Annotated in this window: 204 protein-coding genes, 2 tRNA genes, 12 pseudogenes, 1 CRISPR repeat array and 1 other annotated feature (1 of these 220 only partly in view); of the genes and pseudogenes, 118 read left to right on the top strand and 100 right to left on the bottom strand. The window is 47.2% G+C overall.

Annotated elements, in window-relative coordinates; translation table 11 throughout:
• Window positions 1-627: 627 nt before the first annotated feature.
• The 6 genes from ACZ5EJ_RS03985 to ACZ5EJ_RS04010 form a co-directional block, all read right to left on the bottom strand.
• Window positions 628-1305: a GNAT family N-acetyltransferase gene (locus ACZ5EJ_RS03985; RefSeq protein WP_083341444.1), complete on the bottom strand. Its 678-nt coding sequence runs from the start codon at window positions 1303-1305 to the stop codon at window positions 628-630.
• Between the two features lie 97 nt (window positions 1306-1402).
• Entirely contained in the window at window positions 1403-2542 is a 1140-nt protein-coding gene (locus tag ACZ5EJ_RS03990) for a sugar-transfer associated ATP-grasp domain-containing protein (RefSeq protein WP_074685018.1), read from the bottom strand.
• Between the two features lie 28 nt (window positions 2543-2570).
• Window positions 2571-3602: an ATP-grasp domain-containing protein gene (locus ACZ5EJ_RS03995; RefSeq protein WP_074685017.1), complete on the bottom strand. Its 1032-nt coding sequence runs from the start codon at window positions 3600-3602 to the stop codon at window positions 2571-2573.
• Complete coding sequence (locus ACZ5EJ_RS04000; RefSeq protein ID WP_083341442.1) at window positions 3602-4735, bottom strand: sugar-transfer associated ATP-grasp domain-containing protein; 1134 nt, start codon at window positions 4733-4735, stop codon at window positions 3602-3604. The genes ACZ5EJ_RS03995 and ACZ5EJ_RS04000 overlap by 1 nt, the downstream gene beginning before the upstream one ends.
• Window positions 4736-4769: 34 nt before the next feature.
• Window positions 4770-6224, bottom strand: a complete 1455-nt coding sequence (locus ACZ5EJ_RS04005; protein ID WP_074685015.1) for a lipopolysaccharide biosynthesis protein — start codon at window positions 6222-6224, stop codon at window positions 4770-4772.
• Between the two features lie 138 nt (window positions 6225-6362).
• Complete coding sequence (locus ACZ5EJ_RS04010; RefSeq protein WP_074685014.1) at window positions 6363-8129, bottom strand: asparagine synthase-related protein; 1767 nt, start codon at window positions 8127-8129, stop codon at window positions 6363-6365.
• 519 nt (window positions 8130-8648) lie between these two features.
• Between ACZ5EJ_RS04010 and ACZ5EJ_RS04015 the strand changes: the two genes are divergently transcribed.
• Window positions 8649-9917, top strand: coding sequence for a putative O-glycosylation ligase, exosortase A system-associated (locus ACZ5EJ_RS04015; protein ID WP_464557521.1), 1269 nt, complete (start codon window positions 8649-8651; stop codon window positions 9915-9917).
• Window positions 9918-9919: 2 nt separating this feature from the next.
• Here ACZ5EJ_RS04015 and ACZ5EJ_RS04020 read toward each other — a convergent pair whose 3' ends face one another.
• On the bottom strand, window positions 9920-10819 hold the full coding sequence (locus ACZ5EJ_RS04020; RefSeq protein WP_464557523.1) for a hypothetical protein: 900 nt from the start codon (window positions 10817-10819) through the stop codon (window positions 9920-9922).
• A 47-nt stretch (window positions 10820-10866) separates the two neighbouring features.
• Window positions 10867-11370 carry a low molecular weight protein-tyrosine-phosphatase gene (locus ACZ5EJ_RS04025; protein ID WP_464557524.1) on the bottom strand — a complete coding sequence of 168 codons (504 nt, stop codon included), beginning with the start codon at window positions 11368-11370 and terminating at the stop codon, window positions 10867-10869.
• 124 nt (window positions 11371-11494) lie between these two features.
• Here ACZ5EJ_RS04025 and ACZ5EJ_RS04030 point away from each other — a divergent pair, with 124 nt between their 5' ends.
• Window positions 11495-13240, top strand: coding sequence for an ABC transporter transmembrane domain-containing protein (locus ACZ5EJ_RS04030; protein ID WP_464557525.1), 1746 nt, complete (start codon window positions 11495-11497; stop codon window positions 13238-13240).
• Window positions 13241-13260: 20 nt separating this feature from the next.
• Here ACZ5EJ_RS04030 and ACZ5EJ_RS04035 read toward each other — a convergent pair whose 3' ends face one another.
• The 4 genes from ACZ5EJ_RS04035 to gpmA form a co-directional block, all read right to left on the bottom strand.
• Window positions 13261-14022 (bottom strand): HesA/MoeB/ThiF family protein, encoded by a 762-nt coding sequence (locus ACZ5EJ_RS04035; protein WP_464557527.1) that lies wholly within the window; start codon window positions 14020-14022, stop codon window positions 13261-13263.
• A gap of 28 nt (window positions 14023-14050) precedes the next feature.
• On the bottom strand, window positions 14051-15481 hold the full coding sequence (locus tag ACZ5EJ_RS04040) for a S41 family peptidase (RefSeq protein WP_464557528.1): 1431 nt from the start codon (window positions 15479-15481) through the stop codon (window positions 14051-14053).
• A gap of 81 nt (window positions 15482-15562) precedes the next feature.
• The gene (locus ACZ5EJ_RS04045; RefSeq protein WP_464557529.1) at window positions 15563-16843 is read right to left on the bottom strand and encodes a murein hydrolase activator EnvC family protein; all 1281 of its coding nucleotides are present in this window, start codon (window positions 16841-16843) and stop codon (window positions 15563-15565) included.
• Window positions 16843-17592: a 2,3-diphosphoglycerate-dependent phosphoglycerate mutase gene (gpmA, locus tag ACZ5EJ_RS04050; protein ID WP_011634003.1), complete on the bottom strand. Its 750-nt coding sequence runs from the start codon at window positions 17590-17592 to the stop codon at window positions 16843-16845. Before gpmA ends, ACZ5EJ_RS04045 begins: the two co-directional genes overlap by 1 nt.
• Window positions 17593-17790: 198 nt before the next feature.
• Here gpmA and tpiA point away from each other — a divergent pair, with 198 nt between their 5' ends.
• The 17 genes from tpiA to nuoN all read left to right on the top strand — a co-directional run bounded on the left by tpiA (window position 17791) and on the right by nuoN (window position 33853).
• Window positions 17791-18549 (top strand): triose-phosphate isomerase, encoded by a 759-nt coding sequence (gene tpiA, locus ACZ5EJ_RS04055; RefSeq protein ID WP_464557713.1) that lies wholly within the window; start codon window positions 17791-17793, stop codon window positions 18547-18549.
• A gap of 18 nt (window positions 18550-18567) precedes the next feature.
• Entirely contained in the window at window positions 18568-18933 is a 366-nt protein-coding gene (gene secG / locus ACZ5EJ_RS04060) for a preprotein translocase subunit SecG (RefSeq protein WP_464557531.1), read from the top strand.
• A gap of 50 nt (window positions 18934-18983) precedes the next feature.
• A tRNA-Leu gene (locus ACZ5EJ_RS04065) sits at window positions 18984-19068 on the top strand.
• Window positions 19069-19151: 83 nt separating this feature from the next.
• Window positions 19152-19508 (top strand): NADH-quinone oxidoreductase subunit A, encoded by a 357-nt coding sequence (locus ACZ5EJ_RS04070; RefSeq protein ID WP_011634006.1) that lies wholly within the window; start codon window positions 19152-19154, stop codon window positions 19506-19508.
• A gap of 3 nt (window positions 19509-19511) precedes the next feature.
• Window positions 19512-19988, top strand: a complete 477-nt coding sequence (locus tag ACZ5EJ_RS04075; protein ID WP_011634007.1) for a NuoB/complex I 20 kDa subunit family protein — start codon at window positions 19512-19514, stop codon at window positions 19986-19988.
• 9 nt (window positions 19989-19997) lie between these two features.
• Entirely contained in the window at window positions 19998-20618 is a 621-nt protein-coding gene (locus tag ACZ5EJ_RS04080) for an NADH-quinone oxidoreductase subunit C (RefSeq protein WP_011634008.1), read from the top strand.
• Between the two features lie 57 nt (window positions 20619-20675).
• On the top strand, window positions 20676-21929 hold the full coding sequence (locus ACZ5EJ_RS04085) for an NADH-quinone oxidoreductase subunit D (protein ID WP_464557532.1): 1254 nt from the start codon (window positions 20676-20678) through the stop codon (window positions 21927-21929).
• An 8-nt stretch (window positions 21930-21937) separates the two neighbouring features.
• Window positions 21938-22414, top strand: a complete 477-nt coding sequence (gene nuoE / locus ACZ5EJ_RS04090) for an NADH-quinone oxidoreductase subunit NuoE (protein ID WP_074685023.1) — start codon at window positions 21938-21940, stop codon at window positions 22412-22414.
• A gap of 20 nt (window positions 22415-22434) precedes the next feature.
• The gene (gene nuoF, locus ACZ5EJ_RS04095; RefSeq protein ID WP_439895591.1) at window positions 22435-23688 is read left to right on the top strand and encodes an NADH-quinone oxidoreductase subunit NuoF; all 1254 of its coding nucleotides are present in this window, start codon (window positions 22435-22437) and stop codon (window positions 23686-23688) included.
• A 61-nt stretch (window positions 23689-23749) separates the two neighbouring features.
• Window positions 23750-26155: an NADH-quinone oxidoreductase subunit NuoG gene (nuoG, locus tag ACZ5EJ_RS04100; protein ID WP_074685009.1), complete on the top strand. Its 2406-nt coding sequence runs from the start codon at window positions 23750-23752 to the stop codon at window positions 26153-26155.
• 24 nt (window positions 26156-26179) lie between these two features.
• The gene (gene nuoH, locus ACZ5EJ_RS04105; RefSeq protein WP_011634013.1) at window positions 26180-27277 is read left to right on the top strand and encodes an NADH-quinone oxidoreductase subunit NuoH; all 1098 of its coding nucleotides are present in this window, start codon (window positions 26180-26182) and stop codon (window positions 27275-27277) included.
• 17 nt (window positions 27278-27294) lie between these two features.
• Window positions 27295-27783, top strand: a complete 489-nt coding sequence (gene nuoI, locus ACZ5EJ_RS04110) for an NADH-quinone oxidoreductase subunit NuoI (RefSeq protein ID WP_011634014.1) — start codon at window positions 27295-27297, stop codon at window positions 27781-27783.
• 18 nt (window positions 27784-27801) lie between these two features.
• Window positions 27802-28407, top strand: coding sequence for an NADH-quinone oxidoreductase subunit J (locus ACZ5EJ_RS04115; protein ID WP_074685008.1), 606 nt, complete (start codon window positions 27802-27804; stop codon window positions 28405-28407).
• Between the two features lie 55 nt (window positions 28408-28462).
• Window positions 28463-28768: an NADH-quinone oxidoreductase subunit NuoK gene (gene nuoK, locus ACZ5EJ_RS04120; protein WP_011634016.1), complete on the top strand. Its 306-nt coding sequence runs from the start codon at window positions 28463-28465 to the stop codon at window positions 28766-28768.
• A 60-nt stretch (window positions 28769-28828) separates the two neighbouring features.
• Window positions 28829-30775 carry an NADH-quinone oxidoreductase subunit L gene (nuoL, locus tag ACZ5EJ_RS04125; protein ID WP_074455959.1) on the top strand — a complete coding sequence of 649 codons (1947 nt, stop codon included), beginning with the start codon at window positions 28829-28831 and terminating at the stop codon, window positions 30773-30775.
• Between the two features lie 88 nt (window positions 30776-30863).
• The gene (locus ACZ5EJ_RS04130) at window positions 30864-32345 is read left to right on the top strand and encodes an NADH-quinone oxidoreductase subunit M (protein ID WP_074455960.1); all 1482 of its coding nucleotides are present in this window, start codon (window positions 30864-30866) and stop codon (window positions 32343-32345) included.
• Between the two features lie 62 nt (window positions 32346-32407).
• Complete coding sequence (nuoN, locus tag ACZ5EJ_RS04135) at window positions 32408-33853, top strand: NADH-quinone oxidoreductase subunit NuoN (protein ID WP_074455961.1); 1446 nt, start codon at window positions 32408-32410, stop codon at window positions 33851-33853.
• A 21-nt stretch (window positions 33854-33874) separates the two neighbouring features.
• On the opposite strand, the gene ACZ5EJ_RS04140 is transcribed toward nuoN, so the two are convergent.
• Window positions 33875-34975: a PQQ-dependent sugar dehydrogenase gene (locus tag ACZ5EJ_RS04140; RefSeq protein ID WP_074455962.1), complete on the bottom strand. Its 1101-nt coding sequence runs from the start codon at window positions 34973-34975 to the stop codon at window positions 33875-33877.
• A 106-nt stretch (window positions 34976-35081) separates the two neighbouring features.
• Here ACZ5EJ_RS04140 and htpG point away from each other — a divergent pair, with 106 nt between their 5' ends.
• The 4 genes and pseudogenes from htpG (at window position 35082) to ACZ5EJ_RS04160 (ending at window position 41894) form a co-directional block, all read left to right on the top strand.
• Window positions 35082-37004, top strand: coding sequence for a molecular chaperone HtpG (gene htpG, locus ACZ5EJ_RS04145; RefSeq protein ID WP_074685007.1), 1923 nt, complete (start codon window positions 35082-35084; stop codon window positions 37002-37004).
• A gap of 336 nt (window positions 37005-37340) precedes the next feature.
• The gene (locus ACZ5EJ_RS04150; RefSeq protein ID WP_074455964.1) at window positions 37341-38381 is read left to right on the top strand and encodes a PD40 domain-containing protein; all 1041 of its coding nucleotides are present in this window, start codon (window positions 37341-37343) and stop codon (window positions 38379-38381) included.
• A 142-nt stretch (window positions 38382-38523) separates the two neighbouring features.
• A pseudogene (locus ACZ5EJ_RS04155) lies at window positions 38524-39104 on the top strand (IS5 family transposase); the annotation flags it as partial.
• Between the two features lie 147 nt (window positions 39105-39251).
• The gene (locus tag ACZ5EJ_RS04160) at window positions 39252-41894 is read left to right on the top strand and encodes an MMPL family transporter (RefSeq protein ID WP_074455966.1); all 2643 of its coding nucleotides are present in this window, start codon (window positions 39252-39254) and stop codon (window positions 41892-41894) included.
• Window positions 41895-41929: 35 nt separating this feature from the next.
• Here ACZ5EJ_RS04160 and ACZ5EJ_RS04165 read toward each other — a convergent pair whose 3' ends face one another.
• The 3 genes from ACZ5EJ_RS04165 to ACZ5EJ_RS04175 form a co-directional block, all read right to left on the bottom strand.
• Window positions 41930-42580, bottom strand: coding sequence for a DedA family protein (locus tag ACZ5EJ_RS04165; protein ID WP_011634025.1), 651 nt, complete (start codon window positions 42578-42580; stop codon window positions 41930-41932).
• A 148-nt stretch (window positions 42581-42728) separates the two neighbouring features.
• Window positions 42729-42804 (bottom strand) — tRNA-Lys (locus ACZ5EJ_RS04170).
• A gap of 66 nt (window positions 42805-42870) precedes the next feature.
• Complete coding sequence (locus ACZ5EJ_RS04175; protein ID WP_464557535.1) at window positions 42871-45102, bottom strand: VanZ family protein; 2232 nt, start codon at window positions 45100-45102, stop codon at window positions 42871-42873.
• Between the two features lie 278 nt (window positions 45103-45380).
• Here ACZ5EJ_RS04175 and hemJ point away from each other — a divergent pair, with 278 nt between their 5' ends.
• Window positions 45381-45794 carry a protoporphyrinogen oxidase HemJ gene (hemJ, locus tag ACZ5EJ_RS04180; RefSeq protein ID WP_011634027.1) on the top strand — a complete coding sequence of 138 codons (414 nt, stop codon included), beginning with the start codon at window positions 45381-45383 and terminating at the stop codon, window positions 45792-45794.
• A 21-nt stretch (window positions 45795-45815) separates the two neighbouring features.
• Here the strand turns inward: hemJ and def are convergent, their stop codons facing one another.
• The 3 genes from def to ligA all read right to left on the bottom strand — a co-directional run bounded on the left by def (window position 45816) and on the right by ligA (window position 49256).
• Complete coding sequence (gene def / locus ACZ5EJ_RS04185) at window positions 45816-46349, bottom strand: peptide deformylase (RefSeq protein ID WP_041353457.1); 534 nt, start codon at window positions 46347-46349, stop codon at window positions 45816-45818.
• Window positions 46339-47085: an S-methyl-5'-thioinosine phosphorylase gene (locus ACZ5EJ_RS04190; RefSeq protein WP_074685005.1), complete on the bottom strand. Its 747-nt coding sequence runs from the start codon at window positions 47083-47085 to the stop codon at window positions 46339-46341. The genes def and ACZ5EJ_RS04190 overlap by 11 nt, the downstream gene beginning before the upstream one ends.
• Window positions 47086-47204: 119 nt before the next feature.
• Window positions 47205-49256, bottom strand: coding sequence for an NAD-dependent DNA ligase LigA (ligA, locus tag ACZ5EJ_RS04195; RefSeq protein ID WP_464557537.1), 2052 nt, complete (start codon window positions 49254-49256; stop codon window positions 47205-47207).
• A gap of 159 nt (window positions 49257-49415) precedes the next feature.
• Between ligA and ACZ5EJ_RS04200 the strand changes: the two genes are divergently transcribed.
• Window positions 49416-50126: a Spy/CpxP family protein refolding chaperone gene (locus ACZ5EJ_RS04200; protein WP_464557538.1), complete on the top strand. Its 711-nt coding sequence runs from the start codon at window positions 49416-49418 to the stop codon at window positions 50124-50126.
• A gap of 378 nt (window positions 50127-50504) precedes the next feature.
• On the opposite strand, the gene ACZ5EJ_RS04205 is transcribed toward ACZ5EJ_RS04200, so the two are convergent.
• From ACZ5EJ_RS04205 to ACZ5EJ_RS04220, 4 genes are all read right to left on the bottom strand, one after another.
• Window positions 50505-50876, bottom strand: a complete 372-nt coding sequence (locus ACZ5EJ_RS04205) for a flagellar protein FliT (RefSeq protein ID WP_464557539.1) — start codon at window positions 50874-50876, stop codon at window positions 50505-50507.
• Window positions 50873-51343, bottom strand: coding sequence for a flagellar export chaperone FliS (gene fliS, locus ACZ5EJ_RS04210; protein WP_464557540.1), 471 nt, complete (start codon window positions 51341-51343; stop codon window positions 50873-50875). Before fliS ends, ACZ5EJ_RS04205 begins: the two co-directional genes overlap by 4 nt.
• A gap of 57 nt (window positions 51344-51400) precedes the next feature.
• Window positions 51401-52843, bottom strand: coding sequence for a flagellar filament capping protein FliD (gene fliD, locus ACZ5EJ_RS04215; RefSeq protein WP_011634034.1), 1443 nt, complete (start codon window positions 52841-52843; stop codon window positions 51401-51403).
• A gap of 356 nt (window positions 52844-53199) precedes the next feature.
• Window positions 53200-53670: a methyltransferase family protein gene (locus ACZ5EJ_RS04220; protein WP_011634035.1), complete on the bottom strand. Its 471-nt coding sequence runs from the start codon at window positions 53668-53670 to the stop codon at window positions 53200-53202.
• Between the two features lie 429 nt (window positions 53671-54099).
• Here ACZ5EJ_RS04220 and ACZ5EJ_RS04225 point away from each other — a divergent pair, with 429 nt between their 5' ends.
• Window positions 54100-54375: a hydroxylamine oxidoreductase gene (locus tag ACZ5EJ_RS04225; RefSeq protein WP_011634036.1), complete on the top strand. Its 276-nt coding sequence runs from the start codon at window positions 54100-54102 to the stop codon at window positions 54373-54375.
• Window positions 54376-54438: 63 nt separating this feature from the next.
• On the opposite strand, the gene gshB is transcribed toward ACZ5EJ_RS04225, so the two are convergent.
• On the bottom strand, window positions 54439-55389 hold the full coding sequence (gene gshB, locus ACZ5EJ_RS04230; RefSeq protein WP_011634037.1) for a glutathione synthase: 951 nt from the start codon (window positions 55387-55389) through the stop codon (window positions 54439-54441).
• Window positions 55386-56696: a glutamate--cysteine ligase gene (gene gshA, locus ACZ5EJ_RS04235; RefSeq protein WP_011634038.1), complete on the bottom strand. Its 1311-nt coding sequence runs from the start codon at window positions 56694-56696 to the stop codon at window positions 55386-55388. The genes gshB and gshA overlap by 4 nt, the downstream gene beginning before the upstream one ends.
• Before the next feature lie 198 nt (window positions 56697-56894).
• Between gshA and rplU the strand changes: the two genes are divergently transcribed.
• The 13 genes from rplU (at window position 56895) to ACZ5EJ_RS04300 (ending at window position 69094) form a co-directional block, all read left to right on the top strand.
• A complete protein-coding gene (gene rplU, locus ACZ5EJ_RS04240; RefSeq protein ID WP_011634039.1) occupies window positions 56895-57206 on the top strand; it encodes a 50S ribosomal protein L21 in 312 nt (103 codons plus the stop codon).
• A gap of 12 nt (window positions 57207-57218) precedes the next feature.
• A complete protein-coding gene (gene rpmA, locus ACZ5EJ_RS04245; RefSeq protein ID WP_011634040.1) occupies window positions 57219-57476 on the top strand; it encodes a 50S ribosomal protein L27 in 258 nt (85 codons plus the stop codon).
• 134 nt (window positions 57477-57610) lie between these two features.
• Window positions 57611-58642, top strand: coding sequence for an Obg family GTPase CgtA (cgtA, locus tag ACZ5EJ_RS04250; RefSeq protein WP_011634041.1), 1032 nt, complete (start codon window positions 57611-57613; stop codon window positions 58640-58642).
• A 5-nt stretch (window positions 58643-58647) separates the two neighbouring features.
• Window positions 58648-59769, top strand: a complete 1122-nt coding sequence (gene proB, locus ACZ5EJ_RS04255) for a glutamate 5-kinase (protein WP_074455991.1) — start codon at window positions 58648-58650, stop codon at window positions 59767-59769.
• Window positions 59770-59819: 50 nt separating this feature from the next.
• Window positions 59820-60821, top strand: coding sequence for a hydrolase (locus tag ACZ5EJ_RS04260; protein WP_074455970.1), 1002 nt, complete (start codon window positions 59820-59822; stop codon window positions 60819-60821).
• Between the two features lie 96 nt (window positions 60822-60917).
• Window positions 60918-62234, top strand: a complete 1317-nt coding sequence (gene phoR, locus ACZ5EJ_RS04265) for a phosphate regulon sensor histidine kinase PhoR (protein ID WP_011634044.1) — start codon at window positions 60918-60920, stop codon at window positions 62232-62234.
• Between the two features lie 356 nt (window positions 62235-62590).
• Window positions 62591-62833, top strand: coding sequence for an RNA chaperone Hfq (gene hfq / locus ACZ5EJ_RS04270; RefSeq protein WP_011634045.1), 243 nt, complete (start codon window positions 62591-62593; stop codon window positions 62831-62833).
• 1 nt (window position 62834) lies between these two features.
• Window positions 62835-63968, top strand: a complete 1134-nt coding sequence (hflX, locus tag ACZ5EJ_RS04275) for a GTPase HflX (RefSeq protein ID WP_464557543.1) — start codon at window positions 62835-62837, stop codon at window positions 63966-63968.
• Window positions 63969-64024: 56 nt separating this feature from the next.
• Window positions 64025-65215: an FtsH protease activity modulator HflK gene (hflK, locus tag ACZ5EJ_RS04280; protein WP_011634047.1), complete on the top strand. Its 1191-nt coding sequence runs from the start codon at window positions 64025-64027 to the stop codon at window positions 65213-65215.
• Window positions 65215-66093 carry a protease modulator HflC gene (gene hflC / locus ACZ5EJ_RS04285; RefSeq protein ID WP_011634048.1) on the top strand — a complete coding sequence of 293 codons (879 nt, stop codon included), beginning with the start codon at window positions 65215-65217 and terminating at the stop codon, window positions 66091-66093. The genes hflK and hflC overlap by 1 nt, the downstream gene beginning before the upstream one ends.
• A 128-nt stretch (window positions 66094-66221) precedes the next feature.
• Window positions 66222-66407 (top strand): DUF2065 domain-containing protein, encoded by a 186-nt coding sequence (locus tag ACZ5EJ_RS04290; protein WP_011634049.1) that lies wholly within the window; start codon window positions 66222-66224, stop codon window positions 66405-66407.
• Window positions 66408-66487: 80 nt separating this feature from the next.
• Window positions 66488-67660 carry an ATP phosphoribosyltransferase regulatory subunit gene (locus ACZ5EJ_RS04295; RefSeq protein ID WP_011634050.1) on the top strand — a complete coding sequence of 391 codons (1173 nt, stop codon included), beginning with the start codon at window positions 66488-66490 and terminating at the stop codon, window positions 67658-67660.
• A 135-nt stretch (window positions 67661-67795) separates the two neighbouring features.
• Window positions 67796-69094 carry an adenylosuccinate synthase gene (locus ACZ5EJ_RS04300; protein ID WP_011634051.1) on the top strand — a complete coding sequence of 433 codons (1299 nt, stop codon included), beginning with the start codon at window positions 67796-67798 and terminating at the stop codon, window positions 69092-69094.
• A 67-nt stretch (window positions 69095-69161) separates the two neighbouring features.
• On the opposite strand, the gene ACZ5EJ_RS04305 is transcribed toward ACZ5EJ_RS04300, so the two are convergent.
• The 5 genes from ACZ5EJ_RS04305 to ACZ5EJ_RS04325 all read right to left on the bottom strand — a co-directional run bounded on the left by ACZ5EJ_RS04305 (window position 69162) and on the right by ACZ5EJ_RS04325 (window position 73656).
• Complete coding sequence (locus tag ACZ5EJ_RS04305; RefSeq protein ID WP_011634052.1) at window positions 69162-69479, bottom strand: hypothetical protein; 318 nt, start codon at window positions 69477-69479, stop codon at window positions 69162-69164.
• A gap of 179 nt (window positions 69480-69658) precedes the next feature.
• A complete protein-coding gene (locus tag ACZ5EJ_RS04310) occupies window positions 69659-69955 on the bottom strand; it encodes a hypothetical protein (RefSeq protein ID WP_011634053.1) in 297 nt (98 codons plus the stop codon).
• A 175-nt stretch (window positions 69956-70130) separates the two neighbouring features.
• The gene (gene lon / locus ACZ5EJ_RS04315) at window positions 70131-72506 is read right to left on the bottom strand and encodes an endopeptidase La (protein WP_464557546.1); all 2376 of its coding nucleotides are present in this window, start codon (window positions 72504-72506) and stop codon (window positions 70131-70133) included.
• A 149-nt stretch (window positions 72507-72655) separates the two neighbouring features.
• On the bottom strand, window positions 72656-73105 hold the full coding sequence (locus ACZ5EJ_RS04320; RefSeq protein ID WP_074455979.1) for a CBS domain-containing protein: 450 nt from the start codon (window positions 73103-73105) through the stop codon (window positions 72656-72658).
• Window positions 73106-73152: 47 nt separating this feature from the next.
• Window positions 73153-73656 (bottom strand): BCAM0308 family protein, encoded by a 504-nt coding sequence (locus ACZ5EJ_RS04325; protein ID WP_011634056.1) that lies wholly within the window; start codon window positions 73654-73656, stop codon window positions 73153-73155.
• 342 nt (window positions 73657-73998) lie between these two features.
• On the opposite strand from ACZ5EJ_RS04325, the gene ACZ5EJ_RS04330 reads away from it, so the two are divergent.
• The 3 genes from ACZ5EJ_RS04330 (at window position 73999) to ACZ5EJ_RS04340 (ending at window position 76988) form a co-directional block, all read left to right on the top strand.
• A complete protein-coding gene (locus tag ACZ5EJ_RS04330) occupies window positions 73999-75159 on the top strand; it encodes an ABC transporter permease (protein WP_464557547.1) in 1161 nt (386 codons plus the stop codon).
• Entirely contained in the window at window positions 75159-75848 is a 690-nt protein-coding gene (locus ACZ5EJ_RS04335) for an ABC transporter ATP-binding protein (RefSeq protein WP_464557549.1), read from the top strand. The genes ACZ5EJ_RS04330 and ACZ5EJ_RS04335 overlap by 1 nt, the downstream gene beginning before the upstream one ends.
• A gap of 180 nt (window positions 75849-76028) precedes the next feature.
• Window positions 76029-76988, top strand: a complete 960-nt coding sequence (locus ACZ5EJ_RS04340) for an efflux RND transporter periplasmic adaptor subunit (RefSeq protein ID WP_011634059.1) — start codon at window positions 76029-76031, stop codon at window positions 76986-76988.
• A 213-nt stretch (window positions 76989-77201) separates the two neighbouring features.
• Here the strand turns inward: ACZ5EJ_RS04340 and ACZ5EJ_RS04345 are convergent, their stop codons facing one another.
• Entirely contained in the window at window positions 77202-79013 is a 1812-nt protein-coding gene (locus tag ACZ5EJ_RS04345; protein WP_464557551.1) for a cation:proton antiporter, read from the bottom strand.
• Window positions 79014-79381: 368 nt separating this feature from the next.
• On the opposite strand from ACZ5EJ_RS04345, the gene ACZ5EJ_RS04350 reads away from it, so the two are divergent.
• Complete coding sequence (locus ACZ5EJ_RS04350) at window positions 79382-80068, top strand: hypothetical protein (protein WP_011634061.1); 687 nt, start codon at window positions 79382-79384, stop codon at window positions 80066-80068.
• 503 nt (window positions 80069-80571) lie between these two features.
• Here the strand turns inward: ACZ5EJ_RS04350 and pyk are convergent.
• Window positions 80572-82050 carry a pyruvate kinase gene (gene pyk / locus ACZ5EJ_RS04355; protein ID WP_240142169.1) on the bottom strand — a complete coding sequence of 493 codons (1479 nt, stop codon included), beginning with the start codon at window positions 82048-82050 and terminating at the stop codon, window positions 80572-80574.
• Window positions 82023-82355, bottom strand: a complete 333-nt coding sequence (locus ACZ5EJ_RS04360; RefSeq protein ID WP_011634064.1) for a ferritin family protein — start codon at window positions 82353-82355, stop codon at window positions 82023-82025. Before ACZ5EJ_RS04360 ends, pyk begins: the two co-directional genes overlap by 28 nt.
• A 336-nt stretch (window positions 82356-82691) precedes the next feature.
• Here ACZ5EJ_RS04360 and ACZ5EJ_RS04365 point away from each other — a divergent pair, with 336 nt between their 5' ends.
• Window positions 82692-82979: a hypothetical protein gene (locus tag ACZ5EJ_RS04365; RefSeq protein WP_011634065.1), complete on the top strand. Its 288-nt coding sequence runs from the start codon at window positions 82692-82694 to the stop codon at window positions 82977-82979.
• Window positions 82980-83019: 40 nt separating this feature from the next.
• Window positions 83020-83228: pseudogene (locus ACZ5EJ_RS04370) on the top strand (transposase); the annotation flags it as partial.
• A 122-nt stretch (window positions 83229-83350) separates the two neighbouring features.
• On the opposite strand, the gene ACZ5EJ_RS04375 reads toward ACZ5EJ_RS04370, so the two are convergent.
• Window positions 83351-83761 carry a hypothetical protein gene (locus ACZ5EJ_RS04375; RefSeq protein WP_240142170.1) on the bottom strand — a complete coding sequence of 137 codons (411 nt, stop codon included), beginning with the start codon at window positions 83759-83761 and terminating at the stop codon, window positions 83351-83353.
• Window positions 83762-84056: 295 nt separating this feature from the next.
• On the opposite strand from ACZ5EJ_RS04375, the gene ACZ5EJ_RS04380 reads away from it, so the two are divergent.
• Window positions 84057-85199, top strand: a complete 1143-nt coding sequence (locus ACZ5EJ_RS04380) for a saccharopine dehydrogenase family protein (protein WP_074455988.1) — start codon at window positions 84057-84059, stop codon at window positions 85197-85199.
• 95 nt (window positions 85200-85294) lie between these two features.
• Here the strand turns inward: ACZ5EJ_RS04380 and ACZ5EJ_RS04385 are convergent.
• A protein-coding gene (locus tag ACZ5EJ_RS04385) for an IS3 family transposase (protein ID WP_464557555.1) occupies window positions 85295-86523 on the bottom strand; the annotation gives its coding sequence in 2 pieces (ribosomal slippage) (window positions 85295-86244 and window positions 86244-86523; 1230 coding nt in all).
• Window positions 86129-86245, bottom strand: a sequence feature (AL1L pseudoknot). It overlaps the preceding gene by 117 nt.
• A 133-nt stretch (window positions 86524-86656) precedes the next feature.
• The gene (locus ACZ5EJ_RS04390; RefSeq protein WP_074456519.1) at window positions 86657-86869 is read right to left on the bottom strand and encodes a transposase; all 213 of its coding nucleotides are present in this window, start codon (window positions 86867-86869) and stop codon (window positions 86657-86659) included.
• Window positions 86870-87043: 174 nt separating this feature from the next.
• Between ACZ5EJ_RS04390 and ACZ5EJ_RS04395 the strand changes: the two genes are divergently transcribed.
• The gene (locus ACZ5EJ_RS04395) at window positions 87044-87172 is read left to right on the top strand and encodes a hypothetical protein (RefSeq protein ID WP_256201608.1); all 129 of its coding nucleotides are present in this window, start codon (window positions 87044-87046) and stop codon (window positions 87170-87172) included.
• A 194-nt stretch (window positions 87173-87366) separates the two neighbouring features.
• On the opposite strand, the pseudogene ACZ5EJ_RS04400 reads toward ACZ5EJ_RS04395, so the two are convergent.
• Window positions 87367-88150 (bottom strand): annotated as a pseudogene (locus ACZ5EJ_RS04400) (IS5 family transposase).
• A gap of 266 nt (window positions 88151-88416) precedes the next feature.
• Between ACZ5EJ_RS04400 and ACZ5EJ_RS04405 the strand changes: the two are divergent.
• Both ACZ5EJ_RS04405 and ACZ5EJ_RS04410 read left to right on the top strand, forming a co-directional pair.
• Window positions 88417-89532 carry an efflux RND transporter periplasmic adaptor subunit gene (locus ACZ5EJ_RS04405; protein WP_256328332.1) on the top strand — a complete coding sequence of 372 codons (1116 nt, stop codon included), beginning with the start codon at window positions 88417-88419 and terminating at the stop codon, window positions 89530-89532.
• Complete coding sequence (locus tag ACZ5EJ_RS04410; RefSeq protein ID WP_464557558.1) at window positions 89529-92615, top strand: efflux RND transporter permease subunit; 3087 nt, start codon at window positions 89529-89531, stop codon at window positions 92613-92615. The genes ACZ5EJ_RS04405 and ACZ5EJ_RS04410 overlap by 4 nt, the downstream gene beginning before the upstream one ends.
• Window positions 92616-92622: 7 nt before the next feature.
• On the opposite strand, the gene ACZ5EJ_RS04415 is transcribed toward ACZ5EJ_RS04410, so the two are convergent.
• The 3 genes from ACZ5EJ_RS04415 to ACZ5EJ_RS04425 form a co-directional block, all read right to left on the bottom strand.
• Window positions 92623-94107 carry an alpha-amylase family glycosyl hydrolase gene (locus ACZ5EJ_RS04415; protein ID WP_074456119.1) on the bottom strand — a complete coding sequence of 495 codons (1485 nt, stop codon included), beginning with the start codon at window positions 94105-94107 and terminating at the stop codon, window positions 92623-92625.
• A 159-nt stretch (window positions 94108-94266) separates the two neighbouring features.
• Window positions 94267-95106, bottom strand: coding sequence for an SDR family oxidoreductase (locus tag ACZ5EJ_RS04420; protein ID WP_011634072.1), 840 nt, complete (start codon window positions 95104-95106; stop codon window positions 94267-94269).
• A gap of 60 nt (window positions 95107-95166) precedes the next feature.
• Window positions 95167-95760 (bottom strand): gamma carbonic anhydrase family protein, encoded by a 594-nt coding sequence (locus ACZ5EJ_RS04425; RefSeq protein WP_107818418.1) that lies wholly within the window; start codon window positions 95758-95760, stop codon window positions 95167-95169.
• A gap of 30 nt (window positions 95761-95790) precedes the next feature.
• Between ACZ5EJ_RS04425 and ACZ5EJ_RS04430 the strand changes: the two genes are divergently transcribed.
• Both ACZ5EJ_RS04430 and ACZ5EJ_RS04435 read left to right on the top strand, forming a co-directional pair.
• The gene (locus ACZ5EJ_RS04430; protein WP_011634074.1) at window positions 95791-96267 is read left to right on the top strand and encodes a glutathione peroxidase; all 477 of its coding nucleotides are present in this window, start codon (window positions 95791-95793) and stop codon (window positions 96265-96267) included.
• 22 nt (window positions 96268-96289) lie between these two features.
• Window positions 96290-96862 carry a DNA-3-methyladenine glycosylase gene (locus ACZ5EJ_RS04435; RefSeq protein WP_011634075.1) on the top strand — a complete coding sequence of 191 codons (573 nt, stop codon included), beginning with the start codon at window positions 96290-96292 and terminating at the stop codon, window positions 96860-96862.
• Between the two features lie 181 nt (window positions 96863-97043).
• Here ACZ5EJ_RS04435 and ACZ5EJ_RS04440 read toward each other — a convergent pair whose 3' ends face one another.
• From ACZ5EJ_RS04440 to yhbY, 3 genes are all read right to left on the bottom strand, one after another.
• The gene (locus ACZ5EJ_RS04440) at window positions 97044-97427 is read right to left on the bottom strand and encodes a CBS domain-containing protein (protein ID WP_011634076.1); all 384 of its coding nucleotides are present in this window, start codon (window positions 97425-97427) and stop codon (window positions 97044-97046) included.
• Window positions 97424-97834: a CBS domain-containing protein gene (locus ACZ5EJ_RS04445; protein ID WP_074456118.1), complete on the bottom strand. Its 411-nt coding sequence runs from the start codon at window positions 97832-97834 to the stop codon at window positions 97424-97426. Before ACZ5EJ_RS04445 ends, ACZ5EJ_RS04440 begins: the two co-directional genes overlap by 4 nt.
• Window positions 97835-97932: 98 nt before the next feature.
• Window positions 97933-98313: a ribosome assembly RNA-binding protein YhbY gene (gene yhbY / locus ACZ5EJ_RS04450; protein ID WP_011634078.1), complete on the bottom strand. Its 381-nt coding sequence runs from the start codon at window positions 98311-98313 to the stop codon at window positions 97933-97935.
• Between the two features lie 33 nt (window positions 98314-98346).
• Between yhbY and ACZ5EJ_RS04455 the strand changes: the two genes are divergently transcribed.
• The 6 genes from ACZ5EJ_RS04455 (at window position 98347) to cysG (ending at window position 106199) form a co-directional block, all read left to right on the top strand.
• Complete coding sequence (locus tag ACZ5EJ_RS04455) at window positions 98347-98967, top strand: RlmE family RNA methyltransferase (RefSeq protein ID WP_011634079.1); 621 nt, start codon at window positions 98347-98349, stop codon at window positions 98965-98967.
• Window positions 98968-99058: 91 nt separating this feature from the next.
• On the top strand, window positions 99059-100987 hold the full coding sequence (ftsH, locus tag ACZ5EJ_RS04460) for an ATP-dependent zinc metalloprotease FtsH (RefSeq protein WP_011634080.1): 1929 nt from the start codon (window positions 99059-99061) through the stop codon (window positions 100985-100987).
• Window positions 100988-101058: 71 nt separating this feature from the next.
• Window positions 101059-101913 (top strand): dihydropteroate synthase, encoded by an 855-nt coding sequence (gene folP / locus ACZ5EJ_RS04465; protein WP_464557564.1) that lies wholly within the window; start codon window positions 101059-101061, stop codon window positions 101911-101913.
• A gap of 167 nt (window positions 101914-102080) precedes the next feature.
• Window positions 102081-103457 (top strand): phosphoglucosamine mutase, encoded by a 1377-nt coding sequence (gene glmM, locus ACZ5EJ_RS04470; RefSeq protein ID WP_011634082.1) that lies wholly within the window; start codon window positions 102081-102083, stop codon window positions 103455-103457.
• 120 nt (window positions 103458-103577) lie between these two features.
• Window positions 103578-104591, top strand: a complete 1014-nt coding sequence (locus ACZ5EJ_RS04475; protein WP_074456116.1) for a PstS family phosphate ABC transporter substrate-binding protein — start codon at window positions 103578-103580, stop codon at window positions 104589-104591.
• Window positions 104592-104768: 177 nt separating this feature from the next.
• Window positions 104769-106199, top strand: a complete 1431-nt coding sequence (gene cysG / locus ACZ5EJ_RS04480) for a siroheme synthase CysG (protein ID WP_074456115.1) — start codon at window positions 104769-104771, stop codon at window positions 106197-106199.
• 36 nt (window positions 106200-106235) lie between these two features.
• On the opposite strand, the gene yedF is transcribed toward cysG, so the two are convergent.
• The 3 genes from yedF to ACZ5EJ_RS04495 form a co-directional block, all read right to left on the bottom strand.
• Window positions 106236-106475 carry a sulfurtransferase-like selenium metabolism protein YedF gene (gene yedF, locus ACZ5EJ_RS04485; RefSeq protein WP_011634085.1) on the bottom strand — a complete coding sequence of 80 codons (240 nt, stop codon included), beginning with the start codon at window positions 106473-106475 and terminating at the stop codon, window positions 106236-106238.
• Between the two features lie 15 nt (window positions 106476-106490).
• Complete coding sequence (yedE, locus tag ACZ5EJ_RS04490; RefSeq protein WP_011634086.1) at window positions 106491-107693, bottom strand: selenium metabolism membrane protein YedE/FdhT; 1203 nt, start codon at window positions 107691-107693, stop codon at window positions 106491-106493.
• A gap of 84 nt (window positions 107694-107777) precedes the next feature.
• Window positions 107778-107906 (bottom strand): hypothetical protein, encoded by a 129-nt coding sequence (locus ACZ5EJ_RS04495; RefSeq protein WP_256201591.1) that lies wholly within the window; start codon window positions 107904-107906, stop codon window positions 107778-107780.
• Window positions 107907-107983: 77 nt separating this feature from the next.
• Here ACZ5EJ_RS04495 and ACZ5EJ_RS04500 point away from each other — a divergent pair, with 77 nt between their 5' ends.
• On the top strand, window positions 107984-108133 hold the full coding sequence (locus ACZ5EJ_RS04500) for a hypothetical protein (RefSeq protein WP_160803607.1): 150 nt from the start codon (window positions 107984-107986) through the stop codon (window positions 108131-108133).
• Between the two features lie 256 nt (window positions 108134-108389).
• Here ACZ5EJ_RS04500 and ACZ5EJ_RS04505 read toward each other — a convergent pair whose 3' ends face one another.
• The 10 genes from ACZ5EJ_RS04505 to ACZ5EJ_RS04550 all read right to left on the bottom strand — a co-directional run bounded on the left by ACZ5EJ_RS04505 (window position 108390) and on the right by ACZ5EJ_RS04550 (window position 116157).
• Window positions 108390-109100, bottom strand: coding sequence for a hypothetical protein (locus ACZ5EJ_RS04505; protein WP_074685475.1), 711 nt, complete (start codon window positions 109098-109100; stop codon window positions 108390-108392).
• Window positions 109094-109612: a hypothetical protein gene (locus ACZ5EJ_RS04510; RefSeq protein ID WP_143032861.1), complete on the bottom strand. Its 519-nt coding sequence runs from the start codon at window positions 109610-109612 to the stop codon at window positions 109094-109096. The genes ACZ5EJ_RS04505 and ACZ5EJ_RS04510 overlap by 7 nt, the downstream gene beginning before the upstream one ends.
• Before the next feature lie 42 nt (window positions 109613-109654).
• A complete protein-coding gene (locus ACZ5EJ_RS04515; RefSeq protein ID WP_464557569.1) occupies window positions 109655-110011 on the bottom strand; it encodes an LOG family protein in 357 nt (118 codons plus the stop codon).
• The gene (locus ACZ5EJ_RS04520) at window positions 109956-110171 is read right to left on the bottom strand and encodes a hypothetical protein (protein ID WP_256201593.1); all 216 of its coding nucleotides are present in this window, start codon (window positions 110169-110171) and stop codon (window positions 109956-109958) included. The genes ACZ5EJ_RS04515 and ACZ5EJ_RS04520 overlap by 56 nt, the downstream gene beginning before the upstream one ends.
• A gap of 18 nt (window positions 110172-110189) precedes the next feature.
• The gene (locus ACZ5EJ_RS04525; protein WP_160803608.1) at window positions 110190-110354 is read right to left on the bottom strand and encodes a hypothetical protein; all 165 of its coding nucleotides are present in this window, start codon (window positions 110352-110354) and stop codon (window positions 110190-110192) included.
• A gap of 14 nt (window positions 110355-110368) precedes the next feature.
• On the bottom strand, window positions 110369-111487 hold the full coding sequence (locus tag ACZ5EJ_RS04530; protein ID WP_074685478.1) for an ABC transporter permease: 1119 nt from the start codon (window positions 111485-111487) through the stop codon (window positions 110369-110371).
• 4 nt (window positions 111488-111491) lie between these two features.
• Window positions 111492-112661 (bottom strand): ABC transporter permease, encoded by a 1170-nt coding sequence (locus tag ACZ5EJ_RS04535; protein WP_074685479.1) that lies wholly within the window; start codon window positions 112659-112661, stop codon window positions 111492-111494.
• Entirely contained in the window at window positions 112658-114427 is a 1770-nt protein-coding gene (locus tag ACZ5EJ_RS04540) for an ATP-binding cassette domain-containing protein (RefSeq protein ID WP_074685481.1), read from the bottom strand. Before ACZ5EJ_RS04540 ends, ACZ5EJ_RS04535 begins: the two co-directional genes overlap by 4 nt.
• A gap of 1 nt (window position 114428) precedes the next feature.
• Complete coding sequence (gene hlyD / locus ACZ5EJ_RS04545) at window positions 114429-115463, bottom strand: secretion protein HlyD (protein WP_074685483.1); 1035 nt, start codon at window positions 115461-115463, stop codon at window positions 114429-114431.
• An 85-nt stretch (window positions 115464-115548) separates the two neighbouring features.
• On the bottom strand, window positions 115549-116157 hold the full coding sequence (locus tag ACZ5EJ_RS04550; RefSeq protein WP_074685485.1) for a TetR/AcrR family transcriptional regulator: 609 nt from the start codon (window positions 116155-116157) through the stop codon (window positions 115549-115551).
• Window positions 116158-116449: 292 nt separating this feature from the next.
• Between ACZ5EJ_RS04550 and ACZ5EJ_RS04555 the strand changes: the two genes are divergently transcribed.
• From ACZ5EJ_RS04555 to ACZ5EJ_RS04570, 4 genes are all read left to right on the top strand, one after another.
• Entirely contained in the window at window positions 116450-116701 is a 252-nt protein-coding gene (locus ACZ5EJ_RS04555; protein WP_074685487.1) for a hypothetical protein, read from the top strand.
• Complete coding sequence (locus ACZ5EJ_RS04560) at window positions 116692-117369, top strand: SAM-dependent methyltransferase (RefSeq protein ID WP_074685489.1); 678 nt, start codon at window positions 116692-116694, stop codon at window positions 117367-117369. The genes ACZ5EJ_RS04555 and ACZ5EJ_RS04560 overlap by 10 nt, the downstream gene beginning before the upstream one ends.
• A gap of 146 nt (window positions 117370-117515) precedes the next feature.
• Window positions 117516-118478: an IS481 family transposase gene (locus ACZ5EJ_RS04565; RefSeq protein WP_049753080.1), complete on the top strand. Its 963-nt coding sequence runs from the start codon at window positions 117516-117518 to the stop codon at window positions 118476-118478.
• Window positions 118479-118518: 40 nt separating this feature from the next.
• Window positions 118519-119302, top strand: a protein-coding gene (locus tag ACZ5EJ_RS04570) for an IS5 family transposase (protein ID WP_464557574.1) whose coding sequence is annotated in 2 segments (ribosomal slippage) — window positions 118519-118778 and window positions 118777-119302 — 786 coding nt in all. Because the reading frame shifts where the segments join, the coding sequence is not laid out codon by codon here.
• 478 nt (window positions 119303-119780) lie between these two features.
• A CRISPR array of direct repeats spans window positions 119781-121966; the repeat unit is 37 nt; unit sequence GTTTCAATCCTCGCCCAGTCGGGTGACCGGGCGCTAC.
• A gap of 180 nt (window positions 121967-122146) precedes the next feature.
• Here the strand turns inward: ACZ5EJ_RS04570 and cas2 are convergent.
• From cas2 to ACZ5EJ_RS04610, 8 genes are read right to left on the bottom strand one after another with little or no spacing between them, the layout of a single operon-like run.
• The gene (gene cas2, locus ACZ5EJ_RS04575) at window positions 122147-122437 is read right to left on the bottom strand and encodes a CRISPR-associated endonuclease Cas2 (RefSeq protein WP_011634094.1); all 291 of its coding nucleotides are present in this window, start codon (window positions 122435-122437) and stop codon (window positions 122147-122149) included.
• Between the two features lie 2 nt (window positions 122438-122439).
• The gene (cas1c, locus tag ACZ5EJ_RS04580) at window positions 122440-123474 is read right to left on the bottom strand and encodes a type I-C CRISPR-associated endonuclease Cas1c (RefSeq protein WP_074685266.1); all 1035 of its coding nucleotides are present in this window, start codon (window positions 123472-123474) and stop codon (window positions 122440-122442) included.
• 16 nt (window positions 123475-123490) lie between these two features.
• Window positions 123491-124117: a CRISPR-associated protein Cas4 gene (gene cas4 / locus ACZ5EJ_RS04585; protein WP_011634096.1), complete on the bottom strand. Its 627-nt coding sequence runs from the start codon at window positions 124115-124117 to the stop codon at window positions 123491-123493.
• 7 nt (window positions 124118-124124) lie between these two features.
• The gene (gene cas7c, locus ACZ5EJ_RS04590) at window positions 124125-125039 is read right to left on the bottom strand and encodes a type I-C CRISPR-associated protein Cas7/Csd2 (RefSeq protein WP_074685268.1); all 915 of its coding nucleotides are present in this window, start codon (window positions 125037-125039) and stop codon (window positions 124125-124127) included.
• 5 nt (window positions 125040-125044) lie between these two features.
• Window positions 125045-126745 carry a type I-C CRISPR-associated protein Cas8c/Csd1 gene (cas8c, locus tag ACZ5EJ_RS04595; RefSeq protein ID WP_464557576.1) on the bottom strand — a complete coding sequence of 567 codons (1701 nt, stop codon included), beginning with the start codon at window positions 126743-126745 and terminating at the stop codon, window positions 125045-125047.
• Window positions 126742-127467 carry a type I-C CRISPR-associated protein Cas5c gene (gene cas5c / locus ACZ5EJ_RS04600; protein WP_464557577.1) on the bottom strand — a complete coding sequence of 242 codons (726 nt, stop codon included), beginning with the start codon at window positions 127465-127467 and terminating at the stop codon, window positions 126742-126744. Before cas5c ends, cas8c begins: the two co-directional genes overlap by 4 nt.
• A gap of 15 nt (window positions 127468-127482) precedes the next feature.
• Window positions 127483-128604 carry a CRISPR-associated helicase/endonuclease Cas3 gene (locus ACZ5EJ_RS04605; protein WP_464557579.1) on the bottom strand — a complete coding sequence of 374 codons (1122 nt, stop codon included), beginning with the start codon at window positions 128602-128604 and terminating at the stop codon, window positions 127483-127485.
• A complete protein-coding gene (locus tag ACZ5EJ_RS04610; RefSeq protein ID WP_464557580.1) occupies window positions 128544-129710 on the bottom strand; it encodes a CRISPR-associated endonuclease Cas3'' in 1167 nt (388 codons plus the stop codon). The genes ACZ5EJ_RS04605 and ACZ5EJ_RS04610 overlap by 61 nt, the downstream gene beginning before the upstream one ends.
• A gap of 203 nt (window positions 129711-129913) precedes the next feature.
• On the opposite strand from ACZ5EJ_RS04610, the gene ACZ5EJ_RS04615 reads away from it, so the two are divergent.
• Complete coding sequence (locus ACZ5EJ_RS04615; protein ID WP_083331348.1) at window positions 129914-131161, top strand: EAL domain-containing response regulator; 1248 nt, start codon at window positions 129914-129916, stop codon at window positions 131159-131161.
• 32 nt (window positions 131162-131193) lie between these two features.
• Here the strand turns inward: ACZ5EJ_RS04615 and ACZ5EJ_RS04620 are convergent, their stop codons facing one another.
• Together ACZ5EJ_RS04620 and ACZ5EJ_RS04625 are read right to left on the bottom strand one after the other, a co-directional pair.
• A complete protein-coding gene (locus ACZ5EJ_RS04620; RefSeq protein ID WP_074456105.1) occupies window positions 131194-131724 on the bottom strand; it encodes a dihydrofolate reductase in 531 nt (176 codons plus the stop codon).
• Complete coding sequence (locus ACZ5EJ_RS04625) at window positions 131721-132515, bottom strand: thymidylate synthase (RefSeq protein WP_464557582.1); 795 nt, start codon at window positions 132513-132515, stop codon at window positions 131721-131723. Before ACZ5EJ_RS04625 ends, ACZ5EJ_RS04620 begins: the two co-directional genes overlap by 4 nt.
• Before the next feature lie 97 nt (window positions 132516-132612).
• On the opposite strand from ACZ5EJ_RS04625, the gene ACZ5EJ_RS04630 reads away from it, so the two are divergent.
• Window positions 132613-134109: a M17 family metallopeptidase gene (locus ACZ5EJ_RS04630; RefSeq protein WP_464557583.1), complete on the top strand. Its 1497-nt coding sequence runs from the start codon at window positions 132613-132615 to the stop codon at window positions 134107-134109.
• Window positions 134110-134140: 31 nt separating this feature from the next.
• The gene (locus ACZ5EJ_RS04635; protein WP_074456102.1) at window positions 134141-134458 is read left to right on the top strand and encodes a DUF4389 domain-containing protein; all 318 of its coding nucleotides are present in this window, start codon (window positions 134141-134143) and stop codon (window positions 134456-134458) included.
• Window positions 134459-134496: 38 nt separating this feature from the next.
• On the opposite strand, the gene ACZ5EJ_RS04640 is transcribed toward ACZ5EJ_RS04635, so the two are convergent.
• The 6 genes from ACZ5EJ_RS04640 to ACZ5EJ_RS04665 all read right to left on the bottom strand — a co-directional run bounded on the left by ACZ5EJ_RS04640 (window position 134497) and on the right by ACZ5EJ_RS04665 (window position 141925).
• Window positions 134497-135585 (bottom strand): sulfate/molybdate ABC transporter ATP-binding protein, encoded by a 1089-nt coding sequence (locus ACZ5EJ_RS04640; RefSeq protein ID WP_074456101.1) that lies wholly within the window; start codon window positions 135583-135585, stop codon window positions 134497-134499.
• Window positions 135586-135596: 11 nt separating this feature from the next.
• Complete coding sequence (gene cysW, locus ACZ5EJ_RS04645) at window positions 135597-136466, bottom strand: sulfate ABC transporter permease subunit CysW (RefSeq protein WP_074685272.1); 870 nt, start codon at window positions 136464-136466, stop codon at window positions 135597-135599.
• 7 nt (window positions 136467-136473) lie between these two features.
• Window positions 136474-137307 carry a sulfate ABC transporter permease subunit CysT gene (cysT, locus tag ACZ5EJ_RS04650; protein ID WP_464557585.1) on the bottom strand — a complete coding sequence of 278 codons (834 nt, stop codon included), beginning with the start codon at window positions 137305-137307 and terminating at the stop codon, window positions 136474-136476.
• A gap of 335 nt (window positions 137308-137642) precedes the next feature.
• The gene (locus tag ACZ5EJ_RS04655; RefSeq protein ID WP_074685278.1) at window positions 137643-138650 is read right to left on the bottom strand and encodes a sulfate ABC transporter substrate-binding protein; all 1008 of its coding nucleotides are present in this window, start codon (window positions 138648-138650) and stop codon (window positions 137643-137645) included.
• Window positions 138651-138678: 28 nt separating this feature from the next.
• The gene (locus ACZ5EJ_RS04660) at window positions 138679-140106 is read right to left on the bottom strand and encodes an alginate export family protein (protein ID WP_464557586.1); all 1428 of its coding nucleotides are present in this window, start codon (window positions 140104-140106) and stop codon (window positions 138679-138681) included.
• A gap of 1468 nt (window positions 140107-141574) precedes the next feature.
• Complete coding sequence (locus ACZ5EJ_RS04665) at window positions 141575-141925, bottom strand: c-type cytochrome (protein WP_049753093.1); 351 nt, start codon at window positions 141923-141925, stop codon at window positions 141575-141577.
• A 443-nt stretch (window positions 141926-142368) separates the two neighbouring features.
• On the opposite strand from ACZ5EJ_RS04665, the gene rpoH reads away from it, so the two are divergent.
• Entirely contained in the window at window positions 142369-143211 is an 843-nt protein-coding gene (rpoH, locus tag ACZ5EJ_RS04670) for an RNA polymerase sigma factor RpoH (RefSeq protein ID WP_464557588.1), read from the top strand.
• A 49-nt stretch (window positions 143212-143260) separates the two neighbouring features.
• Here the strand turns inward: rpoH and ACZ5EJ_RS04675 are convergent, their stop codons facing one another.
• Window positions 143261-143974 (bottom strand): type 1 glutamine amidotransferase, encoded by a 714-nt coding sequence (locus ACZ5EJ_RS04675; protein WP_464557589.1) that lies wholly within the window; start codon window positions 143972-143974, stop codon window positions 143261-143263.
• A 259-nt stretch (window positions 143975-144233) separates the two neighbouring features.
• Between ACZ5EJ_RS04675 and ACZ5EJ_RS04680 the strand changes: the two genes are divergently transcribed.
• Together ACZ5EJ_RS04680 and ACZ5EJ_RS04685 are read left to right on the top strand one after the other, a co-directional pair.
• Window positions 144234-145628, top strand: coding sequence for a DUF2868 domain-containing protein (locus ACZ5EJ_RS04680; protein WP_074685285.1), 1395 nt, complete (start codon window positions 144234-144236; stop codon window positions 145626-145628).
• Window positions 145628-147058 carry a DUF3482 domain-containing protein gene (locus ACZ5EJ_RS04685; protein WP_074685287.1) on the top strand — a complete coding sequence of 477 codons (1431 nt, stop codon included), beginning with the start codon at window positions 145628-145630 and terminating at the stop codon, window positions 147056-147058. Before ACZ5EJ_RS04680 ends, ACZ5EJ_RS04685 begins: the two co-directional genes overlap by 1 nt.
• Here ACZ5EJ_RS04685 and ACZ5EJ_RS04690 read toward each other — a convergent pair.
• A complete protein-coding gene (locus ACZ5EJ_RS04690; protein WP_256328350.1) occupies window positions 147053-149002 on the bottom strand; it encodes a GumC family protein in 1950 nt (649 codons plus the stop codon). The two genes, ACZ5EJ_RS04685 and ACZ5EJ_RS04690, sit on opposite strands and share 6 nt — an antisense overlap.
• 256 nt (window positions 149003-149258) lie before the next feature.
• Window positions 149259-152060 carry a phosphoenolpyruvate carboxylase gene (ppc, locus tag ACZ5EJ_RS04695; protein ID WP_074456345.1) on the bottom strand — a complete coding sequence of 934 codons (2802 nt, stop codon included), beginning with the start codon at window positions 152058-152060 and terminating at the stop codon, window positions 149259-149261.
• Window positions 152061-152183: 123 nt separating this feature from the next.
• Between ppc and hemC the strand changes: the two genes are divergently transcribed.
• The 4 genes from hemC to ACZ5EJ_RS04715 are packed head-to-tail and all read left to right on the top strand — an operon-like array spanning window position 152184 to window position 156133.
• A complete protein-coding gene (hemC, locus tag ACZ5EJ_RS04700; protein ID WP_074456352.1) occupies window positions 152184-153110 on the top strand; it encodes a hydroxymethylbilane synthase in 927 nt (308 codons plus the stop codon).
• Between the two features lie 19 nt (window positions 153111-153129).
• Window positions 153130-153912: a uroporphyrinogen-III synthase gene (locus ACZ5EJ_RS04705; protein WP_074456344.1), complete on the top strand. Its 783-nt coding sequence runs from the start codon at window positions 153130-153132 to the stop codon at window positions 153910-153912.
• A 14-nt stretch (window positions 153913-153926) separates the two neighbouring features.
• Window positions 153927-154955, top strand: coding sequence for a uroporphyrinogen-III C-methyltransferase (locus ACZ5EJ_RS04710; protein ID WP_074456343.1), 1029 nt, complete (start codon window positions 153927-153929; stop codon window positions 154953-154955).
• On the top strand, window positions 154952-156133 hold the full coding sequence (locus ACZ5EJ_RS04715) for a heme biosynthesis protein HemY (RefSeq protein WP_074456342.1): 1182 nt from the start codon (window positions 154952-154954) through the stop codon (window positions 156131-156133). The genes ACZ5EJ_RS04710 and ACZ5EJ_RS04715 overlap by 4 nt, the downstream gene beginning before the upstream one ends.
• A gap of 6 nt (window positions 156134-156139) precedes the next feature.
• Here ACZ5EJ_RS04715 and ACZ5EJ_RS04720 read toward each other — a convergent pair whose 3' ends face one another.
• Window positions 156140-157186: a CDP-6-deoxy-delta-3,4-glucoseen reductase gene (locus ACZ5EJ_RS04720; RefSeq protein WP_074456341.1), complete on the bottom strand. Its 1047-nt coding sequence runs from the start codon at window positions 157184-157186 to the stop codon at window positions 156140-156142.
• Window positions 157187-157215: 29 nt separating this feature from the next.
• Between ACZ5EJ_RS04720 and ACZ5EJ_RS04725 the strand changes: the two genes are divergently transcribed.
• The 7 genes from ACZ5EJ_RS04725 (at window position 157216) to ACZ5EJ_RS04755 (ending at window position 163035) form a co-directional block, all read left to right on the top strand.
• Complete coding sequence (locus ACZ5EJ_RS04725; protein ID WP_074456340.1) at window positions 157216-158121, top strand: SDR family oxidoreductase; 906 nt, start codon at window positions 157216-157218, stop codon at window positions 158119-158121.
• 59 nt (window positions 158122-158180) lie between these two features.
• On the top strand, window positions 158181-159401 hold the full coding sequence (locus ACZ5EJ_RS04730; protein WP_074456339.1) for a type II secretion system F family protein: 1221 nt from the start codon (window positions 158181-158183) through the stop codon (window positions 159399-159401).
• Between the two features lie 43 nt (window positions 159402-159444).
• Window positions 159445-160305, top strand: coding sequence for a prepilin peptidase (locus ACZ5EJ_RS04735; RefSeq protein WP_074456338.1), 861 nt, complete (start codon window positions 159445-159447; stop codon window positions 160303-160305).
• Window positions 160306-160308: 3 nt separating this feature from the next.
• On the top strand, window positions 160309-160920 hold the full coding sequence (gene coaE, locus ACZ5EJ_RS04740; RefSeq protein WP_074456337.1) for a dephospho-CoA kinase: 612 nt from the start codon (window positions 160309-160311) through the stop codon (window positions 160918-160920).
• A gap of 72 nt (window positions 160921-160992) precedes the next feature.
• Entirely contained in the window at window positions 160993-161748 is a 756-nt protein-coding gene (gene zapD, locus ACZ5EJ_RS04745) for a cell division protein ZapD (RefSeq protein ID WP_074456336.1), read from the top strand.
• 16 nt (window positions 161749-161764) lie between these two features.
• Window positions 161765-161959, top strand: a complete 195-nt coding sequence (locus ACZ5EJ_RS04750; protein ID WP_011634126.1) for a DNA gyrase inhibitor YacG — start codon at window positions 161765-161767, stop codon at window positions 161957-161959.
• A 113-nt stretch (window positions 161960-162072) separates the two neighbouring features.
• Complete coding sequence (locus ACZ5EJ_RS04755; RefSeq protein WP_160803590.1) at window positions 162073-163035, top strand: IS481 family transposase; 963 nt, start codon at window positions 162073-162075, stop codon at window positions 163033-163035.
• A gap of 11 nt (window positions 163036-163046) precedes the next feature.
• Here the strand turns inward: ACZ5EJ_RS04755 and argA are convergent, their stop codons facing one another.
• Both argA and ACZ5EJ_RS04765 read right to left on the bottom strand, forming a co-directional pair.
• Window positions 163047-164381 carry an amino-acid N-acetyltransferase gene (gene argA / locus ACZ5EJ_RS04760; protein ID WP_074456489.1) on the bottom strand — a complete coding sequence of 445 codons (1335 nt, stop codon included), beginning with the start codon at window positions 164379-164381 and terminating at the stop codon, window positions 163047-163049.
• A 23-nt stretch (window positions 164382-164404) separates the two neighbouring features.
• Complete coding sequence (locus tag ACZ5EJ_RS04765) at window positions 164405-165166, bottom strand: 16S rRNA (uracil(1498)-N(3))-methyltransferase (RefSeq protein WP_074456490.1); 762 nt, start codon at window positions 165164-165166, stop codon at window positions 164405-164407.
• Window positions 165167-165263: 97 nt separating this feature from the next.
• Here ACZ5EJ_RS04765 and ACZ5EJ_RS04770 point away from each other — a divergent pair, with 97 nt between their 5' ends.
• Together ACZ5EJ_RS04770 and ACZ5EJ_RS04775 are read left to right on the top strand one after the other, a co-directional pair.
• Window positions 165264-165821 carry a thioredoxin family protein gene (locus ACZ5EJ_RS04770; RefSeq protein WP_011634129.1) on the top strand — a complete coding sequence of 186 codons (558 nt, stop codon included), beginning with the start codon at window positions 165264-165266 and terminating at the stop codon, window positions 165819-165821.
• A gap of 2 nt (window positions 165822-165823) precedes the next feature.
• Window positions 165824-166627 (top strand): inositol monophosphatase family protein, encoded by an 804-nt coding sequence (locus ACZ5EJ_RS04775; protein WP_011634130.1) that lies wholly within the window; start codon window positions 165824-165826, stop codon window positions 166625-166627.
• 93 nt (window positions 166628-166720) lie between these two features.
• Here the strand turns inward: ACZ5EJ_RS04775 and ACZ5EJ_RS04780 are convergent, their stop codons facing one another.
• Complete coding sequence (locus tag ACZ5EJ_RS04780; protein WP_074456491.1) at window positions 166721-168325, bottom strand: multicopper oxidase family protein; 1605 nt, start codon at window positions 168323-168325, stop codon at window positions 166721-166723.
• Window positions 168326-168795: 470 nt separating this feature from the next.
• On the opposite strand from ACZ5EJ_RS04780, the gene ACZ5EJ_RS04785 reads away from it, so the two are divergent.
• From ACZ5EJ_RS04785 to ACZ5EJ_RS04805, 5 genes and pseudogenes are all read left to right on the top strand, one after another.
• Entirely contained in the window at window positions 168796-170307 is a 1512-nt protein-coding gene (locus ACZ5EJ_RS04785; RefSeq protein ID WP_369668795.1) for an alginate export family protein, read from the top strand.
• A 45-nt stretch (window positions 170308-170352) separates the two neighbouring features.
• Entirely contained in the window at window positions 170353-170688 is a 336-nt protein-coding gene (locus ACZ5EJ_RS04790) for a hypothetical protein (RefSeq protein WP_011634133.1), read from the top strand.
• 130 nt (window positions 170689-170818) lie between these two features.
• Window positions 170819-171602, top strand: a pseudogene (locus ACZ5EJ_RS04795) (IS5 family transposase).
• 62 nt (window positions 171603-171664) lie between these two features.
• Window positions 171665-171807: pseudogene (locus tag ACZ5EJ_RS04800) on the top strand (IS481 family transposase); the annotation flags it as partial.
• Between the two features lie 269 nt (window positions 171808-172076).
• Window positions 172077-173050: pseudogene (locus ACZ5EJ_RS04805) on the top strand (methyltransferase).
• Window positions 173051-173100: 50 nt separating this feature from the next.
• On the opposite strand, the pseudogene ACZ5EJ_RS04810 reads toward ACZ5EJ_RS04805, so the two are convergent.
• The 5 genes and pseudogenes from ACZ5EJ_RS04810 to ACZ5EJ_RS04830 all read right to left on the bottom strand — a co-directional run.
• A pseudogene (locus ACZ5EJ_RS04810) lies at window positions 173101-173415 on the bottom strand (IS3 family transposase); the annotation flags it as partial.
• 247 nt (window positions 173416-173662) lie between these two features.
• Window positions 173663-174478: a class I SAM-dependent methyltransferase gene (locus ACZ5EJ_RS04815; RefSeq protein ID WP_011634136.1), complete on the bottom strand. Its 816-nt coding sequence runs from the start codon at window positions 174476-174478 to the stop codon at window positions 173663-173665.
• 51 nt (window positions 174479-174529) lie between these two features.
• Window positions 174530-175489 (bottom strand): class A beta-lactamase, encoded by a 960-nt coding sequence (gene bla / locus ACZ5EJ_RS04820; protein ID WP_011634137.1) that lies wholly within the window; start codon window positions 175487-175489, stop codon window positions 174530-174532.
• A complete protein-coding gene (locus ACZ5EJ_RS04825) occupies window positions 175486-176100 on the bottom strand; it encodes a class I SAM-dependent methyltransferase (protein WP_011634138.1) in 615 nt (204 codons plus the stop codon). The genes bla and ACZ5EJ_RS04825 overlap by 4 nt, the downstream gene beginning before the upstream one ends.
• A gap of 109 nt (window positions 176101-176209) precedes the next feature.
• Window positions 176210-176701 carry a hypothetical protein gene (locus tag ACZ5EJ_RS04830; protein ID WP_011634139.1) on the bottom strand — a complete coding sequence of 164 codons (492 nt, stop codon included), beginning with the start codon at window positions 176699-176701 and terminating at the stop codon, window positions 176210-176212.
• A gap of 252 nt (window positions 176702-176953) precedes the next feature.
• On the opposite strand from ACZ5EJ_RS04830, the gene ACZ5EJ_RS04835 reads away from it, so the two are divergent.
• Window positions 176954-177916 carry an IS481 family transposase gene (locus tag ACZ5EJ_RS04835; RefSeq protein WP_464557365.1) on the top strand — a complete coding sequence of 321 codons (963 nt, stop codon included), beginning with the start codon at window positions 176954-176956 and terminating at the stop codon, window positions 177914-177916.
• A 368-nt stretch (window positions 177917-178284) separates the two neighbouring features.
• Here ACZ5EJ_RS04835 and ACZ5EJ_RS04840 read toward each other — a convergent pair whose 3' ends face one another.
• The 5 genes and pseudogenes from ACZ5EJ_RS04840 to ACZ5EJ_RS04860 all read right to left on the bottom strand — a co-directional run.
• Window positions 178285-178761, bottom strand: coding sequence for a pyrimidine dimer DNA glycosylase/endonuclease V (locus tag ACZ5EJ_RS04840; RefSeq protein WP_242500220.1), 477 nt, complete (start codon window positions 178759-178761; stop codon window positions 178285-178287).
• A complete protein-coding gene (locus tag ACZ5EJ_RS04845; RefSeq protein ID WP_074456516.1) occupies window positions 178731-179228 on the bottom strand; it encodes a TspO/MBR family protein in 498 nt (165 codons plus the stop codon). Before ACZ5EJ_RS04845 ends, ACZ5EJ_RS04840 begins: the two co-directional genes overlap by 31 nt.
• A 42-nt stretch (window positions 179229-179270) precedes the next feature.
• A complete protein-coding gene (locus tag ACZ5EJ_RS04850; RefSeq protein ID WP_011634150.1) occupies window positions 179271-179420 on the bottom strand; it encodes an integrase core domain-containing protein in 150 nt (49 codons plus the stop codon).
• 353 nt (window positions 179421-179773) lie between these two features.
• Window positions 179774-180501 (bottom strand): annotated as a pseudogene (locus ACZ5EJ_RS04855) (IS3 family transposase); the annotation flags it as partial.
• 3 nt (window positions 180502-180504) lie between these two features.
• Window positions 180505-180660, bottom strand: a pseudogene (locus tag ACZ5EJ_RS04860) (transposase); the annotation flags it as partial.
• Between the two features lie 75 nt (window positions 180661-180735).
• Between ACZ5EJ_RS04860 and ACZ5EJ_RS04865 the strand changes: the two are divergent.
• The 6 genes and pseudogenes from ACZ5EJ_RS04865 to ACZ5EJ_RS04890 all read left to right on the top strand — a co-directional run bounded on the left by ACZ5EJ_RS04865 (window position 180736) and on the right by ACZ5EJ_RS04890 (window position 185867).
• A complete protein-coding gene (locus ACZ5EJ_RS04865; RefSeq protein WP_011634148.1) occupies window positions 180736-182406 on the top strand; it encodes a serine hydrolase in 1671 nt (556 codons plus the stop codon).
• A gap of 4 nt (window positions 182407-182410) precedes the next feature.
• The gene (locus tag ACZ5EJ_RS04870) at window positions 182411-183211 is read left to right on the top strand and encodes a glucose 1-dehydrogenase (RefSeq protein ID WP_464557592.1); all 801 of its coding nucleotides are present in this window, start codon (window positions 182411-182413) and stop codon (window positions 183209-183211) included.
• Between the two features lie 48 nt (window positions 183212-183259).
• A complete protein-coding gene (locus ACZ5EJ_RS04875; protein WP_218142407.1) occupies window positions 183260-184279 on the top strand; it encodes a zinc-binding dehydrogenase in 1020 nt (339 codons plus the stop codon).
• Between the two features lie 198 nt (window positions 184280-184477).
• Window positions 184478-184633: pseudogene (locus ACZ5EJ_RS04880) on the top strand (transposase); the annotation flags it as partial.
• A 60-nt stretch (window positions 184634-184693) separates the two neighbouring features.
• Window positions 184694-185364 (top strand): annotated as a pseudogene (locus tag ACZ5EJ_RS04885) (IS3 family transposase); the annotation flags it as partial.
• A 368-nt stretch (window positions 185365-185732) separates the two neighbouring features.
• Window positions 185733-185867, top strand: a complete 135-nt coding sequence (locus ACZ5EJ_RS04890) for an IS3 family transposase (RefSeq protein WP_160803634.1) — start codon at window positions 185733-185735, stop codon at window positions 185865-185867.
• Window positions 185868-186181: 314 nt separating this feature from the next.
• Here ACZ5EJ_RS04890 and ACZ5EJ_RS04895 read toward each other — a convergent pair whose 3' ends face one another.
• The 7 genes from ACZ5EJ_RS04895 to uvrB form a co-directional block, all read right to left on the bottom strand.
• Window positions 186182-189370, bottom strand: a complete 3189-nt coding sequence (locus ACZ5EJ_RS04895; RefSeq protein ID WP_074456302.1) for a helicase HerA domain-containing protein — start codon at window positions 189368-189370, stop codon at window positions 186182-186184.
• Between the two features lies 1 nt (window position 189371).
• Window positions 189372-190430, bottom strand: a complete 1059-nt coding sequence (locus ACZ5EJ_RS04900; protein WP_464557753.1) for a hypothetical protein — start codon at window positions 190428-190430, stop codon at window positions 189372-189374.
• On the bottom strand, window positions 190360-191472 hold the full coding sequence (locus tag ACZ5EJ_RS04905) for an endonuclease domain-containing protein (protein ID WP_049753095.1): 1113 nt from the start codon (window positions 191470-191472) through the stop codon (window positions 190360-190362). The genes ACZ5EJ_RS04900 and ACZ5EJ_RS04905 overlap by 71 nt, the downstream gene beginning before the upstream one ends.
• A 418-nt stretch (window positions 191473-191890) precedes the next feature.
• Entirely contained in the window at window positions 191891-194275 is a 2385-nt protein-coding gene (locus tag ACZ5EJ_RS04910; RefSeq protein WP_011634154.1) for a sucrose synthase, read from the bottom strand.
• A 10-nt stretch (window positions 194276-194285) separates the two neighbouring features.
• The gene (locus ACZ5EJ_RS04915; protein ID WP_011634155.1) at window positions 194286-196424 is read right to left on the bottom strand and encodes an HAD-IIB family hydrolase; all 2139 of its coding nucleotides are present in this window, start codon (window positions 196422-196424) and stop codon (window positions 194286-194288) included.
• Between the two features lie 10 nt (window positions 196425-196434).
• A complete protein-coding gene (locus ACZ5EJ_RS04920; protein WP_011634156.1) occupies window positions 196435-197364 on the bottom strand; it encodes a carbohydrate kinase family protein in 930 nt (309 codons plus the stop codon).
• Window positions 197365-197559: 195 nt separating this feature from the next.
• A complete protein-coding gene (uvrB, locus tag ACZ5EJ_RS04925) occupies window positions 197560-199659 on the bottom strand; it encodes an excinuclease ABC subunit UvrB (protein WP_011634157.1) in 2100 nt (699 codons plus the stop codon).
• A gap of 78 nt (window positions 199660-199737) precedes the next feature.
• Here uvrB and ACZ5EJ_RS04930 point away from each other — a divergent pair, with 78 nt between their 5' ends.
• A complete protein-coding gene (locus ACZ5EJ_RS04930) occupies window positions 199738-200931 on the top strand; it encodes a pyridoxal phosphate-dependent aminotransferase (protein WP_011634158.1) in 1194 nt (397 codons plus the stop codon).
• A gap of 387 nt (window positions 200932-201318) precedes the next feature.
• On the opposite strand, the gene ACZ5EJ_RS04935 is transcribed toward ACZ5EJ_RS04930, so the two are convergent.
• Window positions 201319-201591, bottom strand: a complete 273-nt coding sequence (locus ACZ5EJ_RS04935; RefSeq protein ID WP_011634159.1) for a helix-turn-helix domain-containing protein — start codon at window positions 201589-201591, stop codon at window positions 201319-201321.
• Window positions 201592-202047: 456 nt separating this feature from the next.
• Here ACZ5EJ_RS04935 and ACZ5EJ_RS04940 point away from each other — a divergent pair, with 456 nt between their 5' ends.
• From ACZ5EJ_RS04940 to ACZ5EJ_RS04960, 5 genes are all read left to right on the top strand, one after another.
• Complete coding sequence (locus ACZ5EJ_RS04940; RefSeq protein WP_464557594.1) at window positions 202048-203277, top strand: beta strand repeat-containing protein; 1230 nt, start codon at window positions 202048-202050, stop codon at window positions 203275-203277.
• A 131-nt stretch (window positions 203278-203408) separates the two neighbouring features.
• Entirely contained in the window at window positions 203409-203777 is a 369-nt protein-coding gene (locus tag ACZ5EJ_RS04945) for a hypothetical protein (protein ID WP_011634161.1), read from the top strand.
• A gap of 214 nt (window positions 203778-203991) precedes the next feature.
• Window positions 203992-204609: a C39 family peptidase gene (locus ACZ5EJ_RS04950; protein WP_240142325.1), complete on the top strand. Its 618-nt coding sequence runs from the start codon at window positions 203992-203994 to the stop codon at window positions 204607-204609.
• A gap of 48 nt (window positions 204610-204657) precedes the next feature.
• Window positions 204658-205134, top strand: coding sequence for a hypothetical protein (locus tag ACZ5EJ_RS04955; protein WP_107818415.1), 477 nt, complete (start codon window positions 204658-204660; stop codon window positions 205132-205134).
• A gap of 23 nt (window positions 205135-205157) precedes the next feature.
• Window positions 205158-206540, top strand: coding sequence for a transporter family protein (locus ACZ5EJ_RS04960; RefSeq protein ID WP_074456308.1), 1383 nt, complete (start codon window positions 205158-205160; stop codon window positions 206538-206540).
• 54 nt (window positions 206541-206594) lie between these two features.
• On the opposite strand, the gene ACZ5EJ_RS04965 is transcribed toward ACZ5EJ_RS04960, so the two are convergent.
• A complete protein-coding gene (locus tag ACZ5EJ_RS04965) occupies window positions 206595-207023 on the bottom strand; it encodes a protein tyrosine phosphatase family protein (protein WP_464557596.1) in 429 nt (142 codons plus the stop codon).
• Between the two features lie 313 nt (window positions 207024-207336).
• On the opposite strand from ACZ5EJ_RS04965, the gene ribD reads away from it, so the two are divergent.
• From ribD to ACZ5EJ_RS04995, 6 genes and pseudogenes are all read left to right on the top strand, one after another.
• Window positions 207337-208428 carry a bifunctional diaminohydroxyphosphoribosylaminopyrimidine deaminase/5-amino-6-(5-phosphoribosylamino)uracil reductase RibD gene (ribD, locus tag ACZ5EJ_RS04970; RefSeq protein ID WP_464557597.1) on the top strand — a complete coding sequence of 364 codons (1092 nt, stop codon included), beginning with the start codon at window positions 207337-207339 and terminating at the stop codon, window positions 208426-208428.
• 105 nt (window positions 208429-208533) lie between these two features.
• On the top strand, window positions 208534-209754 hold the full coding sequence (locus ACZ5EJ_RS04975; RefSeq protein WP_464557599.1) for a TIGR04063 family PEP-CTERM/XrtA system glycosyltransferase: 1221 nt from the start codon (window positions 208534-208536) through the stop codon (window positions 209752-209754).
• A 100-nt stretch (window positions 209755-209854) separates the two neighbouring features.
• Window positions 209855-211177, top strand: a complete 1323-nt coding sequence (locus tag ACZ5EJ_RS04980; RefSeq protein WP_464557600.1) for a UDP-glucose dehydrogenase family protein — start codon at window positions 209855-209857, stop codon at window positions 211175-211177.
• 135 nt (window positions 211178-211312) lie between these two features.
• Window positions 211313-211882, top strand: a pseudogene (locus ACZ5EJ_RS04985) (transposase); the annotation flags it as partial.
• A gap of 455 nt (window positions 211883-212337) precedes the next feature.
• A complete protein-coding gene (locus ACZ5EJ_RS04990) occupies window positions 212338-213615 on the top strand; it encodes a glycosyltransferase (RefSeq protein ID WP_464557602.1) in 1278 nt (425 codons plus the stop codon).
• A gap of 11 nt (window positions 213616-213626) precedes the next feature.
• Window positions 213627-214982 carry a phenylacetate--CoA ligase family protein gene (locus tag ACZ5EJ_RS04995; RefSeq protein WP_464557603.1) on the top strand — a complete coding sequence of 452 codons (1356 nt, stop codon included), beginning with the start codon at window positions 213627-213629 and terminating at the stop codon, window positions 214980-214982.
• A 19-nt stretch (window positions 214983-215001) separates the two neighbouring features.
• On the opposite strand, the gene ACZ5EJ_RS05000 is transcribed toward ACZ5EJ_RS04995, so the two are convergent.
• Window positions 215002-215604, bottom strand: a complete 603-nt coding sequence (locus tag ACZ5EJ_RS05000) for an exopolysaccharide biosynthesis protein (RefSeq protein WP_464557605.1) — start codon at window positions 215602-215604, stop codon at window positions 215002-215004.
• Between the two features lie 279 nt (window positions 215605-215883).
• Here ACZ5EJ_RS05000 and ACZ5EJ_RS05005 point away from each other — a divergent pair, with 279 nt between their 5' ends.
• The 9 genes from ACZ5EJ_RS05005 (at window position 215884) to ACZ5EJ_RS05045 (ending at window position 224536) form a co-directional block, all read left to right on the top strand.
• Entirely contained in the window at window positions 215884-216363 is a 480-nt protein-coding gene (locus ACZ5EJ_RS05005; RefSeq protein WP_464557606.1) for a hypothetical protein, read from the top strand.
• Between the two features lie 89 nt (window positions 216364-216452).
• Window positions 216453-217610, top strand: coding sequence for an N-acetyltransferase (locus tag ACZ5EJ_RS05010; RefSeq protein WP_464557608.1), 1158 nt, complete (start codon window positions 216453-216455; stop codon window positions 217608-217610).
• Between the two features lie 51 nt (window positions 217611-217661).
• On the top strand, window positions 217662-218477 hold the full coding sequence (locus ACZ5EJ_RS05015; protein WP_464557610.1) for a nucleotidyltransferase family protein: 816 nt from the start codon (window positions 217662-217664) through the stop codon (window positions 218475-218477).
• Window positions 218478-218495: 18 nt separating this feature from the next.
• Window positions 218496-219569: an LPS export ABC transporter permease LptF gene (lptF, locus tag ACZ5EJ_RS05020; protein ID WP_011634177.1), complete on the top strand. Its 1074-nt coding sequence runs from the start codon at window positions 218496-218498 to the stop codon at window positions 219567-219569.
• Window positions 219569-220636, top strand: a complete 1068-nt coding sequence (gene lptG, locus ACZ5EJ_RS05025) for an LPS export ABC transporter permease LptG (RefSeq protein WP_074456298.1) — start codon at window positions 219569-219571, stop codon at window positions 220634-220636. Before lptF ends, lptG begins: the two co-directional genes overlap by 1 nt.
• Before the next feature lie 7 nt (window positions 220637-220643).
• Window positions 220644-221861, top strand: coding sequence for a CDP-alcohol phosphatidyltransferase family protein (locus ACZ5EJ_RS05030; RefSeq protein ID WP_074456297.1), 1218 nt, complete (start codon window positions 220644-220646; stop codon window positions 221859-221861).
• Between the two features lies 1 nt (window position 221862).
• Window positions 221863-222846, top strand: coding sequence for a diacylglycerol kinase family protein (locus ACZ5EJ_RS05035; protein WP_107818413.1), 984 nt, complete (start codon window positions 221863-221865; stop codon window positions 222844-222846).
• A gap of 13 nt (window positions 222847-222859) precedes the next feature.
• Window positions 222860-223828, top strand: coding sequence for a hypothetical protein (locus tag ACZ5EJ_RS05040; RefSeq protein ID WP_011634181.1), 969 nt, complete (start codon window positions 222860-222862; stop codon window positions 223826-223828).
• A gap of 60 nt (window positions 223829-223888) precedes the next feature.
• Window positions 223889-224536: a DUF2959 domain-containing protein gene (locus ACZ5EJ_RS05045; RefSeq protein WP_011634182.1), complete on the top strand. Its 648-nt coding sequence runs from the start codon at window positions 223889-223891 to the stop codon at window positions 224534-224536.
• Window positions 224537-224546: 10 nt separating this feature from the next.
• On the opposite strand, the gene ACZ5EJ_RS05050 is transcribed toward ACZ5EJ_RS05045, so the two are convergent.
• Window positions 224547-225002 carry a DUF721 domain-containing protein gene (locus tag ACZ5EJ_RS05050; RefSeq protein WP_256328344.1) on the bottom strand — a complete coding sequence of 152 codons (456 nt, stop codon included), beginning with the start codon at window positions 225000-225002 and terminating at the stop codon, window positions 224547-224549.
• 492 nt (window positions 225003-225494) lie between these two features.
• Here ACZ5EJ_RS05050 and secA point away from each other — a divergent pair, with 492 nt between their 5' ends.
• From secA to ACZ5EJ_RS05070, 4 genes are all read left to right on the top strand, one after another.
• Entirely contained in the window at window positions 225495-228224 is a 2730-nt protein-coding gene (gene secA / locus ACZ5EJ_RS05055; RefSeq protein WP_011634184.1) for a preprotein translocase subunit SecA, read from the top strand.
• A 179-nt stretch (window positions 228225-228403) separates the two neighbouring features.
• Window positions 228404-229009 carry a ubiquinol-cytochrome c reductase iron-sulfur subunit gene (petA, locus tag ACZ5EJ_RS05060; protein ID WP_011634185.1) on the top strand — a complete coding sequence of 202 codons (606 nt, stop codon included), beginning with the start codon at window positions 228404-228406 and terminating at the stop codon, window positions 229007-229009.
• Between the two features lies 1 nt (window position 229010).
• A complete protein-coding gene (locus ACZ5EJ_RS05065) occupies window positions 229011-230258 on the top strand; it encodes a cytochrome b (RefSeq protein ID WP_074456295.1) in 1248 nt (415 codons plus the stop codon).
• On the top strand, window positions 230255-230686 hold the 5' portion of the coding sequence (locus ACZ5EJ_RS05070) for a cytochrome c1 (protein ID WP_011634187.1). It continues 273 nt past the right edge of the window; 432 of the gene's 705 nt are visible here — the first part of the coding sequence; it begins with the start codon at window positions 230255-230257; its stop codon lies beyond the right edge, outside the window. Before ACZ5EJ_RS05065 ends, ACZ5EJ_RS05070 begins: the two co-directional genes overlap by 4 nt.

Below are 230686 nucleotides of genomic sequence, written 5' to 3' on the forward strand. Positions count from 1 at the left end.
CCATCCTGAAAACGCGCACTGCGCTGTTTTAATGGACTAATTCCTTTATTTATCGAGCGTATATTTTCTGGGGCGACTACTTATTACAAATGGCGTGCTAAAAATACGGTGGTATGGATACTGAGATGATGAAGCGTTTAAGAGAGCTTGAAGACGAAAATCATCGATATTAGAAATATGTATGCTGAAGAATGATTAAAATCTCAACTGCGCCAGGAAGCACTTGAGGGAAAGTGGTAAAGTTATCTTTACAAAAAAGAGATACACAGGATGTGGTTGAGCAGCAAGGCATCACAATTACATTGATCTGTGAGGCATTTGGTATAAGTCAAACGTGCTACCTCTGGCAACAGAATGGCTCTGGACAATATAATAGGATACCTCGAAAAACCTGTAAATTCTGAAAAGATTTATATGTAGCACATTGATTTTAAAATCAATTTTTTTCAAAAATAGGGTTTTTCGAGGTGGCCAATAACGAACGGTATAACTCAGCTGAAATGTCGGTTGTCCTCGGCATCGATACCTTTACCTGGTAGTAGCTCTGCGATCTGCAACCACTGTGTATCGCTCAACTATTATTTTTTTGCCTATAACAGAGTGATTACGGATTACAGCGAGTCCGTATTATTTAACAACCGAGACAGTAATTCCGGCTTTGCGCAGGCAGCGCAGCAGAAGATGATTGCTGGTACTGACGACTATCCAGCCAATTTTGAACCAGCCACATTTCTTGAAAGTATTCAGTGAAGCGACATTCGTTGAGCGTATATGTGTCACGATCCTGGAATAGCCATGCTTCTTAATATCCTCGCACATCATTTCCAGTAGTAATGCTGCAGCACCTAATCCACGGTAATGGGGGTGGGTGAATAAGTAGCCAAGGAAGACATCTCCAGATGCCAGACCAATATCTAAATCCGTTGGTGAATCGACTCGAATAACAGTGCTGTGGCTGATATTTGTTTGTGATACAACTTGTGTTCCATCAATCAATGCATAGATACTGGCATCGTCTTGAATAAGTTGTGTAACGCCTCGGCCACTTTGTGAACTGATTTGTTCGATCAGTTCATGCGGATGCATGGCAATATCCTGAGTGGAGTTTAGAGAAATAAAGTGGAATGTCTCTGTTCCGGATTTTTTGACAAGAGGCTGTGGCAACGACGCCTGTTGCCGAGTCAAATCAGTTGCGTAGAAAAAATAAATCTCTACTCTACATAGTATTTTAATCAGCCAGAATGCTGCCGCCTTGAACCCTCCCTTATATCTCAAGAGTGCCAGTCTTTCTCGCCAGGCATTCATGATATTGATTTGCTAAATAAAGTAAAAGTAATCATTACCAACCCCAATCACCCCGCCAGGATAAAGTAAGCCATCACATGCGGTGGCTGCTATTCGTTTAGATAAAAATATCAATCTTACGCATCAGGTTAGCCAATTTTTTTTGGGGCCAGCTCAATTGTTCCCAGTAGCGCGGATAAGATTGGCGCCGTACCAATTCGATTTCTTCTGACCAAAATCCTTTGCGATTCGCGTGTTGATGCAGATCTAGATCAGCAATTTCATTGTTTTCGATGATGACAGGACCCCGTTCAGTCAAAGCGATATCCCAATGGTGGAGATTCATCCCCATGAGATAGTTTTCTGCTTGTTCACAAATTTCTGTTAATTTTGGCCAGTCTGGCAATATGTATCGATCGAATGGTGCGCCGGTATCAGGATGAATAGTAACTGCCTCGATCTTTCCGTTAATCTTGCCAACGACTCGAGTGATCTGGCCGTTAGTTATGTTTACACCCCCCAGTAAATTTCCGGAAGCACCATGCTGAAAGTTATCCACCATGTTCGATCCGACAGGAATACGCCATACTGCACTGACAATGGCATTTTTGCTATTAATGCGGGCAGAAGTGACACGTATGCTGCTGACGCGAGGGCCACAGACACGCTCAATTTCCGGGTGTGGTTTGAGCTGTTCTTGAAACAGAATGCCGTGTGAAGATTTTGGGTTGAGTGACTTGATCCATTCAATCACGTTATGTTGCTCGCCGTTCAAAAAAACGATGCTGTCTGATTCCGGTGAATACTTTTGTAAGCCCAGAGCCCCCCAGCCATAAGCACTATGACTAGGTTTGACAAATAATGGGTAATGCTGGGGGGTGCGGAGATAAGCAGCAGTTTCATCGATATTGTTTAATGTAATGGCACCCGGCAAATTTCTACCATCGAGATCATATACTGCATGAATTCTGGGCATGGGGAGGTCCGTTGCCATCATGAAAAGTGTCATCGGTAACTTTTCGCCCAGCATGAACCAGCGAGTGTCATTACACACATAGTTGAGCCGGTATTTACGGCCATTTCCCAGAAATTTATTGCGTTCTTCAGCGCTCAGGTCATCCAGTTCATGCAAGCGATAATCAATATACTCTTGAAACAACAAGCGCTGCGAACCAAAGCGCATGCGCAGCACTTCAGATAATGTTGCGAAAGGTGTCTTGCGAGCACGTTTGCCAAACAGGATATTGAGAATATTCATGCGGTGCCTTAAAGTGATTGAAAGAACATCAATGAAATTGAGTGATGAAATCTTCCCAGATTGCATCTTCCGGTCGCATGGAGCCCTCAACCCAAACGGGCTGCGAAGCCTGATCAGATAATTTCCAGTGTCCCGGGCATTTCGCAATCGCCCACCCTTCGTAGTAATAACTAATTTCTGCGATGACAGGCTCGCCGTTTCGTCGCAGAACATCGACAGCGAGTGACTGGGTTTGCAGTATTTTTGCCGTTTGAAAAGCAAGGAGAAGTGAATCCAATGGAATTTGAGTGGGATCCCAATCTATGCGGCCGCTACCGCTTGCCCGAAAATCTCCTGGTCGATTATATCGTTTGAATGCAAAGGCACGATTACCGATGATGGTTATACGGATATCAAAGTCATTTCCAGGCAGGAACTCTTGGAGCAGCAAATATCCTTTATGAAATTCTATATCTGTTTTCTGTGATAGAAATATCCGTGCTGCTTCTCTTGCACGCCTGGCGAACCAACGGAAGGGCAGATTGGCTGGTGGCAGTGCGTACATACCGGAATCAAACAGTGCATAAGCGTGGTGGCTTGCCTCACGGCTGTTATGTACAAGTTCAACATTCGTTGAAACGATACCGGAAGATAATTTTAGTACCAATGGATAATTAGCCGAATTAATAAATTTATCCGCCTGTGATTTTGACCAGAATACCCAGGTTTCGGGAGTAGGGATGCCTGCCAGTTGCAGAAGATAAGATTGCGCTACCTTATCGTCAAAATGCCATATCGTATTATGATTGGGAAATGTTGGGATTTTATTGATATGTGCCAAGGCTGCGATTAATCTGCGGCCGGGGCGGCTAACCGAGAGTGGTTGGCCAAACCACCACATGAACCCATCACAATCTTTGAGTTGATCCAGCCAGTTAGTCGAATCAGAGAAAATATCGATATCTTGGGTTGTGATGTCCCGCTGTGCAGCCAGCTCATGCCAATGTGTCGAAAAGGACTGCCAACGGTTACTTGAAAGATGTTGGTGATCGTGTTGAATGGCGATAATTAGTTTATGCATTATCGTAAAGAATCAAATTTTTTCAGGAAGGGGGTAATTTTTCTGGTGATCCACGAGAGTTCACTTAAGTAAGATCGATAAGAGTAAGCAAGTACTTCTTCGAGTTTCGGTGAACGAAACCCTTGTCGGTTTGCATATTGATGGACATCCATGTCACCGAATACGTTAATTTCCGTAATGATGGGGCCTTGGTCAGTCAGTGCAACATCCCAGTTTTGTAAGTTAAGTCCAATCATGGTTCTGCCCGCCAGCATCAATGTTTCAACGATACGTTCCCAGTTCGGGATTATGAACCCTTCGAACAGGTAACCTGAATCCGGATGGCAGGTTACAAGGCTAATTTTACTGTCCTTCCGGCCATAAACCTGAGTTACTCTGCCAGTTTCTATATCGATACCACCGAGTAAATTGCCGGATACTCCATGGCAAAAATTATCCGTCATATTTTTCCCAACCGGGATTCGCCAGCATGCACTAATAATTTCAATTCCTTTTGCGGTGCGGCCTGTCGTTACACGCAAGCTGGAGATGGCTTGACCACAGATACTGGCGAGGATCTTTCCTGGTCTTAACAGCGCCTGGAATAGGATGGTTTTTGGCTGCTGATCAATTTTATGAGCAAAACTATCTAGCGGCTCCCTATCTCCGTTGATATAAATCAGCTCTCTGGATTGTTTATCATAGCCCTGAACTCCGGATGCACCCTCCCCAAGCATTCCGTCATCCGGTTTTATGAATAATGGGTAAACTGCCTGGTTGGTGAGATATTCAATAACAGTAATTTCATTACTTAATGCCGCTACGCCAGGTAAGTAATAAGTGGAATTTTTGTCGTAAATCGCGTGAATTTTAGGTATTTGGAATCCACCACCCATCATGAATTGTGTGAATGGAATTTTGTAATGCAGCATGAACCATTGTTTTTTATTGCAGCGGATATGCAGGCGCCATTTTCTGTCTTCCCCGATGAAACGTTTGCGTTCCTCTGTGGTTAGCGTCTGATCCGTATGTAGTTGATAACTTATATACTCTCTGAGTGATAATCTGTGCCCGCCAGCCCTCATGAGTAGAGCTTCATATAATCGACCAAACGGTTCCGGGCTTTCACGTAAGATAGTCAGTAGTTCATGCATGGCAATTAGATTCCTAAAGATCTTAATGAAAACATCATCGGCGAACTAGATCAATAACCTCATGGTAGCTGCGTTTGTTGAAAAACAATGTAAGACTTCCATATACCAGTATTCCAGTGACAATCAAAATCAATAGTTTTGCCCATTGATCAACATGATCTGCTAGCAGTATGGCTGTTGCCTGTACTGCCAGATACATTCCAATGGTGGTGCCCATGGCTGGCATCATGGCATAAAAAAAATCAGACAATCGTAGCTCTATTACCCGGAGCATACGCTGGATATTGATAAAAAATACTAATGGATAAGCAATAACCCAGCTTAGTGCAACGCCCTCCAACCCCCAGTTGCAGCCAATCAGGAAAGCGATCGGCATAACGATTGAGGCCAGGAGTACATTTCTCATGGTGACATCAGGCCTGCCCAGCGCATCAACAGCAGAAGGCAGGAAATTTGCAATCATACGTAAAGGCATCATTAGTGCTAGCAGTTGCAGCGGCAATATTGCGTTATGCCATTTTTCTCCAAGGAACAGCTGGACTATTTCATCAGCAATACTGGAAATTCCCCATAGTATGGGGAAAGCCACCAGGCTAAGCATTCGGGCTGCTTTAAGTATAAAACTACCAAATTGTTCACGATTATCCTGGATTCTGGAAAAGACAGGAAATGCAACCTGATTAATGATTGCGGAAATTCGCTGTACAGGTAATGAAGCAAGCTGCATCGCAATAGAATAAACCCCGAGCGTTTCCTTGCCCAACAATTTGCCGATAATGGCAATGTCTGCCTGGGTATAAAAAAACCAAAGTAAACGCGATAAGGTGACATTTCCACCAAAAGACAGAAGATTACGTATACTGACTATAGAAAATTTTGGGAGAAAATGCAATGGAGCTACAACGTTCATTGCGATTACGCTGAGTATGCCGGCGAACAGATTCCCCAGAACAAGCGCCCATACACCAAATTGTGCGAATGCCAGTATCAGTGTCAGTATGCTCCCAACGATCGTCGTTAAAAAGCTAATCAGTGACAAACTTCTAAATTTCAGCTGGCGATACAGCTGAACGCTGGGAAGCGTACCGAAGATAGTCAATAAAAATTGAAGTGACAAAACATGCAAAATCAGTATTAATCTTTCCTCATCAAAAAAAGCTGCAATGAAAGGAGTCAACAGATTGAGCAATAGCAGCAGACTAATATTTGCGATGATGACGATGGCAAATACACTGCGTAAAGCAGTTTCGTCAAGATCCTGTTTCTGAATCAGTGCAGGGCCAAGCCCAGCCTCGGACAACATCAACATGAAAGCAACAAATACCGATGCCATGGCCAGCAGGCCGTAGTCTTCTGGTGTCAGCAAACGCATCACAACAAGCGTGATTGCCCATGTAATGACCTGTGCTCCTAGCTTTCCACCCGCCGTCCATTTGAGCCCTGTCAATACCTGCTCGCGCACTGTCGTCATATGATGGTTATTTCCCATTGATCCGATGAAGTTAAATCCAATTTAAAATCTGCGGATAAACATTCATCAAGATTTTTAAGTTCGGTACCTATTGGTAAAAGAGATGAAGTGCGGTGGTGACGAGTACAAGAATCTCTCTTTTCTTGTTTGGCGCTATTAAATTTGATTCTTATTTGGTGCAACTTTAGACCAGTATCGATATAAAATTCCTGGGGTTTGGAGCAGATATGAGCGATCACTTTGTCTGAACCGCATCAGAATTGTCCATAGACGTAGGTAAAAAAGGTTCAAATACTGGTGTGAGAACACCGAATCTCGACTAAGCTCTTTTGCATATTTCAATGCATGCAGTTTGTTCTGTCTGGTTGCTTCAGTACTTGAATTCCATTGATATGTAAGGCCCTCTGGTTGGGGCAGTGGGCAAGGCATGTGACCTGGATATGCTTGCCATGGCACTTCCAGCACTGCTTTAGGAAAATAGCTCAACCATTCCATATAGAAAACATGGCGTAGAAAGGGATCTATCGGGAGTTTAATGATTTCTGCAATAAAGTTGGAATCAAAAAATGGGAGCTCAAATTCCACCCGTCCCAAATCTATGTTCTCAAAATGATTAAACATATGTCGACGCTGATCATTCAGCATCAGAAATAAGTAAAAAATCCGTCCAGGATCACCTGAATGGATTGAATCCAGCTCAGATCGGATTCCATCATTGAGGAAATTAATTAGGGTTGAGGCTATCTTCGGTTTCAAAAGCTTAGTGCTTATCCCGCAATTATTATAGGTAAAAAATTCTTTCTTTGCCCTCCCCATATCCTTTTTTCGTGAGGCTTGGATAATTTCTGGATTTAGATATACATGCCCAAGGCCTACGCTACCTCCATCACCAGACCAGATAACACGGGGCTTAGGTAGCTTCTTGTCCGTGTAAGTCGTTGAATTTATCCATTTGTTTACGGATAACTTGTGATATGAATCTCGCTCATCTTGTTTGCCTATCTGCAGATGGGTATGATGAGTTCCCAGCTTTTCAGCGGCAAGTTGCCCAAATACCTGATCCTGACTACCAAGTGGGGCAAAATTGGAGGTGACTATCGCTACATCAAGACTTCTCAGTGCGCCAACGATGGCGCGAGAATCGAGGCCGCCGCTTAAAAATGCCGCGACAGTTTTTTGTTCCTGCAGCCGTATTTTGACCGAATCAATGAATATTGTATGAAGGTGTTTAGCAGAAGTACCTATGTCACTATCACTAGTTTTTTCGATGGGTAACTTATCCCATTCCCAGTACTTTTGCCGGTTGATTGTTTCGTTTGAGAAACTGATTGTTTCGCCGGCATAGAGCGTAAATATATTTTCATAAGGGGAACGATCGGATAGCGGATAACCAAAACACGCAATTTCTGCCACTCCCTGAAGATTCAACGATTTTTTCTGGAAGGATAAAGCTTCCAGAATTCGTAATGCAGTCGAGAAAATGATGAAATCGGGCAATACCCAATAGTAAACAGGCCGGACACCAAGCTTGTCTGTTACTAAGTGAAGTCTACTGTTTGCATATTCGTAGATGACCGCGCAGTAGGTTCCGCGACAAGCATAAAGAGCATCCAGTTTTCCGGCTGCCAGATCAAATGCCAGATTTTGCAGACTTTCCGCACGCGGCCCTGGCATCATACTAGGGTTAGCTTGATATAAGGGGTCACCCGCCGCAAACGCAGTCAGCTCCTTGTTAGAAAAACTTCCTGGCTGTTTCAATACATCGATATCAACTTTTGCGAGATAAATCCCGTTATCAGTAAATTCTATTACAGCATTTTTATCATCAGGATGACGTGATATTGCCGTTCGAAGCTCACTTATAAGCGAATTAGGTATAATTTTATCTTTATGACGGGCGAGAATCCCTGCAAAAATTGTCATTGGGAAGTAGTAAAAAGTGAACAAGTAAAAATAGAAAATATACCCATCAATTATTTTTTAATTGTAGAGAGCTCTTGCTGTAAAGATGGTTGCAGCTAAGGTGTGGCAATCGTGCCATTTCAATAAATTTAAAGATATTGATATATACCCTATCTTATACAACTTACACTTAAATCATTTTAATAAAGACTGGCATCTTTCTGCGGATATTATCGTTCTAAAATTAATACAGTTTCTTGTTAAATAACCTGTTTAGATGAGGACTTTATTCTATCCTGTTTGATTTTAACTAGGAATTCTGGGAGCAGTCGGTCAAGTTTTTTAGAGCAAGTGGATTTGACGATAAATCTTGATTTGGCGAGGGATAGCAGGTAATTGTCCAGAATGGATCGCTCGATGCAAATTAGATTTGAACCTGTAGAATTTCTGATCATGAGTTTCTTATGATTGTTTTTTATTCACAACATTGCTCCTGTATGCCATGGTTGCATGGTGGTGCATAACTAACGACTACTAATCTTGTCTCTACGCGATATTATTATAGGTATTATTGTCCTGATTGCAGGATTATATGCATTACGCCGTGCGTGGATCGGGCCATTGCTCTGGACGTGGTTGAGTACCATGAATCCTCATCGTTACGCATGGGGGATGCTCGCTACCGCTCCGGTTGCCGCTTATGCTGCAGGTGTGACATTACTCGGATTAGCTTTTACTAAAGAGCGGCGTTCACCTTTTATAGGTCTGCCTGTCACTGTTTTTGCCTTCTTTGTCATGTGGATAACTTTATCTTGGTTGATGGGGCGTGATGTATCAGAGGATTACTGGCAATGGAGTAAGTGTGTGAAAATTTATCTAATGATATTCGTCACCGTTGCTTTACTCCAAACCAAAGAGCACATCATGGCGTTTGCCTGGGTTCTGATTGGATCACTGGCAATATTAGGCGCTAAGGGGGGGTTTTTTACACTTATAACATTGGGGAATTACCGTGTATGGGGTCCCCCCGACTCTTTTATTGCGGGTAATAATGAGTTTGCTTTGGCTTTGATCATGATTATCCCTTTGGTATATTTTTTGCAATTTCAGGTTACGCAAAAGGTATGGCGTCATGCGCTTAGTGTGGTGATGTTGCTGTGTGCTGTTGCTGCTTTCGGATCATATTCTCGAGGGGCTTTGGTTGCTATTGCAGCTATGGGAACCATGTTCTGGTGGCGTAGCCCGAAGAAAGGAGAGGTAGCAATATTTATCTTTATTATTGCGCTAGCAATGATACCCATGCTTCCGGAACAATGGTGGGCGAGGATGGATACTATTTCAGAATACCAGGCAGATGAATCAGCTATGGGGCGGTTAAATGCATGGGGTGTAGCGTGGGAGGTGGCGTTACATAATGTATTTGGTGGGGGGATGAGCTATCAATACCAAGATTATTTTCTGCTTTATGGAAAATATGAGTCTATTGTGCGAGCAGCACACAGTATATATTTTCAGATTTTGGGTAATCATGGTTTTATAGGGCTATTCCTCTTTCTTCTTTTGTGGATAACCACCTATCGCGATGCTGGATGGTTAAGAAAAAATGCACGTAATGAACCACATACTTTGTGGGCTGCTCAACTGGGAGCGATGGCGCAAGTCAGTCTAGTTGGGTATGCAGTGGGGGGGGCTTTTTTAAGCCTGGGCTATTTTGACCTGCCTTATAATCTTATGGTATTGGTAGTAATGACTAAAAAATGGGTAACTTCTAAGGCGTGGCAGTGTGAAAAGGTAAGTCATAAGCCTTGATTTTACTTTCTTCCTAAATTTTGTATAGCTTGTTTCGCTTGTCTTATGTACTCGCCTCCGGAAAATCTATTATCCCCGATGAAATGGATAAGTTTTGCGTGAGCAATATTGATCCCTGGCTTCCAGTAGGGATAGTGTTCGAAAGGTAGCATAAGAGCTTGATCGGAGTTAGCGATCAGAAAATTCGATGCAACTTGTTCACTTCCCCACTGTTTCCATGTATCCAGTCCATCAAGTAGTTGCTCCATCGACTTTGAGAATTGTTTCAAATCCTCAATCATTACTGAATTTCTTCCGAATCCGGCAAAACCAGAGCATCCCCGGACATAGCGTAAACTCTCGGCACTTGGGAGCTTTCTCATGGCACGCTCCGCCAAGATTTGCACATGGCTGCTATCAATGTTATCGGCAAAAGTTGCTGTCTCTTGTACAGGCGCCACCGTACGTCCTTGAAGAGTGGAGAGCGTAAAGCATCTATTTTCTCTGACACAAACCGCAACTTCATCAGGATAATCGCGGGTTACAGTATCTGAATCGAGTTGAACGATATAATCATCAGTGCAGCGGTTTATAATGCTCACTAACCTTTCCCATGTCCCTCCTGTTGGACAACCCTCAGTTGAAATATTATGAGTCGATATGAACTCAGCTGCACCCAAATGATGAGATATGATTTCTTTATCTGATCTTGTAAACCCATCGTCAATCACTATAAAACTTTTCGGCCGTACAAAATAAGCGAACGATTTTGCTGCGATTAAAAACATAAAGAGATCGCGGTGGTAACTTTGACTCAGTATAACTAAGTTGCTGGTTGGGTTACAATTTACAGGCGGCGTTTTAAGAATATCTTTTACAGTAAAATCGAAAATCTGTTTTTTGATCCTTTTTAGAGAAATCATTTTTGCATTATCCTAATTTAGGTTATAGCAATTACCGGGGAAAAGTGTTATCTGGTGAGTTCTTTCTCAAAAATATGCCTTAATAGCCCCTGACTCGCATTTTCCACCAGGTCCAGCACTCTTTCGAATCCATGACTGCCCCCGTAGTAAGGGTCAGGCACTTCCTGGTGAGTACTCCATTGATTGCCGTATTGTAAGAACAGTCCTAACCGGTCAACATATTGTGACGGACAATCTTGCTGCAGTTCTTCCAGGTTGTGATGATCCATTGCCAGGATATATCGGAAGCGTGAAAAATCTTCTGGTGTGACTCTTCTGGCGCGCAAACCTTGCATGCCATAGCCGCGTTTTAGGGCAGCCTGTTGTGAACGCCGATCCGGTGATTCGCCAATGTGGTAAGCGTGTGTCCCAGCAGAATCAACATGGATGAGGTGTTCCAACCCGGCAGATCTGACATGGTGCTTGAAAACTGCATCCGCAGTAGGCGATCGACAAATATTTCCCATGCAGACAAATAACACGCTAATTTTTTCTACCTTCAGATGCTCCATTTATCTTGCTGTTATAATTAATTAGGGGTTCTGCAATTATACCTTTGATCATAAAAAATCATAATTTCCATTTCTGACTTCTTTATCTGCATGATCTAAGATTTACCACCAGGATTTATTCACGATGAGCAATCGTTGGCAGGCTGTTTTGAAAACTGCTGCTTTCCTTAAGCCCTATAAATCATCAATGGGTTTCAGTCTGCTGGCATTATTTCTGACTGCCGGGATTACACTTTCGATCGGGCAAGGCATACGGCTACTGGTGGATCGGGGGTTTGCCACGCAATCTCCTGAATTGCTGGCTCAGTATGTTTTAATCTTCCTGATGCTCGTAGTGCTGCTTGCAATAGGTACGTTTACTCGTTATTACTGGGTGACTTGGCTGGGTGAACGGGTAATCGCAGATATACGACGTAAAGTGTTTGCGCATCTAATTGATTTACATCCGGGGTTTTTTGAAACTAATCGTAGCCTTGAAATTCAGTCTCGTCTGACTGCAGATATGACTTTGTTGCAATCTGTAGTAGGTTCTTCTATTTCCGTTGCATTACGTAACCTGATTATGTTGATTGGTGGTGTGATCTTGCTATTTATCACTAATGTCAAACTGACCATAATCGTTATGCTCAGTATTCCGCTGGTCATCATACCTATTTTGCTATTTGGTCGCCGTGTGCGTTTACTGTCGCGCCAGAGCCAGGACAAGGTGGCGACTGTTGGTGCTTATGTTGGAGAAATGCTCGGGCAAATTAAGACGGTACAGGCATACAACCATCAAGCAGTGGATAAGATATATTTTAATCAATATGTGGAGGATGCATTTCTCATTGCTCGTCAACGGACATTACAGCGCGCCTGGTTGATCGCAGTGGTGATTGTTCTGGTATTCGGTGCAATCGGTGTGATGCTTTGGATCGGTGGTATGGATGTAATTGAAGACAAAATCAGCGGCGGGGAGCTGGCAGCATTCATTTTTTACAGTATTATCGTTGGCTCGGCAGTAGGATCGGTTTCGGAGGTGCTGGGTGATTTACAGCGTGCTGCGGGAGCCGCAGAGCGCACCATGGAGTTGCTGGAGGAGCCCTGCCAAATCTATTCACCCGCTAATCCTTGTCAGTTGCCAGTGGTGACAGGCAATATTGTGTTCCAGCAGATATATTTTGCTTATCCGTCAAGGCCAGAAATACAGGTCATCAATGATTTTTCACTGACTGTGCGGTCAGGTGAAACGTTGGCATTGGTTGGCCTCTCAGGTGCAGGTAAGTCAACTTTGTTTGACTTGCTACTGCGTTTTTACGATATACAGTCGGGTAGTATCAAATTAGAAGGCATAGATATCCGTGATCTGGATTTGTCTGATCTCAGACGCAGCTTTGCATTAGTGTCCCAGAATCCAGCATTGTTTCACGGTAGCATCGAACAGAATTTACGTTACGCACATCCAAATGCTACAAATGCCGAGATTGAAGCAGCTACCAAGGCAGCCTTCATACATGATTTTATTCTGTCATTACCACAGGGTTACCAAACCAATCTGGGCGATACTGGCTTGGGGTTGTCTGGTGGTCAGAAACAGCGATTGGCCATTGCGCGGGCTATTCTGGTGGATGCTCCAATTTTATTACTGGACGAGGCAACCAGCGCATTGGATAGTCAGAGTGAGAGCTGGGTGCAGCAGGCGATTACCAGATTAAGTGCAGATCGGACCACTCTTGTTATTGCACATCGTCTAAGTACAGTTGTTACTGCTGATCGCATTGCTCTTATCCATCATGGTCATCTGGAAGCGTTGGGGACGCATGCGGAATTGATGAAGTCCAGTGATCTCTATGCGCGCCTTGCCATGTCACGGTTCCAAACATCTGGTTGATATTATTTATTAAATATTAGCTATTTTTTCGCTGAAGCTGAGCCACATGCAGGACATTGTGGATCTTTTTTCAATTTGAATGAGCGCAAGTGCATGGCTAACCCGTCCAGGAGAAGTAGGCGGCCATGGAGTGTTTCACCGATTCCCAGTAAAACCTTGATAGCTTCGGCAGCCTGAATACAGCCGATAATGCCTGTTAGTGGGGAAAATACGCCCATTACGGCGCATCCGGGATCATCACTATCTCCCGAGTCAGGAAATAGGCAATGGTAACAGGGGCTATCACTCTGACGCAGATCGAATGCGGCAACTTGCCCGGTGAACCGGACAGCTGCGCCTGATATCAAGGGTTTACGATGATCCAAGCAGGCTTGGTTGAGTATGTGGCGTGCCGAGAAATTATCACTGGCATCAATTACGACATCGACACCACTAATTTCCCTGTTTAATAAATCAACAGTGGCATGTCGTGCCAGGGGGATAATTTCTATTTCTGGATTGATGCGCTGCAGTGTATTTCTAGCGGAATCAGTTTTAAGCTCACCAACCGAAGCCGTGTCGTGCAGGATCTGGCGTTGCAGATTAGTCAGATCAACCCGATCATGGTCACAAATAACAAGTCTTCCAATCCCGCTGGCGGCAAGATAGAGAGCAGAAGGAGAGCCTAATCCACCAGCTCCAAGAATGAAAACACTGGATTGTATTAGTTTTGTTTGACCGGAAAAATCAATTTCCGGTAACAAAATGTGGCGGCTGTAACGTAACAGTTGTTGATCATCCACGTTGCTCCGCCACCTTGTTCGGAATGAATTAGCCTTTCGTTGCCTTGGCTGTTTTGTGTTTGGATTTTTGAGACATGGATTTCAGGTGATTAATTGCTTTGGTCAACAGCTGGTCATCACTGGATCCGAATTCCATAGGCTCATGATTTATTGGTTTCTTGTTTGTCTTATTCTTTGATTCTTTGGAAGATTCAGTACCTTTTTTCTTGAGGGTTGATTTCTTACCGGTACTTTCTTCTTGATTATTGTTTAAATGGCGGTTGAGATCAACCTCTCTTAACAGACGAGAGTTGTTATCAGTATCTTCATCCAATATATCTGGTGTGATACCTTTAGCCTGTATCGACTGACCATTAGGCGTGTAATAGCGCGCTGTTGTTAGCTTAATGGCAGTGTTATTGCTAAGAGGCAAGATGGTTTGTACCGATCCCTTGCCAAAGGTTTGGGAGCCCATGATGATGGAGCGTTTATAATCCTGCAACGCACCTGCAACGATTTCCGATGCGGAAGCAGAGCCGCCATTAACCAACGTTATCATTGGTATGGTCTTGATACTCTGCGGCAAACCTGCTAGAAAATCGCGACCAGTACTGCGGAGATAATATTCGGGGTTTGCACGAAGTTGCATTTTGGCGTCATTGGTACGTCCCTCTGTATAAACTACCAGTGCATTACTTGGCAGGAAAGCAGCTGAGACTGCTACCGCACTATTCAGTAAACCACCTGGGTCATTTCTTAAATCCAGCACCAGGCCTTTCATGGGAACCTTGCTTTCACTGTAAAGCTTGGTAATGGCTTCAGCCAGATTTTCTCCCGTACGTTCCTGGAACTGGGTAATGCGTACATAGGCGTAACCCGGTTCAATGAGTTTGGATTTGACACTCTCAATTTTGATCACATCTCGAACAAGCGTGAATATGAGGGGTTCAGCTTCCCCTTCGCGAATAATGGTGAGTGCAATCGAAGTATCTGGTTTCCCGCGCATCCGTTTAATGGCGTCGTTGAGTGTCATGCCTTTAACAGCTGTATCATCAATTTTTATGATGAGATCACCGGTTTTGATGCCCGCACGGTATGCAGGTGTATCTTCAATCGGGGAAATAACTTTGACCAGCCCATCTTCCATTGTTACCTGTATGCCTAATCCGCCAAATTCCCCTTGCGTCCCGATTTGCAGTTCTTTGTACTCTTCACTGTCCAGGAAAGCCGAGTGCGGATCCAGTCCGACCAGCATTCCATTAATCGCCTCGGTGATCAGTTTCTTGTCTTCAACAGGCTCAACGTAGTCACTCTTGATACGCCCGAAGACTTGTGAAAATGTGCGCAACTCCTCAATCGGGAGTGTTTGCAATTCTTGCTTGATTTCCTTATCAGCAATGGCGGAGAAGTTCAAACTGACCATGACCCCGGCAATGATGCCGACAAAGACTAAACTGATTTTATTCATAAAATTACGCATGTGGTGTATTTGCTCTGCCCTTTATCTTTTCGGAAGAATTTATATGTACTTATTAAAATATTTACTATCAGCTTTTTGAAGCTATTCTATTTTTACCCAGCCCAGTGGATCAAAAGGCTTGCCTTGATATCTGAGTTCGAAATACAAGCCTGATTCAGCATTTCCACCACTGTTGCCGACTATTGCTATCGTATCACCACTTTTAACTTTATTGCCCACCCGTTTGTAAATCGCTTCGTTGTTGCCGTATAGGCTCATGTAATGGTTGCCATGATCCAAAATCATTAAATTTCCAAACCCTCGTAACCAGTCGGAAAATATAACTTCCCCACTTGCAATGGCCTTGACTTCATTGCCTCCTGAAGAACGAATAAACAATCCTTGCCATTTTATACCACCATTTTCGCGCGGGCTGCCGAAGCAGTTAGTTAGCTCCCCCCGGACGGGTAGTCGCAATTTTCCTTTTAGTGCAGCAAAAGAACCCTTTTGTTCAATGGCATCAGGTAATTTATTATTACGCAATGCAGATTTATTGTTTTTGTTGTTTGATTTTGTGGGATTGCTTTTTTTACGAGCAAGCTGTTTATTGAGTTTCTCAATCAGCTTGGAAAGACGCTGTTCATCTTGTTTCAGTTCGTCAATTTTTTTTTGCTGACGAGAAACCTCTTTGGAGAGTGATGCGAGGATTTCTGATCGTCGGTTTTTCTCCAGTTCGAGTTGTTGCTTTTGATGGAGCTGCTCGTTCCGGATTTGTTCAAGAGATTGATTTTGAATGCGGCTTGCATGAGCCAGTGTATCCAGATCAGCCAACTGGTTACGTAAATTATCGATATTTTTGGAGCGAGCCTGTGCTATGTATCTATAGTAGTAAAAGTTACGAGTAGCTTTGCCTGGATCTTGTTGCTTGAATAATAATTGTAAATATTCCCTATGCTTTGTCAGGTGCTGATAATAAATTAGCTTTCCAAGCTGCGTTTGTCCAGCGCTGGCTTTATCCCGGAGCTGTGCTGATTTTTTTTGTAAGCGGGTAAGCTTGTCTTGTGCATTTTTTTGCTGGCGCGTAAGCTGGGAAAGTTTGTTGTGCAGATCGCTTATTGATCGTTCGGAATCACGAAGTGCATCAGCTGCTCTGATCTTGGAAGATTTTTTATCAGTCAGGTCTTTTTGCAGGACGTCGATACGAGTGCGCAGATCATGCAGCTGTTTTTGATTATCCAAATTGGTTTGAGGAATCGCATACAGCAGAGGAGATGAAAATATATTTACTAAAAGCAGAAGATAAACAGTCCTAGGTAATATCTTCCCTATCCCCGGGAAGTAATGTGGCGCTGATGTGAAATCTGCAATGAAACCAGCAAACATTAAGCTCCGGCTTTATCCTGATTCGCGACAGCTGATATTGCTTCCCCAATTACGCTGTCATTACCCAAGTAGTAGTTCGTTAGTGGTTTCAGGTTGTTATCCAACTCATAAACCAGAGGAATTCCTGTCGGTATATTGCAGTTCAAAATATCTTGATCTGAGATATTGTCGAGATGTTTAATCAGAGCGCGTAGCGAATTCCCGTGAGCGGTGATAATCACTTTTTTTTCTGCCTTAATTTGCGGGGCGATTGACTGATTCCAATAGGGAAGAAATCTTGCCACGGTATCCTTGAGACTTTCAGTAACCGGAATATCACCGGAGGGAAGGCCGCGATAACGCATGTCAAAACCAGGGTAGCGCTTATCATCGGTTGTGATGGAAGGAGGGCGAGTGTCATAACTGCGTCGCCATATGAGTACCTGTTCATCACCATACTCCTTGGCTGTTTCTGCTTTGTTCAAGCCTTGCAATGCGCCATAATGACGTTCATTGAGCCGCCAGTTAAGTTCGATCGGAGTCCACATCTGATCCATTTCATCCAGTGCGATCCACAGCGTGCGGATGGCTCGTTTGAGTAGCGATGTATGCGCAATGTCGAAGGTAAAACCATTTTCGCGAAGTAGTCTTCCGGCATTTCTAGCTTCTTTGAACCCTTTGGGTGTCAAATCAACATCGGTCCATCCTGTAAAGCGATTTTCCTGATTCCAGGTGCTTTCTCCATGACGTAGGAGAACAAGTTTTTTCATGTCGGCCTTAGAGTTGAGCGGGGAGAAAATTACATATAAGTAACTTTTGTAGTTTAATATATTTTACCTTAAGGTGCAGCAAATCAGGACTGATCCGATCTTAATAATCCCCCATTTAGTTGAGAAACTCGGGCATTGACGCGATCCGGTTTCGCAGGTAGCATCCTTGGGTTTATGGATTTAAAGCTGAGGGACAGGATGGCGCGTGCGGGGTTTGTGGCGGGAAACTGGAAAATGCATGGTAATTTGGTTCAAAATCAAGAATTGCTTGCCGCAATTGTTTTGGGTATTCCGTCATTGCAGAATGCGTCTTGCGCGGTATGTGTGCCTTATCCCTACTTGGCGCAAGCGCAATCAGTGTTGAAGGGTACGCATGTAGCATGGGGGGGGCAGAATATCAGTCAGCATCATCAAGGTGCTTATACCGGAGAGGTATCGGCAGGTATGCTGGCCGATTTTGGTTGTCGTTATGTAATTGTGGGCCACTCGGAGCGGCGGACGCTATACGGTGAAGATAATCAGGTGGTTGCGGAGAAATTTCGCTCCGCCCAGGAGCAATCGCTAGTACCAATACTCTGTGTCGGAGAAACGCTGGCGCAGCGTGAGGCAAATGAGACCGAGCAAGTGATAGCTAGGCAGTTTGATGCGGTGATTGGTCTGGTAGGTGTTAATGCGATAAAGCAATCAGTTATTGCATATGAGCCGGTATGGGCAATTGGTACAGGAGAAACTGCTACTCCCCAGCAGGCACAGGATGTTCATGCATTTGTAAGGAATCGAATAGCTGCACATAACAGCGAAATTGCAGCAGATATCCAGATAATTTATGGCGGAAGTGTGAAAGCAAATAATGCGTCTGAATTATTTGCGATGCCTGATATTGACGGAGGGTTGATTGGGGGAGCTTCGTTGGTTGCTGCAGAGTTTATTTCAATTTGTTTCGCAGCGCAAAGTTGAACGGGGATAAAGTATATTGTGGAAACACTTATTTGGTCAGTACATATCATTGCAGCAGTAGTTGTTGTTGTTTTGGTTCTGTTGCAACAGGGAAAGGGCGCAGATATGGGGGCGGCGTTTGGAGGCGGTTCTTCCGGGAGTTTATTTGGTGCTAGTGGATCTGCTAATTTTTTAAGCAGGATGACTGCATTGGCAGCTACAGTTTTTTTTGTTACCAGCCTGACGCTAACTTATTACTCAAATGGTGATAAAGACGAAGGAAGTATCATGCAAAAACTGGAGATGAAGTCGGATAAGGCGGCTGATTCGACCGGAAATGTTGAAAGTTCAGGTGCGGAAAACGAAAGTGGCTCCACATCAAGAGCTGGTGAAATTCCGGAATAACCTTGTATTTCCAGTATAGAGGCATTGGAAATAATAGAATAAGTTTATTCGCCGACGTGGTGGAATTGGTAGACACGCCGTCTTGAGGGGGCGGTGGCGAAAGCTGTGCGAGTTCGATTCTCGCCGTCGGCACCAGGCGAGCATATTTACAAATAGGAATTAAGCGAAAATCAATTTTATTTCCATGGTTTAGTAAGGAATTGGAGATGCTGGATACCATGCTTGGGAATTATTTCCCTATTTTATTGTTTATTTTGGTGGGTCTGCTAGTTGGCACATTATGTTTGGTGGCGGGTTGGTTGCTTGCGCCAAACAAGCCGGATGCCGAAAAATTGTCGACCTATGAGTGTGGGTTTGGTGCATTTGAGGATGCGCGCATGAAATTTGATGTGCGCTACTATTTAATTGCAATCCTGTTTATTTTATTTGATTTAGAAATAGCTTTCTTATTTCCTTGGGCAGTAGCGCTGAAAGAAGTGGGATTGTTTGGTTTTATTGCGATGCTAGTATTTCTTGGATTGCTCGTCGTCGGCTTTATTTATGAGTGGGCTAAGGGTGCTTTGGAATGGGATTAAATAATGGGTATTGAGGGTGCATTAGACAAAGGATTTGTTACCACAAACCTTGATTCCTTGATTAATTGGGGACGCACAGGATCAATGTGGCCTATGACATTTGGGCTGGCTTGTTGCGCAGTTGAGATGATGCAAACCGGTGCATCTCGCTATGACTTGGATCGGTTTGGAATTGTTTTTCGTCCGAGTCCCCGTCAGTCAGATGTCATGATCGTTGCGGGTACGCTATGTAATAAAATGGCACCAGCTTTGCGCAAGGTTTACGATCAAATGGCCGAACCTCGTTGGGTAATTTCCATGGGATCCTGTGCAAATGGTGGTGGGTATTATCATTATTCCTATTCGGTTGTCCGAGGGTGCGATCGGATAGTGCCTGTCGATATTTATGTGCCGGGTTGTCCTCCTACTGCAGAAGCTTTGCTTTATGGGATTATTCAGCTGCAGAATAAAATCTGGCGTACTAACACAATCGCGCGTTAGAGAATAAAAATGACAGATAGTCGCGTAGATAAACTTGCAACAAATTTACAGCAAGTACTGAGTGATCAGCAGGTTGATATGAGTCATGCGTTAGGTGAGCTAACTATTTTAATTCATTCCCGAGATTTGCTGGGTATTGCTGAAACATTAAGAAACCATACTGATTTGGCGTTTGATACGTTAGTTGATTTATGTGGCGTAGATTATAGCGAATATACGACAAATACGCATGCTGGATATAAGCGGGGTGACAAGCGCTTTGCCGTGGTGTATCACTTGCTTTCCGTTAAGCATAATCACAGACTGCGGATACGTGTATTTGTAGACGATAATGAATTTCCCATGCTTGATTCAGTGATACATATATGGCCTTCAGCTAATTGGTATGAACGAGAGGCATTTGATCTGTTCGGGATTGTTTTTAATAATCATCCAGATTTAAGAAGAATTCTTACAGATTATGGTTTTATAGGAAATCCATTTCGTAAAGATTTTCCATTGTCGGGGCATATGGAAATGCAATATGATCCAGAGCAAAAACGAGTGATATATCAGCCTATTACTATTGAGCCTCGTGAAATTACGCCATATATCATTCGCGAAGAACAATACGGTAAGGAAGAAACATGACACGCTCTATGATTAATCAGCGATCCTCACGAAGTTTTTGGGAAGGGTGTTTGTGAAATGGCTGATATTCGTAATTACACTATGAATTTTGGGCCGCAACATCCCGCAGCGCATGGGGTTTTGCGCTTGGTGATGGAGCTGGATGGTGAGGTTATTCGGCGTGCTGATCCGCATATCGGATTACTTCATAGGGCGACGGAGAAGCTCGCGGAGAATAAGACCTATATACAATCTGTGCCCTATATGGATCGGCTGGATTATGTGTCCATGATGGTCAATGAGCATGCGTATGTAATGGCGATTGAAAAGCTATTGCAGATAGATGTGCCCATAAGAGCGCAATATATTCGTGTTATGTTTGATGAAATAACGCGTATTCTCAATCACTTGCTATGGTTAGGCGCCCATGCACTGGATGTTGGGGCAATGACTGTTTTTCTATACACCTTTCGAGAAAGAGAAGATTTGATGGACTGCTATGAGGCAGTATCAGGCGCTCGGTTACATGCTGCCTATTATCGGCCAGGAGGAGTTTATCGGGATCTGCCGGATAGTATGCCGCAGTATCGATCATCAGCAATACACGATGAGAAGACAACGACAGCGCGTAATGAGAATCGGCAGGGCTCTTTGTTGGATTTTATTGAGGATTTTACTCATCGATTTCCAGGTTACGTGGATGATTACGAGACATTGCTGACAGACAATAGAATCTGGAAGCAACGCTTAGTTGATATTGGCGTGGTTTCACCTGATCGCGCTAAAGCTTTGGGATTTAGTGGGCCGATGTTGCGTGGATCTGGAGTGGCGTGGGACTTACGCAAAAAGCAACCTTATGAAGTTTATGACCAGGTAGATTTTGATATACCGGTTGGTGTCAATGGTGATTGCTATGATCGTTATTTGGTACGCATTGAAGAAATGCGTCAATCTAATTACATAATTAAGCAGTGTATTGATTGGATGAGAAAAAATTCCGGTCCTGTTATTACCAGTAACTTCAAAGTTGCACCACCTCCACGGCTGTCCATGAAACAAAATATGGAAGAAATGATTCATCATTTCAAATTATTTACAGAAGGTATGCATGTTCCGAGAGGGGAGGTCTACGCTGCTGTGGAGCATCCAAAAGGTGAGTTCGGTATTTATATTATTTCGGATGGCGCTAATATGCCTTATCGACTAAAAATACGTGCACCCGGGTTCGCACATTTAGCTGCAATGGATGAGATGGCTCGAGGGCATATGATTGCTGATCTTGTGGCAATTATTGGTACCCAGGATATAGTGTTTGGTGAAATAGATAGATGAGTTCGCTGATGTTAAGCATGGAAGCTCTAAAAAAGATTGATCGGGAAATTGCCAAATATCCCACGGATAAAAAGCAGTCGGCTGTCATGTCTGCGCTGGCCATTGCTCAAGATGAAAAAGGCTGGTTGGCAACTGAAACAATGGATTTTATTGCAAACTATTTAGAGATGCCTGCAATTGCCGTCTATGAAGTTGCTACTTTCTACAATATGTATAACCTGAAGCCGATTGGAAAATACAAATTGACTGTTTGTACCAATTTGCCTTGTGCGTTATCAGGTAGTAATCAGACTGTAGATTATCTTAAGAAGAAACTTGGCATAGGGTTCAATGAAACAACTGTGGATGGATTGTTTACCCTCAAGGAAGGCGAGTGTATGGGAGCTTGTGGAGATGCGCCAGTACTTCTGGTTAATAACAAGCGTATGTGCAGCTTTATGACTGAGGATCAAATAGACAAATTGCTTGAGGAATTAAAGAGATGACTCAACCTACTCAAGTCATCATGGCGGGTGTCGATTCTGCAGATTTAAATAATTGGCGGTTAAAAAGTTATTTAAAACGTGACGGATATGTTGCGTTAAAAAAAATTCTTTCGCAAAAAATTCCTCCGGAAGTTGTGATTGAGGAAGTGAAGAAATCTGCACTACGTGGGCGTGGTGGTGCTGGTTTTCCTACTGGCTTGAAGTGGAGTTTTATGCCAAAACAGTATACAGGTGAGAAATATCTTGTCTGTAACTCTGATGAAGGAGAGCCGGGCACTTTCAAGGATCGCGATATCATGCGTTACAATCCACATGTCCTTATTGAAGGTATGTTGATTGCTGCCTATGCGATGGGTATCCGCACCGGATATAACTATGTGCACGGCGAAATCTGGGATGTTTACGAACGAATGGAGGAGGCTGTCGAGGAAGCCAATGCGGCAGGATTTCTCGGGGAGAATATTCTGGGTTCTGGGTTCGTTTTTCAGCTCTACAATCATCATGGATATGGCGCCTATATATGTGGAGAAGAAACCGCGCTATTAGAATCGATAGAAGGTAAAAAGGGACAGCCACGCTTTAAACCTCCGTTTCCGGCTAATTTTGGCTTATACGGCAAGCCAACTACGATCAACAATACAGAAACGTTTGCTTCAGTTCCTTGGATTATGCGTAACGGGGGCGAAAGTTACTTGCAGCTGGGAAAACCGAATAATGGAGGTACCAAGATATTTTCGGTTTCCGGTCATGTAAATAAACCGGGTAACTATGAAGTGCCTATGGGCACTCCGTTTTCAAAGTTGCTGGAACTTGCCGGCGGAATGCGCGGGGGGCGGAAATTGAAAGGATGTATCCCCGGTGGTTCATCCATGCCAGTTTTACCTGGCAGCATCATGATGGAAACAGACATGGATTATGATTCAATAGCAAAAGCAGGTTCCATGTTGGGTTCGGGGGCGGTCATTATTATGGACGATACGACTTGCATGGTGCGTGCACTAGAACGCCTTTCCTATTTCTATTATGAGGAATCTTGTGGCCAATGTACTCCATGCCGAGAAGGAACAGGGTGGCTTTACAGGATCATCAATCGGATTGAGCATGGTAAAGGAAGGATTGAAGATCTGGATGTACTCAACAATCTTGCAGATAATATCCAGGGAAGAACTATCTGCGCGTTAGGTGATGCTGCTGCGATGCCAGTACGAGCTATGTTGCATCACTTCTGGGATGAATTTGTTTTTCATATTGAGCATAAAAAGTGCATGGTCTAGGTGAACCATGGTTTTAGTGCTGTATTTATCCAACTCCCGATAATCTTGGGAATTATTGCTGATGATTAATATTGAAATTGATGGCAAGCAAGTAGCCGTTGTACAAGGTAGTACCGTAATGGATGCTGCCAAGCAGGTTGGGATATACATCCCACATTTTTGTTATCACAAAAAACTGTCAATAGCTGCCAATTGTCGGATGTGCTTGGTTGAGGTCGAGAAAGCACCTAAACCTTTGCCTGCTTGTGCGACACCAGTTGCTGAAGGTATGAAAGTTTCAACGCACTCTCAGCAAGCTGTCACGGCACAAAAAGGGGTAATGGAGTTTCTGCTTATTAATCATCCGCTAGACTGCCCCATCTGTGATCAAGGAGGTGAATGTCAGTTACAGGATTTGGCTGTTGGATATGGTTCAAGTGGTTCGCGTTATCAGGAGGCCAAGCGAGCAGTAACCAACAAAAATCTTGGTCCACTCATATCAACAGATATGACTCGTTGTATCCATTGCACGCGATGTGTTCGTTTTGGGCAGGAAATAGCCGGGATCATGGAACTTGGGATGGCCGGCCGTGGAGAACACTCTGAGATTTTGACGTTTGTTGGTAAAACTGTTGATTCAGAGCTATCGGGCAATGTAATTGATTTGTGTCCGGTGGGAGCTCTAGTCAGTAAGCCTTTTCGTTACTCGGCAAGAACTTGGGAGTTATCACGCAGGAAATCAATCAGTCCACATTGCGGATTGGGAAGTAATCTGGTTGTACAAGTGAAGAATAATCGGGTTATGCGGGTGTTGCCACGTGAAAATGAAGCGATCAACGAATGTTGGCTCTCGGATAAGGATCGTTTTTCTTATGAGGGATTGAATTCTGAAGATCGTTTGACTGTCCCGATGATCAAAAAATCGGGAGAATGGCAAGCTTGTGGCTGGCAAGAAGCATTGGCTTTTACTGCGGAAGGTATCAAAAATGTAATTAATAAGTATGGTGCGCAGGGTGTCGGTGCCTTGGGGTCTGCTCATAGCACGCTGGAAGAGCTCTATTTATTGCAAAAATTGATGCGGAGATTGGGTAGCCATAATATTGATCATCGGGTACGCCAATCTGATTTCCGTGTAGATACCATGTCGCAGGGAGTTCCATGGCTGGGGATGCAAATTGCTGAGGTTTCACAACTGAAATCAATATTGGTTATTGGCAGTACATTACGCAAAGATCATCCGCTGCTTGCTCAGCGGATGCGTCAAGCAGTAAAACAAGGTGCGCAGCTGAGTGTCATTAATCCAATTGGAGATGATCTGTTTACCAAGCTCGCTTATCAAACTATTGTTGCACCATCAGCAATGTTGAATGCGGTATTACAGGTTCTTAAAGCAGTTGCAGAAATTAAAAATATGCCCATATCTGAGCAGATTGCATCTGCAGTAAATCAGGTTAATGTTTCAGAAAGCGCACGAGGAATGGCAAGTAGTCTTATAGAGCATTCTCCAGCTGCTATTTTTTTGGGTAATCTCGCTCAACATCATCCCCATTATGCTGATTTATTCAGTGCAGTACAGGCAATTTCAGAGATGACGGGAGCAAGATTTGGTGTTTTGGGAGAGGCTGCAAATAGTGTGGGTGCCTATTCTGTCGGAGTTGTACCGTGGGATGTCGGAGCGGAATCTGCTAATAAAACTGAATCAAGGAAATCTGGTCTGAACGCGGGGCAGATGTTAGGACTGGGTGCGTCAGAGGAAGAATCTGTCTGTAGCGCCTATATACTATTGAATCTTGAGCCGGAGTTAGATAGTTATGATACGCGCCGAGCATCGCAGGTAATAAATCGTGCCGAGTTTGTGGTTTCCTTGAGTAGTTATAAAGGTAATGTTCCCGATTATGCGGATGTTATTCTGCCTGTCTCTCCTTTTACGGAGACATCTGGTACTTTTGTTAACTCCGAAGGAAGAATACAGAGTTTTCAAGGTGTGGTATCTCCTCTTGGCGAAACGCGTCCTGCTTGGAAAGTATTGCGTGTACTAGGAAATTTGCTGCAACTGGAGGGATTTGATTACGACTCATCAGAACAGGTTCGTGCAGAAATCATTTCTGATAAAGAGGAATTTGTGCAAAATTTGAATAATTCACTGGATGTACTTTCTATCAAAGATTTCAGTCAGAAAGGTAGTGAGATAGAAAGGATTGGTGAGGTACCAATTTATCAGGCTGATCCAATCGTAAGGCGTGCAGTATCTTTGCAAAAGACACATGATGCTGCTCCACCTACTGCATTTGCTTCTTCTGCCCTACTCAATAAAGCTGGAATTCTGGCGGGTGAAACAGTCAGAATAGATCAACAAAATGAGGAAATTCAGTTGGTGATTTCTGTGGATGATAATTTGCCTGATGATTGTATTCGTTTGGCATGCGCTCACCCGCAAATATCCAGACTGGGAACGATGTTTGGTGAAATCAAACTGGAAAAATTATAAGAACCTGGATTTGGAATCTGATCAATGGATAGTTTTCAACCATTATTTGAACAATTATTTGGCAGCGAGTGGGGTGTTTCCCTCTTTCTATTGGCAAAGAATCTGCTGTTGATTCTGGCAATCATTATTCCATTATTGCTGGCAGTCGCATATCTTACTTTTGCAGAGAGAAAGATTATTGCATTCATGCAAGTCAGAGTAGGGCCAAACCGGGTAACATTTTTTGGTATTCCTTGGTTGGGTGGATGGGGGCAGCCTATTGCCGATGCGGTTAAGGCTATCATGAAGGAAATCATTATTCCGACCGGTGCCAATAAATTTCTATTTCTCCTTGCGCCAATACTTGCTATAACGCCTGCATTAGCGGCATGGGCTGTCGTTCCCTTCTCACCAGAACTAGTATTGGCTGATATCAATGCTGCACTGCTATATATTCTGGCTATGACATCTCTGGGTGTTTATGGTGTCATTATTGCTGGATGGGCATCTAATTCAAAATATGCTTTCTTGGGTGCCATGCGTTCTGCTGCACAGGTTATTTCATATGAATTAGCTATGGGATTTGCCTTGGTTTGTGTGTTGATGATGTCCTCTAGTCTCAACTTGGGAGATATCGTAGCGGGGCAACAGGGAGGGAGTTTTCTTAATTGGTACATGATTCCATTATTTCCGATGTTTCTAGTTTATTTTATCTCTGGAGTAGCCGAAACTAATCGATTACCTTTTGATGTGGCTGAAGGAGAATCGGAAATCGTGGCTGGTTTCCATGTGGATTATTCGGGAATGGCTTTTACCATATTTTTTCTTGCCGAGTATGCAAACATGATTCTGGTTGCAACCTTAGCTAGTATCATGTTCCTTGGAGGGTGGTTGCCCCCGGTAGATATCATTCCCTTCAATCTGATCCCGGGTGTAGTTTGGTTGTTGTTAAAGATAGCCATCATGTTGTTTTTCTTTCTTTGGTTCCGTGCTACTTTTCCTCGTTATCGCTATGATCAAATTATGCGGTTGGGGTGGAAGGTATTTATTCCAATTACGTTAATCTGGATTGTTTTATTGGGCGCAGTAATGCAATTGCCTGAAGCTGCATTGCAAAGCTTTCCATTGAATCTTTGGTTCTAGTCAAGAGGAATTTCAAAATGGAACGCATTAAACGGTTTTTAAAATCCTTTTTGCTATTTGAGTTGTTAAAGGGAATGAAAGTAACTGGACGCTATTTGTTTGCGCCTAAGGTTACTGTACATTATCCGGAAGAGAAGACGCCGCAATCACCTCGTTTTAGAGGGTTACATGCTTTGCGTCGTTATCCTAATGGTGAGGAGCGCTGTATAGCGTGTAAGTTATGTGAAGCAGTTTGTCCGGCGTTGGCGATCACTATTGAGTCAGAACAACGTGATGATGGTACACGGCGTACCACACGTTACGATATTGATCTGATTAAGTGTATTTTTTGTGGTTTTTGTGAAGAAGCTTGTCCAGTAGATGCAATTGTCGAGACACGTGTGCTTGAGTATCACGGCGAAGTTCGTGGCGATCTGACTTATACCAAAGAAATGCTGCTGGCTGTGGGTGACCGTTATGAAGAGCAGATAGCCAAAGACAGAGCAGCAGATGCTCCTTATCGTTAAACATTTAGATATAAATTTATGATTTTCCAGGATTTTGTTTTTTACAGTCTGGCTAGTGTGGTGATAATTTCTGCACTAGGAGTAATTACATTACGTAACCCCGTTTACTCGGTGCTGCTATTGGTACTTGCTTTTGTGACATCTTCCGGATTATGGATTTTACTCGAAGCGGAATTTTTAGCGATAGCTCTAGTAGTGGTATATGTAGGCGCCGTCATGGTGCTGTTTCTGTTTGTGGTTATGATGCTAGATATTAATTTAGATCAGATGCGGGAAGGATTCTGGAAGTGGTTTCCATTTGGTGCAATATTGGCTTTTATTATGACCGTTGAGATGAGTATGGTACTGATGAGCAAACAATTTAGTTCTGAAATCATACAAACTCCGGAATATAAATCAGTTGATTACAGTAATACTAAAGAATTGGGTCGATTGATTTACACTGAATATGTGTATGTTTTCGAATTAGCTGCAGTCATTTTGTTAGTGGCAATGGTTGCTGCTATAGCTATAACCTTGCGCCATCGCACCGATAAAAAATCTTCTAATGCCTCCAGGCAGATAGCTGTTAGCCGTAACGAGCGGTTAAAAGTAATATCTATGCCTGCAGAAAAAAAAGAATGATTTTTCCCCAGGGATTTCAACTATCTCAAATATTTTCATTTGAAGGGTAATCATCTTGGTATCACTATCACATTATCTTGTGCTGGGCGCTGTTCTGTTTGCCATTGGGGTTGTAGGTATTTTTCTCAACCGTAAAAATGTCATTATTTTGTTAATGTCCATTGAGCTGATGCTACTGGCAGTTAATATAAATTTTGTCGCTTTCTCATATTATTTACAGGATATAGCTGGGCAGATTTTTGTATTTTTTATTCTGACTGTGGCTGCAGCCGAGGCTGCTATTGGTTTAGCGATTTTGGTCGCTTTATTCAGAAACATACGTACTATCAACGTAGATGATTTGGATAGACTTAAGGGTTGAACGGCAGGCAGTTTTATATCCAGTCAGTTTGTTAAACAGTATTGTTAATTGATACCTTAGATGGAAAATCTTTATTTACTAGTACCAGCGGCACCCTTGTTAGGAGCAATCGTTGCCGGGCTGTTTGGGCGACAGATTGGTCTGATAGGGAGTCATCGTGCGACGATTGCGTTAGTGGCACTGTCATTTATTGCATCTGTTGTAATTTTTATCGATGTATTACAAGGAAATCTTTATAACGGTAGTGTCTATACCTGGATGACATCAGGCGAGACTGTAATTGAGATAGGATTTTTGATTGATACGTTGTCAGCCACGATGATGATGGTGGTAACAGGTGTATCGTTAATGGTGCATATTTATACTATCGGCTATATGCAGGGAGATCCAGGGTATCAGCGATTTTTTAGCTATATATCGCTATTTACGTTTTCGATGCTGATGCTGGTGATGTCAAACAATTTCCTGCAATTGTTTTTTGGCTGGGAAGCAGTCGGACTGGTCTCTTATTTGTTAATCGGTTTTTGGTACACTCGCCCGACGGCAATTTATGCCAATCTCAAAGCATTTCTGGTTAATCGGATCGCTGATATAGGCTTCCTGCTGGGTATCGCTTTAATACTGGCAAATGTCGGCACTTTGGATTACGAGCTTGTATTTACCCATGCGGAATACCTTGCATCCCGTACTATTGAAATCATGCCTGGTGAATCCTGGATGTTGATGACAGTAATATGTTTGCTGCTTTTCATAGGTGCGATGGGTAAATCTGCTCAATTTCCCCTGCATGTCTGGTTGCCGGATTCAATGGAGGGGCCAACACCAATTTCGGCTCTGATTCATGCTGCAACCATGGTAACAGCTGGTATCTTCATGGTAGCTCGCATGTCTCCTCTGTTTGAGTTATCTGTTACAGTGCACTCGGTTATTTTTGTGATTGGTGGAATTACCACCTTGTTTATGGCGCTGGTAGCGGTAGTACAGAATGATATCAAGCGAGTCGTCGCGTATTCAACGCTATCCCAGCTCGGATACATGACGGTAGCGCTGGGCGCATCTGCTTATTCAGCGGCTATCTTTCATCTTATGACGCATGCCTTTTTCAAGGCATTACTGTTTCTGGGTGCAGGGTCCGTCATTATCGCCATGCATCACGAGCAGGATATGCGCAAGATGGGTGGACTTAAACGATATATGCCGATTACATTTGGCACCATGTTTGTTGCTGCATTGGCCAGTGCAGGAGTGCCAGGTTTTTCAGGTTTTTTCTCTAAGGATGCGATTATTGAAGGAGTTCTCCTCTCGGAAATTCCTGGGGCAGGATTCGCCTATTTCTGTGCGTTAAGTACAGTATTCGTTACTGCGCTGTATACCTTCCGGCTAATATTCATGACTTTCTATGGCGAACCAGGTATGGATAGCCATACACGTGATCATCTGCGTGAATCCCCTTGGGTAGTGACGGTACCACTAGTTTTATTGGCAATTCCTACTGTGGCGGCTGGCTGGCTGATTGATCCAATGCTTTTTGGAGGTTTCTTCACTGAGGCTATTTATATAGATGCGCAGCATGATGTCATGGCCAAGATGGGCGAGAGCTATACAGGAATATTCGGCATGATGATACATGCTTTGACTGCCCCTCCGTTCTGGCTGGCGATGTCAGGAATTTTTACTGCCTGGTTTTTGTATCGTTATCAAACTGCATTACCCGGTAAAATTAAAAAACTGGCTAATCCGGTTTATGTTCTGCTTGATCGAAAATATTTTATTGATGAGCTGTACAGCTGGTTATTTGCGGGTGGTTTACGTACGCTAAGTACCGTGCTGTGGAAATATGTAGATATGAAAGTCATAGATGGTTTGATGGTTAATGGCACGGCAAGAGCGATGGGTTGGTTTGCGATGGTGGGACGTCGCTTTCAGTCCGGGTATATCTACCATTATGCATTTAGTATGATTGTGGGTGTATTTGTTCTGATGAGTATATGGCTGTTTCCTTTTTAGGCTTCAGGGAATTGAAAACGGACTGAACTTCTTTCTGTTCTCTGGGATAACTAATACGCATTGAAATGCGATTTAAGACGAAAAAAACATGTTATTTGGATTTCCGCTGTTAAGTCTAATTATCTGGCTACCAATTATTTCTGGTTTAATCGTATTTTTGATGAGTGACCGAAATACTCAAGCGGTACGCTGGGTTGCTCTGGCTGGATCTGTGGCCGGTTTCCTCGTAACACTTCCGCTTTATAGTGGATTTGATACATCCATGGGTTCGATGCAGTTTATCGAGCGGAATGTATGGTTTGAACGCCTCAATGTCTATTATTATTTGGGGGTTGATGGCATATCAATGCCATTAATTTTATTGAACAGTTTTACGACCCCGCTGGTCGTGATTGCCGGATGGGAGGTGATTCGTGAAAAGGTTTCCCAATATATGGGAGCTTTTTTGATCATGTCCGGTGTTCTCAATGGGGTGTTCGCGTCACTGGATGCCATATTGTTCTATTCTTTCTGGGAAGCATCACTGGTTCCAATGTTTATCATTATTGGAGTCTGGGGAGGGCCTAACCGGATTTATGCAGCTCTAAAGTTTTTTCTTTATACATTTCTGGGATCTCTATTGATGCTGGTGGCGCTGATTTATTTATATCAGGCTTCTGGTGGTAGCTTCTCAATTCTCGATTATCATCATCTTCCTATACCGATGGCCGCACAAATCCTTATTTTTATAGGATTTATGGTCGCCTTCGCGGTTAAGGTGCCGATGTGGCCAGTGCATACTTGGTTGCCGGATGCGCACGTTGAAGCACCTACAGGTGGTTCGGTAGTACTGGCAGCTATCCTGCTTAAACTGGGTGGATACGGTTTTCTCAGATTTTCTTTACCAATTACGCCAGATGCGAGTCATGAGTTGTCATGGATATTGATCGCTTTATCGCTGATTGCCATTGTATATATTGGCATCGTTGCGTTAATGCAGCGTGATATGAAGAAGCTGATTGCCTATTCTTCAGTTTCTCATATGGGATTTGTTACGTTGGGCTTTTTCCTGTTCAATCCTATTGGAATAGAAGGAGCCATGGTGCAGATGATTTCGCATGGATTCATTTCTGGCGCTTTGTTTCTATGTGTTGGTGTTTTATATGATCGCTTGCATACTAGGATGATCGCAGATTATGGTGGGGTAGTTAATAAAATGCCAGTTTTTGCTGCTCTTTTTATGTTGTTTGCAATGGCTAATTCCGGGCTTCCAGGCACCAGTGGTTTCGTAGGTGAATTTATGGTGATTATGGGTTCCATGGAAGTGAATTTCTGGTATGCATTTTTTGCTGCGCTGACATTGATTTTGGGGGCGTCTTACAGTCTGTGGCTATATAAAAAAGTTGTGTTTGGTGCCGTGGCAAATCCCAATGTCGAAGGAATGAAAGATATTTCCGCACGTGAATTTTTGGTTTTGGCTATCCTGGCGGTTGCAGTTCTAGCTCTGGGTATTTATCCGCTGCCACTTACCGAAGTTATGCATGTTACGGTTGATAATCTGCTGGAGCATGTTGCACGTACCAAGCTTTAAGATATTTAGCTAAATTTTTGGATAATAAAAATACTTTCCTGATCGGAAATTAAGGATTTTTCATGGATTTTTTGTTACCTGACTTCACACCAGCTTACCCTGAAATTTTCCTGCTGTTCATGATTTGCGTGATCATGCTTGCTGACTTGTTTGTAGGAGAAAAAAACCGGCTTCTGTCATTTTATTTGTCATTATTGACACTGGCCGGATGTTCATTCATTACGTATGACATATATAGCACAGAAGTTCGTTATACTTTCTCAGGCATGTTTGTCGGTGACGCAATGTCAGATACGCTAAAACTGATGATTTATCCTACTGTTGCGGCTGTGTTGATCTATTCCCGCGCATACATCAGTCTCCGGGGTCTATTGAAAGGGGAGTTCTTCAGTCTCGCATTGTTCGCCACACTGGGTATGATGGTTATGGTTTCTGCAAGCCACCTTATTACCCTTTATCTGGGAATTGAACTGTTATCTCTGTCGCTTTATGCCATGGTAGCGTTGCAACGTGAATCGGCTGTTGCTACCGAAGCAGCCATCAAATTTTTTGTTCTGGGCGCACTGGCTTCCGGGTTTTTGCTTTATGGCATGTCAATGCTATATGGCGCAACTGGAACATTGCATATTTCGGAATTGACGAAGAGCATCCAACAAGGTACGGCAGATCATGACATCTTTATCATCGGTCTGGTTTTCGTTGTTGCCGGTATCAGCTTTAAACTCAGCGCAGTACCATTTCATATGTGGGCTCCAGATGTTTATGAGGGAGCGCCTACTGCAGTAACATTATTTATCGGGTCAGCACCTAAGCTGGCGGCTTTTGGTTTTGTTATGAGATTGCTGGTGGAGGGCCTGGGAGAGCTGGCTACTGATTGGCAGGGAATGCTGGTCTTGCTGTCAGTGGCCTCGATGGCGGTTGGTAATTTTGTAGCGATAGCTCAGCTAAATATTAAGCGGATGCTGGCTTATTCAACAATTTCGCATATAGGATTTGTTTTGCTCGGTTTTATTGCGATAGGAGAAAACGGCTACAGCTCAGCCATGTTCTATGTGATTGCTTACGTATTAATGACGCTGGGTGCATTTGGAATTATTATGTTACTCTCCCGGGAAGGATTTGAGGCGGACAAAATCAGTGATTTTAAAGGTCTTAATCAACGTAGCCCGTGGCTCGCATTTATGATGTTGTTAATAATGTTTTCTATGGCGGGAGTTCCCCCCATGATTGGATTCTATGCAAAACTAGCTGTTTTCCAGGCCGTCCTGGAGGCAGGGTATGTATGGTTAGTGGTTGTTGCAGTTATACTGGCGCTAATTGGTGCCTTTTATTATTTACGCATCGTCAAGTTTATATATTTTGATGCGCCGGAAGATACCCGACCGATTTTATTCAAGCCGGATGTCAGGATACTTATCAGTACAAACGGATTGGCTATAGTACTTCTGGGCATGTTCCCGCAGGCACTTATGGGTTTGAGCTTGTCTGCCATTCAAAACTCCATGTAAAAATTATGGCAGGTGGGAGAGTTATGGCTGATTATAGCTGATACGATAAATCACACCTGCCATATCATCCGTGATCAGCATCGCTCCATCCGCTGTTATTAGTATGTCAACCGGTCTGCCCCAGGCTTCGTTATCCTGCAGCCAGCCTTCCGCAAAAGATTCTTTTGTAGTAACCTTATTTTCCTCAATCTGTACCCGTTCAATACGATAGCCTGTTTTTGTACTGCGGTTCCACGAACCATGCTCTGCAATAAAGATGTTGCCATGGTATTCAGCGGGGAACATGGTGCCGGTATAAAATCGCATTCCCATTGGCGTAACGTGAGGATCAAGTTCAGCGGCAGGAGGAGTAAACTTATTGCAGTCATATTTTGCCCCAAGTTTGGGATCAGCTACTTCTTGACCATGGCAGTAAGGGAAACCGAAATGCATTCCTTTCTCTGGAGCATGATTCAACTCATCTGGCGGAAGATTATCTCCCATCCACGCCCGGCTGATATCGGTGAACCACAATTCCTTTGTGATGGGATGCCAGTCAAATCCTTCTGTGTTACGTACCCCTTTCGCGAATACTTCATAGTTTGTACCATTCGGTTTTATGCGTGAAATTAGAGCAAAACGATCCAGATCCGTTTCGCAGATATTGCAAGGTGAGCCAACAGAAACGTACAGCCAATCATCCGGACCAAACGCTATGTTTCTCCAACCGTGATAGGTTTCTTTAGGGTAATCAGTCGTTATAATGTGCGGTGGTGCTGGGTGATCGAGCGTATTTTCAATATCATCAAAACGCAGGATTCTGTTAACCGATGATACGTATAAAGCACCGTCATGAAATGCTACTCCGGAGGGCATTTTGAGCTTGCTGGCAATAATGCGGACTTGGCGTTTTCCCTCGTTTTCTGTGATGGCATAGATATTGCCTGCCGATTTGGAACCTACGAATACTGTTCCTTTATCGCCTAATGTCATGGCTTGTGCATCCGGTACATATGCCCAAATACTGATTGAAAACCCGGAGGGTAGCTTGATTTTATCAAGTGGAAGCTCTAATTCTTGAGCATTAACTTGGAAGGTGACTGCACATAGCGATGCCGAGAAAACAAAAGATAAGAATTTCATACAATCGAACAAGTAAAAATTAAGGAATAGAGGTTTCGAGATTGAAGTAACTTGAAATCGGGAAACCTGATCCCACAATGTTAGCGCATTTTTTAAGGAGGAAAGTATGCAAACTGCAGAAAACGTCGAACACTTGAATTTTCAGGCTGAAGCGAAACAGCTTTTGAGACTGATGATTCATTCCCTTTACAGTAATAAGGAAATTTTTCTACGGGAGTTAATTTCGAATGCTTCGGATGCCGCAGACAAACTGAGGTTTGAAGGATTATCCGATACGGCATTATATGAATCCGATCCGGATCTTAAAATCCGTATTGCTTACGATAAAGAGGCGCGTACTATCACGATCAGTGATAATGGTATCGGTATGTCCAGACAGGAAGTGATTGATAATATTGGTACTATTGCCAAATCTGGTACACGGGAATTTATTGATTCGCTGACAGGTGACCAAGCTAAGGATGCCAACCTAATTGGACAGTTTGGCGTAGGTTTTTATTCGGCATTTATTGTTGCAGACAAAGTAACGTTGACTACTCGCCGTGCAGGCCTGACTACTGAGCATGGAGTGCGCTGGGAATCCAGTGGTGAGGGTGAATACACGCTGGAAACCGTGGAAAAAGGGGATCGGGGTACAGAGGTTGTTTTGCATCTGCGTGAAGACGAGGATGAGCTGTTAAGCGGCTTTCAGCTGCGTTCTATCATCCGCAAGTATTCAGATCACATCACGCTTCCTATCATTATGAAGAAGGAGGTATGGGATGACGAGAGCAAGGCATACAAAATAAGTGATGAAGAAGAAACAGTCAATCAGGCCAGTGCAATCTGGGCGCGGCCTAAAAATGAGATTACGCAAGAACAGTACGATGAATTTTATAAACATGTAGCGCATGATTTCGAGCCGCCGCTTGCTCATGTACATGCCAGAGTTGAAGGTAAGCAGGAGTATATTCAGTTGTTATATATTCCCGCCCATGCGCCGTTTGACCTGTTTGATCGCGAGCATCGTCATGGCCTCAAACTCTATATCAAACGTGTGTTTATTATGGATGATGCGGAGAAATTGTTGCCAGGGTACTTGCGTTTCATTCGCGGCATTATTGATTCAAACGATTTACCATTGAATGTTTCCCGTGAAATCCTGCAAGAATCGAAAGATATTGACAGCATTCGTGCCGGCTCGGTGAAAAAAGTACTGGGGTTGATTGAAGATCTTGCAACGAGTGATAAGAGCGAGGATCAGGAAAAATTTAAAATCTTCTGGCGTGAATTTGGCCAGGTACTGAAAGAAGGAGTTGCGGAAGATTACAGCAACCGTGAACGTATCGCTAAATTGCTGAGATTTACTTCAACACATGATGAACAAGAAGAGCAGACGGTCTCGCTGGATGATTACATCGCCCGGATGAAACCAGAACAGGAAAAAATTTACTACATTACTGCAGATGGTCTGAAGGCAGCCCAAAGCAGCCCACATCTGGAAATATTCCGTAAAAAAGGGATCGAGGTTCTGTTGTTGCATGATCGTATTGATGAATGGCTGACAGCCAATCTAAATGAGTATGCGGGTAAATCTTTACAATCTATTGCCAAAGGTGATCTGGATCTAGGCAAGCTGGAAGATGAAGTAGAAAAGCAAGAGCATGAAAAGGAAGCAGGAGATTTTCAGGAATTAACAGCAAAAATGAAGGAAGTGCTGGGTGAGCTAGTCAAGGATGTGCGCATTACCTACCGTTTGACGGAATCGCCAGCCTGTTTGGTAGCTGATACACACGATATGAGTGGTAATCTCGGACGACTGCTGAAATCTGCTGGTCAGAAAGTTCCGGATAGTAAACCGTTTCTGGAAATCAACCCGCATCATCCCATGGTTCAGCGCCTGAAATATGAAGAAGCCAAATTTGCTGACTGGAGCCATATTTTGTTTGATCAGGCATTGCTGGCCGAAGGGGGGCAGCTCGAAGATCCAGCTAGTTTCGTCAGACGATTGAATGATTTGCTGCTGCAAAATATTTTAAGCGGAAAATAAGATATCGAGGATTGGTTGTGCGTACACTATAAATTTGTCTAACAGTGTTTTTAAAATCCGGTTGTATAGAGTGAAAGCACAAGGTGCGCGAAGTTCAGCAACGAGACGTTACTTAAGGCAGTGCTCACCGTGCACTGCCTTGTTTTGCCTAAAAAAACCAACTTTAGAAGTATTCTCAAATAATATTGGCAAGTTTAGCGTGTTAATCTGAAGAGGAGAAATAGAGCAAACAGCGATTCTATTTCTTTATCTTGACACTCCAGTAATTCATCATATACCCTCCTAATCTCAAAAAGAGAACGATTAGTTTACTTTTGTCCGGAGAGGAGAAGCAGAATGAGAGATAACTCTGTTATAAAACTTTGTTCCACACTACCGATTTTAATGCTGGCCAGCAATCTGGCTTATGCCATGCCTGGTATGCATGGAGCAGAAGGTGTAGCTGAGCCACCAGCCGCATCAAAAAGTATGGGGGCTCCTATTAACTCGCCCGGTACTGAAATAGAGATAACTTACAGTGCGGATGGCAAAACAGCTATTTTCGTTTCAACGCGCGAAGGTAGTATCAAATCACCGGGCAGTGCCTATAACTTTGATATATGGATGTCTCATAATATAGATGGCATATGGCAGGAACCTGTTCATCTTGGCTCCGATATTGATCCGACTGTAGGCCCTAATATCAATACTACAGCCTGGGAGTTAGAGCCAAGTCTTTCAGATGACGGAAATGTTATTTATTTTACGAGATATGAGCCGGACAACCTGTTGTCGGGGGATCTTTATGTTGTTCAGAGAGTGAACGGCGTATGGCAAGCACCCAAAAACTGGAATGATATGCCGGAGCTTCCCAGTATCAATACATCAACTGGCGAAGAACACTGCCCGATTATTGCCTCTGACAGTCTAATTTATTTTAACTACAGCCAGCCTGGGGTAACTCAGGAGAGTGATATCTGGAAAGTTGAGAAAAAAGATGGTATATGGCAAAAGCCGGTAAGCTTGGGATCGAAAATAAATTCTCCACAGCGCGACCACATGCACTGGACTGGCTTGTCAAAAAATGGCAAAAGTCTGGTTCTTACCAGTATGCGGACAAATCTGGGTTCGCGGGGTGGGCATGATATGTGGATTGCTCATCAGGATGAAAAGGGTGAGTGGCAAGAGCCGGTCAATCTTGGTGATGTTATCAATACCTCGGGAGAAGAAATGTGCTGGACTTTTACGCCCGATGGCAAGAAGTTTACCGGTAGCTGGGGGCCACAAGGTACGTTTGATACGGATATCCACTGGATAAGTAAAGAAGATATTCCTTTGTTAAAAACATTCGAGCCGATGGGACCTCCCCCCAATTTACTTATCAACAGTAACGGCTAAACAAGCTTGCCTCTGGTTTTTCCAAGCGGGCCACTTTTCAATAATACAAAGAGCTCCAAATTTATTTGGGGCTCTTTGTACAAATACTTCAGCCTGAATATCGGTATGTGTGAACTCCTCAATTTCATCAAAACTGTTGTGTGACGAAGATATTTGGGAAAAATTGCTGGAAATTCTGATGGATGATCTGGATTATGAATAGCTGATGATTGATGCTAGCCACTGTAAAGTTCATCCACATGCCAGCGGAGCCAGAGGTGGCAGGAGGACAAAAAGGGACTCAACACCAAAATATATCTGGCCGTGGATACGCATGGTATGCTGGTCAAAACCCTTGTTACACCAGGTGTCACTACTGATTGCGTGCAAGTTAGGTACCTGATTGAAGAAGTTAGTGCAGATTACCTGTTGGCAGATCGTGGCTATGATAGTAATGCAATCATTGATCTGGCGAAAAAACAGAAGATGGAAATTGTTATCCCGCCCAAAAAGGATCGAAAGATAAAAACGTCTAATGATAAAGCACTGTATGAACTGAGGCATCTTGTCGGAAATGCTTTCCTTCATCTCAAAAGATGGCGTGACGTTGCCACAAGGTACGCCAAAAATACCGCTTCTTTCCTTGCCGCCGTACAAATTAGATGTATCGCCCTCTGGCGGGTGTCTCGTGACTACGATGTCTGGGATGTGGCTCACATTTTCCTGAAAATATTTTTCCACTGAATATTTGCTATCCATCTTATCAATATCCACTTTGAACCCCGATAAAGACAGGATCAATCTGTATGTTTATCAAAACTGCACTAAAATACCGCCCGGTATGAAAAATATAAAATGCAGTCACTTGATCTGGAGCAATAGCGGAAAATAATGGAATCTTCACATAGTAGAACCTATAAGATCTTTGCCTCTTGTACCAGCTTCTGCTATCGCCATGCTCCCTGGGTTTTATTAATCTCATTTATTTTTGTTGCAATAAGCGCGGTATATACCACTCGTAATCTTGGCATGAATACTGATACAACGGATATGCTTTCTGAGCATTTGCCGTTTCGTATCAACAGTGAAAAGTACGACCAGGCTTTTCCTCAGGACACGAATATTCTGTTGTTGGTACTCAGTGCTCCTACCCCCGAGCAGGCTTATTCCACAGCACACCGGCTGGTAGCACTCCTGAAAAAAGATAACAAAAATTTTTCCGATGTTTATGCGCCAGGCGTAGAAGATTTTTTTGGGCGTAACGGATTGCTCTATGAAGATATTCCTCAGCTGGAACGCATCACGGATCATTTGGCTGAAGCTCAGCCGCTGATTGCGCAAATTACCCGGAACCCCACACTGCACACATTTATCACGCTACTCACGCAAGCGACTGATGAATTAAACAAAGGCCAGCACCTGGAGCTGGAGCCGGTTTTCCAGGGAGTGAGCGAGACAATCGATGCACAGCTTACTGGCAAATCGCGCCCCCTATCATGGCAGACATTATTTCGTGGCGAACCGTTGAAGGCTAGTTATCAGGAAATAATTGTCGTTAAACCCATCCCGGACTATTCAGAGCTGCTTCCGAGCAAGCAACCTGTTATGGCGGTGCGCGCAGCCGCAGAAGAAGCAGGTTTAATCGACGATGGGCCAATTCAGTTGCGTATTACCGGGGACATGGCGTTGGCTGATGAGGAACTCAAGAGCTCGCTGGATGGGATGGAAATTGCCGGGGTCGTTACATTCATCATGGTGGGTGCAGTACTTTATTCGGCTATGTATACGGTTGGTATGACTATAGCTGTACTGATTTGTCTGGTGGCGGGTTTAGTGCTGACAGCCGCGTTCGCAACGGTTGCTATTGGTCAGCTGAATGTGATTTCCATTGCTTTTGCGGTGTTGTATATCGGCCTGGGGGCAGATTTTGCTATTCACTTTCTGCTTCGTTATCGGGAAATGCAAGAAAGTGGCTTGTTCACAAAAACCGCTGTATATCGGGCGGGTGGCGAAGCCGGGGTTGCGCTGACTGCCTGTACGGTTGCAAATGCTATTGGCTTTTATGCATTCATCCCCACCAGTTACAGCGGGGTGGCAGAGCTTGGGATTATCTCAGGTACGGGCATGCTGATCAGTCTGGTGGTTACTTTTATTGTCGGATCGGCACTGTTACGCTATTTATCGGGGCAATCAGCTGTTAAACCCAACGGCAGGAAAATGTTGGGTAAAGTACTTGAGGTTTCGCTGAAGTGGCGAAAATTGACACACATTTTTGTTTGTTTAGTGTTGTTGTTGGCAGCAGTATTGTGGCCACAAATCAGGTTTGACTATAACCTGCTCAATATGCAGGATCCAAAGGGGGAGGCTGTTCAGACTTTCCGGGAATTGCTGGCATCACCCGATCATTCACCGTGGTATGCGGTTGTGCTGACTGAAGATCGCAATGAAATTCAACAGTTGAAAGAAAATCTGAGCAAACTGCCAGAAGTAAGTAAAGTGGTTTCAATTAAGGATTTTGTGCCATCCGAGCAGGAAGAAAAGCTGGCTGCAATTGAAGAAATGTCACTTATCATCGGCCCGGAACTGTCAATGGCAACGCCATCCGCGGTTAAGCAAACAGCATCACAACAACAGCAGGTGCTCGCCTCTCTGCATGCTACGTTAGAACGTTTTACTGTGGGTTATCCAGATTCCTCCATTTTAGCTTCTGCATTGGCACTCAGGAATTCAGTGGGATCATTGCTTCACCGGCTAAACAAGGCAGATCCGGATGAGCAGGATAAATTACTACAGTTGCTGGAAGAAAACCTGCTGTCCACACTGTCTGTTGCGCTTCAGCGTTTATACAATCTGATTGAAGCTACTCCTTTCGGTGAACAGGAGCTGCCCGTGCCACTGGCCAGTCGCTGGCACAGTCATACAGGGGAATATCTTGTTGCCGTATATCCGTCTGATGATATTGGTGATAATGAGTCATTGCGCCGTTTTGTCAGATCGGTGCAGCAAGTGGCACCGCATGTAACCGGGATACCTGTAATCAGTCTGGAAGCAGGCAATGCGGTAATCGATGCATTTATTCAGGCATTCTCACTGACTTTTGTGGGGGTGGTAATTGCGCTTCTGCTCATGCTGCGCAGCATAAAATATACCGTACTGGTATTGATTCCACTGTTGTTATCCAGCATATTTATCGGCATTTTTACTGTCTTGCTGGATACACCATTCAACTTCGCTAATATCATTGCTCTACCACTTTTGTTGGGTCTGGGGATTGACAGCAGCTTGCACATGGTACATCGCAGCATGGATAACCAGGTTGGCAGCGAAATTTTGATTCATACCAGTACGGTACGAGCTATCTTTTACAGTGCGTTGACCGCGCTGGTTGATTTTGCCAGCCTCATGTTTTCACCACATAAAGGAACGGCCAGCATGGGAACGTTGCTTACCGTCGGGCTGGCATTTACCCTGATCTGTACGCTTGTTATTCTGCCTTCTCTACTGGGGAATTCCAGCCGACGGACGGCATCATGAAGTCCTCATTATCCGGCATGTTTGAACAGGGTAGGTCAACCTTGGTCTGGTTTGTTCTTTCCGTAGCGATGTTTAAGGTATTCAATTACAGGTGGGATGATCGATAAAATAATGATCGCAACAATAACCAGCTTGAAGTTTCTTTGTATAAATGGGAGTTGCCCGAAATAAAATCCAGCGTAAACAAATATCCCGACCCACAGCGCAGCACCAATGATGTTGTAAGTAAGAAAGGTGCGATAAGGCATAGTGCCAATACCGGCCACAAATGGAGCAAAAGTACGGATGATAGGGATAAAGCGCGCGATGATAATCGTTTTGCCACCGTATTTGAGGTAAAAGGCATGCGTCTTATCAAGATGCTCCTGTTTAAGGAAGCGAAACTTCTCCGGGGTAAAAACCTTTAGCCCGAATTCTTGACCTATCCAGTAATTAAGGCTGTCACCCAAAATACCAGCCAGGCATAACCCGGCAAACAGGATATGGGGATTAAGCTGTGATCCTTGTATCGATGCGAGTGATCCTGCAGCAAACAGCAAGGAGTCACCAGGCAAAAAAGGAAATACAACCAGCCCGGTTTCACAAAAAATGATCAGAAAGAGAATGCCATTGACCCATATTCCATATTCCAAGACGAGCTCCCGCAGGTGGCTATCAATATGGATAATGAAGTCGATAAGAAACATGGGCAGGGGGATATGGGTTTGTTGTGGAGAATGAGGTTACGGTTTGTAACAATCAGTGCAAGAATACCGCACCAGATTACCTCGAAGCATGAATAAATCTGAACAATAAAAAAGGCACTTGCCCATTTTCTGACCAAGTGCCTGTGTCTGGTAGGCCGTGCGCGATTCGAACGCGCGACCAACGGATTAAAAGTCCGCTGCTCTACCGGCTGAGCTAACGACCCGAAGGCGGCAATTATACCAATTCATTCCTCATTGGGGAACACTTTATCGTGATTAGAAGAAAGTGATCACATATATTGCCGGGTTATTCTGCTGAAACTGCGTATGCCTGAGCTGATAATGATAATGAAACCGGTTTGTACCAGGCACCAGCGGGTAAATAATTCTGCTTCGGGCAGAATTTGCTTACGATCAGGGCCAAGCAGAAATTGGGGGCCAGAAAAAATATGTCCATATTTATGCACTTCGGACTCCAGCCCAAGAGAGAGTAGCCACCATCCTATTGGCAGCATTATAAGGGATAGTACTATCCCTAAGATCCATTCCATAACGTTACCGGATAGATTGACAAGTATGATGGCGTTAACGCAAAGAACAAAGAGTAGAGCGTAAAGATAAAAACCTCCTCCCATACCTATGGCACCATTGCGGGCGATTAACTCATTCAGGTTGTCAGTTGAGGACCAGCTAAAGGTGATGGTTTTGGCCAGCCAGAGCCAGGGTAGTGCGCTGATAACCAGAATAAGCATTTTTCTTGTGACTTGTGCACGCTGTTTACGTAGGCTGAAGAAACTGATAATCAGCGCCAGAAAGATGACAAGGGGTGCATACAGCGCTGTATAGCGAACTGGTCTTTCCAGTGTGGAAATCAATGTTGGCCCAAGCCATTCAAAGATATGTCGCCAGCCTTCCCCCCAGATGTCTTTGTTAATAACGAACCAGTAAATATTATTCGATCCAGTGATATCGGCAATACTTTCCTGGGTTACGCTGATTGAAAGTAACCCCAGGCTGATAAGACTGACTGTGAGTACCCATCCTGGCAAGCTTATAAAGGGTCTGGTACTGGAAAGTATTCTGGAGCTGATCCATGCGGCTCCTGCTCCGATCCATAGTAGTGTCAGAATAAAAATGAATATAAATAATATATTGCCATCAAACAGAAATAGCTCTTTGAGGTTGTAAGGTATTTGGGGCAAGTGCAAGATCAGCCAGAGCAGGCTTGTAGCTCCCATTGACAAAAGAATTACGGGAATCCATGCACTGAATAAAGACAGATTTGTAGGGGAATCAGTCCGGTGAGAGTGGGGTGTGAATGGAATGGGCTTGTCCGGTACAGGGTTAGCTATGGGATGAGGTATTTCAATACGGCACTCAAGTTGTCTGGATTCACCCAACCCCCATGCAATCAGTCCGATCAGTAGTGGCTCGGTAATATCTGCATTACGCCCTAATAACGCCATTTGAATCAGTTCGATGACTATCGACCAGAAGACCAGTGCCAGGACTATGCCACGAAAATTTCCACCGGTATATGGAGCGAACCATAACAGGGCAGAATAGATGTAAAGAGACAGAACCAATGCCATAGCATTGGTAAGCATGGAGCCCTCAAGCATGGTGGCGAAGGGGATAAAATTGAAAGTGCCACCTATCGTGAAGGAGAAAGGTGTCAGGGCATGAATAGTCCAAGCAGTCAGTAGCGACCAGAAAGCGACGACTATCCTGGTGTGTGGACTGGTTTTCAGTAACAAAACGCTTGCCAGATAACCCGCCAGTAACCCCGATATGGTTGATGTGTCAAGGAGCTGATTTACAATCGTAATTTTTCCGGCCAGAATGAATAGTAGTGCTCCTGTCAGCCAGACTAGGGGTTTTGGGGCCAGTAAAGAAAGTATGCTTCCGGCTGTTATGATGCTTGCTGCATGTATCCAGATAGAGGAGAAACTGAAGTCAAGTGTTTGCAGGGGTTTGACAGCATCCTTGAATTTTTGCCAGTCCAGGGATGGAACGAGAGGTAATAATTCACTGCATAACCAGAGCAATAATATTGCTAAAGGGATGGCAGCCTTGCCACCCGGGAAAGACTGCCTGCCTGGCCATAATAAGGATATCTGTTTTATCAGGACACTTACTCCGATTCCTGTGAACAGGCCTGTTATGTTCCAGAATACATCCACTAATGCTGCGGATCGGGTAGGTAACCATATTTGCAGGATTTGTAGAATCAGTGAGAATATAAAGCTGATTATGGTTAATAACAATAAACCGGGTATCTTGTTTTGCGAGTGGATTACTCGTTCTCCGGCAATGCCAAGCGGGAGAAATAGTACGATATTGCCTAATATGTCACCGATGGACGTTGTCCATCCCGGATTTATAAAAAATTGTTCAAGTGCTCCAGGAGCGGCGTGTGTGAAATTTCCTGGGTAAAGTGATCCATAAGTGATAAGTAGGACGAGAACAGTCAGTACTTTTGTGCTGAAGGATAAATGTCTGCTGCTATGGCTGATTATCATGGGTTTTTATCCGGTATTTCGTGTCTGTTATCTGCCGCAGATTTCAGTGATTCAGATTCAGGTTATAACGTTAAAACATCCAGTTCTTTTGCAGTAGCCGGGTAGACAATTCTCTATAATTATTGGAGTGTACGGTCATATCAAAAATCTCTGGATAAATATGAAATGTTTCTGTTTGTGTAAAATAATTATCCGGATTCAAGGGCAAGCGATCGTACTGATTACTTAAAACTTTTCCGGTCCCTGACTTCTTCTGATTTTAAACCTGATATTTCACAATGCTCTGGATTAAATCGTTACATATCATTTCTATGGTGACCTGGTTTGCCGGGTTGTTTTATTTGCCCAGGTTGTTTGTTTATCACGCCATGTGTACGGATGAGGCGGGCATAGATCGGTTCAAGGTAATGGAGCGCAAGCTCTATTATGGCATTATGACCCCAGGTGGGTTATTGACGATCATTTTTGGTTCGTGGTTATGGCTTGGTTACGGTTTTTCTGGAGGGTGGCTGCACACCAAGCTGGTACTGGTGGTTTTGCTGATCGCTTACCATTTCTACTGCGGGAAGTTGCTGGTCGATTTCAAGCATGATCGTAACCGGCATGGCCATGTTTACTACCGCTGGTTCAATGAATTGCCGGTACTGGCGCTGTTTGCGATTGTTATCTTGGTTGTGGTCAAACCTTATTAACAAGGTAGTGCAAAGAATGAATCAGTCTTCTGCGATTGTCTGGCCTGGGAATAGTGTATCGGTATAACCGAATTTTCGCAGATCATTGATTCGCATAGGATAGAGTATCCCATTCAGGTGGTCACATTCATGCTGTACCACGCGCGCATGAAACCCGGCGACTGTTCTGTCGATGGGAGTAGCGGTTTCATCCACCCCCTGATAGCGTAAGTGAGTGTAGCGGGGAACCAGTCCGCGCATGCCCGGAATACTCAGACAACCCTCCCAGTCTTCTTCCTGTTCTTCGGTCAATGGGGTGAGTATGGGGTTGATCAGCACGGTAAATGGCACACTTTCAACATCCGGATAGCGCGGAGAGTGTTCTATCCCGAAGATGACTACTTGCAAGCTTATGCCGATTTGCGGGGCAGCGAGCCCGGCGCCATTGAGTGCAGCCATCGTATCTTGCATGTCCTGCAATAATTCTTTGAGTACAGGTGTGTCAAATTGCTCAATTCTCTGCGCAGGCTGCAACAGGCGTGGGTCCCCCATTTTTAATACGGGTTTAATCATCATTATTCCTTACCAGATGCTCCAATATATTTCTGACATTCATCATCGCATCTTCCAGTGCCTTGTGCGCAGCTTGCAGCGGGATAGCTTGTTTGCTTTCCCCGCGTCCGGCTGCATGATTAGCAATGGCGGCAATGGTCGCGTAGGAAATACCTAATTCCCGCGTGAGAATTGCCTCCGGCATACCCGTCATCCCAACTATATCTGCCCCATCACGTTCCAGACGATTGATTTCTGCTGCTGTTTCAAATCTGGGGCCCTCGGTTGCAGCATAAACACCTCCATCAATAACTGATTCACCCGCATCCTGTGCAGCCTTTAGGAGACAGTCGCGTGCAATAGGGCAATAGGGTTGTGTAAAATCTGTATTGGTGATGGCTTTGTCAGATCGATCATGAAAAGTAGCTTCCCGGCTATGGGTGTAATCAATAATCTGGTCAGGAATGACGATTTTTCCAGGTTCCATATCTTTACGGATACCGCCAACTGATGTAACAGCAATGATTTTTTTGACTTGCTGGGTATGCAGTGCCCAGATGTTGGCACGATAGTTGACCATGTGCGGCGGAATGGTAATACCATGGCCGTGCCGGGACAGAAAAACAACTTCGTGCTCGCAGATCGTGCCAAAAATCAATGAACCGGACGGTTCTCCATAAGGGGTCCTTATGACCTGACGATGGGTAACTTCTAGGCCGGCCAGTTTGTTCATACGTCTGCCGCCGATAATTGCAATCATATTGATCCTGATGGTAATAAGTTATTTTTTTACACTTATATTATAACTGGCTACGTACGCGTAATACGCGTGCAAGAGAAGATAACTGCAATCAAGAAGATTGTTATTGATCAATTACCTTACTGTTGTGCACCTGTCGAGATATTTTGCAGCAGTGACAGTAGCTGATCTTCATCCAGTACAGAAATGCCTAACCCGATTGCTTTAGCGTACTTGCTGCCGGGATCTGATCCCGCAACGACATAACTGGTGGCAGATGAAACGCTGCCGGTTACCTTGCCGCCTTGTTGTTCAATTTTGATTTTGGCCTGATCGCGCGTCATGGTTGGCAAAGTTCCGGTCAGAACGAAGGTTTTACCGGAAACAGCTGAATTGGTTTGTTCTGATTGTTGTACGCCATGGTTTGGTATTTCCCACTGCAACCCGCTATCAAGCAGTTGTCTGATCACTTCCCGGTTATGTGCTTCAGAAAAAAAATCTATAATACTTTGCGCAACTATCGGGCCGACATCCGGGATTTGTTGTAACTGTTCAATATCCAGAGTCATCAGCTGATCGAGATGGCTTGCCTGGTTAGCAAGCGCCTTGGCAGTCGCTTCACCAACATGACGAATACCCAGCGCATAAATAAAACGCGGCAACGTAGTTTTTTTGCTGTGTTCAATTGCGGTAACGAGGTTGCGTGCGGATTTTTCAGCCATGCGTTCCAGGCTCGCGAGCGTATCAATGTTCAGTTTATACAGATCGGCAGGGGTATGCACCAGTTCGCGGTCAATTAATTGATCAATCAGTTTTTCCCCCAATCCATCAATATCAAGGGCACGGCGGGAAGCAAAATGCCAGATTGCCTGTTTACGCTGAGCTGGACAATATAAACCTCCGGTACAGCGGGTCACTGCTTCACCTGGTAGACGTGCCGCTTTTGATCCGCATACCGGGCAATGATCCGGCATGATGAACGGTTGGGCGTGCGCAGGGCGCTGTTCCGGTATTACCGCCACCACTTCCGGGATGACATCGCCCGCCCGGCGCACGATGACGGTATCGCCGATCATGATCTGTTTGCGTTGAACTTCATCTTCGTTGTGCAGAGTGGCATTGGTAACTGTTACTCCCCCCACAAATACCGGGGCCAGGCGAGCAACCGGCGTCAGGGCACCGGTTCTTCCCACCTGGATTTCGATTGTCAGCAATTCGGTACTGGCTTCTTGCGCCGGGAATTTATGTGCAATAGCAAAACGGGGTGCACGTGAAACATAACCAAGTGTTTCCTGTTGCGTCAGATTATCGACTTTGTACACCACACCATCAATTTCATAGGGAAGGGACAAACGTAAGGCACCCATTTCATGGTAATAGGTTAATAGTCCAGCCACGCCCGTTGTCGTACCATTTTGCTGCGCCACTAGAAACTGTTGTGATTTAAGATAATCTAGTATTTCGCTATGTTTGGAAAAAAACAGCTGATCTTTATGAGAAAGCACGGCATCATAAGCAAAGAAAGTCAGTTTGCGTGCAGCGGTGATATTGGAATCCAACTGACGTAGCGAGCCGGCAGCAGCATTACGCGGATTGGCAAAGAGCTTCTCTCCCTTGTTTCGCTGTTGTTCATTGAGATGCTCAAAGTCTGCTTTCAACATAACCACTTCGCCACGTACCTCGAACTGATCAGTGACAGGGGCTGTCTGCAGGCGCAAGGGTATGGATGGAATTGTGCGCAGATTCAGTGTGATATCTTCCCCGGTATAACCATCTCCCCGGGTGGCTCCGTTTGTCAATATTCCATTTGTATAAACCAGGCTGACAGCCAGTCCATCAAATTTGGGTTCAACTGCATAGTTAACCTGATCCACATTCAGCGCTTCACGAATGCGCTTATCAAAGGCAATGGCCTCATCTTCTGTAAAAGCATTGGTCAGTGACAACATGGGTGTCTGGTGAGTGAGCCGAGCAAATACTTTTAGCGGGGGGGCACCCACCCGCTGGGTAGGTGAATCCGGTGTGATCAGATGCGGATATTGCTGTTCCAGTTGTTGCAAGGTGCGAAAAAGCTTGTCGTAATCTGCATCTGGAATAATTGGCGCATCCTGTACGTAGTAATGAAAGTCATGCAACGCAATGGTTGAACGTAATGCTTTCAGGCGTTCTTCAATCATTTTTTCGGATTCCATGTCAAGAATTACCATGTGAGGGGAGTAGAATGGGGAAATCCCGGTTGTAGGATAATAGAAATAGATTGCGTGGAGAGAGTTTCCGGGTTTTTTCATAAACTTTGCGCAAGACAGATTGTCTAAAGTGTTTGTAATTTTATTTACAACAGGAGAAGTAATATGAATATCAGATTGACTGGATTATCAATCCTCATCGGCGCTTTATTTGCCATTCCCGCTACTACGGCAACCGCTACCACGGCAACAGCTGTTTCTCCGGTTGCTGAAACATTAATCCAACGAGGAGAAGCAGCTACCCTTATCTTGGCACAAGCTCAACAAAATCAGTACCAGAGCAAGGAAGGAGAAGGTAGGGCCCAGGGAGAACAAGGAAAGGGTAAAGGAAAAGGCGGGAGTGATGCAGGCCATTCAGATCATGATGGCCATGATCAGGGAGATCAGGCGAAACAAGAAAAGGGAAAGTGCAAAGGAAAAGATAAGAGTAAAGATAAGGAAGGATATGATCGAGGAGACAAGGCCGATCATGAGCACCATCATCACAGCTATGCACATAATGTTGTGAGGCAAGCGGAAGCACTTGGTCTTTCCGATGAACAGCTTGGCAAAATCGTACGCATTCATCTGAAAGAAGATCCTAAAGTGCATGATCATCTTAAAAAGAAAATGAAAGAAAGCATGAAAGCTTTCCGTAAAGCGGTTGCTCAACCCGCCGTTGATGAAGAAACTTTACGCAAACTGGGGCAGGATCTTGTTGATAGCTTCAATGAAATGGTTGCCCACCATATTGAAGAGCGAAAAGCTATTCGCAGCATATTGACGCCTGAGCAGATCAAAAAATTGAAAGATGTAAAGACAGAGCATGATCATTGATCTGATCTAGCAACCTGGTGTCGGCAGTAGTAAAGATATACTGCTGGCAGTAATTTTGTGTTCTGACTACAGCTCTTTATGGCTGGCTGAAGGATCCCGATAAAACAGATATTCTTCAGTCAGCCGTATTCATTTCAGCCCCATGCGCCCATTCGGGATTGGAAGCCTGCCATAAACCGCTTTATGATCGAATTTGGTGGTCGACTGAATGGTCATCTGTAATTAACCGGCAAAGGTGTTTACACAAAAAGCTTTACAGGCTCTTGGGGAGCGCTTGCCGTCTTCGCTTATTGCCTGTTATTTCTGCTTTCGACCATAAAGTTCTTGTTTCGTAAGGATCTGTTTTTAGCCAAATGTACGTGGTGATCCAGAATATCATTATGTATCTGTCTGGTAAGTCTGTCCCAGTTTTCGTTTGTGGTCGTGGCTGGTCAGCATATTTTGCAGGTGTGTCATTCGAGGTTCGGTGATGGTGCGGATTTCAGCATCACGAGCGAGTATCTGCTGGATAAGGTCAATTTTTTTTTTCTGTTGAGTTTCACTTAATGGTTGCCGGGTGTGCTGTTCCATCAGTCGATTGGTCAGGTACTTACAATCGTGCTCCAGTGCCACCAGTTTATCCCAGTCGCTATTTTTTGCTGCTTGCAGCATCTGGTTGGTGATTGTCAGGATTGCTTCATACGCGGTGATCATTTGCATACCGTCGTTGCTGTCATCCGGTGGAGGTTTGGATGAGTTGTTGAGATTCATATAGTTGCACCTGTTTCAACTGTTTGTTCAATCATCGTGTTGACAGCTGCTTTTGTATCTGTTTTGCCTACAGGTTGCTTTTCAATGGAAGCCCAGGCTTCTTGCAATTCGCCCAGCAGCTGGCTGACTTCTTCGATGATGGTCGGATCATTCTGAATGTTGGCGGTAAGCAGCCGGGTGGTCATGTAGTCGTAGAGCTGATCGAGCCGCATGGCCAGTTCTCCGCCTGCTGTTTTGTCCAGACTGGCTTTCAGGCCGTGATCGATAATCATAATTGCCTTGGAGATCATCTCCCCTTTGGCAGCAATTCTATGTTGCTGCATGTATAGTCGGCTGCAATCTAACGCCTGCCGTGCGCCTTCAAACAACATCACGATCAGCTTGTGTGGATCGGCAGATGCCACGCCGGATTCAACTCCGACACTCTGATAGTTCTTGATCGCTCGGCCAGGTGATTCAATGAACATGATCGTTTTCTCCTTTTCGAAATGAGAATATTGGTTAATGATCGTTATCTGGCGCGATTATTTGTCGCCAATCTTGGGCAAATTTGCCAATTGCTGCTGCAGGTAATTGTTGGTCTGAGTCATGCTGGCAACCATCGAATCCAGCGCGGTGAATTGCGCTCGCAGGCGTTTTTCTACTTCCCCCAGACGATGTTCCAGTGCCTCGCGCTGTCTGCCGATGCCTTTGATTGTGCTGTTAATGCCGTCCATGCGGTTGTTGATCAGGCCATCGCTTCTTGCCATGCCATCGAGCAGCTGATCCAGCTGGGTAGCAAAACCTTCTGTTCCTTCCATTGTCTGTGTGGAAAAAAATGCAGCCACGTTCTTGTCCGGATCAACCAATACTGCGCTCAGTTTGCCGTTGTCCAGTTTTAATGTGCCATCTTTTTGGAAGCTGATACCTAGTTCGGATAGTGAATTGATTCCCCCGACAGCTGATTGGTTGCCGGTCAGCATGGCTCGTACCCTGTTTTGCACCATTCTCACAGTGGAGTCCCCGGTTAATACTGAGGCCTGTTTGTTGGCGGTATCGTAACGAGAGAGATTACCAATGCTTTTCTCCAGTTCGTTGTATGCTGTGACAAACGCCTTTACCGCTGTTTCTACACTGGCCTTATCCTGCTCCACTGTCAGTGTCATGTTTGTGCCTGGATTGGCCTTGAGCAGATTGAACGTTACGCCTTCCAGTGCATCATTAATAGTGTTGGAAGATTTTTCCACCGCTATGCCATCAATCTTCATTTTCGCATTTTTTGCTGGTACCGCCTCGGCCATGTTGGTAACGCCACCAGTAGATGACGCATCAAACGCCAGCTTTGATAACCCGGTGTTATTGGTGTGATTGCCATCTGCATCGTCTACCGTAATTTTCAGTGCATTGGTTAATCCGGTATCTCTGGAAGCAATTACCAGTCGGTTCCCGTTGCCATCGTTAACGATGCTTGCCGTTACTCCGGTATTTGCTTCATTGATCGTGTTGCGAATATCACTTAGTGTGGATTTGGCTGGATCAATCGTAATAGTTTTAGCAGCCTTCTCTGTATTGGCGGTAAACGTATCGTCTTCGTTATAGGTGCCGAATGCAATAGTCAGCGTACCGTTACCGATTATCGTATCTGTCGTGACAAAAGCTTCTGATTTGATTTTTTGCGCCTGCGCCAGTGATTGCACTTCAATTTCGTGCACACCTGCTGCTACTTTGGCAGATGTACTTACTGTGGCCACTGTCGTATCTGTCAATGTGGCCTTAAAGCCGGTGAATAATGCGGGTTTTGCCAGCGCCTTTACACTTTCTTGAAACGACGATAAGGCACTTTTTAGACTACCAAAGGCAGAAAGCTGTGCCTGTTGTTTGGCTTCCTTAGTATTAAGCTGAGTGAGCGGGCGCTGTTCAACCTGCATCAATTTGCTGATAATCCCACTGATATCTAGCCCCGAACCAATTCCTGGTGATGAAAGCATAATCTATACCCTTGGTGTGATCTGTGTTATTTCGTCAATTTTTACCATTGCCAATTTTCCTGTTGCCTTTGGATTACTTTAGTGCGTCATCTCGTAAAGACAGCGCTTTTTTCTCCGTGCACTTGTTGTGTTCACAAGATCGTTAATTAAGCTGTGGCGACGCTGAGACACCATATCGGCAAGAACGAAAGCGACTTTACACATTCTGTTAATATCGTTTCTGGATTACTTCGCGCCGTTTACGTTCGCAATATCAGGGATTTTATGTACAGCGGGTGAGGATGAAGTAGGTGTTTGTGTAAAAGTGAGCCGGAAGGGTGTAGTTTGTCGAGGTGGAGATATGCTTTAAGGGTACCTTAGAGCCAGCGTCGTACTCTGGTTTTGTAGTCCCGATAGGCATCTCCGAATCTGGCTTCGAGGTGCGCTTCTTCATGGCGGATGACGCCGTAGCGTAACATTGCCCAGATCAGCGGTGCGAAGAATAGAGGCCACCAGGTTGACAGTAGTATTGAGGTGCCGATGAAAATTAACCAGTCGCCGAGATAAATCGGGTTGCGGCTGTAACGGAATGGCCCGGTAGTGCACAGGCTGGAGGCTGCTTTATAGGGGTTGACGGTAGTTCGATAGCGCCAGAGTGTGATGGCTGTCCATGTAAGCAGCGCCAATCCAGCGATTATGCCCAGCCAACCGAGTGGTTGAGTTGCCGTACTCCAGCCCCAGTGGAGTGCTTGAATGTTACGATCGATCCACCAGCCGGCGAGTATGGCTGCAGCGTAGGGTACGGGCGGGAGAATTAATGTGCGTGGACGATGAATGTTGTGATCCATGATGATTCAGTCAGTTTGTCAGGATGGAGAAGATTCAGGATTCGAATTAAATCGGCGTCTTCAGTATATGGCAGCATACCTGATGCAAAAAAATGTGCAAAACGAAAGAAGTAGCTTTATGTTGTACTTTAAGGATGATGGACGACAAACTGCTCGACCACATTTTCTTTTTTGTTGCGGATGGCGAGTAAGGGAAAAACAGCAAGCCGTTCGTTTTTAGATGCAACAGTAATGAATTACTTGATAGAATGTAGCCGGTTTGTATTAACCATAGCCGATGAGAGGGATGAAGTGTCGGCTGGTGATCTGTGCCGATGATTTGAACCGGTTTTTCAGGCCGGGAAATACTGATCAGGGGGCGGATCGCAGGGAGGCCTGAAAGGTTATCAGGTAAGAGATTTGTTTTAGGAAATTTGAAGAGGAGTGCAAATGAACAAGGTGATCGTCGCAGCTTTCGTTTCAATTTTTGTACTGGGTTCCACAGCAACGTTTGCAAGTGGTAACTTGGAGTCTTCCTTAGCACCGATCAGTGCTAAGGATCTGTTGAATTATCTGGCTTGCAAAGATAAAAAACCAACTGATGTCGTGAAAAGCCATACCGATGTTGAAAATGGAAAAATCGTCAGAGTAAAATGTGGCGATGCTGTAGCGGTTGTTCAGCAAGCGAGAGAAAAATCGGGTGACGCCTGGAAAGGCGGTTATTGATCCGTTTTGTTTACATAAAAAAGGCCTGTTAATCAGGCCTTTTTTAGCCACTTCTTTAGTATTTCAATGAATATTTTGTTCCAGCGCATCAATCATTAGCCCTGCAACATTTATTCCTGTTTGATCAGAGATTTCCCGCATACCGGTTGGACTGGTGACATTTATTTCCGTTAGATGGTTGCCGATGACATCCAAGCCTATCAGCATCAAGCCGCGAGCATAAAGGATTTGTCCGAGTTCTTCAGAAATTTTCCTGTCACGTGCTGACAGCGGTTGTACTTTACCGGTGCCACCAACCGCCAGATTGCCACGCGTTTCTCCCGGTTTGGGGATGCGTGCGAGTGCATAATCGACAGGTTTTCCAGCAATTAGCAATATACGTTTGTCTCCTTCGCGGATTTCCGGTAGAAAGCGTTGTGCCATGATAGTACGAGTGCCATAACGTGTTAGCGTTTCGATGATGACGCCAATATTATGGTCGGTGTTCTGCATGCGAAAAATACCAGCACCTCCCATGCCATCCAGTGGTTTCAGGATAATATCCTTATGTTCGGCAAGAAACTGGAGAATCAGCTGTTCCTGGCTGGTTACCAGTGAAGAGGGTATAAATTGTGGAAATTCTGTGATTGCCAGTTTCTCATTGTGATCACGAATGCCCCGTGGGCTGTTCACAACGTAAGCACCCTGACGTTCAGCCAGTTCGAGTAGATAGGTGCTGTAGATATACTCGGTGTCGAAGGGAGGATCCTTGCGCATGAGCACGGCATCAAATTCGGTCAGTGGAATTTCTTCTATAACGCCTTCCTCATACCAGCGATGGGGGTTATCCGGAGGATCGATGAGTGTCAGTGATCGTGCGAAACCAATTACCTGGTGATTTTTCCAGGCCAAGCCACTTTGTTGCAAGGTATACAGCTGATGGTGACGGGACGCCGCTTCACACATCATGGCATAGCTTGAATCCTTGCCAATTTTGATACTGTCGAGCGGGTCTAGAATAAAAGCCAGTTTCATCGGGTTTCGGCCATTGCCAGTGTGGACAATGGGGTTTGAATATACCGTTCCAGCTCGATGGCAGAGGCAAGTAGTGCCAGCCTGGCGATTACACCATAGGTATAAAAACGATTAGGGATTGCATCCGGAGGAGCGGAGGGATCGGTCTGCATACAGGTGGTATCAAATGCCAATGGTACAAAATGCATGCCTGGTGCATTCAGGTTTTCATTAACACCCCGACTGGTATGGACCCGGTAGAATCCTCCCACTACGTGATGATCAATCATGTAGATAACGGGCTCCGCTACGGCCTGGTGAATGTTCTCAAATGTATGCACTCCTTCTTGCACCAGTACGTTTTTCACAACCAGCCCCTCCTTGATTGTCGTCATTTTGTTGCGCTGTTTGCGGTTAAGTTTGTAGACTTCAGTACCATCTTTGATACTCATGATTCCCATGCCGTAAGTGCCTGAATCAGCCTTGACGATAACAAACGGCTCTTCACTGATTCCATATTGTGTGTATTTTTCCCTGATCTGGTTCAGAATTTCATCTACGGCTGCAGCGACACAATCCAGTCCCTCTTTTTCTTGAAAATCAACTTTTCCGCAAGCGGTAAAATACGGGTTAATAAGCCAGGGATCAATATCAATCAGCTCTGCGAAATCCTGTGCTACGTTGTCGTAGGCGCTGAAATGCCAGGATTTACGGCGAGTGGCCCAGCCTGCGTGGAGAGGTGGGATAATTGTCTGATCCAGATTTTGCAGGATTTCAGGTACTCCGCTGGATAGATCGTTATTCAGAAGTATGGCACAAGGGTCAAAATCCTGAACAAACAGTTTGTTCCCCTTGCGCTGTACTGGCTCCAGTAACAAAGGCTCACCGCCAGGTAGTGGTACGGATACAGGATGATCAATTCCTGGCAATAGTGAGCCGATGCGGATATTCATACCAGCCTGCTGCATGATGGACTGCAACATGGCAATATTTTGCAGATAGAAAATATTGCGGGTGTGATTTTCTGGAATCAGCAAAACATTATGTGCGTCCGGGCAGATTTTTTCGACGGCATTCATCATCGCCTGAATGCATAGCGGGATGAAAGTCGGATTAAGGTTGTTGAATCCACCAGGAAACAAGTTGGTATCAACCGGTGCCAGTTTGAAACCGCTGTTGCGCAGATCTACCGAACAATAAAAAGGCACGGTATGGAGTTGCCATTGTTTGCGAAACCAGTGTTCGATAGTTGGCTTGGCTGTCAGAATACGTTTTTCCAGATCAAAGGTGGGTGCATTCAGGGTATTGGTGAGATGGGGTACCGGCATGAGAGATCCATTACTTGGAAATAAACCGGCTGATTATAACACCGCACCTGAATGGGCAGATTCTGTCTATAAAAAAGGCAATAAGCACACTTGAAAGAGTGCATATTTTAAATGTTGTATGTCGTGGCACGATTGAATTTATTACACAAAATCCACGTATGTTATTATAATGCGCGGTTCTAGGACGGGAGATGGAATATGTACGCAGTAATCAAGACAGGTGGTAAACAGTACCGAGTTCAGATCGGGAATAAATTGAAAGTGGAAACACTGCCCGTGGAAGTAGGAAGTGATATTCAGCTGGATCAGGTGCTGATGGTTGCAGATGGAGAAATTGTTTCTACGGGTGCGCCGTTACTTGATCAGGCAAAAGTTAGCGCAACAGTAATCAGCCACGGGCGACATGACAAAATACGTATATTCAAAATGCGCCGTCGCAAACATTATCGGAAACAACAGGGACATCGTCAGAATTACACTGAGATCCAAATAACAGGTATTTCTGCATAAGGAGATTAATTCATGGCACATAAAAAAGCGGGCGGAAGCTCCAGGAACGGGCGTGATTCTCATTCCAAGAGACTGGGTGTGAAGCGCTACGGTGGTGAAGTGATCAGGGCGGGTGGAATCATCGTGCGTCAGCGTGGTACTCAGTTCCACCCGGGTGATAACGTAGGAATCGGACGTGATCACACTCTGTTTGCTAAAGTGGATGGTAAAATTGTTTTTACCATCAGAGGTCGACTGAATCGGAGAACAGTTGCAGTTATTCCTTCCTGATGATCCGATTGATCGGACCGGATAGCTGGAAAAAAGCCCCATTGCTTGAATGGGGCTTTTTATTTTGTATAGTTTTTACCAGGATAAATTTTTCCGTCTGCAATCGCAATCGAAATAGTTGCTGCGGAGCACTCATGAAATATATAGATGAAGTAAAAATACAGGTCTTTGCAGGAGATGGCGGCAACGGTGTTGCCAGCTTTCGCCGTGAAAAGTTTATTCCCAAAGGTGGACCGGATGGAGGAGATGGGGGCCGTGGCGGCAGTATCTATGCATTGGCGGATCACAACCTCAATACATTGATCGATTACCGTTTTACGCCAGTTTTTCGCGCAAAACGAGGAGAAAACGGACGTGGCTCTGATTGTTATGGCAAAGGAGCAGAAGATATTGTATTGCGTATGCCGGTAGGTACAATCATAACCGACTATATGACAGGCGAGCTTGTGGCAGATCTCAAGCAAAATCAGCAGAAAGTGCTGCTGGCCAAAGGCGGTAAAGGAGGGTTGGGTAATCTCCATTTCAAATCCAGCACTAACCGTGCCCCCCGGCAATTTACTCATGGTGAGGCAGGAGAACAGTTTGAACTCAAGCTGGAGCTTAGGGTGCTGGCTGATGTAGGATTGCTTGGATTACCGAATGCCGGTAAATCAACCTTGATCCGTGCCGTTTCTGCAGCGCGGCCGAAAGTGGCTGATTACCCGTTTACTACGCTTTATCCCAATTTAGGGGTGGTGCGGGTCGATGCCGGGCGCAGTTTTATAATGGCGGATATTCCTGGCTTGATTGAAGGTGCTGCGGAAGGGGCCGGTCTCGGACACCGTTTTCTTAAACACCTCAGCCGCACTCATTTATTGCTGCATATTATTGATGTGGCTCCTTTTGATGAGAATATTGATCCTGTTCAATCAGCTAGGGCACTAGTAGACGAGCTTCGCAAATTTGATGAAGTGCTTTATCGTAAACCACGCTGGTTAATATTTAATAAGGTAGATTTACTGCCTGAGGATGAGCAGCAAGCTGTTTGCACGCATTTGCTGCAGGCGCTTGACTGGGAAGATCGCTGGTTTGCCATTTCTGCTCTAACTGGGAGAGGGTGCCAGGCGCTGACCTATGCCATTATGGGATATCTGGAGCAACTACAGCCTGTTACCGAAGAAACTTGATTTTTATGACACGATCAATTCTGCAATCTGCACGCCGGATTGTTGTAAAGGTTGGCAGCAGTCTGGTGACAAACGAAGGAAGCGGCCTTGATCGTCAGGTGCTTGGAGGCTGGGCTGGACAAATTTCCCGACTCAAAAAAATGGGCAAGGAAGTCGTGCTGGTTTCCTCCGGAGCGGTTGCTGAAGGTATGCAGCGCCTGGGCTGGAAAACGCGCCCCGCCGCGCTCTACGAGCTGCAGGCGGCAGCGGCAGTCGGTCAGATGGACCTTGCCCAGGCCTATGCAGATTGTTTCAGTGAATATAAATTGCTGACTGCCCAGATTTTGCTGACTCATGATGATTTATCGAGTCGTAAACGCTATCTGAATGCCCGTTCGACGATTCTCACATTGTTGAACCTGGATATTGTTCCAATTATCAACGAGAACGATACGGTGGTTTCTGATGAAATCCGGTTCGGTGACAATGATAATCTGGCGGCACTGGTTGCCAATTTGATTGAAGCTGAGGTGCTGGTTATCCTGACTGATCAGGAGGGTCTGTTTACGGGGGATCCACGTAAGCATGCCGATGCAACACTGATTTCCGAGATCAGTGTCAGTGATCCGCATATCGAGACCATGGCTGGCGGAACGAGCAGTGGTATCGGTCGTGGTGGCATGCAGAGTAAAGTGATGGCGGCCAGACGGGCTGCTCGCAGTGGGGCTCATACAGTGATTGCATCAGGCAGGGTGGAAAATGTGCTGGTTCGCCTGGCGAATGGAGAGGCAATTGGAACCAGTCTGCTGGCCGATATGCCGGTGAAGGTTGCGCGTAAGTTATGGTTGGCCGATCATCTTCAGGTGCGGGGTAGCGTAGTATTAGATGATGGCGCCAGCAGAGCATTGCTGTCTGGAGGCAAAAGCCTGCTGCCTATCGGTGTGGTGGAGGTGAGAGGAAATTTTGAACGAGGTGAGGCCATATCTTGCCTGAATACCAGTGGCCGCGAAATTGCCCGTGGCCTGGCCAATTACAGCGCACGTGAATCACACAAGATCATGCGTCGCCCCTCCAGCCAGATCGAAGCTGTACTGGGTTATGTAGGTGAATATGAACTTGTTCACAGAGATAATCTGGTTATTCTGTAATGGCTTGATCTGCTGGATTTACCTGTTTAGAAGGTTTAATACTATTTATAATGACTACCCATTTCTCTTTGCCCGGATCCCGGTTACTTCAGTCTTATCATGCCCCCGGATGGCTTCCCGGAGGAAACGCGCAGACCATTTTTCCTTATTTCGTTAATCTGAATCCGACAATTCGTTACCAGCGTGAGCGCTGGGAGATGGATGATGGAGATTTTATTGATATTGACTGGCTGGAGGGGGAGCCGGATAAACCGTTGGTAGTTCTGTTTCATGGTTTGGAGGGCAGTTCACAAAGCCATTATGCGTTGAGTATCATGCGATTCTTAAAAACATTGCGCTGGCGTGGTGTTGTTATTCATTTTCGTGGTTGTTCTGGATCCCCCAATCGTTTGCCGCGTGCTTACCATGCGGGTGATTCGCAAGATATTGATCGTATGTTGCGCTATGTGACGCAGCAGAACGATTCGCACAAACAAAATACTACCTGTTATGTTGTCGGCATATCGCTTGGTGGTAATGCGCTGTTGAAATGGCTGGGTGAGCAAGGTACCCAGGCAGCCAGATTGATTGCAGGTGCCGTTGCAGTTTCCGTTCCGCTTGACTTGGCAGTAGCTGGAAAGGTGCTCGATTTCGGTTTTAACCGGGTTTATACCCGTCATTTTCTTATCACCCTTAAACGCAAGGCGTTGAGAAAAAATAAACAGTTTCCTGGGTTGCTGGATGCCAGGGCAGTTGCGGCCTGCAATTCATTGTATGAGTTTGATAACCTGGTTACAGCACCGTTGCATGGTTTTCGGGATACGGATGATTACTGGCGCCAATCCAGCAGCAAGCCGTGGCTTGGATCTGTTCGTGTGCCAACACTGCTGATCAATGCGCGCAATGATCCTTTTCTGCCTGAAAGTGTGCTACCACAGAAATCTGAAGTATCATCTTTCGTTTCACTGGAGTTTCCGCGGCAAGGAGGGCATGTTGGCTTTATGTATGGTGCTTTTCCGGGGAAACTGGATTGGCTGCCGCAGCGCATCGTAAATTTCTTCTCGCTTGTATAAGATCCGGATAATATTCCAAGGTGAAGGCTGAAGTTGGAAAAACGGATACTGCTGGAGCTGTACTGAAAAATCAATCCTGTCACTGCTCATAATTACGTGAATACCTTTTGGCTCAGTCTTGCTCCCATTTTATGGCTGACTATTATTGCTGCATTGACGGGGATGATATTTGATATAGCAATCGTACTGGGTCTGTACAGCGTCATCCTGCTCGGGATTGTTATTTATCATCTTTATACATTATATTGCCTGGATCAATGGTTACGCCACTCGGATTATTCCTATTCGACAGTGCCCGATAGATCTGGTTTGTGGGGAGTCGTTTTTGCCAGATTGGCACGTTTCGTCAGGCGTAGCGATAAGGAACGCCTGGGACTGAATCTCTCGCTGGAGCGACTGCAGCGCGCGACATCTGCTTTACCGGAAGGAATTGTCATCCTGGGCGACAAAGATCAGATCGAGTGGTGCAATTCGTCTGCCGAGTTGCACCTGGGCCTCAATCTTGGGATGGATGCCGGCCAGCATATTACTCGCATGGTACGTCAGGTACGATTTGTGGCTTATCTTGATGCGGGAGATTTCAGCAAGCCTTTTCTACTCAATCAGACACGTTTTCGCGATACGCTGCTTTCTATTCAGATAGTGCCTTATGGTGACAGGGAAAAATTACTGATCAGCCGGGATGTAACACGTTTTGAAAAACTTGAAATTATGCGGCGTGATTTTGTCGCGAATGTCTCGCATGAATTGCGTACACCCTTGACAGTAATTGGAGGGTTTCTTGAAACGCTGCTGGAAGAAAACAAGGTATCCGGTGACATGGAGAAAAATGCACTGCGACTGATGTTTGACCAGGCTACCCGCATGCGCCGTCTGGTAGAGGATTTGCTGACGCTATCCCGACTGGAGAATGCCGGAAATAATCTGGCTGAAGAAAAGGTAGATATCGTTAAGCTGTTACAGGGACTTTATCAGGAAGCCCAATCATTAAGCGCTGGCCGCCATACTATTTCCCTTGATCTTGCCAGCCATGCCATGCTGCTTGGCAGTGAAGATGAGCTGCGCAGCGCATTTGAAAACCTCATCAGTAATGCTGTGCGGTACACCCCTGAAAATGGGGTGATTTCCCTGAACTGGACGGTGGAAAATGGGAAAGGATTGTTTTACGTTCAGGACAGCGGGATAGGCATTGAGCCGAATCATATTCCCCGGTTGACAGAACGTTTTTATCGGGTGGATCGCAGTCGTTCTCGCGAAACCGGTGGCACCGGTCTCGGACTTGCTATCGTCAAGCATGTTCTGAACCGCCATCAGGCGAGTATGGAAATTACCAGTCAGCCTGGGGCAGGCAGTATTTTTAGGATGTGGTTCCCTGAAAGCCGAGTATTGCCTGCTGAAAATGTGACTGAGTAATATCTGGGTGTGTAGAGTAAGCTTTTCTGGTCAGGGACTTGTTCGACGTTCCATGTCGTCTGATATTAGCTCGCTGTTGTTTTTATTCCACTCCTTAAACTCCTTTTTTGGATAAAACATAAAAACAGTGCTACACGAGTACCATTATAGCCGTGTTAGACTTATGGTTTTTCGCATCATATTTTGACAGCGTCAATACCCACAAGATGAATTTTTATGCATTCTAATTTTTTTGTTGATCTGATGATGCGGCAGGTTTAGGATCTTGGCAAAAACACTGCCAGAACCAGTCAGTTTACCCATGAGGGTACTTACTTTAACCAAATAACTAGAAATTCAACCAGGGAGGGTAAACAGTGGGCGTTAAAGGACAGTTATTGCAAGATCCATTTTTGAATGTTTTGCGTAAGGAACATATTCCAGTCTCCATCTACCTGGTCAACGGTATCAAGTTGCAGGGACATATTGATTCCTTTGATCAGTACGTGGTTTTATTGAGAAATTCTGTTACACAGATGGTTTATAAACATGCTATTTCTACTATAGTACCAGGTAAGGCAGTTTCAATTCCGGTGCCAGCTGAAACACTGCCCGAGTAAGATGAATCATGACATCGGAACGGCAGCGGATAATACCGCAATATTAGTAGATATCAATTTTGGCAAAAATGATAAGGAAAGTCTGGATGAGCTGAAAGAGCTTGCTTACAGTGATCAACTGTCCATAGTTGCGGTGGTCGAAGGAACACGAAAGCAGCCCGATCCTGCTACTTTCATCGGAAAAGGCAAGGTGGAGGAAATCAGCCAGATAGTGGTGCAAACACAAGCTGCAATGGTGATATTCAACCACGAGCTGTCTCCAATACAGCAAAGAAATCTTTCCACAGCACTGGCCTGTCGCGTCATAGATCGTACCAGTCTGATTCTGGATATCTTTGCGCAGCGTGCCAAAAGCCACGAAGGTAAACTACAGGTTGAGCTGGCTCAGCTGGAGTACCTTTCCACACGGCTGGTGAGAGGATGGACACATCTGGAGCGCCAAAAAGGTGGAATTGGTCTGCGTGGCCCCGGGGAGACCCAGCTGGAAACTGACCGACGCTTGCTAGCAAAGCGCGTAAAATTCCTGAAGGAGAAGCTGGCTAAACTTAAACAGCAACGAGATGTGCAACGGCGCGCGAGAAAACGCTCTGAAATCATGTCCGTTTCCATTGTGGGTTATACCAATGCTGGTAAGTCAACTTTGTTCAACCGGCTTGTTCGGTCGGATGCATATGCTGCAGACAAGTTGTTTGCTACGTTGGATACGACTACCAGGAGACTTTTTCTTCCAGAACGTGGTTTGATCGTAATTTCTGATACAGTTGGTTTTATTCGGGATTTGCCGCATACGCTTGTCGCCGCGTTCCGTGCCACACTGGAAGAAACCATACAGGCCGACCTGCTTTTGCATGTGGTTGATGTATCCAGTTCCAATCGGGATGTGCAAATCAGTGAGGTTAATAAATTATTGCAGGAAATTGGGGCAGATACTATACCGCAAATCCTGATTTTGAATAAAATCGACCTCATTGAGCAGGGTTCGTCAGAAAATTACATGCGCGATGAGTATGGTAGAATCGCAAGAATTCATCTCAGTGCAAGGACGGGAGCAGGTTTTGGTTATCTCTATGAAGCGCTGGTAGAAGCGTTTGATCAAAACTTGAATAAATTAAGCAGCATTCAGCAACATCCGTAAGCATGAACGACAATGTCCGTGCCACTTCTATAAATAATGAAAAGGACTAAATCAACATGGGCTTGAATGATCCGCAATGGGGGAAAAGGAGAGGTAATTCCGGTCCTCCTGATCTTGAAGAAGTTATGCGCAGCTTTAATCAAAAAATAAATGAGCTTTTTGGTCGGAAGGGCAGAGGCGATAGTAACGGGGATTCTGATGGGAAGGATCCCGATGGACCAAGTAGTACAGGTATTGGAATCATTGGGTTCCTGCTCTTGGTCGCGTGGGCGGGAAGCGGATTCTACATCGTTGATGAAGGCCATCGAGGAGTCGTGCTGCGATTTGGTAAACATGTAGAAACAACGCAGCCTGGGCTGCGCTGGCATGTTCCTTCACCAATTGAATCTGTTGAGGATGTCAATATAGCTCAGGTGCGTACAGTAGAAATTGGATATCGTAATAATGTACGCAGCAAGGTGCTAAAGGAATCATTAATTCTTACAGATGACGAGAATATCGTTGATATTCAGTTTGCTGTGCAATATATACTTAATAGTCCCGAAGATTTTCTGTTCACTAATCGCGAGCCGGAAGACAGCGTTTTGCAGGTAGCGGAAACAGCTATTCGAGAAGTGATTGGTACCAGTAAAATGGACTTTGTCCTTTATGAAGGACGTGAAGAGGTGGCTGCTAGAACGACTGTATTAATGCAAAAAATTCTTGATCGTTATCAGATTGGTATTTCTATCAACAGGGTAACTATGCAGAATGCACAGCCACCTGAGCAGGTGCAGGCAGCTTTTGATGATGCGGTCAAAGCCAATCAGGATAGAGAACGGCAAAGAAACGAGGGACAGGCCTATGCAAATGACGTGATTCCGAGAGCCAGAGGTGCTGCAGCCCGTTTATTAGAGGAAGCCGAAGGATATAAACAAAGGGTAATCACAGCCTCAGAGGGTGATGCCAGTCGTTTTGAACAGGTGCTGGTGGAATATGCCAAGGCGCCGGAAGTAACACGTGAGCGTATGTATATTGATACGGTTCAGCACGTATTATCTAGTACCAGCAAAATCCTGATTGATCAGGAAAAAGGAGGAGGGAATCTGCTTTATCTGCCATTGGACAAATTGATTCAGGCTGATTCTGGGGTGGCGAAATCATCTACGGGGACAATTAAACAACAAAACGAAAATCAAGATTTTTCCTCAGATATAAGCTCGCGCTCGCGTGAGTCTTTTCGCAGTCGTGAACGGGAGGTGAGATAATGAAAGCGATTTCATCTATATTTGCTGTACTTTTGCTGGTTTTGGCAGTTGTGGGTAGTTCTGCTGTTTATATTGTTGATCAACGTGAACAGGCATTGTTATTTCAGCTGGGGGAGGTTGTAGGGGTAAAAACATCTCCTGGTTTATATTTAAAAATACCTTTTGTCCAGAATGTTCGTTTTTTTGATTCACGTATTTTGACGATGGATTCAGAAGAACCTGAACGTTATATCACTTCAGAGAAGAAAAACGTTCTAGTGGATCTATTCGTCAAATGGCGTATTGTAGATGTAAAGCAGTACTACGTTAGTGTGCAGGGGGATGAAACGTTAGCACGAGTACGTCTTGCACAAACAATAAATTCTAGTATGCGTGATGAATTTGGTAATCGGACGGTGCATGATGTGGTTTCTGGCGAACGTGACAAGATCATGGAGGTCATGCGCCAGAAAGCAAACACAGATGCAGAAAAGATTGGTGTAGAGGTTGTGGATGTACGGCTTAAGCGCGTGGATCTTCCTCAGGAAGTCAGTGAATCTGTTTATCGCAGAATGGAGGCAGAGCGTAAGCGAGTGGCAAACCAACTGCGATCAACAGGTTTTGCGGAATCTGAGAAAATACGGGCAGATGCTGATCGTCAGCACGAGGTAATTTTGGCTGAGGCCTATCGTGACGCACAAAAAATCATGGGGGAGGGTGATGCTCAAGCTACGGCAATTTATGCTGAAGCTTTCCAGAAGGATGCAAAATTCTATGGATTTTACCGCAGCTTGGATGCGTATGAAAAATCCTTTAGAAGTAAGGAAGATATTCTTGTTGTGGAGCCAAACTCGGAGTTTTTTAAATATATGAAAGATCCGACAGGCCATAAAAAATAAAAATGGAAGCAAAGCTATACCTTGAGTTGAAATATCATGCTAAAAATCAGCATTTCAGGTATTGGAGGATGGCTGATATAAATAGTTGTTTATATAGAATAATATTTTATTAATGATTGGGATTTAATATGTGGGATACCTTTCTGAAGGCAATTGCACTGATGCTGATTCTGGAAGGTATCTTTCCTTTCTCGTCTCCAGGTGCCTGGCGAGAAGTTTTTCAAAAACTCCTGCAGCTGAATGACGGCCAGATAAGATTTATGGGTCTCAGCACGATGCTGACTGGTCTCATTATTCTTTATCTGGTTAGTTGATTGATTGATATCTTTCCTCTGATAATTTTGACTGTTCCTGTTATTGATCCAGGTTTAATTCATTCTGGGCAACATTAAAAATGCGTAACTGGTTGCTTCCTGAATATATCGAAGATGTACTGCCGCGTGACGCTTATCGTATAGAAAAGATTCGTCGTCTTGTCATGGACAAGCTGTTTGTTCATGGATATCAGTTTGTGATGCCACCCCTGTTGGAATATGTGGAGTCTCTGCTGGCCGGGAGTGGCAGTGGCATGAATCTGCGTATGTTCAAGGTTGTCGATCAACTGAGCGGCAGGATGATGGGGTTACGGGCAGATATGACACCGCAGGCAGCCCGGATTGATGCACATTTGCTGAACACCAATGGTGTGACTCGGCTTTGTTATGCCAGCAGTGTTGTTCATACGGTACCTGATGAAATTACCCGCACACGAGAGCCATTTCAGGTGGGGGCCGAATTATATGGGCATTCCGGTATCGAGAGTGATCTTGAAATCCAGCGTTTGCTATTGGAATGCTTGTCTGTTTCCGGTATCCAGTCGATTCATCTTGATCTTGGACATATCAGAGTGTTCCGCAGTCTGATTTATGGTTCAGGAATCAGGCCCGAGTTTGAAATGGAGCTTTATGCTGCATTGTGGGCCAAGGATACGAGTGCTCTTAGGGAGCTGGTGTACACTGGCCTGAATGACTTGGATAAGACGGTTCGGGAAGCATTGCTGCTGTTGCCGGAGTTGTACGGAGATGAAACTGTTCTTTTACGCGCACGCAAATACCTACCGAATTTTCCGGAGATCAGGGAGGCTCTGGATCAACTGGAGCATGTTGCGAAGGCACTTGAACCTTATGTTGACAGGATAATTTTTGATCTGGCCGACTTGCGAGGTTATCACTATCACACGGGGATGGTGTTTGCCGCATATACACAGGGAAGCCCTGTCGCGATTGCATTGGGAGGGCGCTATGATGAAATCGGTAAATCATTCGGTAGAGCGAGACCAGCAACCGGATTCAGCCTTGATTTGAAACAATTATCACGTCTGACTGATATAAATGATTATCCCCGAGGAATACTGGCACCGTGGAAGCCGCAGGATGATGAACTTGCAGCAATGATCAAGCAGCTGCGTATCGCAGGGCATATCGTGGTGACAGAATTGCCTGGAGAGAACAGTAAAGAAGTAGCCAGGTGTGACAGAAATCTGGTTTTACGGAATGGCAAATGGGAAATTTGCCCTGTTTCAGGGTAAACAGACATCTGTAGTAGGGAATCTCTCTTTAAAGATAGAGGGCTCCGCGCTGTTGGAAGAATATGTCTAAAGCACCACGCTGTAAACAGCGTGGTGCTTTATTTTGGAAATAATTTCTGAGAGATCGATGAGTGTATGGTCAGGAATGTTGTAGTCATTGGAACGCAGTGGGGGGATGAGGGTAAGGGCAAGATTGTCGACTGGCTGACCGATCGGGCTGCAGGCGTTATCCGTTTCCAGGGAGGACACAATGCTGGGCATACGCTGGTAGTAAATGGTGAGAAAACTGTGCTGCATTTGATCCCTTCAGGAATATTGCGCAAGGATGTTATTTGTTACATTGGTAACGGTGTGGTTTTGTCTCCTGGTGCATTGTTGGACGAAATGAGTATGCTGGAGCAGGCTGGTGTGGATGTGTCCGGCAGGCTACGTATCAGCGAGGCTTGTCCGTTAATTTTGCCCTATCACATCGCAGTAGATGGCGCTCGTGAGCTGGCAAAAGGGCCGGAAAAGATTGGCACAACTGGCAGGGGGATTGGCCCGGCTTACGAGGACAAGATTGCGCGGCGCGCAATACGTCTGCAGGATCTGTTTTACCCAGAACGATTTGCCAGCAAATTGAAAGAAGTACTCGACTACCATAATTTCTTGCTGAAGAACTATTACCATACAGCAACGGTAGACTACGACCAGATACTGGATGAATGTCTGAAAAAAGCTGAAAGAATTCAGCCAATGGTCGCAGATGTTCCTAAACTGCTGTTTGAAGCCAACAAGGCTGGAAACAATCTGTTGTTTGAGGGTGCACAGGGAGCTTTGTTGGATATTGACCATGGCACCTATCCTTTTGTTACTTCCAGTAATTGTATTGCTGGTGCAGCTTCAGTAGGCAGCGGTGTCGGGCCACAGTTGCTGGGTTACGTACTGGGTATTACCAAAGCCTACACCACTCGCGTAGGTTCGGGGCCTTTTCCTACTGAGTTGGCAGATACGACTGGTGAATACTTGGCACAGCGAGGCAATGAATTTGGCTCCACTACCGGGCGCCCGCGCCGTTGTGGCTGGTTTGATGCAGTGGCTACCAGACGTTCAATTCAGATCAACGGTGTTTCAGGATTATGTATTACCAAGCTTGATGTGCTTGATGGCTTGGAGAAATTAAAGATTTGTACGGGTTATAAGTCAAAACAGTCAGACAGATTGTATGATGCTTTGCCATTTGGTGCGGATGATCTGGCTGATATTGAACCAGTTTATGAGGAATTACCAGGATGGCAGGCATGTACGGCGGGAATCAAGGATTTTGATCAACTTCCCAAGACCGCACAAAATTACCTCAAACGTATAGAAGAAGTCTGCCAGACACCCATATCGATGATTTCAACCGGTCCTGATCGAATAGAAACAATCGTTTTTCATCATCCTTTCGGATAAATGCAGCGTAATCTGAGCTGGTGGGCACTGCCTGACAATCTCCCCGTATGGCCTTATTCCCTAATTCCTATTGATGCCATTTCTGGTAAAGCTCTTCGGAATAGTCACTCCATCTTTTTTTGGCTGCTGTCAGATTTTCTTCAGCTTTTTGTGAAGCCTGTTGTGCAGCCTGGAATTCTTTCTTGGTTTCAGTTACTTTTTCCTGGTAGTAACGCAAATTGTCCTGCTTGATCTGCATCTCCTTTTTTGCCTTACTGGCTTTGCTTTCAGCCTGTTTCATCTGTTCATAAGCTGTATTGGTTTGTCGCTGCAAATTGGATAGATCGCTGGCTGCAAATGAAACAGGAGCAGCCAGCAATAATAAAATCAGGATAGGAAATTTCATTTTTTATTCCATTTTCTTGTAAAACTGAAGGATTATAAGTCGTGATAATGCATCAATAGAAGAATGAGATGGTACATGGGTTCCATCAGGCTGAGAACAATGCTCGATCCAATAGTCGATCATTGCAGATCTAATCATGATCTTTCAGAACGGGTGCTGATAACTAATTTGGAATGTCATCATCCCGGTTCTTCCGCGAGGAAATGGCGTATTCTTTGTAAATCGGCATGAATGGCAGCCTGTTTTCGTTTTAACCAGTGAGCGAGCACTTTTGAATCAGTTGTCTTCAAGATGATGCTGGTTTCGAGTAACTGAAGTAACGCTGGTGGGAGATTTTCCTTGCTACCAAAGTGACTGATCAAATGGGCAACGTGCATTTTTGCGCGCCGCAGCTGACCTGTTTCGTACACGGATGAGTAATTGTTCTGGTAGTGGAAAGGGGAAGTGCTTGTCGTGTTCTGTGCTTCGTTTCCCATAAGGTTTTCTCCTTGTATGAGTTGAACGTGTCAGGATTGCGACTGCGATCGGACAGCAATATGGCAGATGAAAAAAAGCTGCCTGATAATTTAACTATAACTCGGATGACACTTAATGGCTATGCGACAAATTGCCGCTGCTACAAGAAAAGTAGGTGGCAGCGGCTTCTTGTCTTCAGGACGATTCCTGATCGTTGTTGTCAGATGCGTTAATAGAAACATCCAAGGCTGCCCGAATAGCATCATCAGCCGTTTCCAGAAAAACAAACTGCATGGTTGTGCGTATTGCTTCGGGAACATCATGCAGATCCTTCCGGTTCCGGGCAGGCAGCAGCACGGTTTGAATACCGGCGCGTTGTGCTGCCAGTATTTTTTCCTTGATACCGCCAACCGGCAAGACCAGGCCTCGCAGGCTGATTTCACCCGTCATTGCAACATCGTGCCTTACCAGTTGATTGGTGAATAACGAAGCTAGTGCGGTAAACATTGCTACCCCGGCACTTGGTCCATCTTTAGGAATGGCACCGGCAGGCACATGCAAATGCACATCGATTCCGTCAAACATTGAAGCCGCAATATTCAAATCACTCGCACGTGCCTTAACCAGCGTGAGAGCGGCCTGTGCACTTTCTTTCATCACGTCGCCAAGCTGCCCGGTTAGGATCAGGCGGCCACTGCCACCAACGCGCGTAGCCTCTATAAACAGGATATCTCCACCGGCCGGTGTCCAGGCTAAGCCAGTTGCCACCCCCGACAAACTGGTGCGAAGTGCCAGTTCATGTTCATATTTTTCAGGGCCCAGGATATCCATCAGATTGTTCGCATCAATTCGTACCTGTTGCTGCTCACCTTGCGCGATTTTCAGGGCAGCGTGGCGCATGATCCGGCCGATTTCACGTTCGAACTGGCGTACGCCCGCTTCACGGGTGTAATTGGCAATAATGCTTTGCAAGGCTTCAGGTAACAATATGCATTGATCCAATTGCAAGCCGTTGGCTTCGCTTTGTCGTTGCACCAGATAACGTTGTGCGATTTGCAGTTTTTCTTCCGGTGTATAACCAGGTAGATCAATGATTTCCATACGGTCGCGGACCGGCGGTGAGACTTGGTCAATAACATTGGCAGTGGCGATGAAAACCACTCGGCTTAAATCGAACGGGACACCCAGATAGTTATCACGGAATGTTGCATTTTGTTCCGGATCAAGGATTTCCAGTAATGCTGCTGAGGGATCTCCATGTGCGCTGGCGGTCATTTTGTCAATTTCATCCAGCATCATCACGCAGTTGCGTGCACCAGCCTTGCGTAGATTCTGCACAATATTGCCCGGCATGGCACCAACGTAGGTGCGGCGGTGACCACGCATTTCCGCTTCATCATGTATACCACCCAGCGATACCCGGACAAATGGACGTTGTAACGCGCGGGCAATGCTTTGTCCGAGCGAAGTTTTTCCGACACCAGGCGGACCGACGAAACAGAGAATCGGTGCGCGGCCTTGTGGTTTCAATTTTTGCACAGCGAGAAATTCGATGATGCGCTGTTTGATTCGTTCCAATCCAAAATGGTCAGCTTCAAGAATTGAGCGCGCAGCATCAAGGTTTATCGGTGTTTCCTCCGGCAACTTCCAGGGCAATTCTGTTATCCATTCAAGGTAGGTATGCAGCATGGAAAATTCGCTGGAAGCAGCAGGCATCCGCTGTAATCGCTGCAATTCTTTGCGGGTTTGCTGTTCGATATCTTCCGGCATGCCGGCAGCAGTAATGGCTTCATCCAGTTTGGCGACTTCCTGTTCATTTTCACCCTCTTCGCCGAGTTCTTTCTGGATTGCTTTCAGTTGCTCGCGTAACAAAAACTTGCGTTCGCGATCTTCCATTTGCTCCTTGGTACGCTCGCCTATTTCTTGTGAGAGCCGCAGCACCTCAATACGCCGCGCCAGAATTTGCAGCACTTTATGCAAACGTTCTTCAATATCAATTGTTTCCAGCAGCGCCTGCTTTTCAGCTACTTCAGTATCGAGCAGACTGGCAGTAATATCTGCCAGATCAGACGGTGAGCGGGTTGCCTGCAGTGCATGCGCCAGTTCAGCCGGTACACCAGGTAACAGTGACAAAATTTCCATGGCACGCTCACGTAATTGCAACGTGAGTGCTTCTACTTGCGTGGTATCTGGTATGGTTTCCGGGATGCGTTGTATCCGTGCGGCAATGAAGGGGTAGCCTTCAACCAGTTCTTTGATCCGGAAGCGCTCAACGCCCAGACAAATTGCATGATGCGTGCCATCTTCGGATGTGATGTGGCGCACGACATTAGCGAGGGTGCCTACCGGGTAAAGTACATCCAGCCCAGGTTTTTCAATCGCAGGATCTTTCTGTAGCACAATGCCAACCGGTGTTTTTGATTGCAGGACATACTGAATGGATGCAATCGATCGCGCCCGACCAACCGTGACAGGCATAACGACATGCGGAAACAGTACGACGTTCCGCATCGGTACCAGGGCGATGATATCGGCGGGCAGCTCAAACGGGGTTACAGCAGATTGTTCCATGTGGTGTTTCCTCTCAGGAATTATTAACTGGTCTCAATATTGAGCGATTCAGTGGAATTTCAAGAGAGCGTGCGAGAAGTAAGCAGTAAGCTTGCCCTGTAGCTGCCATGTTTATGACGGTTCCATTGACAAGCTTCTGGTAAAACTAGTCAGGGGCGATGACGTATTTCTTTTTTATGTTCGTACCGGATCAATTTAGCAAGATCAAGCATTTCTTCCGATAGTATTTCCATAATATCGTCTGTTGTGAGGATTCCGACCAGCTCACCATTATCGTTAATAATCGGCAAACGGCGGATAGTTTTCCGGCGCATGAAATTAATGGCATCGTGTATGGCAGTATTTTCTTTTACGGCGAACAGTTCCTGTGTCATGACATCGTCGACAGTAATTGCTTCTTTATCTAGCCCGGTGGCGAGAACTTCCACTACAAGGTCGCGATCAGTGATGACTCCGACCGGTATTACACGATCGTTCACTTTATCGATCACAATAAGTGCGCCAACATGATATTGGCGCATCATCCTGGCCGCTTCTAGTACAGATCCGTCGCGTTGAATGGTTCTGACTTCCCGGTTGCAAATTTCACTGACAGTCATGACAGCCTCCTGTATGTGTTTTGAGAACAGATTGATTGGTTAACGGTTTAACGGGACCAGTACACACGCAACAAGTTTTCATCCTGGTTATATTGAAGTTCCAGGCCGCCCTGATAGGCATCATGAATCGCCTCACCAATGCCACGTGCCAGATGGATGTCTGTGGTCGTAATCAGCAGGCTGTTATTTTGTTCTTCTGTTGCGATAATACGTTGTAGTGGATGTTGAGATTTTTTCATTTTCTCGAAATTCTGCACAAGACGTAAAATTTCATCATGATGAGACTGGAGAAATTCTCCTTCTAGTGTTAAATAACCAGCCGGGTAATGATCAAGTATGCGCTGGCAAGCTGGACAGAGATGTTGCTGTGCCTTTACGGGCATTTCAAGCCATTGCCAGCGACCTTTCTGGAATACTGCGCTGCATTGTGGACACACTGTTGGTTCTGGCAGTTTTCCTCTAATTTTGTAGGCATCATCAACGCGTTCCTGAAAGATAGTGTAGTGTGACGAGACTTGACGGAAACCAGGCTGAATATTACGAATACTCATGATGGCATTCTCCTTTCATACGGCAGACTTGTTTAGCAGCGGACAGTTTCAGCCCGTTACTAGAGTTGACAACTTCACTTCTCTCTTGTGTGCTGTGTTCTTATCTTGCGCCGTTTGATGATTTTGTCAAGAATTTTCAGAGTGTTTATCCGGGATTGCAGTACCGTGAAAAGTCAGTTGTGTAAACTGATCACAATGGTTTTCGGGGCTGAAAAACTATGTGTCCCGGGTATTTTTGTGGTCAGCTTGACAATCACCGGCTCAGGTGATGTCATCGGGTGATCTCTTCGAAAGATTTGAAGTTAACTATTTTTATAGGGCCGTGCCAAGCACTGGCAATCCATGTATCACATCGCGTTGAAAATGCTGACGGGGGACAGGGGAAAGTATCTGGGTATCATTATGGGGCTGACTTTCGCTTCCCTGATCATGACCCAGCAACCTGCTATTTTTCTCGGACTGATGACCCGAACCTACAGTTTCATAACGGATGTGAGCTTGCCCGATATCTGGGTAATGGACTCTAAAGTACAATTTGTTGATGACATCAAACCTTTGCAGGATACCGAGCTCTACCGGGTACGGGGAGTTTCCGGGGTGGAATGGGCGACACCAATGTACAAGGGGCTATTGAGAGCTCGTCTGGCTAATGGCACATTTCAGAGCTGTTTCGTCGTCGGGTTGGATGATGCTACGCTCATCGGTGGTCCACCCATCATGCTGGAAGGCAACATCGAGGACTTGCGCCGCAGTGACGGCATCATCGTTGATATTGATGGGGTGCGGGATAAACTTACAAAGCCGTCACGTGAACCTGGCGGAAAATCAGTACCCATCAAAGTCGGTGACAGTTTGGAGGTGAATGATCACCGGGCGGTCGTCGTCGGTATTGCAAAAATCTCGCGCACTTTCCAGGCGCAGCCTATTATTTATACGACATATTCGCGGGCAAAAAGTTATGCGCCACGAGAGCGGAAACTGCTTTCCTTCATTCTGGTCAAGGCAAAATCCGGACAGGATCTTTCCGTACTGACCCGTCGCATACGCGAATCCACCGGTTTGGCTGCCTACACTCGTCAGGAATTTATGGATCTGACCTACGACTATTTCATGAAGAATACAGGCATTCCGATTAATTTCGGGATTTCGGTGCTGTTGGGATTTATGGTAGGCGCAGCCATTGCCGGGCAAACTTTTTATAATTTCACGTTGGATAACTTGCGCCAGTTTGGTGTGCTGAAAGCCATGGGGACCAGTAACAGAACTTTGCTAAAAATGATTTTGCTCCAGGCCATTCTGGTGGGAAGCATCGGTTATGGGCTCGGTGTAGGTTCAACCGCGTTGTTTGGCTATTTCATGCACGATACCATACTTGCATTCAAATTTACTTGGCAACTGCTGATTTTTAGTGGTGTGGGGATTGGCCTTATCTGTATATTTGCTGCGGTCATCAGCATACTCAAGGTGATCCGTCTGGAACCTGCTATTGTCTTCAAAAGTTGATGAGCGTACATACGCTGGCAGTGCGTTGCCGGAATATCGTTAAAGTCTATGAGACTGGTGGCCAAAAAGTGACCGCTCTCGATGGTATTGATCTTGATATTGCAACAGGTGAGTTGATGATGCTGGTTGGCCCATCTGGGTGTGGAAAGACCACCTTGATTTCGGTCATTGCCGGTATTCTTGATCAGGATGAGGGGAGCTGCGAAGTATTCGGTAAAGATTTGGCTGCGATGTCGGATCGGAAAAAATTAGCATTCCGAGCGAATCATATCGGTTTTGTTTTTCAGGCTTTCAATCTGCTACCGTCGCTCACGGCGACTGAAAACGTGTCCGTACCGTTACTCATCAATGGTGTCAAGCGTGTCGAGGCTGAACGCAGAGCAAATAGCATTCTCGAAGAGGTCGGCCTCGGTGATCGTACCACTTCCCTACCTGCACAGCTTTCCGGTGGACAGCAGCAGCGCGTGGCAATCGCCCGAGCGCTGATTCACGATCCTGGGCTGATTGTCTGTGATGAGCCGACCAGTGCGCTGGATCATGAAACGGGGCACACGATCATGCAATTGCTCAAAAGTACCGTTCTGCAAGCAAACCGGGCATTGGTTATTGTTACACACGATTCCCGGATTTTTGATTTTGCCGATCGTACTGCCAAGATGGATGACGGTCGTATCCTGAAAATAACGTAAAGCTATGCAACTTATTGAATATATGTTGGTTTGTCATAAGTATTGTACCTCTGAAAATCCGGTTGTGCGGGATGAAGCGCAACAACGAGACATATCAAATGGATAGGCGAGGTAGTGAGTATCGCGTAATGCCGCGGTTCACCTGGAAAATAATTTTTAGAGGTACCCTAAAAAATCATCATGAAAATTGGACATACCTTGCCTATATTGGCAATTGGTGGATTTCTGTTCGCGTCCTATACGATCGTCAGCAGTAACCAGTCGCTCCCAGTGGCCCTTGCTGCAGCAGAGCCAGCTGCCTCGCCTTACGAATCATTTATTGCAGGAGCGGGTATCATCGAGGCGAAAAGCCGGAATATTTCTGTTGGTACCGCTCTGTCTGGGCTGGTTACTCGAGTTGCTGTCGAAGTGGGAGATAAAGTTAAAGTAGGCACTCCGCTCTTTTACCTGGATGATCGCGAAGCGCGTGCGGAACTCGCCATCAGAAATTCTGATCTTGCCAGGGCCAGAGCTGGTCTTATGGAAGCCAGAGCCATGCTCGAGGACAGCAAATCGTTAAGTGATCTGATTGAATCCCTTGCCGATCAGCGCGCCGTCAGCAGCGAAGAAATGCTCAGGCGGCACAACACCTTGCGTATTAGCAAAGCTCGGCTGAGCAGTGCGGAAACCGCTGTACGGCAGGCGGAGGCCTTGCTGGCCAGCACACAGACTACGCTTGATCTGCTGGTTGTCCGGGCACCAGTGAGCGGCGAAATCCTGCAAGTCAATATTCGCCCGGGTGAATTTGCACAGGTGGGTTTCCTGACCACGCCGTTGATGCTGTTGGGTAATCTTGATCAGTTGCATGTGCGGGTGGATATTGACGAAAATGATGCCTGGCGATTCGACCGACATAGCAAGGCCATGGCTTATCTGCGGGGAAACCGGAACTTTAGCGTTGAACTAACACCAGCTTATGTGGAGCCCTACGTTATCCCCAAACAGTCCCTTACCGGCGACAGTACCGAACAGGTCGATACACGGGTATTACAGGCGCTTTATAGCTTCGATCGAGAACAATTGCCTGTTTATGTAGGGCAACAGATGGATGTATTTATTGAAGTGCGGGACCATGCAGACAATGGTAGTCCCGCTATCTGATTTCCAGCATTATCCTTTGTGCATATTTCCGATAACTCCAATATTTGCATCATGCTCAAAATATGAAGACCCCATTTCTTCTTGCGATAAGCGTAAATCATTCATTGTAATGATTTTTATGAATAAGTAGTAAAGGGAAAGCAGTTAACGAAAACTGTAATAATCTCTGGATCCCTACCTGATTTATTAGCTGGACAGCGTAGATAAATTGCGTCACTGTGCATCAGAGTTATCTGCCTTGTTGTGTGAAGGTGGTACCAGCGCAATGACGGTCCAGCCATTTCGTGGTTCCGTTTTATATTTGTCATTGGCAATTTTTAATTGTCCGGTGGGATCAATGCCGAAGAGCAAAATAGCATCTTGACCGTGTTGTGCTAGAAATTCAGGCCAGCCAAATACGTTGGTCAGCTCATTGGATTTGATCGTCCATCCTTGCGAGAGTAATTCGTTGAACTTGAGTTGCGTCATGTCGGGATTAAATAACACCTTGCTGCGCAGTTTGCCAGCAAATGTTTGACGATCCGTAGTATCGTCCGGCTTCAGAACACGCATGCGATAAACCGCTTCGCGTCCCAGCTCCTCGCGGTAGTGCAGACATGCCAAATAATTGAGTTCTCGCCGGCCGGAAATTGCCAAAAAATGGCCAATGGGAGTCAGATCCAGATGTAATTCAGCGGTTCTTGAGGTCGGATTGCCAAAAAATGTTTTTAATCCCTCCATGCGTGCCTGGCTGATCATATTCCAGTTGTCATCCGCAAGAATAACGTCAATTTTTTGTTGATTGAGTGCCGTAGCAATCGTTCGGGCAGCTGTGTCTGAGCCGAAAATCAACACTCCTTTGGGTTCTGGTGCGAGTACCCCAAGCCAGCGTGCCAAGTGGTGTGCCGTGGCACTTTGTAATACCACGGTGGCAATAATTAAAATAAATACCAGCGGCACCAAGGCGTCAGCACCCTCTATGCCCAAATCATCCAGGTGTAGTGCAAAAAGTGAGGAAATAGCAGCGGCAACCACTCCACGCGGCGAAACAAAACTCAGTAAGGCTCGTTCACGCCAACTGAGTTGGCTGCCCAGGGTAGCAACGAATATCGATATCGGACGGATGATTACTTGTGCTGCCAGAAATATCAGAATGCCGGCCCACAGCACACCATCGGGCAGTGGCCATTGGAGGCGTGCAGACAATATCACGAACAGTACAGAAACCAGCAAGGTAGACAAATCTTCCTTGAAAGTCATGATATGGTCGATGTGAATGATTCTTAAGTTGCCTAGTACAATGCCCATGACGGTAACTGCGAGCAAGCCGGATTCATGGATCAGTGTGTTTGACAGTGTGAATATACCCAGCACGGTAGCCAGTGTGGCATAGTTCTGCAGATATTCTGGAATCCACTGCTGATAGATCAGAGTAGCCAAAATTGCGGCGGCACCGAGTCCGGCCACTACACCGACTGCTACCATGACTAGAAACGTGCCCGGTGAATGGTCTTGTAGCTGCGTCAGAACGGCTTGAAATACCAGTACGGCGAACAGTGCTCCCAGTGGATCCAGAACAATCCCTTCCCAGCGCAAGGCATTAGCAACGTGTGCTGTGGGCCGTAAGGTGCGCAGCATCGGTTGGATTACTGTTGGCCCGGTTACGCACGTTAGAGCACCAAATAGAAACGCGATCCCCCAGGTAAGATCTGCAATCCAGTGTGCCGCTACTGCTAGCATTATTACAGCCAGTGCTGCGCCGTAAGTGATCATGCCGTGAACAGCGCGACCTATTCCATGCAATTCTGAAAAACGTAACGTCAGGCTACCTTCAAACAAGATAATAGCGACGGCAAGTGATATCCCAGGGAATAAAAGAGGACCAAGTGTTGCATCCGGATCAAACCAGCCGGTTACCGGACCCAGCAGAATGCCGATTAGCAAAAGTGGTAATATTGCCGGCAGGTGAGTGCGCCAGCCCAGCCATTGGGCCAGAAAGCCGATAACTAGCAGTAACGTTAAAGTGGTGCCCAAGTCCAGCGTCATAAGGATCCTGTTTTTGATAAATTGGGATAGATTAGATTCATCTTGCGAAGATCCGCAATCGAATCTGGTAATTTGAACTGGTGATTTTTATTTACTACATAACCGTATCAGATAAATTTCAGTGCTCAATATTTGAATGGTGTCGATTGGTGGTAGCTTATAGGTAGTTGTTGTCTCGATCGTATGCGTCACAACCGATAGCCCCGATATCCGTACCATATTCAAAATATGACAAACCCATTTTTTGCGATTAACGCAAATGGTTCATTGTAGTGATTTTGCTGGCTGGATTATCTGTTTTCCATAGTGGTTACAGGTTTATAAAGCAGCAGGCTATAATTCCCGGTGGATAACTTGTGCGGATAGAAATGAATTCAACTGAGGAGATTGGCAAAAAAGCTGCTATACATTGGTCTCATGTATTGCTGATTGTTTTAGCCACGATCGTTCTGACCGTGGCGGGTACTTACTGGGTGCTCAGAACGTATATTTTCGTTTCGTCCTTTGAGCCAGTTGAATTGAGTCAAAGAGAAGAAAAGACATTACAGCAAAAGCTTCGGTCAATCGGTTATGACTTTTCATTTTCATCACCGAAAGCAAGCCAAAATAGTAAATACAAGGAGGGTTTCCTGAAACCGGAGGCATATTCTGAACAGGGCGCAAAGCGTGAAATTAGCTTTACCGAGCGAGAAATAAATGCGTTGCTAGCCAAAAATACCGATCTGGCGCAGAAGCTAGCAATTGATTTTACGAATGATCTTGTCAGTGCCAAGCTGCTGTTACCGCTGGAGGAGGATTTTCCGGTGCTGGGCGGGAAAACGCTGCGTCTGAATGCTGGTCTTGGTATGGCTTACCGGGATAACAAGCCGGTCATCGTCCTCAAGGGTGTTAGTATCATGGGGGTCCCCATTCCTAATGCCTGGCTGGGTGGATTGAAGAATATTGATCTGGTTAGCGAATTCGGGGTTGATCCTGGTTTCTGGCAATCTTTCGCCGAAGGCGTGGAACACATTCAGGTTACAGACGGCAAAATTGATATCCGGTTGAAAGAATAATTTCTGGTTGTGCTGACCTGCTATTTGCTACCACCTATTTATATAAAATCCGGAAGTATAGTGGCCCCAATTTTCGGACAGCAAATTAAGATGGTAACCTGCCGTAAAAGGAGCAGGAGATGAGTGTTAAACTTGAGCACTTATTAGTCAATTCAAGGAGTAAAAACCATGCGAATTATATCTACTACACTTTCAACAGGAATTTATAAGTGCTCAGAACCTGTTCAAAGTTTTTCTCGGCGCTTCTGAATAAAACTAAAACGGAATACTCTTTACCGTTATTTTTAAGCTCAATTCTCGTCAATACAAGGGTTCCTTGGATTTTTACTTATCCTGTTGTCATTGCATGTATCCGTTTGAGGTTCTAAGCCATAGCAACCCAACCAGTTTCCATTCGCCAGCTGTTACTTGAATCCCCCGCATCAGGAACTGGCGGAAGCCTAATATCTGTTTGATAATGCCAAACACGGGCTCGGCCAGCGCATCACTTGGTAGCAGGATCGTTAACTGTTGTCCACGCGCATTACCTGTAGTGTATCGGCCGCGCCCTGTGCTGCCCCGGAGGTGGACAACATGACGACGGGATCGCCTGGCTGAGCAAGCCCTTGCGCGCACAGCCAGTGGCTGGCCAAGTACAGGCACGATTGCGGTTCAAACTCCGCCACGGCTAACAACGGTGATACGCCCCAGACCACCGCCAGACGGCGGCACAAGTCTTCAGAGTCAGCCATAACCACTAGCGGCGCCGCGGGCCGGAAGCGGGCAATCCCCAGCGCGGTCGCTATATCCCTGACGGGGGCAATGATGGCTTTAGCGTTGAGACGGGCCGCAAGCTGGCAGGCAACCAGGCTGATGGGGTTTGTCGCTGGGGTCGACTCACTTGCCCGTAGCCGGTCACGTGCAACGCGTACTGCATACTCGGTTTCAGTGGCCGTCAGTACCCGCTGCAGAATTTCGGCAGCAGCCACTGGAAAGCGTCCGATGGCGGTCTCGGCGGACAGCATCACGCCGTCCGTCCCATCAAGCATAGCATTGGCGACATCCGTCACCTCGGCACGTGTTGGTTGTTCCTGAGTAACCATGGATTCGAGCATCTGGGTGGCGGTGATCACCGGGCGTGCCTGGGCATTGGCCAAGGCGATGATCCGTTTCTGGACCAGGGGTATCTCAGCCAGATCGGTCTCCACCCCCAAATCCCCGCGAGCCACCATCACACCATCGGACGTCGCCATGATCGCATCGAGGTCGACCAGAGCTTGGCGTTTTTCGATCTTGGCCATCAGCAAAGGCTGCTGGCCGGGCGGCAGCAGTGTCCGGACGCGGATCAGGTCATCAGCGGACTGGACAAACGACACGCCGATCCACTCCGCCTGTTGCTCCAGCGCAAAGACCAAGTGCCGGCGGTCATCGTCTGTCGGTATGAGCACCGAGCGTTTGGATTCTGGCACGTTGATGCCCGAACCCGATGTGACCGTCCCGCTGACGAGCACCTGGCAGACAACCCGCTCCGCGCCAGCGATTTTAACCTCAAGCCTGATCGCGCCGTCCGCGAGATATACTGACTCACCCACACGCAGCGCCTGCAGTAACGCCGGGTGCTTTACCGGTAGCCCATCTGGAGGATCGGCCTCGAGCGCCAGGATCACATCCGCGCCCAGATGCAGTTCGCGCGCACCGTTGGACAACTCCCCCAGCCGGAACTTCGGTCCTGGCAGGTCCATCAGGACGGCGATGAACCGTCCCGCTTGTTGCGCCAATTGACGCACCTGCTGAATCCGGCGGGCATGGCTGGCGTGGTCGCCGTGCGACAGATTGAAGCGGGCGACATCCATCATCCCCGCGCCGATCAGTCGCGCCAACACGCCCGGTTGATCGGTCGCCGGACCCAGGGTGCAGATGATCTTTGTTCGATGCCAAGGGAGTTGGGGCATCTCTGCCTGTGCGGGGCCGTCCATCAGCTTGGATTCGGGAATGCGGACCATCTCATGAGCCACTGTACGCTTAGTGTGTTGAGGTGCCAAGGACGCCAAGAATTATCACGCGCCGCCCCGTCATAAAACAGAACCACGCTGCCTTCCCTGATGGGCAGCAGGCCGAAACCGATCACAATCACAGCAATCACCCGGATCCGGATAGCGCGTTGCCTGTGTGCTGTCATGTGCATCACAGCGCCGTTGTACCAGCCGATTGCCTCAAGCTCTTCCATCAACGAGACAATGGTGCGATGCATATCGCACGTTTCAATCGAAAGGTTTTCAAGCCGCTCGTGAAAATCGGTGCTGAGCATGGTTTGTCTCCTTGCTAGGGGTTCGGGAACATAAGAATTTCGAGAGCTGGAGTTTCATCAGGTTTTCTCAATACTACCGCGTCGGTAAATCGCAAAAACACCAAGTGGGGTACAGAAAAAATAAACCACTTTTTCCATGGTTGCTAAATGTGTTGAAAGTTGGCCCAGCTGCCAACCATTGTGTTAACTGATTAAATGTGAGTATATTCCGGTTCAGTTAACATGAAAAGCCAAAGATTCTGCAGCATTTTGGCGCTTCAGGCGAAAGACACCCAAGGGTAAAAATCTATCCAGTGATAAAAAGGATTGAAAGAGTGAGTACAAGATCAGGATGACTTGAAAAGATCGTGGATTTGTGCAGGCACTCTAGACGGCCTGCCCAGGCAGGCCGAGCTGATCAAGAATTTTGGTAATCGCGCTGGATTCCAAGATGGCGGTAATGATTTTCATATCCTCTCCACAACGCGGACAGTGTTCGATATCGCTATCAAACACCCGCTTGAACAGGCACGCCCAACCGATACGCGCAGAAACCGGTGGATATTGTGCATCGTCATATTCGTATCGGATGGGCTGCTTTTGCCTGTCTTTTCACCTGGAATAATCTTTGGGCGCAAGCACTAAAGTGGAGAATTCACTTAGATGTTTAGTCTCACGGTGTGCTGGAATGAGCCTGCTGGAGTGGGCGTTAAAAAATCCGTTGGCGAGGTTCGTACCAGACAGGGGCGCAACGCCTGCACGTCATTTTTGATCGTGGACGCGCAGAGCGTGAAAAATACGGACACGGCGGGCCAGAAGGGTTATGACGCGGGCAAAGAGGTCTCTGGCATCAAACGCCATATCGCAGTCGATACCCAGGGCTTGCCGCATGCATGCCATTACCTCTGCATAACCCTGATAATTTTGTTGTAACGGTGGGGGAGGGATTTCCAAATGATACTTTTATGTGTTTTTAACAGAAAAATGAAGTTTTACTCCTTTTCCAAAGGAGTTTTTCACCCATATGCTGCATTGGGGCGGATTGCTCCCCTTTTGAATGGCTCATCCACAGAAATTTTGTTGGCAGCTTTTTTCAGATTCATGCAGATGCTTTTCAGCACGGCTTGGACATTGACTTTTATCGTGCCGAGAGTGGTTTGTTCTTGTATGCCCGGTGCATGATCGTGCTCTTGATTTTGTGCTTTTTCAGAAACTGCCGATTGGCGTTGGCTTACTGAACTTTTATCCGCATACACTCGATTCGCCTCGATGTGCGCGCCAACGATGGTTGTTTCGAAATGTACCATTTCGCTCTGGTTGGCAGGGGCGGTGTGCACCCAGCGCACGTAGCCGTCTTCTGCATCCATCTCCAGTGTGATGGTCTTTTTAGGACGTGCCGCTGACTCAATCAGTGTGGCATCAATCACCGCACCCGTCGTACCCTTGACCATCAAACCGGTACAGCATGTTTTCGACAGTCATACAGCAAATCTTGCTTGTTGTAGAAGTTATTGTGGAGCAGAATGGTCACTAGTTTCGGCCAGAGCTCATTGTTGGGCAGTAATTTAGCCATTGCAAGCTCGTATTGCTGTTGTGTGAATGCTGCAAAGATGAGAATTTTCTTCTTCTTTGAATCAATAACTCGACATCAAGCGAGAGTAGATCTAGTGTGAGTGTGTATTAAGTAATTAACAATAGTGTTAATTAATAAGGAGAGATCTTATGTCGAAATTTTTAGTACTCGGGGGAGCTGGCGAGGAAGGCTCAGTTTTTTCTCGTGATCTCGTTAACAGTGGTGTCAATGAAATCGTATTGGCTGATTATAATGTAGCTCAAGCTGAGAAACTTGCCAAAGAACTTAATAAGATAGGTAACACTAAGGTTTCTGCAATTAAAGCAGACGCTAATAAGCCTGACGAACTAATCAAGATATTTAAAGAACAAAATAGTGATGTTATTTGCAACTTTGTAGGCCCTTATTATAGGTTTGGTCCGCCAGTTGCCGAAGCAGCTATAAAAGCAGGCATCCCTTATGTTGATATTAATGATGATTATGAACCTACATTAGAGATCCTGAACAATCTGAACGATAAAGCTAAGGAAGCGAAGATTCCGGTCTTTACCGGCTGCGGAGTATCTCCTGGTTGGACTAACATGATGAGTAAATTAGGTTCAACCAAACTGGATCAAACTGACAAAATTTCTATTGATTGGCTGTGGCCTGCTTTAGCTGGCGGTGGCCCTGGCGTTATTGAGCACATTTACCATATGTTAAGTGGAAAATGCCTTCAATATCTCGATGGTGAGTATAAGAAAGTATCTTCGGGAACGGAGAAAACCCGGGTAACTTCAACAGATGGTAAATTCGACGGATACGTTTATTATGTCGGCCATGGTGAACCTGCAACACTTCCACGCTATATAGATGGCGTCAAGGAAGTCATTAATAAGGGGGGACTGCTCCCTTCCGAAGCTACTGAGCTCTACTTCAAATTTATTGAAGCCGGATTGAATGATACTGACCCTATTGCAATTGATGAACAGATGGTAAGTTTAACTGATGTTACAGTTGCACTCATGGAACGTAAGTTAAAAAACTCAGAAGTTGCTAAAGATGAGAATGGCTATTTCAAAGTGACGGTTACAGGGAAGAAAGATAATAAAGAAAAGACGCTTATCTATGAGATAGCTGAACCAGGAACTCATATGACATCATGGACTGCCTCAATCATTGCTCAGATGATTGCTAAGGGTAAAATTACCGAGACAGGCACGAACGCACCAGAAGTCCTAAATGTGGAACAAATTGAATCTGTTCTCAAAGGGCTTGAAGATCGAGGATTGACGACAAAAAGAAGTGAGTAGTTGTTCATATCAAAAAGCACTGACTTGTTTCTTTGAAACGTTATTCTGAGCATTGTTGAATCGTCCCGGGTTTTGAGGAGGCTGTTTGGTTAAAGTCAAGCCACCGGAATGGCTTCCTTGGCGAATTGCCTATAGTAGTTTACCTCAGCTTCTGCGGGAGGGATGTAACCGATTGGTTCCAGCAGCCGCTGGTTGTTGAACCAGGCTGCCCATTCCAGCGTTGCCAGCTCCACGGCCTCCCTGGTTTTCCAGGGGGCGCGCTTGTGAATCAATTCTGTTTTGTACAGCCCATTGATGGTTTCTGCCAGCGCGTTGTCGTAGCTGTCGCCCTTGCTGCCGACCGAGGGTTTTATTCCGGCTTCGGCGAGTCGCTCGGTATAGCGAATGGAGACATATTGCGAGCCTCTGTCGCTATGGTGTACCAAGGCATCCATCCGCCCCGGTTGCCGGGCATACAGCGCTTGTTCCAGGGCATCCAGCACAAAGTCCGTGCGCATGGAGCTGCTCACCTGCCAGCCCACAATGCGCCGGGCAAATACATCGATGACGAAAGCCACATACAGCCAGCCTTGCCAGGTCGAGACATAGGTGAAGCCTGACACCCACAACTGGTTCGGACGATCTGCCTTGAATTGCCGGTTAACCCGATCCAGTGGACACGGCAGCGCCTTGTCCGGAACTGTGGTGCGCACAACCTTGCCACGCCTGGCACCTTTCAGCCCTAACCGTTTCATGAGCCGTTCGACCGTACAGCGTGCCACCTGGACATCTTCACGCTTAAGCTGACGCCAGACCTTGTCGGCACCATAGACCTGCATGTTGGTCTGCCAGACCCGCTGTATTTGCGGCAGCAGTTTATCATCACGCAGGACGCGGGCACTGCGCAAAGCCGGATTACGCTGTTGCGCGGAATATCGCCGATACCCTGATGGGGCGACCTGCAAAACCTTGCAGATCGGCTCGACCCCATGGGCGTCGCGGTACTGGTCGATGAACGATCTCAGGATTTGAGTTTGCGGTCGAGCTCCACCTGAGCGAAAAAAGCACTGGCCAGCTTCAGAATCTCATTCGCCTTGCGCAATTCCTTTACTTCGCGTTCCAGGGCTTTGATGCGGTCGCGCTCTTCACTGGTCACACCGTCTCGCAAGCCGGTATCAGTCTCGTGTTTGCGCACCCATTCAAGCAATGTGTGGGCTGAACAGCCGATCTTCGGCGCAATGGATTCAATCGTCGACCACAGCGAGGGATACTCACTGCGGTGTTCCTGCACCAGACGGACTGCGCGCGCTCTTACTTCGGGGGAATATTTATTTGATTTGTTCATGGCTCCATCTTCTCAGATAGTGGAGCCTCCTCAAAACCCGGGGCGGTTCACATTTCAGTTGCCCAGCAAAGAAGGCTGACGCCTTTCTTAAGATATCGACATCCATCTTCAATTGCCGGTTTTACTGCTCAAGCTAGCGGATAAGTTGTTGTTCGGCAGTGAGCGGATTGCCGATGCCAGAATTCTCACTTTGTTCTGATTCATATTGAGTCACCCTGCGACGGATGGTGCTCTGGCCGATGCTCATGCTTTCACTGACGTGGAATATGCTCAGCCCCTGTTTCTTAATCATATGTACGATTTCTAGTTTGAAGCTGGTATCAAATTGCTTGCATTTCCTTTTCATTTAAAACTCATCGGGTGGTGGATTCTCCACCTATCGATGTGTCCGGACAAATTAGACCACTACAATATTTTTGGTTGATTACATCCTCTTTGTTGATTTGAATCAACAAAGAGGATGTAAATTTAGTTCATCATTGTTTCGTTTCTAATTCATACAATAAAGGGGTTACGAAAAATGAGTACAGTGGAAAAAGGCAGCGATACTGACACCACCAAGAACATGATATTTGCCAGTGTATTTTTATTGGTACTATTAGCTGGATTAGTCGCACTAGCTGTGCATCTCACGCCTGTTGTGAACTAACTTTCTGAAAGCAGCACAGCTGCTATTTGCTACTATGCTGTAAGCTTTTACGCTGTCCTCACTGGTTTTTCTTCGGTGGGGATAGCTCGAAATAAGAATGACTTATTCTGTAGTAACCCCATCTTAATCTACCCCACTTTCAATTATTAGTTGGTTCTGTTGCTTTTAGTAACTTGGAATCGCTCAGAGTCTGTTCAAAGTCTTTTGAGTAGAACGGCCAGGAAGGCCAGGTGAATAAACTGCAAGCTGGTGTTGGGTAAGCGCTCACAGTTCTTCCACAGCCGTCTATTCTTCTCCAACCAGGCAAAGCTGCGTTCCACCACCCAACGCTTGGGGATAACGGCGAAGGTATGCAACTCACTGCGCTTGGCGATCTGAACCGCGACAGTCTCGCTCAGCACATCGCGTACACCTTGAGCAAACGGCTCCCCCACATAACCGCTGTCCGCCAACACCCGGCCAAGGCCTGAACAACAACGCCGAAAAACCTGCAACGCACCTTTGCGATCGGTCACTTCCGCTGTCGTCACCGCAATGGTATGCGGCAAACCCTGGGTATCGACCGCGATATGACGTTTGATGCCCGATACCTTCTTGCCTGCGTCATAGCCCTTCTGGCTCGCCGTGTCCGTGTTCTTCACGCTCTATGCGTCCACGATCAAGAATGACGTGCAGGCGTTGCGTCCCTGTCTGGTGCGAACCTCGCCAACCTGATTTTTTTAATGCCTGCTCCAGCAGGCTGCCTCCTTCGCGCGGCTCACTCCAGATGGCCCAGTATGAGTGGACAGTGCGCCATTTGGGAAAGTCATTAGGCAGGGCTCGCCACTGGCAGCCGCTCTTGAGCAAATACAGCACCGCACAAAAAACCTCGTACAGATCTATTCGTCGAGGGCTGGTCTTCCTGCGCGCGCTCTCCAGCAAAGGCTTGATAAGCTCGAATTGTTCACGACTGATGTCGCTCAGGTAACTTTTTCTCATCTCCCGAGTTTCTCATACTCCCAGAGATTTTGAACAGGTTCTCAGGCCCTATACTCTAGCTTTATCATTTGTTTCCAAATCTCACGAAAAGGAAAAGACTTTTTATTTTTAAGAAGATAAAGGGTATATATTTGATAATATTCCTCGATTCTTTACCTCTTGCGGGGGACACATTCTGATTGTGTGTGAGACAGCTGTCTACCGAGTGATCCGGTAAATTTACAGCTGGGATAATCTTGATGTGGTAGATCACGTGGTTGCCATTTGTGGATTACAGGAGAGCGTTGACTGTGGTGTTGAGTAGGGTAGAGAAACTGTTGTGTATCGTTCTGGTGCTGATGCTTGCTGCTTGTGGTAAGCAGGAAGAGGTTATAAAAACAGCTAACCCGCCAGCAGTCAGTGTAGCTACGGCCAGGAATGTGTCTATAGAAGTACGAGAGGAATCCATTGGTTCACTGGAGGGCATAATGGATCCCACGATCGCAGCGGAAGTATCTGGGCGTGTCCTTAAAGTATTGGTGCGCCAGGGGCAACATGTGAAAAAAGGACAGGAAATTGCTTTGTTGGATCCGGCGGATCATCAGCTGCTACGACGTGAAGCGCTCAGCGAGGTGGCAAGACTGGAGGCGTTGCTGGAAAACCAACAGCGTTCAGTCGAACGTAATACCCGGCTGGTAGAACGAAATTTTATTTCCCAGATCGTGTTGGATGATGTCAAGACTCAGGAAATAGCATTGCGCCGGCAGCTGGAAGGAGCGAAATCCCGTCTGGCCACAATTGAACATAATAAATCTAAGACACGCTTGTTTTCGCCAATGGATGGAAAAATTGAATCCCAGACTGTTGTTGAGGGAGACTATGTCAAGGTTGGCGATCCGTTGCTACAAATTATCAGTAATCAGCATTTGCGCGCACATCTGCCATTCCCGGAAAGTATCGCTTCATATATCAGACCGAATCTTGAAGTTAGGCTGAGCACACCTACCTCTGATACTGAAATTATTTCCCGTATCAGGGAATTGAAGCCTGCAATTGGTGTTAGCAATCGGGCGATTGATGCACTTGTCTATATTGAGAACCAGCCTGGTTGGCACGCGGGTGCAAGCGTTAGTGGTGTGGTCATCCTTGGCGTGCGTGAGAATGTAGTGGTTGTGCCGGAGCAGAGTGTAGTGCTCAGGCCGGCAGGCCAGGTGGTTTATGCTATCAATGGCGAGCAGGTTGAACAGCGTGTCGTGCGAACCGGATTAAATCAGGATGGAATGGTTGAAATCATTGATGGCGTACAGGCAGGTGAGCAGATTGTGCTGGATGGTGCAGCTTTTCTTACCGACGGCACCAAGGTCACTATACAAAGGGAAATACTGGAGCAAGCGAATTCATGACGCTGCCAGAGCTGTCGATCAAGCGCCATGTGCTGGCGTGGATGGTTTCAGGATTACTGGTATTGCTGGGTGTTATCAGTTATCAGCGAATTGGAATGGATCGCTGGCCATATATCGAATTTCCTGTCATTTCGGTAACTACGACACTGGCTGGAGCAAACCCTGATATTGTTGATGCCAGTATTACCGGCATTATTGAAACCGCCATTAATACCATTCCCGGTATTGAACATGTGCAATCCAGCTCTTCTCCGAGTGTCTCAACGACAACAATCACCTTCGTTCTGGATAAGAATATTGATGTTGCCTATAACGAGGTGCAGGCAAATATCAGCCAGATTCTGAAACGTTTGCCAGATGATACCGACCCGCCAATCGTACGCAAAATCGAAACTAACGCACAGCCTGTGATGTGGCTGTCGCTGCAGGGTGATCGGACTTTACAGCAACTTAATCTGTATGGATTCAATGTCATCAAGAAAAAACTGGAAACCATTGATGGTGTCGGTGAGGTTCGTCTGGGAGGGCGGCGAGATCGCACGATACGAATCAATGTTTTGCCCGAGCGTATGGCTACCTATAACCTGGCTGCCAGCGATGTCATCAATGCTTTTCGGCGCGAGCATATTCAGCTACCGGGTGGCTTCCTGACAGGTAAAAACACGGAGAGATTGATCAAGCTGGATTTAGAGTTTCATAATCTAAAAGATATGAGCAATCTGATCGTAGCTTACCGTGAAGGTGCTCCGATCAGATTGAAGGAAATTGCAGAGATTGCGGATGATCTGGCTGATTACCGCCAAGTGGCCCGATTCAATGGGCTACCCTCGCTAGGACTGGGAATTGTCAAGGTTTCAAATGCCAACACGGTTGCTATCATCGATGAAGTTGAGCGCCGGCTGGCAGAAGATATCAATCCGAGCTTGCCGCCCGGGATGCGTATCAGTATTTCTTCCAGTGATGCGATTTTTATCAAGGAGCTGGTATATGCACTGCAGGAACATCTAGTCGAAGGTACCTTGCTAGCTGCGCTGATCGTCTGGTTGTTTCTGCGTTCAGTGCGTTCAACGCTGATTATTGCGACTGCAATTCCGGTATCACTGATGGGTGCCATTGCTGTCATGTATTTCTCGGGTTTTACTTTTAACACCATGACGTTGCTGGCTTTGCTGTTGCTGATCGGGGTGGTGGTGGATGATGCCATCGTGGTGTTGGAGAATATTTTCCGGCATATGAGTCGCGATCAGGCAAGGCACGGTAAAGTGGATGTGGTGGCTGCCTCGATTAGAGGCAGTCACGAAGTGGTATTCGCTGTCATGGCAGCTACGCTGGCGCTGGTATGTATCTTTGCACCAGTAATCTTTATGGAAGGTATCATCGGCAAATTCTTCAAGTCATTTGCTGTGGTTGTTACCTTTGGTGTGCTGATTTCCCTGCTTGTTTCATTAACGCTGACACCTATGCTGTGTTCACGTTATTTGCGTGTCGATCGGAAACATGGTCGTCTCTATTATTGGCTGGATAACTGGTTTGATCGTATGGATCAGCGTTATGTTTTGCTGCTGACGTTTTCCATACAGCATCGTTGGAAAGTCATTGTGCTTACCATCATAATGGTATTGAGCAGTATTTTCTTCTTTGGGAAAGTAGATAAGGAATTTTCTCCAGAAACGGATGAAGGTGTATTTACAATAACGTTCAGAACGCCACTCGGTTCAAGTATTGACTATACCGATTCCCGCCTCAGGTTGATCGAGCGTGTGTTGGCAACGTATCCCTCAGAGGTTATCAGTTATTTTGGAATGATTGGGGCCGGGCAGGATGGCCAGGTGAATAAAGGGTTTGTCAATGTACGCTTGTATGATCGAAACGCCCGTAATATGAGCCAGAAGGTGTTGATGCGTGAACTGAGAGAACATTTCGATAAAATTCCTGGCGTCCGGGCGTTTCCTGCCCCGATTTCCATTGTGCGTGGCCAACGCTCAGAAAAATTACAATTTAATTTGACTGGCTCCAATCTGCAGGAAGTGGGGCGTCTGGCTAAGGAAATGCAGCTACGGTTGGGAAGAATTCCAGGGATGGGCAAGGTTGATCTTGATCTTGATCTTGATTTGCCGCAGCTGATCGTGAATATAGACCGGACACGTGCTGCCAGTCTCGGTATATCTGCAACCGATATTGCCACGGCAATCAATATGTTTACCGGTGGTGTTGACGTGGCCAGATTCAACGATGATCCCGGGGATGGGCAACGCTATGAGATCCGGATTAAAGGTAAGGAAGATCGGTTTAGCCAGTTGGACGATCTGAAAAAGATTTATCTGAGAAGTAACGGGAATGAGCTGGTAAGACTGGATGCGGTTGCTGAATTTCGGGATACCCTGGGTGCCGCGTTAATCGGGCGCTTTGATCTGCAATATGCGGCGATGTTCTATATCAACCCTATACTGCCGCTGGATAAAGCAACCGATGGTGTATTTCAGCAGGCTACTGAATTATTGCCACCGGGTTATACGGTAAAACTTACCGGGCAGGCGGAAGAATTGGCCAAGACGATGAAGAGTACCGTATTTATTTTTACGCTTGCACTGATTTTGCTTTACATGGTGCTGGCCAGTCAGTTCAATTCCTTTCTGCAGCCGCTTATCATTATGGTGGCACAGCCACTTGCCATTATTGGCGGTATTTTTGCCTTGTGGCTGACGGGCAATTCACTCAACATCTTTTCTATGATCGGGCTGGTGTTGCTGATCGGCCTGGTGGCAAAAAATTCCATCCTGTTGATTGATCTAACTAATCAACTGCGTGAACAGGGCAAGTCTATTGATGCAGCTCTTAAGGAGGCCTGTCCGATCCGGCTGCGGCCAGTGCTGATGACCTCGTTGACTGTCATCCTCGCACTGCTGCCGGCAGCGATGGGGCTGGGGGCCGGTGCTGAAACCAATCGCCCGCTTGCTGTTGCAGTTATCGGGGGCATGGTTTCCTCAACACTGCTTACATTAGTGGTGGTGCCGGCCGTTTATTCCCTGGTGATGCAGACAGTGGATAAATTGCATCTCTCCCGGCGTGCCTCCACTGAATGAGTTGAGGTTAAGGTTGCTTTTCCAGAATGCGGTAACCCCAGGCAGGCAGGTCAACAAAAAGCTGAGTAATATTTTCTATCCGAACTGGTAACGATTCACTCGGATTCATCAGATCATGCCAGCTCCCGGTACTTTCTTTTGGTTGTAAATCAGCAAACTCCACTAGACATTGGCCCGGATGGGGTGCGTAGTTGACGATGATTAGCAGAGAGTCACTGTTTTCTCCCTGCCAGCGGTATGCGATGAAATTATTCCAAGTCCCATTCTCTTTCTGGGCCGGCAAGCATTCCAGCAATACCCAGTTTCCCTGTCGTAACACCGGATTTTTCAGAATCTGCAGTAGCTGTTGATAAAAGTGACTGAGTCTGGAGTCTGTCGGCTCAACCGGACTTCTGCATAAGTGAATCGGGATATGTACCCGCTTGCCTTCCAGTTGTCCAGCCTGAAAAAAACGCATCCCTGGTGCCAGATAATTGATCATGGCTGCTGCTTCATGCACAGTCGGTGGAAAAACAGTTGCCGCGCGCTGCTCATCGTGATTCTCCAAGAACCGGGCGAGTTTGCGCTGATAAGTGATATCTGCTGTGAGATGGTCGTGCACAGGTTTGGGAACTTGGCTAAGTAGCCGATCATATAATCGTTTGTCGTAAGTGTAATCAAATCCTTGCTGCTGCAGCATCCATTCCAGATCCCAGTACACTTCAGCCAGAAAAAGGAAACCCGGAAATTGTTTGCGGACTGCCTGAATGGTGGCAGGCCAGAAGGAGGTAATAGAGCGCTGCCAAGTACGTTCAAAAATTTGCGGTAACAACAGCATGGCCATATCACAACGTACGCCGTCGCACAGCTTGGCAATGTTTAGCAGTTCTACTTGCATCGCCTGTTGTACGGCAGGATTGCTGTAATCCAGTTGTAGGGTATCTGGCCAGCCATCAAAGTAAGGGTCACGGCCATAGGCAAAAATTCGCTGATCTTTGCCAGATGAATTCGATACAAGTGCAACATAGTTTTGTGGATTGCGCTGTAAATCCTCCCGTGTCCCGTTGATATAGAACTCGGGGTGTGTCTGCATCCAGGGATGATCCAGTGCGGTGTGATTAGGAACGAAATCGAGCATGAGGCGCAATCCGCGTTCATTGAGTTTGTGGCGCAGGTGCTGTAGCGCCTTGTTTCCTCCCAGTCTGTCGGCCACCTGATAACGGGTAATGGCAAAGCAGGAACCGCAAATATCTGTCTCGGATAGATCCGGTAAGCAGGTGGCCTTAAAGCTTTTCTGCCAACCAGGCTGTGTACGTGAAACACGCTGGCCAGCTTTTCCGGTTTCCCATACGCCAAGCAGCCATACCCAGTCAAACCCCAGTTCAGCTAACCGATCCCATTCACTATCAGGCCAATCATTCAGTGGGGGAGGTGAGATAGCAGCGCGTGAAAGCTCGTACTGTTTGATGCGGGCGTTGAGCTGATACAGCAGGGGATAGGAAGGGACGGTCATAGAATATTTCTAATTTTCATCAATTTTCGGGAGAGCCAGTAGCATACCGATCAATAGTTTGCCCTTCGGCTGCAACGATAAATTACCAAGCATTCATTATGCATAATTCTTGAAAAGAATCTAACTATGTGTCTGGAAATATTTGAGCACTATATTTCTTTACTGATGCTTGTGCCCGGCCTTAGCCAATAATTTATCCAGTACAGAAACGGGCAAGATGCGCTTGAGAAGGCCAAACATGTGGGTCGGAAAGGTAACGTAATAGCGGGCATCAGGGGTACGTGATTCAAGTATACAGATCACCTTTTTCAATACGGCTTCTGGAGGCAGAGTGAAAGGGACAGTGGGTCCCTGCTTGTTCAGCCGGTCCTGAACAATGAGGTATTTCTCGCGGTGAATACTGTGCTCGATATCGATGTAGCGTTCAAACGCCTTCATTGCGTTGGCACGGAATTTCGTGGCAATTGGCCCTGGTTCGATCAGGCTGACAAAAATATTGCTCCCTCTCAGTTCCAGCCGTAAGGTATCGCTCCAGCCTTCGACTGCAAATTTGGAGGCGTTGTACGCGCCACGGAACGGCATGGCAGCAAAGCCAAGTATGGAGCTGTTTTGTATGATACGACCCTGTTCCTGCTTGCGCATGACGGGCAAGATCAGATTGGTCAGCTCCACCCAACCAAAAAAATTGGTTTCAAATTGGGCGCGCATGGCTTCCCGACTGAGATCTTCAACCGCCCCAGGCAGGCCATATGCACCATTGTTAAATAATGCATACAATTGGCCATTGCTGCGATTCAGGGTTTCTTCAACTGCGCGTTGAATTGAGCTGGAATCGTTCAGATCAAGTTGGAAACTTTCTAATCCCTCAGCAAGCAACATGTCCACACTTTCCTGCCTGCGGGCGGTGGCAAAAACACGGTAACCGCGCGTCTGCAATTCATGCGCAACGCAATAGCCAATGCCGCTGGAGCAACCGGTAATCAATATGGATTTTTTCATAAGCTGGATTTGAGCGATATTAAAATAAAAGAGGGAGTATGAGCAGCATCTGGGTGATGATCAATTTACGCTGCGGGTTGTCCGAAGTTCCCTAAAGTTCATTCTGAATACGCTTATACCCTTGTACAAGGGTATTTTGTTGGTTCTGGCGACATCCTCAGAAAATTTTGATGCTTGGGGGGTTACTTTTTTGATGGAAGCCAGGTCGGTTTTTGGCCTGATGCGTTGTGTGGAAGGAACATAAAAGCCTGGTGGCAGATCGCAGCTATCAACGACTGAATTGTGGCGAACGACACATCCTTCACCGATTGTGCAGTTGAACAGTACACTGTTAAATCCAATGAACACTCCGGGGCCGACAGTACAAGGCCCGTGTACAATTGCCCGGTGGGCGATTGAGGTGCGCTCCCTGATAGTAACTGCTGCACCCAATTTGGAGTGAATGACTACGCCATCCTGAATATTGGAATGCACACCTATTGTAATGGGTTCCATATTTCCGGCTTCATCCACCTCATCCGCCCGAATGACAACGTATGGCCCGATAAACGCATTTTCGTGTACGACAACACGTCCACAGAGAATGGCAGTGGGATCAACAAAAGCACTTTCGTGGACGATCGGCTGATCACCCGTGGGGTTTTTTCTAATCATGATAATTTCTGAGTAGCATTATAAATAGCGATGGATATCTATGACTATGGTATAAAAACGATTGATGGGCAGAATAAACTGCTCAGCGATTATAAGGGTAAAGTCTTGCTGATAGTGAACACGGCCAGTAAATGTGGTTTTACACCTCAGTATCAGAGTTTGGAAGCGTTATATCGACGATACAAGGATCAGGGGCTGGTTGTACTTGCTTTTCCCTGTAACCAATTTGGCCGCCAGGAACCGGGTAATGAACGTGAAATTCAGGAATTTTGCTCATCCGGTTACAACATCAGCTTTCCTTTATTTGCAAAGATTGAGGTGAATGGTACCAATACCCATCCGCTCTACCAATATCTGAAGAATGAAAAACCTGGTGTGCTGGGTTCCAAGGGTATCAAATGGAATTTCACCAAGTTTCTGGTAGATAGAACCGGGAAAGTGGTTAAACGTTATGCGCCAGTTGATAAGCCGGAATCTCTGGTTGGAGATATCGAACAGTTGCTCTAATTTTATTGAATGTTTGTCGTGTATGAATCTGGTTTCATCTCTTGATATTGATTTTTCAGCTCCCTCTGCTGAAGTGGCGCGTTCCCTGATAGGCGTGACGCTTATGCTGAATGGTGTAGGTGGTCGGATTGTGGAGGTGGAGGCTTATGATCATGAGGATCCTGCCTCACATTGTTTTGGTGGAATAACGCCGCGCAATCAGGTGATGTTCGGGCCACCGTGCCATGCGTATGTCTATCGCTCTTACGGCATACATTGGTGCTTCAATATTGTGTGCTGTCCGCCAGGCCATGGTGCCGGGGTGCTGATCCGCGCACTGGAGCCGCTGGCAGGAGGATTGGATGTTATGCGGAAACGACGCGGGCTGGATAATGTACGTTTGCTCTGCGCAGGTCCCGGGCGGCTTTGTCAGGCGCTCGGAATTACTATGGCGCATAGTGGCATGCCGGTTGATATTCCTCCGTTTCAGCTTCTGCCGGCCACAACTCCAGTAACAGTTATTACCGGGCCGCGTATTGGTATCTCCAGGGCAAAAGAAATACCCTGGCGTTTTGGGTTGGCTGGGTCGCGCTTTCTAAGTCGTCCATTTCGCTGAATTTCTGCAGAAGCGAGTAAGTCGAGTCCTTGTCAGTAAGGGCTGATGTGGTTTGTGATAACCCGGAAGCTGGAAGTGTGTTTCTGAAATTATTGGCTTGATTTTTATACTTAATAGCGCTGCTGGAGAAAATAAAGTAGATATTCTTTATTTCCTCCAAGGCTTGTCGGCGTGGTTTGCTTTAGGTTTTTTCTACAATGTGGCGCAAAAGATCAGTTGAAGTAAGGATACCCCACGGCTGGTTCCCTTCTACTCTGACAATAAGACTGTTGATTTTGTTATCCAGCATTGTCCGGATAGCGGTATTAATTTCGGCGGAAGGTTCGATTACGATGGGTGCATCACTCATGAGATCCTTGACAAGATGTTCGGCTTTAACATCATTTGAGTCATGTCTGGCCATTGATAGATCTCTGTCACTCAATACGCCAACCAGTTTTCCACCATCCAGTACGGGGAGATGATGGCAGGCACATTCTTTCATTATCTCCAGGGCTTTTTCCACTGAAATATCGAAGCCTATGGTTTGAGGCATAGGCGTCATCAGATCACGAACTTGTGTCATTTTCTGCCTCGTAATATCTCAATCAGAACATCCAGTGCATCAGTTACTGTGAATATACCCTGCAGATCTCCCTTTTCATCTGCCACCAGAACGCTGCCGATTTTTTTCTCTGACATTTCCAGAATCACATCCTCGATGGAGGTGTTGCCCTGAAAAGTCACGGGATCGGGCGTCATTAGATCATCTGCTCGGACCAGGAACTTTTCACGGGCACTCAATGCCGAAACGATTCTGAGATCCCGATCGCTGACGATGCCCGTGATTTTTCCATTCGACATGATGGGAATGTGGCGCACCTTGAGATTCTTGACGATATCCAGTAACTCCTCAATTGAGCTATCCTCGCGCGCGGTGACCGGATAGGGGGTGGTAAATTCCTGAATCGGCAGTTCCAGTTTTGTACTCATAAGCATCTCCATATGCGTAAACTGGTCTGAGTTATACCAGATCACTAAGTATTAGGGAATCTTGTCCGAGAGAAATAGCAATCAGTTTCTTCGGCTGTTTATTTTCTCGGTAGGGCTTTCTTCATTCGTTGCGCAGGTTTGGGTTTGCGTTTTGGTTTAAAGCCAGACTTGGATATGCTCAAAGCCGTGGTCTCGACGTTTTTTTTATCCGGGTTGATCCGGTATATAATCAAAATCTTACCGATCTGCTTGATAGGTGCGGCATTTAGAGAAAGGCAAATTTTCTCCAGCAAAGAAGTTCTCTGGTCCCGGTCGCCTTCAAGCACTTTAATCTTGATAAGCTCATGCTTCAAAAGACTCCGATCGAGCTCACTAATAATACTTTCTGCCAGGCCATCCTTGCCAATCGTTACTACCGGATTCAGGTGGTGCGCACTGGCCGTAAGCTGCCGGCGCAGAGCCATATCAAGTTCAAGCATTACAACCTTCCTAAAAACACTGGATTTTACCTGATGAAATCTGCCAGAACCAGCAGAGCCTGGATAAAAGCGCATATCAACGATAACTTTGTCCGCAAGGCTAACCACGAAGGTTATCGTTCGCGTGCGGCCTACAAATTACAGGAAATCGCCGAGCGCGATGCACTTTTTTCACCGGGAATGACGGTTGTTGATCTGGGAGCGTCGCCTGGCAGCTGGTCACAAGTGGCACTCGAATCTGTCGGGCCGACCGGAAAGGTTTTTGCGCTGGATATGCTGGATATGCAATCCTTACCTGGTGCGACATTCATTCAAGGCGATTTTCGTGAAAATGGTGTTCTGGCCGCATTGGAGAAAGTTCTGGATGGGAAACGGGCAGATCTTGTAATTTCCGATATGTCACCCAATCTTACCGGTATTCGTGTCAGTGATCAGGCTCACGGCATGTATCTGGCAGAACTTGCTTTGATGTTCTGTCGCGAACATTTGAACCCCGGTGAAAACTTTCTTGTCAAAGTATTTCAGGGGAGTGACTTTGAGGCATTCCGACAATTAATGCAGGCTGATTTTGCAAAAGTCGTCATCAGGAAACCAAAGGCTTCGCGAGATCGAAGTAAAGAGTTATATTTGCTGGGACTGGAAAAAATAATCTGATAGACTGCGGTAACAGTCCTGTAACAGATACAGATAAACCGCAGCGTTTCAAAAATTCGGTTTCGTCGAGAAGCAAAATTGAGGAGCTAATATGAATAATTTGATTAAGAACATGGCTATCTGGCTGGTGATTGCATTGGTATTGATGACAGTCTTCAATCAGTTCTCCACCCGACAGCCATCACAGCCTCCCATGGAATATTCACAATTTATCAGTGAAATGCACCAAGGCAGGATTGCCAAGGTAGTAATCGACGGTCGTACCTTGAGAGGTGCAAAAACAGATGGCCGCTCGTTTATTGTCCATTCACCTTCCGATCCGTGGCTGGTAAGTGATCTTCTAAAGGCTGGAGTGGCTGTGGAAGCTAAGCCGGAAGAAGAACCTTCCATGCTGATGAGCATCCTTGTGTCATGGTTCCCGATGTTGCTGTTAATTGCTGTCTGGATCTTTTTCATGCGCCAGATGCAAGGGGGCGGTCGTAGCGGCGGTGCTTTCTCATTCGGGAAAAGTAAAGCCAGGATGCTTGATCATAAGAGTAACAACGTGACTTTTGCGGATGTGGCTGGTTGTGAAGAAGCCAAAGAAGAAGTTGCCGAGTTGGTCGAGTTTTTGAGGGATCCTTCCCGATTCCAGAAACTAGGTGGTCGTATTCCTCGCGGTGTACTAATGTGTGGTAATCCGGGAACAGGTAAAACGCTGCTTGCCCGCGCCATTGCCGGTGAAGCAAAAGTACCATTTTTCAGTATTTCCGGTTCGGATTTCGTCGAAATGTTTGTCGGTGTCGGTGCCTCCAGAGTGAGAGATATGTTTGAGCAGGCGAAAAAACATGCACCTTGCATTATCTTCATTGACGAGATTGATGCGGTCGGCCGTCAGCGTGGCGCAGGTCTGGGAGGTGGAAATGATGAGCGCGAACAGACGTTGAACCAATTGCTGGTTGAAATGGATGGCTTTGAAGGCAATATGGGTGTAATTGTTATTGCTGCCACCAACCGCCCGGATGTATTGGATCCTGCTTTGCTGCGTCCAGGTCGATTCGATAGACAGGTTGTTGTCCCGCTGCCGGATATTCGTGGTCGGGAACAGATTTTGCTGGTACATATGCGCAAAGTTCCTATATCCCCTGATGTGAAAGCCAGTATCTTGGCAAGGGGTACACCTGGTATGTCAGGAGCTGATTTGGCCAATCTGGTCAATGAGGCCGCCTTGTTTGCTGCACGATCCAACAAACGTCTGGTTGATATGGATGACTTTGAACGTGCAAAAGACAAGATTCTGATGGGTGCAGAACGTCGTTCCGTTGTTATGCCCGAAAATGAGCGGCGCAATACTGCTTATCATGAATCGGGGCATGCGGTAGTGGCTTATTTGCTGCCTAAAACCGATCCGGTTCACAAGGTTTCAATTATCCCGCGCGGACGTGCACTAGGTGTAACTATGCAGCTTCCTGCTGAAGATCGTTACAGTATGGATCGCGATCAGATTTTGCAGACGATTGCTGTCATGTTTGGCGGCCGTATTGCAGAGGAAGTGTTCATGAACCAGATGACAACCGGCGCATCTAATGACTTTGAACGGGCAACAGATACCGCCCGCAAGATGGTGACGCAATGGGGTATGTCCGATACGCTGGGACCTATGGTGTATGGTGAAAACGAGGGAGAGGTGTTCCTTGGGCGTTCAGTTACTACGCACAGGAATCTGAGTGAAGCAACCATGAAAATGGTCGATGCCGAGATTCGTCGGATCGTTGATGAGCAATATGCACTTGCGCGCAAGATCATCGAGGAGAATAAGGATAAAATCGAGGCGATGACACAAGCATTGCTTGAATGGGAGACGATAGACAGCGACCAGATTAAAGATATTATGGAAGGTCGCCCACCGCGTCCGCCGCAATCACCTTCTTCTTCTCCACGGCAGGATAAAGGTTCAACCAGCACAAGCGGCGAGGTAAAACAACCCGAAAGTGAGCCTGCAACAACAGAAGAAGCACCTGCTCAAAAAGTAGAAGCCTAGAAAAACTGTAGCATTCTTAATTAATGGCCTGTACGGGAAATAAAACGTACAGGCCATTTTTTCTTATCCAAGTGAATAAACTGCAAAGGATTCTTCAAGAAAACCGTCCGCTGATCATGGGGGTGATCAATGTCACGCCCGATTCTTTTTCTGATGGCGGCTGTTTTGATACAACTGGGAAAGCGATTGAACAAGTGAATCGCCTGGCTCAGGAAGGTGCAGATATCCTTGATATCGGGGGTGAATCTACCCGTCCTGGGAGTCGATCTGTTGAATCGGATGAAGAACTGTCACGAGTCATGCCCGTCATAGAATTTGCGCTGAATATGAATATTCCAGTTTCGGTTGATACTTCCAAACCGGAAGTGATGCAAGCCGCTATTAATGCCGGGGTTGTTCTTATCAATGATACCAATGCGCTGCAAGCTCCTGGTGCACTGGAAGTTGTTGCGGACAGCTCTGTGATGGCTTGTCTCATGCATATGCAAGGACGGCCGGAGACAATGCAGCTTGATCCGCAGTATTCGGATGTGGTTGCCGAGGTCATGGCTTTTCTGAAACAACATGTTGCATTGGCAGTATCAGCCGGGATTGCGCGTGAGCGAATCATTATTGATCCCGGTTTTGGCTTTGGTAAAACACTGGAGCACAATCTCGCCTTGTTACACCATCTGAATCAATTCATTGCTATGGATCTACCTGTTATGGCCGGCATTTCACGTAAATCAATGCTGGGAATGATTACGGGCAGTCCAGTTGATAATCGTGTGTATGCCAGTGTGGCAGCCGCTCTTCTGGCAGTGGGACAAGGTGCCAGAATTGTACGGGTGCATGATGTCAAGGCGACCCGTGATGCATTTTCAGTGTTTGCGGCAATGGATCGTATTCATCCGGGTTTTCTGATATACCCGTCACCCGGCCAATAGTTGGTTGTACGGTAATCAGTAACAAGGCCCATATAATATAAATATGACGATTGAGTAGCTGGTTGCTGTTGATCTATCAGACGCTCGCGTCTGTGGGATGCTGATTGTGATATTGTGAATCCGGTTAAATGCTTTGATTTGGAATTCAACAGGGAAGCGACACTGATATGAAGAAAAAATATTTTGGTACAGATGGCATTCGTGGAAAGGTAGGGGAATTTCCGATCACGCCCGAATTCTTCCTGCGTCTGGGGTATGCTGTTGGCAAAGTATTGCTGGCGTCCGATTGGAAACTGGCTGCAGATAAACGACCAACCATCTTGATTGGAAAAGATACACGCATATCCGGATACATGCTGGAATCTGCGCTGGAGGCCGGTTTTTCAGCGGCAGGGGTAGATGTTCTGCTATCCGGGCCATTACCAACCCCTGCTGTGGCCTACCTTGTGCGAGCGCTGCGCATTCAGGCTGGAGCAGTTATTTCTGCCTCACATAATCCGTTTTATGATAACGGCATTAAATTTTTCTCTTCTGAAGGCTCAAAACTACCTGATAGTATGGAACTTCAAATCGAAGCTGAACTGGATTTTCCTATAGAAACAGCACCTTCTATCAAATTAGGTAGAGTACAACGTCTCAAGGATGAAGAAGGCCGATATATCGAATTTTGTAAAAGTACTTTTCCTAATCAGCTTGATTTACGAGGCTGGAAAATCGTGGTTGATTGTGCCAATGGTGCAGATTACCAGGTCGCCGGGCATGTGATGCATGAACTGGGCGCTGATGTTGTAACTATTCATGCAAATCCGGACGGATTCAACATTAATCATGAATGTGGTGCAACCCATATCATGACGCTGCAAGGTGCAGTTTTGCAACACGGTGCAGATTTTGGTATTGCTGTAGATGGCGATGGCGACCGGGTGCTGATGGTGAGTGGAGAAGGGGTAGTATACGATGGTGACAGTCTGGCCTACATTATCGCTAAACATCGACAACAGCGTGGTGTACTACAAGGTGGAGTAGTTGGGACACTCATGACCAATCTGGCTGTTGAGCAAGCTTTTGAGCGGATTGGGATTCCATTTGCCCGGGCAAATGTCGGAGATCGTTATGTGTCTGAATTGCTGCAACAAAATGACTGGTACTTGGGTGCCGAGAATTCCGGCCATATTATTTGCCGTGATAAACATACGACAGGTGACGGAATTATTTCAGCCCTCCAGGTTTTGTACGCATTACGTGACACGGGTTTGATGTTTGCCGACTTGATGCATGATGTTACTTTCTTTCCCCAACGGTTAATCAATGTAAAGATTTCTAGAGATTTTGATTTTCAGAACGATCAAGCAGTAGAGATATGCAAAAATGAGGCGGAACAGGCATTGGGAAATGATGGGCGTATTTTGCTGCGTGCTTCTGGAACTGAACCGTTAATCAGGGTGATGGTGGAAGGAAAAGACCCTCAACAGATTGAATACTGGGCTGAGAAAATTGCTGGAACAATTCAGCAACAGGCTGTTGCTTCAACTGTTGGGCACTGAGCTTATCATCACAAGGCTGTAATATATCTCGTTTATCTTTGGTGAATACTTGAAGTTAGAGTTGTAGGGTATACAGGTCAGATATCTTTTCTTTAATTCTTGAATATCAGGATGACTATCATGCAACAGTTTTTATCAAAATCCAGTAGTAGAGCCAGATTTTTAATTACAGCCTTTATCCTTTTGAGTGGAATCAGTGGGTATATTCAAGCCAGGTCGCTTATTAAGATAGATGGATCGAGTACTGTTTTCCCGATTACAGAAGCTGTTTCTGAGGATTTTCAAACTGCTAAAAAAGGGGCCACTATGGTTACCGCTGGTATCTCCGGTACGGGCGGGGGATTCAAAAAATTCTGCAGAGGGGAAATTGATATTGTGAATGCATCTCGCCCGATCCTGTCTTCTGAAATGGAGCAATGTAGGCGGAATGGTGTGCAGTACATCGAGATGCCAATTGCTTTTGATGCATTGACGGTGGCGGTCAACCCCAGGAACAATTGGATTAAATCCATAACAATCGCCGAGTTAAAAAAAATGTGGGAGCCTGCAGCGCAAGAAAAGATACTTAACTGGAATCAAATCAACCCGGCCTGGCCTGATGCCAGAATCAAACTTTTCGGCGCAGGAGCTGATTCAGGTACATTCGACTATTTCACCGAAGCCGTGGTCGGTAAGGCAAAATCCAGTCGTGGAGATTTTACTGCCTCGGAAGATGATAATGTACTCGTTCAGGGTGTGGCGAGCGATTTAAATGCATTAGGTTTCTTTGGCTTTGCCTACTACATCGAAAATCAGAAGAAACTGAAAGCTGTGGCGATTGATCATGGTGCTGGCGGTGTTCTACCTTCCATGCTTACCGTACAAAATGGAAGTTACCAGCCATTATCGCGTCCTCTCTTTATTTATGTAAATGCAAAATCAGCAAACAAACCGGAAATAAAGGAATTTGTTATCTTTTACATGCAACACGCACAGCAATTGATTGAGGAAGTAAGATATTTCCCGCTAAAAAAGGAATTCTACGATTTCAATATCAAACATCTCCAGAACAAGACACTCGGCACAGTATTCGGTGGGGAAGCTGGCATGAGTATGACCATTGAGGAACTGTATAAGCGGGAAAGAGTTCAATAACCGGTACATCCATGGCCTGAGTTCTGATCGTGGGCAAGAGATAACACATATCAGCAGTAACAGAAGTACAGATACTGAACCGGATATGTAATTCCGGAATAAGAGGTTATTACATCGTTCTGATTAACCTTTAACAGGCCAGACGGCTCCTTGTTTATTAAGCCCTATTTTGTCTGTATGGATTACTTTCCAGTTTTTCTCAACATTAAACAGCGAAATTGTCTGATTGTTGGCGGAGGAAGTGTTGCAGCCCGTAAGGCGAAGTTGCTACTGCGAGCAGGGGCGCATATCCATGTCGTTTCCCCCACAATTAATGCGGAATTTACTGGTTTGTTGCAGCAATTCTCTTCAATCTCGCATAACGCTGAAACCTTCCGCCCGGATCACTTGCAGGGTAGGGTGCTGGTTATTGCCGCTACGCATGATCGAGCAACCAACCAGGCTGTCTCGGTTGCAGCCCGGAAAGCAGGTATTCCAGTAAACGTTGTCGATAATCCGGATTTATGCACCTTTATCATGCCTTCCATTTTGGATCGCTCTCCGATTATCGTTGCGGTATCAAGCGGTGGCAGTTCTCCAGTACTGGCAAGGCTGTTGCGTGCACGACTGGAAGCATTAATCCCCGCTGCTTATGGTCGACTGGCGACTTATGCTGCGCAGTTTCGCGGGCAAGTCAGGCAGCATTTTTCTCGTCAGGAAAATCGTCGCTTCTTTTGGGAAAAAATGCTTCAAGGGCCGTTTGCAGAAATGGTATTTGCCGGCAAGGATCAGGCTGCCCAGGATTATTTATTAGAAACCTTGAATAATAGTGTGGATCAACCTCCGATCGGGGAAGTTTATCTGGTGGGAGCAGGCCCGGGAGACCCGGATCTGTTGACTTTCCGCGCTATGCGCCTGATGCAGCAGGCAGACGTGGTGATTTATGATCGGCTGGTTGCTCCGGCCATTTTGGATATGGTCAGACAGGATGCTGACCGTATCTATGCCGGTAAGGAGCGTAATCGACATACTTTGCCGCAGACATCAATCAATAACCTGTTGATCAAGCTGGCGCAAGAAGGTAAACGTGTGCTGCGGTTGAAAGGTGGCGATCCTTTTATTTTTGGACGAGGGGGCGAGGAAATCGAAACTTTGTCACAACATCAGATCCCATTCCAGGTTGTTCCCGGAATTACAGCCGCATCCGGTGTAGCTAGTTATGCAGGTATCCCTTTGACCCACCGGGATTACGCGCATTCCTGCGTTTTTGTAACCGGACATCTGAAAGACAACACTGTACAGCTTGACTGGTCAGCGCTGGCGCGTCCTAACCAGACGATTGTCGTCTACATGGGATTGCTGGGCGTCTCCGAGTTATGCCGACAGTTGATTGCTCATGGTCTGCCAAAAACGACACCAGCTGCTATTATTCAGCAGGGTACAACCCCCAATCAGTGTGTTCTCACCGGCACACTTGCAACGTTGCCGACAATCATTCAGGAAAATCCATTGAAGCCGCCAACACTCATTATTGTGGGAGAAGTGGTCAAGCTTCGTCAGAGACTTGCCTGGTTCAATTCGACTTCAGAATCTTTGGGAAACACACCTGGCTACTCGAAACACCCTTAGCCTCAAACCTCAGCTGATTTGGTGACGGGCGTTATCTTAACGGCGGATCAAATAACGAATAGTGGGACCATCCTGCTGAATCTCCAGAACCTCGTAGCCATGATTTCTGGCATCAATCGGGATGTTGTTAATTGACTGCGGGCAATCGGAAATCACCTCCAGAATCTGCCCCGGCCGCAACTGGGGCATAGCTTCCAACGTTGCTACAGCAGGATAGGGGCAGGGTTCTCCTATCATATCGAGACGAAAATCAGGGATGATGGTAGTTGATTTCATGGGAAGCGCTTATGTTCAGGCTGTTTGCGAAGCTTGTCGGGCTTTCCGGGCAAAGAAATATTTTTCCCAGTACAGCACCAGTGCCAGAAATACACCCAGCATAATGTAGGTGGCCAGTAGACCGCCTTGCGGTCCGAATGTTTTAAGGAGATTGATCTTGTCAAAATTTACGACAAGGAGGGGTGCCAGATCATCCCACACCAGTGCCAGCAGTGTGGAACCGATGATGTTACCTAATCCCACCAGCCAGAAATGCACCTGTCCTTCCACAGCGCGATACATCCAGCCTGTTTCGCAACCACCTGCCAGCACGATGCCAAAGCCGAACAACAATCCACCAATGACTGCATTTGGCCCGGCCCAGAATATTTTAGAATCCATTCCCAGTTGTACGTAGCTGTAAACACCAATTGTGCCTACTGCCATACCCGCGATAATCGCTTTAGCCATTTGTGTACGACCAGTAATCCACAGATCACGAAACGCTGAAGTGAAACACACCTGCGCACGTTCAATAATGAGGCCAAAAGCCAGGCCAAACAAGGCAGCATAACCCAGCTTGGGTTCATCCAGCGCCTTGGAAGCCGCCCACAGCACAAAAGCGATAAACAATAGCATGCCGATGCAAAAGTGTTGCCGTTCCCGGGTTGCATGCTGATTAAGCGGTTGCGCTGCCGACACTTTTTGCAGCTGTACCGGGATGCGAAATACCGGTAACAGGCTGACCTTGGCGCCCGCCAGCGAGCCGATTGCGGTAGCAATAGCAAAAAACCAGGCATGCAAAGAAAACTGTGGAATACCGGTAAAAAACGCCGCCAGATTACATCCCATAGCCAGGCGCGCTCCAAAGCCGGCAATAATGCCCCCCACAATGGCCTGGAACACACGAATGCGGTGCTGTGGTAAACGCAACTTGACGTTATTGGCCCATAATGCTGCCGAGAAACACCCTGCAAACATACCGAGGATCATCACTCCATCAATACGTGTCAGCGGTGAGCCCTGCAGACCGATGACCTGAAAATAACCCCAGTGGGAAACATCCAGGCCCAGCCATTGCAGGATATGACCGCCCCAGCGGGTGAATTCACCTGTTACGGCCCAGAAAGTGCCGGTAACGCCGAAGTAAAAGGCAGAGAGAATACCGGCTGCAATCACTGCAGGTACAGGTAACCAAAAACGTACCAGATACTGATATTTGAAGTTGTACCAACTCATTTTCTATTCTTTTGCCCCATGGATACGCGTGGTACATTTTATAGTTTATAACTTTTACATGTATTTTACTTTTGGATGTAGTGATTAAGGAGTCTTTGTACCGATAACCATCATTGATCCAAAAATTATGATTTCTTTAATGTTTCCTAAAATTTTATCAATTTCAGGCAAAACACAGCTTTTTTTCCAGCCATTTTCTGCTTCAAAACGCACTACTGGATATGGCTTTGCTCATGGTTTCAAACAAGCTATATAGCTGCTCAATACCCGTATCTTGCCCTGGTAACCCTGTGCCAGTATCTCCTGATAACATTACCGCTGTAAATCCAGTCAGGATGTGCGGCCTGGATGCGCTGCTGAATATAGGCTTTAAACGGGTCGAGTTTGCTGTAACGCGGCATCACTTGATCGTCGAGATATTTTTTAACCGTATTGCGTGATATACCAGTTTGCTTTAATCCTCTTTCCCTGTTTCTTTAATACCCTAATGGTCATTGCTCTCTCCCGTGTTAACAATAGAATAGCAGCCACTTCGTAGAAAAATGACCAACTTAATTCAGGGGGGCAAAATTACATTGCAGTTGCCAGTAGTAAGGCATACCACCTGGGCTTGCCACTGCCGGACAGACTCACACTGGCTGCTCACGACTGGCAGCTGGCCCTGCCGAGCGACGCGCTTGCCCGTTTACCCTTAACCTAGTATGGTGATACTTGTGTGGAGGCGGCCAAATCCTCCGCAGGATGCGGCGTACTTCTAGGATCGCTGCGACGTTTTCCTGCACGCTTGTGGCCTGAGATGATGATTTTTTCAGATACAGCGTCCGGCAGGTGCGCGCTGCGATACGGTACCAGGCCGGCGTCGGAATCGGCCAGCGGCCCGTCGGCATTGGTGCGGGCAATGATGGAATGGTAACGTACCTCGGGTGAGATCGGCAGTTTTGTGGCAGCCTGAACAAAGGGATCGTCCTGATTGAGATGGTCAATGCTGTTCAGGGTTCCTTGCAGATAGCCATCCTGAGCCTGCCCTGTGGCCTGAACTGAAGGGACCACGGCGTCGGTCACGGCTTCCAGCGCCGTCAATGGCAACCGAAACAAGCCGGACAGCCAGCGCACAGGTTGGTAGCCAGTGATTGCAGTGCCCCGGTGCAGGGTCGCGATAAAAATGGCACGCTCAATACCGGCAAGGGATTCGAAGTGCAACATGGGATCCAGCAGCGTGCGCTCGGGGTCGTTCTGGTTCGGGTCGGTTCTTGCATCGGCCATGGCCCAGTCGTGCAGTTGATTGTCAGCCGATGAGACCAGCAGGCGAGCAATCATTCCCCCCATGCTATGGCCGATGACCACCATGTTTTTCGAGGCGGGCACAGTGCCGTCCGGATCAAAGTGATCATGGGACTGAATCAGCAACTGGCGAATGGCTGCATGATGATGCGGCGTTGCGGATGCAGCACGGCCACCAGCTCTGCGCCGAATCCGGCGCGGCGATGCATGCTGCGCACGCTCTGGAAATCCAACTGTGCCGCCGGCAGCAATTTTTGCGGCGCGGTCACGCTGGTAGACAAGCGTGCCTGCAGGCGAACGCGCACGTGCCAATTGTCCCTGCTCATGGTGGTGCTGGCCTGGCGTGTGTTCGGTGAAAAAGAGGTATGCCCAGGCGTGGCGCGCTGTCTCCAGCCAGGGTTGCAGGCCTGCTGCAGCCAGAGTTCGGCCAATGCGGAACCTGTCTTCATTCGACAAGCCGGGTGCCGCAGCCAGCGCCGGAATGGCAGGTACTTGAGGATGGCGTGGCGCACGGCTGCGGGTCTAGGCCGCTCATGCTGAGGGTCTGCATAGTCGACGCGCTGAGGATCCTGCTGCTGAGAATGTCGGCACGCTTGGCGCGCCACATGTTGTTGCAGCTTGACCGCATTGATGTGCACCGCCGGCTGCAGCTCGCTGCGTATCGCACAGCCGGACAAATTTCAAAGAATTACCAACATCAGCAGCGAGTCAATCGTATGCATCATGATCCCAGATTCAGCGATCGACCGCTGCTTTGTGTTCATGTCCTGCTGCCTCGTTGATATAAAAGCGTTCGAGGGTAATGAGGATTTCCTCGGCTTCGTCCGCGCAAGTGAACAAGTCGAGATCGGATGGACAGACATAGATTCGTCGAGCAGAGGATCGAAATCAATCACGCAACGCCAGAACGCGCGACCCACCAGCACCAGCGGAATCCGCTGCATCTTGCCGGTCTGAATCAGGATCAGCACCTCGAACAGCTCATCGAGCGTTCCATAGCCACCAGGGAAAGCCACCAACTCCTTTGCGTGCAGCAAAAAGTGCATCTTGCACAGTGCGAAATAGTGGAATCGGAACGCCAGTTCCAGGCACATGCAGAGGGTTGGGTGCCTGTTCGTAGTGGTGTGCTTGATCGACCCGGCCACGGGCTCTGGCAAGCTCTTGCCTTAGCCCAACATCCTCCAGATTGGTGCGCATCAAGATCCGCCAGGAGGTTCATTGCTCGTTCGCCAAAAATCTGGCCGGCGCAGTGTATGGCCATACTCGGGTACCGTAACCTGTTAGCAGCGCAAAATCCAGCACCAGCATGGGCAGGCGCTCGGGCAGGCGCCCATGTTTATTGGCACCGGGGAAGATGATCGTTCTCCATGGCGATGACATACACAGTCCAGGTCTCATTGTAGGCGTCCTCGGACAAATACGGTTGCCATCGTGAGTGTCACCACGGCGATCACTGCCAGTGGCCACAGGCTGGCAAGAATGTCGTCCGGCGGCATCGCCTTGAGAAAACTGCCTTCGACGATGATGAGGAAGTGGGTCAGAGGAATGGCCTGGGCTAGCCATTGCAAGGCGACAGGCATGTTCTCTACTGGCGTGGCAAAGCCGGACATCAACACTGCTGGCACGCCAATGGCAAACGCCCCTAGGATGGCTTGTTGTTGTGTCATGCTGACCGCGGAAATCATTAGGCCGATGCCGACCACCGACAGGATGAACAACACCAGACTGGCGAACAGCAGGCCGAACGAGCCGGTAAAGGGGATACCGAACAGGAACACGCCCGCGCCGACCATGAAAAGACCCAGCAAGATGCCGATCGCCAGTGCGGGCAGCGATTTGGAAATGATGATTTCCGGCGTCGAGGTAGGCGATACCAGTAGCTGGTCAAAGGTGCTCAGTTCGCGCTCGCGGGCGATTGACAGCGAGGTGATTAAGAGCGCGCTGAATAGCGCTAGGATACCGGTTAGGCCCGGCACGATGAACCAACGATAGATCAGATTCGGGTTGAAGCAATGGCGCACCACGACGGGTACTGGCGCTTGCGTGTCAGGTGCGACCTCGGCACCGACATCGGCTGCGATGGTGGAGAGGTAGGCAACGGTGATCTGGCTGGAGTTGCTGCGTCGGCCGTCAACCAGTATCTGTGCAAGGCCGCTATCACCTGCGGCAATCATGCGTGAAAAATCTACCGGAATGGTGAGTGCCGCAATTACCTCACCCCGATCGACCAGCTCGTGCAGGTGTCGTTGGCTATCCACGTACCGCACACGGTTAATGAAGCGTGCGCTGTCTAGGCGCTGTACTAGTTCGTATGACCAGCGTCCCGCGTCTTGGTTGTACACCGCAATATCGACATTGCGCACTTCGAGTGTTGCGGAAAAGGCGAAAATCAGAAGTTGCAAGATCGGCGGCACAAATACCACCATGCGGCTGCGTGGGTCGCGCAGGACACTAAGTATTTCCTTGATGAACTGGGCCCGCAAGCGGGTGAAGCTGAAGGAGGATACGAGCACGACACTATTCCAAATTTTTGCACGTGGCGCGCTTGGCCAGCATGAAGAACAGCGTTCCGATTACCATCATTGCCAACAGATTAGGAATGAAGACCGCCCAGATATCACCGGCTAGGAACACTGTCTTAAGTGATTCGACAAAGTAGCGTGCCGGAATCAGCAGGGTAATGGCGCGGATCGGCGCCGGCATAGCGTCGATCTCGTACAGGAAACCCGAGAGCATGAAGGACGGCAAGAAGCCGGAGAACAAAGCAATCTGCGCCGCGAGAAACTGGTTGCGTGCGAGCGAGGAGATTAGCAGCCCCTGGCCCAGCGCGGGTACCATGAACACGCCTGATAGCAGTAGCAGGGCCGCGAGTGAGCCGCGTAGCGGCACGTCGAACACGAACACCGCCAGCGCGGTCGCGCCCAGCGTAGACAGCATACCTAGTGCGAAGTACGGCAGCAGCTTACCAATCAGGATCTCGGCCACCGAGGCGGGCGTGGACAGCACCGCTTCCATGGTACCGCGTTCCCATTCACGTGCTACCACCAGCGCCGTGAGCATGGTGCCAATGATGGTCATGACGATGGCGATAGCACCGGGGATTAATGCGCGGCGGCTCTCCAGCTCAGGGTTGAACCAGTAGCGCGGCACTAACACTAGGGCCTGGGGTGGCACTGCGACATCAAGCCCTGCGCGCCAAGACTGTACCACACCCCGGGCATAGTTTTCGACGTAATTGGCGGTATTGGGGTAGGAGCCATCGGTGACGATCTGTACTAGTGCTTCGTTGCCGCGTTGCGTCAGACGTCGTTCGAAATCCTGCGAAATAACTACATACCCGCGCAGCTCGCCGGATACCAGCTTGTCAGCGACTTGGCGTCGGTCATGGACAAAGTGTGCGTCGAGATAATCGGTGCTGGCAAAGGCTGCAGCCAGGGCCTGGGCTGATGCACTGGACGACTCTAGTACCACACCGATACGCACCTTCTTGGCGTCGAGCGACACCGCATAGGCAAATAGCAAGAGCAGTACCACCGGTAACACAAAGGCGATCAACAGTGTTGATGGATCACGCAAAGCCTGCAGATTTTCCTTGTGAACCAGGGCGAGTAGACGCCGCAGATCGAAGCGACGCAGGCTGGCTACCTGTGCCTGATCGGGACCGGGACGCTGCAGAGGGGTATTCATGTGGCAGCCTCCATTTCTTGATTAGACGACTCTACCAGATGGATGAAGGTATCTTCCATGGTCGGATCCGCCCACCCGACGTCGGCGGCGATGCGCTTGAGCGCATCGGGTGTATCCAGTGCGATTAACCGCGCACGCGAGAGTATGGCTACGCGGTCGCAGTATTCGGCCTCGTCCATGAAGTGAGTGGTGACCATGATGGTGACGCCTTTGCGCGCTAGACCATTGATATGCGTCCAGAATTCACGGCGGGTGATAGGATCCACGCCCGAAGTGGGTTCATCCAGGAACAGTACCGGAGGGCGATGCATCAGCGCGCAGGCCAGCGCTAGGCGCTGCTTGTGCCCCAATGGTAGGGAGTCTGGGGTGGCGGATAGCCATTTACCAAGATCGAAAGTTTCGATCATTTCGGCGATGCGCTCGCGCCGCGTGTTTCCTTCCAATTGATACACCCCAGCCGAGAATTCTAGGTTCTGCCGCACCGAAAGCAGACCATAGAGTGAGAACTTCTGCGCCATGTAGCCAAGTCGGCTCTTGGCTGCGCCGGTGGCCCGGCGCAGATCGTGCCCTACCACGTGTGCTTCGCCGACGGTTGGTTTAAGCAGGCCGCATAGCATCTTGAAGGTGGTGGATTTGCCGGCGCCGTTAGGGCCGAGCAAGCCGAAGATTTCGCCCTTTCGCACCTCGAAGCTGACATTGTCGGTGGCGGTAAAGTCGCCGAAGCGCTTGGTCAGGTTGTGGCACGACACGGCAATGTCTGATCCGAGCTCAATCGGCGGCAGACGTTCAGCCAGGGTTGAAGTGCCACCAGGACCGCCGCCGAGCAGATCGATGAAAGCATCTTCAAAGCGCGCGGGTACCGGCGCCAGGTGTACTTGCGCCTGATCGGCCAGTGCCTGGATTTGCTCTGTACTCGCGCCCATGCGCAACACTACGCGTACACCGGCACCCTGGATCACTCCATCACTTACACTGTTGAGATCGAGCGCTTCGGTAAGGATTGATCGGCGCTGGGTACCGACATTTTCGAGTCGGAAACTGCGGCCCTCAAGCTGTGCAGTCAGATCTTGTGGAGGACCATCGAACAGGAGTTTCCCTTGGTTCAGCAACAGCACGCTTTCACAGCGCTCGGCCTCGTCGAGGTAGGCGGTGGACCAAACCACGGCCATGCCCTCGTCGGTGAGCACCTGCACCATGCGCCACAAATCCTGGCGGCTGACTGGATCGACACCCACTCCGGGTTCGTCCAGTAGTAGCACCTTAGGCCGCGCCATGAGCGCGCAGGCTAGTCCGAGTTTCTGCTTCATGCCACCGGAGAGCTTACCGGCGAGGCGCTTGGTGAAGGGTGCGAGCCGCGTGAAATCGAGCAATTCGGCAAAGAGATCAGTGTTGTGGTCGGCGTCCATGCCGCGTAACTGCGCGTATAAGCGCATGTTCTCCATCACCGACAGGTCTTCATACAGGCCGAAGCGCTGTGGCATGTAGCCACTGACGACATGGATCGCATCGTTGTCCCGCACCACGTCGTAGCCAGCCAAGGTAACGCAGCCGGCATTGGGTACCAACAGGCCAGTCAGGATGCGCATCAGCGTTGTCTTGCCAGCACCGTCTGGGCCAACCAAGCCGGTCAGCCGCCCGTAGTAGATGCGTGCGCTCAAGCTCCGTAGGGCATGTACACTGTCGAAAAATTTATCAACACGGTTAATAATAATGGCGGCATCACCCTGTCCCGCTGGAGTGGATGGTAAGTCAGTAGCGACATACATATCAGGAGCCCTCGGCAGATAAACTGGTGGCTGGCTGGACATCGACTTCAACCGTTACAGGCATACCCTGCCGTAGTGCGGTATCGGCATCATTCACTACAATCCGTAAGCGATAAACCAGATCGGTACGCAGCTCAACGGTTTCCACTGTCTTGGGGGTAAATTCAGCGCGAGGTGAAATAAAACCGATCTGGCCATGATAGATTTTTTCCGAGGAATCGCTACGTACCCGAACGGGAGTGCCGGGAGCAATGCGGCCTAATACTGTTTCATTAATATAGGCGCGCACATAGACTGGATAATCAAGGCTCAGATTGTAGACCGTGCTCTGGCTGATAACCATGCTGCCTGGTTCACGGACCCGAGCAATGACAGTACCATCACTTGGTGCAAAAAGTTCGGTATCTGCCAGTGCAGTAGCAGCCTGATCCCGCGCGGCCATCGCAGTTGCCAGCCGGGCCTCGGCTGCGGCAATGTCTTCCTTTCGAAACCCTTCTTCTGCCTGAGATAAGGCCGCCGTGGCTGCTTTGACTCCAGCAACAGCCTGATCCCGCGTAGCGCGCGCACTGTCAACATCTTGCTGACTGCTTGCCTTTGAGGATAACAATTTACTCAGGCGCAGATAGTCACGTTCGGCCCGGTGCGCCGCTGCCTGCGTCTGTTTGAGCGCTTCTCGTGCCTGGGTGACTTCTTGTGGGCGTAAGCCGCTATGCATCTTAGCCAGCTCTGCCTGCGCCACCTGCACGGAGGCTTCTGCTGCCGCAAATGCTTCCTGATACGGTTGAGCATCCAGTGTCGCCACCCGTGTGCCGGCGGCGACAAAATCTCCCTCATCAAACAAAACTTGCTCAACTCGCCCGGGTTGGCGGAAAGCCAGTTGTACTTCCCGAATATCGACATTGCCATACAGATAGAGCAGATTCTCATCTTGATCAACATGCTGCATCCACAGGAATGTACCACCGAGACCTAGAATAATAACCACCACGATGACGATGGTCAGCTTTGTGGCGCGAGAGGAAATGATTTTACTCATTGCACGCTTTTCATGTGCTGAAGCCGGAGTTTTATGGTGCTCTGGTTCGATGTTGGTAGACTGGATGTACTAACACAGAGAGTTTTCATTTTGTCGCTCCAATACCACGGCGATAGATGGCAAACACGGCTGGCGCATCGCATCGAATCTGATTGACCTTGCCGGCCAACAGTGCCTGCATGACCAATCCCTGGATAGTGCCTATGAACAACGTAGTAGCGGCATCCACGTTCAGCTCTGCGTCTAGCTCACCCTGAGCTTTGCCAGCTTCCACCAGGTGACGCAGCCGCTGTCGGTACTGACGGATCAAGGTCTGCGCCATATGCTTGGTGAGCGTTTCACCAGAGCGCTGTAATTCTCCAAACAGCATACGTGGCACACCAGGGTGTTTGGCGACAAAGTCGATATGTGTCATAAACATGGCTTCGAGCGCTGCTGCAGGGGATACAGCGTCAGCTGCCGCCTTGTCCACACTGGTCAGCAAGCGTTTGCCAACCCAGGACACCGTTGCTTCCAGGATGGCGTCCTTGGTGGGGAAATGACGAAACAACGCGCCCTGCGTCAAACCCATCCGGTCAGCAATGGCTGTGGTTGTAATCTCGGCCGGGTTCTGCTCGGCAGCCAAATCGACCACTGCTTGCACTGTGGCTGCTCGTCGCTCTTCAGCGGACAAGTATTGAGGACGCTCATTCACTGCCTACACCTTTAAAGTAAGTAATTGATTACTACTTTAGCATGAAAAATAACTCTGGTGAAAGATAGAATCCACTAATTTGGAGAAGAATGAGTGTGGCATAATTTTTCCTGATTAGAAAGATGGTTCAGCCAAGCCCGATTTTTCTATGATAAGGCGCATAGTGACCCAAATAAGCCTATCAAAGCTCTGGTTTTACGCACAAAGCGGTTTTTAACTGGGCTACTGCTGACCTCGCGCCAGGTTGTATAGTCACTTCTAACGGATTGAGTTATTTTACCGGGGTTGCTGTATGCTATTGGGTGCACCGGCTTTTATGCAGTTGGATGCGCTGAACCGCGTTTTGCACGAACCGAACCGGTTATCCGCCGCCTATCTGAGTATTGACAGCTTAAAAAGTAGGATGATTTATCCGACACTCAAAGACATGCCAGCAGTAGCAGGTGTTTCTCTGAAAAATGACGCCCGTGTGGCATTGCAAAGCCAGGCGCGAGCCAACTTTGCGATGACGATGTTATACACCAAGGAAATACCATGCAGCTGAGTATGGTTGTACCGTGGGGAAGATGCTTCAAAGAATACAAAGAAATATTTTCCCTGTCGCAAGCTGACCTTCAGGTAAATATTCTTGGCTGTGGTGACGGGCCAGCAAGTTTTAACGCAGAAGCAACAGCGGCAGGTGCCAAGGTTATATCCGTAGACCCAATATATTGCTTCAGTGCAAATCAAATAGAGTCAAGGGTCAACGAAGTAAGCCACAACATCGCACAGCAGCTTAAAGAAAACGCATCAAATTACATCTGGTCTACATTCCAAAATGTCGAGGCTGTAGTAAGCGCCAGGCTTGCCGCCATGAAAGACTTTTTAAAAGACTATGAATCAGGTAAAAAAGAAGGCAGGTACGTTGAAGCAAGCCTTCCATTGCTTACGTTCAAGGAAAATCAGTTCACGTTAGCACTGTGCTCCCATTTTCTATTTTTGTATAGTGAACATATAACTGAAGAGCAGCATATTGCAGGTGTTCTAGAGCTGTGCAGGGTGACAAAAGAGGTCAGGATCTATCCTTTGGTTACACTAGACGGCAGGCCATCGCCATACCTAGCCCCAGTTATCGAAGCGGTTACATCGGCGGGTTATAGTGCAGAAACCGTTGCGGTGCCTTACAGCTTTCAGAGAAATGCTACAGAAATGTTGGTGGTAAAAAGTGTATAACAAGTCGCTCAAGGTCGTGGCTTCGCCACTGGAAAGCTCCAACCGACGCATGCTTCGCATTGTATGCGCCGCTTGTGTCTGCCCCTTAGATGTTTAGTCCCACGGTGTGCTGGTGTAACATATAACCAGCTACGGAGGGATGATTTATGGGACAGATATTACACGGAAGCGCCCGCACGACAGCGGCGGTACGTCGAGCGATACAAAATAGTCAAGAGAGTCTGAATGTTCTGGCCAAGCGGCATGGGATTAATCCAAAAACGGTAGCGAAGTGGCGGAAGCGGGAATTCACCCACGATGCACCGATGGGCCCCAAAGAGTCGCACTCGACTGTTTTAAGTCTGGAAGAAGAAGCCGCTGTTGTGGCGTTTCGCAAACATACGCTTCTACCGCTGGATGATTGTCTATATGCCTTGCAACCAAGCATTCCGCATTTAACCCGCTCAAGCCTGCATCGCTGCTTTCAACGGCATGGCATCAGTCGGTTGCCGGAGGTTGATGGTGACAAGCCAAAGAAAAAGTTTAATGCCTATCCAATTGGCTACTTCCATATTGATATTGCCGAAGTTCGTACGAAGGAAGGTAAACTCTATCTTTTTGTAGCCATTGACCGGACATCAAAGTTCGTTTTTGTTCAACTCCAGAACAAAGCCAACCGCAACACGGCAACCGCCTTCTTGAAGGCCGTGATCGAGACTGTTCCCTACAAGATCCATACAATCCTGACTGATAACGGTATCCAGTTTACGTTCCCGGCGCGTTATCGGAATGGGCCAACGGCTCAGTATGTAACGCATATGTTCGATAGGTGTTGTCAGATCAACGGCATCGAGCACCGTCTCACCAAACCCAACCATCCCTGGACCAATGGTCAGGTTGAACGCATGAATCGAACCATCAAGGATGCGACTGTAAAACGGTATTATTACGACTCACACGATCAGCTGAAGGCCCATCTCCATCGCTTTGTGATGGCTTATAACTTCGCCAAAAGACTAAAAGCTCTCAAAGGCCTAACACCCTATGAATACATCTGCAAAATCTGGAAAAATGAGCCAGATCGTTTTATCTTTGACCCATTCCAGCACACCGTGGGACTAAACACTTAGAACCTGTTCAAAGTCTTTGGGAGTATGAGAAACTCGGAAGATGAGAAGAAGTTACCCGAGCGACATCAGTCGTGAACAATTCGAGCTTATCAAGCCTTTGCTGGAGAGCGCGCGCAGGAAGACCAGCCCTCGACGAATAGATCTGTACGATGTTTTTTGTGCGGTGCTGTATTTGCTCAAGAGCGGCTGCCAGTGGCGAGCCCTGCCTAATGACTTTCCCAAGTGGCGCACTGTCCACTCATACTGGGCCATCTGGAGTGAGCCGCGCGAAGGAGGCAGCCTGCTGGAGCAGGCATTAAAAAAATCAGGTTGGCGAGGTTCGTACCAGACAGGGGCGCAACGCCTGCACGTCATTCTTGATCGTGGACGCGCAGAGCGTGAAGAACACGGACACGGCGAGCCAGAAGGGCTATGACGCAGGCAAGAAGGTATCGGGCATCAAGCGTCATATCGCGGTCGATACCCAGGGTTTGCCGCATGCCATTGCGGTGACAACAGCGGAAGTGACCGATCGCAAAGGTGCGTTGCAGGCTTTCCGGCGTTGTCGTTCAGGCCTGGGCCGGGTGTTGGCGGACAGCGGTTATGTGGAGGAGCCGTTTGCTCAAGGTGTACGCAATGTGCTGAGCGAGACTGTCGCGGTTCAGATCGCCAGGCGCAGTGAGTTGCATACCTTCGCTGTTATCCCCAAGCGTTGGGTAGTGGAACGCAGCTTTGCCTGGTTGGAGAAGAATCGACGGCTGTGGAAGAACTGTGAGCGCTTACTCAACACCAGCTTGCAGTTTATTCACCTGGCCTTCCTGGCCGTTCTACTCAAAAGACTTTGAACAGACTCTTAGCTCGGTGATGGCGGCCTGCTACAACCTGAGGCGACTGGTCTACTTTGGAGAGACAGGGATCAAGGCCTCTTGACACTCAAAATGGACCGAATCGCTAATGCCCAGGGAGATTCGGGGTAAAAGCGGCGCGACATCGCCAGGAAAGCGGCGATTTGTCATGGAAATCAAACCGAATTCGGTCGCGCTCATCATTTCGCGGCAGGATTGACTGAAACCCTCGGGTTATTCGAGGTGCCCGCATGATATACAGTTTTCTTTAATCCTCTTTCCCTGCTTCTTTAATACCCTAATGGTCATTGCCATCTCCTGTATTAACAATAATAGCAGCCACCTCATAGAAAAAATGACCAGCTTAATTCAGGGGGGGCAATTTTTAATTGCCGTTAAGGGGCATTTTTACATTGCCGGTGACAGGGTGACCGGGCGCTACCACTACATCTCTTATGTACCCTGATGCCGGTCTTTCGTTTCAATCCTCGCCCAGTCGGGTGACCGGGCGCTACATATAGCCGCCGCATTGTCAGCTGGTTCTGTAGAAGTTTCAATCCTCGCCCAGTCGGGTGACCGGGCGCTACCCGGATGTTGATAATCTGGGGGCGTTCCCCCATATAGTTTCAATCCTCGCCCAGTCGGGTGACCGGGCGCTACGTGGACTAACATCAACACCGCCTCCCAGATAAGTGTTTCAATCCTCGCCCAGTCGGGTGACCGGGCGCTACACCGATTACATTTTTTGGCGCCCGCACGCAGAAAGTTTCAATCCTCGCCCAGTCGGGTGACCGGGCGCTACCATCATCAAGCGGTAGATACTGTGGGTGATGGTGCAGTTTCAATCCTCGCCCAGTCGGGTGACCGGGCGCTACGTGAGACCGTGCAAGGTGAGATTATCACACGGACAGTTTCAATCCTCGCCCAGTCGGGTGACCGGGCGCTACCATTATAAATACTCCCTTATAAGATAATCTAATGGTTTCAATCCTCGCCCAGTCGGGTGACCGGGCGCTACATGGGTCTCCTGAGCAAAAAACAGGAGCATTTTTGTTTCAATCCTCGCCCAGTCGGGTGACCGGGCGCTACAGCTGGAAGAGTACATACGCACCCAGCAGCTTGAGTTTCAATCCTCGCCCAGTCGGGTGACCGGGCGCTACACGGCAGTACAACTCAGTATTTTGCGGAAATCGGCGTTTCAATCCTCGCCCAGTCGGGTGACCGGGCGCTACGGTAGGTGGATGCTTCTTCTGCCAACTCTTCTGGAGTTTCAATCCTCGCCCAGTCGGGTGACCGGGCGCTACTTGATAAGAGATATTGATGACCCTGGGGTAGTTAAAGTTTCAATCCTCGCCCAGTCGGGTGACCGGGCGCTACCTCTCTGGCAGACAGCCTATCGTCGCGAGCAGCTTGTTTCAATCCTCGCCCAGTCGGGTGACCGGGCGCTACTATACGTTCCACGCTACTGAAGGACAGTGAGGCGTTTCAATCCTCGCCCAGTCGGGTGACCGGGCGCTACGAGCCTATGGCGTATAATGGCACGTCATGGATTAGTTTCAATCCTCGCCCAGTCGGGTGACCGGGCGCTACCTGCATGCCAAATTCTTGCAAAGCAGGATGACCAGTTTCAATCCTCGCCCAGTCGGGTGACCGGGCGCTACAAAGGGTAAGATTATGGCATCGCCTAATTTGTCTGTTTCAATCCTCGCCCAGTCGGGTGACCGGGCGCTACTTTATCGGATGGCATTTTATATTCGTCCCCCGCCTGTTTCAATCCTCGCCCAGTCGGGTGACCGGGCGCTACAGCTAGTAAAGCTTGATAGCAGATCGGATCTTTCTGTTTCAATCCTCGCCCAGTCGGGTGACCGGGCGCTACGTGGGCGGGATCAACCGGTCTACTTGGGCCTTCTGGTTTCAATCCTCGCCCAGTCGGGTGACCGGGCGCTACCAGCGCAGGCGCAAAAATACGCAGCAAAATACGAGGTTTCAATCCTCGCCCAGTCGGGTGACCGGGCGCTACCAGTTAGCGACAGATGAATCCTGGTCTGGATTGGTGTTTCAATCCTCGCCCAGTCGGGTGACCGGGCGCTACCTCGATTTATGCCGCCAACAGTGTTGGTTGGGTTGTTTCAATCCTCGCCCAGTCGGGTGACCGGGCGCTACGTGATGGTCGATTTGTAAGGCTTAATGTCTGGTACGTTTCAATCCTCGCCCAGTCGGGTGACCGGGCGCTACTTGTCTCCGGTTAAGGCAACAGATGACCCATTGAAGTTTCAATCCTCGCCCAGTCGGGTGACCGGGCGCTACCTGAGCGCATCATTGACTTGCTTGAATCTCGCATCCGTTTCAATCCTCGCCCAGTCGGGTGACCGGGCGCTACTTTGCATGGTTCTGTGGAGGCATATCAAGAACTGGTTTCAATCCTCGCCCAGTCGGGTGACCGGGCGCTACTCATGCCTTCACACTCATCAATCAGTATGGAGGCGTTTCAATCCTCGCCCAGTCGGGTGACCGGGCGCTACTTTCTACAGCTTTATTAATTCTGCAATTACCAGAGTTTCAATCCTCGCCCAGTCGGGTGACCGGGCGCTACGGTATACAACCTTTCCAAGGATGCAACACCGGATGTTTCAATCCTCGCCCAGTCGGGTGACCGGGCGCTACAGTACAGTTACAACTTCTTGATACATCATCAAAATTCGAGCAGTTTGCGCGAACATGAGATTTTCCTTGACTGCATGTAACAGATAAAAGGAGGGGTAAATTATTTTTCTATTCTGTATCATGTAGTTAGATGTGGCGCGAACCGATCGGTATTTGGCCGATGCTACAGGTTCGCGCGTATCAGATGGTGAGTGGCCCTTCAAAATCAACTGCCTTGAAATTTCCATATTCTTTTACGTGGAGTTTAATTGGTTCGGTTAACCGATACAGTCGCAGATTATCTTCCTGCTCGTCTATTTCTGCCAGCAGGCGGCGTTCCAGTTCTTCATATTGCATCAAATCAATACGGCATTCAAATACGGATTTTTGCACACGCTGCCCGATGCTTTCGCAAACTTTTGCGATTCGTCGCAATCGTTTGCGGCCAGCTTTGGTTTCTGTTGAAACGTCGTAGGTAACAATAATCAGCATCACTATCTGGTCAGGAAAGGGAGATAACCATCCATTTCGCCGCGTATAACACGGGCCATGAATCTTGCCTGAAGTTGCGGCAGCAGGCCGATAGGCACTTTGCTTCCCAGTAACGGATGGGTAACTTCTTCCTGCTTGCGTTCCTGATAAGCAACGACTACAGCTTTCCTGGCTTTGTCCTCCAGATGGACTGCCCCGCCTTCCCGCACCTGCAAATCCTGTGCGGTGATCTGCCCGCGGTTGATCAGCGTCAGTACCAGCCGGTCGGCCAGGAATGCACGGAATTCCTCCATCAGATCCAGTGCTAGTGCAGCTCTTCCTGGGCGTATTGCATGCAAAAAACCTATTTGCGGATCCAGTCCGACACTTTCCAGTGCCGAGCGGCAATCATTCATGACCATGGAATAAATAAATGAAAGCATGGCATTGAAACGATCACGTGGCGGGCGGCGTGTTCGTCCGTCCATTGTAAAGAATTTACGTATATCTTTGCGGACCAGATGGGGCAGAGCAGAAAAATAAGTTTTAGCCGCATCTCCCTCAATCCCGCGTACATGATCAAGATTTCTTGATTGTGGCAAGCTTCGGATTGAGAAGGCCAGAGATTCCGAGGCACCGCTCAATATTCTCTGGTCAGCCTCGTCGTTACTTTCGCGTGCACCGCGTAGCAGTACCTGCCGTGCATTGCGCAATTTGCCGGCAATGATTGCCTGTGTAGTTGCCAACGCAAAATTTTTATCGTTCGCTTTGCGATGCTGAGCCTGGCGTAGTAAAACATTGCCGCTGACCGAACCTTCCAGGCGAGCCTTGAAGCGGCCATTAGCATCCACCAGTACGAGGCTGATGCCATTATCAGCACAACGATGCATCAGGGCCGGGGAAAGCAGCACGTTACCAAAGCATACGACTGAGCCCAGATGATGTAACGGTACCTGTAATTTCTTTTCTCGTTCCACATCGATGCGCAGGGTATCGTTTTCCAGATGTGCATAAGCGTTGGGAGTCAGGATATAAAGGGTATTGAGAATCTGGCGCATAGTCTGTTTTGATCAGTTAATCATTGACAGTAAATAACGCTGCCTGTGCTGTTCGGTAATTCGACTTCTGCGCCAATACTTCTGGCTGACAAATGTCTTTCAGCGAACATTCCCTGCAACGTGCGTCATTTGCAGGAGGTGGTAAAGTGTCGGTCGCCAGCAATGCACGAATGGCAGCAACTGTTTTTTCCACCTGCGCTCGCAAAGCAGAGGTGATGATGACTTCCCGCCGGCGCCGTGAGGAATGGTGATAAATTGAACCGTGCGTGACGGGTTTGCTGGTCATTTCCTCCAGACATATTGCTTGAGCGGCGAGTTGCAGATCATCATGCAGTTTGGCCCGTTTTTTCCCATGTTTGTATTCCACCGGATGAATCTGCCCGTCGGGGTAAAATTCAACGATATCGCACTTGCCGATCAGCCCCAGCCGATCGGACCATACCGGTAAAGAACGTTCGCTGCGTACGCCTTCAAAGGTTTCGAAACCAGGGTCGTCCACATGCTCATGGACGGCGTTACCTCGCATGGTGTGAACGTTTTGATCAAAGGCCTGCTCCAGATGGATCAATGCGCACTGGCGCGGGCAGTAGCTCCAGTGTTGGAGGGCGGAAAGCATGATGGGGTCGTCGGATTCACCACTCATGCTGCTATCAGCCAACAATACGCTGTAATGTCACACCCTGCGGCAAGTCCGCCTCATCTACCATAACGGTGTAATCACTAAAGTCACGTACGATGGAATTTTCATTTTTCAGTTTGGGCTGAATGCGTGCGAATAAACTGTGAGCCGGAGCGTTACCCAGTTCGCTGTTATGTTTGAACACATACAGCCCCCGGGTTGCCATTTCACCTCGTGCAGCAGAGCGATCATGCTCGAACATGCTTTCGAGTGCCTGCCACAGCAATTCGAGGTCGTCTTCACCAAAATCGGTTTGGTTGGCAAGATGGGCAGAGATAAAACCGTGGGCAACGTAGAGACCGTACGGTACGGTGAATTTGCGGCCCATGGTACGGTTGTCGCCAGACTGTTTTTCAGCTTCCGCTTCAGTAGCGACAGCCATGCGGGTAATGGAATGCTCCAACGCCACGATAGGATTGATAGAGCGGGCAAAGGTGAGTTGTACCGGGCCGCGTACTTGGCCACAGTTGATGCCAGTAGACATGACAGCCCCAAACGTGCGTACATCATAGAAATTTTTACACATCCACTGACGAGCTTCTTCAACGGCATTGCCTCCTTTACGCTTTTTATCCTCTCCTTCCAGCAGCTCGGGTTTGCCGATGCCGACATAGGCGCGCTTGTTCTGGTTATTGAGAATGGCTTTCTCTTTAACGTAAATCTCGAAGCGTTTTTTGTCTCCATTCAAGGATTCTGTTACTTCTGACTGATCCCTGGTCATACTGACAAAGTTACGCACTTTGCGTTTCAGGGCGACATCCGTCATCAATCCCAGCCCGGTTTCCGCATCGACACGCGGCAGATTGCCTGCATCTGGATCGCCATTCGGGTTGCCGTCTTTTACATCGAATAGCAATACAAAGTCATAGCGGTTTTTCAGTGTCATGGTGATTATTCTCCTTTATTAGCAGGTTCGGATTTAGTGAAGAAGGCTTGTCGTTGATGGTAATACCCGATAGCAAAACGCCCTTGATCGGCCAGATTCAGATGTGCCGGGAAGTCGCTGATACTGGCCATAATTTCGCCGATAAGTTTTTCAAAAAAGCGTTTGCGTCCTTCTTCCAGCTTGGCAAGATGATGATTTTTCAGCTTCATCAGGTTGGCAAATACGGTAACCGGCGTACTGGAGGCTGCGCCATAGAAGCGATCCCGAATCGTGGCGTTTAGCCCCGGGCTGGATTCTTCCTGTATCTTTTCCAGCGCGGCAAACAGACGGCCGGTACGGTAACCGGGATTGGTATTGGAATTATCGAGTGACACTGTGATCTCCTTTTCTTGAGAGGATGAACGATGTGCCTGCCGGTTCAAACAGGCTTTGATGAGTGAGGCACGAGGGCAGGTGATTTCCCGTTCTGCACGAATGCGGCGCACAGCGGCAGCCAGCAGGGTTTGTGGATAAGGTAACCCTTCCAGAATGGCTCGCATGAAATCACCGGCCAGATTGGGCGGAATGTTTTCCGATTTGCCTTGTGCGGCTGTGGAAACCAGTAGACGGAAAAGCGAGAGATAAGGTTTCTCGAAGCTGGCGTGAACAATCTTCAGATCCTCGAAATGCCGACGTATCCGCTGCGACATTCCGGCAGCCGTGCCTGTCAGCCAGAAACGCACACTGATGCGCGCTGCATTGGGAGCCAGCCCCAGCACATAAAAAGGAGTATCACCCCCCTCATTGGAAAATGTGCCGGTCTCTGGTGACTTGAATAAGGCTTCAATGGCGCGCGTTTGTCTTGCTGGATCATCCTTGGGCGGCTCATCAAAAATACTGGCAAATGAATCCTCCAGTGGAGAAGATTGCTCGGACCAGAACACGGTAGAAGCGTCACCCACCTGAATGCGCTGGGTACTTTCTCTGCTTAATAAATGGTTGAGTGCAGTGGTGTAGGCAAAAGCAGCATGTTTGCCAACGGGTGCATTGGCACCCTGTTCTTTGGCAAAAGAGTTGAATGCCTCCTTATTGAAGGAAACTATATTCGCACCGCTGGTCTGGGCGCCCCAGACACCTTTGATGGCGGTATGCAGGCGCTCGAAGTGGTCAGGTTTGCCGGTAATCAGACAGATGATTTTTTCTGCTTCTGTACTTGTATTTTCAAACAGGGTGTAGACTGCCGGGCGCTGGCAAACCAGCTCCTTATCACCACTTAGCCGGAAGGTAAGAATGGGGTTGGTGTCACGAATTTCTGACCAGAGCGGGTTATTCTCCAATCGCTCTTTTTCAGGAGAGTGCAGGAATGTGCAAATAGCATTCAATCCGACATCATTAATCTCGTTGGCTAATCCTTCCAGTTTTGCCAGGAATGCTGCGTGCTGTTCCTGTACCCGTTCCGGTTTTCCTGTACTGGTTACGCCCAACACATATTCAGTGGTATCCCACAATGGATTAGCTGCAATTCCGGAAGTTTTCTTTACCCCTTGGGGTACCAGAAAGTTGCGGGCAATTTTTTTCTTGCCTGTCATGGTTCTCGTGTCTTCGATCTGTACGAATCTACCATCAGCATTGATCTCGATGATGAACGGAATGGGTTTGATTTCAAAACCAGGGCGAGGTAAGTCCGGCTTGCGTTCGTAGTATTTACATAGCGCTTGCAAAATCATCCTCGCACCTCCACGTTGTTCAAATCCAGCACACCATTTTTCATTTCAGCCCGGAAGAAGCGCGGATCGGGGCTGGCGGAGTTGGAATAATCCAGGTCGTACAGCATCCAGCCCAGATCACGGGTTTCGGTAATTGGCGAGGGCTCGGCGGAAATATCCTCGATCAGCCTGAAGCTGGCAGAAAATTCGCGACAACCCAGATAAGGCTGGTTTACGCATTGTCCTTTGGCAGCGCGACGTTCGAACATGGCGAGAAATTTTGCCGCGGTATTGACTGTGTCAGCCGCTTGCCGTTCTTCCGCATCATTGATGGAATGTTTCACCAGATGCGGATAGTGATGCTTGTGCCGTGAGGCATCGCGCATTTCGAAGTGTGCATGAATACGATAAGCAACATCGCGCAGGAATAACCCAGCACGTTGCTGGCGTTCATTCTCAATGTGCAGGCCAAGGTCGCCGCTACCACTGTTCATAGCAGTCTGTACATTGCGCGTTGATATAACCGCCCCGACTTCATTGCGCCGCAGATTGATCCATTTAATCGGATTTAGCACTTCTATTTTGGTGATATGCCACTGAATGGCAGGTTTCCACAGAATGGCTTCAAACACAGCGCGTGCGGCAGAAGGAGTCATCACGTCATAGCTGACACGTTCGACTTTCATTTCCGGCCGAGTGAAGCAGGCGAAATCACCCGATACTTCCAGACAATAGGTTTTCATGTTTTCTATCCTTTTTCAAATCACCAGGCTATCCGGCGTGATGTTGCTGTCGAACACCACGCCGAGCTTATCGTTGTAAAGCGCTGCACTTGTCTGCGCGTAAATGCCGGGCCATATCTGATATACGTCGCCCTTTGCTTCAAGCTGTGCGAATACATGCCTGGGCAGATTGACCGAGTAACGCTGCAGCTTGCGCATCAACCAGCGTTGTGGCCCTTCCTTTTTCAGTTGGCCGAGCAGCGCATCATTGTTGTCATAGCGCACCAGTATGGTTTGGTAAGCACTGTCATCTATCAGGTGGAATCTGGCTGCTGCGGTGCGGAACTGAATTACGCCATCGCCGGCATCGCGTGTAAGCAAATCATGGATGCCATATTTGTCGAGTGAAGGAGCACGTACGTAAAGATGTTCGAAGAACCGCTTGGCAAGTCCGCGTTCCAGCACATCATTTTTATTGCCGGATAACAGACTGACCGAGATCTGTGCAGCCTGGCGCAACAAGCCGGGAGGCGCAGGTTTGGGGGGGACGAAAACCACTACTTTCCCCGGTGTGTAAAGTTTACCCTCCCGGTTGCAGCGCCCGGCAGCCTGCGCAATTGAATCCAGCCCGGCCAGTGCGCGATACACTACCGGAAAATCAAAATCCACGCCGGCTTCTACCAGTTGCGTGCTGATCACGTGAACAGACTGGTTATTCTTCAATTTTGCCTTGATGTCAGCGATGACGTGGCTGCGGTGTTTTCCGCACATCAGTGCCGATAAATGTATGGTTCCTTCCGGCATCAATCGGTACAGTTCACGTGCATCGTCGCGGCGATTGACAATGCAAAGTACGGTTGAGTGTTTTTGCAGTGCATTGGCGATACTTTGCCAGTCGTCAGGCGTTGTCAGATCATCGGGAACTGTGACTTCAACCCGTTTCAGTTTCCGGTACAGGCTGTCCGGGTCATCCATGATCTCGTGCACATTATCCAGTCCGCGAAAAGGCTGTTCACCGAAAGATTGAAAAGAATCCAATGCCGGTTGGGTAGCAGTGGAAAGTACGAATGTCACGCCGTAATGAGCTGCCAGCAGATTCATGATGTCAGCGATTGGCTGCAAGAATTCTGGTGGCAGCAATTGTGCTTCGTCCAGCACGACGACACTATTAACGATGTTGTGCAGCTTGCGGCAGCGGCTGGTGCGGGCAGCAAACAGGGATTCAAAAACTGGACATTGGTGGTGACGATGATCGGTGCATCCCAGTTTTCCGTTGCCAGCCTGGAGCAGGCATCTTCCTTGTCGGGATCGAGATTGGCGTGATGTTCAACGATGTTGTCACCAAAAACATCGCGAAAAATAGTGGCAGTCTGCTCGATGATGCTGGTGTACGGAATGACATAGATAATGCGCCGCTTCTGGTGCCATATCGCATGCTCTAATGCGAAGGCTGTTCCGGACAGGGTTTTTCCTCCTCCTGTCGGTACCGTCAGGGAAAACATTCCCGGTGCAAGCTGCGCTTTTTTCCGGCATTGGTTCAGGATAGCGGTACGGATGACATTAACCGGTGTATCAGTTTTGGCTTTACTCATCATGTAGTTATCAAATGTTTCCAGCAAGTCGGCCAAATCGCGATAACCTTTGCGGACGGCGGCTTTGCTGCCATCCATGAAAGCCTCGGTATCGAGAAAATCAGCATCGGTTAAACACGAAAACAGCATGCGCAACCAAAGATGCAATCCTTTCGTGCCCCCTTTAGGTTTGGTGGTCGGTAGGGTTTGATCAAAAATATCTGCGGGAACAGCTTGGGGCGGGATACGATCGAGCAGATAGTCATGTTCCGAGTTCAAACGTACGGAAAGCGACTTGCCGCCGGTTTCCGAAGCGGACCAGTCCGGCAGGCCAGCGTGATGACCTGCAATCAGATAAGCCAGAATGCGACCAGATTTACCCAGCTGACGTATTGCGTGAATAGCTCCGGCAGTGGAGTGATCCACACGGCTCGGTGCACCTTCAATATGTGCTTCGGCAGCTTCGTAGCCGCTTGCATTTTTGATGTATCGTTGAAATTCATTGCTGTATTTCCCCAAATCGTGCCAAATTCCCGCCAGCCTGGCCCAGTCGGCGCTACCAAAAGCATTGGCTGCTTCACCTGCACGGCGACCGACTTCACGCAAGTGTTCATCCAGGGCGTGTTCATGCCAGAGATTTTCTTTATCATGACGGACATGAGCTAGAAAAGTCGTATTTTTTCCAGTATTCATATCTTTCAGATTCCTAGAATGGTTTTTAGAGATCAGGTTTTTGGTATTCTGCTGTGCTTGAAGTCGCTCTTAGTTAGCAAACAAAGGAAGAATTACCTGCCTATTATGATGAGAAATTTTATTTAACTCCGTCCGGGATTATTTCGGCGTGCTATGCTTTTTATTGGGTTCCTGAGATTTGTGCACGGGTGATTGATGAAGCGATGATGACTGATATATCTACAACCAGAATCCTGATCCTGGATGATGATCCGTTCATACTGAAGTTGTTGGCGCGTATGTTGATCAATCTGGGATTTCCGTCTGTTGATTGTTGCGAAAACGGTGTGGATGCATTGAAGTTGCTGGATGATGCCACTACCCGGCCTGATCTGATTTTGTTGGATCTCAACATGCCCGGTATGGATGGTATTGAATTTGTGCGCTATCTGGTTGAACGAAAATTTACTGGCAGCTTGATTCTTGTCAGTGGTGAGGATGAGCGCATGCTCAAAACGACGGAAAAACTGGTACAGGCACACAAGATTCCCATTCTGGGTTACTTGCAAAAACCGGTACAGCCTGAAGCGCTACGAATGCAATTGATGAAGCTGGCTTCGTCGTTATCCGGACAGAGTGAAAAGGGAGCCGTCCCCAAAACCTATGATGTGGAAGCAATTAAAAATGCGCTTAATTCCGGAGAGCTGGTCAACTATTACCAGCCAAAAGTCCGAGTAGAGACCGGGGAAATAGTTGGAGTTGAAACACTGGTGCGCTGGCATCATCCCGTGGACGGAGTGATTTATCCCAATCAGTTTATTGGTGCGGCGGAAAAATATGGCCTGATTAATCACCTCACTCAAACGGTACTCGAGCAGGCTTTTGCTCAGGCGGGAATATGGCAGAAGCTGGGTTGTGATCTAAAAGTGGCCGTCAATGTGTCAATGGACAACCTGACATCCCTTGATTTTCAAGATACAGTAGTTAGGTTGGCTGCCGAGACTGAGATTCCTCCCAATAGAATAGTGCTGGAGATTACTGAAAGTCAGTTGATGGGAGATGAACGGGTTCCGTTGGAAATTCTAACCCGCTTGCGCCTGAAACGTTTTCATTTGTCTATTGATGATTTTGGTACGGGACATTCTTCACTGACACAGTTGCGGGATATTCCGTTTGATGAACTTAAGATTGATCAAGGGTTTGTGCATCACGCTTCCAAGGATGTAACGCTGCGTGCAATTTATGATGCCAGTCTGGCATTGGCGAAGCAGTTAAATATGGAAGTAGTCGCCGAGGGGGTGGAGAATCGTGAAGACTGGGAATTACTGCGCCAGACCGGCTGTGATCTGGCGCAGGGCAACTTTATTGCGCAGCCTATGCCAGCCGAAGAACTGGGTGGCTGGGTGAAAAAGTGGCGTGCTCGAATAGAAGCTGAATCACTCGTTTCCGGGGGTGAGGAGCAAGCGCAGTAGAGTTCTTCAGCAAGTAGGCCAGGTTATGTTGTTCAGCTACCAGAATCTGGCAGCTTGTGATCCAGCATCACAAAGTGGTATTCCAGGCCACTACCTCCTGTTTCATGGTGGATTTCGCGAGAAATTTCCTGCCAGTCATCGTGATCGTACTCCGGGAAGAAAGTATCGCCTTCAAAATCCTCCTGAATCTCGGTCAGGTACAGGCGCTGACACAGTGGTAGTGTTTGTCGGTATAGCTCAGCACCTCCAATGACAAAAATCTGCCTGTCATCATTGGCGAAGTGATCCAGCACTTCCTGAATTGAGTGTGCCGTGATAATTCCCGGTACATCAAGAACATGCTGACGAGAGAGCACAACATTGGTACGGTTAGGCAGAGGTTTGCCAATGGAATCAAATGTACGACGCCCCATCACAACGATATGACCGGTGGTTAGCTGTTTAAAATGCTTAAGATCTGCTGGTAAGTGCCAAGGTAATGCATTATTCAATCCGATCACTCGGTTGGCTGATATGGCAGCTAGAATGGCAAGCCGGGAGGTGGCAGGTTGCAGTATAGTCATACGGCAACAGGCGCCTTGATGGGCGGATGAGGATCATAATTATGTAAGGTGAAATCCTCGTACCTGAAATCAAGAATATTTTTGATTGCCGGATTTAGCTCCATTATGGGAAGGGATTTTGGTTCACGAGTCAGTTGCAGGCGAGCTTGTTCAAGGTGATTCAGATACAGGTGTGCATCTCCAAATGTATGAATGAATTCACCAGGCCTGAGATTGCAGCACTGCGCGATCATTAGTGTCAGCAACGAATAGGAAGCAATATTGAATGGAACACCCAGGAAAATATCCGCGCTGCGCTGATAAAGTTGGCAGGAGAGCTTGCCATCCACCACATAAAACTGAAACAGGACATGGCAGGGAGCGAGTGCCATTTTGTCGAGATCTCCTACGTTCCAAGCAGAAATAATCATCCGGCGTGAATCCGGTGTTGCTTTGATTTGCTGGATTACTTGCGCAATCTGATCGATGGATTTGTCGCCGGAAACAGTCCAGGAACGCCACTGGTGGCCATAAACCGGTCCCAGCTCCCCGCTTTTATCTGCCCATTCATTCCAGATGGAAATACCATTTTTCTTCAGATAGTCAATATTGGTATCGCCGCGCAGAAACCACAGCAATTCGTGGATGATCGATTTGACATGGCATTGCTTGGTTGTTACCAACGGGAACCCCTGTTGCAGATCAAAACGCATCTGATAACCGAAGATGGAAAGTGTCCCGGTACCGGTGCGATCAGTTTTTTTATGACCGTATTGCAACACATGTCGCATTAGATCAAGGTATGGATGCATGAATAATCCTGAAAGTATGAATCAAGCAGATATAATAGAGCGCTATATCAATTGAATAGTACAGGTGGCTTTTAAAGCCAGTTTACTTAAAAAAATAATGCTCGCAACTCTTACTCAAAACGACGATACTTTTGACGAATCGACTCAGGCTTCTCACTTACTGATCATCTTTCCCAAGACAGAGAAAATACCCGGGAAATACCCATTGCCTGCTGAGCAGGTGCTCAATGATTTACTGCAGCGGCAAGGCGCATCGCCAGGCCGGTTGGCGGAAAAACCGTTATCTGTCAACCTGCAGAATGGTGCGCTTTATGCCTGGACGATGGTGGATACAGGCAAATCGGTATTTGAACAACAAACCGGGATTCGCAAGGCAATGCAACTGCTGCTGAATGAGAACCCGGTTGAAATTCATCTGGCTGTTTATGGAGATGAGACACAAAGACGACATCTGGCCGAACTCGCAGTTTATATCGCCTGGATTAATGGGGCAATACTACCGATACGTAAACAGCGTAAGGCGGATGACAAGCCACTGGAGAGAATTTATTTGCATGGCGCGGCTGATTCCACTGGATTTGCCATACAGTGCGCACAGGCAGAGGGAAATTTTCTTGCCAGAGGATTGACTATCCTGCCTCCCAACGAGCTGACTCCCAAGACTTACCGTGAACAAATAAAAAAGCTGGCTGCCAGTGAAAACTGGCAATACCAGGAATATGAATTATCCCGGTTGCGCGAGATGGGGGCAGGTGCATTTACAGCCGTCGCGCAGGGCAGCTTGACGGATGATGCGGCAATTGTTTATTTACGTAGAACGGCAAAAAACAGTGAAACTAACAGAACAATCGCCCTGGTGGGAAAGGGTATCTGCTTTGATACAGGCGGACATAATCTTAAATCGGCGCGCTATATGTATGGCATGCATGAGGATATGAATGGTTCGGCGGTAGCGCTTGGGGCACTTCTGGCTGCAACCCGGGCCGATCTGCCAATCAACATAGATTGCTGGCTTGCTATTGCCCAGAACCACGTGAGCCCCGATGCGTTCAAGCAAAATGATGTGATTACTGCTCTGAATGGTATGACGGTAGAAGTCGTTCATACGGATGCGGAAGGGCGGATGGTACTGGCGGATACGCTGACACTTGCTGCCAGAGAAAAACCTGATCTGATTATCGACTATGCTACGCTGACAGGCAGCCTGATTACCGCACTGGGCACTCGCTACAGCGGAGTTTTTACCAACCGTGATTATCTGGCGCAAAATGCGGTGGCAGTGGGCAGAACAAGTGGCGAACGAGTATGCGTGTTTCCGGTGGACAATGATTATGAAGCTGATCTCGAAAGCAAAATTGCCGACATCAAGCAGTGCTCCATAGAAAGTGAGGCAGACCATATTCTTGCCGCCTGTTTCCTGCGACATTTTGTGAATGATATTCCCTGGTTGCATATGGATCTTTCTGCTTCCCGTCATCAGGATGGATTGGGCGCGATCAGTACGGATGTTACCGGGTTCGGCGTTACCTGGTCGATTCATTTTCTGCAGGAAATGCTCAAAATTTTGCAGAAAAGAACAGGGAGAACTCGCTGATTATCAACCTTATTTCACTGGTATTTTCTCCATGAATGATGAAGTGAAACAACGTTTGCAAAATACTGAAACCTGGACCCGGGTACTTTTTATGCTGTTGTTTTTTTTCGTCCAGGGAGGAGTAAAATTTCTGATTATGCTGCTAGCGGTATTCCAGACAGTCTCAACCCTGTTGGCCGGACAAACCAATATTCAGCTGCTTAAGCTGGGCCGTCAACTGGCAATGTATGACTATCAGATCAGTTTGTTTCTGACCTTCAATAGCGAGCGGCGTCCATTTCCATTTTCTGCCTGGCCTGCTGATACAAGCGGTTATAACTCGAGCGATAATCAGGGCAATCAAGGCTGATTTTCAATAAAGAGCATTTAAAGAATACCGTTACCCTATTAATAAATCAGCTGTTCCTGGTCATGGTTTGGGAACAAGGCGAGACGACGGGGCTTGATAAAAACCTGATCTCCTTTTACCAGCTGTAATTTACGAAAATGTTCCTTGCTGATTGCGGCGTGAATGGTGTGCTGGGTCGGATTATCTCCATGTATCAGTTCCAGTCGTACTACCGGGCCAATTGAGAGAATGTGAACAACATGTACTGCCAGTGCGGATTCACCGTTTATAGCCCGGCTCACCTCAATATCATGGGGGCGAACATAAGCAATGGCGTTGAGATCTTCTGCTGCAGCATGTTCGGGCACATCGATTTTCAAGCCGCTGATCCATGCCTGACCATGGTGTACACGGCCATGGAAAAGATTGACGTGGCCCAGGAATTCGTACACGAATGGGTTGGCTGGTTTTTCATAAACTTCATCAGGGGTGCCGATTTGTTCGATACGCCCCCGGTTCATGATGACGATCCGGTCTGCCACTTCCAGTGCTTCTTCCTGATCATGTGTAACAAAGACACTGGTAATGTGCATGTCGTTGTGCAGTTTGCGCAGCCAGGCACGCAATTCTTTACGCACCTTGGCATCCAGCGCGCCGAAAGGCTCGTCCAGTAATAAAACGCTGGGTTCGACCGCCAGTGCCCGTGCCAGTGCGATGCGCTGGCGCTGGCCTCCGGAAAGTTGGTGTGGATAACGGTCTGCCAGCCAGTCGAGTTGCACCAGTTGCAGTAGCTCGGTCACGCGACGATTGATTTCTCGGGTGTTGGGACGCTCTTTTCGGGGGCGCACACGCAGGCCAAATGCCACATTCTCGAAAATGGTCATATTACGAAACAGCGCATAGTGCTGAAAAACAAAACCAACATGGCGGTCACGGACATGTTTGGTAGTTGAATCTTCCTGGTTGAATAACACCTGCCCGGAATCAGCAGTTTCCAGGCCAGCAATAATGCGCAGCAACGTGGTTTTACCAGAACCGGAAGGGCCAAGCAGGGCGAGCAGTTCGCCTGGATTAACTTGTAAATTAATATTATGCAGGGCAACAAAAGAGCCAAATTGCCTGGAAAGATTGCGTATCTCGATACTCATGTGTAATTTCCTTATCTGGATGTTTTCTGCGCAACTCTGGATTCAACAAATGTTTTTAGTGCCAGCGTAATCAGTGCCAGTAACGCCAGCAGGGAGGCCACTGCAAAAGCAGCAGCAGAGTTGTATTCGTTGTAAAGAATTTCGACGTGCAGGGAAAGTGTATTGGTCAGGCCGCGAATATGTCCAGAAACAACCGATACCGCCCCGAACTCGCCCATTGCCCTTGCATTGCAAAGGATGGTGCCATACAGCAATCCCCACTTGATGTTGGGAAGAGTGATATACCAGAGCGTCTGCCAGCCATTCGCCCCGAGAATGATGGCCGCTTCTTCCTCCTCTGTTCCTTGGGCTTGCATCAGTGGAATCAGCTCGCGTGCGATAAATGGCACAGTCACAAAGATGGTGGCCAGAACAATGCCAGGCACTGCAAAAATGATAGAAATATCGTGCTCTCTCAACCACGGCCCCATCCAGCCCTGCAGACCGAATATTAGTACGTAAATTAATCCGGCAACGACGGGAGAGACGGAGAAGGGCAGATCAATCAGGGAGATCAAAATACTTTTGCCGCGAAACTCGAATTTGGCAATTGCCCAGGCAGCCGCAATGCCGAAAGCCAGATTAAGTGGTATAGCAATGGCTGCAGCGGTCAGTGTGAGCTGGATGGCAGCGAGAGCATCCGGTTCGGTGATAGCAGCGATGTAAACATCCCATCCTTTTTTCAGCGCTTCAAAAAAGACTGCTACCAGCGGCAGTAAAAGAAAAAGGGATAGGAAGGAGAGCGCCAGCAGGGTGAGTATCCAGCGTGCCCATGGTGATTCCTGTGTAACCAGTATCTTGTGCGGTGCCGAAGAGGCTTGAAGTAATGGGATGGTAGTCATGATTCCTTTATACTTTTATGCCGCGATGGTGAACCCACCATTGCAACAGGTTGATGATCAGCAAAAGAATGAATGAAATCACCAACATCACGACAGCAATAGCAGTTGCACCGGTGTAATCATATTGTTCCAGTTTGGTGATAATCAGTAACGGCGTGATTTCCGAAATCATCGGGATATTGCCGGCGATAAAAATTACTGATCCATATTCCCCGATAGCGCGGGCAAACGCCAATGCAAAGCCAGTGGTCAGTGCGGGCAGAATTGTGGGGAAAATAATGCGCCGGAAAATTTGCCAGCGAGTTGCACCTAACATGGCTGCAGCTTCTTCCAGTTCTTTTTCGATATCTTCCAGTACGGGCTGAACGGTACGCACAACGAACGGCAATCCGATGAATATCAGGGCAACAAATACGCCGATGGGTGTGAATGCAACCTTGATTCCCAGTGGTTCCAGGTACTGTCCGATCCAGCCGTTCCCCGCGTAAATTGCGGTGAGTGTGATGCCGGCAACGGAGGTGGGCAGTGCGAAAGGCAGATCGATCAGGGCATCGACCAGACGCTTGCCCGGAAACGGGTAACGTACCAGCACCCAGGCTACCAGCAATCCGAAAAATGCATTGACCACTGCGGCTGCAAATGAGGCTCCAAATGTCAGTCGATAGGATGCGATAACTCGGGGTGCGGTCACGGTACTCCAGAATTCCGGCCAGGTCAGTTTCGCGCTGTGGATGAATGCTGCCGACAGGGGAATTAGCACGACCAGACTCAGGTAGAGCAGGGTGAATCCAAATGCCAGATTGAACCCGGGTAACACACTGTATTGTTTGAAAGTGCTCAAAATTCAAGCTCCTGTTATTCGATTGTGAAAATCTTTTCTAGATGGCGGCCGAGATCATATTGCGAGTTATGCTGCCTGTCCTAAAAACCGCCCGGCGGATAATACATATCCGCCTGCTTTGCTGCTGTTAGTTGCTCTTGTATTTCAATTTTTCTGACAGGCAGGAGGGATCCTGGTATCACGAGTGCTCCCGTCTTCTGAATAGCCATCCATCTGATAGTGCGGTAGCTCGTTACTACTCAATAGGCGTGGGTGCACACTCAGAAAAATTTGACATTTCCGGGTCTTCTTGAATTTGAATTTATGAGCAGTCAATATGCTGGATACAGAATCAATCATTGATTTACATATATTTTGTCGAACAGGCCGCCATCCTTGAAGTGGATGCTCTGCGCTTTCGGCCAGCCACCAAATACTTCATTTATCGTAAACAGATCGATTGCCGGGAACTGGTGAGCGTATTGCCTGGCTATTTCCGGATCACTCGGCCGATAGAAGTTGCGTGCAGCAATTTCCTGTCCCTCTTTGCTGTATAGATAATCGAGATAGGCCTGCGCGATATTACGTACGCCATGTCTGTCAGCATTTTTGTCAACGACGGTGACAGGGGGTTCGGCAAGAATACTGATCGAAGGTATGATTATTTCGAATTTCTCCGGGCCATATTCCTTGAGTGCCAGAAAAGCTTCATTTTCCCAGGAAATCAGAACGTCCCCTATACCGCGCTGGATGAAGTTGATGGTTGATCCACGCGCCCCTGAATCGAGTATCGAGACATTCTTATAAAGTCTGGTGAGGAACTCTTGTGCTTTTGCTTCATCACCATCATGTTTTTTTAGTGCAAAACCCCACGCTGCCAGATAATTCCAGCGTGCGCCACCCGATGTTTTCGGGTTGGGGGTTACGACGGCAACATCCGGTTTGATCAGATCATCCCAGTCCTTGATTCCTTTGGGATTATCTTTGCGTACCAGCAGGACGATTGTTGAGAGATAGGGTGAGCTGTTGTTGGATAAGCGTTTCTGCCACTCGGCCAGGATCAGTCCGGATTGTTCGCTGATTGCATCGATGTCGTGAGCAAGGGCAAGTGTCACTATATCTGCAGGCACACCGTCGATGACCGCACGTGCCTGCTTGCCGGAGCCGCCATGAGACTGTCTGACAGTAATTTTCTCTCCGGTTTTTTCCTGCCAGTAGCGGGTGAATTTACGATTATATTCCTCATACAGCTCGCGTGTCGGATCATAGGAAACATTGAGAATGGCCCGATCAGCAAGTGCCTGATTAGAATTTACCATAACCAATATTAATAGACCGACTGACAACCATGTGTTGAATTGCATTTGATTTCCTTTTGTAAATAAGTCGATGTTATTTGAATGCGCTGACAGCGATTTCTACATAAAAAAAGTCCGTACCGGCAGTTGTTTCTCCTAGTTCCGCCAGTTGCCGATTTTTTACAAATCCACCGTTGAACCAATGCGAATAGCCCAGTGTGGTACTGATATGGGGCGTCAGCCTGTAACGGGCGCGAATATCGGCTGAATGTCCGAGAAAGCTTCCGCTGTTACCACTGCGATCACGGTTATTTCCATTGCTACTGAGAAGGTTATTGAAACGATCGGCTTTACTGGCGAGCCAGAAGCCGTTATAGCCACCATCGATTTGTAAATCCGGGTGTGGCTGGAACTCTACTTTGATTTTTGGTGCCTGGATATTTTCCATAATGACATAGTCATCAGCTGACCAGGGACGTCCGAAACCGAAAAATCTTTCAAAACGGTTATTTGTATGGTCATTGGGATCACGATCACCGCTTATATAACCGTAAAAGGCACTCATGCGAGGCTTCCAGGCAGCCTGCTGAAAGGTATAGCCAAATTCAAGTAAATAGGCGTGCGCTGATTTTTTCTGTCCGCCGTCGCGCCCAAACTGATAAACAGCGCCGAGATCGAAATCCACTTCAGTGTTAGGTACAATGCCGTAGGCCCGGATGGCGGGAGAGTGGATTTCACGTTTGGCTCGTGTTCCACCATCGTCATCCTGTATCAGTCCCATGTAATAGGGTTGGATGGTGACTATTTTTGACCACTGGCGAAAATGTCCGATTACGCCATAAAACCACTGACCTTTGTCGCGCCGGTCAAATTTGTCTATCAGTCTTATGACCGGCTGCACGCCCCATGCGTCAAATTCCCAGTTATTCGATTCCTGGCCTAATGTCATGCGGAAACCCTCAAAATTATTGGTAGTGTTACGCCATTGATTGCTGGCCAGTAAGCGCCGATCCAGTGCTTCCCATACCATGCGGCCACCTCGAATTCTGACAGGGCGATGATTACCCAGGTCATCCCGCCCCAGCGCATCCTTAAAATAGAGTTCACCATAGGTTTGGATCAGTTCGAATTCATTCCAGTCGCGATTATCTTTAGGGAATTTACTGTTATAGCGGCGAGCATCTTCAAATTCGACGACGAAGCGCAGGGGATCCAGAATTTCCCTGATACCTAGATAGGCTCGTGTTCTGAGTAGAACAGGGTTATCTGTGGTAATGCGTGAGCGCCGGATATCATTGTGGCGATGTTCATAACGTATGCGGTAATCCAGCCCGACATCCAGCCAGTAAAGATTTTTGAGGGCATCAATCCCGGTTTGAGACAGATTACGAACATAACGAGGTGGATCGGATTCCGGGTGCGTACTGTAGCTGCGAGCGCGCTGGTATAAATTTGGCCATGACGTTGTCTGTATCGTTTGGCTGCTTCCAGTTGTTGTGAAATCTTCTTTTGCGTAAGCCATATTTGTCTGTGACAAAAATATAATCAGGTAAAGCCATATCCATGTTGGGCGTTTCATTCATACCCCGTGTCGGGAAGAAGTTATCCAGTTCTTCTGGCCGGATGGTTGCAATATTTTCAATAATGACAATTATTCTTGTTGTGGTTGTCAGTTGATGATTCTCGGTGTTTCCGCATGAGTGGGGAGAAGATACCAACGATCGCTTATTATTAAAAATAATAAATAATGATTTCTTTATTGTTATTTTGAATATAAAGAAAATGACTCAGCTGTGAGGAGAGTTTGATAAGTAGCTGAGAAACGCGGTTGAGTGAAGATCAACCCGGGTAATCAAGGGCTTTTTGTTGCTGCTCGTGCTGCATTGTAGGCCGCAGATTTTTTTCGAATAAATTGTTGGTAATTCACCCGTCAGTTTATTCAAGGGTGATCAGATGTTATTAGAAGGCGTGGATTGATACTTCGATATAAAACAGATTAGGGGAGTTAGTAACTTTTCCTGGTGTCACCAATTGTTGTTTCTTTACAAACTCGCTAAACCCTTGATCTGAGCAAAATGGGATAATCATTGGTGATTTGTGAGCGTCGGATATCGTTGTTGTGAAATTAATAATATGTGCGGTTCTCTAGCCCGGCATCCAGCCAGTAAAGATTCTTGAAAGCATCAATTCCGGCTTGAGAAAGGTTGCGGACATATGCGGGATGATCACGTTGTAGAGTGACTCACATAATAACTACGTGAACGGCGATAAAAGGTAGACGATTCACGATTTGAATGGTGTTGATGTCCGTTTGTTCGATTTGGCGATCTTTGGCGGGTAACAAACTACTATCTGCGTGAATTATGGCCTGGTAGAAGAAAAAATGGCTTGGATAAGCCATATCCAGCTGAAATATTTCATTTGTTTTTATCTGAAGCAGAAAATCTCTTCCCAGAAGGGAGAATACAAGTTGTCGATAGGTGGTCCGGGGAGCTGTTCAACAGCTACTCGATTGGGTTCGTGGTTCGGATGTGAACCGGAAATTGGCTGATAAGTTAATAGTGTGCGTTTTTCGGTTTCTTACCCTTAGGCCAGTCCTGGAGTTTTTTTACAAAATCCGGCCGAGGTTGTCGAGTAAAGTATAGTGCTACATCAAAGGCCTCTTGATCGGTTAATGTATTGCCTTGCCCAAGAGGCTATTGGCTTTGGTAAACGCAGCCGCTGTATTTAGTCTGGCCATGCCGGCAGCGATATTAAAGGATTTGTCTCCCCATAGCGCAGGAAAAATTACTTCACCGTTTGGCCCATATTGCCCTTGCCCGTCCGGCTAATGACAAATAGCACATTTATCGGCATAAACTTTTTTCCCTCTTTCCATATCTGGAGGTTGAGGCGCGGTAATTCTGATAAAACCGCGACCCTCTACATCCACGCCAGTTGGGACATCTTTTGATAGCCAGTGCATATAGGCGAGAATGGCGAGCATTTCATTACTCGTAGGGTAATGTTTTTCCGTTCAAAGAACGCTCGAAACAGTCGTTAATCCGATCTTGCAAAGAATTGATCCTGGCGTTTCTGGCACGGTACCTAGGGAATGCTCCCCAAATTCCGACCCAGGGTGCGGCATTGGGTTGGCGGCCGCCATTGAGATGGCAGCTTGTACAGTTCAATGCACTCCCTGAATTATTTTTTAGAAGCAGAGATGTCTGAAACAGGAGCTTCTGACCCAGACGAATGGCATCTCCCTGCGGGCTGGCAGGAATGGTGGATTCATCAGGAGGATTAAAAGCTGCCTTTTCTACAGCGGGTGGCTGAGCGATGGCGCTCCTGCGCCCAGCCATAGTAGAAGTAATAAATGATACATTTTCATTGGGTCTCCTTTGGCAACTATTACAATTTCCAGTGGGTATCTAAAAATGCGGACTGATCAAGATGTATGGTGTTGTGATGAAAATTGAAAAAATAGCATACTCCTACGGAACCGGATTTCAACCATCTTGACCACTATAATTTATTCAGCTTTTCCTCTGCTGCTTGCCAATCGGATCGCCAGGTGTCATCTTTTATCTTTTGGATAGTTGCTGTGGTTTGTGATCAAATATTTCGGGATATTTCGCAGAGAGAACAGCCTCAAATAAAAGCATATTTGTTCTTTGTTTGATGACAGGATCTTTTGTTGTTTTACCTTAATATTGAATTAGCACTCGAGGGGTGAGAGTGCTAAAATATGCTTGTTGATTTTATATTCCGTAATATTCATTCGGAAATCAGGAGGAAAATATATATGAGTGAGATTTTAACTTTACCGGTAATAAGTGGAGGGAATCTGGAGAGCTATATTCGTGCAGCTAACAGTTTTCCTGTTTTATCACGGGAAGAGGAAATATCGCTGACTAAAAAAATGCAGGAAAATGGGGATATCAATGCAGCGCATCAACTGGTACTTTCTCACTTGCGTACAGTTGTGACGATTGCACGTGGTTATCTGGGCTATGGGTTGCCACATGCTGATTTGATACAAGAAGGTAATATCGGCTTGATGAAGGCTGTCAGACGTTTTGATCCGGAACGTGGTGTTCGCCTGATATCCTTTGCAATTCACTGGATCAAGGCGGAAATCCATGAATTCATCATGCGCAACTGGAGGTTGGTCAAGATTGCCACCACCAAACCGCAGCGAAAGCTTTTTTTCAATCTGCGTAGCATGAAAAAAGGGCTGGATACGATGAATCAGGCAGAGGTTGCGACCATGGCAGAGCAACTGGGCGTTAAGGCGGAAGAGGTTGTCGAGATGGAAACACGCTTTAGTGGTCGGGATATTTCACTTGAGCCGCTAACGGATAGTGATGAAGAGGATTTTAGCCCGATTGCCTATCTGACAGACGGATCAGACCCGTCCAGAGAGCTGGAAAAAGAACAGCTGGAGCGGTTGACGCATGCGAAACTGAAAGATTCTCTAGATAGCCTGGATGAGCGCAGTCGTCGTATTATTGAGGCCCGCTGGCTGCGGGAAGATAAGGCCGCAACCTTGCATGAACTGGCTAAAGAATTGGGTGTTTCTGCCGAACGGGTGCGCCAGATTGAAGCCAAGGCCATGAAGAAAATGCGAGCTGAAATAGCTATTTAACAACTGCTTTATGTAATCTCCTGATGGATGGCCGTATTGCTTGCGGCCATCAATTTTTTAATGCAGTTATCCATTTTTTGTACAGACGATCTGCAACTGATTGCAATGCAGTAATGCGCTCCTCCAGGTTCGTCTGAATTTCCTCACTACTACTGACGGCGGGATTTCCATGGTTACGCAACAGCTCATCAATATTCGCTTCGCACCATGCTTTGACCATCGCCGCTGTCATTTCAATGTGACACTGCATACCCAGATGGATGCCCAGTGCAAAAGCCTGATTAGGACAATAAGGGCTGGATAGCAGTCGTACAGCATTTGCCGGTATGCTGAAGGTTTCACCGTGCCAGTGAAAGGCGTCAAATTCTGAGAGATCGCTGCCAAACCAATCCTGTGCGATAGGTGTGCTTTCTTCAATATGCACTTGTCCCCAGCCAATTTCCTTAACTGGGTTACTTGTTACGATACCCCCGAGGGCGGTTGATAACAGTTGCCCACCCAGGCAATGGCCCAGCACCGGGATATCAATGGCTACTGTCTGCCTGATGAGTGATAATACGAGGTTGATCCAGGGAAGATCATCATGCACGCTCATTGGCCCGCCCATTAATACCAAACCACTGTATCCCCTTGGATTATTCGGAGGAAGCATGCCTTTATCCAGGCAGATGAGCTGCCAGGGAATATGATGCTGATCAAGAAATGTGGCAAAATAGCCGGGCCCTTCAAGTGAGAAAAACCTGAGAATTGCGACGGGTTTCATTAATAATATCCTTCCTGGAATAAATGAACGGATTTCACTGTTCCCTTTCGGGTATTCTGTTTTGTTCAGTAGCGTGTGAATTGTACGGTTTTCCGGGTTTTTGCGGGTGGAAGCTTGTATTAGATCTGCCTGTGATAGCCGCTTCCTGTTGCCATATATTGGTAGTTTGTACTGCCTGATGACAGGATTTTCAGGTCGCCGCCCGGGTATTCTGGGGTAATCTGATTTTTATTTATTCTGCTTTGATATATCAATAGTGATGGCTTTTAAAAACCATGATTTTAATGATCTGGTTCGATTGGAGCAGCTGCGGCATATTGAAACCGGTCAGGCGAAGACGCTTTCCTATGCGGGTGTTGCCAATATGGAATCGTATCCTGTTGCTGGTTTCAGTTACGCAGCTTTTCTGGAAAGACTTCTGAATCGTGCCCATCATCTGATTCACGATAATCACCTGGACGATATTCTCCAACAGCCAGAGAAGCTGTTTGTGCGCGCGGGCAGAGTCATTCTGGTTCTGGCAACAATTCTTGGCGGACTGGCAGCGATTAATGCAACCGGTGATTCTTCGACGCTGAATATTTATTGGCTGCTGGTTGTGTTACTCGGATTCAATTTTTTCTCGATGCTGCTGTGGAGTGCGGGGATTACGCTGGGTATTCAAGGGTTAAGTTCGGGTATTGCTGCACAATTGGCGCGCTGGTTGCCCTTCCTCCAGCTCAAGAAAAAGGAGAAGGATTCCATTGGCACGCTTGCTGCGCACGCCTGGTGGGAAACCTGTCTGTTCGGCAAGGTGGGTAAGTGGCGAATCAGCCTGCTGACTCACCAGTTTTGGATGATTTATCTGCTTGCAGGGATGGGAACACTAATCCTGTTGATGCTGGCAAAACAGTACGATTTTGTTTGGGGGACAACGTTGTTACCAGAAAACAGTCTGCCTGAACTTACCCGGCTTCTGGCTGCCCCCATGGAATTGATCGGTCTGGCCTCTCCTGACAGTCAGCAGATCGCAGCCAGCCGGATTGGGGCAGGCATGCAAGATGCTTCGATCAGAAACGCCTGGGCAAAATTTCTGGTGGGAGCGCTGATTGTTTATGGAGTGTTGCCTCGGATAATACTGGCTTTGTTCGCATTTTTAATGTTGAAATTATCGGAGTATCGTTACAAGCTGGATTTATACCTGCCCTACTATGTCACGTTGCGGCAGAGCCTGATTGCAAATGAATTTATGGCGAGTGTGATCGATCGCGATCCGGGAGTCGCACAAGAGCAGCCGGTGCAAGTTGCCCGCAAGGGGCACAATCGGCATTTGCCGGAGGAAGCATTGGTGATCGGCATTGAGCTGGATAATCACATCATCTGGCCGAAAGGAATGGTTTGCCAGGAAAATGTGGCAGATCAGGAAACGCTTATGCGGGCGGTAGAGATGATCAAGAAATCCAGATATTCCTTGCTCATTGGTGTGGCTGCGCATCGGCTGCCTGATCGCGGGGTGCAACGGATCATAAAAAAACTGACTGCATTGGCATCTGGCCAGATCTGGCTGGTTTTACTGCAAAATAATGCTGCTATTCCAATTACGGAGTCACGTAAACAAGCCTGGTTCCGGTTGGCACAAGCCAGTGCAATTCCAGCCGAACATGTTCTTTCCTGATGACGATCCATTTTGATATGAAAGCAAGCGGGGGGGCTGCAGAACAAGACGCACCACTTCTGGAGATTGCTGTTGTTGGCCATACTAATACAGGAAAAACCTCACTGATTCGTACCTTGTTGCGCAGTACCAGCTTTGGTAAGGTTGAAGATGCTGCCGGCTCGACTCGGCATGTTGAACGGGCGACTATTTTTGCAGGCAGCGAAGCAGTGCTGAATCTGCACGACACACCCGGAATTGAGGATGTGTACGCACTGCAGGACGAGCTGCAAATAATCGCTTCCAGGAATAAACGTTTAACCCCGAATGAGCAGCTGGAGAAGTTTGTATTAGCCACCTCCCTCAATGATCCACTGGAGCAGGAAGCCAAGGTTATTCGGCAGATATTGCGCAGCGATGTCCTGCTGTATGTAATTGATGTGCGTGAGCCAGTACTCGAAAAATATCTCATCGAAATTGAGATACTTGGTAAAGCAATAAAACCCATCATTCCGATATTCAACTTTACTGCCGCGCATCGGGCCGAGCTTGATCTGTGGAGAAAGAAGCTGGCGGCATTCAACATCTATGCCTCACTTGAGCTGGATACTGTTGCATTTGCTTTTGAGGCGGAAAAGCGTTTGTATCAGAAAATACAAAGCCTGTTGGAAATACACTACACCCGTCTGCAACGCCTGATTGACCACCGTGCACGAATATGGAACCAGCTTTGTATATCCGCCGCCAGACGGATTGCCGGATTGATCATTACCGCAGCCTGTTATCGGGAGCCAACCGATGATGATCGGAATTCAGTGGATACATCCTCGGCGGCGATAAGATTGCAGGATTTTGTGCGTCAGGCAGAGCAAAATTGCCTGACCGACTTGTTGAAGATGTTTAATTTCACAGACAAGGATGTCGCTCTGCAAAAGATACCGGTACAAAACGGATATTGGCAGCTTGATCTGTTTGCCCCCGGCATACTAAAGGCTTATGGGCTGGATATTGGCAGTGCCGCGCTAAAAGGTGCGGCTGCCGGAGCTGGAATCGATTTGATGACCGGGGGATTGAGTCTTGGTACTGCCAGTATATTGGGCGCAATTGCAGGCACTGGCTGGTCTACATTCAGACGCTATGGTAAGGAGATTCAGGCAAAGTTTCAGGGGACTCGATGGTTGTGTGTAGATGACAACACGTTACAGTTACTGTATCTGCGTCAGCATCAGCTGCTGGACAAGCTGATGAACCGGGGCCATGCTGCTCGCCATATTGATCAGGTGGATCAACAACCGGAGCGTGGTGATCCACCTGATGGATGGCATGGAATTATTAATATACTCAGACAAAACCCTGCCTGGAGCGGATTATTAAGCCTTCACAATCATGATGATCAGTATCGTTTGATTGAAAAAAATCTGGTTGATGCGCTATTAAACTCAAAGTTATAAATCCTGTTTTTGTTCAAGAGGATAAAATAAGTTTATTGCTTCGATCGGCTGCTTGGCTCCCGGTGGAGCATAAGCGCCGTATTCTGACAGTTCTGTCGGCGAGATATAACCAACAACAGGTTCGAGGTCGGCCAGCCGCATTCCCTGTCTGATCAGATAGAGAATATAGGTCTGCCGCAGTGTTTCAGCAGAAATCCGGCTGGTTATCAGCAGATCGGCATCAATTTGCAGACAGGTCAGCAACGCTTCCAAATCTTCCCGGCCCAACCGATTCCCGGTGGGATCAGTCAGGCAATAGCCATGTTTACTGTAGAGTGTAGCCAGGGCAGGGTGTAGAGGGATTGTTCTGGTGGATATATTTCTAATTGTGAGCAAGTTGTTTTCAAGATCAACGTCATCATTTTGCAGGTTTGCGATTTCATCAGGTGTCAGGCCGCTTAGCAGAAAGATAAGCAGCTGTTTTTCCTTGGCTTTTGCCGCGTGAAATAGTTCGTCAATTTGCCGGGGCGTGTATTCATCTATTTTGATGTGCTCTAGTGCCTGTATAGGTTCTCGAAGCAGATTGGCGGGCGTTGATGGCGGTATGCTAAGAGCGCTGCGAGGTAAATTACTCTGATTGTGAAGATGAATATCGGACAGGTGAATGGCCAGTTTTTCCTGTTCTTTGTGCATCAGAAATTCAAAAATCCAGATAGCAGCCAAGCCCATTAGCAAGGATAGCAGTGTCGCAATCATGGCATTCCATAAATAATCCGGCCTGATTGGGTGATGGGGTAAAAAAGCTCGTTCGATAATATCAACATAGGGATATCTCCCGGTGTGTTGCGCTTCAATCTGAGCCAGTCTTGATTGTGTGTCCCGATAGAGCTGCTCTAGCTCTTCCAGATCAGATTTCAATGCATCATGTTCGGTGAAGCGAGCAGTAAACTCGGCTGCTTTTTGTCTGTGCTGGTCCAGTTGCTCTTGTATTGAACGAGTAGCTTGTAGAGCAGCAGCATAGTTCTGTTCGGCTTCACTGATGACTACAGATTGCCCTTTATGGCGGATATGCTGAATTTCATCATCTAATGCCCGCAATTTGTCCGGGATAACCTTGAGGGAAGGGGTTAAGGCCATATACTCGCGGGTATATTGCCGGTCAAGCTCTTCCAGTTGTTCCCGTAATTCCTGGGCGCGTTTTTCGAGTGCACTCAGCGTGCGGGTATCTTCAGTGGGTACGACAACCTGTCCTAGTTCAATCGACTTTCTGATAGCGTCGAGTCGTGCTTTTGCCTTGACTTCTTCTTCACTGGCTTTGTTCAACGAGTCGGTCAGGCCCTTGAGACGCGCCAGTGCTTCATTATCCTGCCGTTCGGTTGTAATAATTTTGTTATGTTTTCTAAACTGCTCAAGCTCAAGTCTTTTTTGTTCGATTTTTGCAGTTAGCGCAGCCAGTTCTTCCTGCATCATTTGTATTGTTGAGCCTTTGGATCGAGCAACTTCTTCTGCCCGTGCATCCAGATAGACATCAATCCAGGTATTGATCAGGCGTGGGAGCAGCGCAGGATCGCTTCCTTCGGCAACCATTTCGACTAGATTAGTATCGGTTATTGGCCGAACATCCAGCATGTCGCGAATGGTTGCAGGTGTCAGATCAATGCCTGCTTCAGTGTCACTTCCTTCGCGCAGACGGCTTGCTGTTTCAGTTAATAGCTCTGGGCCAAGGAGAACCTGCTTTTGAATGGTGACATGCTGAATATCTGCTTCCCTGCTTGCTTGATCAATCGCTGTTTTGGCGACTGTCAGCAAGGTGGCGTAACTCTGGTAAATCGCCGGTTGTAAAAAAACGGCACCGAGAGAAAGTAACAGGCAAGATAGAAAAACTACGGTAAAGATTAGCAGCCTGGTGGGCTTGAGTCGAGCAAGGCGATTTATGAAAGAGCGAGCCCTTTCTGCGATAGACATGGTGTTTTCCAGTTGAGGGCTCTCTGTTTTCATAATTTTTTCAGCATCAAAAGTTAGATTCGGAGATAAACCGAAATCAGAGATAAACCTTTAATCGTAGTCTTCAATTTTTTCCGTTAAATATACATGAGGTGCTGAGTATACGATCTGAAAACGACTACTTACCAGCATCTTTCCCCAGATCGTAGTTGTTATTACTGTAAGGCACAGTACTTTAATTCACAATAGCTGATTGAAATAAGGTATTTCGAAAATACTAACCGCTGTTTCTTAACCCGGTGGCCACGCCATTGATGGTCAGATGAATTGCGCGCCGGATCGCATCATCATCATCCCCTGAGCGATAGCGGCGAAGGAGTTCGACCTGAAGATGATTCATCGGATCGATATAGGGCGTGCGGATCCGGATGCTGCGCGCCAGTGTGGGATTGTCCTGTAGAAGTTCGGTATGCCCGGTGATGGCAAACAGCCATTTCACACAAAGTTCCCATTCTGTCCGGATGGCAGTGAAAACATACTGGCGTAATTCAGAATCAGTAACCAGTTCTGCGTAGCGTGAGGCAATGCCCAGATCACTCTTGGCCAACACCATATCCATATTGGAAAGCAAGGTTTGAAAGAATGGCCAGGTTCGGTACATTTTTTGCATCTGTATCAATACGTCCTGCGTATTTCCGGCCTGTTGCACAAAATTCTCGACAGCGGTACCGAATCCATACCAGCCAGGAATCATAGTGCGGTTCAGGCTCCAGCTGAAAACCCAGGGGATGGTACGCAGATCCTCTATTTTATTGGAAGGTTTACGTGAAGTCGGGCGACTGCCGATATGCAAGCCGGCAATTTCACGGATGGGTGTGGATTCCTGGAAAAATTGTGTGAAATTAGGTGTTTTATAGACCAGGTTGCGATAGGCTGCATATGCGCTGGCAGACAGTTCTTCCATAATCTGATAGCACTGTGGTGTGTGGCAGTGGATAGCATCACGATCAAGCAAGGTGGATTCAATGGTGGCAGCCACTAGCGTTTCAAGATTACGCCGCCCGATTTCAGGATCTGTATATTTGCTGGCAATGACTTCTCCCTGCTCGGTCAATCTGATCTGGCCGTTGACGCTGCCAGGAGGCTGTGCAAGTATTCCTTGATAGCTGGGACCGCCGCCGCGTCCCACCGTGCCACCGCGCCCATGAAATAGGCGCAGCCGTACTCCGTGACGGTTAAATACCTTGGTGAGTTCGATTTCGGCTTTATGTATTTCCCAGTTGGAGGTAACAAATCCGCCATCCTTGTTGCTGTCTGAATAACCCAGCATAACTTCTTGCAAGTTACTCCTGGATCGCAACATTTTACGATACTCGGGCAGTGAAAACAGTTCTTCCATGACATTGGCGCAACCGCGCAGATCATCGATTGTTTCAAACAACGGGATGATGTTTACAGTCGATCGTGCGGCTTCACCAAATTGTAGTAGCCCGGCTTCTTTCAGCAACAATGCTGCTTCTAGTATGTGGATGACCCCGGTTGCCATGGAAATAATATAGTTAGGCAGCGCGACATGGCCAAAGCGACGCTGGATTTCGGCGGCCATTCTCAAGATTCGCAACTCACCCTGTGTGATATCAGAATAATCAGACAAGGATGAGACCAGTGGATGTGAACGCTTGAGTTCGGCTAGAAGCCATTCAACACGTTCCGCTCGAGTCAAATCAGGATAGTTCTGGTTGTCCTGAGCGTTTTTTTCATATAATTCAGACACAACCTGTTCGTGGATTTTGCTGTGCTGACGCATATCCAGTGATGCGAGGTGAAATCCAAATACATCTACCGCACGGCGCAGGTCTCGTATGGCACCTTGAGCCAGCTTGTTTGATTGGTGTTGTTTCAGGGAACGAATAACGATATCAAGATCATGTACGAACTCGGCGCTGTCAGCATACGGTTCTGCCGTATTTTCCTGATATTGTCGGCCAACGTGAGGGCTTAAGTACCTGCTGGTTGCAATCAAACGCGTGTGCATGCCGAGAAAGACGCGCCGGTACGGTTCATCAATCCTGCTGGCTGGCAAGCCGGGCGCAGTCGAAGCCAGCCCCTCCAGCTCGCTGGTTACTTTGATCAGGCGTTCAGTCAGACTCATGGCCTGGCCGATTTTTTCTACTTCCTCAATATAATAATCAAGTATCAATGCGGAATGCCGTTCGGCGGCATGTAACATAATTTGGTGGGTAACAAAGGGATTTCCATCTCGATCTCCCCCAATCCAGCTGCCAATCCGTAAAAATGAGGCAATACATGGCGCCGCCTTGTCCATGTGACGCTCCAGAATATCTTCAATCTTGGCGTAGATATAAGGAATTTGCTTGAGAAAGGTGTAGTGGTAATAGATCAGGCCGTTTTCAATTTCGTCTTGTACTGTCAGCCTGACTGAGCGCAGCACCCGGGTTTGCCACAGTGTTTGGATAGCGGAACGTAAATCTTCTTCATTGTGGCGCAGTTCATTGGGAGTGAGTTGGGTGCGATCCCGTTCCTTGAGCAGACGTTGTATCTTCAGTTGATAATCCAGAATGCTGCGCCGCTGTACTTCAGTAGGGTGAGCTGTTAATACTGGGGAGATGAGTGCCTCGGCAAAGAAATTCTCCAGTTGTTGCGTATTAATTCCTTTTGCCACCACACGTTCCAGAGCTAACGTAACGCTGCCATCCTGGGGCGGTGAGCCTGCACGCAAATGAGCGCGGCGACGGCGGTTATGATGTAGATCTTCGGCGATATTTGAAAGTAGCGAAAAATAGCTGAATGCCCGGACAACAGCTGTAGTTTCCTTGTGGCTGAGATGATTGAGTATGGTGTCCAGCTCTTTTCCTGCCTCTTCATCCTGTTCGCGGCGAAAGCGCACAGCAGTCTGACGAATGGTTTCTACCAGATCAAACATTGGCTCGCCTTCCAGCTCTCGTATTGTGTCGCCCAGCATGCGCCCCAGCAAGCGAATGTCTTCCCGTAGTGGATGGTCTTTTTCGAGGGATGCGTCTTTTTCGGGAACAATATTCGCTAGGGTATTCAAACTCATTGTTGTGTGTCTCCTGTAATCATGGGCTCGGGTCACCGGGATAAAATGCAGTTATTTGCCATCATCCGGACCGGGGTCGCCCGTGCTAGAATGGCGGCATTGCTTCAAAATCAGATTCTTATTATGTCTAGTCCTGAAAAAATTGTTATTGCGTCACGTGAGAGCCAGCTTGCTTTATGGCAGGCAAATTTCATTCGAAGTCGTCTGCTTGAATTATACCCGCAAACTGATATCACCATACTTGGCATGACGACTAAGGGAGATCAGATTCTGGATGTTTCCTTGTCAAAAATTGGTGGCAAGGGGCTTTTTATCAAAGAGCTTGAACTGGCTCTGGAAGACGGCCGTGCGGACATCGCAGTACATTCTATGAAAGATGTGCCGATGATTGTTCCGTCTGGATTCAGGCTGGCCGCCATCACAGAACGGGAAGATCCGCGTGATGCATTTATTTCCAATGATTTTACCAGCCTGGAAGAATTGCCCACCGGAAGCGTGGTAGGGACTTCCAGTTTGCGGCGAGAATCCCAGTTACGGGCGCGCTTCCCGCATCTGCAAGTGCGTCCGTTGCGTGGTAACGTGCAAACGCGACTGCGAAAGCTGGACGAGGAGGAATACAGTGCAATCATTCTGGCTGCAGCCGGACTGAAACGGCTGGAGCTGGGATATCGCATCAGCATGCTGTTGCCGCCCGAGCTGAGTCTTCCGGCGGTTGGACAGGGTGCGTTGGGTATCGAGTGTCGCGATAATGATCCTGATATGGTGGAGTGGATGAAGCCACTACACCATGCCACAACTGCTTATTGTGTGGAGGCAGAGCGTGCCATGAGCCGTGTGTTGGGGGGCAGCTGCCAAGTACCGCTGGGTGGCTTTGCTGAAATTTTTGAAGGGGTATTGACACTGCGTGGTTTTGTGGCCACCCCTGACGGATCAAAAATAATCGCAGATAAATTATGTGGCAAGCCGGAATCAGGAGAACGGGTGGGCGAGCAACTGGCGCAAAACCTGAAAACGCACGGTGCGGAAGAGATTCTTGCCGCCCTGGCCTGAGATGTGATCGGGGCAGATATTGGCACTTGATCGGTTAGCCGGTAAAAGTATTCTGATTACCCGCCCTTTGCATCAGGCGGGTAATCTGGCTGCACGAATCAAGGGGTTGGGCGGAGAGCCATGGTTGTTCCCCGTGCTGGAGATTTCTGATAGCGAAAACAAGCAGCCGTTACTGGATATGATTGCGCGGCTTGATGATTTTGATCTGGCTGTTTTTGTCAGCCCGAATGCGGTGGAAAGAGTTATGCCGCTGGTTCACGCAGAGCGCCGCTGGCCTGAGCATGTACGTGTTGCAACCGTGGGAAAGGGGAGTGCCCGGGCGCTCGAACGTCATGGTATTCCCGCTGTCATTGTTCCAGAAGATGGTTCTGATAGCGAAGCCTTGTTGCGCGTACCACAACTGCAGATCATGCAGGGTAAGCGCATCATAATTTTTCGCGGTAATGGCGGGCGGAAATTGCTTGGAGATACGCTACGTGATCGTGGCGCCAACGTTGACTATGTTGAATGCTATCGTCGCCACCGGCCGGAGGTTGATCCCTTGCCGTTGCTGAAGTACTGGCATGATAGCGGGATCCAGGCAGTAGTCATCAGCAGCAGCGAAGGTCTGGATAATTTATTTGACATGATCGGTAAAACAGGCCAACAATTGCTCAGAGCTACCGCCGTGTTTACGGCACATGACCGGATTGAGTGCAAGGCAAGAGAGCTGGGTATCAGGAAGATATACCGCACTCCTCTCGGAGATGAAGGGACTGTGCAAGGTTTGCTGGAGTACTTCGAAAAAATACAGTCACACTGATAGCATCCGATCATATGAATAAATATACGCAGATTTCGACTTCCGGATCAGCTCGCCGCTTGGCTGTTTTCATACTGGTGATCTTATTAATTGCAGTAACTGCCATGCTGTGGAAATGGGCTGAAAAACAAGGGTACATCTCTGCAATGGAGCATTCCCTGGCAACATATCTGGCTGATGCCGATGTTTTTAGCAGCCGTTCACGCACAATGCTTACTGAGCTTGAGCTTGAAAAAACAGAAATCAAGCAGCGCTTAAATCATCTGGAAGAAAGATTGCTGGTTACCCGTGAATCGCCTGTTGAAATTGGCAAGCTGTCTGACGGTGACAGTACTCATACGGGTGCCTGGATGCTGGGTGCGGTCGAACGTCTTATTGTTTCGGCTGATCGTTATCTGCGGATGACGGGTGATGTGCGTTCTGCACTTGACTCACTAAAATATGCGCAAGAACTGCTGCAATCCGATGAAATCCCTGGGTCATCAAAATTAAATGAGGCGTTGGCAGGGGATATTGAGCAGCTTGAAGTACTGGCTACTTTGGATGTCCAGAGGATTAATCAGGATATTACGGAGCTTGCCACACGGATTGATGATCTTCCTTTGATGATGGACGCCAGTTTGATAGAGATTGATTTGCCGGAGAAACAAGATACATCCGAACCACGTTTATGGCATCGTTATCTGCTTGAAATCGAAAAAGATCTCAGCCGGTTGATCAAAATTGAAAAAATAAATGACTCGGGAACATCATTATTATCGCCTTCCCAGATTCATCTTCTAAAAGAAAATATCAGACTGCAATTGATGCAGGCACGCCTTGCCTTATTAATCCGAGATGAAGGCAATTTTCGCACTGCTGTGAAAACGGCAATAGATTGGGTGCAGCAGTATTTTAATACAGAGGCTCAGTCAGTTAGAGATGCTCTGGGGGAGCTGGAAAGATTGGCCAGTATTAACATCGGATCACAGTTACCGAATTTGGGAGAAATCTTGGAAATTGTGTATCACGATCAACTCATGCTGAAAGGAGAGGGTGAATGAAACTGGTGTTATGGGTACTGGCATTATTCGCATCAGCGACAGCTATCGTATTGGCTGCGTACTACAACACGGGTTCGGTTTTATTTACCGTGCCCCCTTACAAGATTGAGCTTGCGTTCAACACGTTCATCATAATGGTGCTGTCAGTTTTTACCGTGTTTTATATGCTCCTGCGGATCCTATCCGGATTATCCGGTATAAACAGGCGGATACGGGCTAAAAAAGCCGAGCAGCTGACATGGTCTGGTGTGAAGGCATTTTTTGAAGCGCGTTACGATCAGGCAATGGAGTTTTCAGAAAAGGCCTTCAAGCTTGCTGATACACAAACGACTAAGGTTTTGAATGCCGTTGTTGCAGCCCGATCGGCTCATCAGCAGAGGAATTATTTACGACGTGATTATTTACTGACTGCAGCCAGGGAACAGGCTCCTGTGGGCAGAGTACTGACGTTGATTACCGAAGCAGAATTGTTTCTGGATGAAGGGCGTTATCATGATGCGTTGACAGCTTTACAATCAATTTATTCATTCGGTGGTCTGCAAAGTACTGCGGTACTTTTACTGGAGCTAAAAGCCCAACAGATGGCTGGAAACTGGGATGCTGTGCTGGAATTAACTGAAGTGTTGTCAAATCGCTCATCTGTTGATAGAGCACATGTGGATGAATTACGGCACCAGGCACACTTGGAAAATATTAAAAAGAACACAAAAGATATTGTTTTACTGAAGAAATACTGGGGAACCTTGCCATGGCAGGAAAAAACTGATGGCAGGATTGCAGTAGCAGCAGCTCGCGCGTTAATGGCTCAAGGAGATAATGCTGCTGCACAAAAAATTATTGAAAATGGTTTGGATGCCGGGCTCTATCCAGAGCTGGTTGCATTATATGCAGATTGTCAAAGCGGTATAGTTAGCTGGCAAATACAACGGGCAGAAAGCTGGCTCGTGAAGTATCCGAACAATGCTGATTTATTGCTGGCGCTGGGACGGCTTTGTACTTACGGGGAGTTATGGGGTAAAGCGCAAAACTACCTTGAAGCAAGTTTATCAATTGATCCAGGATATCCGGCACATCTTGCATTGGCTCAGTTATTTGAGAAATTGGGTAAGCAAGAGGCAGCAAGCGAACATTATCGCAAGGGACTAGACTTTGCACTCAAGCAGATCAGCTCGGCTTGATTTGTGTCAAGTTACTGCCGGTTTTGAGGGGATGAAGGCATCAGAGAAAAAATTCTCCTCTTGTAAATTCCGCTGACTGGTAAAGTTGTCGAAGGCAGCCTTTACCATGGCAGGAGCGCCACAGGCATAAACCTGACAATCCGACAATGTGTCCATGTCTTCCATAACGGCCTGATGTACCAGGCCGTTTTTTCCTTGCCAGTTATCAGTTAAAAGTGGTTCAGATAATACCGGGATATAACTGAAGTTCTTGTTTTCTTCTTCCCATTTTTTAGCCAGATCATTCAGGTAAAGACCATCCCGAGTGCGGGCTCCCCAGTATAGTTTTATTTTGTTATGCTTGAAGCGGGTATTCTCCGTGTAAAAGAGATATTCCAGCATGCTTTTAACAGGAGCAAAGCCGGTGCCTCCTACCAGAAAGATAATGGGAGTATCATTTTTAGGGGTGTCATGAAGAAAGAATGATCCCAAAGGCCCTTCAAACCGAAGAATATCTTTTTCCTTCATGTAAGAAAAGACATATTCAGAAAATACTCCACCGGCATAATTGCGTGTGTGTAACTGTAGAAATTCATCATTCCCAGGAGCATTAGCCAGAGAGAAGCTGCGACGCTGACCATCCTTCATCAGGATGTCGATGTACTGCCCCGGCAAAAATTGTAACCGTTCATTTGCAGGCAATTTCAGATAAATAATCATGACGTCGGATGCCACATGTTCCAGCTTATGTACCCGGCAGGGCATGGTACGAACCCTGATATCCTTGACTGCTTCGATTTCCTGACATTCAATTTCCAGATCAGAAAGGGGCCTGGCGCAACAAAAAAGTGCCAGCTGCTGTTCTTTTTCCTGTTCCGTCAGCACTTCTTCGCTATAAGCGCCATAATCAACAATCCCTTGTATAATTTTTCCCTTGCAGGTGCCGCATGATCCGTTACGGCAGCCGTAAGGTAAAGATAGCCCATGGCGCAAAGCTGCTTCAAGGATCGTCTCGGTTGGTTCGATCGTGATGATACGGCCACTTGGCCTGAAAGTGATACGGTAAGACTCCATTGGGGAGATATAGCTAACAAATATTGGTTATGAAAAATAAGTTGCTAATTGTGGGATGCGGTGATATCGCTTCAAGAGTGGCCAACCTACTCGGACAGTGCTATCAACTGTTTGGTTTATGTCGCAGAGTTGAAAATTTCGATCATTTACGCATATTGGGTATCACGCCAATAGCGGGTGATCTGGATCAGCCTGCAAGTCTTGAAAGAATGGCGGGAGTTGCTGCTCATTCAGTCTTGCATCTTGCCCCGCCTCCAGGTCAGGGCAAGCGTGATACGCGTACATTACACTTGTTGTCTGCACTTTCCCGGCGGCAATCAAACACAAAAAAAAGAATACTACCACAACAGCTGATCTATATCAGTACCAGCGGGGTTTATGGGGATTGCAGTGGCAACCGGGTTAATGAAAGTTACCCGGCAAATCCGAGAAATGATCGTGCCTATCGGCGGCTAGATGCTGAACAACAAATCAGAAACTGGGGGATACGTAATGGGGTGCGAGTATCTATTTTGCGCGTACCAGGAATTTATGCGCACAATCGACTTCCGCTGGAGCGTTTGCGCCAGGGTACCCCCGCTTTGTTGCCAGCCGAGGATAGTTATACGAATCATATTCATGCTGATGATCTGGCACGCATTATTGTGGCTGCCCTGCGTTTTGGTAAATCGGGCAGGATTTATCATGCGAGTGATGATTCCTGTTTGAAAATGGGAGAATATTTTGATCTGGTAGCGAATCATTTTAATTTGCCCGGCACAAGAAAAATTACCCGTCAGGAAGCTAAAGAGACACTCTCTCCAAGCCTATTATCTTTCATGCTGGAATCAAGGCGTTTAACCAATGATCGTATCAAACGCGAATTGCAAGTCCGGTTACGCTACCCGACTGTGGGAGCTTTCCTGGCAGAGATAGAAAAAACACCAGTTAAATAATCCTGAATTTTCTGCCGTAGTAACTATGATCCAGATCAGCAAGATAAAAGGAAATTGGCATGGTAACGATTGCGACATCAGAAAAGAAAGTCAAAGAATTCAATTTTCTATGGGAAGGAAAAGATAAAACCGGAAGGGCGATTAAAGGCGAAATGCGTGCGGCTGGCACTGTTGTAGTGACTTCTACACTACGTAAACAGGGTATCAGAGTAACAAAAATTACCAAGGCCAGGGCGGGTGGAAAAATTACCGATAAGGATATTACGTTGTTTACACGCCAGCTTGCAACGATGATGAAATCGGGAGTACCTTTGCTGCAAGCCTTTGATATTGTAGGCAAGGGACACAGTAATCGTGCAGTCGGGAAACTACTGATGGATATCAAATCAGAAGTGGAAACAGGTAGCAGTCTGGCTAATGCATTCAAAAAACATCCACTTTATTTTGACTCCCTGTTTTGTAACCTGGTGACAGCGGGAGAAGCTGCCGGTATCCTGGATAACCTGCTTGACAGGTTGGCTACCTATAAGGAAAAGATTCAGGCGATCAAGGGGAAAATAAAATCGGCATTGTTTTATCCTGTTTCAATCATTGTGGTTGCTTTCATCATTACCGCAGTAATCATGATATTTGTAATCCCGGCTTTCAAGGAACTTTTCCAGGGATTTGGTGCTGATCTACCCGCTCCAACCCTGATGGTCATGACTATTTCTGACTTTTTTGTAGCATACTGGTGGGCAATTTTTGGAGGAGTCGGTGGGGGGCTTTATGTATTTTCTTATGCCTGGAAGCGTTCTGCCGCAATGCAGCATGTCATGGATCGATTGGCTCTGAAGTTGCCAATTTTTGGAGAGGTGATCCGTAAAGCTACAATCGCCCGTTGGTCGCGGACACTTTCAACTATGTTTGCTGCCGGTGTTCCTTTGGTTGAGGCACTTAATTCTGTTGCCGGCGCAGCCGGAAATCAAGTGTATTATGAGGCAACAAAAAATATCCAGAACGAAGTCAGTACCGGCAGCAGTCTGGTGGATGCGATGATGGCAACCAATGTTTTTCCTTCAATGGTGCTGCAGATGGTTTCCATAGGCGAGGAATCGGGTTCGCTTGATGCAATGCTCAGCAAAATTGCAGATTTCTTTGAGGCAGAAGTGGATGATGCGGTGGAGGCACTTTCCAGTCTGATGGAGCCGCTCATCATGGTGGTGCTAGGGACGCTCATTGGCGGAATGGTGGTCGCCATGTATCTGCCTATTTTTAAAATGGGGCAGGTGATCGGATAACCAGATAGTGCCATTTTCACGACTGAATCAGGACAGGTAGTGCATGAATATTTTTAATACCCTACAAGCTTCACCAGCTTTTTTTATTTCATTTATCTCGCTTATTGGCCTGATTCTGGGAAGTTTCCTGAATGTAGTGATTTACAGGTTGCCCGTGATGTTAAAACGTGAATGGATGCAACAATGTGCTGAGTTGCGTGGGGAGCAGGTAAAAGTACTGCCGGCGTATAACCTGGCTATACCAGGCTCCGGTTGTTCACAGTGTGGTCATAAAATTTCTGCCCTCGAGAATATTCCGATTATCAGCTACCTTCTTTTGCGCGGACACTGTTCAAGTTGCCAGGCTCGTATTCCATTTGATTATCCACTGGTTGAGGCTCTGACAGCTATTCTAAGCGGTTTTGCTGCGTGGCATTTTGGTTTTAGTGGGATTTTACTTGCTGCGCTGATTTTTATTTGGGCAATGATTATTTTGACATTTATTGATCTGAATACCCAGCTTTTACCAGATAGTATTACACAGCCGCTGTTATGGGCAGGCCTGATCGTGAATCTGCATAATGGTTTTGTAGATATCCATTCAGCTGTTATCGGTGCGGTTGCAGGTTACCTGACACTCTGGAGTGTGTACTGGCTGTTCAAACTGATTACCGGTAAGGAAGGCATGGGGTATGGTGATTTCAAGTTGCTGGCTGCAGTCGGTGCCTGGTTGGGTTGGCAATTACTGCCACTGGTAATCTTGCTTTCTTCTGTGATGGGGGCTGTTATTGGTACTGTCCTGATCCTGGCCGCTAATCGTTCAAAAGGTACAACACTTCCCTTTGGTCCTTATCTGGCAGGAGGAGGATTAATTGCTTTGTTCTGGGGCAGTGAGATCAATCAGGCATACCTAGCCATGTTTTGACGTATGGGATTCATTATCGGGCTAACGGGTGGAATCGGCAGTGGCAAGACCAGTGTGGCTGATCTGTTCCAGGAGCTGGGTATTGAAATTATTGATACTGATCACTTGGCGCATGAACTAATTCGACCAGGTGGTAGTGCGATTCAGGGAATTCGTGTCGTATTTGGTGACCATTTTGTACTGGAGGATGGTTCACTGAATCGAGTGGCTATGCGCGAGCTCGTATTCTCTGATGAAGTGGCGCGGCGTAAGCTCGAAGCTATACTTCACCCGCTGATCTATCAGGAAAGCAGGCGACGTCTCCCGCTGATTCAATCCAGTTACGGCATTCTGGTTGTGCCCTTGTTACTGGAGACTGAAGACTATCCTGAGCTGATTGATCGTGTGCTGGTGGTTGATTGTCCAGAATCCCTGCAAATTTCCCGTACCATGCAGCGTAGCAAGCTGAAGGAACAGGAAGTACGTAAAGTGATGGCCGCACAGTGCTCACGTGATGAACGCCTTGCTCTGGCTGATGATGTGATTATCAACGACTCCGACAATCAGCACCTGCGGCAACAGGTACGAATGCTACATCAGAAATATCTTGCGCTTGTTGACAAACACAGCTTCTGAACGATTCTGGTAAGATGCATGTAACTGCAGTTTTCTGCTATGCTTTAACATTCCCACGTCATCTTACTTACTGTGATCTGTTACGAATTACCCCTGAACGAACGAATCCGCATGTTACTGAGACTGGAGGATTTGTTCGACAAAATTGATTTTTTTTCGGCTAGGGATACCTCTTTCGAACATCATGCTGCTCTGGTTGCATTGTTTGAAATTCTTGATGTTACCAGCAGATCTGATCTTAAGTCGGATCTGCTGCAGGAATTGGATAAACAACGAACCATGCTGGAAGGTTTGCAAGATAACCCGGGCGTATCAGAAAAAGCACTCATTCATATATTGCAGGATATTCGAGCTGCTTTCCGTGGATTGCTTGATATACCAGGCAGGATCGGCGGACATTTGCGGGATGATGAATGGCTGATGAGTGTCAAGCAGCGTATGAGCATTCCAGGAGGGGCGTGCGAGTTTGATTTGCCAGCCTATCATTACTGGCTGAATATGGCTCCAGATGCCCGCAGGGCAGATCTCCAGAACTGGATTACACCTCTTACTGCTATCCGTAGCGGGATCAATATCATACTGAATATATTGAGAAACAGCGGAACAAAATTTTGTTACATTGCTGCTAAAGGAGTATTCCAGCAGGCTGGTTCAGAGCATCAGGCACATCTTTTGTGCCTGCATATCAGTGATGAAATTTCCTGCATCCCGGAGATCAGTGCCAATAAATATGCGCTCAATATACGATTTATTCCCTGGCACTCGGATCACAAGACAGAAGTGTGTGAAGAAGATGTTCCTTTTGAATTGACTTTCTGCAGTTTATGAGTAGTGGTGTGATTAAATGGAAAGGCGACCAGGTAAATCTCCAACCGTAAACTGTCCCCAATGTGGTGAAGTCGTTGTCTGGGAAAAATCAAGCAAGTATCGTCCGTTCTGTTCTGAGCGATGTAAATTACTTGATTTAGGATTGTGGGCTACAGATTCCTACCGAATACCGGATGAAGATGAGCCTCAAGAAGATAATCCTCAAAGCTGATTTTGCATGATTCCAGATTTGTGTTCCTCAGCGATAAAGAACAATAGGCAGAGTAGGTGTTTAGTCCCACGGTGTGCTGGTGTAACATATAACCAGCTACGGAGGGATGATTTATGGGACAGATATTACACGGAAGCGCCCGCACGACAGCGGCGGTACGTCGAGCGATACAAAATAGTCAAGAGAGTCTGAATGTTCTGGCCAAGCGGCATGGGATTAATCCAAAAACGGTAGCGAAGTGGCGGAAGCGGGAATTCACCCACGATGCACCGATGGGCCCCAAAGAGTCGCACTCGACTGTTTTAAGTCTGGAAGAAGAAGCCGCTGTTGTGGCGTTTCGCAAACATACGCTTCTACCGCTGGATGATTGTCTATATGCCTTGCAACCAAGCATTCCGCATTTAACCCGCTCAAGCCTGCATCGCTGCTTTCAACGGCATGGCATCAGTCGGTTGCCGGAGGTTGATGGTGACAAGCCAAAGAAAAAGTTTAATGCCTATCCAATTGGCTACTTCCATATTGATATTGCCGAAGTTCGTACGAAGGAAGGTAAACTCTATCTTTTTGTAGCCATTGACCGGACATCAAAGTTCGTTTTTGTTCAACTCCAGAACAAAGCCAACCGCAACACGGCAACCGCCTTCTTGAAGGCCGTGATCGAGACTGTTCCCTACAAGATCCATACAATCCTGACTGATAACGGTATCCAGTTTACGTTCCCGGCGCGTTATCGGAATGGGCCAACGGCTCAGTATGTAACGCATATGTTCGATAGGTGTTGTCAGATCAACGGCATCGAGCACCGTCTCACCAAACCCAACCATCCCTGGACCAATGGTCAGGTTGAACGCATGAATCGAACCATCAAGGATGCGACTGTAAAACGGTATTATTACGACTCACACGATCAGTTGAAGGCCCATCTCCATCGCTTTGTGATGGCTTATAACTTCGCCAAAAGACTAAAAGCTCTCAAAGGCCTAACACCCTATGAATACATCTGCAAAATCTGGAAAAATGAGCCAGATCGTTTTATCTTTGACCCATTCCAGCACACCGTGGGACTAAACAAGTAGGCGATCAGGTTTCAGATTGATTTGACGAAAACCTTTGAGCGGCGCTGATAGTTGTAGAGATGCTGCTTTGACTGTGGAAGCTGGTCAGGGGTGGTTTCCGAGAAACCACGCTCTACAAACCAGTGAGCGGTACGGGTAGTGAGGACAAATATATGGCGGTAGCTTTGTTTTCTGGCTTGTTCTTCCAGGTGATCAATCAGTATCCGACCCATTCCTGCTTTGCGATATGCAGGATGTACTGCGACGCAGGCCAGTTCGCATGCTTTGTCATCCGGGAAAGGGTAAAGTGCTGCACAGGCAATGATCACGTTGTCATGTTCAATCACTGTAAAACGTTCAATTTCCATTTCCAGTAATTCCCGGCCACGCCTCACCAGAATACCCGTATTTTCCAGTGGTTCGATTAACTGCAGTATGGCACCAATGTCCTTGATATCAGCCTGACGGATAATTTGTAGTGGGTCACGTGTGATCATGCTGCCAATGCCACCGTGCGTGAACAACTCAAGTAACAGAGCGCCATCAGCATGACGACTGATAAGATGAACACGTTCCACTCCCTGTTCGCAGGCATGCAATGCCCATGGCAGATAGAGGCGGATATCTTCATTTGGTTGATCTGCTGCAGTATCCATTGCCGCAAGTAGCGCTTTACCCTGCCTGACAGTAAGTTCTTGCAATAACGTATTACCTGATTCTGTTTGTTGCTGGATGCCGGGCGTATCTACCAGAAAAATCAGCTTGTCGGCTCTCAGGGCAATGGCGACTTCAGCGGCAGTATTTTCTACTGTCAGATTAAAAATTTCTCCCGTTGGTGAATAGCCCAGAGGTGAGAGCAGCACGACAACCCCTTGTTTAAGTTGATCGAGGATGGCTGCGGCATTGATACGGCGTACTTCTCCAGTGTATTGCAGGTCCACCCCTTCCAAAACACCGATCGGGCGAGCAGTTACGAAATTTCCGCTGGCTACCCGTATAGCGGCATTGGCCATAGGCGAATTAGGCAGCCCCATCGACAGCAGAGCCTCGATTTCAACCCGGACTTTACCGACCGCTTCTTTCACATATTGCAGTGTAGTGACATCGGTAACACGCATACCTTGTACGTAACTTATTTCCTGCTGATCAGCCTGTAATCTGGATTCAATTTGCGGTCGCGCGCCATGCACCAATACGAGCTGGATGCCGAGACTGGCAAGCAGGTTAAAATCCTGCACCAGCTCGACAAATTTTCCATTTGCAACGACTTCACCACCAAAAGCAATAACGAAGATTTTCCCACGACTGGTGTGGATATGCGGGGTAACGGAGCGAAACCAGGTAACAAATTCGATGTCCGATTGCATGGCTGATCAAGGTAGAAGCACTATTAATAATCACCCCAAAGCACCTGGGCGGCGGCAATGGCTGCCAATGCAGCGGTTTCGGTGCGCAGAATACGAGTGCCCAGGCAGATAGGTATAAATCCGGCGTGAAGCATGGCGTCGGTTTCTTCTTCAGTAAATCCTCCCTCCGGGCCTGTCAGTAATGTAATGCACTCCCCGGATTCTGGAGGAGACAACTTGGCCAAACGTAGACGAGCGACAGGGGAGAGTATTATATCGTGCCCGGATAGATTACTATTTTCCTGTTTTTGCACCAGTTTCTGTTCTAACCAATGAGATAGGGACATAAGTGGCAACAGCTGGGGAATTCTGTTCCGTCCACATTGTTCACAGGCAGAAATAATGATTTTTTGCCAGTGATGCCAGCGTTTATCGGCACGTTCCCCTGTGAGTCGGATGAGTGTACGGCTAGTAATCAAAGGTTGTATACAAATGACGCCTTGTTCAACAGCTTTCTGAATGATCCAGTCCATTTTTTCATTGGTACAGACAGCTTGTGCCAACGTAAGCATTAAGGGGGATTCACGCTCAACTGGCAGGTGCTGTTCGATTTTAACGACACAAGCAGATTTTCTGACTTGGACAAGGCAACCGGAAAATTCACCTCCTGTACCATCGAACAGGATCACCGGATCTCCCTGTTTTAATCGGAGTACCTGAACTGCGTGATGACTGGTATCGCTGTTTAGCGTAACCTGTTTGGCATCGGGATGAATAGGGAGAGTATGAAAAAAGCGTGCTGTCATATAAAAAAGAATTGATATCTTGAGAGAAAAAGTAACAAAATATTTTTATGATAGTATAGGTAAGAATGAAATTGATTAATGAAAAAGGAGTGGCTAGATGGCAAGTCTTGAAACACCGGTTTGTGATTTTGGCTGGAAGGCGATAGATTTTGATCTTCCCGGGGTGGACGGTAAGCGTTACAACCTGGCATCTGTGCTGGGTGAGAATGGGTTATTGGTCATGTTTATATGCAACCATTGCCCTTATGTAAAAGCTGTTCGTGACCGGATCATTCGAGACGTCAAAGAGCTTGCTGGGCATGGCATCGGTACAATTGCCATCATGTCTAACGATCCGGCAGATTATCCGGAGGATTCATTTGAGAGCATGGGTAAAATTGCCCGGGAATATGCCTATCCGTTCCCCTATGTAATGGATGAAACCCAGGAAACTGCTAAAGCATACGGAGCAGTCTGTACGCCTGATTTTTTTGGCTTCAACAATAAACTGGAGCTGCAGTATCGTGGTCGGCTGGATGCCTCCCGCAAGGAAGCAGCACCTGCTGATGCACGCCGTGATTTGTTCGAGGCAATGGTTCAGGTGGCGAAAACCGGAAGTGGGCCTGAAGAACAGATTTCCAGTATTGGTTGTTCAATCAAGTGGCGAGCAGATTGAGCATGCTGGATCGTGTCATCACGGCAGTAAGGGAGGTTGCACACAAGGAGATTATTCCGCGTTATCTGCAAGTTGAACGTATCTATAAAGCAGATGGCAGTTTTTGTACCGAGGCGGATCTGGCTGCGCAAGGAAGTTTACTGGAGAGATTATACGAAATTTCTCCTGTGGCGATGATTGGCGAGGAAATGCCGGAATCGCAACAACTGGAGCAGTGGGAAGCCGGCCAGGAGGGGATATGGAGTATTGATCCAATTGATGGAACTTCCAATTTCATGAATGGCTTGCCTTATTTTGCTGTTTCTGTGGCGCTGATGCGAGGGGGCAGAAGTGTGCTGGGCGTTGTCTACAATCCGGCGACAGATGAAATGTTTTATGCTGAGCAGGGGAAGGGTGCTTTTCTTAATGGCAAAGCCTTACCTCTTTCCAGACGTAAAATTCCGTTAAACAAAGCGATTGCCAATGTCGATTTCAAGCGGCTGAATCGCAAGCTGGCAGTAGAAATTGTTGCCAAACCTCCTTATTCCTCACAAAGAAACTATGGCACTTGCACGCTGGAATGGTGTTATACCGCAGCGGGGTATTTTGATCTGTATTTACATGGTGGCCAGAAACCTTGGGATTATGCCGCTGGCTGCCTGATACTGGAGGAGGCGGGTGGCCATCGGTGTACGCTGGAGGAGGATGATTACTGGGCAAGCTATCCCTGGCGTCGTTCAGTTATCGGTGCGCTTGATCATGATTTGTTCATTCAGTGGCGTGACTGGATCAGGGCGCGTTTGCCAGATACTGGCTCTGCCCGCTGATTTTCCTGAATCTGAAGACTGCCGGTAGTTGGATGGTATTCGTATAGCACGGCACAGGTAAATTGTATGCCTGTACTCAACACCAACCCGGATTCAGCTGACAAAGAAATTGCGCATCATACCCATATCTTCATGTTCCAGGTTATGACAGTGATAAAGAAATAGCCCGGTATAGTCCGTAAATGGCTTGATGATTTCAACTTCCTCTCCTGGCATCACCAGCACTGTATCTTTCCAGCCACTGTTGATAAATCCATCCTTAATTGCAGCGTAAGCACTGCCAGCATGGCCAGGTTTGCGTGACAGAATCTGGAATTGCTGGCCATGAAGATGGATCGGGTGCGGCTGCGCCATTATCATCCCCATCATTCCTCCTCCCCGACCACCGCGCATCCCGCCACCCATGCCCCCATCCCCTCCGATACCCGGATTGATATTGGATATCCGGATTCTTTGCACGGTATTTACTGGTATTTTCTCTTGGTTCGTATAATCCAGCATGTCAAAGGTTCGGCCATTGAGATTGAAGGTCATACGACGCATGCCAATGGCAATTGGCACCACGATATCCGGATTAGAAGTATCCTTCGCAGTGAAACGGTGTATGGGAACCAGGGTATCAGGCAATCTGGGTGAATCACTTACTTGTTTGGTGATTGCAAATTTGACGATGGTACCTTTGTTTCCCTGGTCCATCGTATTACTTCCCATGCCCATTCCACCTCCCATGCGCATGGAAAATCCCTGGTAGGATAAAGTCTGCAGAGCCAGCTCAGAGCCAGGCTTGCGACCGCTAAAATCAACCCATAGTTCTACCCGTTCTGCTGGGGCGAGCATGATATAGGGGAAGGTTTGCGGTTTTTCCAGTAATCCGCCATCTGTACCGATGATGGTAAGCGGAGAGCCGTCACTCCAGCCCAGTTTGTAGATTCTGGAGTTTGATCCATTCAGGATACGAAGACGGTAGGCACGTGTTTTTACGGGAATAACATGGTTGCGCCGGCCATTTGCCAAGATGGTATCGCCAAGAAACCCCTGCATACGCTGATGCATGTTCAGTGCGTAATACAATTGATTCCCGGATGTAAAAGTTCGATCCTGGATGATAAGCGGAATATCGTATTCATCACTTGGCAGATCCAGTTTGCGTTCAATCTCGTCTGTGATAGTAATGAGTCCGGCGAGACCCTGATACACTTGTCTAGCAGTTACTTCATGTGTATGAGAATGATACCAGTTAGTACCAGCCGGGTTTTTCACTTCAAACTCATATACATATTGCTCACCCTGGTTGATTGCATACATCGGATGTCCATCCATAATTTGCGGTACATGCATGCCGTGCCAATGCGTTACGCAGGGCTCTGGTATCTGATTGTAAAAAAATATTCGGACTTTCTGGCCTTGTTCAAAATTGAGCACAGGCCCCAGATAGCTGGGCAGTTCTTTAAGCGTACCAGAAGGTCCTTTCAGTAATTTTCCGGTATATTTAAGAACACGGGTATTTGCTCCCGGCAGGATTGAGACCTCGGTCATTTGTGCTGTCAGGGCAATTTCAACGTCGGCCTTGAATGCGCTATTGGGTGTTTTATTGAGTTTATTGCTTTCTGTAAACGCAAACCCGGGTATAGCTGCGGCAAGTGTTCCAGATGCGGCATATTGCAAGAACCGGCGACGATTAAGGTTGGTATTGGTCATAAAATTAACCTTATTAAATAATTGACAGTTTTAAGCAGATTCTACCTAATTCGAGATAACCCCGGCGTTCTGGGAAACCAAGTGTAGCAGTCGGTGCAAGTGCCTGATTACCTTTTCTTCAGCGATGTGGCACATTAATAGTTGTGTGAGGGTGTGTTTGAGAAAAATATGGCTAAGAGAAATTTTTTATCCCGGTGTCAAAATGAATATGTGTAAAATTTGTCAGGAAATTAGTTTTTCGGATGTTTCAGAGCTCGATACGAAGAATAATCAACCTGAAACTTTTAATCACTCCTTCTCATAGTAATTATTCCAGAATGTATATAACTGATGCTACTGACCTCAGCCTTAGCCAGAACAGTTTGATTAAGAAATTGACTGAATCATTTATAGATAAACTATCAGATACAATCAGAGCTGGTCTGCAGGTAACCATCACCTGCCTCATTTGTATAAACGGGAGCAGCCCGGTGTTTGCCAGCGAGCGTTCCGTTACTGAAAATCATCAGATTGATTGGTCTAAAGCCCCTCCGGTAACACCACCACCTCGCTCTGGAATTTTTGGCAAGCCTCCAGCAGGCCCCGGCTATTTTTCATTACTGGACTGGTTTGATGGCAACAGACAGGATAAACCACAGTTTGACCCTCACCCACCTGCAGCGCTGACAACAACTCCGGCATTTGATTTTGATTTCCGCTATCTTGAACAACCAGATCATGAAAAGGATTTTTTTGATCCAGTTAAACGTATTCATCTGGGTGATGACTGGCTACTGTCTTTCGGTGGCAGCTTCTGGTATCGCTACATGCATGAAACTGACAGCCGCCTGAATCCAGCAAAAGCCAACAATAATTATCATTTGTTACGAACACGGCTTCATGCTGATCTTTGGTATCAGGATCGCTTCCGGTTGTTTGCCGAGATGCTGGATGCGCGCGCACTGGGGCTGGATTTGCCGCCGCTTGCTATCGACAAGAATCATACTGATATGCTCAATCTGTTTGCAGATGTCAAACTGGGGCAATTCATGGATGATCCGGTCTATCTGCGAGTAGGGCGCCAGGAACTGCTATACGGATCGCAGCGGTTGATATCAACACTAGACTGGGCAAATACCCGTCGCACATTCCAGGGGATAAAAACATTCTGGCAAAATCCGACATTCAACTTGGATGCATTCTGGGTGCGACCAATGGTGACCGAGCCCAATCAGTTCGATAACTGGGATAAGGATCGTAACTTTGTTGGTTTGTGGGGAACTTATAAAGCAATTCCAGGCCAGGTGCTTGATCTGTATTACTTGAATTTGATTGATAACAGAGCTGTTTCTCCTGCCAGTATTACCCAGGGTAATGTGTTACAAGGTGATTCGGTGCTGCATACCATTGGCGCGCGCTGGGCGGGTGATTATGAACGCATCCTCTACGAACTGGAGGGTATGTATCAGTTCGGGAGACGTTCCCATCTTGATATTTCCGCTTTTTCTATTGCTTCCGGGGTAGGTTATCATTTGCCTTTGCCGATGAATCCTCAATTCTGGCTACGCTATGACTTTGCCTCGGGAGATAAAAACCCAGGTGATGGACATAGCAATACGTTTAACCAGCTTTTCCCGTTTGGCCATTATTATTTCGGGTATATGGATCAAGTGGGGCGGCAGAATATCCATGACTTCAATGCCCAGTTTTCGATGAATCCGCAGCCATGGGTATCACTCACCGGGCAGTATCACCGTTTTTATCTGGCAAACAAGCGTGACTATCTGTACAACGCAGCAGGGATGGGATTTATACGGGATATTAATGGTCAATCAGGCAGCCATGTCGGAGATGAAATAGATTTTGTGGTTAATTTCCATGTCAGTCGTCACCATGATATTTTGTTGGGCTATTCAAAATTTTTTACCGGTACATTTGTTAAAAATCAGCGTCCCGGTGTTTCACCTGATTTGTTCTATGCACAATATAACTTCCGGTTCTGATTGATAGGCCAGAATCGTATTTTTCAACTTTGGAAAGGAAAAAACATGTTCAAAACGCTATTTGCTGTAATTTTGTCGGCTTCACTTATCAGCCTTAATATCTCTACTGCTTACGCAGAAGCACCTGCCAGAGGTGAAACGTTTCCTGCTGATGAAGGCATTGTTGTCTCATCTATCGATACAGCGGGATATACCTATATGGAGCTGGCAAACGGTGACAAGAAATTCTGGATTGCGGCGCCGACAACCAAAGTTGAGAAAGGGGAACATATTCGCTTCGTAGAGAATATGAAAATGCACAACTTCACCAGCAAAACCCTGAACCGGACTTTTAATGAACTGATTTTTGTTACATCCACACAAGTTAAAGTAGAGAAGTAAAACAGGTTTTTTATCGAGGGATAATTAACATCTGCTGACGCTTATTGATTTTGCTGCCCAGCTTTTTTTGAATCCTTGCAGATTGATAAGAACCTGTTCAAAATCTCTGGGAGTATGAGAGACTCGGGAGATGAGAAAAAGTTACCTGAGCGACATCAGTCGTGAACAATTCGAGCTTATCAAGCCTTTGCTGGAGAGCGCGCGCAGGAAGACCAGCCCTCGACGAATAGATCTGTACGAGGTTTTTTGTGCGGTGCTGTATTTGCTCAAGAGCGGCTGCCAGTGGCGAGCCCTGCCTAATGACTTTCCCAAATGGCGCACTGTCCACTTATACTGGGCCATCTGGAGTGAGCCGCGCGAAGGAGGCAGCCTGCTGGAGCAGGCATTAAAAAAATCAGGTTGGCGAGGTTCGCACCAGACAGGGACGCAACGCCTGCACGTCATTCTTGATCGTGGACGCATAGAGCGTGAAGAACACGGACACGGCGAGCCAGAAGGGCTATGACGCAGGCAAGAAGGTATCGGGCATCAAACGTCATATCGCGGTCGATACCCAGGGTTTGCCGCATACCATTGCGGTGACGACAGCGGAAGTGACCGATCGCAAAGGTGCGTTGCAGGTTTTTCGGCGTTGTTGTTCAGGCCTTGGCCGGGTGTTGGCGGACAGCGGTTATGTGGGGGAGCCGTTTGCTCAAGGTGTACGCGATGTGCTGAGCGAGACTGTCGCGGTTCAGATCGCCAAGCGCAGTGAGTTGCATACCTTCGCCGTTATCCCCAAGCGTTGGGTGGTGGAACGCAGCTTTGCCTGGTTGGAGAAGAATCGACGGCTGTGGAAGAATTGTGAGCACTTACCCAACACCAGCTTGCAGTTTATTCACCTGGCCTTCCTGGCCGTTCTACTCAAAAGACTTTGAACGGGCTCTTAGGGTCCATAAGGCATCATCAGGATTTCGATTGCTTAACAAACATGGAGTGTTATGCGAGTCTGTATAATCAGCAACTACCGCACAGTCTGCCTTCAAGAGTAAAACTCCAATGTAGGCCATGAAAGAATGGTATAGAACTCATCTCCATCTCTTTCATAAAAAACCATACAATCATCCGGGATGTGATAATTAGCCAAATCGGGGCGGGCAACACTTAATTCTACTTTCTTGACATCAGCTTTTGCTATAGCTGTAGCTCTTGCTTTCCTTGATTAGATCGATCAATCGCTTATGTTGACAATGATGCGGCACTTTCTTTGTAACACAATGCTCTACTTTATCGTCATTATGGCATGATCAGGTTAGCGTTATTATTGTCGCCTTTTGAAAGGAGAATAAATGTCCCAAGACGAATCCAAGCCCGTTTCAACGGAAGCTCCCCCAGCAACGCAACTGATGCAGATGATTTTTGGATTTGTTACTACGCAGGCCATCTCTGTAGCGGCGAGACTGAGTTTGGCTGATTTGCTCAAAGATGGACCGAAAAGTATAGAGGAACTTGCTCAGGCAACCGGCACCCAGGCAAGCGCTCTCTATCGTATCTTGCGCGAGCTTGCCAGTGTTGGTATCTTTGCTGAAGATGACGCGGCGCGCTTTAAACTGACCCCCTTGGCCGAACTGCTACGAAGCGATACGCCTGGTAGTGTGCGCGATCTTTCTATTTTTATCGGAGCGGATTGGCATTGGCGTGCATGGGGCGATCTTTTCGGCAGTGCTCAGTCTGGCCTGCCAGCGTTCGAAAGAATCCATGGTAAAGCCTTCTTCGAGTATCTAGGCGAAAATTCTGGTCCCGCCCAGATTTTCAACGATGCCATGACCAGTATGAGTGCTACCGCCAGCGCGGCAATCGTCGACGGCTACGACTTTACGGGAATCAGCAAGCTCGTCGATGTAGGTGGCGGTCACGGCATGCTTCTTTGCTCAATCCTGGAAAAATTTCCACAAATGAGCGGAATCCTCATCGATGCCCCTTCCGTCATTGCTGGAGCAAAGGAGGCTATTGAAGAGCGTGGGCTTTCGAAGCGCTGCGAGGCAGTTGGCGGTGACTTCTTTGCATCGGTTCCGGCGGGGGGAGACGCCTATATCATGAAGCATATCCTCCATGAATGGAACGATGAACGCGCGTCGACCATCCTCCAGTGCTGTGCCGGGAAATACCGACAGATGGCAGGCTTCTTGTCGTCGAAATGGTTATTCCGGAAAGGAACGCACCATCGTTTGGCAAGCTAATGGATCTGGAAATGCTGGTGCTGCTCCACGCTCATGAGCGTACTGAAGCTGGATATCGTGAGTTGTTCAATCGGTCTGGCTTCCAGTTGACCAGAATCGTTTCGACCAAATCAGCATACAGCATAATTGAGGGAGTGCCTGTTTGACTTTCCATCCCACCAGCTTAAAGCATCCGCTTCGATCTTAAATCTTCACGTCGCTGGCTGTTATAAAACATGGAAATATACTGCAGTACCTCTTGCTGGGCTGCATAGCGAGTCAGGTAATGTTGCCAGTGGATTTGCTTCTGTTTAAGGCTACCGAAAAAGCTCTCGGCCACTGAATTATGCCGGACATTGTCCTCTCGCTTGTCAGCTCGCGAAACTACACTACGCTTGTTTTTCCAACAATTTCCCACACGACTCATACTGCCGATAAAGCCATGCATTTTTAAAAGTTGGTGATACTGTTTGCTGGCATATTGCGATCCACGATCCAAATGTACTGTCAGCCCTGCTTGCGGCTGACGTTGTCAGACAGCCATTTCCGCTATCTGTAAGTTGTTGCTGTTTGCCAGGTATAGAACTGATAGGACAGCGGCTAAGCAAAGTAAAAATGTAATTCCAATAGTAGTTTTATTCATATTTCCAGTTCGTATTCCTGCAAGAGTGCTAACGACAAGCTCACCCGCCGCCGGAAGCCCGAAGCGAAGCACAAGCGTAGGGCTGTAGGCGGTCGGGTGCAACGCCTTGTTGGGTGGTGACTCCCCCTGCCAGCCTTTACTTGAATGCCACTGCGATGTGCGTTGACATCGGAAATGTTATCGTGTCTCCATCTCGGTACCGTTGCGCCACCGCCTGCGTCTCGCTGGTGACCGCCTCCACGAGTGCGGAGCGCGCCGCAGCATCCAAGTGCACTACCGCTGGGAGTGACGTCGCTGCTCCCAGCACCGTGAGTTGCACAAAGCGCTCTGGCGCAGGCAGGTGAATAGTGAGCGACCGTGGCGTAATCGCTATACGTTGAAAGCCTGCATCACTTAGGAGCGTCCGCAGTTCTTCGGCATTCCATAATGCAAAGGGTACATCCACGGTGCCAATGGTCGTACCGAGGTGGCGTGCGGTCGCTTGAAACAGCGCCTCATACACTGGATGGCGGTGGAGCGCCTGCCACACACTGATCACGACACGCCCGCCATCGATCAGCACTTGCCGCATCTCTCGCAGGGCCGCGGCGCGATCGGGAAAAAACTGTAAGCCTTGCTGGCACAGCACGAGCTCGAACGCATTATCCGGCAGGTCGAGGTTGATCGCATTCCCTTCCAGCCAGGCAATCGGCGCGCCTGAGGGGGCGGGGAGCGCACGGGCAACGGCCAGCATGGCTGGATTGATATCGAGCGCGACCACCTTCCCTGCCGCTCCAACGAGGGGTGCGACTTGCCGTGCTACACTGCCCGTGCCGCACGCCACATCCAGCACTCGTTCACCAAACTGTGGAGCCGCGTACTCAAGCAGCACCTGTGTCCAAGGGGCAGAGATGGTGCGGCCAAAATATTGCTCGTATGTTTCGGCTGGATTCGGACTTTGCTGATGGCTCATAGAGTTCTCCTCACTGACAAGATGATGACCGCTGCCCAACCAGGACATTGGTCATGCGAAATGATGTGCTACCAGATGACTGATACTGGCATGCGCGGCGACCAAAGCCGGGCGATCTGCTCTTCCCTCACTTAGAAACGCCGCGATAAGGATGGGAGAACGACCGGGAGGAATGGCGATCGCCACATCGTTAACTGCGCCATGCTCGCCTGTGCCGGTTTTGTCGCCAACCAGCCAATCCTTGGGCAGCTTCGCTCGCAAACGATCATAGCCCGTTTCGCAGTCACGCAACCATTGCAACAGAAGATCGCGGGATGTAGATGAAAGGCGATTCCCGCACAGAACGTTACCCATCAAAGTAGCCATCGCTCGAGGTGAGGTTGTGTCGCGGAGATCGCCTGCGTCGTTGTCATTGAGCGTAGGCTCGTTTCTGTCGAGACGCGTTACAGCATCACCGCACGACCGGACAAACTCGGTGACAACGGACGGGCCGCCCAATTTGGAGAGCAGCAGATTGGCGGCCGTATTATCACTGACAACAATCGCAGCACGGGTCAATTCGCTCACGGTCATGAAACCTTCTTTAGCATGCATGCTTGTGACAGGTGCATAGGCCAGAAGATCAGCCTGTCCATACAAAACATGACTGCTGAGTGACAACAAATTTTGCTCTACCTGCGCAAGAATGGTTGCTGCGAGCACCCACTTGAATGTCGAGCACATCGCAAAGCGTTCATCCGGCCTGTGTGCCAATACCTTGCCGCTTCCTGTATCCACGGCAAAAACGCCGACCCTCCCACCAACTTTCGCCTCAATATCGGCGATAGAAGCAGGCTCGCCTTCAGTGCTTGCGGCAGACAAGACAGGCATTGCCGCCAGAGCGCTTACGACGGCGATCAAAAATTCTCTTCTTGTGCAGAGTGGGCTATTCATGCGTTTGTGACGTCTAACGCTCAATTCAACAGTGTGCGCAATGCGTCCGCTGGAATGAAATGTTATGCGTTGTTTCATTTGTCCTCCATGCGCGTACGCTGGCAGATGATGTAGACGTGTGGTTGAGGATACTGATCGTACTCAAGGTGTCGACAGACCGCTCCAGCCTGCGCAATCACCTCCAATGTCCGGGGAATTCCAAGCGTGCTGTGGTACATGGGAGGTCCCATGTACGTGTTACTGATCTCGGACGGCTCTTCCGTGCCGCCGATGGTGAATATGGCGACACCACCAAGGCTAAGCCCGGCCAGGATCTTGAGGAGGACCTGCTTCTGAGCCCTCAATGGCACATGCCAGACACTATCCCAAGCGGAGATGAAGTTGTAGAGATAGGGAAATTGCCACCTGCATATATCTGCATGGTGAAACGTCAGGTGCGGGTGCCGAGATAGAGCGAGTTCGAGCATCTTTCTCGAGATGTCCAAGCCCTCCGTAGAAAACCCGTGGTTGAGCAAAAATTCGATAACGCGCCCGCTGCCGCCGCAGCCGATGTCCAGAGCTGCACCTCGTAGTGTCGTGAAAGCAACTGCTTTCTCATGCTGGGCGATGCCGTCGTCTCTCGGGAAACAATCGCTTTGCCAGCGATGAGCAATCAGGTCGTAACTGTCTCCAACGTCCTGTGGGTTCATGGCTCGTGATTCAATGATGATAATGCTGCAAATCACCGACAGCTAAAAGCAGAACGAGGAACGAGCAGCGTTTTTTGCTGTTCGTGTGCATTTGTCTTGTTACGCTAAATCAATCATCTTCGGCTGGTGGTACTGAATTTGGATCAATCCAAACGCCACCCCTTTCAACAACCTTTCGTCTACGTTTAGTCATACGCTCATGCTTACAATACTTTTCATCCAACTCTTCCCATAATAATTTCAATTCCTGTGATTCTAGACATACTGGCTTAGCCTTAAGGTGAAATTCAGTGAAATCAGAAAGCATTTCGCTGTACTTGATATTTCTGTTGTCTATGTCAGTCCGCAACGCCTCAATTTTTTGCTGCAATGTTATGTTCTTCTCATTGAAATCCAATTTTTCTTTTTCAACTTCCCTGTTTAGATTTCTCTGAAAATCTGTTCTGAGTTCAGTGAGACTAGTTTCCAATGTCTTTAGACGAACACCGTATGCCCAACGAAACGCCCCCCAGATAGCCACGATAAACGGTGTAAGAATGGCAAGCAATCTTAGAAAATCGGCGAATGTAAGTGTTCGAAGAGCCTCAATGAATTCCGGCATTCTCTTAACTATGGTTAACAGTCATTATTGGCATAACGCCTGAGCTCAGCTGCGTTTGAGGCGGTGACCATTTTTGCGGCAGCAAAAATGGGCGGCGGGTCAAATGTCAGTTGCAGCGACTTGTTGGGCGACAGCCTACCGTTCACAAATTTCAAATTCCAACTCATGCAGCTTCTGCTCCGAAAGATTGACTAGTTGTTTAGTCCCACGGTGTGCTGGTGTAACATATAACCAGCTACGGAGGGATGATTTATGGGACAGATATTACACGGAAGCGCCCGCACGACAGCGGCGGTACGTCGAGCGATACAAAATAGTCAAGAGAGTCTGAATGTTCTGGCCAAGCGGCATGGGATTAATCCAAAAACGGTAGCGAAGTGGCGGAAGCGGGAATTCACCCACGATGCACCGATGGGCCCCAAAGAGTCGCACTCGACTGTTTTAAGTCTGGAAGAAGAAGCCGCTGTTGTGGCGTTTCGCAAACATACGCTTCTACCGCTGGATGATTGTCTATATGCCTTGCAACCAAGCATTCCGCATTTAACCCGCTCAAGCCTGCATCGCTGCTTTCAACGGCATGGCATCAGTCGGTTGCCGGAGGTTGATGGTGACAAGCCAAAGAAAAAGTTTAATGCCTATCCAATTGGCTACTTCCATATTGATATTGCCGAAGTTCGTACGAAGGAAGGTAAACTCTATCTTTTTGTAGCCATTGACCGGACATCAAAGTTCGTTTTTGTTCAACTCCAGAACAAAGCCAACCGCAACACGGCAACCGCCTTCTTGAAGGCCGTGATCGAGACTGTTCCCTACAAGATCCATACAATCCTGACTGATAACGGTATCCAGTTTACGTTCCCGGCGCGTTATCGGAATGGGCCAACGGCTCAGTATGTAACGCATATGTTCGATAGGTGTTGTCAGATCAACGGCATCGAGCACCGTCTCACCAAACCCAACCATCCCTGGACCAATGGTCAGGTTGAACGCATGAATCGAACCATCAAGGATGCGACTGTAAAACGGTATTATTACGACTCACACGATCAGTTGAAGGCCCATCTCCATCGCTTTGTGATGGCTTATAACTTCGCCAAAAGACTAAAAGCTCTCAAAGGCCTAACACCCTATGAATACATCTGCAAAATCTGGAAAAATGAGCCAGATCGTTTTATCTTTGACCCATTCCAGCACACCGTGGGACTAAACAACTAGTTGCTCAGGTAAAGGGGCACTCACATAGGGATTTGAGAACATGCGAAATTTGTACGCCTTCGTTTTGGAACTGACATAAAACCATAGAATAAATATCAGCACACCTGAAACATGATCCCAAAGAGGAAAGTTTCGCTCGATCTCAGTTTGAAGTCGTTCGTGAGCGCGAGGAAGTTCACTAACGTTTAAGGCAATAACGAATGGTCTGCCAGGAGCATGCTGACCATGTTCGGCTTTCCGCATGATCGGATTTAAATAGCTCGTTTCTGGCACGAGAGAACGAAGCATCACGACCAGGTTCCCTCGACCGTTTAGCAATGTCGCATTGGAAAAAAAGGTTGGTTCGTCATCCGGCCACCACTCTGGCCCTAAAAGCTCTCTGCAACGCGCTCCCACGATGCAATGCCACCAGGCTTGCAACGGAACAACGGATGGCATGCTGGTGTATCTACCTCACTCCATTGCGCATGAACCGCTGGGCTGCGAACAGCCAGCTTGCTTTGTAGGTGGCGCCACTCATATGCAAGCTGCCCCGCCGTGACCGAAATATTCCGGACTGCCCGAACCGAGCCGATCTTGAGTCGATTGAAGCTGTAACCCCGAGCCGTTGCCTCATCTTGCACTGCGGCAAGATAAGCGTTGATGGCTAGATGTGGAAGCGGATGCTCGCGAAACCGCTCCAGCTGCGGGTGATGGATGTAACCACGCGTCTCGCCGCACAATACGGCTTTGGCCAGTAGAGCTTCACGCCAAAGCGCAACAAGACCTTTTGCATCTAGGTATTTGGGGTGTAGTGACCAAAGCCGCACGACCGTTAGCCCAGGAATTGCGGGTTGAGCTGCCACACAGAATAGCAAAGCGCTGAGGCAAAACTGACCCATAGTAGGTAAGGAATTAGCAAAACACCAGCCAACACTCGAATACGCCAGAACAAAACAAGTGTTGTAACAATGAGCAACCACAACAGCAGGATGTCTGCGAATGCCAAGGCTCCCATATGCCAACCGAAGAAAAGCCAGCTCCACAAGGCATTTACCGCTAGTTGCACCAAAAAGAGGATCAGTGGCGCACGGGCGGCACGGAACCCTTTGGCACGCCAGACAAGCCACGCGGCGAAGCCCATAAGCGCGTACAGAACTGTCCACACCGGGCCAAAAACAGCCGACGGCGGAGCCCAACCAGGACGGACAAGATCCGTGTAGAACGAACTGGCATGTATTGAAGCAGCAGCACCTATGCCTGCTGCGATAAAGCTAATAACAAGCCACCCGACGAGGCCGATAATCTGGTTTCTCAGTGACATATGAGTCATGAAATGTCTCCTTGTTCTGGTCAAGTAAACCTGGACACATTATTAAGTACTTTTTTCAAACTCCTGCGGAGTCATATTTCCCAAAGTGGTATGCAATCTGCGTGAGTTGTAATACACCATATAGGCTTGCACATCCTGAATGGCATCTTCTCTTGTTTGATAGAGGACACCAGTCAACCATTCTCGCTTCAAGCTGCTGAAGAAGCGCTCTGTAGGTGCGTTTACCTATCACTTTACACTGGTGGTTAATGACTACACCAACATGTGTATCTAAATGGGTATCAACGCCAAGAATAACTTCATTCTGAATCAATGTGCCGTCCATATTTTATACTCCTCAGTCAAGATTGGCGCATTACCAACCCCACTTACCGGACAGGACACTCACGGTGCAATTCAAGGCTCCTATTAGGCCACATGTATTGGGCCCGGCAACGCTCAGGGAATGCCTGGGCCAGATCGACAGGTCAACGCAAAGGCACTACTTCGCCAATCCCAACACGGGTCAGATCAAGCCGGGCATTCCATACCATATTAAACTGAGTATCCCAACAGTTTCCTTTGCGGCTCATCGAACATTGCATGTTGTGTGCTGAGTCAGTAGCGTTTGGTAGTCGTGTGAAGCATACTGGCTACCTCTGTCGGAGTGATGCAACAGATTTTTTGGTGGTTGTCTCAGGTTGATTGCCATCATCAGTGCACGATTTACCAGAGCAGTCGTCATGTAATACTCCATATGCCAACCCACAATGCGCCGTGAGTAGAGATCCAGTACAACCGCCAAATATATCCATCCTTGTGCTGTCCGGATGTAAGTGATGCCGGTTGTCCACACCAGGTTAGGCTGTTTGGGAGAGAAATCTCTGTTCAACTTGTTGTCAGCCACTGGCTGATTATGTTTGCTGGTTGTTACTACATAACGCTGCCTGTTTCTGACTGTTAATCCCAGCTTTTTCATAAGCTTGCTAACTTTATAACATCCAACCATGAGGCCTTCTTTGCGCAGTTGTGCAACCATTTGCCGATTTCCCAAACTTGCCCGTGATTGTATGAACAGTGTTTTCATACGCTGACACAGTTGCCAGGTTTTACTGTCAATTAATCTGACAGGCCGTTTGCAACAGTCATAATAAGCACTGGTGCTCACCCGCATTACCCGACATAAAGCAGTAACAGGGTAATGTGGTTGCTGGAACCGGATGAAGGTATATTTCACTTCATCTCTTTCGCAAAGAAGGCGCTCGCCTTCATCCAGGCGAGTACCATTTGCCACTTGTTCCTGCTCTCGTTTCCAGCGCCGTACCTGCGTTGGATTGATATTAACCACCTCAGCTGCCTGGGATACGGTGTAACCTTGCTGCGTAACCAGTGCCACCGTTTCCTGCTTGAACTCAGATGAATATTTGCGTCGCGTTTCTTTAATAGCTGTCATAAACTACCTCCCTTTGCTGTTTTACAGGCTTAACAAAGTGTCCGGAAGTATTAGACCAGAACAATATCAATTTAAATGAGAACATATCAAACGATTTGGTGCTACGCTGCATTTTCACTGGTGCTGCTGAACGCGCCTCTGGCTGCACGCGCTGCCGAAACTGCACCCGCAAGTACTCGGCAAATCGCCGCTGACAACGCACTGGCCGGAACTGAATGGGAATTGACTGCGCCCGCTTACATCAGTTTGGAAAAGCGCCCAGTCTTGAAGTTCACCGACACGCGGTTAAACGCCTCAGTCGGGCTGAACTCTATCTTCGGCGGTTACGCGCTCAAAGGCAACACCATCAGCCTTCAACCGTTGGGTTCAACGCGCATGGCCGGTCCTGAATCGTTGATGAATGCGGAAGACCGTTACGGCAAAGCGTTGGGAAGCGTACGCAGCTTTGAACTTTCCGCCGACCGGCAGCAGCTCACGCTGCGCGGCGAGCAAACTCTGGTGTTTCGCATGACTTCCACTTCACCACAACCGCAGCAGTTTCTTTCGGCGCGCGACAGCGACCCCATCAAAATGGGCTGGATGCAGGGCTTTCCGCCTCCGCCCGACAAGCGGTTGAACTTCGCCGACGGCTCGTTCTTCCAATTCCCCGCGCTGCGCTGGAGCGTGGTGCATATGCGCGAGTTCATGCCGACCGTCAACGTTTCGCGCGGACTGCGAGTACTCGCGCCGTTGCCGCGTCGCCTCGATTCTCACATTGATTCGATTCGTTTTCGCCCCCTGAATGGCGCGCCGGAAATGACGTGGGAAGAATCGCTGTGGCACAACTACACCGACGGCATTTTGGTGTTGCATCGCGGTCGCATCGTCTATGAAAAGTACTTTGGCGCGCTTGCGCCCGACAAGCAGCACGCCGCGATGTCGGTGACGAAATCGCTCACCGGCACGCTGGGCGCGGTCTTGGTCGCCGAAGGCAAGCTGGACGAAAACAAGACGGTGGCCGCTTACATTCCCGAACTGAAAGATTCTGCCTTTGGAGATGCGACGGTGCGACAGGTGCTGGACATGACGACTGCGCTGCAATTCAGCGAAGAGTACGCCAACCCCAAAGCCGAAATCTGGAAGTACTCCGGCGCGGGCAATGTCCTTCCCAAGCCCAAAGATTACCAAGGCCCGGTCGGTTATTACGCCGCGCTGCAAACGATTCAAAAAGCGGGCGCGCACGGCGAAGCCTTCGGCTACAAAACGCCCAACGCCGACGCTCTGGGCTGGCTCGTCGCGCGGGCGAGCGGCCAATCGGTGGATGAACTGCTGGCCGAGCGCGTATGGAGCAAAATCGGCATGGAGCAGGACGCCTACTATTCGGTAGACGCGCTGGGCGTTCCGTTTGCCGGCGGCGGCTTCAACGCCGGTCTGCGCGACATGGCGCGCTTTGGCGAGTTGGTTCGCAACAAAGGTCGCTGGAAAGGGCAACAGATTCTGCCCGCTCAAGCGATGGAAGAAATCGCGCGCGGCGACCATCCCGAACTCAAAGGCTGGTCGTATCGGGATATGTGGTGGCACACCGGAAACGCTAATGGCGCTTTCGCAGCGCGCGGCGTGCATGGTCAAACCATTTACATCGACCCCAAAGCCGAAATGGTGATTGTGCGTTTCGCTTCGCATCCCATCGCCGCCAACAGCGCCAACGACGCGACTTCGCTGCCCGCCTACGAAGCCGTCGCGCGCCATTTGATGAAAGGAAAATAACCTTATGCAACCGACACCACTGTTCGATTTGAGCGGCAAAGTCGCCATCGTGACCGGCGGCGGCAACGGCATCGGCAAAGCCTGCGCGCGGATGCTGGCCGATTACGGAGCCGCCGTCGTCATCGCCGACTTGAAAACCGAAGACGCCCAAAAAGCCGCCGATGAAATTACTTCCAATGGCGGCCAGGCGTTGGCTATCGAATGCAACGTGCTGCGCGACGAAGATTTGGTGCGTTTAGTGGAGCGAACGGTTTCCGAGTGCGGCGGTATTCACATCTTGGTCAACAACGCCGGAGGCGGCGGCGCGGGGCGAGAAAGCCCCGACCAAATCAGCGTCGAGCAGTTCGCCAAAGTGTTTCAACTGAACCTTTTCAGCGCGTGGCGACTGGCGCAACTGTGCGCGCCGCACATGAAGCAGGCCGGTTACGGCTCGATTATCACCATGTCGTCCATGAGTTCGATCAACAAAAGTCCGGCGATTAGCGCCTACGCTTCATCCAAAGCCGCCATCAATCACATGACGGCCAACCTTGCCTTCGACTACGGCGCGGATGAAATTCGCGTCAATGCCGTTGGGCCGGGCGCGGTCAGGACTGGGGCTTTGGCTTCAGTTCTCACGCCCGAAATCGAGGAGCGAATGCTGGCGCACACGCCACTCAAGCGATTGGGCGAACCCGAAGACATCGCCGGAGCCGTGCTTTATTTTGCCGCTCCGGTCTCGCGGTGGGTGAGCGGTCAGGTGCTGTTCGTCAACGGCGGCGGCGTGCAAACCCTGGATTCAACGCGCGTTGTGGGTCGTGCATAAATCAGGCAATGGCATTGGTATGTGCGGACGTGACTCGAAAGATCACGTTTGGACCAGAACAGCTATAACAGGTATTTAAGGAGAGGTTCTATGCGAGCATCGATTTATCATCAATTTGGTGAACCTTCCAAGGTGCTGAATGAAGAAGAAGTAGTGCTTCCATCGCCAGGCGTGAATCAGGTCAGAGTCAAAACAATTTTATCGCCTATCCATAACCACGACCTATGGACAGTCCGTGGTACCTATGGCCACAAGCCAAACTTGCCAGCCATTGGTGGTAGCGAGGCCTTGGGGATCATCGATGCAGTCGGTGATGGGGTCAAAGAGCTCACACTGGGCCAGCGTGTTGTGGGGTCACCCATTATGGGGGTATGGGCTGAATATTTCTTGGCCCCAGCAGAGATACTAACGATTGTTCCCGATACCATCAGTGATGAGGTGGGTGCGCAGCTTGCTTCTATGCCATTTAGTGCGCTGTTATTACTTGAATTTTTGAATGCGGAAGCAGGGCAATGGATCATTCAAAATGCGGCAGGTGGAGCGATTGGCAAAACAGTATCGATCCTTGCAAGAGAGCAGGGTGTGAACACCATCAGTCTCGTTCGTAACAGTGAAACTGAAAAAGAGTTGACGGCTCAGGGTATTGAACATGTCGTTTCGACCGCCAACCAAGACTGGCAACAAAGTGTTAATGAGCTGACAGCTGGAGCTTCAATCAGTTATGCCATTGATTCTGTTGGAGGCGCTGCAACTGCAGCGCTGACTGCATTATTAGGAGAAAATGGCCTGCTGGTTTCCTTTGGGTCTATGTCAGGGGAGCCGATGCATATTCCCGCTGCAGACATTGCTTTCAAGCAGATTACGGTCAAAGGCTTTTGGCAGAAGAAGATTAATCAGTCCATGGCCGTGGAAAAAAGGAAGTCAATGATGGAGAAACTGATCTGCTTGGTAGAAACAGGAAAACTGAAGTTGCCAGTGGATGTGATTTACCCGATGAATGATGTAAAAAATGCGGCAACAGCAAGCCTACAATCATCGCGCAAGGGTAAAGTACTGCTTCGCCCATAATTAATCCTCACGAGTCAAGAGCGGTTATTCCACACATTTAGGTGTAATTGGACGGAAACCTGCTGATGCCTAACAATTCATTCAAGCCGACTCCGCTTCGCAGCGCGGCTTAATTCAGGCGTTAGGTGCCACAGGTATTCTGGTCTAATACTTCCGGACACTTTGTTAAGCCTGTAAAACAGCAAAGGGAGGTAGTTTATGACAGCTATTAAAGAAACGCGACGCAAATATTCATCTGAGTTCAAGCAGGAAACGGTGGCACTGGTTACGCAGCAAGGTTACACCGTATCCCAGGCAGCTGAGGTGGTTAATATCAATCCAACGCAGGTACGGCGCTGGAAACGAGAGCAGGAACAAGTGGCAAATGGTACTCGCCTGGATGAAGGCGAGCGCCTTCTTTGCGAAAGAGATGAAGTGAAATATACCTTCATCCGGTTCCAGCAACCACATTACCCTGTTACTGCTTTATGTCGGGTAATGCGGGTGAGCACCAGTGCTTATTATGACTGTTGCAAACGGCCTGTCAGATTAATTGACAGTAAAACCTGGCAACTGTGTCAGCGTATGAAAACACTGTTCATACAATCACGGGCAAGTTTGGGAAATCGGCAAATGGTTGCACAACTGCGCAAAGAAGGCCTCATGGTTGGATGTTATAAAGTTAGCAAGCTTATGAAAAAGCTGGGATTAACAGTCAGAAACAGGCAGCGTTATGTAGTAACAACCAGCAAACATAATCAGCCAGTGGCTGACAACAAGTTGAACAGAGATTTCTCTCCCAAACAGCCTAACCTGGTGTGGACAACCGGCATCACTTACATCCGGACAGCACAAGGATGGATATATTTGGCGGTTGTACTGGATCTCTACTCACGGCGCATTGTGGGTTGGCATATGGAGTATTACATGACGACTGCTCTGGTAAATCGTGCACTGATGATGGCAATCAACCTGAGACAACCACCAAAAAATCTGTTGCATCACTCCGACAGAGGTAGCCAGTATGCTTCACACGACTACCAAACGCTACTGACTCAGCACACAACATGCAATGTTCGATGAGCCGCAAAGGAAACTGTTGGGATACTCAGTTTAATATGGTATGGAATGCCCGGCTTGATCTGACCCGTGTTGGGATTGGCGAAGTAGTGCCTTTGCGTTGACCTGTCGATCTGGCCCAGGCATTCCCTGAGCGTTGCCGGGCCCAATACATGTGGCCTAATAGGAGCCTTGAATTGCACCGTGAGTGTCCTGTCCGGTAAGTGGGGTTGGTAATGCGCCAATCTTGACTGAGGAGTATAAAATATGGACGGCACATTGATTCAGAATGAAGTTATTCTTGGCGTTGATACCCATTTAGATACACATGTTGGTGTAGTCATTAACCACCAGTGTAAAGTGATAGGTAAACGCACCTACAGAGCGCTTCTTCAGCAGCTTGAAGCGAGAATGGTTGACTGGTGTCCTCTATCAAACAAGAGAAGATGCCATTCAGGATGTGCAAGCCTATATGGTGTATTACAACTCACGCAGATTGCATACCACTTTGGGAAATATGACTCCGCAGGAGTTTGAAAAAAGTACTTAATAATGTGTCCAGGTTTACTTGACCAGAACACCTTGAGAAATGATCTCGCAATTCGAGCCAGAATTCTGCCCGCGAGATCTTTCGACTTATGCCCACGCTGTAAGCAGTGTAAGCCAGCGCTACCAGTGCAATAGCAGCACCGACTATCTCAAGAATATTCTTAGATGTTTAGTCCCACGGTGTGCTGGTTTTAACTGAATTTGTCGTGTTGGTAAGTGCTTTCGATGGTGCTTTCAAAAATTTCTGCGTCTGGATCAGCAGACACGAGACAGGTATTGTTCAGAAAAAACTTTTAAATGCGCGCTAGAACAGAATCAGGAACTTGTAAACACATTTTGAAAAAAGGCTGAAATACGGTTATCTTTTTTCTTACCGGCTAGCTTTAAAATTTCATGTGCTGATACTTGTTCGGCCTGCACGAGAGAAAGGTCTGCCTTGATACTGCTTACTTCTCCATTATGAATGGCGTAAAATTCCCCAGTTGATTGATGGGCTAGTTTGCTGGAAATATCCGTTTTCGCTTCACTTAACATGGGTTTCAATTTATCTAATGCAGTTTTTTCTTTGATGCACCCGATAAACCATGTAGAGATCTGATCACGTGATCGATAATCCAGATCGCCCGGGCTTTGGGTTGCAAGCATCAATCCAATTCCAGCCGAGCGGGCGCGTCTGAGCAGATTTTCCAATGGCTCTTTGGTAGCTGGCTTGGATTGGGCGGGTAAATAAAGATCTGCTTCGTCGAGCAAAATGACGCCTTGCAGTTTATCACTCGGCGATTTTGCTGCGAAACGGCCAATATCCAGTAATAGCTGCGATACCCAGAACAATACGTTGTCATTGTTGCCTAGATTGCTGGTGTTGATGATACTTAGCTGGGTTTTCCCGTTCGAATGGCCGAATAAATTTCCGGTATTCAGTAATTCTCCTGATCGGGAAAACAGGCTTCCATGTCCCAATGCCAGAGTTTGTAAATCCTGCACTAGTTTTTTAGACAATTTGGAGTCGAGTCTTCCAATTGCATTGAGTAATAGCGGATCATCTTTGTCAATAAAATCCAGCAGATGATCAATTGTCAATACACGGCCCTTGTTCAATTGGCCCAGGATGGAAATTGCCTTCCCGAGAATAATGATTCGAGCTTTATCCTGGCCGTGATCTTTATAGCCCATAATTCTTCCTAGAGAGAAGGCTGCATGGTTGGCCAGCTGATCACATTCCCCAGATGATAAATTCTCCAATCCTTTAGGTACGATAGGTATGCTTAAAGGACGGCCTTGTCCTTCAATAACGCCAGGTGTGTAAACGACCACTTCAATTTTATTGCGTAAATCCTTGCGCATTTGAGCGTGCATTGGGTCCGCGACGGGGCTACGCCATGCTTCGTCTTTTGCATAGCTGCAAAGATCACCCTTTCTATCCAGAAGAATTGCCGGAATGCCTTGCAGCAGTAATTGCTCGATGATATTCAAGGCCAGGGTTGTTTTGCCACTCCCGGAACCACCCAAAAAAGCAGCGTGACGCACGAATTGAGAAATATCGACTTTGTAAAAGGAGGGTTGATAGCCTTGAGTCAGACCTATTTTTAGCTGTGAAGTATCTGGGGCCAATAGTTGCACATTCACAGGGACGGGAGGAACTGGTGGCTGTGCATTTTCTGGAACGGAGGAGGTTTCGGATCTTTTCAGAGTCATTTCAAGATCCAGAATTTGCTGAATTGAAGGCAAGCTGAGCAATGGCTGTGCCTTTTGCAGCCAACTCTTGAAGTCAGATCGTTCTGCGTATTGTTTACGGAATGATTCCATGGCTACCATCGTGCGCCAGTCAGCATCCGGGATCAGCACTTTTTTGCCACCATTTGCTACGAATTTACCCAGCTGGATAGCGATCTGGGTTCTTGGGTTAGCGGGAAACTCGATAGAGCGGATAGCGATTGCTGTGCGTCTACCTGCCGCTATTTGTAGTTTATTGATTTGCCTTGCCAGCACACCTCCTTGTGAAGATTTCTGGCATAAACCTATGGTTGACCAATAGGCAGTATTCTCTGCAGAATTTTGAATATCTATATCCAGAAAATCATCTCGTTGCACAATATTGCATTTGAGTGAATGATTGAATTCAACGGCGCAATGTCCAATCCCACGTCTGAGCAACTGCAACATTTCATCCTCATTTTCGGGTACATTATGCGGGTGGGCAAGATGATCATTCCATAATTGTTCCAATGGTCGAATGGTTTTTTTATTATCTTCTCTTGTTTGTGGTGGTGTATCTCCATTTTTATCAGGTAATCGTGGAAGATCACCCGTACGGATTGAATACTCACGTTCCTGGCGGCACCAGTCAATGATTTGGCGTGTTTTCATCCCGGCCAACAGCGTAGGTGTCTCATCCTGGAAGGGAAAAATAGATTCCCCTGAACTGGAATCGATTCCATGGCTATCATAGAGAGCTTCTAACCTTACGCTAATTATTTCGCGTATTTCTGTTTGACTGCGTTCCCCGCAGAGTGTAATTGTATCGGGATCACGTTCGATCCTGTCTATTAGTGAGCTTGGCAGGCTGTTTCTAAGTTGAGAACGGTATATCTCTTCCAGGCCCGCTATTACAACGACCACATTGGGAATTTCAGCTAGTTTTGTCATTTTCTCCATTGCCTGCCGGAATTTTATTTCAGCTTCTTCTGCAGGGTGAATATCTTCCAACTGATCCAGGCAAATAATAAAAGCTCCTTTATTGATTGCCCTCATCAAATATGCCAGCGCTTGTAACAAATGATCCGGGGCATCTTCCTGGACACGCGGTGTGAGATTGCCAAGTATTTTGCAATCGTATTCCGACATGTTTTCACAGCGAAGGTACTTTCGAACTCTGGCATGAATGGCGGGTTCATCATGTTGCAGATAGAGGAGTGCACGAATTAAATCGAGATCAACGTGCCGTAATTGCTCTCCTTCTTTATTCAGAATGGCATCGGTGATTTTGGAAATCAGCTCACTCAGCTCATCATGGTTCAATTCACCATTGCGCAGTTGATCGATGGCATGCTGTGAAACAATCTGTCGTTTTTCGATTAATGCATTGGATAAGTGCATCAATCCCGTCGTGCTGCCATTAATTGCACAATACGGTTTGTCGAGAGAATCTATCGTGTAATGAAGTGCATAGCTCGCATAATTTGAAATAGAAGAAGTCATTTGCATGTAGGCAAAATACCCCAGCGACTTTTCATGCGTGTAATTACGGAAAGCTCGCATGAGATGGGTTTTTCCAGCTCCAGACTCTCCCAGCAACAGCATGATGCGCCCTGAGTCTGTTTGCTCATTGTTACTTACACGATTCAATAACCGTTCAAAGCACTCACGGCTTTCCTGGTGGATACTTTCGATATCATAAGGATCAGGTTGCCAAATCTGATTGTGATGCGTAATGGAGTGGAAAATCTCTTCCTTTGCGCGGGAACGAAAAATCTGTAGATATTCTTTTTGTGGGGTTCCAGACATCTTATGGTTTCAAGCGTATAAAGTGAAAAATCGAGTTTAGATAGAGGGTTTCTGACATCGAGACGGCATCTTGATCCATGATATAAGGAAGATCTGCACGGCTTAGGCTGACTAATCCCTTGTTATTGGCCAGTATCAGGTAGTATTTGAACTCATTCTGATCCAGTCCGAATGTATTGCCATCACGTTCCATTTGGTGCCAAACATGTGAGATAAATAGCTTGTTATCACCAAATTTACCTGTTTGGCAGCGTCTGGCAGATTGATTTACCTGGTTAGCAAAATGTTCCAAATTTAATGGTCCAGATTTCTGTGAAGGTTGTTTTTCTAATATCTCAGGTTGCTGTAAAGGTTGTGTAGCCGTTCTGAGAATTGCTAGTCGCAGTTCTTCTGGACTGATACGTCGTGCACCTGCAGCTTTTGCAGCCAGTTGTTTCAATGCACTATCCCAGGATAATTCACGCTCGGTTCCTAATATGCCACTTAGAAGCAGGGCCGCAACCGAGCCTGCCGTAAAAGGCTTTGCATGTGTGATATTGGATGCTGCTAATTTACATTGTAGATTTGCACTGTCAGCAGGTTGGGCTAATTGTTGCCAGAGCAAGTTATCTCTAACTTTGATCAGAGAAGAGTAGGCGCTGGTAGTAAGTTTAAAGGCATTGGCCAAAATAGCTGCCCGAAGGCCATCAGCACTTGTAATAGCTAGGCGATCACGTTCATTGATCGGAGCAGGTAATCCCAACAGAGCAGCAATGAGATAGCAGTTTCTCAATGTCAGCCAACGTAATGTCGAGGGTAAGGATAGCAGGTCCAATTTTTGCAGTGCTTGTTCCCGCCCTGCAACCGTGATTTGAAATCGTGACTTACCTGTTTTTTTTAATAGCCCATGTTCGGTTAGTTGCTGCAATGTTTGTAGCCATTCATTACTTGAGGGCGCTTGATGGAAAACAGGGGTTAATGATTTTTTTACCTCACTGATTGTCAATCCGTTAGCTGAACAAGCCAGGAATCGAATTGGAATCAGCTCTTGAAGTGTCAGATATCCAGTTGCACTCATCATTGATTTTCTGGTTTAATTTTTTATTTCGTCGGTGCTGTAATGCTTGGTAAACGTTATCAAGAATTTCATCCAGTTGGGAAACGATATCTTCTGCCAGGAAGCGTAAAACAAGTATGTCATGCATTTGTAATACAAGATCCTTGCGCCGATCCCGGCGCCAGGATTCCGGATCCTGAAAATGATAATAGCCATCTATTTCCAAGGCTATTTGGTCAGAAATGGAAAACAGATCAATCTCCATTAGTCGCTTCCCAAATTTAAACGGCATTTTGACATTTAACTTGAATACGCCACGTGTTTCCGGTACCCATTCTAGTATGTGAAATAAAAATTGCTCGGCCTGACTGCGAGCAACAGAAGAATCATCTTTCTTCTCAACGATCAAGCGGAGCAATGATTGCGCTTCCTCATACAATTGCGTCGGTGCATTACATTGCCGAAGAATCTGGTCTGTCTTGTCGGGTAAGGTGTAGTGAGAATCTGAATAGGACTGTGCTTTGATAATACCTAGCCGTAACATAGCCTTTATTCTTGATTCAGGTGCTTTTGTACAGTAGTTTTCGAAGTGTGCAGGTATGGCTGCTAATGCAATTGGCATTTCCGGTAGGCGCTCTGCAATCTGCGCCAGCATGCGAATGAATGGAGATCGTAATAATTCATCATCAGTCACTTCCATCAGTAAGCCGGGTAAAATTTCCACTGGCAATAATTTGGTAAAAGCCATGATACCTTGCGCTAGATTTTCGCCATCTTCCAATTTCATGGCCTGTGCCAGATTTGACGCTAAATCAGGTGTCAATTCACAGGACAAGGCGATTTGTGTCAAAAACCAGCTTAGGAGTAACGATTCTTGTGTAGAGAGCTGAATGGGTAACTGCTGTTGGAAAATCTCCAATTCATCACTCGATTTATTTTTCAGCGCAAGGAAGATTTCTTCCGTGGTACACCGATTAACCTGCGCTAGATACAGTAGCAATTGGTGCTGCAGGTCGGCGCTTGCAAGTAGCGTCTCTATCCAGCTGATCGAAAGTGATTTAGCCATTCCGGGCGACCAGATGACTGTATTTCTACTTTCTTGTTGTATCCAACGGCACCATATTCCCCGGGTGTCATTCAAAGTGCCTGTCAGGACCGTTAAGACCGGAGTGCCTTGGCTACGTCTTAGCGAATGTATGGTGAGATAAGTTTGTGGAGAAACTTGAGAATCAGTCTGCGTGGATTGAAATGTGCGTTTCATCATTTTCTCTTGTTCTTGATAAACAGATGATTGAGAAACGGCAACTAAATGAGTATTTTTGAGGATGTCTTGAGGAACCCCTGCAAAATCTCGTTATCGTAAGGAACGTAGCAACGTGCGATCCATATAAGTATTTGATAAAATAGACTTTATAGGGTGTTTCCTACTTCATTACATTCGTAGTCACAATGATGGTGCGGAAGTTGTACAGACTGATCCTTAATCAAGCATCACCGGCCAGCCTATTCGCCAATGGCCGGAATTGCAGGTGGTAGAACATATTGAGGTAGAGATCGGTTTCTTCTCGCTCAAGCCCACTGACGAATTTCCAGAAGCTGTATATACGCGATAGCGTCATCATGCGCTCTGCATATAGTTTCCAGGTGTAGCGGCTAGCAACGCGTGCAAGTGCGCCTTGCGAGAGACGTTCCCATTCCAGCGGTTTTTCATGGCTCTTTTCGAGAAAATCTGCGATCAGATCAGCAGTAGCTGTACCTTGATTGGGATCGATATGAAAACCAGAACGATTGTGCTGGATGATTTCCAGCGGCCCGCCATAGCGGGTGGCGAAAGTCGGCAGACCGGATGCCATGGCTTCAATGATAGTCAGGCCGAAGGCCTCGAACAAGGCGGGTTGCACGAATATGCCGCGCTTGTCGGCAATATAGCGATAAAGCTCACCTGCCAGATTTTTGTCAAGGCGCATACCTAGCCAACGAACCTGCGGATCGAGCTTGTATTCGTCCATCAAATGATGCATCTGGTGTATTTGCTCTTGTTCTTCATGGTCAGATGAGTGCTGCGGATCTATTTTTCCTCCCACTATGACAAGATTGGCAAGTGAGCGTAAGCGCTGTGAGGCGCCGTATGATTCAACCAGGCCGGTGATGTTTTTGATACGATCCAGGCGCGCCATGGTGAAGATCAAAGGCTTATCCGAGTCTTGTAAAATACCTCGGGCTGGAAAGTTCGCAGTATTGTCGAAGAGCATGGACTCAATTTCGGGGATCAGGCTGTGCAGACGCCTGGACTGATCGGTATAGGGGAAATAAACTTCTGCATCGGCGCCTGGGGAAACGATATTAAATTTTGGGTCGAATAGATCAATTCCGTTAATGACCCGATAAAGTCCAGGCATGGAGAAAGCCCGGTAACTTTCGTACTGGCCTTCTGCTTCCCGTGTCCCGGCGATTTCCTGATAGGTGCTTGTCACGATGAAGTCAGCGGCGTTCATGGCCAGAAGATCTGCCGTATATTGGCAGGAAAAATGGTATTTGTCCTCGTTTTCCTGCCAGTAAATATCCGAATGCAGATATTTGGTTTTTTCCAGAGCGTGTGCGATGTTGCACTGTGTGACGCCCAGTCTTCTGCTGAGCAGGGTGGCGACCAGATTGCCATCCGAGTAATTTCCAATGATGAGATCGGGACGTCTACCCAGTTCCGCTAGCGCCTCTCGTTCAACATCGAGGGCAAATGTCTCGAGATGAGGCCATATCTCAAAGCGTGAGATCCATTGAGGAATAATTTCCCCATTTTTTTTACGAAATGGAACGCGCAAAATCCAGGTATTAGTACAGCCACTGACCTTTTCCAACCTTTGATTGCAAGTGGTGTCACCCGCATCAGGAATCAGACGGGTGACAATCAGTATTTTGGGTTCGACCTGCACGCCTTGTAGTTGCAGTCGGTCGCGCATTTCCTGTTCGAGTGCGCGTACCTGATCGAGAATATAGACAACCTGACCACCGGTATCAGGCAGTCCGAGCACATTATCCTGGCCGAAATAACCATGCGGGGAAAGAATCAATAGACGAGAGATCATGGGAATACGTGCCAGAAATGCTTCGAGTGCAGAAGGGGAGGGTGCTTCCAAAATATCCATCAGCATATTCATGGTTTCAGCCACCCGGGCGGCGTTATGTCCCCAGCCTGGTGCGAATCCGATTTTGCTCATGTCTGAGGACAGTTCGGCCCAGGGCGTCGTACCATCCACTGCTTCCAGCATTTCCAGCGCCTGCCGCAACTGGCTGCGCACCATATTGATATTGTGTGAATTGCTGGTGAACATCAGTTGTTGTCCGTCGATAGTATGGACGCCTAAAAAGTGCAGCAATCGGGTACTGCCTGCCTCGATACGGGTGAACATTTCACTGGATAACTGGCGGTTGAGGAAGATAACTCCTTGCCCAATTGAGCGAGATTCCCTCAATTTGGGAAATGCCCGGTTGAATGGTCCGAAATCGACCTCTAGAATAGATTCAATCGCTTCACCTTTGGTGACTGTTTCCTTGAACCCGAGAAATTCATTGATGGTTATCTTTTCCGGCATCAGGTGTTCCTGATGCATACGTACGAATTCCAATTCGGCAATTCCGGGTCGAAGTACAAAATATGCCCAAGGTGAAGAGAAGACGCCTTCCTGTAGATGGAATACAAATTCATGAAGCATATCGGACCGCTCGCAATCTTTTTCCAGCTGTAGCAATTCATCTCGCAGATCGGATTGCAGGAGCAAGGGGCGATTCGTTGAGAAATAGCGCCGTAATAACGTATAAACAGCATCCCTATTCTGTAGGGTGCAAGTGGTAAATGTGTCGATCGTGGTCATGGCGAAATCCTTATTGTGCAAAATTGTAATGCTCCAGCCCTTCCAAGATTCCACGGGCATAGGTATTGCTCGCAAAGTACATCTGCTCTAGTCCGCGTAATGGCTCCAACTCCGGGCTGTGGTTCCCCACCACTACACCCAGTGTATCGCCTACCAACATTTCTTCATCGTTGCCGGAGTCCCCGGCTATCAGAAAATTTTGCAATGATAATCCCCATTTATAGGCTAGATAACGCACAGCCAGACCTTTAGAAGCCCGCGTCGGTAGCACATCCAGAAATGTTTCGTGTGAATAGATCAATTTGGCATGTAGATTTTGCTGATGGAGATATTGGTATAGCTGTTCGAGTGGAGGCATTTGTTCGGGAGCAACCAAATAACTCAGTTTGAATTCACGCTGATTTTCCGGGGGTTGAAGCGTTAATCCCGGGATGGCCTGCAGTGCTTCAGCCAGCGCTTCTCGTCGCCATTGGTGGCGGATGTGATTACTCCAGCCCTGATCTGGCCGCAAGGATGGCCAGTAATTGATTTCGCTGCCGACCGAGGTGATCAGGACGTCGGGCATTGGTACATGCCATTTTTTGAGAATTTTTACCGCGCTTTCGAGCGATCTTCCGGTAGCCACCCCGAATGAGACGGTATCGGCATGTGCTCGTAGCCATTGCAGCAATTCTGCTAGCCCCTGCTCATCACCAAGCAGGGTGTTGTCGATATCGCTGATGATTATTTTTCTCGCCAATGGAATAGGTGCCCAATCAGGATACAGCGTAGCTGCGGACTGGCGGCGTAGACGTTTACGCGCCTTACGCAATAATTTATTGACTTCCCTTACATATTTTGTGACATGGGCATCCCAGGTGTAGTGGCGCCTGACATTGGTTATGCCATTTCTGGACCAGTCGCGCCAGCGTTTCCTGTCGGATAACGCTTCTTTCAACGCGTTAGCAATTTCTGTATGGTTCAGTGTGTTGACGAGTAATCCATTGCGGCAATTGGCGATGATGTCACGCGGACCACCATCTTCCGGCGCAATAATGGGCAGGCCACTGGCTGCAGCTTCAATCAGGGTAAGCCCGAAGGGTTCAGTCAGGGCGGGGTTGATAAAGATACCACGTCTGCGAACAGCCAAGCGGTAAAGTTCCGGTATGTCTTCTGCTGTGAAGTGCTTGGGGATCGCAACCTTGCCCCACAAATCATAACGATCAATATCAAGCAATAAATCATTCATGACTTCGCGCTGCGATGTTTCCATCATACGAATATCTTCACGGGAGCCGGCAACGATTACCAGGTTGGCGATATCCTGCAGGGATTGATCTGAGCCGTATGCCTCTATCAGTCCATCGAGATTCTTGCGTGTGTCCGGACGGGAAATAGCCAGAATCATCGGTTTCTTGGGGTTGCTTAGAAATCGATCTACGCCTGTTTGTGTGTTGGGGTCAATAAGCTTGCGCCCAGGTGGTGAGAAACGCGAGGTATCAGTTCCTGGCGGAATAACTCGGCAGTGGCGCGGATCAGTATTTTTATACATGCCATATTGATCTTCTATTTCCTGCGAGGTGCTGGTGACGATCAATGAAGCGTGGACCAGTGTTTCTTCTTCAGCCGCGATGCGTTGCGATAGATTGAATTGTCGTTCGATTGTCTGCTCTTTACGGCCGGCGGCAAGCAGACGTTCCCGTTTGGGGCGACCAAGCGAATGGCCTGTATGTATTTGTGGAATGCCCAGCAGATTGGATAAATGCAGGCCGACATAGCCGGCATCTGCATAATGCGTATGGATTAAATCGGGCAAACGTCCTTGTTGGCGCAGATAGTGCAGACAGCGATCCACCATCTGGTCCAGGTGTGGCCACAACAACTCTTTACGCAGATATTTACGGGGGCCGCAGGGTAATCGAACGATCTGCGCGTTTGGCCCGAGTTTTTCGATATGGGTTGCATAATCAGGGGAGATTTTTGAATCTTCAATCTGGCGCGTTAGCAGATCAACCTGGGCAATATTACTGTTGCGTCCCAATGCGCGCGCCAGTTCGACAACATAGGTGATCTGTCCGCCGGTATCCGCATCGTGCCCCAGCTCCATATCATGACCGCGTATCAGGCCATGTACACTGATCATCAGAATGTAAAGTTTTTGATCTAACATCGTTTTATTATCATAGCAGGTTCCAATTCTTGAGAAAAACATCATAAAATCCGGCTGATTCCGGTGTGGCGCCACGTATCCCGCATAGGGCGGCAGCAAACCGGTTTGCACGTTCCAGTGTTAGTACATTTGGCCAGTCAAACAGTAATCCGAGGATGAAGACTGCGCAAAAACCATCTCCCGCACCAACGGTATCAACGATCGGCACATTGGCGATACCGAGTATTTCAGTATAATTGTTAGCCTGATCAAGCAGCCATGCGCCATTGGCTCCACGTGTCACCAGCAGGGTTTTTAGCTGGAAGTTTTCTATCAGGCGTAACGCGGTGTCGCGAGCATCACTGGCTTGGAAAGCTAATAAGCCGGATAATTCAGCTAGTTCGTCTTCATTGACTTTCACATGATCCGCCTGGGTCAGTGAATATTGGATGGTTTCCGGGCGATACCAGGGTTCTCTTAAATTGATATCAAGCAGACGAGAGGCTTGTGGAGTGCGTCGTAATACTTCTTCCAGCGCTACGCCGGATACCGGGTTGCGTTGTGCTAATGTTCCAAAATACACCAGCTCGGGTTTGGCAGTCGAGGCAGTATCACCGGCAACATGTGGATCAATGAAATCGTAGGCCTGATCTGCAAGGATTTTAAACTCATGACCGTTTTCACCAGGTTTAACCTGAACTTGTCCAGTGGGATAGTGTGAATCACACTGGACACCGATTGTAGACATCCCGGCATTATTCATCAGCTTGATCAATTTCTGGCGAAGAGGATCGTTTCCTGTACGCGTTACCAAGACCGGGTGCAAGCCGAAAGCTTGTAGGTGATATCCCACATTGAAGGGAGCTCCTCCCATTACCGGGCCATCAGGAAAGATATCTGCCAATACTTCGCCAAACAGAATTACGTTCTTTATAGATATATCACAATGATCGGCAGGCATATTCTATCGAAACTCCTGTCAGTGATGGCTGGTCACTCCCGGAAATAATGCGGACAAATTTTTTGTCCGAAGAAGTGTGTGCTGGTTGTAAGCAAGGAAATGAGATTGCCGGAAAACCCTGTTTCCAGCCGAGCGTTCCTTTTTATTTTGACATGGATGAACGATCTATGCAAAACCTACAGGAGAGGGAATCAATCAGATTTGGAGACGCTTCCCGGATTTTTTTCCGGATTTTTTAATCGCTGGCTGCAGTATGTCCCCAATTTCAGTGGGATCAATCATACCGATAAACAGCTTGTTTTTAAGATTTTTTATTTCATCACGATACTGGGCTGCCTGTTCAAATTCCATGCTTTTTGCGGCCGTCAGCATGGCTTTTTCCAACCGTTGAATTTCTTTTGCAAGTTGTGTTTCATCCATGGCAGCGTAGTGTGCCTGGATTTGTGCGACTTTCTGATGTTCTGCCGCATCTTTGCTGTCGTAAACACCATCAATCAAATCCTTGATCCGCTTGCTGACACCGCGTGGCGTAATATCGTTCTGCTGATTGAACAGCTTCTGTTTGTTACGTCGCCGTTCAGTTTCATCAATGGCGCGCCGCATCGAATTGGTAATCCTGTCAGCATAAAGAATGACGGTTCCATTGATATGTCGGGCGGCGCGTCCCATGGTCTGGATCAATGAGCGTTCTGAACGCAGGAAACCTTCTTTATCGGCATCCAGTATGCCAACCAGTGAAGCTTCTGGAATATCCAGTCCCTCCCGTAACAGATTGATTCCGACCAGGACGTCAAATTTTCCCAGGCGCAGATCACGAATAATTTCAACTCGCTCAACGGTATCAATATCGGAATGTAGATAACGTACCCGGATGCCGTGATCAGAAAAATAATCGGTCAGATCTTCCGCCATGCGCTTGGTCAGGGTGGTGATCAATGTTCGCTCGCCTTGTTTGGTACGCATTGAGACTTCAGACATCAGGTCGTCCACCTGGGTGGCTACCGGACGGATGATGATTACCGGATCCACCAGCCCGGTTGGTCGTACAACCTGTTCAACAATCTGGCCGCTGTGCTGTATTTCATAATCTGCCGGTGTGGCGGAAACGAAAATAGTTTGAGGCATCAGTTTTTCAAATTCCTCAAACCTGAGCGGCCGGTTGTCCAATGCGGAAGGCAGGCGAAATCCGTAAGCCACCAGGTTTTCCTTTCTTGAACGATCACCTTTGTACATTCCGCCAACTTGAGGCACGGTAACATGGCTCTCATCAATAATCATCAATGCGTTACCCGGCAGGTAATCAATGAGTGTTGGCGGTGGATCCCCGGGTAAGCGACCTGACAAATGGCGCGAGTAGTTCTCAATTCCTTTGCAGAAACCCAATTCATTTAACATTTCCAGATCGAAACGGGTACGTTGTTCCAGGCGCTGAGCTTCCACCAGCTTATGATTTTCGTGAAGATGATTGAGTCGTTCGGCAAGTTCGGTTTTGATGGTTTCGATTGCGCGCAGGGTGGTGCTGCGCGGAGTGACGTAATGACTGGAAGGGTAAACCGTATAGCGCGAAACTTTCTGCCGGGTATGTCCGGTGAGCGGATCAAACAGCGCTATGCTTTCCACCTCATCATCAAACAGGGAAATGCGTAGTGCGGTTTCAGAGTTCTCTGCCGGGAAGATATCCAGCACGTCGCCACGTACACGAAAGGTGCCACGCGCAAACTCGAATTCGTTACGCTGGTATTGCATGTCTGCCAACCGCTGGATGATGTCGCGTTGCGTGATTTTTTCATGCTCACGCACATGTAGAATCATACCGTGATAATCAACGGGATCACCAATGCCGTAAATGCAGGATACGCTTGCTACAATGATGGTGTCTTCCCGTTCCAGTAGGGATTTTGTAGCAGAGAGGCGCATCTGTTCGATATGTTCGTTAATACTGGAATCCTTTTCGATGAACAGATCGCGGGAGGGAACATAGGCTTCAGGCTGGTAATAATCATAGTAGGAGACAAAATACTCAACTGCATTTTCTGGAAAGAATTCACGCATTTCAGCATAGAGCTGCGCGGCCAGCGTCTTGTTCGGGGCCATGATGATGGCCGGGCGCCCGAGTTGCGCAATCATATTGGCGATGGTGAACGTTTTTCCGGATCCGGTTACGCCTAACAACGTCTGGAATGACAAGCCTGATTCTATTCCATCCACCAACTTGCGGATGGCATCCGGTTGATCACCCGCAGGCTGAAATGCCTGATTGAGCTTGTAAGGACTGTCCGGAAAGGTAATAATCACAAGTTTGATCGCTGTACTCGAAATTTAATTATTTTTTGATTCTAACATGCGCAAATCACATACATCAGGAGCTGTCTCGTGAAACTCTCGCAACGCGTTCAGGCTATCAAACCTTCGCCCACCCTGGCAGTGACTGCCAAAGCAGCCAGGCTCAAGGCGGAAGGAAAAAATATTATTGGTCTGGGTGCAGGTGAGCCGGATTTCGATACGCCGTTGCATATCAAGGATGCAGCGATTACGGCAATCCGGAATGGTTTTACAAAGTATACGGCTGTGGGTGGTACTGCATCTTTAAAGCAGGCGATTATCTCGAAGTTCAAACGGGAAAATTCCCTGGATTTTACTGCCGGAGAGATCTTGGTCTCCAGCGGAGGAAAACAAAGTTTTTTCAACTTGATACTGGCTACAATTGACCCGGGTGACGAGGTTATCATCCCGGCGCCATACTGGGTTTCCTATCCGGATATGGTCTTGATTGCACAAGGAAAACCTGTTTTTATTAATACCGGGATCGAAGAAAAATTCAAAATATCAGCCGATCAGCTTGAGAAAGCGATAACACCCAGAACCCGCATGTTTATTCTCAACAGCCCAGGCAACCCTTCCGGCAGTGTATACGGTCAGGAAGAATTACAGGCATTAGGGGCAGTATTACGTAAACATCCAGAAATTCTGATCGCTACCGATGATATGTATGAACATATCCTCCTGACCAGTGATAAGTTCGTCAATATCCTGAACGCTTGCCCTGATCTGAAAGCACGCACCGTTGTCCTCAATGGCGTTTCCAAAGCTTATGCCATGACCGGCTGGCGAATTGGCTATTGCGGCGGGCCGGCAGCAATCATAACCGCAATGGAAAATATTCAATCACAAAGTACATCCAACCCGAACTCTATTGCTCAAATGGCAGCAGAAGCTGCATTAAATGGTGATCAATCCTGCATGATTCCAATGGTGGAGGCTTTTAAGGAACGCAATCAGTTTCTGACAGATGCGCTGAATTCCATAACGGGTATTCACTGTTTATTATCCGAAGGGGCATTTTATGCTTTTGCGGATGCAAGGCAGGCAATTAAGCAGTTGCAATCCCAACAAGTGTTGCAGGACAGCAGTGACGTTGCTTTTTGCAGTTATTTGCTGGAACAGGCTGAAGTGGCTGTTGTGCCAGGGTCAGCCTTTGGCTGTGAGGGCTATATGCGGTTATCGTTTGCGACTTCCATGGAAAATCTCAGGGAGGCTGTCAAGCGTATCGCCAGTTTGCTGAGCTGATCCGCTTCTTGACCCCTATTTTGAGTGATACCTGTTTTGATCAGGCCATTGCAAGATGAGCGGAGAGTGATGCGTAGTAACCAGTGCGGATTGCTGTAAAAAAATTCGACACTCTCTGCTATTTCTTGCCTTACATTTTCTGTTTTCTGAATTTCATACTGCCGTTGGCTGAGCCTGTCAGGGTATGTTGGTACTGATTTTTGCCAATTTCTGGAGGGCGTCACCAACCTGATTTTGGTGAAATATTACGTGCTTTTTTTTTAAGATCATACCAGCAACTGGCTGTCGATAAATTTTACAGTCTCCACTAAAAAATCTTATCTTCTTTGGGTCATCTCTGGTAAGCGTAGCTTACTGTAGTTGATGAGGACTTTTCAGATTCATCTCCTAGGCTTGCGGTGAGCTACTCTCTTCTTTGCAGGCAGAGGGAAGACGTCTATTCTGCCTGATCAAACCTTTCTCCTCTGCTTTACGCAGTGCTTCATATCTGCAGTGAACCTGAAGAAACGCCAGGATTCTCTGGAACTGGGTTCGAATGGTTGCCGGAGATCGATTGAGGTGCTGTGCGAGGATCTTTGTATTGGTTGTTTTCTTTTCACGGCTGGCCTCAAGCAAGGTGTAGTGCGATCGGGGTAGGCGCTTATATTTTTCATAGTCCATAAAACTTCACTCCAATTTTATCGAGGCTTATTTTTATTGCTGTCATTTGTGAGCGGTTATAAACGCTATTTTTAAGGCTTAATTCGCTACAAAGCAGTATTTTCCCTGAATGCCTCGGTCTTCGTAAGTATATATAGATTAACAAGCAAAAGTTATGCCAAATTATGTAATATGTTGATTTTTAATGTAAATATTTAATTTTATAAAGTATTTTATCGGCAACTGTTAAATTTTACGACATAAATATCAGGTGAGCTTTATGGAGCAAATATATTTTTTTGTATTGGAATTATAGCTTGTATGCAATTGCAGTATTGCCACTGTGACAGTAATTTCACTAGTATCTCGACTCGACAAGGGTTGTGGTTGATTAGCGATATTCGCCTTGTTGAGTAATGCAATAGATGTTATGCAATTCTATATTTAATTAAATAGTTGATATTAAAGGAAAATACCATGGATCAATTTTCTAAAAAAATTCTGGCTGCCAGTATCGTTCTGGCGTTTGGTTTTGCAGGCAATGCTTGGGCAGTTGACGGCGCGGCACCGCTGCCAAATATAGCTGTAGCTGATTCTGCTGGAGTCAAAGGTGACGGAAGTACTGCAAGCACAGCAAACGGCAATACAACCTCCGCTGATGGCAACACAAGTACTGCTGACAACAACGGTAACGACAACAGCACCAACTCGAGCACTGCTGACAACAACGGTAACGACAACAGCACCAACTCGAGCACTGCTGACAACAACGGTAACGACAACAGCACCAACTCGAGCACTGCTGACAACAATGGTAACGACAACAGCACCAACTCGAGTACTGCTGACAACAATGGTAACGACAACAGCACCAACTCGAGTACTGCTGACAACAACGGCAACGACAACAGCACCAACTCGAGCACTGCTGACAACAATGGTAACGACAACAGCACCAACTCGAGCACTGCTGACAACAACGGCAACGACAACAGCACCAACACTGCTGACAGCAATAACGACAGCAGCGATAACAGTACCAACACTGCTGACAGCAATAACGACAGCAGCGATAACAGCACCAACACTGCTGACAGCAATAACGACAGCAGCGATAACAGCACCAACACCGCTGATAGCAATAACGACAACAGCTCTGCGTATGCTGACGGCTATGGTACTGCTGCCAATAATGGAAGTACCGCTACTGCTGACAACAGCGACAACAGCGACAACAGCGATAACAGTGACAACAGCTTGGCTGATGCGAGTGGTCAAGGCAGTGCTGCAGCTAACAATGGTAGTACAGCCACGGTTGACAACAGCGATCATAGCGATAACAGCTCCGCATCTGCTGAAGGCCAATCCGCAGCTGCCAACAATGGCGGTACTGCAACTGTAGACAACACCAACAACAGTGATAACAGCCAAACTACTGCAAGCAATGGCAGTGCAGCATCCAATGGTGGCGATGCGACAGCTACCTATTCTGTTAACAATTCAGCATTGGAAGGATCTGTAACAGGTCAGTCAGCTGGTGGTTTGTCAGTTGAAGAAGCTGTTGCACTTGCAGGTGGAAGTTTAAGCAACAATATTTCTGATTCGTTCAATGGCGCAGGCCTGAATCAAGTTGCTCAGAACCTTGGATCCAGCTCACTGGTTCAACAGCAAGTTTCCTTCCAGGGTAATGTAAACGTTAACCAATAATTGTAAGTTTGGATAATTACAACTTGAGTTAATAATGTAACTCTTCTAACTGGCAAGCAGTAATGATATTGCTTGCCAGTTTTTTTTGCTAAAACAGAAGATATAAATATAAGCAATATGTGGAGGTCAGTATGAAAGCCGATATCAGAAAAGGCTTGATTGCGTTTGCATTATTCATGCCTGTTAGCATGATTTACGCGGCATCCGGTACAGAATTGATGGCGGTTGAGGATGCATACCTTCCTCATGCAGAAAGAGCTTCCTTGGAGGAGCTTGATGGGGCGACGGGCCGAGAGGGTATTGACGTAACTACCCTGAACAATATGAATGTTCGTGCACTTCTTTCTGGCAATACAGCAACGAACAATGCTAGTGGCTTTAATATGATTGACAGCGGTTCTTTTGCCGGATCAGGGGGTATGTTTTCAGTGATTCAGAATTCAGGTAACAATGTTCTTATTCAGGATTCGACAATTATTAATGTAACGATATTACCCTGATTTAGATTGAATATTTTGAGAGAACAGCCGATAACACATAAAGCGCACACAGTTTATTGTTTTGTTAGCTGCTTGAGATTTATTACATAGTTTGCATGAGGTGGTAAGCAATTTTAGTTACTCCAGGACAAAATCGCATATGAGACTGTCTCTGATCACGTTTGCTTTATTAGGGATCCTGATAATTCCTTGTAGTGAAGTATCAGGGATGGATATGATCGATATGGTAGGTGGTGCTAACTTTAATATACAAGTAAAAACTTTTGCAGAACGGCGTTTCAATACTGTTTATCGGCAGCAGTATGATTTCAGCTGCGGTTCTGCTGCTCTGGCGAGCCTACTTACTTTTCATTATGACGATACGGTAGACGAGCAATCTGTATTTATCGACATGTTTCAGCATGGAAATCAGGAAAAAATAAAACGGGAAGGCTTTTCCATGCTGGATATGAAACGGTATCTTGAACGCAGAGGATATCGCTCGGATGGCTTCAAGATTGATCTGAACAAATTGCGTTCTACTGGAAATCCAGCTATTACCATTATCAACCATAATGGTTACATGCACTTTGTCATCATTAAGGGAGTGGATGAATTCAAAATTTTATTAGGTGATCCGGCTCAGGGTGTTAAATCCATGGATCGTTCCGAATTTGAAGAAATGTGGGGGAATCGTATTTTATTTCTGATCCATGATAATCGCGATCCTGAAGTAAGCTATCAAAAAATATATCAGGAATGGGTGGGCAGAGTGGCTCCGCTGGGTGAGGCTGTTGATCGATCAAGTTTGGGAGTTTTTAATGTATTGCACCCAGGCCCTTGGGATTTTTGATAATTCGTACAGCGCGGGGAAAAAATGAGAATCAAGAGTTTTCGTCTGATGGTTAAAAATATTCAATCATGTCTTGCTATGTTGGTACTGTCTTGTTCCATGGTTGCAGCATATGCAGAGGATTTGAATACTAGAACGTCGGCACAAGATCATTTTCACCAGGAATGGGAGCGAGTAACAGATGAAGAGCTTTCAACATTAAGAGGAGGGTTTGTTCTTCCAAACGGCATACACATTGATATGAATCTGGAAAAATTTATTCATTTGAATGATATGCTGGTGCATTCATCTTCCATGCAAGTTCCTGGAGAAAGTGTGGTTTTACAGACGGGTATGCAAAATTCGATACCTGATTCTGTTGCAATGCCGCAACTCAGTTCTTTTATTCAGAACACGCTGGATAGTCAGCATATTGATGCACTGACAAAAATCAACATAGAGGTGAGCAACTTGAAGGAAGTGATGGCGAATGGCAGTAATCATCGGATTTTTACTGAATTTCTGGCTCCGGCATTATTGCGATAGTTTAATTATTTGCGTTGCTGGATATGAAAAGAGATGTATCTAAAGAAGTTGGTCAGTTGACGGGTAGTATGATGTACAAATTATTCGCAGGTTGTCTCACGGTATTTCTCGTCATTTACGCTCAAGCAGGAAGGTCAGCAGATGAAGTGCTTGAGCAATATAAATCTCTTTTTGCACAGCAACAAAAGGAATTTGAGAAGCAGCGACAGACTATCATTGAGCAGGGAAAGGAAATTGAGAATCTGAAAGCCCGCCTGGATTCTTTGATTACCTCGCAATCAGCTGATCGCAATTCCTCTGGAAATACTGCTGCTAAAAATGGAGCATCCCACCCATCACAATCTTCTCCACCAAAGACGACGGCTGCTAAACCGATTAATAAAAATACTGATCATGTTCAGGTGCGTGCAGAATCCAGTAATCTTCCATCAAAACCGGTAGGGCGGGCACCACCCAAACAGGATGAAAAACCAAGACCACCTGAAATGCCCAGATTGAGTGACGCAGTAGGGGGGGTGCTGACACGCCACGGAAAAATTGTGATTGAGCCTGCGCTGGAATATGCTTTTACAGACAGTAATCGGGTTTTTCTGGATGCATTTACATTTATCCCGGCAATTGCTATCGGCTTGATAGATATCCGCCAGGTAGATCAACATAGCATGATGGCAAGCATTGGAGCTCGTTATGGCGTGACAGATCGTCTTGAGATCGAAGCAAGAGTCCCTTATCGTGCACGTTTTGATGAGCAACGCTCCAGGCCGGTCAGCATTGGTGCGGGGATTGATGAAACGTTCAACGCATCTGGAAATGGTTTGGGAGACATTGAATTTGCTGCTCGCTATCAGCTTAACTCAGGAGCGGGGGGGTGGCCTATTTTGGTGGGAAATATGCGAGCTACAGCGCCTACGGGCAAAGGCCCTTTTGATATTAAATATGCACGAGCACAAGGAGTTCCTGGAGCTATATTTCCTACCGAGGTTCCTACAGGATCTGGTTTCTTCAGCTTTGAGCCAAGTGTAACTGCACTTTACGCGACTGACCCGGCCGTATTCTTCGCAAATCTGGCCTATAACTATAATATGGGCACTAAGGAAAAGGCACTTGATGGATCAGGTGACAAATTTAAGGTCGATCCAGGTTATGCGGTGGGTATGACTTTTGGTATGGGGTTCGGGATCAACGAGCGCTCGTCTTTCAATATTGGGTATGGCCATCGTCACATTTTTAACACCAAAATAAATAACCGTACATTGAAAGGTAGTCAGCTGGATATAGGACAGTTACTGCTTGGCTATGCATTCAAATATTCGCAGCAGACCACCTTGAATTTCTCTGTTGCTATAGGCACAACCAATGATGCACAGGATGTCAGACTCAGTTTTAGAATGCCCATGGTATTTTAGGTACAAAAACAGAGGGGCGGGTATTCTCTGTTGCGAAATGATGGATAGATCTGCTTAACATCCACCCTCAATCTTGGCACACCAGTATTTCTTGATTTTTTCTTCCATGCCGGCACTCATACCAGCAGCACGTCCTTCCTTGAAGGCGATTTCTGGAGAAATACCTTCCTTCAGTCGATAAGCCGTCCACATGGCGCCTGCCCGGTTGCCAGTTGCGCAATGTACCAGAAAAGGAGGAGATGCTTGTTCCAGAACCCGCTTAAAGGCTGTCAATTGTGATTCATTTACGCCGTCATTGGTAACGGGAATATTGATATAGGTCATTCCAGCTGCTTCGACAGCTTTCCTTTCATTTGGTGTACCTTCCGATTCAATACGTAAATCAATTACAGTGTTGAAGCTGTGCTTGACCAGCTCTTGAATGCTGTCATGAGTAAGAGCTCCAGAAGTGGCAATTTGGGGAGTGACACGATAATAGCGCATCAGATCATTAACCTGCGTAGCGTACGGTACCTGATCTTTAGCGAACGCCAAGCTTGTCGACAATAAGACGAGAAGGGTGATAATTGTCCTCGCAAAAAACATTTTTACCTCCAACTGTAAAATAATGTACGAAAATCGTAGCATGAATACCGGGACGGGTAAAAGAGCCGATATAAATTATGCAATGATAATAGTTACCTAATTAGATCTGGCGATTGATTTTTTGAGTTGTTGAAAGGAGGGATAGATCGTACTGATAAATTAAGGTGATCGTGCATTATCGATTTATCTTTCTTAAAGGGATGATAAACAAGTGTTTACTGCTTCAGATTATATGCACATGTCGCATGCCTTACAGTTGGCAGAAAGAGGGTTGTTTACCACAAGCCTGAATCCGCGTGTAGGGTGTGTGATTGTAAATGATGGCAAGGTAGTCGGAACTGGATGGCATGAGCGGGTGGGGGAATCGCACGCAGAAATCAATGCGTTGCGGGAAGCGGGGGATTTGGCCAGAGGTGCTACAGTTTACGTAACACTGGAACCTTGCAGTCATCATGGTCGTACACCGCCATGCGTTGAAGCTTTGATTTGCGCTGAGGTATGCAGAGTGATTATGGCAATGGATGACCCTAATCCTCATGTAAACGGTCAAGGAAAGGAGAAGCTGCAGAGAGCCGGAGTTGAAGTGCAAACAGGCTTGTTGGAGGATGAAGCACAGCAACTGAATATTGGATTTATTACCCGAATGCACCATAGCCGACCGTGGATACGAACTAAGATAGCGACCAGCCTGGATGGCAGGATTGCATTGAAAAATGGGAAAAGCCAGTGGATTACAGGCGAGCCAGCTCGACAGGATGGCCACAGGTGGCGTGCCCGTTCATGTGCGATATTAACGGGAGTCAATTCAGTAAAGGTGGATGATCCACTGTTGACAGTGCGATATATCGAGACTTCGAGGCAACCCATACGTATCGTTCTGGATTCGAATCTGGAAATTCCTCTACAGGCAAAACTGCTGAAAAATGCAGATACAACCTGGATTTTTACGGTGCAGGCTGACAGGGGAAAAATACATCTTCTGGAGGACGTGGGTGCTCATGTCGTTGTTCTGCCTGATTTGGCAGGTAAAGTTGATCTTAAAGCAATGATAACGAAATTGGCCGAATTGGGTATCAATGAGCTGCTGGTTGAAGCAGGTCCAGTGTTGAACGGGGCGTTGGTAGCAGCCGAATTGATAGATGAGATTATTTTTTATTTTGCCCCTAACCTGTTGGGTAATTCGGCGCAAGCAATGCTGGTACTACCCGAAATTACAGATTTATCAGAGAAATATAATTTACAGATAACTGATATTCGGAAAATCGGAATAGATATCCGTCTGGTAGCAAGATTTATCAAATAAGAAAGGATACAGAAATTGCGTGGTAATAAAGAAAGAAGGGGTTTTGTCGTTGGAAAAACATCGGTGGTACCGTTATCTGAATTTTATCCGGCTGAAAACTAAATTATGCGTATTCTGCACATTCTGGATCACTCCATTCCGTTACACAGCGGTTATACATTTCGTACCCTGGCAATTTTGAAAGAACAGCGTGCTCTTGGCTGGGAGACATTCCATGTGACGAGTGCCAAACATGCTGGCTTAACCATGTTAGAAGAAGATGTTGATGACTGGCATTTCTTCCGGACACCCAGGCGTGCGCATCCTGTCAACAAGTTGCCCGTTCTGAATCAGGTTGCTGTTATGAGTAGCTTGACTGATCGCCTTATTGAGATTGTTCAGTCCGTCAAGCCCGATATTCTGCACGCGCATTCTCCGGCGCTCAATGCTATTCCTGCCTTGCGTGTTGCTCGTAAATCAGGGATTCCTGTCGTTTATGAAGTCAGAGCATTCTGGGAAGATGCGGCCGTGGATCACGGTACCAGCCGGGAATGGGGCATGCGCTATCGTCTAACGCGCAGCCTGGAAAATCATGCATTACGGCATGTGGATGCAATCACCACGATTTGCGAAGGGTTGCGCAACGACATGATCGGGCGGGGGATTGCGCCGGAAAAAATCACCATTATCCCTAATGCTGTCGATATTGAGCAGTTTGTGTCAACATATCCTGCTGATGAATCGCTGAGAGAACGATTGGGGCTCAGGCACAAGCAGGTTATTGGTTTTATTGGTTCGTTCTATGCCTATGAAGGCCTGGATATCCTGCTACAAGCCTTGCCGCTCATGTCGCCGTACCATCCTGGTTTGCGCGTACTACTGGTTGGAGGCGGGCCACAGGATAAACAGTTGCGGCAACTGGCCAGCCAGCTTGGTATAGAGGATAAGGTTATCTTCACCGGCCGTGTGCCGCATGATCAGGTTCAATTTTATTATGATTTGATTGATGTGCTGGTTTATCCCCGCCTTTCCATGCGCCTTACCGATCTCGTCACTCCTTTAAAGCCGCTGGAAGCTATGGCGCAGGGCAGGGTGTTGGCTGCCTCGGATGTCGGTGGCCACCGGGAGCTGATCCGCGACAATCATAATGGTATCTTGTTTAAATCTGGTGATCCCCATTCATTGGCAGAGAAGGTCGGAACACTTCTGAACACCCCTCAGCAATGGGAAGAATTGCGCAGAGCAGGACGGAAATTTGTAGAGACCGAACGCAACTGGCGGAAAAGTGTGGACAGATACCAGTTTGTTTATTGTGATTTACTTAACAGACAAAAAAACAAAAGATGATTATTTCTGGGTAGATATTCAAAGCGGAAAATATGTGAGTTAAATTTGTGCCGTGGCTTGGACGTTTACTTTGAGATAAGATGAAAATGGGTAGAAAACTATGAAAATAAGTGTAATTGGAACTGGCTATGTCGGATTGGTAACAGGTGCTTGTCTGGCTGAAGTGGGCAACGATGTGTTATGCCTGGATGTGGACGTCAATAAGATCAATTTGTTGAAACAAGGTGAGATTCCGATTTATGAACCTGATCTAGAAGACATGGTCAGGCGCAATGTATCCGTAGGCCGTTTGCGCTTTACTTTGGATCAGGCAGAATGTACGGATCACGGGTTGGTACAATTTATCGCAGTCGGGACCCCGCCAGATGAGGATGGTTCTGCCGATATGCAATACGTTACGACGGCAGCACGGGCAATTGGCCAGAATATGCAGGATTATAAGCTGATTGTGGATAAATCCACCGTTCCTGTGGGGACTGTAGATAGAGTACGCGGAGTTATTTATGAAGAATTGGCAAAACGTGGTGTTGAGATTGATTTCAGTGTTGCATCCAATCCGGAGTTTTTGAAAGAGGGTGCTGCTGTAGACGATTTTATGCGCCCGGATCGGATTGTTATCGGCGCAGATGATGATAAGGCCATAGAACTTTTACGGACATTATATACGCCTTTTAACCGAAATCATGACCGGCTGGTCGTAATGGATGCCAGATCAGCCGAGCTGACCAAATATGCTGCCAATGCTATGCTGGCAACACGCATTTCATTTATGAATGAGCTGGCATTACTAGCTGAGAAATTGGGAGCCGATATCGAGCATGTTCGTCGGGGGATCGGTTCTGATCCACGTATTGGTTATCATTTTCTGTATGCGGGTTGCGGTTATGGGGGATCTTGTTTTCCCAAGGATGTTAAGGCATTGCAACGCACTGCAAGAGAAAATGGAACTGGATTAAAAATTCTGGAAGCGGTAGAAGCTGTGAATGCTCGTCAGAAAGAGGTCTTGCTTGACAAAATTCGGGCAAGATTTGGCTCTGATCTTTCAGGTAAAACATTTGCGCTGTGGGGACTTGCTTTTAAACCCAATACAGATGATATGCGGGAAGCTCCCAGTAGAATGCTGATTACCGGTTTGTTGGCGCAGGGTGCTGCTGTTTCTGCTTATGATCCGGTGGCGATGGATGAGACAAAAAGACTTTTCGCGAGTGAACCCGGCCTAAAACTGGCAAATTCATCTATGTCAGCTTTGGAAGGTGCTGATGCACTCATTGTTGTAACAGAGTGGAAGATGTTCCGTTCTCCGGATTTCAGTGAAATCCGGCGCAAGCTCAGGAATGCAGTAATTTTTGACGGACGCAATATATACGATCCAGATAGTATCCGAACCGAAGGATTTGAGTATTTTTCTATCGGCAGGCCGTGAACCAGTGCAGATGTCGCTTGCGTGTAAAATTTTACCTGATTAGGGTCTGTTGCCGTTTCAGGCTGTCTTCTTGCTTCATAAGAACAGACTCGTATTGCCGTTGTAGTTCTCACACAACAGCAATACGAGCTTGCAATGCCCCGATTACTGCTCAATGCTGAGCTCTGGTCAAAGCCACTGACCATTTTGCTTCACAATAACCTCTACAACAAGCAAGATTTGCGTATGATTATCGAAGGCATGCTGTACCGCATGCGTACTGGTTCTTCCTGGAGAGGTTAAGGGTATTCGGGAACTGGAGCAAGATTTATAAACGATTCACCGCCTGGTCTGCCAGCGGAAAATGGCTCAAGGTATTTCAGGCTCTGGTGGTTGAGCCGGACATGGAGCGGGTTTTCATCTATGGTAGCTCTATATCAAGGTTCACCAGCACGGTGCGAGCGGAAAGGATAAGGCAATCGGAAAAAGCTGGGTGGTATACCTGCAAGATTCGCATGGCGGTGATGCCCACAGACTTTCCATCGTATTCGATATTACCGGTGGTCAGATCAATGATTGCACACACGCATCGGCTTTGCTATTCAGGCTGGGTGTGGCTCAATTTATTATTGCAGGCAAAGGCTAGACAGTCAGATCATACGTGATCAAATCGAACAGCAAGGTGCCAAGGCAGTCATTCCAGGGAAGTGGAACTCCAAAACTGGTGGCCGCCTGATCCTCCATACAGCAAGCAGTATTTGACTATAGCTCGAGGTATTGTGTGAAGGTAGTTTGGTAGTACTACATGAGGTAGATTTAAAGAGTTACAGACTACATGGATTATGGATGTAACCTATAAAGGAGTTCCTAATTAGTAGTGGCACGTTAACTACTACCGGAGCTTTGACTACCACAGGTTTTGCCACAATTTTAATGTGTCTTACTTTTACCTTGCTTGTTGAAGAGCAGAATATTAAATCGATCAGGTCATATCTTGCTGAATCATTTCAAGATATTTCTGATGAAGATTTGTCGTGGCTTAGTTTCTGGGGCGTACTTAGTAAAGTTAATGCATGATTTTATGATTCCAATCTTCTTCTTTTAAGATATTTTGTTGAATGCTATTGGCATAAATGATTTGTTATTATCTTTTTTGATCAAATAATTATGGTTTTAGTAGTATGAGACACACTCCATGGGAAGTGAAGAATAGGGATAAAGGCAATAATAGTGATCTTGGGGTTGTTGTATTTACTTCACTTTTTCCACATCCCGGTCAGCCTAATGCGGGATTGTTCATTCGCGAGCGTATGTTTCGAGTGGGTAAACATCTGCCGCTTGTGGTAATTGCTCCTGTTCCTTGGTTCCCATTGCAGGGGATTCTGCGCCGCTGGCGCCCTCATTTCAGGCCAGATGCACCTTATCAGGAGTATCAGCAAGATTTTGAAATTTACCATCCACGTTTTTTTTCTGTACCTGGATTTCTGAAATTTCTGGATGGTTTTTTCATGGCACTAGGTAGTTTGCTAACTTTGTGGCAGCTTAAGCAACGTTTCGATTTTCAGATTATTGATGCACATTTTGCTTATCCGGATGGGTACGCTGCAAGCCTTTTGGGAAAATGGTTTCGAGTTCCCGTCACTATTACCTTGCGAGGGACGGAAGCGCGGCTTTCCTGTAGATTTTTATACCGGTTCCTCATGCGTAAAGCCATGATACGTGCCGTAAAAATTTTTTCAGTATCGGATTCTTTAAAGCGAGTAGCGGTGACAGTCGGAATTCAGGAAGGCAAAATACTCGTAGTAGGAAATGGTGTAGATCTTGATAAGTTTTGTCGTGTTGATCGGCTTGAAGCACGCAGGAGCTTGGGGGTACCGGAAGATATACCAATATTGGTGTCAGTGGGTGGTCTTTGTGAACGTAAGGGGTTTCACCGTGTTATCGAGTGCTTGCCTGATTTAAGAAAAATTTATCCTGATATTCGGTTTCTGATAGCAGGTGGGGCAAGTGCCGAGGGTGACTGGACTGGGAGATTGAAGCAACAAGTTTCTGAATCCGGGCTGGAGGAGCATGTCCGATTTCTGGGTATTGTTTCGCCGGATCGTTTAAAAATCCTGCTTTCAGCCGCTGATCTATTTGTGCTTGCTACAAGAAACGAAGGCTGGGCCAATGTATTTCTTGAAGCGATGGCTTGTGGCTTGCCAGTTGTCACTACTAATGTGGGAGGGAATGCTGAAGTTGTCTGTAATACAGAGTTAGGTAAATTAGTACCCTTTAATGATCAACAGGCACTTAGGTCGGCGATTGATAATGCTTTAAAGAGCAATTGGAATCAGCAAAAAATTATTGATTATGCATATAAAAATTCTTGGGATCAGAGAGTTGCTGTGCTTGTAGAAGAATTTACGAAAATTGCTGCTCAATCAGAGCAGGCGAAACGATATGGATCATTAAGATAGACAGTAAGTTTATGCCTAATATTAGTACTCATTTGGTATCCAGGTTTCTTTTTCCACTTCATGAACAGATTAAAAAACACAGCAGTGTTAATGTGCGTAAGTCTATGGAGAACACCCAGTGGTTTTCTCCTGAAGAGATTACACAGTTACAGATTGAAAGATTGCGTCAATTACTCATCTACGCGAATACTCATGTTCCTTATTACCAAAAACTATTTGCCAGGTTAAATTTTCAGCCGGAAAAGATAAATGTGTTGGCTGATTTGCAGCATCTACCTTTTCTGGACAAACCAGCGATTCGTGCCAATCTGGAAGCACTTAAATCTAATCAGGCGCGTCGTCTGGCTCGCTTCAATACGGGTGGATCAAGTGGCGAGCCGCTGGTGTTTTTTATCGGGAAAGAGCGTGTCAGTCACGATATCGCTGCCAAGTGGCGTGCTACACGTTGGTGGGGAGTGGATATAGGAGATCCGGAGATTGTGGTGTGGGGCTCTCCAATCGAGCTGGGGGCGCAGGATGCATTACGTGCCGTGCGCGACCGTCTGTTTCGCAGCAAATTGCTACCGGCATTTGAAATGTCTGATCAAAAAGTAGAGGGTTTCCTCAGTACTATCTGTGAATTTCGACCCAAAATGTTGTTTGGCTATCCCTCAGCTTTATCCCATATCGCGAAACATGCTGATAAAACCGGCATCATCATGCGCAATCTGGGTATTAAGGTGGCATTTGTGACGTCTGAACGGCTGTATGGCGATCAGCGTAAGCAGATCAGCGATACGTTTGGCTGCCGGGTAGCAAATGGCTATGGCAGCCGGGATGCAGGTTTTATTGCGCATGAATGCCCTGCAGGCGGAATGCATATTACCGCTGAGGATATTATTGTTGAAATTGTCGACTCTCACGGCCATCCTCTCCCGCATGGGGAGTCAGGTGAGATTGTCGTGACTCATCTGGCCAGCAGGGATTTTCCTTTTATTCGTTATCGAACCGGTGATATTGGCACGCTTGATGACAAGATATGTGACTGCGGACGTGGCTTGCCGCTGATCAGGGAAATACAGGGTCGCAGCACTGATTTCATCGTCGCCCGGGATGGTACAGTCATGCATGGCCTGGCACTGATTTACATCCTGCGAGATATGCCGCAGATAAAAACATTTAAAATCATACAGGAAAGTATAGATCTTACCCGCGTACTAATCGTTACTGAGGGCGGCTTGAATCAAGTGGATACAGGCCAGATTATTGCGTCATTCCAGGCTCGGTTGGGCCGGGGTGTAATAATCAAAATAGAGCAGGTATCCGAAATTTCAGCCGAGAAATCAGGTAAATTTCGCTATGTGATCAGCAAAGTGGCTGCAGGTTGAATTAATCAGCCGGATGCAGCTATGGTATCGGAACTCCCATCCATAACAATGCAACGATTATCAGAGCTATTCCAACGCCGATGGTGCCGACGATCATGCCGGCGAAAATGGTCAGGCCATCTTTGCTGAGTAATCCGAGCGACATAATAAGAATACCCCAGCCTGGCAAAAAATTGATCAAGGGAATGGGCAGCGCAATAGAAATTGAAAAAATAAAAGAGAAGAGGCCAATGATGCGCTCCCAGGCATGCACGCTGATGTAGGTTAGCCGCGGGTGCAGGTGTCTTTCTATTTTTCGCAACCATGGTGTGATCTTGTTGATCAGTTTATCCAGTGTTTTTTTTCTTATTGCTTTCCTTGCCAGCCACTGGGGAATCCAGGGTGCCCTCATGCCGCATATCATTTGTACTGAAAAAATAAAAAGCGGAATAGCAAAAACAGTCGTAAAACCAGGTGGGGCGGGAATAGGAAGACAAATTGGCAAGGTGGCAATAGCCAGCAATACAGCAAATCCTCGTTCATCCAGAGAATGTTTGATCTGATCGACAGTGATCATCTCATTGTTATTTTGTATAACAATCAGTTGTAATAATTCAGACGTATTTTTTTCTTTGTCCTCCACTACTCCCTCCTTGGTTGTTTCGATATAAAATTCAGGCCATTTCTGTTACCAGGATTACTTTTCTACCGGGTTTTTGTAATACAGGCCGTATGGCAACGAGCGATTTATCATGTTCTTTACCGTTTCTATGAATTTGCTTCCTGTAGAGGCTGTGCGCGAAACTATCGAATTGTAAAGCATTGCGACCGCTGGTGACCTGTGGCAATATCAATTGGTTGCAGTGGCAAATATCAGTTATCTTGAACACGTTATCTCTTTTAGAGGAAAGACGAGGATATTTTGGAAAAATTTATTGAGCAGGTATCACTCTATATTCATGATGCCCCGATTTGGCCATTTACCCTGCTGGGTTTGGTTTTGGTTGTGGGGGTGGGGGTGGATATTATTAATCATCGGCGCCGAGCAGGAGCGGTGGAATATTACGACTCTGTTTTTCACGAGGAACTAATTGGTTTGTATCCGGTGACCACTCGCTGGCCGGATGATCTGGTGGCCTATATGCAGCCTCGCCTGCCTGTGTTGCGGGATGCCTTTGAAGTCCTGAGAAATTTCATTCCACAAAATCAGTTGCGTGAATATAACGTTGCATGGAACAAGTTCTACCAGTTTGCACGTTTAGGTGGAAATGAGCAGGAAGGTTTACCTGGAGGAAATGCACAGGACTTTACTGCAGAACAACCCGATCAGCATCAACAGCAGCAGACTTTTCAGCAAATGGTTGCAGATTTGCTGGCTTATACTGATCAGTTCAAAAAATAATCAGGTTGCAATTATATCCGGAAGGAAGTGTTCGATTTGTCGGACAAGTCGTTGCTTGAGCTTGAGCGAGCCTGTTTATTAATGAGGACATGAGCATATTCCCGGATCATCCATCAGAAGGAAAAATCGAAATTCTCCCGATTTCTGGTTTTCGCGGAGTAGGGAAGTTTATTGATGTACCTTGGCAAGTATATGCAGATGATCCGCTGTGGGTGCCTCCTCTTCGGCTGGAACGACGACTGCATTTCTCCAGATTCAATCCCTATTTCAAGCATGCCCAGTGGCAAGGATGGATCGCCTACCGTAATAATCAGCCTGTTGGCAGAATTAGTGCACAGATAGATAAACTGCATCGGCAGCGGTACGGACCAGATACCGGACATTTTGGTATGCTGGAATCAATTAATGATGAAACCGTTTTTAGTGGGCTGATACAGGCGGCTGAAGATTGGCTGGTTAAACGGGGAGCGCGTCAGATCAGCGGGCCATTCAATTTTTCTATTAACCAGGAGTGTGGCCTGTTGGTTCAGGGGTTTGATACCCCCCCTGTTTTCATGATGCCGTATTCACCTCGGTGGTATGTCAATCTGCTGGAACAAAATGGTTATCATCCCAGCAAGGATTTGCTGGCTTACTGGCTTGAAACAGATTTTGAATCGCCTCCCGCCATGCAGGCTATTGATCGTAAATATCAGCATCGGATAAAGATCAGGACGCTGCAACGCAATCGGTTTAGCGAGGAAATCGAGATCATGCGAAATATATTTAATGACGCATGGTCGGGGAATTGGGGATTCGTTCCCTTTACGCAGGAAGAATTTGCCGAACTGGGCGGTTCTTTACGCTGGCTGGTTCCGGATGAATTCGTCCAGATAGCAGAAATGGATGGGGAGCCTGTCGCTTTCATGGCAGCGCTACCAAATCTGAATGAAGTATTGCCAGATCTGAATGGAAATCTTTTTCCCTTTGGCTGGCTCCACCTGGTTAATAAACTGAAATCCAATTCAATTACCACCGGAAGAGTTCCCCTAATGGGTGTTCGCAAACAATTTCATCATACGCTCTCCGGGATGGCATTGGCCTTCAAGGTTATTGATGCACCAAGAAAAATAGCCAGAACCAGGGGTATTCAGCATGTTGAATTATCCTGGGTCCTTGAGGATAATCTGCCCATGCGTGCAATTCTCGAAAGAATAGGAGGAAAAGAGTACAAGCGTTATCGTATTTATGAGAAAACGCTGGCATGATCAGGATGCGATCAAATCAATTCAGCAAGACAAAATTCTGCTTTGCTCGCGATGCGCGATAACGATCAATTTACTGCCCTGGTATTGGCTGCCGACCGGGGTGATCAGGATCCTGTGGCAAGGTATACGGGAGCGGTATGCAAGGCTTATGCTCCTGTTTGTGGAAAACCAATGGTTATCCGGGTACTCGATGCCTTGAGCGGTTGTAACAAAATAAAATCCATTCTTCTGTGCGGCCCGCCCGAATCGCTGTTATCTGCATGCGGAGAACTCAAGCAACGTATAGAAAATAAGCAGGTAGATTGGGTGAAAAATCTGGACTCACCCGCCCGTAGTGCTGTTCATGGGCTCTCGCAAATCGATATGCATCAAAGAATTTTGCTGACGACAGCCGATCACGCCCTGTTGACGCCGGAAATTGTGGAATATTTCTTGCAAGCCTCCCGCAATCTGGAATGTGATGCGACTGTCGGGATCATCCGGTATGAAACTTTGCAAGACAGATATGGTAATGCCAGGCGCACGGTAATTCGTTTACGTGATGGAAATTTCTGTGGCTGTAACTTGTTCACATTCAATTCTCGGGGGCGCACACTGGTGGATTTCTGGCAGCAGGCGGAGGCATTGCGCAAACGTCCCTGGAAACTGATCAACCGGGTGCTGGGTTGGCGAGCTGTCTGGTCATATCTGACCGGACGTTTAACGCTTGATCAGGCGCTACAGGAAGTTTCAGAAAAAACAGGTGTTCAGGTGCGTCCGGTAATTTTGCCATTTCCTGAAGCAGGCATTGATGTTGATAAAGTGGAAGATTTCCAGCTGGTAAAATCTGTTCTGGCCAAAGCAATATCGACACATCCACCGGTGTAGAACGGACAGCTGACTTTCATGGGAATTATTGAAAGATATATCTCACGGGAACTATTACTTCCTTTCTTCGTAGTAACTATCATCCTGATCGGGCTTTTCGTAAGTTTCAGCGTTGCGCGTTTTTTAACCGGGGCGGTGGCTGAGACCTTGGGTGCCATAGCCATGTTCAAACTGGTGGGGCTGAAAACTATTATTGCGCTGGAAGTGCTGGTGCCGATTGCTTTTTATGTTGCGGTAATCCATGGTTTAAGCCGGATGAACCGTGATCAGGAAATTAATGTGTTACGTTCTGTCGGTTATGGTGACAACCAGATTATTCGTACTGTTTTCATAATTGCCCTACCCATTGCCGTCCTCAGTGGAGTCCTTTCCATTTATGCTCGCCCGTGGGCGTATGCAGAAAGCTATGTGATGAATGCACAGGCTGAAGCTGAGTTAAATACTGATCGATTTCAGCCAGGAAGATTCTACGGTAGTGAGAAAAGTGGCCGTGTAATCTTTATCCGGGGAAAAGATGATCTTGAAAAACGCATGGAAGGCATTTTTCACTACATCAGAACAGCTGAAAACAGAGAAATTATCGTATCCCGAGAAGGTTACCAGCAGCCCATGACACAGGAGCAATGGCCGTATATTGAATTGCTGGACGGGAAAATCTATCGTCTTGGATATGATGCAGCCAGGGATAGTACTGTTCAGTTTGAAAAGATGATTTACTTTAATGAAAACGATCAAGCTCAAAACTATCGACGCAAGGCTGCATCAACGCAATCATTATGGAATTCCGAGCAACCGCAGGAGATAGCGGAATTACAATGGCGGCTTTCCCGGCCAGCCGCAACCATTTTGCTGGCTTTGATCGCGGTTTCTTTTACCCGGACAGCGCCACGTAAAGATAAAGCTGATAGAACATTTATTGTTGCAGCGCTAGTATTCGCTGTTTATTACAACCTCAGTGGATTAGCGAAAACCTGGGTGGAGCAGGGCGTTGTTGCTGCCGTGCCGGGGATCTGGTGGGTATATGGATTGCTTCTCATGGTTGTTGTATTGCGCCTGCCTGAGCTCAGGTTATTCTTATCTGCAAGAAAATAGTGAAGATCTGTTATCGCTACATCGCCTTGCAGGTTTTGACAGGGATGATTATTGCTACTGTGGTGCTGTTGCCCTTGTTCAGTTTTTTTGATCTGCTTGATCAGCTGGATGATGTGGGGAAAGGAACATATACCACCCGGGATGCTTTCCTGTATACGGCAATGCTGATGCCTCGCAGATTTATCCAGATTGCGCCTTTCATTGCGCTGCTGGGGACAGTAGGTGCGCTAGGCGGGTTAGCGGTCAGCCTTGAATTGGTGGCGATGCGCGTGGCAGGATTTTCTCCTTTGATGATCAGCCTTGCCCCGATTGGAATCGGGGGGGGGCTTATCACCTCAACCATAGCACTTGAGTATTTGGTGGCGCCACAATTTCAACAGCAGGCGATTGTATTGCGTGCGGTGGCGTTGGAGCAAAGTGCGGAATTGGGGAAGGGGCTCGGAATCTGGACACGTAATGAGCAGAATATATTGCGTATTGGTGAAATGCTGCATAAAGGGCGGGCAATAGATATCGAAGTCATGCATTTTGATAAACAGGGATTGATGACTGCCCATATACATGCGCAATATGCAGATATTTTCGACAAAAGTATGTGGAAATTGCATGATGTTACTGTACGTATGTTTGCCCCAGATCGTATCTTTTCCAGGAAAGTACACGCACTTCAGTGGCACTCGTTTCTCGGCCCTGAAGATATCGCGACACTGACAAAACCGCCTGAAAGCCTGACCCCATTGGAGTTGTTGCACCATGCCGAATTCTTAAAGATGACCGGTCAGAAAGCGGATGCCTATGTTATGGCTTTATGGCGCAAGGTCGGTAGTGTAGTGATGACTATTGCAATGATTTTGATAGCAATTCCCTTCATTTTTGGCTCGGTGCGTGAAGGATTGGGAGGAAAACTGGTTCTGGCTTCATTGATGGGGATCAGTATTTATCTGCTCGATCAGATTATCGCTAATATCGGGCTGGTATTTCAGTTGAATCCTATCGTTGTTTCAATTGCACCTGGATCAATTCTGATTGTTATTGCAGCATATTGGCTGTTACGACGAACTTTCTGAGATAAACATGTCTGCAACTTTCTTTGTTCATATTGTCGGCAATAGTAAAACTAATTTGTGGGGGGTGAGTGGGCGCACTCGTCTTGAACGGATGCTGAGCTCAATCGGGACAGCTGCTGTGGTAGAAGATCTTTCACAATTGGCTGGAGCGGATTTCGTGTTGTTGCTGCGGGCTGATTATCTGTTCGATGCCAGAGTGATCAATGCCCTGATGGTATTGGATAAACACACGGTACTTGTTACACCTGTGGATGAAATTCCAGTGGCGATCCGGGCAGACGGAAACGACGCTGGTGTGATGTGTGAAGTATTGAGCGAGAAACGGCCGGTACCCGATGATCTTCCACGCTGCACCTTAAAAGACCTCCCGATTCAGGTACAGCAAAATCTGAAAAAGAAAGATCCACCTTATGTACTGCCGATTCTGCGTTGCAACCAGGCCGCGCTTGAATCCGAGCTTTTTGCCGCCTCCTATAAAGGTGTGACTGATCTGGTCACTAAATGGCTATGGCCTTGGCCAGCGTTTATGACTACACGTCTGTGTGTGCAGCTGGGACTGAAGCCTAATCATGTAACATTACTTAGCCTGGTTCTGGCTGTACTGGCGGGCGTGGCATTCTGGTATGGTGCGTTTGGTATCGGCCTGATCATGGCATGGCTGATGACTTTTCTGGATACGGTCGATGGCAAACTGGCACGCGTTACGCTGACATCAAGCAAGGTGGGCGATATATTAGATCATGGTTTGGATATTATCCATCCGCCCTTATGGTATCTGGCTTGGGGTGTTGGTCTTATGACTACCACCACACCGCTGACCAATCTCGAATTATTCACCTGGTTAATGTTTATTGGCTATATAGGTGGTCGTCTTTGCGAAGGCGCCTTTCAGTTCTGGCTGGCCTCTTTCGATATTTTCATCTGGCGTAAGGTCGATTCATTTCACCGCCTAATTACCGCACGGCGTAATCCGAACTTGATCTTGTTAACTGCTGGCTGGATAGTTGATAGGCCGGATATTGGACTCATTCTGGTCGTACTGTGGCATTGTCTGTCTACCTTCTTCCTTATTTGCAGGCTGTTTATCGCCTGGCAAAGCCGATCCCGGGACGGCGTACTTTACTCATGGATGGAGGGCATTGATCCCGTTCGTGACAGACGGCAATTTGCAGTCAGAGTATTTACCCGGCCGTCTCTTTCCCAGCGATATGTCAGGCCAACATGAGATGACCAGTAACTCTGTGGGGGATTTTGTATCTGCCAGGGTAGGTTTGATCTACAATCCGCTGGGAGGCTGGTTTCGTAAACATGCCGCACAGATGCAGAGCCTTCTGGCAACATTGCCGGAAATCAGACAAATTCAGGCAACCAGCCCAGTTGAGTTTGAGCAGGCTGTTATCGCTATAATCGAAGCAAAGATTGAATGGCTGGTTGTTGTGGGGGGAGACGGTACTCTGCAAGGTGTGATCAGTTGCTTGTTTGAACGCTTGTCGCTGGATAGATGGCCGGAAATCACTATTGTACCGGCTGGAACAACCAACATGACTGCATTGGATCTAGGGACGAATGGGCGGGCAGAGCAGATTTTGACCAGAATCAGGCAATATGTGCACCAACCTGGTGAGGTGAAGCGGATAAAGAGGCCAGTATTGCGGATTGAACAGGCCGGTACAAGAAATGTATACGGAATGATATTTGGCCTTGGTTTGATTGCTCGTGGCGTGAAATTCTCGCACAGTCAGATTAAGCACATGGGGATTACTGGCAATATCTTTACAGTGTTGATCGTACTACGTTCGTTGGTGGGCTCCTTTCTGGGACGCCCACAAACTGAGTGGGCCCCGGTGCATATTACTCAAGAAGATAACACGGGTACTTTGAGCGAAAAAGTATATCTGTTTGCGCTCGTCAGCACGCTGGAAAGATTATTGCTCGGCATTCGCCCTTATTGGGGGCAGGAACCTGCGCCGTTACGTACAACATTTGTCGAGCAACACAGTAAGCACTTCTGGCGAAATATCTGGCCGCTGATCGCAGGGCGCGGCCACCACTTGAAAAGAGAGGAAGGCTATATCAGTTATAACGCAGCTTCAGTTGAATTGTGGCTGGATGATGAATATATCGTGGATGGCGAGCTTTATCATGCTTCCAGTCAGTACGGACCAGTAAAAATCACGGCTGATGGCCCGATTCTGTTCCGTGTTTTCTAAAAGAGGGATCTGAATGGGCGATTCCGTTGATTTGCAAAGTATCCCTGACCTCCTGATACAGAAAATAGCGATCCAGGATGCTCAGCCTGTACACCCGTTATTTCAAGGCTTTACTGATGCGTTGAGACAGCGTTTCGGGGAGGCTCTGGATGCAATCGTTCTATACGGCTCATGCCTGCATACTTCTGATCTGACTGAAGGTATTGTCGATTTTTATGTGCTGATCAGTGATTATCAGCTAGCTTATTCCGATCATCTGCTGGCCTATCTGAATGCCTGGTTGCCACCAAATGTCTTTTATCTGGAGATTCCCGCTTCAACCGGTGTCATGCGTGCAAAGTATGCAGTTATATCTACAGCAGATTTTGAACGTGGCGCCCGTCACTGGTTTCATCCCTATATCTGGGCGCGTTTTTCGCAACCGGCCAGATTGCTTTATACACGTGACGACCAGATTCAGAAGCGTATCTACCGTGCGCAGGCGCATGCCATACTTAAATTTATCAGTTCAACGTTGCCTGTACTTGAGTCAGGCTCCAGTAATCTGGAGACAATCTGGACTTCCGGGCTAATGCTGACTTATGCAGCTGAGCTGCGTGCTGAGCGCAAGGGACGCGCTCAACATTTAGTACAGCTTGATCCCGAGTTCTACAACCAATTAACCGTAGCGGCCGTACCTGCCTTGAGTCCATTGCTGAGTTTGCAAACTGATGAGCAGTATCATATTGGAGCGGTAACCTCGCTAAAGAAATTAAGTACACGTATCCAATGGCGATTGCGGCGCTGGCAGGGAAGAGTTTTATCAATACTACGCCTGAGCAAGGCGACGATAACTTTCCGGGATTGTCTGGATTATGCTGCGTGGAAAATTGAGCGGCATACAGGCATCAAGGTGGAGATTACGCCGATGTTAAGGCGCCATCCAATACTCTGGGGCTATAAGGTGATGTGGCAATTACTGCGGCGTGGCGTACTGCGGTGAGATTAATATCTATATTCTGAGTCCTCACCGAGGGTTTACGAGATTTATTGGGGCGCGACAATGAAATATTCAAATCAAATTTTTGTTATGGGTTTTGCAGTTCTTCTAACTGCTTGTTCTACTATGTATTACAGTGGGCTGGAGAAAGTTGGCATCCCGAAACGGGATATATTGGTTTATCGCGTGGAAAAGGCGAGGGACACGCAAGAAGAAACTAGAGAGCAATTCAAATCAGCTTTGGAGCAATTTTCTGTTGCCACGAATTTTAAAGGTGGCGATCTTGAAGGAGTCTATAAAAAGCTGAACCGTGAATACGAAGCAAGCGTGGATAAGGCAAATGAAGTCAGAAGCCGGATAGAGGATATCGAAAGTGTTTCGGCCGCATTGTTCAGGGAGTGGGAACAGGAGATTACACAATACTCAAACTCGACTTTAAAACGAAGCAGCCAGGAAAAGCTCGATACAACGAAGTCATATTACAGACAGCTTGTTGCTGCCATGAAAAATGCTGAATCCAGAATACAACCTGTGTTGACTGTTTTTAATGATCAAGTCATGTATCTTAAACATAACCTAAATGCCCGGGCGATTGCTTCATTGAAAGGAGAATTGAAAACACTGCAATCGAATGTCTCAATTCTGGTTGCCGCGATGGAAAAATCTATAAATGAAGCCAATACTTTTATCAGCAATATGGAGAAGGGTTAAACAGCGATTTTTATTCATGATGGCTGTTTGCCAGCAAGGCTTTGAGGGAAGATTGCAAGGGGGATTCAGCTGGTAATGAACAGGATAGTCTGTCCAGATGCTCAACAGCAGTCTGGCTCAGTAAACGTTTAATTTCATGAGTGTCTTCAGATTCTTGGGAATGCAACTGAGGCTGGATGCGAAACCTGATATCTTCAACCTTGATTCCGGTTTTATTCATTTTTTGTTGAATTGATGGGGCAAAGTTGCGTAGCCGAGTGGCAGAAGCACCGTTATCCACATAAATAACCAAGAGGCCGTCAGCGGTATGCTGCCCTGCCGTACATCGATTTTTGAATTGAGATGGAATAATATCCAGTAGGTGTTTCTGTACCTCTGCCAGATGTCGTGCCTTGATAAATAATTGACCATAATCGGGCGTATTACTCAGAACTGTCAGATAGTTGCTTAGATTAAGGATGGACATGCCATTTTGCTTTGTATACATATTATAAATATTGAAGATTATGCTGGATAATCAGGGTTTGAGACAATATGCTCGGTACCAAAACAGTTATTGTCTTTTCTGCTTATCATTTCGATTATGGTAGTATGGTCGGACTTTATTATCGCAACGATTTGATGTGTCGCTGCGGAATTTATCCTGACATACGATGAATTAGATCAGTTGATGCTCAGCCAGATAAATGATTGCGTAAATAAGAAAAGTGCGGGTCACAGCAAGCACTACTTAACGCACTGAATCCAAATATAATGTGTATCATTTATCCTCGTTACGTATCTGCAACTATTATGCGCTTGCATGCATTTTCTATAACATTATTCTGGTTTGATCATGAATCAGCCAGCAAGCAATTTCAGTACCCCTCTGCTTCCCCCTGCTGTGAAATAGATCATGTTTGATAGTTGATCTGTATTACAGTGCATTTTTACATCAATAGATAAACAACAATTTCCCATGCTGAGTAATTTACTAAAAGGTATTTTTGGTAGTCGTAACGATCGATTGGTAAAGCAATATTCAAGGATCGTCCGCACCATCAATGAGCTGGAAGCTGTCATTTCACCACTGTCGGATGAGGAGCTGCGTGACAAGACGAGCGAGTTCAAGCAACGTATCTCAAATGGCGAAAAACTGGATCAATTGCTGCCAGAAGCGTTTGCCGTAGTCAGGGAGGCGAGTAAACGTGTTCTTGGCATGCGTCATTTCGATGTACAGCTAATCGGCGGAATGGTGCTGCATGAAGGGAAAATCGCCGAGATGCGTACCGGTGAGGGAAAGACATTGATGGCCACCTTACCAATCTATCTTAATGCGCTTTCCGGAAAGGGAGTGCATATTGTTACAGTCAATGATTATCTGGCGAAGCGCGATGCTGAATGGATGGGGCAAATTTATCAATTCCTCGGATTGAGTGTCGGGGTGGTTTTGTCACAGATGCCTCATGAAGATAAACAAGCTGCTTATGGTGCAGATATAACTTACGGTACGAACAACGAATATGGCTTTGATTACCTGCGTGACAATATGGTGGGGCATAGCGCAGAGCGGGTACAACGCGTGCTTAACTTTGCAATTGTGGACGAGGTTGATTCGATCCTTATTGATGAAGCCCGAACGCCTTTGATCATTTCTGGCATGGCTGAAGGGGATACCGAAGTCTATAAACGCGTTGACGTATTGATTCCCCGGCTTACTCGGCAGAAGGATGAAAATAGTCCGGGTGATTATAGTGTGGATGAAAAAACGCAACAGGTATTACTGAGCGAGGAAGGATTTATACATGCTGAAAAATTACTGGGTGAGGTTGGCTTGCTGCCAGCGGAATCCAGTTTGTATGATCCAGCTAATATTACTTTGATTCACCACCTTAATGCGGGATTGCGTGCGCATGCGTTATACAACCGCGATCAGCATTATGTTGTGCAGAACGATGAGGTGGTTATTGTAGATGAATTTACTGGTCGTTTAATGCCGGGAAGGCGCTGGTCGGAGGGATTGCACCAGGCTGTTGAAGCCAAAGAAAATGTTTCAATTCAGAAAGAAAATCAAACTTTGGCATCTATCACCTTTCAGAACTATTTCAGGATGTATGAAAAACTTGCCGGTATGACCGGTACTGCTGATACGGAGGCATTTGAGTTTCAGCAAATCTATGGATTGGAGACGGTTGTCATTCCAACTCACCGTCCGATCGCACGGGAAGATCGTATGGATCAGGTTTTTCGTACGGCACGAGAAAAATATCAGGCGATTATTGCGGATATCAAAAGCTGTTACGAGCGTGGACAGCCAGTTCTGGTTGGAACTGGCTCAATCGAAAATAATGAATTGCTATCAACCATGCTGACAAAAGAGAAGCTACCTCATCAGGTTCTCAACGCCAAGCAGCATGAACGGGAGGCCGATATCATCGCTCAGGCAGGGCAGTCGAAGATGGTGACCATAGCGACTAATATGGCTGGTCGAGGAACGGATATTGTGCTAGGCGGAAATCTGGAGCAGGTAATCAATCGTATTCGGGTAGATGATGCTCTTGATGATATGACCAAAACAGAAAAAATAAAGGAAACCCGCCAAGCGTGGCAAGTCAGGCATGATGAGGTAATCAAGCTGGGAGGATTGCATATCATTGGCACTGAACGGCATGAATCACGCCGGATTGATAATCAGCTGCGTGGACGTTCCGGCCGGCAGGGTGATCCGGGCTCCAGCCGTTTTTATCTTTCCCTAGAAGATCCACTGTTACGTATTTTTTCTTCCGACCGGGTAGCGAATATTATGACGCGCCTTAAAATGCCAGAGGGAGAGGCAATCGAACATCCATGGGTGACGCGTGCAATAGAAAATGCTCAGAGAAAAGTCGAAGCCAGAAATTTTGATATTCGCAAGCAATTACTGGAATACGATGATGTGGCCAATGATCAGCGCAAGGTTATTTATCAGCAGCGCAACGAGTTGCTGGATGCCGAGCAAGGTATTTCAGAAACCGTTAGTGCTATTCGTGAGAGTGTGATAAACCAACTAATTGGTCTTTATATTCCTGCACAAAGTATAGAAGAACAATGGGATGTTCCTGGGTTAGAGAAAGCTTTGGCCAGTGAATTTCTCTTGCGAATTCCCGTGCAGGAATGGTTGGAAGCTGATAGTGAACTGCATGAAGAAAATCTGCGTAGCCGTATCATGGAATCTGTGAACACCAGCTATCAGGGTAAAGTCGAACAAGTGGGTGCATCAATCATGAATCAATATGAGCGTATGGTGATGTTGCACAGTATAGATTCACATTGGCGTGAGCATTTGGCTGCGCTGGATCATTTGAGACAAGGGATTCATTTGCGCGGCTATGCTCAACAAAATCCTAAGCAGGAATATAAAAGGGAAGCTTTTGAGCTGTTTGCGGGGATGCTCGACGCGATTAAAGCTGATGTAACAAAAATTCTTATGACCGTACAAATCCGTAGTGAGCAGCAGGTTGAATCAGTAGCAGAAACCTCAACCCCGAAAAATTTGCAATATCATCACGCTGCTTATAGTGAGGCGGAAGAGGAGCATCAATCAGTCACGGAGGGTCATGAAGCCAAGCAACAACCATTTGTACGTAAAAGTGACAAGATTGGACGGAATGATCCATGTCCTTGTGGATCAGGCAGGAAATATAAGCAATGTCATGGTAAATTAGATTAAGGCCCATATCAATTAGTCGATAGTAATCAATCTATCTTGGCGAGTATAGTCTATGCTAAAATAATCGCGCTTTTTAGGAGGGTGCCAGGGTGCCATTTTAGAAATTCATGTGCTTCAAGGTGCCGGAATTAAGTGTGTTATTGATTAGCTGGTAATTAATGAAATGGAATTGTTAGAAAATGACAGACAGTGGTGATAACGGAAAGATGAGCGGGCGACGCCGCTTTTTACTGGTGGCCACTTCGGTTGCTGGGGTGGTTGCTGGCGCGGGTGTGGCGACACCTTTTTTGCGTAGTATGATGCCTAGCGAACGAGCTAAAGCTGCAGGGGCACCGGTTGAAGTGGATATCAGTAAGCTGGAACCAGGTATGCTGCTGACAGCTGAATGGCGAGGAAAGCCTGTTTGGGTACTGAAGCGTACTTCTGAAATGTTGGATGATCTGAAGAAATTAAATGACCAGCTGGCTGACCCGAACTCTGAGCGAGATCAACAGCCTCCTTACGCGCAAAACCCGACAAGATCAATCAAACCCCAGATACTGGTTGTGCTGGGAGTTTGTACGCATCTTGGATGTTCCCCAGTATATCGGAAGGATATAGCGCCTGCTGATCTAGGTGAAGACTGGCTAGGGGGGTTCTTTTGCCCTTGTCATGGATCCAAGTTTGACTTGGCTGGACGTGTCTACAAAAACGTACCGGCTCCTACCAATCTGGTAGTACCTCCTTATACCTATTTAAGTGATAACCAACTTTTGGTTGGTTCTGACAGTAAAGAGTCCGCCTAAAATGAATAAACAGCAAAATTCAATGATAAAATGGATAGACGAGCGTTTTCCATTGACTTCTACTTGGAAAGCGCATCTATCTGAATATTATGCTCCCAAGAATTTCAATTTTTGGTATTACTTTGGATCGTTAGCGTTATTGGTGCTGGTTAATCAGCTGCTGACAGGTATTTTTCTGACCATGAGTTATAAACCAGATGCCGGAATGGCCTTCGCGTCGGTTGAATATATCATGCGAGATGTGGATTTTGGCTGGTTGATCAGATATATGCATTCAACTGGTGCTTCCATGTTTTTTGTGGTGGTTTATCTGCACATGTTTCGCGGAATGATGTACGGATCTTACCGAAAGCCGCGTGAATTGCTGTGGTTGATAGGTATGGCCATATTTTTTGTTCTGATGAGCCTGGCCTTTACAGGATATATTTTGCCATGGGGGCAAATGTCCTATTGGGGAGCTCAGGTTATCGTCAGTATGTTCGGAGCAATACCACTTATAGGCGATACCTTGTCAAACTGGATTCTCGGTGACTTCATGCTGTCGGATGCAGCTTTAAACCGGTTTTTTGCTTATCACGTGGTAACACTTCCTATTTTGATTGTAGTGCTGGTGTTTGTACATATCATTGCTTTGCACGAAACGGGATCCAATAATCCTGATGGTATAGAAATCAAGGCTAACAAAGATCCACAAACCGGGATCCCGGTCGATGGCATACCGTTTCATCCTTATTACACGGTCAAGGATATCTTTGGAGCAGTGGGATTTTTGATTGTGTTCTGTGGGATTATTTTCTTTGCACCAGAGATGGGTGGATATTTTCTGGAAGATAATAATTTTATACCAGCCAATCCTTTACATACCCCGGATCATATTGCTCCAGTATGGTATTTCACTCCATATTACTCCATGTTGCGTGCAGTGACAGTGAACTTTTTGGGTGTGGATGCCAAATTATGGGGTGTGATTTTAATGGCGGCGGCTGTAGTTATCTTTTGTTTCCTGCCTTGGCTGGACCGCAGTCCAGTTAAATCAATCCGCTATAAAGGACCCTATTTTAAAATTGCGTTGACTCTTTTTGTGATCAGCTTTTTTGTTCTCGGGTGGTTGGGGACTAAATCGGTAACACCTTTGTATACTTTACTGGCACAAATCTTTACTACGATTTATTTTGCTTTCTTTCTGCTGATGCCGTGGTATAGCAAAATAGATAAAGTTAAACCTGAACCAGAGAACGTAACAAAATGAGAATGATAAAAATTTTATTACTGGCTGTATTACTAACTCCTTTTGTCGCACATTCTTCCGGGCAGGAAGTTGAGTTAGACAAAGCTCCTATAGATAGGACTGATAAGGAATCGCTGAAACGTGGTGCCAATAGTTTCGTTGAATACTGTCTCACATGTCATGGCGCTGATTTTATGCGCTATAACCGACATCGTGATATCGGAATGAGTGAGGATGATATTCGTACGGAACTTATTCATACCGGACAAAAGACTGGCGATCTTATGGAAGCAGCTATGAGAAAGAAAGAGGCTGAGCAATGGTTCGGTGTGGCTCCTCCAGATTTATCTGTTATCGCTCGATCCCGTGGAGCAGATTGGTTGTATACCTATTTACGTACTTTTTATCAGGATACGTCCACTTATAGTGGTTGGAATAACTTGACTTTT

The organism is Nitrosomonas sp. TNE100 (genome assembly GCF_055387135.1).

Coding starts and splice junctions, on each gene's coding strand:
- cas1c (WP_074685266.1), bottom strand. CDS start 123,474: ATGCGCCAGATTCTCAATACCCTTTATATCCTGACTCCCAACGCTTAT.
- ACZ5EJ_RS05010 (WP_464557608.1), top strand. CDS start 216,453: ATGAGCATATTCCCGGATCATCCATCAGAAGGAAAAATCGAAATTCTC.
- ACZ5EJ_RS04130 (WP_074455960.1), top strand. CDS start 30,864: ATGTTATTTGGATTTCCGCTGTTAAGTCTAATTATCTGGCTACCAATT.
- ACZ5EJ_RS04455 (WP_011634079.1), top strand. CDS start 98,347: ATGAAATCTGCCAGAACCAGCAGAGCCTGGATAAAAGCGCATATCAAC.
- yhbY (WP_011634078.1), bottom strand. CDS start 98,313: ATGCTTGAACTTGATATGGCTCTGCGCCGGCAGCTTACGGCCAGTGCG.
- ACZ5EJ_RS04960 (WP_074456308.1), top strand. CDS start 205,158: ATGAAAAGAGATGTATCTAAAGAAGTTGGTCAGTTGACGGGTAGTATG.
- ACZ5EJ_RS04920 (WP_011634156.1), bottom strand. CDS start 197,364: ATGCCTGCCGATCATTGTGATATATCTATAAAGAACGTAATTCTGTTT.
- ppc (WP_074456345.1), bottom strand. CDS start 152,060: ATGAGTTTGAATACCCTAGCGAATATTGTTCCCGAAAAAGACGCATCC.
- ACZ5EJ_RS04360 (WP_011634064.1), bottom strand. CDS start 82,355: ATGCTCAGCACCGATTTTCACGAGCGGCTTGAAAACCTTTCGATTGAA.
- ACZ5EJ_RS04200 (WP_464557538.1), top strand. CDS start 49,416: ATGAATATCAGATTGACTGGATTATCAATCCTCATCGGCGCTTTATTT.
- nuoI (WP_011634014.1), top strand. CDS start 27,295: ATGGAACGCATTAAACGGTTTTTAAAATCCTTTTTGCTATTTGAGTTG.
- htpG (WP_074685007.1), top strand. CDS start 35,082: ATGCAAACTGCAGAAAACGTCGAACACTTGAATTTTCAGGCTGAAGCG.
- ACZ5EJ_RS04565 (WP_049753080.1), top strand. CDS start 117,516: ATGGGACAGATATTACACGGAAGCGCCCGCACGACAGCGGCGGTACGT.
- lon (WP_464557546.1), bottom strand. CDS start 72,506: ATGGAACAATCTGCTGTAACCCCGTTTGAGCTGCCCGCCGATATCATC.
- hemJ (WP_011634027.1), top strand. CDS start 45,381: ATGCTCTGGATTAAATCGTTACATATCATTTCTATGGTGACCTGGTTT.
- ACZ5EJ_RS04560 (WP_074685489.1), top strand. CDS start 116,692: ATGCAGCTGAGTATGGTTGTACCGTGGGGAAGATGCTTCAAAGAATAC.
- ACZ5EJ_RS04895 (WP_074456302.1), bottom strand. CDS start 189,370: ATGTCTGGAACCCCACAAAAAGAATATCTACAGATTTTTCGTTCCCGC.
- ACZ5EJ_RS04430 (WP_011634074.1), top strand. CDS start 95,791: ATGGATATCTATGACTATGGTATAAAAACGATTGATGGGCAGAATAAA.
- argA (WP_074456489.1), bottom strand. CDS start 164,381: ATGCAATCGGACATCGAATTTGTTACCTGGTTTCGCTCCGTTACCCCG.
- ACZ5EJ_RS04900 (WP_464557753.1), bottom strand. CDS start 190,430: ATGATGAGTGCAACTGGATATCTGACACTTCAAGAGCTGATTCCAATT.
- nuoE (WP_074685023.1), top strand. CDS start 21,938: ATGTTAAGCATGGAAGCTCTAAAAAAGATTGATCGGGAAATTGCCAAA.
- ACZ5EJ_RS04395 (WP_256201608.1), top strand. CDS start 87,044: ATGAGTACAGTGGAAAAAGGCAGCGATACTGACACCACCAAGAACATG.
- pyk (WP_240142169.1), bottom strand. CDS start 82,050: ATGGTCCGCATTCCCGAATCCAAGCTGATGGACGGCCCCGCACAGGCA.
- ACZ5EJ_RS04675 (WP_464557589.1), bottom strand. CDS start 143,974: ATGAAACCCGTCGCAATTCTCAGGTTTTTCTCACTTGAAGGGCCCGGC.
- ACZ5EJ_RS04750 (WP_011634126.1), top strand. CDS start 161,765: ATGGAAAGGCGACCAGGTAAATCTCCAACCGTAAACTGTCCCCAATGT.
- ACZ5EJ_RS04415 (WP_074456119.1), bottom strand. CDS start 94,107: ATGACCGTCCCTTCCTATCCCCTGCTGTATCAGCTCAACGCCCGCATC.
- coaE (WP_074456337.1), top strand. CDS start 160,309: ATGGGATTCATTATCGGGCTAACGGGTGGAATCGGCAGTGGCAAGACC.
- secA (WP_011634184.1), top strand. CDS start 225,495: ATGCTGAGTAATTTACTAAAAGGTATTTTTGGTAGTCGTAACGATCGA.
- ACZ5EJ_RS04610 (WP_464557580.1), bottom strand. CDS start 129,710: ATGAATACTGGAAAAAATACGACTTTTCTAGCTCATGTCCGTCATGAT.
- ACZ5EJ_RS04085 (WP_464557532.1), top strand. CDS start 20,676: ATGGCTGATATTCGTAATTACACTATGAATTTTGGGCCGCAACATCCC.
- hflX (WP_464557543.1), top strand. CDS start 62,835: ATGAATCATGACATCGGAACGGCAGCGGATAATACCGCAATATTAGTA.
- ACZ5EJ_RS04935 (WP_011634159.1), bottom strand. CDS start 201,591: ATGGACTATGAAAAATATAAGCGCCTACCCCGATCGCACTACACCTTG.
- ACZ5EJ_RS04615 (WP_083331348.1), top strand. CDS start 129,914: ATGATGACTGATATATCTACAACCAGAATCCTGATCCTGGATGATGAT.
- yedF (WP_011634085.1), bottom strand. CDS start 106,475: ATGAAATCAACTACCATCATCCCTGATTTTCGTCTCGATATGATAGGA.
- ACZ5EJ_RS04225 (WP_011634036.1), top strand. CDS start 54,100: ATGAACAAGGTGATCGTCGCAGCTTTCGTTTCAATTTTTGTACTGGGT.
- ACZ5EJ_RS05045 (WP_011634182.1), top strand. CDS start 223,889: ATGAAATATTCAAATCAAATTTTTGTTATGGGTTTTGCAGTTCTTCTA.
- cysW (WP_074685272.1), bottom strand. CDS start 136,466: ATGACTACCATCCCATTACTTCAAGCCTCTTCGGCACCGCACAAGATA.
- ACZ5EJ_RS04420 (WP_011634072.1), bottom strand. CDS start 95,106: ATGAAAAAATCCATATTGATTACCGGTTGCTCCAGCGGCATTGGCTAT.
- ACZ5EJ_RS04635 (WP_074456102.1), top strand. CDS start 134,141: ATGAATGATGAAGTGAAACAACGTTTGCAAAATACTGAAACCTGGACC.
- ACZ5EJ_RS04020 (WP_464557523.1), bottom strand. CDS start 10,819: ATGATTTCTCTAAAAAGGATCAAAAAACAGATTTTCGATTTTACTGTA.
- ACZ5EJ_RS04390 (WP_074456519.1), bottom strand. CDS start 86,869: ATGAAAAGGAAATGCAAGCAATTTGATACCAGCTTCAAACTAGAAATC.
- ACZ5EJ_RS05065 (WP_074456295.1), top strand. CDS start 229,011: ATGAATAAACAGCAAAATTCAATGATAAAATGGATAGACGAGCGTTTT.
- cysG (WP_074456115.1), top strand. CDS start 104,769: ATGGATTACTTTCCAGTTTTTCTCAACATTAAACAGCGAAATTGTCTG.
- ACZ5EJ_RS04045 (WP_464557529.1), bottom strand. CDS start 16,843: ATGTTTGCTGGTTTCATTGCAGATTTCACATCAGCGCCACATTACTTC.
- ACZ5EJ_RS04075 (WP_011634007.1), top strand. CDS start 19,512: ATGGGTATTGAGGGTGCATTAGACAAAGGATTTGTTACCACAAACCTT.
- ACZ5EJ_RS04735 (WP_074456338.1), top strand. CDS start 159,445: ATGAATATTTTTAATACCCTACAAGCTTCACCAGCTTTTTTTATTTCA.
- ACZ5EJ_RS04995 (WP_464557603.1), top strand. CDS start 213,627: ATGCCTAATATTAGTACTCATTTGGTATCCAGGTTTCTTTTTCCACTT.
- ACZ5EJ_RS04080 (WP_011634008.1), top strand. CDS start 19,998: ATGACAGATAGTCGCGTAGATAAACTTGCAACAAATTTACAGCAAGTA.
- gshB (WP_011634037.1), bottom strand. CDS start 55,389: ATGAAACTGGCTTTTATTCTAGACCCGCTCGACAGTATCAAAATTGGC.
- ACZ5EJ_RS04870 (WP_464557592.1), top strand. CDS start 182,411: ATGCAACCGACACCACTGTTCGATTTGAGCGGCAAAGTCGCCATCGTG.
- ACZ5EJ_RS04730 (WP_074456339.1), top strand. CDS start 158,181: ATGGTAACGATTGCGACATCAGAAAAGAAAGTCAAAGAATTCAATTTT.
- ACZ5EJ_RS04845 (WP_074456516.1), bottom strand. CDS start 179,228: ATGACTCATATGTCACTGAGAAACCAGATTATCGGCCTCGTCGGGTGG.
- ACZ5EJ_RS04680 (WP_074685285.1), top strand. CDS start 144,234: ATGGCTTTTAAAAACCATGATTTTAATGATCTGGTTCGATTGGAGCAG.
- ACZ5EJ_RS04425 (WP_107818418.1), bottom strand. CDS start 95,760: ATGATTAGAAAAAACCCCACGGGTGATCAGCCGATCGTCCACGAAAGT.
- cas2 (WP_011634094.1), bottom strand. CDS start 122,437: ATGCTGATTATTGTTACCTACGACGTTTCAACAGAAACCAAAGCTGGC.
- nuoH (WP_011634013.1), top strand. CDS start 26,180: ATGGATAGTTTTCAACCATTATTTGAACAATTATTTGGCAGCGAGTGG.
- ACZ5EJ_RS04310 (WP_011634053.1), bottom strand. CDS start 69,955: ATGGGAAACGAAGCACAGAACACGACAAGCACTTCCCCTTTCCACTAC.
- ACZ5EJ_RS04070 (WP_011634006.1), top strand. CDS start 19,152: ATGCTTGGGAATTATTTCCCTATTTTATTGTTTATTTTGGTGGGTCTG.
- ACZ5EJ_RS04030 (WP_464557525.1), top strand. CDS start 11,495: ATGAGCAATCGTTGGCAGGCTGTTTTGAAAACTGCTGCTTTCCTTAAG.
- ACZ5EJ_RS04865 (WP_011634148.1), top strand. CDS start 180,736: ATGAGAACATATCAAACGATTTGGTGCTACGCTGCATTTTCACTGGTG.
- rpmA (WP_011634040.1), top strand. CDS start 57,219: ATGGCACATAAAAAAGCGGGCGGAAGCTCCAGGAACGGGCGTGATTCT.
- ACZ5EJ_RS04980 (WP_464557600.1), top strand. CDS start 209,855: ATGAAAATAAGTGTAATTGGAACTGGCTATGTCGGATTGGTAACAGGT.
- ACZ5EJ_RS04305 (WP_011634052.1), bottom strand. CDS start 69,479: ATGAAATTTCCTATCCTGATTTTATTATTGCTGGCTGCTCCTGTTTCA.
- ACZ5EJ_RS04000 (WP_083341442.1), bottom strand. CDS start 4,735: ATGCATGAACTACTGACTATCTTACGTGAAAGCCCGGAACCGTTTGGT.
- ACZ5EJ_RS04115 (WP_074685008.1), top strand. CDS start 27,802: ATGATTTTCCAGGATTTTGTTTTTTACAGTCTGGCTAGTGTGGTGATA.
- ACZ5EJ_RS04540 (WP_074685481.1), bottom strand. CDS start 114,427: ATGTATGTCGCTACTGACTTACCATCCACTCCAGCGGGACAGGGTGAT.
- ACZ5EJ_RS04380 (WP_074455988.1), top strand. CDS start 84,057: ATGTCGAAATTTTTAGTACTCGGGGGAGCTGGCGAGGAAGGCTCAGTT.
- fliS (WP_464557540.1), bottom strand. CDS start 51,343: ATGTTCATTGAATCACCTGGCCGAGCGATCAAGAACTATCAGAGTGTC.
- ACZ5EJ_RS04325 (WP_011634056.1), bottom strand. CDS start 73,656: ATGAGTATTCGTAATATTCAGCCTGGTTTCCGTCAAGTCTCGTCACAC.
- ACZ5EJ_RS04940 (WP_464557594.1), top strand. CDS start 202,048: ATGGATCAATTTTCTAAAAAAATTCTGGCTGCCAGTATCGTTCTGGCG.
- petA (WP_011634185.1), top strand. CDS start 228,404: ATGACAGACAGTGGTGATAACGGAAAGATGAGCGGGCGACGCCGCTTT.
- ACZ5EJ_RS04335 (WP_464557549.1), top strand. CDS start 75,159: ATGAGCGTACATACGCTGGCAGTGCGTTGCCGGAATATCGTTAAAGTC.
- ACZ5EJ_RS04715 (WP_074456342.1), top strand. CDS start 154,952: ATGAAACTGGTGTTATGGGTACTGGCATTATTCGCATCAGCGACAGCT.
- cgtA (WP_011634041.1), top strand. CDS start 57,611: ATGAAATATATAGATGAAGTAAAAATACAGGTCTTTGCAGGAGATGGC.
- ACZ5EJ_RS04955 (WP_107818415.1), top strand. CDS start 204,658: ATGGTTAAAAATATTCAATCATGTCTTGCTATGTTGGTACTGTCTTGT.
- ACZ5EJ_RS04525 (WP_160803608.1), bottom strand. CDS start 110,354: ATGTCATCGCCATGGAGAACGATCATCTTCCCCGGTGCCAATAAACAT.
- cas7c (WP_074685268.1), bottom strand. CDS start 125,039: ATGACACTGAAAAACCGCTATGACTTTGTATTGCTATTCGATGTAAAA.
- ACZ5EJ_RS04975 (WP_464557599.1), top strand. CDS start 208,534: ATGCGTATTCTGCACATTCTGGATCACTCCATTCCGTTACACAGCGGT.
- ACZ5EJ_RS04025 (WP_464557524.1), bottom strand. CDS start 11,370: ATGGAGCATCTGAAGGTAGAAAAAATTAGCGTGTTATTTGTCTGCATG.
- ACZ5EJ_RS04150 (WP_074455964.1), top strand. CDS start 37,341: ATGAGAGATAACTCTGTTATAAAACTTTGTTCCACACTACCGATTTTA.
- ACZ5EJ_RS04690 (WP_256328350.1), bottom strand. CDS start 149,002: ATGTCTATCGCAGAAAGGGCTCGCTCTTTCATAAATCGCCTTGCTCGA.
- ACZ5EJ_RS04330 (WP_464557547.1), top strand. CDS start 73,999: ATGTATCACATCGCGTTGAAAATGCTGACGGGGGACAGGGGAAAGTAT.
- gpmA (WP_011634003.1), bottom strand. CDS start 17,592: ATGAAAAAACTTGTTCTCCTACGTCATGGAGAAAGCACCTGGAATCAG.
- ACZ5EJ_RS04815 (WP_011634136.1), bottom strand. CDS start 174,478: ATGAGCCATCAGCAAAGTCCGAATCCAGCCGAAACATACGAGCAATAT.
- ACZ5EJ_RS04710 (WP_074456343.1), top strand. CDS start 153,927: ATGAATAAATATACGCAGATTTCGACTTCCGGATCAGCTCGCCGCTTG.
- ACZ5EJ_RS05035 (WP_107818413.1), top strand. CDS start 221,863: ATGACCAGTAACTCTGTGGGGGATTTTGTATCTGCCAGGGTAGGTTTG.
- ACZ5EJ_RS04965 (WP_464557596.1), bottom strand. CDS start 207,023: ATGCGCTATTATCGTGTCACTCCCCAAATTGCCACTTCTGGAGCTCTT.
- ACZ5EJ_RS04340 (WP_011634059.1), top strand. CDS start 76,029: ATGAAAATTGGACATACCTTGCCTATATTGGCAATTGGTGGATTTCTG.
- ACZ5EJ_RS04440 (WP_011634076.1), bottom strand. CDS start 97,427: ATGACACAAGTTCGTGATCTGATGACGCCTATGCCTCAAACCATAGGC.
- ACZ5EJ_RS04410 (WP_464557558.1), top strand. CDS start 89,529: ATGACGCTGCCAGAGCTGTCGATCAAGCGCCATGTGCTGGCGTGGATG.
- ACZ5EJ_RS04165 (WP_011634025.1), bottom strand. CDS start 42,580: ATGTTTCTTATCGACTTCATTATCCATATTGATAGCCACCTGCGGGAG.
- ACZ5EJ_RS04915 (WP_011634155.1), bottom strand. CDS start 196,424: ATGTTAGATCAAAAACTTTACATTCTGATGATCAGTGTACATGGCCTG.
- ACZ5EJ_RS04555 (WP_074685487.1), top strand. CDS start 116,450: ATGCTATTGGGTGCACCGGCTTTTATGCAGTTGGATGCGCTGAACCGC.
- ACZ5EJ_RS04290 (WP_011634049.1), top strand. CDS start 66,222: ATGTGGGATACCTTTCTGAAGGCAATTGCACTGATGCTGATTCTGGAA.
- ACZ5EJ_RS04040 (WP_464557528.1), bottom strand. CDS start 15,481: ATGCGTAATTTTATGAATAAAATCAGTTTAGTCTTTGTCGGCATCATT.
- def (WP_041353457.1), bottom strand. CDS start 46,349: ATGATGATTAAACCCGTATTAAAAATGGGGGACCCACGCCTGTTGCAG.
- ACZ5EJ_RS04620 (WP_074456105.1), bottom strand. CDS start 131,724: ATGACTATACTGCAACCTGCCACCTCCCGGCTTGCCATTCTAGCTGCC.
- ACZ5EJ_RS04140 (WP_074455962.1), bottom strand. CDS start 34,975: ATGAAATTCTTATCTTTTGTTTTCTCGGCATCGCTATGTGCAGTCACC.
- ACZ5EJ_RS04630 (WP_464557583.1), top strand. CDS start 132,613: ATGCTCGCAACTCTTACTCAAAACGACGATACTTTTGACGAATCGACT.
- bla (WP_011634137.1), bottom strand. CDS start 175,489: ATGAAACAACGCATAACATTTCATTCCAGCGGACGCATTGCGCACACT.
- ACZ5EJ_RS04765 (WP_074456490.1), bottom strand. CDS start 165,166: ATGACAGCACGCTTTTTTCATACTCTCCCTATTCATCCCGATGCCAAA.
- ftsH (WP_011634080.1), top strand. CDS start 99,059: ATGAATAATTTGATTAAGAACATGGCTATCTGGCTGGTGATTGCATTG.
- ACZ5EJ_RS04625 (WP_464557582.1), bottom strand. CDS start 132,515: ATGCATCCATACCTTGATCTAATGCGACATGTGTTGCAATACGGTCAT.
- ACZ5EJ_RS04775 (WP_011634130.1), top strand. CDS start 165,824: ATGCTGGATCGTGTCATCACGGCAGTAAGGGAGGTTGCACACAAGGAG.
- ACZ5EJ_RS04990 (WP_464557602.1), top strand. CDS start 212,338: ATGAGACACACTCCATGGGAAGTGAAGAATAGGGATAAAGGCAATAAT.
- ACZ5EJ_RS04755 (WP_160803590.1), top strand. CDS start 162,073: ATGGGACAGATATTACACGGAAGCGCCCGCACGACAGCGGCGGTACGT.
- ACZ5EJ_RS05040 (WP_011634181.1), top strand. CDS start 222,860: ATGGGCGATTCCGTTGATTTGCAAAGTATCCCTGACCTCCTGATACAG.
- cas8c (WP_464557576.1), bottom strand. CDS start 126,745: ATGATTTTGCAAGCGCTATGTAAATACTACGAACGCAAGCCGGACTTA.
- ACZ5EJ_RS04640 (WP_074456101.1), bottom strand. CDS start 135,585: ATGAGTATCGAGATACGCAATCTTTCCAGGCAATTTGGCTCTTTTGTT.
- ACZ5EJ_RS04175 (WP_464557535.1), bottom strand. CDS start 45,102: ATGATAATCAGCCATAGCAGCAGACATTTATCCTTCAGCACAAAAGTA.
- ACZ5EJ_RS04320 (WP_074455979.1), bottom strand. CDS start 73,105: ATGACTGTCAGTGAAATTTGCAACCGGGAAGTCAGAACCATTCAACGC.
- hemC (WP_074456352.1), top strand. CDS start 152,184: ATGTCTAGTCCTGAAAAAATTGTTATTGCGTCACGTGAGAGCCAGCTT.
- ACZ5EJ_RS04475 (WP_074456116.1), top strand. CDS start 103,578: ATGCAACAGTTTTTATCAAAATCCAGTAGTAGAGCCAGATTTTTAATT.
- ACZ5EJ_RS04685 (WP_074685287.1), top strand. CDS start 145,628: ATGACGATCCATTTTGATATGAAAGCAAGCGGGGGGGCTGCAGAACAA.
- ACZ5EJ_RS04160 (WP_074455966.1), top strand. CDS start 39,252: ATGGAATCTTCACATAGTAGAACCTATAAGATCTTTGCCTCTTGTACC.
- ACZ5EJ_RS05050 (WP_256328344.1), bottom strand. CDS start 225,002: ATGTCCATCCTTAATCTAAGCAACTATCTGACAGTTCTGAGTAATACG.
- fliD (WP_011634034.1), bottom strand. CDS start 52,843: ATGCTTTCATCACCAGGAATTGGTTCGGGGCTAGATATCAGTGGGATT.
- ACZ5EJ_RS04660 (WP_464557586.1), bottom strand. CDS start 140,106: ATGGCTTACGCAAAAGAAGATTTCACAACAACTGGAAGCAGCCAAACG.
- ACZ5EJ_RS04205 (WP_464557539.1), bottom strand. CDS start 50,876: ATGAATCTCAACAACTCATCCAAACCTCCACCGGATGACAGCAACGAC.
- ACZ5EJ_RS04190 (WP_074685005.1), bottom strand. CDS start 47,085: ATGATTGCAATTATCGGCGGCAGACGTATGAACAAACTGGCCGGCCTA.
- ACZ5EJ_RS04905 (WP_049753095.1), bottom strand. CDS start 191,472: ATGGCTAAATCACTTTCGATCAGCTGGATAGAGACGCTACTTGCAAGC.
- ACZ5EJ_RS04520 (WP_256201593.1), bottom strand. CDS start 110,171: ATGCGCACCAATCTGGAGGATGTTGGGCTAAGGCAAGAGCTTGCCAGA.
- ACZ5EJ_RS04770 (WP_011634129.1), top strand. CDS start 165,264: ATGGCAAGTCTTGAAACACCGGTTTGTGATTTTGGCTGGAAGGCGATA.
- ACZ5EJ_RS04010 (WP_074685014.1), bottom strand. CDS start 8,129: ATGACAATTTTTGCAGGGATTCTCGCCCGTCATAAAGATAAAATTATA.
- ACZ5EJ_RS04830 (WP_011634139.1), bottom strand. CDS start 176,701: ATGCCGGAATTCATTGAGGCTCTTCGAACACTTACATTCGCCGATTTT.
- ACZ5EJ_RS04945 (WP_011634161.1), top strand. CDS start 203,409: ATGAAAGCCGATATCAGAAAAGGCTTGATTGCGTTTGCATTATTCATG.
- ACZ5EJ_RS04435 (WP_011634075.1), top strand. CDS start 96,290: ATGAATCTGGTTTCATCTCTTGATATTGATTTTTCAGCTCCCTCTGCT.
- ACZ5EJ_RS04825 (WP_011634138.1), bottom strand. CDS start 176,100: ATGAACCCACAGGACGTTGGAGACAGTTACGACCTGATTGCTCATCGC.
- ACZ5EJ_RS03985 (WP_083341444.1), bottom strand. CDS start 1,305: ATGAATGCCTGGCGAGAAAGACTGGCACTCTTGAGATATAAGGGAGGG.
- ACZ5EJ_RS04295 (WP_011634050.1), top strand. CDS start 66,488: ATGCGTAACTGGTTGCTTCCTGAATATATCGAAGATGTACTGCCGCGT.
- ACZ5EJ_RS04780 (WP_074456491.1), bottom strand. CDS start 168,325: ATGACCAATACCAACCTTAATCGTCGCCGGTTCTTGCAATATGCCGCA.
- ACZ5EJ_RS04725 (WP_074456340.1), top strand. CDS start 157,216: ATGAAAAATAAGTTGCTAATTGTGGGATGCGGTGATATCGCTTCAAGA.
- ACZ5EJ_RS03995 (WP_074685017.1), bottom strand. CDS start 3,602: ATGCATAAACTAATTATCGCCATTCAACACGATCACCAACATCTTTCA.
- gshA (WP_011634038.1), bottom strand. CDS start 56,696: ATGCCGGTACCCCATCTCACCAATACCCTGAATGCACCCACCTTTGAT.
- ligA (WP_464557537.1), bottom strand. CDS start 49,256: ATGGAATCCGAAAAAATGATTGAAGAACGCCTGAAAGCATTACGTTCA.
- ACZ5EJ_RS04535 (WP_074685479.1), bottom strand. CDS start 112,661: ATGAATACCCCTCTGCAGCGTCCCGGTCCCGATCAGGCACAGGTAGCC.
- nuoF (WP_439895591.1), top strand. CDS start 22,435: ATGGCGGGTGTCGATTCTGCAGATTTAAATAATTGGCGGTTAAAAAGT.
- ACZ5EJ_RS05030 (WP_074456297.1), top strand. CDS start 220,644: ATGTCTGCAACTTTCTTTGTTCATATTGTCGGCAATAGTAAAACTAAT.
- ACZ5EJ_RS04345 (WP_464557551.1), bottom strand. CDS start 79,013: ATGACGCTGGACTTGGGCACCACTTTAACGTTACTGCTAGTTATCGGC.
- ACZ5EJ_RS04790 (WP_011634133.1), top strand. CDS start 170,353: ATGTTCAAAACGCTATTTGCTGTAATTTTGTCGGCTTCACTTATCAGC.
- rplU (WP_011634039.1), top strand. CDS start 56,895: ATGTACGCAGTAATCAAGACAGGTGGTAAACAGTACCGAGTTCAGATC.
- lptF (WP_011634177.1), top strand. CDS start 218,496: ATGGGAATTATTGAAAGATATATCTCACGGGAACTATTACTTCCTTTC.
- rpoH (WP_464557588.1), top strand. CDS start 142,369: ATGAGTGAGATTTTAACTTTACCGGTAATAAGTGGAGGGAATCTGGAG.
- hlyD (WP_074685483.1), bottom strand. CDS start 115,463: ATGAGTAAAATCATTTCCTCTCGCGCCACAAAGCTGACCATCGTCATC.
- ACZ5EJ_RS04655 (WP_074685278.1), bottom strand. CDS start 138,650: ATGCAATTCAACACATGGTTGTCAGTCGGTCTATTAATATTGGTTATG.
- hflK (WP_011634047.1), top strand. CDS start 64,025: ATGGGCTTGAATGATCCGCAATGGGGGAAAAGGAGAGGTAATTCCGGT.
- hflC (WP_011634048.1), top strand. CDS start 65,215: ATGAAAGCGATTTCATCTATATTTGCTGTACTTTTGCTGGTTTTGGCA.
- ACZ5EJ_RS04350 (WP_011634061.1), top strand. CDS start 79,382: ATGAATTCAACTGAGGAGATTGGCAAAAAAGCTGCTATACATTGGTCT.
- tpiA (WP_464557713.1), top strand. CDS start 17,791: ATGGCGCGTGCGGGGTTTGTGGCGGGAAACTGGAAAATGCATGGTAAT.
- nuoL (WP_074455959.1), top strand. CDS start 28,829: ATGGAAAATCTTTATTTACTAGTACCAGCGGCACCCTTGTTAGGAGCA.
- ACZ5EJ_RS05015 (WP_464557610.1), top strand. CDS start 217,662: ATGCGCGATAACGATCAATTTACTGCCCTGGTATTGGCTGCCGACCGG.
- ACZ5EJ_RS04665 (WP_049753093.1), bottom strand. CDS start 141,925: ATGGCTGGGCGCAGGAGCGCCATCGCTCAGCCACCCGCTGTAGAAAAG.
- cas4 (WP_011634096.1), bottom strand. CDS start 124,117: ATGAGTGGTGAATCCGACGACCCCATCATGCTTTCCGCCCTCCAACAC.
- ACZ5EJ_RS04910 (WP_011634154.1), bottom strand. CDS start 194,275: ATGACCACGATCGACACATTTACCACTTGCACCCTACAGAATAGGGAT.
- glmM (WP_011634082.1), top strand. CDS start 102,081: ATGAAGAAAAAATATTTTGGTACAGATGGCATTCGTGGAAAGGTAGGG.
- ACZ5EJ_RS03990 (WP_074685018.1), bottom strand. CDS start 2,542: ATGAATATTCTCAATATCCTGTTTGGCAAACGTGCTCGCAAGACACCT.
- ACZ5EJ_RS04220 (WP_011634035.1), bottom strand. CDS start 53,670: ATGGATCACAACATTCATCGTCCACGCACATTAATTCTCCCGCCCGTA.
- ACZ5EJ_RS04005 (WP_074685015.1), bottom strand. CDS start 6,224: ATGGGAAATAACCATCATATGACGACAGTGCGCGAGCAGGTATTGACA.
- ACZ5EJ_RS04260 (WP_074455970.1), top strand. CDS start 59,820: ATGACTACCCATTTCTCTTTGCCCGGATCCCGGTTACTTCAGTCTTAT.
- nuoG (WP_074685009.1), top strand. CDS start 23,750: ATGATTAATATTGAAATTGATGGCAAGCAAGTAGCCGTTGTACAAGGT.
- ACZ5EJ_RS04300 (WP_011634051.1), top strand. CDS start 67,796: ATGGTCAGGAATGTTGTAGTCATTGGAACGCAGTGGGGGGATGAGGGT.
- ACZ5EJ_RS04720 (WP_074456341.1), bottom strand. CDS start 157,186: ATGGAGTCTTACCGTATCACTTTCAGGCCAAGTGGCCGTATCATCACG.
- proB (WP_074455991.1), top strand. CDS start 58,648: ATGACACGATCAATTCTGCAATCTGCACGCCGGATTGTTGTAAAGGTT.
- ACZ5EJ_RS04445 (WP_074456118.1), bottom strand. CDS start 97,834: ATGAGTACAAAACTGGAACTGCCGATTCAGGAATTTACCACCCCCTAT.
- ACZ5EJ_RS04835 (WP_464557365.1), top strand. CDS start 176,954: ATGGGACAGATATTACACGGAAGCGCCCGCACGACAGCGGCGGTACGT.
- nuoN (WP_074455961.1), top strand. CDS start 32,408: ATGGATTTTTTGTTACCTGACTTCACACCAGCTTACCCTGAAATTTTC.
- ACZ5EJ_RS04950 (WP_240142325.1), top strand. CDS start 203,992: ATGATCGATATGGTAGGTGGTGCTAACTTTAATATACAAGTAAAAACT.
- yedE (WP_011634086.1), bottom strand. CDS start 107,693: ATGAGTTGGTACAACTTCAAATATCAGTATCTGGTACGTTTTTGGTTA.
- cas5c (WP_464557577.1), bottom strand. CDS start 127,467: ATGAAAACCTATTGTCTGGAAGTATCGGGTGATTTCGCCTGCTTCACT.